This window comes from Flagellimonas pacifica (genome assembly GCF_900215465.1).
Classification (GTDB): Bacteria; Bacteroidota; Bacteroidia; order Flavobacteriales; family Flavobacteriaceae; genus Flagellimonas; species Flagellimonas pacifica.
In genome coordinates, this window is sequence record NZ_OBEH01000001.1 from 57,672 (window position 1) to 288,357 (window position 230,686).

At 38.4% G+C, this 230,686-nt stretch carries 194 protein-coding genes, 2 tRNA genes and 1 pseudogene (2 of these 197 only partly in view); 116 read left to right on the forward strand and 81 right to left on the reverse strand.

Translation table 11 applies throughout. The annotated features are described in order from the left end of the window. On the forward strand, positions 1–1,055 hold the 3' portion of the coding sequence (locus CRO15_RS00260) for an aromatic amino acid hydroxylase (protein WP_097043740.1). It extends 712 nt beyond the left edge of the window; 1,055 of the gene's 1,767 nt are visible here — the last part of the coding sequence; its start codon lies off the left edge, out of view; its stop codon occupies positions 1,053–1,055. On the opposite strand, the gene CRO15_RS00265 is transcribed toward CRO15_RS00260, so the two are convergent. The 4 genes from CRO15_RS00265 to alaS are packed head-to-tail and all read right to left on the reverse strand — an operon-like array spanning position 1,023 to position 5,949. Next, positions 1,023–1,649: a DUF4230 domain-containing protein gene (locus CRO15_RS00265; RefSeq protein ID WP_097043741.1), complete on the reverse strand. Its 627-nt coding sequence runs from the start codon at positions 1,647–1,649 to the stop codon at positions 1,023–1,025. The genes CRO15_RS00260 and CRO15_RS00265 overlap by 33 nt on opposite strands. A gap of 3 nt (positions 1,650–1,652) precedes the next feature. Beyond that, positions 1,653–2,657, reverse strand: a complete 1,005-nt coding sequence (locus CRO15_RS00270; protein WP_097043742.1) for a GSCFA domain-containing protein — start codon at positions 2,655–2,657, stop codon at positions 1,653–1,655. A gap of 7 nt (positions 2,658–2,664) precedes the next feature. After that, positions 2,665–3,321, reverse strand: a complete 657-nt coding sequence (locus CRO15_RS00275; protein ID WP_097043743.1) for a hypothetical protein — start codon at positions 3,319–3,321, stop codon at positions 2,665–2,667. Between the two features lie 3 nt (positions 3,322–3,324). Next, positions 3,325–5,949: an alanine--tRNA ligase gene (alaS, locus tag CRO15_RS00280; protein ID WP_097043744.1), complete on the reverse strand. Its 2,625-nt coding sequence runs from the start codon at positions 5,947–5,949 to the stop codon at positions 3,325–3,327. 105 nt (positions 5,950–6,054) lie between these two features. On the opposite strand from alaS, the gene CRO15_RS00285 reads away from it, so the two are divergent. The 6 genes from CRO15_RS00285 to CRO15_RS00310 all read left to right on the forward strand — a co-directional run bounded on the left by CRO15_RS00285 (position 6,055) and on the right by CRO15_RS00310 (position 9,727). Continuing rightward, on the forward strand, positions 6,055–7,032 hold the full coding sequence (locus CRO15_RS00285) for a M23 family metallopeptidase (protein WP_097043745.1): 978 nt from the start codon (positions 6,055–6,057) through the stop codon (positions 7,030–7,032). Further along, a complete protein-coding gene (locus CRO15_RS00290) occupies positions 7,032–7,361 on the forward strand; it encodes a MerR family transcriptional regulator (protein WP_097043746.1) in 330 nt (109 codons plus the stop codon). The genes CRO15_RS00285 and CRO15_RS00290 overlap by 1 nt, the downstream gene beginning before the upstream one ends. Positions 7,362–7,388: 27 nt before the next feature. Next, positions 7,389–7,988 (forward strand): LemA family protein, encoded by a 600-nt coding sequence (locus tag CRO15_RS00295; protein ID WP_097043747.1) that lies wholly within the window; start codon positions 7,389–7,391, stop codon positions 7,986–7,988. A 2-nt stretch (positions 7,989–7,990) separates the two neighbouring features. Further along, on the forward strand, positions 7,991–8,428 hold the full coding sequence (locus CRO15_RS00300; protein WP_097043748.1) for a TPM domain-containing protein: 438 nt from the start codon (positions 7,991–7,993) through the stop codon (positions 8,426–8,428). After that, the gene (locus CRO15_RS00305) at positions 8,409–9,203 is read left to right on the forward strand and encodes a TPM domain-containing protein (protein ID WP_097043749.1); all 795 of its coding nucleotides are present in this window, start codon (positions 8,409–8,411) and stop codon (positions 9,201–9,203) included. The genes CRO15_RS00300 and CRO15_RS00305 overlap by 20 nt, the downstream gene beginning before the upstream one ends. Positions 9,204–9,292: 89 nt before the next feature. Further along, entirely contained in the window at positions 9,293–9,727 is a 435-nt protein-coding gene (locus CRO15_RS00310) for a hypothetical protein (RefSeq protein ID WP_097043750.1), read from the forward strand. A gap of 160 nt (positions 9,728–9,887) precedes the next feature. Here CRO15_RS00310 and CRO15_RS00315 read toward each other — a convergent pair whose 3' ends face one another. Further along, the gene (locus CRO15_RS00315) at positions 9,888–10,301 is read right to left on the reverse strand and encodes a nuclear transport factor 2 family protein (RefSeq protein WP_097043751.1); all 414 of its coding nucleotides are present in this window, start codon (positions 10,299–10,301) and stop codon (positions 9,888–9,890) included. Between the two features lie 215 nt (positions 10,302–10,516). Between CRO15_RS00315 and CRO15_RS00320 the strand changes: the two genes are divergently transcribed. Together CRO15_RS00320 and pbpC are read left to right on the forward strand one after the other, a co-directional pair. After that, positions 10,517–16,072 (forward strand): alpha-2-macroglobulin family protein, encoded by a 5,556-nt coding sequence (locus CRO15_RS00320; protein WP_097043752.1) that lies wholly within the window; start codon positions 10,517–10,519, stop codon positions 16,070–16,072. A gap of 112 nt (positions 16,073–16,184) precedes the next feature. Then, a complete protein-coding gene (pbpC, locus tag CRO15_RS00325; RefSeq protein ID WP_097043753.1) occupies positions 16,185–18,527 on the forward strand; it encodes a penicillin-binding protein 1C in 2,343 nt (780 codons plus the stop codon). 3 nt (positions 18,528–18,530) lie between these two features. Here the strand turns inward: pbpC and der are convergent, their stop codons facing one another. Beyond that, entirely contained in the window at positions 18,531–19,832 is a 1,302-nt protein-coding gene (gene der, locus CRO15_RS00330) for a ribosome biogenesis GTPase Der (RefSeq protein WP_097043754.1), read from the reverse strand. A gap of 76 nt (positions 19,833–19,908) precedes the next feature. Here der and CRO15_RS00335 point away from each other — a divergent pair, with 76 nt between their 5' ends. Next, a complete protein-coding gene (locus CRO15_RS00335; RefSeq protein ID WP_097043755.1) occupies positions 19,909–20,412 on the forward strand; it encodes a GTP-binding protein in 504 nt (167 codons plus the stop codon). Between the two features lie 9 nt (positions 20,413–20,421). Here the strand turns inward: CRO15_RS00335 and era are convergent, their stop codons facing one another. Together era and CRO15_RS00345 are read right to left on the reverse strand one after the other, a co-directional pair. Continuing rightward, positions 20,422–21,306, reverse strand: a complete 885-nt coding sequence (gene era, locus CRO15_RS00340; RefSeq protein ID WP_097043756.1) for a GTPase Era — start codon at positions 21,304–21,306, stop codon at positions 20,422–20,424. 114 nt (positions 21,307–21,420) lie between these two features. Continuing rightward, positions 21,421–22,815 carry an alanine/glycine:cation symporter family protein gene (locus tag CRO15_RS00345; protein WP_097043757.1) on the reverse strand — a complete coding sequence of 465 codons (1,395 nt, stop codon included), beginning with the start codon at positions 22,813–22,815 and terminating at the stop codon, positions 21,421–21,423. 124 nt (positions 22,816–22,939) lie between these two features. Here CRO15_RS00345 and CRO15_RS00350 point away from each other — a divergent pair. From CRO15_RS00350 to CRO15_RS00380, 7 genes are all read left to right on the forward strand, one after another. Continuing rightward, positions 22,940–23,012, forward strand: a tRNA-Met gene (locus CRO15_RS00350). 585 nt (positions 23,013–23,597) lie between these two features. Then, entirely contained in the window at positions 23,598–25,103 is a 1,506-nt protein-coding gene (locus CRO15_RS00355; RefSeq protein WP_097043758.1) for a fibronectin type III domain-containing protein, read from the forward strand. Further along, positions 25,100–26,353, forward strand: a complete 1,254-nt coding sequence (locus CRO15_RS00360) for a fibronectin type III domain-containing protein (protein ID WP_097043759.1) — start codon at positions 25,100–25,102, stop codon at positions 26,351–26,353. Before CRO15_RS00355 ends, CRO15_RS00360 begins: the two co-directional genes overlap by 4 nt. Positions 26,354–26,355: 2 nt before the next feature. Next, positions 26,356–28,044 carry a fibronectin type III domain-containing protein gene (locus CRO15_RS00365; RefSeq protein WP_097043760.1) on the forward strand — a complete coding sequence of 563 codons (1,689 nt, stop codon included), beginning with the start codon at positions 26,356–26,358 and terminating at the stop codon, positions 28,042–28,044. Positions 28,045–28,077: 33 nt separating this feature from the next. Beyond that, the gene (locus CRO15_RS00370) at positions 28,078–31,542 is read left to right on the forward strand and encodes an RHS repeat domain-containing protein (RefSeq protein ID WP_165769890.1); all 3,465 of its coding nucleotides are present in this window, start codon (positions 28,078–28,080) and stop codon (positions 31,540–31,542) included. A 12-nt stretch (positions 31,543–31,554) separates the two neighbouring features. After that, positions 31,555–37,467: a DUF6443 domain-containing protein gene (locus tag CRO15_RS19890; RefSeq protein ID WP_097043762.1), complete on the forward strand. Its 5,913-nt coding sequence runs from the start codon at positions 31,555–31,557 to the stop codon at positions 37,465–37,467. Next, positions 37,467–37,763: a hypothetical protein gene (locus CRO15_RS00380; protein WP_097043763.1), complete on the forward strand. Its 297-nt coding sequence runs from the start codon at positions 37,467–37,469 to the stop codon at positions 37,761–37,763. The genes CRO15_RS19890 and CRO15_RS00380 overlap by 1 nt, the downstream gene beginning before the upstream one ends. 39 nt (positions 37,764–37,802) lie before the next feature. Here CRO15_RS00380 and CRO15_RS00385 read toward each other — a convergent pair whose 3' ends face one another. Beyond that, the gene (locus CRO15_RS00385; RefSeq protein WP_097044790.1) at positions 37,803–38,327 is read right to left on the reverse strand and encodes an O-acetyl-ADP-ribose deacetylase; all 525 of its coding nucleotides are present in this window, start codon (positions 38,325–38,327) and stop codon (positions 37,803–37,805) included. An 85-nt stretch (positions 38,328–38,412) separates the two neighbouring features. Beyond that, positions 38,413–38,754: a helix-turn-helix domain-containing protein gene (locus CRO15_RS00390; protein WP_097043764.1), complete on the reverse strand. Its 342-nt coding sequence runs from the start codon at positions 38,752–38,754 to the stop codon at positions 38,413–38,415. A 141-nt stretch (positions 38,755–38,895) separates the two neighbouring features. On the opposite strand from CRO15_RS00390, the gene CRO15_RS00395 reads away from it, so the two are divergent. The 5 genes from CRO15_RS00395 to CRO15_RS00420 all read left to right on the forward strand — a co-directional run bounded on the left by CRO15_RS00395 (position 38,896) and on the right by CRO15_RS00420 (position 44,649). Next, positions 38,896–40,437 carry a hypothetical protein gene (locus tag CRO15_RS00395; protein WP_097043765.1) on the forward strand — a complete coding sequence of 514 codons (1,542 nt, stop codon included), beginning with the start codon at positions 38,896–38,898 and terminating at the stop codon, positions 40,435–40,437. Between the two features lie 73 nt (positions 40,438–40,510). After that, positions 40,511–41,440, forward strand: a complete 930-nt coding sequence (locus CRO15_RS00400; RefSeq protein WP_097043766.1) for a tyrosine-type recombinase/integrase — start codon at positions 40,511–40,513, stop codon at positions 41,438–41,440. Beyond that, complete coding sequence (locus CRO15_RS00405) at positions 41,433–42,317, forward strand: tyrosine-type recombinase/integrase (RefSeq protein ID WP_097043767.1); 885 nt, start codon at positions 41,433–41,435, stop codon at positions 42,315–42,317. The genes CRO15_RS00400 and CRO15_RS00405 overlap by 8 nt, the downstream gene beginning before the upstream one ends. 1,037 nt (positions 42,318–43,354) lie before the next feature. After that, on the forward strand, positions 43,355–44,353 hold the full coding sequence (locus CRO15_RS00415) for a TreTu family toxin (RefSeq protein WP_097043769.1): 999 nt from the start codon (positions 43,355–43,357) through the stop codon (positions 44,351–44,353). Then, a complete protein-coding gene (locus tag CRO15_RS00420) occupies positions 44,353–44,649 on the forward strand; it encodes a hypothetical protein (protein WP_097043763.1) in 297 nt (98 codons plus the stop codon). Before CRO15_RS00415 ends, CRO15_RS00420 begins: the two co-directional genes overlap by 1 nt. A 39-nt stretch (positions 44,650–44,688) precedes the next feature. Here CRO15_RS00420 and CRO15_RS00425 read toward each other — a convergent pair whose 3' ends face one another. Together CRO15_RS00425 and CRO15_RS00430 are read right to left on the reverse strand one after the other, a co-directional pair. After that, positions 44,689–45,213 (reverse strand): O-acetyl-ADP-ribose deacetylase, encoded by a 525-nt coding sequence (locus CRO15_RS00425; RefSeq protein ID WP_097044790.1) that lies wholly within the window; start codon positions 45,211–45,213, stop codon positions 44,689–44,691. Positions 45,214–45,298: 85 nt separating this feature from the next. Beyond that, on the reverse strand, positions 45,299–45,640 hold the full coding sequence (locus CRO15_RS00430; RefSeq protein ID WP_097043764.1) for a helix-turn-helix domain-containing protein: 342 nt from the start codon (positions 45,638–45,640) through the stop codon (positions 45,299–45,301). Positions 45,641–45,781: 141 nt separating this feature from the next. On the opposite strand from CRO15_RS00430, the gene CRO15_RS00435 reads away from it, so the two are divergent. The 5 genes from CRO15_RS00435 to CRO15_RS00460 all read left to right on the forward strand — a co-directional run bounded on the left by CRO15_RS00435 (position 45,782) and on the right by CRO15_RS00460 (position 51,517). Then, positions 45,782–47,323 carry a hypothetical protein gene (locus tag CRO15_RS00435; RefSeq protein ID WP_097043765.1) on the forward strand — a complete coding sequence of 514 codons (1,542 nt, stop codon included), beginning with the start codon at positions 45,782–45,784 and terminating at the stop codon, positions 47,321–47,323. Between the two features lie 73 nt (positions 47,324–47,396). Beyond that, positions 47,397–48,326: a tyrosine-type recombinase/integrase gene (locus CRO15_RS00440; RefSeq protein WP_097043766.1), complete on the forward strand. Its 930-nt coding sequence runs from the start codon at positions 47,397–47,399 to the stop codon at positions 48,324–48,326. Next, the gene (locus CRO15_RS00445; RefSeq protein ID WP_097043767.1) at positions 48,319–49,203 is read left to right on the forward strand and encodes a tyrosine-type recombinase/integrase; all 885 of its coding nucleotides are present in this window, start codon (positions 48,319–48,321) and stop codon (positions 49,201–49,203) included. The genes CRO15_RS00440 and CRO15_RS00445 overlap by 8 nt, the downstream gene beginning before the upstream one ends. Positions 49,204–50,240: 1,037 nt before the next feature. Continuing rightward, the gene (locus CRO15_RS00455; RefSeq protein ID WP_097043770.1) at positions 50,241–51,215 is read left to right on the forward strand and encodes an RHS repeat-associated core domain-containing protein; all 975 of its coding nucleotides are present in this window, start codon (positions 50,241–50,243) and stop codon (positions 51,213–51,215) included. Then, positions 51,203–51,517, forward strand: coding sequence for a hypothetical protein (locus tag CRO15_RS00460; RefSeq protein ID WP_097043771.1), 315 nt, complete (start codon positions 51,203–51,205; stop codon positions 51,515–51,517). Before CRO15_RS00455 ends, CRO15_RS00460 begins: the two co-directional genes overlap by 13 nt. A 383-nt stretch (positions 51,518–51,900) precedes the next feature. Here the strand turns inward: CRO15_RS00460 and CRO15_RS00465 are convergent, their stop codons facing one another. After that, positions 51,901–52,149 carry a helix-turn-helix domain-containing protein gene (locus tag CRO15_RS00465; RefSeq protein ID WP_097043772.1) on the reverse strand — a complete coding sequence of 83 codons (249 nt, stop codon included), beginning with the start codon at positions 52,147–52,149 and terminating at the stop codon, positions 51,901–51,903. Between the two features lie 98 nt (positions 52,150–52,247). Between CRO15_RS00465 and CRO15_RS00470 the strand changes: the two genes are divergently transcribed. From CRO15_RS00470 to CRO15_RS00485, 4 genes are all read left to right on the forward strand, one after another. After that, entirely contained in the window at positions 52,248–52,478 is a 231-nt protein-coding gene (locus tag CRO15_RS00470) for a hypothetical protein (RefSeq protein WP_097043773.1), read from the forward strand. Between the two features lie 306 nt (positions 52,479–52,784). Then, a complete protein-coding gene (locus tag CRO15_RS00475; RefSeq protein ID WP_097044791.1) occupies positions 52,785–53,342 on the forward strand; it encodes an REP-associated tyrosine transposase in 558 nt (185 codons plus the stop codon). A 54-nt stretch (positions 53,343–53,396) separates the two neighbouring features. Then, entirely contained in the window at positions 53,397–53,795 is a 399-nt protein-coding gene (locus tag CRO15_RS00480) for a hypothetical protein (protein WP_133067186.1), read from the forward strand. A gap of 36 nt (positions 53,796–53,831) precedes the next feature. After that, positions 53,832–54,332: a hypothetical protein gene (locus tag CRO15_RS00485; protein ID WP_097043775.1), complete on the forward strand. Its 501-nt coding sequence runs from the start codon at positions 53,832–53,834 to the stop codon at positions 54,330–54,332. Positions 54,333–54,678: 346 nt separating this feature from the next. Here CRO15_RS00485 and CRO15_RS00490 read toward each other — a convergent pair whose 3' ends face one another. Further along, positions 54,679–54,927 (reverse strand): helix-turn-helix domain-containing protein, encoded by a 249-nt coding sequence (locus tag CRO15_RS00490; protein WP_097043772.1) that lies wholly within the window; start codon positions 54,925–54,927, stop codon positions 54,679–54,681. Between the two features lie 98 nt (positions 54,928–55,025). Here CRO15_RS00490 and CRO15_RS00495 point away from each other — a divergent pair, with 98 nt between their 5' ends. Continuing rightward, entirely contained in the window at positions 55,026–55,256 is a 231-nt protein-coding gene (locus tag CRO15_RS00495) for a hypothetical protein (RefSeq protein WP_097043776.1), read from the forward strand. 141 nt (positions 55,257–55,397) lie between these two features. Here CRO15_RS00495 and CRO15_RS00500 read toward each other — a convergent pair whose 3' ends face one another. From CRO15_RS00500 to CRO15_RS00525, 6 genes are all read right to left on the reverse strand, one after another. Then, a complete protein-coding gene (locus CRO15_RS00500; protein WP_097043777.1) occupies positions 55,398–55,580 on the reverse strand; it encodes a CPXCG motif-containing cysteine-rich protein in 183 nt (60 codons plus the stop codon). Between the two features lie 6 nt (positions 55,581–55,586). After that, a complete protein-coding gene (locus tag CRO15_RS00505; RefSeq protein ID WP_097043778.1) occupies positions 55,587–56,912 on the reverse strand; it encodes a TolC family protein in 1,326 nt (441 codons plus the stop codon). Further along, a complete protein-coding gene (locus tag CRO15_RS00510; RefSeq protein ID WP_097043779.1) occupies positions 56,909–60,199 on the reverse strand; it encodes an efflux RND transporter permease subunit in 3,291 nt (1,096 codons plus the stop codon). The genes CRO15_RS00505 and CRO15_RS00510 overlap by 4 nt, the downstream gene beginning before the upstream one ends. Then, positions 60,196–61,332 (reverse strand): efflux RND transporter periplasmic adaptor subunit, encoded by a 1,137-nt coding sequence (locus CRO15_RS00515; RefSeq protein WP_097043780.1) that lies wholly within the window; start codon positions 61,330–61,332, stop codon positions 60,196–60,198. The genes CRO15_RS00510 and CRO15_RS00515 overlap by 4 nt, the downstream gene beginning before the upstream one ends. Positions 61,333–61,485: 153 nt before the next feature. Beyond that, positions 61,486–62,370 (reverse strand): leucine-rich repeat domain-containing protein, encoded by an 885-nt coding sequence (locus CRO15_RS00520; protein ID WP_097043781.1) that lies wholly within the window; start codon positions 62,368–62,370, stop codon positions 61,486–61,488. Positions 62,371–62,508: 138 nt separating this feature from the next. Further along, positions 62,509–64,425 (reverse strand): ABC-F family ATP-binding cassette domain-containing protein, encoded by a 1,917-nt coding sequence (locus CRO15_RS00525; RefSeq protein ID WP_097043782.1) that lies wholly within the window; start codon positions 64,423–64,425, stop codon positions 62,509–62,511. A 65-nt stretch (positions 64,426–64,490) separates the two neighbouring features. On the opposite strand from CRO15_RS00525, the gene CRO15_RS00530 reads away from it, so the two are divergent. After that, positions 64,491–64,883, forward strand: coding sequence for a DUF983 domain-containing protein (locus tag CRO15_RS00530; protein ID WP_097043783.1), 393 nt, complete (start codon positions 64,491–64,493; stop codon positions 64,881–64,883). Here CRO15_RS00530 and CRO15_RS00535 read toward each other — a convergent pair. The 8 genes from CRO15_RS00535 to CRO15_RS00570 form a co-directional block, all read right to left on the reverse strand. Then, positions 64,871–65,926 carry an NAD(P)/FAD-dependent oxidoreductase gene (locus CRO15_RS00535; RefSeq protein WP_097043784.1) on the reverse strand — a complete coding sequence of 352 codons (1,056 nt, stop codon included), beginning with the start codon at positions 65,924–65,926 and terminating at the stop codon, positions 64,871–64,873. The genes CRO15_RS00530 and CRO15_RS00535 overlap by 13 nt on opposite strands. Before the next feature lie 147 nt (positions 65,927–66,073). Next, positions 66,074–66,976: a type IX secretion system ring subunit PorN/GldN gene (gene porN / locus CRO15_RS00540; RefSeq protein WP_097043785.1), complete on the reverse strand. Its 903-nt coding sequence runs from the start codon at positions 66,974–66,976 to the stop codon at positions 66,074–66,076. An 18-nt stretch (positions 66,977–66,994) separates the two neighbouring features. After that, positions 66,995–68,566, reverse strand: coding sequence for a type IX secretion system motor protein PorM/GldM (porM, locus tag CRO15_RS00545; RefSeq protein WP_097043786.1), 1,572 nt, complete (start codon positions 68,564–68,566; stop codon positions 66,995–66,997). 61 nt (positions 68,567–68,627) lie between these two features. Next, entirely contained in the window at positions 68,628–69,278 is a 651-nt protein-coding gene (porL, locus tag CRO15_RS00550; protein WP_097043787.1) for a type IX secretion system motor protein PorL/GldL, read from the reverse strand. Positions 69,279–69,351: 73 nt separating this feature from the next. After that, complete coding sequence (porK, locus tag CRO15_RS00555; RefSeq protein WP_097043788.1) at positions 69,352–70,740, reverse strand: T9SS ring complex lipoprotein PorK/GldK; 1,389 nt, start codon at positions 70,738–70,740, stop codon at positions 69,352–69,354. Between the two features lie 120 nt (positions 70,741–70,860). Then, the gene (locus CRO15_RS00560; RefSeq protein ID WP_097043789.1) at positions 70,861–72,021 is read right to left on the reverse strand and encodes a formimidoylglutamase; all 1,161 of its coding nucleotides are present in this window, start codon (positions 72,019–72,021) and stop codon (positions 70,861–70,863) included. A gap of 1 nt (position 72,022) precedes the next feature. Further along, positions 72,023–74,512: a type I DNA topoisomerase gene (gene topA / locus CRO15_RS00565; RefSeq protein WP_097043790.1), complete on the reverse strand. Its 2,490-nt coding sequence runs from the start codon at positions 74,510–74,512 to the stop codon at positions 72,023–72,025. 120 nt (positions 74,513–74,632) lie between these two features. After that, positions 74,633–75,889, reverse strand: a complete 1,257-nt coding sequence (locus tag CRO15_RS00570; RefSeq protein WP_097043791.1) for an LVIVD repeat-containing protein — start codon at positions 75,887–75,889, stop codon at positions 74,633–74,635. A 136-nt stretch (positions 75,890–76,025) separates the two neighbouring features. Here CRO15_RS00570 and CRO15_RS00575 point away from each other — a divergent pair, with 136 nt between their 5' ends. From CRO15_RS00575 to CRO15_RS00630, 12 genes are all read left to right on the forward strand, one after another. Further along, on the forward strand, positions 76,026–77,006 hold the full coding sequence (locus CRO15_RS00575) for a formylglycine-generating enzyme family protein (RefSeq protein WP_097043792.1): 981 nt from the start codon (positions 76,026–76,028) through the stop codon (positions 77,004–77,006). Positions 77,007–77,011: 5 nt separating this feature from the next. Further along, complete coding sequence (locus CRO15_RS00580) at positions 77,012–78,358, forward strand: Gfo/Idh/MocA family protein (protein ID WP_097043793.1); 1,347 nt, start codon at positions 77,012–77,014, stop codon at positions 78,356–78,358. A gap of 22 nt (positions 78,359–78,380) precedes the next feature. Further along, entirely contained in the window at positions 78,381–79,295 is a 915-nt protein-coding gene (locus CRO15_RS00585) for a hydroxypyruvate isomerase family protein (RefSeq protein WP_097043794.1), read from the forward strand. A 102-nt stretch (positions 79,296–79,397) separates the two neighbouring features. Then, entirely contained in the window at positions 79,398–80,843 is a 1,446-nt protein-coding gene (miaB, locus tag CRO15_RS00590) for a tRNA (N6-isopentenyl adenosine(37)-C2)-methylthiotransferase MiaB (protein ID WP_097044792.1), read from the forward strand. A 79-nt stretch (positions 80,844–80,922) separates the two neighbouring features. Then, positions 80,923–82,197 carry a sigma-54 interaction domain-containing protein gene (locus CRO15_RS00595; protein WP_097043795.1) on the forward strand — a complete coding sequence of 425 codons (1,275 nt, stop codon included), beginning with the start codon at positions 80,923–80,925 and terminating at the stop codon, positions 82,195–82,197. Between the two features lie 30 nt (positions 82,198–82,227). Beyond that, positions 82,228–82,746, forward strand: coding sequence for an LptE family protein (locus CRO15_RS00600; RefSeq protein ID WP_097043796.1), 519 nt, complete (start codon positions 82,228–82,230; stop codon positions 82,744–82,746). A 2-nt stretch (positions 82,747–82,748) separates the two neighbouring features. Beyond that, entirely contained in the window at positions 82,749–83,642 is an 894-nt protein-coding gene (locus CRO15_RS00605) for a hypothetical protein (RefSeq protein ID WP_097043797.1), read from the forward strand. Positions 83,643–83,652: 10 nt separating this feature from the next. After that, complete coding sequence (gene secG / locus CRO15_RS00610) at positions 83,653–84,021, forward strand: preprotein translocase subunit SecG (RefSeq protein ID WP_097043798.1); 369 nt, start codon at positions 83,653–83,655, stop codon at positions 84,019–84,021. Positions 84,022–84,167: 146 nt separating this feature from the next. Next, positions 84,168–84,446: a co-chaperone GroES gene (locus CRO15_RS00615; protein WP_097043799.1), complete on the forward strand. Its 279-nt coding sequence runs from the start codon at positions 84,168–84,170 to the stop codon at positions 84,444–84,446. A gap of 109 nt (positions 84,447–84,555) precedes the next feature. After that, positions 84,556–86,190, forward strand: a complete 1,635-nt coding sequence (groL, locus tag CRO15_RS00620) for a chaperonin GroEL (protein WP_097043800.1) — start codon at positions 84,556–84,558, stop codon at positions 86,188–86,190. Between the two features lie 186 nt (positions 86,191–86,376). Next, positions 86,377–87,582, forward strand: a complete 1,206-nt coding sequence (locus CRO15_RS00625) for a glycoside hydrolase family 18 protein (protein WP_097043801.1) — start codon at positions 86,377–86,379, stop codon at positions 87,580–87,582. Positions 87,583–87,625: 43 nt separating this feature from the next. Further along, positions 87,626–89,854, forward strand: coding sequence for a DUF4838 domain-containing protein (locus tag CRO15_RS00630; protein WP_097043802.1), 2,229 nt, complete (start codon positions 87,626–87,628; stop codon positions 89,852–89,854). A gap of 22 nt (positions 89,855–89,876) precedes the next feature. On the opposite strand, the gene CRO15_RS00635 is transcribed toward CRO15_RS00630, so the two are convergent. The 6 genes and pseudogenes from CRO15_RS00635 to CRO15_RS00660 all read right to left on the reverse strand — a co-directional run bounded on the left by CRO15_RS00635 (position 89,877) and on the right by CRO15_RS00660 (position 95,834). Then, positions 89,877–90,944 carry a DUF3179 domain-containing protein gene (locus tag CRO15_RS00635; protein WP_165769891.1) on the reverse strand — a complete coding sequence of 356 codons (1,068 nt, stop codon included), beginning with the start codon at positions 90,942–90,944 and terminating at the stop codon, positions 89,877–89,879. 5 nt (positions 90,945–90,949) lie between these two features. Then, positions 90,950–91,897, reverse strand: coding sequence for a transporter (locus CRO15_RS00640; protein ID WP_097043804.1), 948 nt, complete (start codon positions 91,895–91,897; stop codon positions 90,950–90,952). 103 nt (positions 91,898–92,000) lie between these two features. Beyond that, positions 92,001–92,717, reverse strand: a complete 717-nt coding sequence (locus tag CRO15_RS00645) for a heavy-metal-associated domain-containing protein (protein ID WP_097043805.1) — start codon at positions 92,715–92,717, stop codon at positions 92,001–92,003. Between the two features lie 5 nt (positions 92,718–92,722). Beyond that, entirely contained in the window at positions 92,723–93,091 is a 369-nt protein-coding gene (locus CRO15_RS00650; RefSeq protein ID WP_097043806.1) for a heavy-metal-associated domain-containing protein, read from the reverse strand. An 18-nt stretch (positions 93,092–93,109) separates the two neighbouring features. After that, positions 93,110–95,343, reverse strand: a pseudogene (locus CRO15_RS00655) (TonB-dependent receptor). Positions 95,344–95,423: 80 nt separating this feature from the next. Further along, positions 95,424–95,834 (reverse strand): HYC_CC_PP family protein, encoded by a 411-nt coding sequence (locus CRO15_RS00660; RefSeq protein ID WP_243396867.1) that lies wholly within the window; start codon positions 95,832–95,834, stop codon positions 95,424–95,426. 142 nt (positions 95,835–95,976) lie between these two features. Here CRO15_RS00660 and CRO15_RS00665 point away from each other — a divergent pair, with 142 nt between their 5' ends. From CRO15_RS00665 to rodA, 7 genes are all read left to right on the forward strand, one after another. Then, entirely contained in the window at positions 95,977–96,429 is a 453-nt protein-coding gene (locus CRO15_RS00665; RefSeq protein WP_097043807.1) for a GAF domain-containing protein, read from the forward strand. A 92-nt stretch (positions 96,430–96,521) separates the two neighbouring features. Then, a complete protein-coding gene (gene purH, locus CRO15_RS00670; protein WP_097043808.1) occupies positions 96,522–98,054 on the forward strand; it encodes a bifunctional phosphoribosylaminoimidazolecarboxamide formyltransferase/IMP cyclohydrolase in 1,533 nt (510 codons plus the stop codon). A 55-nt stretch (positions 98,055–98,109) separates the two neighbouring features. Further along, complete coding sequence (locus CRO15_RS00675; RefSeq protein ID WP_055396723.1) at positions 98,110–99,138, forward strand: rod shape-determining protein; 1,029 nt, start codon at positions 98,110–98,112, stop codon at positions 99,136–99,138. Positions 99,139–99,202: 64 nt separating this feature from the next. Further along, positions 99,203–100,021: a rod shape-determining protein MreC gene (gene mreC, locus CRO15_RS00680; RefSeq protein WP_097043809.1), complete on the forward strand. Its 819-nt coding sequence runs from the start codon at positions 99,203–99,205 to the stop codon at positions 100,019–100,021. Further along, a complete protein-coding gene (locus tag CRO15_RS00685; protein WP_097043810.1) occupies positions 100,014–100,517 on the forward strand; it encodes a rod shape-determining protein MreD in 504 nt (167 codons plus the stop codon). The genes mreC and CRO15_RS00685 overlap by 8 nt, the downstream gene beginning before the upstream one ends. Before the next feature lie 56 nt (positions 100,518–100,573). Beyond that, positions 100,574–102,442 (forward strand): peptidoglycan D,D-transpeptidase FtsI family protein, encoded by a 1,869-nt coding sequence (locus CRO15_RS00690; protein ID WP_097043811.1) that lies wholly within the window; start codon positions 100,574–100,576, stop codon positions 102,440–102,442. After that, positions 102,432–103,715: a rod shape-determining protein RodA gene (gene rodA / locus CRO15_RS00695; RefSeq protein ID WP_097043812.1), complete on the forward strand. Its 1,284-nt coding sequence runs from the start codon at positions 102,432–102,434 to the stop codon at positions 103,713–103,715. Before CRO15_RS00690 ends, rodA begins: the two co-directional genes overlap by 11 nt. On the opposite strand, the gene CRO15_RS00700 is transcribed toward rodA, so the two are convergent. Together CRO15_RS00700 and CRO15_RS00705 are read right to left on the reverse strand one after the other, a co-directional pair. Then, positions 103,712–104,512, reverse strand: coding sequence for a DNA/RNA non-specific endonuclease (locus CRO15_RS00700; protein ID WP_097044794.1), 801 nt, complete (start codon positions 104,510–104,512; stop codon positions 103,712–103,714). The genes rodA and CRO15_RS00700 overlap by 4 nt on opposite strands. An 88-nt stretch (positions 104,513–104,600) precedes the next feature. After that, positions 104,601–106,802, reverse strand: coding sequence for a carboxy terminal-processing peptidase (locus tag CRO15_RS00705; protein ID WP_097043813.1), 2,202 nt, complete (start codon positions 106,800–106,802; stop codon positions 104,601–104,603). A 206-nt stretch (positions 106,803–107,008) separates the two neighbouring features. Between CRO15_RS00705 and surE the strand changes: the two genes are divergently transcribed. From surE to CRO15_RS00730, 5 genes are read left to right on the forward strand one after another with little or no spacing between them, the layout of a single operon-like run. Then, positions 107,009–107,788 (forward strand): 5'/3'-nucleotidase SurE, encoded by a 780-nt coding sequence (gene surE, locus CRO15_RS00710; RefSeq protein WP_097043814.1) that lies wholly within the window; start codon positions 107,009–107,011, stop codon positions 107,786–107,788. After that, positions 107,778–108,065 (forward strand): hypothetical protein, encoded by a 288-nt coding sequence (locus CRO15_RS00715; RefSeq protein WP_097043815.1) that lies wholly within the window; start codon positions 107,778–107,780, stop codon positions 108,063–108,065. The genes surE and CRO15_RS00715 overlap by 11 nt, the downstream gene beginning before the upstream one ends. 15 nt (positions 108,066–108,080) lie before the next feature. After that, a complete protein-coding gene (gene lpxB, locus CRO15_RS00720; protein ID WP_097043816.1) occupies positions 108,081–109,193 on the forward strand; it encodes a lipid-A-disaccharide synthase in 1,113 nt (370 codons plus the stop codon). Positions 109,194–109,227: 34 nt separating this feature from the next. Continuing rightward, positions 109,228–109,770, forward strand: coding sequence for a C40 family peptidase (locus CRO15_RS00725; RefSeq protein ID WP_097043817.1), 543 nt, complete (start codon positions 109,228–109,230; stop codon positions 109,768–109,770). A 48-nt stretch (positions 109,771–109,818) separates the two neighbouring features. Beyond that, positions 109,819–111,789, forward strand: a complete 1,971-nt coding sequence (locus CRO15_RS00730; RefSeq protein ID WP_243396868.1) for a ComEC/Rec2 family competence protein — start codon at positions 109,819–109,821, stop codon at positions 111,787–111,789. Here CRO15_RS00730 and CRO15_RS00735 read toward each other — a convergent pair whose 3' ends face one another. After that, a complete protein-coding gene (locus CRO15_RS00735; protein WP_097043818.1) occupies positions 111,790–113,322 on the reverse strand; it encodes a peptide MFS transporter in 1,533 nt (510 codons plus the stop codon). It lies immediately after the preceding gene. Positions 113,323–113,338: 16 nt separating this feature from the next. Continuing rightward, on the reverse strand, positions 113,339–115,498 hold the full coding sequence (locus tag CRO15_RS00740) for a S9 family peptidase (RefSeq protein ID WP_097043819.1): 2,160 nt from the start codon (positions 115,496–115,498) through the stop codon (positions 113,339–113,341). 158 nt (positions 115,499–115,656) lie between these two features. Here CRO15_RS00740 and CRO15_RS00745 point away from each other — a divergent pair, with 158 nt between their 5' ends. From CRO15_RS00745 to bla, 3 genes are read left to right on the forward strand one after another with little or no spacing between them, the layout of a single operon-like run. After that, complete coding sequence (locus tag CRO15_RS00745) at positions 115,657–116,973, forward strand: hydroxymethylglutaryl-CoA reductase, degradative (RefSeq protein WP_097043820.1); 1,317 nt, start codon at positions 115,657–115,659, stop codon at positions 116,971–116,973. Further along, positions 116,973–117,890 carry a GYDIA family GHMP kinase gene (locus tag CRO15_RS00750; protein ID WP_097043821.1) on the forward strand — a complete coding sequence of 306 codons (918 nt, stop codon included), beginning with the start codon at positions 116,973–116,975 and terminating at the stop codon, positions 117,888–117,890. Before CRO15_RS00745 ends, CRO15_RS00750 begins: the two co-directional genes overlap by 1 nt. A 13-nt stretch (positions 117,891–117,903) precedes the next feature. Then, a complete protein-coding gene (bla, locus tag CRO15_RS00755; protein ID WP_097044796.1) occupies positions 117,904–118,635 on the forward strand; it encodes a subclass B1 metallo-beta-lactamase in 732 nt (243 codons plus the stop codon). Positions 118,636–118,690: 55 nt separating this feature from the next. Here the strand turns inward: bla and CRO15_RS00760 are convergent, their stop codons facing one another. The 7 genes from CRO15_RS00760 to CRO15_RS00790 all read right to left on the reverse strand — a co-directional run bounded on the left by CRO15_RS00760 (position 118,691) and on the right by CRO15_RS00790 (position 126,644). Then, positions 118,691–120,811 carry a peptidylprolyl isomerase gene (locus CRO15_RS00760; RefSeq protein ID WP_097043822.1) on the reverse strand — a complete coding sequence of 707 codons (2,121 nt, stop codon included), beginning with the start codon at positions 120,809–120,811 and terminating at the stop codon, positions 118,691–118,693. Between the two features lie 248 nt (positions 120,812–121,059). Then, positions 121,060–122,349 (reverse strand): hemolysin family protein, encoded by a 1,290-nt coding sequence (locus tag CRO15_RS00765; protein WP_097043823.1) that lies wholly within the window; start codon positions 122,347–122,349, stop codon positions 121,060–121,062. A gap of 7 nt (positions 122,350–122,356) precedes the next feature. Further along, a complete protein-coding gene (locus CRO15_RS00770) occupies positions 122,357–122,557 on the reverse strand; it encodes a hypothetical protein (protein WP_097043824.1) in 201 nt (66 codons plus the stop codon). Position 122,558: 1 nt separating this feature from the next. Beyond that, positions 122,559–123,173, reverse strand: coding sequence for an LPS export ABC transporter periplasmic protein LptC (gene lptC, locus CRO15_RS00775; protein ID WP_097043825.1), 615 nt, complete (start codon positions 123,171–123,173; stop codon positions 122,559–122,561). A gap of 1 nt (position 123,174) precedes the next feature. Further along, on the reverse strand, positions 123,175–124,545 hold the full coding sequence (locus CRO15_RS00780) for a tetratricopeptide repeat protein (protein WP_097043826.1): 1,371 nt from the start codon (positions 124,543–124,545) through the stop codon (positions 123,175–123,177). Between the two features lie 104 nt (positions 124,546–124,649). Next, complete coding sequence (locus tag CRO15_RS00785; protein WP_097043827.1) at positions 124,650–125,915, reverse strand: BamG family beta-barrel-assembly machinery protein; 1,266 nt, start codon at positions 125,913–125,915, stop codon at positions 124,650–124,652. Further along, complete coding sequence (locus tag CRO15_RS00790; RefSeq protein ID WP_097043828.1) at positions 125,916–126,644, reverse strand: type III pantothenate kinase; 729 nt, start codon at positions 126,642–126,644, stop codon at positions 125,916–125,918. Positions 126,645–126,745: 101 nt separating this feature from the next. Between CRO15_RS00790 and CRO15_RS00795 the strand changes: the two genes are divergently transcribed. Continuing rightward, positions 126,746–126,818 (forward strand) — tRNA-Phe (locus CRO15_RS00795). Positions 126,819–126,888: 70 nt separating this feature from the next. Here the strand turns inward: CRO15_RS00795 and CRO15_RS00800 are convergent. From CRO15_RS00800 to CRO15_RS00835, 8 genes are all read right to left on the reverse strand, one after another. Further along, positions 126,889–127,467, reverse strand: a complete 579-nt coding sequence (locus CRO15_RS00800) for a RidA family protein (protein ID WP_097043829.1) — start codon at positions 127,465–127,467, stop codon at positions 126,889–126,891. 29 nt (positions 127,468–127,496) lie between these two features. After that, positions 127,497–128,729 (reverse strand): aminotransferase class V-fold PLP-dependent enzyme, encoded by a 1,233-nt coding sequence (locus CRO15_RS00805; RefSeq protein ID WP_097043830.1) that lies wholly within the window; start codon positions 128,727–128,729, stop codon positions 127,497–127,499. Between the two features lie 12 nt (positions 128,730–128,741). Next, positions 128,742–129,209, reverse strand: a complete 468-nt coding sequence (locus tag CRO15_RS00810) for a RidA family protein (protein WP_097043831.1) — start codon at positions 129,207–129,209, stop codon at positions 128,742–128,744. A gap of 42 nt (positions 129,210–129,251) precedes the next feature. Beyond that, the gene (locus CRO15_RS00815) at positions 129,252–130,181 is read right to left on the reverse strand and encodes an RraA family protein (RefSeq protein WP_097044797.1); all 930 of its coding nucleotides are present in this window, start codon (positions 130,179–130,181) and stop codon (positions 129,252–129,254) included. A 16-nt stretch (positions 130,182–130,197) separates the two neighbouring features. Beyond that, a complete protein-coding gene (locus tag CRO15_RS00820; protein ID WP_097043832.1) occupies positions 130,198–131,313 on the reverse strand; it encodes a bile acid:sodium symporter family protein in 1,116 nt (371 codons plus the stop codon). Positions 131,314–131,398: 85 nt separating this feature from the next. Then, a complete protein-coding gene (locus tag CRO15_RS00825; protein ID WP_097043833.1) occupies positions 131,399–132,646 on the reverse strand; it encodes an amidohydrolase/deacetylase family metallohydrolase in 1,248 nt (415 codons plus the stop codon). Positions 132,647–132,658: 12 nt separating this feature from the next. Beyond that, positions 132,659–134,404 (reverse strand): PQQ-dependent sugar dehydrogenase, encoded by a 1,746-nt coding sequence (locus CRO15_RS00830; RefSeq protein ID WP_097044798.1) that lies wholly within the window; start codon positions 134,402–134,404, stop codon positions 132,659–132,661. A gap of 376 nt (positions 134,405–134,780) precedes the next feature. Next, positions 134,781–135,509: a carbohydrate-binding family 9-like protein gene (locus tag CRO15_RS00835; protein WP_097043834.1), complete on the reverse strand. Its 729-nt coding sequence runs from the start codon at positions 135,507–135,509 to the stop codon at positions 134,781–134,783. A 306-nt stretch (positions 135,510–135,815) separates the two neighbouring features. On the opposite strand from CRO15_RS00835, the gene CRO15_RS00840 reads away from it, so the two are divergent. Next, complete coding sequence (locus CRO15_RS00840; protein WP_097043835.1) at positions 135,816–136,043, forward strand: hypothetical protein; 228 nt, start codon at positions 135,816–135,818, stop codon at positions 136,041–136,043. Between the two features lie 525 nt (positions 136,044–136,568). Here the strand turns inward: CRO15_RS00840 and gap are convergent. Then, entirely contained in the window at positions 136,569–137,561 is a 993-nt protein-coding gene (gene gap / locus CRO15_RS00845; RefSeq protein ID WP_097043836.1) for a type I glyceraldehyde-3-phosphate dehydrogenase, read from the reverse strand. A 196-nt stretch (positions 137,562–137,757) separates the two neighbouring features. Between gap and CRO15_RS00850 the strand changes: the two genes are divergently transcribed. The 5 genes from CRO15_RS00850 (at position 137,758) to CRO15_RS00870 (ending at position 141,717) form a co-directional block, all read left to right on the forward strand. Next, a complete protein-coding gene (locus tag CRO15_RS00850) occupies positions 137,758–138,381 on the forward strand; it encodes a TIGR04282 family arsenosugar biosynthesis glycosyltransferase (RefSeq protein WP_097043837.1) in 624 nt (207 codons plus the stop codon). Next, positions 138,378–139,193 (forward strand): purine-nucleoside phosphorylase, encoded by an 816-nt coding sequence (locus CRO15_RS00855; RefSeq protein ID WP_097043838.1) that lies wholly within the window; start codon positions 138,378–138,380, stop codon positions 139,191–139,193. The genes CRO15_RS00850 and CRO15_RS00855 overlap by 4 nt, the downstream gene beginning before the upstream one ends. Next, positions 139,190–140,155 (forward strand): arsenosugar biosynthesis arsenite methyltransferase ArsM, encoded by a 966-nt coding sequence (arsM, locus tag CRO15_RS00860; protein WP_097043839.1) that lies wholly within the window; start codon positions 139,190–139,192, stop codon positions 140,153–140,155. The genes CRO15_RS00855 and arsM overlap by 4 nt, the downstream gene beginning before the upstream one ends. An 82-nt stretch (positions 140,156–140,237) precedes the next feature. Next, positions 140,238–141,026 (forward strand): DUF547 domain-containing protein, encoded by a 789-nt coding sequence (locus CRO15_RS00865; protein ID WP_243396869.1) that lies wholly within the window; start codon positions 140,238–140,240, stop codon positions 141,024–141,026. Beyond that, complete coding sequence (locus CRO15_RS00870) at positions 141,013–141,717, forward strand: TIGR04283 family arsenosugar biosynthesis glycosyltransferase (RefSeq protein WP_097043841.1); 705 nt, start codon at positions 141,013–141,015, stop codon at positions 141,715–141,717. The genes CRO15_RS00865 and CRO15_RS00870 overlap by 14 nt, the downstream gene beginning before the upstream one ends. On the opposite strand, the gene CRO15_RS00875 is transcribed toward CRO15_RS00870, so the two are convergent. From CRO15_RS00875 to CRO15_RS00905, 7 genes are all read right to left on the reverse strand, one after another. Beyond that, on the reverse strand, positions 141,714–142,649 hold the full coding sequence (locus CRO15_RS00875) for an N-acetylmuramoyl-L-alanine amidase family protein (protein WP_243396870.1): 936 nt from the start codon (positions 142,647–142,649) through the stop codon (positions 141,714–141,716). The genes CRO15_RS00870 and CRO15_RS00875 overlap by 4 nt on opposite strands. A 97-nt stretch (positions 142,650–142,746) precedes the next feature. Continuing rightward, positions 142,747–143,682, reverse strand: a complete 936-nt coding sequence (locus CRO15_RS00880; protein WP_165769892.1) for an N-acetylmuramoyl-L-alanine amidase — start codon at positions 143,680–143,682, stop codon at positions 142,747–142,749. Positions 143,683–143,766: 84 nt separating this feature from the next. After that, complete coding sequence (locus CRO15_RS00885) at positions 143,767–145,026, reverse strand: BamA/TamA family outer membrane protein (RefSeq protein ID WP_097043844.1); 1,260 nt, start codon at positions 145,024–145,026, stop codon at positions 143,767–143,769. Between the two features lie 84 nt (positions 145,027–145,110). Further along, positions 145,111–145,854: a hypothetical protein gene (locus CRO15_RS00890; RefSeq protein WP_243396871.1), complete on the reverse strand. Its 744-nt coding sequence runs from the start codon at positions 145,852–145,854 to the stop codon at positions 145,111–145,113. A 19-nt stretch (positions 145,855–145,873) separates the two neighbouring features. Further along, on the reverse strand, positions 145,874–146,875 hold the full coding sequence (locus CRO15_RS00895; RefSeq protein ID WP_097043845.1) for a glycoside hydrolase family 113: 1,002 nt from the start codon (positions 146,873–146,875) through the stop codon (positions 145,874–145,876). Positions 146,876–146,921: 46 nt separating this feature from the next. After that, complete coding sequence (locus CRO15_RS00900) at positions 146,922–147,806, reverse strand: hypothetical protein (RefSeq protein WP_097043846.1); 885 nt, start codon at positions 147,804–147,806, stop codon at positions 146,922–146,924. Between the two features lie 19 nt (positions 147,807–147,825). Continuing rightward, on the reverse strand, positions 147,826–148,548 hold the full coding sequence (locus tag CRO15_RS00905; RefSeq protein ID WP_097043847.1) for a DUF547 domain-containing protein: 723 nt from the start codon (positions 148,546–148,548) through the stop codon (positions 147,826–147,828). Between the two features lie 237 nt (positions 148,549–148,785). Here CRO15_RS00905 and CRO15_RS00910 point away from each other — a divergent pair, with 237 nt between their 5' ends. The 6 genes from CRO15_RS00910 (at position 148,786) to CRO15_RS00935 (ending at position 155,367) form a co-directional block, all read left to right on the forward strand. After that, positions 148,786–150,135 (forward strand): NAD(P)/FAD-dependent oxidoreductase, encoded by a 1,350-nt coding sequence (locus CRO15_RS00910; RefSeq protein ID WP_097043848.1) that lies wholly within the window; start codon positions 148,786–148,788, stop codon positions 150,133–150,135. A gap of 61 nt (positions 150,136–150,196) precedes the next feature. Beyond that, positions 150,197–151,801 (forward strand): 4Fe-4S binding protein, encoded by a 1,605-nt coding sequence (locus tag CRO15_RS00915; RefSeq protein ID WP_097043849.1) that lies wholly within the window; start codon positions 150,197–150,199, stop codon positions 151,799–151,801. A 163-nt stretch (positions 151,802–151,964) separates the two neighbouring features. Beyond that, a complete protein-coding gene (locus CRO15_RS00920) occupies positions 151,965–152,435 on the forward strand; it encodes a toxin-antitoxin system YwqK family antitoxin (protein WP_097043850.1) in 471 nt (156 codons plus the stop codon). Next, complete coding sequence (locus CRO15_RS00925; RefSeq protein ID WP_097043851.1) at positions 152,435–153,124, forward strand: glycosyltransferase family 2 protein; 690 nt, start codon at positions 152,435–152,437, stop codon at positions 153,122–153,124. Before CRO15_RS00920 ends, CRO15_RS00925 begins: the two co-directional genes overlap by 1 nt. Before the next feature lies 1 nt (position 153,125). Then, positions 153,126–154,610, forward strand: coding sequence for a cellulose synthase family protein (locus CRO15_RS00930; protein WP_097043852.1), 1,485 nt, complete (start codon positions 153,126–153,128; stop codon positions 154,608–154,610). 34 nt (positions 154,611–154,644) lie between these two features. Beyond that, entirely contained in the window at positions 154,645–155,367 is a 723-nt protein-coding gene (locus CRO15_RS00935; protein WP_097043853.1) for a helix-turn-helix transcriptional regulator, read from the forward strand. A gap of 242 nt (positions 155,368–155,609) precedes the next feature. Here the strand turns inward: CRO15_RS00935 and CRO15_RS00940 are convergent, their stop codons facing one another. Continuing rightward, positions 155,610–156,530: a bifunctional helix-turn-helix transcriptional regulator/GNAT family N-acetyltransferase gene (locus CRO15_RS00940; protein WP_097043854.1), complete on the reverse strand. Its 921-nt coding sequence runs from the start codon at positions 156,528–156,530 to the stop codon at positions 155,610–155,612. Positions 156,531–156,959: 429 nt separating this feature from the next. Between CRO15_RS00940 and CRO15_RS00945 the strand changes: the two genes are divergently transcribed. The 23 genes from CRO15_RS00945 to CRO15_RS01055 all read left to right on the forward strand — a co-directional run bounded on the left by CRO15_RS00945 (position 156,960) and on the right by CRO15_RS01055 (position 177,435). Next, positions 156,960–157,418 (forward strand): GyrI-like domain-containing protein, encoded by a 459-nt coding sequence (locus CRO15_RS00945; protein ID WP_097043855.1) that lies wholly within the window; start codon positions 156,960–156,962, stop codon positions 157,416–157,418. Positions 157,419–157,544: 126 nt separating this feature from the next. Continuing rightward, entirely contained in the window at positions 157,545–158,909 is a 1,365-nt protein-coding gene (locus CRO15_RS00950; protein ID WP_097043856.1) for an MptA/MptB family glycosyltransferase, read from the forward strand. Between the two features lie 212 nt (positions 158,910–159,121). Further along, on the forward strand, positions 159,122–159,736 hold the full coding sequence (locus tag CRO15_RS00955; RefSeq protein ID WP_097043857.1) for a GNAT family N-acetyltransferase: 615 nt from the start codon (positions 159,122–159,124) through the stop codon (positions 159,734–159,736). Further along, positions 159,733–160,920 (forward strand): argininosuccinate synthase, encoded by a 1,188-nt coding sequence (locus CRO15_RS00960; protein WP_097043858.1) that lies wholly within the window; start codon positions 159,733–159,735, stop codon positions 160,918–160,920. The genes CRO15_RS00955 and CRO15_RS00960 overlap by 4 nt, the downstream gene beginning before the upstream one ends. A gap of 125 nt (positions 160,921–161,045) precedes the next feature. Further along, the gene (gene argC, locus CRO15_RS00965; protein WP_097043859.1) at positions 161,046–162,020 is read left to right on the forward strand and encodes an N-acetyl-gamma-glutamyl-phosphate reductase; all 975 of its coding nucleotides are present in this window, start codon (positions 161,046–161,048) and stop codon (positions 162,018–162,020) included. 82 nt (positions 162,021–162,102) lie between these two features. Further along, entirely contained in the window at positions 162,103–162,897 is a 795-nt protein-coding gene (proC, locus tag CRO15_RS00970; RefSeq protein WP_097043860.1) for a pyrroline-5-carboxylate reductase, read from the forward strand. A 34-nt stretch (positions 162,898–162,931) separates the two neighbouring features. Beyond that, on the forward strand, positions 162,932–164,059 hold the full coding sequence (locus CRO15_RS00975; protein WP_097043861.1) for an aspartate aminotransferase family protein: 1,128 nt from the start codon (positions 162,932–162,934) through the stop codon (positions 164,057–164,059). Further along, positions 164,056–165,252: a glutamate-5-semialdehyde dehydrogenase gene (locus CRO15_RS00980; protein WP_097043862.1), complete on the forward strand. Its 1,197-nt coding sequence runs from the start codon at positions 164,056–164,058 to the stop codon at positions 165,250–165,252. Before CRO15_RS00975 ends, CRO15_RS00980 begins: the two co-directional genes overlap by 4 nt. Before the next feature lies 1 nt (position 165,253). Beyond that, positions 165,254–166,018 carry a glutamate 5-kinase gene (gene proB, locus CRO15_RS00985; protein WP_097044800.1) on the forward strand — a complete coding sequence of 255 codons (765 nt, stop codon included), beginning with the start codon at positions 165,254–165,256 and terminating at the stop codon, positions 166,016–166,018. After that, positions 166,015–166,953, forward strand: coding sequence for a Rossmann-fold NAD(P)-binding domain-containing protein (locus CRO15_RS00990; RefSeq protein WP_097043863.1), 939 nt, complete (start codon positions 166,015–166,017; stop codon positions 166,951–166,953). The genes proB and CRO15_RS00990 overlap by 4 nt, the downstream gene beginning before the upstream one ends. Positions 166,954–166,963: 10 nt before the next feature. Next, positions 166,964–167,710 carry an SDR family NAD(P)-dependent oxidoreductase gene (locus tag CRO15_RS00995; protein ID WP_097043864.1) on the forward strand — a complete coding sequence of 249 codons (747 nt, stop codon included), beginning with the start codon at positions 166,964–166,966 and terminating at the stop codon, positions 167,708–167,710. 1 nt (position 167,711) lies between these two features. Then, the gene (gene argB, locus CRO15_RS01000) at positions 167,712–168,491 is read left to right on the forward strand and encodes an acetylglutamate kinase (protein WP_097043865.1); all 780 of its coding nucleotides are present in this window, start codon (positions 167,712–167,714) and stop codon (positions 168,489–168,491) included. Then, complete coding sequence (locus CRO15_RS01005; RefSeq protein ID WP_207763783.1) at positions 168,488–169,564, forward strand: M20 family metallo-hydrolase; 1,077 nt, start codon at positions 168,488–168,490, stop codon at positions 169,562–169,564. Before argB ends, CRO15_RS01005 begins: the two co-directional genes overlap by 4 nt. A 7-nt stretch (positions 169,565–169,571) precedes the next feature. After that, positions 169,572–169,973, forward strand: coding sequence for an ACT domain-containing protein (locus tag CRO15_RS01010; protein WP_097043866.1), 402 nt, complete (start codon positions 169,572–169,574; stop codon positions 169,971–169,973). 5 nt (positions 169,974–169,978) lie between these two features. Further along, positions 169,979–171,265, forward strand: coding sequence for an argininosuccinate lyase (argH, locus tag CRO15_RS01015; RefSeq protein ID WP_097043867.1), 1,287 nt, complete (start codon positions 169,979–169,981; stop codon positions 171,263–171,265). Between the two features lie 150 nt (positions 171,266–171,415). Continuing rightward, positions 171,416–171,874, forward strand: coding sequence for a GNAT family N-acetyltransferase (locus CRO15_RS01020; RefSeq protein WP_097043868.1), 459 nt, complete (start codon positions 171,416–171,418; stop codon positions 171,872–171,874). A 92-nt stretch (positions 171,875–171,966) separates the two neighbouring features. After that, a complete protein-coding gene (locus CRO15_RS01025; RefSeq protein ID WP_097043869.1) occupies positions 171,967–172,797 on the forward strand; it encodes a sigma-70 family RNA polymerase sigma factor in 831 nt (276 codons plus the stop codon). A gap of 58 nt (positions 172,798–172,855) precedes the next feature. Then, positions 172,856–173,467: an FMN-dependent NADH-azoreductase gene (locus CRO15_RS01030; protein ID WP_097043870.1), complete on the forward strand. Its 612-nt coding sequence runs from the start codon at positions 172,856–172,858 to the stop codon at positions 173,465–173,467. Positions 173,468–173,471: 4 nt separating this feature from the next. Next, a complete protein-coding gene (locus CRO15_RS01035) occupies positions 173,472–173,987 on the forward strand; it encodes a cupin domain-containing protein (RefSeq protein WP_097043871.1) in 516 nt (171 codons plus the stop codon). Positions 173,988–174,207: 220 nt separating this feature from the next. Then, on the forward strand, positions 174,208–175,140 hold the full coding sequence (locus CRO15_RS01040) for a LuxR C-terminal-related transcriptional regulator (protein WP_097043872.1): 933 nt from the start codon (positions 174,208–174,210) through the stop codon (positions 175,138–175,140). 114 nt (positions 175,141–175,254) lie between these two features. Beyond that, positions 175,255–175,683 carry a VOC family protein gene (locus CRO15_RS01045; RefSeq protein ID WP_097043873.1) on the forward strand — a complete coding sequence of 143 codons (429 nt, stop codon included), beginning with the start codon at positions 175,255–175,257 and terminating at the stop codon, positions 175,681–175,683. A 160-nt stretch (positions 175,684–175,843) separates the two neighbouring features. Then, positions 175,844–176,716: a helix-turn-helix transcriptional regulator gene (locus CRO15_RS01050; protein WP_097043874.1), complete on the forward strand. Its 873-nt coding sequence runs from the start codon at positions 175,844–175,846 to the stop codon at positions 176,714–176,716. 116 nt (positions 176,717–176,832) lie between these two features. Continuing rightward, entirely contained in the window at positions 176,833–177,435 is a 603-nt protein-coding gene (locus CRO15_RS01055; protein WP_097043875.1) for a hypothetical protein, read from the forward strand. Between the two features lie 114 nt (positions 177,436–177,549). Here CRO15_RS01055 and CRO15_RS01060 read toward each other — a convergent pair whose 3' ends face one another. Then, a complete protein-coding gene (locus CRO15_RS01060) occupies positions 177,550–177,969 on the reverse strand; it encodes a hypothetical protein (protein ID WP_097043876.1) in 420 nt (139 codons plus the stop codon). A gap of 6 nt (positions 177,970–177,975) precedes the next feature. Continuing rightward, positions 177,976–178,818 carry a pseudouridine synthase gene (locus CRO15_RS01065; RefSeq protein ID WP_097043877.1) on the reverse strand — a complete coding sequence of 281 codons (843 nt, stop codon included), beginning with the start codon at positions 178,816–178,818 and terminating at the stop codon, positions 177,976–177,978. A 119-nt stretch (positions 178,819–178,937) separates the two neighbouring features. Between CRO15_RS01065 and CRO15_RS01070 the strand changes: the two genes are divergently transcribed. From CRO15_RS01070 to CRO15_RS01080, 3 genes are all read left to right on the forward strand, one after another. Then, entirely contained in the window at positions 178,938–180,038 is a 1,101-nt protein-coding gene (locus tag CRO15_RS01070) for an SGNH/GDSL hydrolase family protein (protein ID WP_243396872.1), read from the forward strand. 144 nt (positions 180,039–180,182) lie between these two features. Continuing rightward, on the forward strand, positions 180,183–181,112 hold the full coding sequence (locus CRO15_RS01075; protein WP_097043878.1) for a helix-turn-helix domain-containing protein: 930 nt from the start codon (positions 180,183–180,185) through the stop codon (positions 181,110–181,112). Between the two features lie 17 nt (positions 181,113–181,129). Then, entirely contained in the window at positions 181,130–181,570 is a 441-nt protein-coding gene (locus CRO15_RS01080) for an SRPBCC domain-containing protein (RefSeq protein ID WP_097043879.1), read from the forward strand. 186 nt (positions 181,571–181,756) lie between these two features. Here CRO15_RS01080 and CRO15_RS01085 read toward each other — a convergent pair whose 3' ends face one another. From CRO15_RS01085 to CRO15_RS01100, 4 genes are all read right to left on the reverse strand, one after another. After that, a complete protein-coding gene (locus CRO15_RS01085) occupies positions 181,757–182,707 on the reverse strand; it encodes a carbon-nitrogen hydrolase family protein (protein WP_097043880.1) in 951 nt (316 codons plus the stop codon). Then, entirely contained in the window at positions 182,707–183,612 is a 906-nt protein-coding gene (locus CRO15_RS01090) for a geranylgeranylglycerol-phosphate geranylgeranyltransferase (protein WP_097043881.1), read from the reverse strand. Before CRO15_RS01090 ends, CRO15_RS01085 begins: the two co-directional genes overlap by 1 nt. A 9-nt stretch (positions 183,613–183,621) precedes the next feature. Next, a complete protein-coding gene (locus tag CRO15_RS01095; RefSeq protein ID WP_097043882.1) occupies positions 183,622–184,560 on the reverse strand; it encodes a mevalonate kinase family protein in 939 nt (312 codons plus the stop codon). Between the two features lie 63 nt (positions 184,561–184,623). Further along, a complete protein-coding gene (locus CRO15_RS01100) occupies positions 184,624–185,718 on the reverse strand; it encodes a diphosphomevalonate decarboxylase (RefSeq protein WP_097043883.1) in 1,095 nt (364 codons plus the stop codon). 93 nt (positions 185,719–185,811) lie between these two features. On the opposite strand from CRO15_RS01100, the gene CRO15_RS01105 reads away from it, so the two are divergent. Then, positions 185,812–186,285 (forward strand): TspO/MBR family protein, encoded by a 474-nt coding sequence (locus tag CRO15_RS01105; protein ID WP_097043884.1) that lies wholly within the window; start codon positions 185,812–185,814, stop codon positions 186,283–186,285. Here the strand turns inward: CRO15_RS01105 and CRO15_RS01110 are convergent. After that, positions 186,282–186,818 (reverse strand): DUF1697 domain-containing protein, encoded by a 537-nt coding sequence (locus CRO15_RS01110; RefSeq protein ID WP_097043885.1) that lies wholly within the window; start codon positions 186,816–186,818, stop codon positions 186,282–186,284. The genes CRO15_RS01105 and CRO15_RS01110 overlap by 4 nt on opposite strands. Before the next feature lie 71 nt (positions 186,819–186,889). Between CRO15_RS01110 and glpK the strand changes: the two genes are divergently transcribed. Continuing rightward, a complete protein-coding gene (gene glpK / locus CRO15_RS01115; protein WP_097043886.1) occupies positions 186,890–188,386 on the forward strand; it encodes a glycerol kinase GlpK in 1,497 nt (498 codons plus the stop codon). 35 nt (positions 188,387–188,421) lie between these two features. Beyond that, on the forward strand, positions 188,422–189,150 hold the full coding sequence (locus CRO15_RS01120; protein WP_097043887.1) for an MIP/aquaporin family protein: 729 nt from the start codon (positions 188,422–188,424) through the stop codon (positions 189,148–189,150). Between the two features lie 3 nt (positions 189,151–189,153). Here the strand turns inward: CRO15_RS01120 and CRO15_RS01125 are convergent, their stop codons facing one another. Both CRO15_RS01125 and CRO15_RS01130 read right to left on the reverse strand, forming a co-directional pair. Next, positions 189,154–190,431 carry a BaiN/RdsA family NAD(P)/FAD-dependent oxidoreductase gene (locus CRO15_RS01125; RefSeq protein ID WP_097043888.1) on the reverse strand — a complete coding sequence of 426 codons (1,278 nt, stop codon included), beginning with the start codon at positions 190,429–190,431 and terminating at the stop codon, positions 189,154–189,156. Beyond that, complete coding sequence (locus CRO15_RS01130) at positions 190,431–191,123, reverse strand: glycerophosphodiester phosphodiesterase (protein ID WP_097043889.1); 693 nt, start codon at positions 191,121–191,123, stop codon at positions 190,431–190,433. The genes CRO15_RS01125 and CRO15_RS01130 overlap by 1 nt, the downstream gene beginning before the upstream one ends. 246 nt (positions 191,124–191,369) lie before the next feature. Here CRO15_RS01130 and CRO15_RS01135 point away from each other — a divergent pair, with 246 nt between their 5' ends. Beyond that, entirely contained in the window at positions 191,370–191,792 is a 423-nt protein-coding gene (locus tag CRO15_RS01135) for a hypothetical protein (RefSeq protein ID WP_097043890.1), read from the forward strand. A gap of 49 nt (positions 191,793–191,841) precedes the next feature. On the opposite strand, the gene CRO15_RS01140 is transcribed toward CRO15_RS01135, so the two are convergent. The 3 genes from CRO15_RS01140 to CRO15_RS01150 form a co-directional block, all read right to left on the reverse strand. Further along, the gene (locus tag CRO15_RS01140) at positions 191,842–193,620 is read right to left on the reverse strand and encodes an alpha-amylase family protein (protein ID WP_097043891.1); all 1,779 of its coding nucleotides are present in this window, start codon (positions 193,618–193,620) and stop codon (positions 191,842–191,844) included. A gap of 89 nt (positions 193,621–193,709) precedes the next feature. After that, on the reverse strand, positions 193,710–196,016 hold the full coding sequence (locus CRO15_RS01145) for a glycoside hydrolase family 65 protein (protein WP_097043892.1): 2,307 nt from the start codon (positions 196,014–196,016) through the stop codon (positions 193,710–193,712). A 57-nt stretch (positions 196,017–196,073) separates the two neighbouring features. Further along, entirely contained in the window at positions 196,074–197,093 is a 1,020-nt protein-coding gene (locus tag CRO15_RS01150) for a LacI family DNA-binding transcriptional regulator (RefSeq protein ID WP_097043893.1), read from the reverse strand. 373 nt (positions 197,094–197,466) lie between these two features. On the opposite strand from CRO15_RS01150, the gene CRO15_RS01155 reads away from it, so the two are divergent. Both CRO15_RS01155 and CRO15_RS01160 read left to right on the forward strand, forming a co-directional pair. Beyond that, a complete protein-coding gene (locus tag CRO15_RS01155) occupies positions 197,467–200,592 on the forward strand; it encodes a SusC/RagA family TonB-linked outer membrane protein (protein WP_097043894.1) in 3,126 nt (1,041 codons plus the stop codon). A 17-nt stretch (positions 200,593–200,609) separates the two neighbouring features. Continuing rightward, the gene (locus tag CRO15_RS01160) at positions 200,610–202,202 is read left to right on the forward strand and encodes a RagB/SusD family nutrient uptake outer membrane protein (protein WP_097043895.1); all 1,593 of its coding nucleotides are present in this window, start codon (positions 200,610–200,612) and stop codon (positions 202,200–202,202) included. Positions 202,203–202,463: 261 nt separating this feature from the next. Here the strand turns inward: CRO15_RS01160 and CRO15_RS01165 are convergent, their stop codons facing one another. Then, positions 202,464–204,116 (reverse strand): solute:sodium symporter family transporter, encoded by a 1,653-nt coding sequence (locus CRO15_RS01165; RefSeq protein WP_097044803.1) that lies wholly within the window; start codon positions 204,114–204,116, stop codon positions 202,464–202,466. Between the two features lie 264 nt (positions 204,117–204,380). On the opposite strand from CRO15_RS01165, the gene CRO15_RS01170 reads away from it, so the two are divergent. From CRO15_RS01170 to CRO15_RS01200, 7 genes are all read left to right on the forward strand, one after another. Further along, positions 204,381–207,599: a VCBS repeat-containing protein gene (locus CRO15_RS01170; protein ID WP_243396873.1), complete on the forward strand. Its 3,219-nt coding sequence runs from the start codon at positions 204,381–204,383 to the stop codon at positions 207,597–207,599. Beyond that, positions 207,596–210,940 carry a VCBS repeat-containing protein gene (locus tag CRO15_RS01175; RefSeq protein ID WP_097043897.1) on the forward strand — a complete coding sequence of 1,115 codons (3,345 nt, stop codon included), beginning with the start codon at positions 207,596–207,598 and terminating at the stop codon, positions 210,938–210,940. The genes CRO15_RS01170 and CRO15_RS01175 overlap by 4 nt, the downstream gene beginning before the upstream one ends. Continuing rightward, positions 210,933–214,175: a VCBS repeat-containing protein gene (locus CRO15_RS01180; RefSeq protein ID WP_097043898.1), complete on the forward strand. Its 3,243-nt coding sequence runs from the start codon at positions 210,933–210,935 to the stop codon at positions 214,173–214,175. The genes CRO15_RS01175 and CRO15_RS01180 overlap by 8 nt, the downstream gene beginning before the upstream one ends. Positions 214,176–214,186: 11 nt before the next feature. Continuing rightward, positions 214,187–215,518 carry a vanadium-dependent haloperoxidase gene (locus CRO15_RS01185; RefSeq protein ID WP_097043899.1) on the forward strand — a complete coding sequence of 444 codons (1,332 nt, stop codon included), beginning with the start codon at positions 214,187–214,189 and terminating at the stop codon, positions 215,516–215,518. Positions 215,519–215,530: 12 nt separating this feature from the next. Continuing rightward, entirely contained in the window at positions 215,531–216,430 is a 900-nt protein-coding gene (locus tag CRO15_RS01190; RefSeq protein ID WP_097043900.1) for a GyrI-like domain-containing protein, read from the forward strand. Next, positions 216,423–217,283: an NHL repeat-containing protein gene (locus CRO15_RS01195; RefSeq protein WP_097043901.1), complete on the forward strand. Its 861-nt coding sequence runs from the start codon at positions 216,423–216,425 to the stop codon at positions 217,281–217,283. Before CRO15_RS01190 ends, CRO15_RS01195 begins: the two co-directional genes overlap by 8 nt. Before the next feature lie 63 nt (positions 217,284–217,346). Further along, on the forward strand, positions 217,347–218,033 hold the full coding sequence (locus CRO15_RS01200) for a formylglycine-generating enzyme family protein (RefSeq protein WP_097043902.1): 687 nt from the start codon (positions 217,347–217,349) through the stop codon (positions 218,031–218,033). A gap of 405 nt (positions 218,034–218,438) precedes the next feature. Here CRO15_RS01200 and CRO15_RS01205 read toward each other — a convergent pair whose 3' ends face one another. From CRO15_RS01205 to CRO15_RS01220, 4 genes are all read right to left on the reverse strand, one after another. Continuing rightward, positions 218,439–219,659 carry an RNA polymerase sigma factor gene (locus tag CRO15_RS01205; protein WP_097043903.1) on the reverse strand — a complete coding sequence of 407 codons (1,221 nt, stop codon included), beginning with the start codon at positions 219,657–219,659 and terminating at the stop codon, positions 218,439–218,441. A 12-nt stretch (positions 219,660–219,671) separates the two neighbouring features. Further along, positions 219,672–220,022 (reverse strand): YciI family protein, encoded by a 351-nt coding sequence (locus CRO15_RS01210; protein ID WP_097043904.1) that lies wholly within the window; start codon positions 220,020–220,022, stop codon positions 219,672–219,674. Between the two features lie 75 nt (positions 220,023–220,097). After that, the gene (locus CRO15_RS01215; protein ID WP_097043905.1) at positions 220,098–220,574 is read right to left on the reverse strand and encodes a VOC family protein; all 477 of its coding nucleotides are present in this window, start codon (positions 220,572–220,574) and stop codon (positions 220,098–220,100) included. A 315-nt stretch (positions 220,575–220,889) separates the two neighbouring features. After that, on the reverse strand, positions 220,890–224,603 hold the full coding sequence (locus CRO15_RS01220; protein ID WP_097043906.1) for a metallophosphoesterase: 3,714 nt from the start codon (positions 224,601–224,603) through the stop codon (positions 220,890–220,892). Between the two features lie 53 nt (positions 224,604–224,656). On the opposite strand from CRO15_RS01220, the gene CRO15_RS01225 reads away from it, so the two are divergent. Then, complete coding sequence (locus CRO15_RS01225) at positions 224,657–225,847, forward strand: Pycsar system effector family protein (protein WP_097043907.1); 1,191 nt, start codon at positions 224,657–224,659, stop codon at positions 225,845–225,847. Here the strand turns inward: CRO15_RS01225 and CRO15_RS01230 are convergent, their stop codons facing one another. Further along, on the reverse strand, positions 225,848–228,220 hold the full coding sequence (locus CRO15_RS01230; RefSeq protein WP_097043908.1) for a GAF domain-containing protein: 2,373 nt from the start codon (positions 228,218–228,220) through the stop codon (positions 225,848–225,850). Positions 228,221–228,334: 114 nt separating this feature from the next. Here CRO15_RS01230 and CRO15_RS01235 point away from each other — a divergent pair, with 114 nt between their 5' ends. The 3 genes from CRO15_RS01235 to CRO15_RS01245 all read left to right on the forward strand — a co-directional run bounded on the left by CRO15_RS01235 (position 228,335) and on the right by CRO15_RS01245 (position 230,566). Then, positions 228,335–229,231: a metallophosphoesterase gene (locus tag CRO15_RS01235; RefSeq protein WP_097043909.1), complete on the forward strand. Its 897-nt coding sequence runs from the start codon at positions 228,335–228,337 to the stop codon at positions 229,229–229,231. Positions 229,232–229,318: 87 nt separating this feature from the next. Then, positions 229,319–229,960, forward strand: a complete 642-nt coding sequence (locus CRO15_RS01240) for a hypothetical protein (protein WP_097044804.1) — start codon at positions 229,319–229,321, stop codon at positions 229,958–229,960. Between the two features lie 15 nt (positions 229,961–229,975). Then, on the forward strand, positions 229,976–230,566 hold the full coding sequence (locus CRO15_RS01245) for a hypothetical protein (RefSeq protein WP_133067188.1): 591 nt from the start codon (positions 229,976–229,978) through the stop codon (positions 230,564–230,566). Between the two features lies 1 nt (position 230,567). Here the strand turns inward: CRO15_RS01245 and CRO15_RS01250 are convergent, their stop codons facing one another. After that, positions 230,568–230,686: the 3' portion of an acylase gene (locus CRO15_RS01250; RefSeq protein WP_097044805.1), read on the reverse strand. It continues 2,044 nt past the right edge of the window; 119 of the gene's 2,163 nt are visible here — the last part of the coding sequence; its start codon lies beyond the right edge, outside the window — the gene reads right to left on this strand; the stop codon is at positions 230,568–230,570.

The following is a 230,686-nucleotide window of genomic DNA, read 5'->3' on the forward strand; positions in this document are numbered from 1 at the left end:
GACTGCTTTCATCCATTGGAGAAAGTAAATGGTGCATGCAGGACGAGGTGATCAAATTACCCTACACCATTGAAGCAGCCCATCAAGCTTTTGACATCACCAAACCCCAGCCTCAGTTGTTTGTTACTCCCGATTTTGCACTTTTGAGTCAAGTATTAGAGGATTTTGCCAATACCATGGCCCTGCGAACCGGCGGACTTGTAGGAATTAAAAAATTGGTTGACTCTAAAGCACTGGGCAGTATAGAACTTAGTACGGGATTGCAAATCTCAGGGCATTTCCAAAGCGTAATCGAACATGATGGCAAACCTGTTTACATGAGAACCATTGGTTCCACGGCTTTGGCATATCGCGAAAAGGAATTGGTAGGACATAGCGTACTAGAACATCCCGAAGGATTTGGGTCACCAATAGGAAAGTTAAAAGGAATCAATTTAGCCATTGAAGATATGGGGCCAAGGGATTTAAAGGCCTATAAAATTTATGAAGGTGAGCAGGTTTCATTGGAGTTTGAGGGAGGTGTCAAAGTTGAAGGCACTATCATAACTGGCACCCGAAATTTACAGGGCAAAATACTGCTGGTTACCTTTAAAGATTGTACTGTAACCCACAATGGTACTGTTTTGTTTCTACCTGAATGGGGGCTCTACCATATGGCCGTAGGCCAAGAGGTTGTTTCAGCATTCAATGGCCCTGCGGATTTAAACAGTTTTAACCTGATTACGCATGTTCCTTTGGAAACTACCATAAAGTCAGAGAAAAGTACTACGAGAGCACAATTGGAACTATACTACCAACAAATCCGGGATTTTAGGGAAGGTTCAAACACCACCACGTCAAGAAATAAGGTTTTCAAGGAATTGCAGGAAAACTATCCGGAAGATTGGTTGTTATCCGTTGAACTTTTCGAACTGGCTAAAAAAGGTAACGATTCAGGGTTTCAAAAGGAAATCAAAGCACATCTGGAAACGGTCAAACAAAACAATCCTAAAGTTGGACATTTGATCGATGATGGTTTGGAATTAGTCGAGCTTGGTACTGCTAAGGTTGAGTAATCCATCATAAGAATCGATGGTTTTTTGGTTGTATTCCAAAGTCCACCCCATGGAATTGGACAGCACATAGATTCGGGAAAGTTCGCTAATCAACCTATTTTCAGCATTTGATTTTAAAGAAGAAGCTTCAATTTTTCGCATTAGGGAAGCATTTACATTTTCTTTAATGGCATTATAATCACCAGCTTTAAATGGATTAAAATAATCCGCTGTTACATCATAGTATTCAAAATCCGGGTTGATTTTGACCTCAGGTTCGGGAATTGATGAAATTTTGATGGTTTTTTCGGCCTCGTCAAGCTCATATTCAACCTTGCTTAGATCATACGAAATAGTCGCCTCGGCATTCACCACCACCAATGCTTTTTTATCTGCCGTCACCAAAGATCCAAACAGCTCTTTGGAATCTGCATAATTGTATACCTCCACAAAGTGCCCTTCGGTCACAATAAGCTTGGATACGTTTTTTAACTCCTGCTGAATCAATAAAGAACTCTCTTTAAGCGTAGCAGATTCTTCCCGATAATCTGCACAGGATTTGTAGATCAATACCGAGGCCAAAGCTATGATTGCACCAACAAGGACTTTCTTCATGGATCAGAATTTCATGAAAGGATATCTTTCTTGAAGATACGTAATTTTCTCGCCCAGCGACTTTTTGAATTTTTGATGTGTCTCAGAATCCGGGTTAAAGGACTTGTGTTGTAGTCCTTTTTGAACTGCCTCTACCTCATCCATCACGGGGTAGATTTCTGGAGATATCCATGCCAATTTGAACTTTTCCCATATGTAATCAACCGACAATTCATTGGGATGCACCATATCTTTCCCATAAAAACGATAATCGCGCAATTCGTCCATGACAATTTCATAGGATGGAAAATAGGAAAGACTTCTCGACTGCCCCTTCGACACTTCGGCTTTGCTCAGTGCAGGCGAGCTCAGGGTGACAGCTCGAAGTGACAAAATAGTATGCACGGCGGATATCAGATGTGCTTTGCTGCGTTGGTTTTCCACAAACCCATCCTTTAAATGGCGCACTGGGGAAATAGTGAAAATAATCTGTGCTTTTTCGTTTACGGATTGGATAAGTTCCGCCATCTTTTTAATACTTGATTGAATCCTTTCGACCGACAACAGCTCTTTGGAAAATTCCTTTTGCGGCACCTTATGGCAGTTCGCTACAGTTTTTTGGGTTGAATTATGTTTATAGGTCCAAGACGTACCCAAGGTCAAAACAACATCAGTGGCTTCCTTTAATGTTTTTGCAGTTTCTTCCAATCCATTATTCAAATTATCAAGCAATTCTTGTTCCGAAAGAGCACTTATATCGGAATGGGCATCAAAACAATGCCAAATTCCGTCATGTTCAAAAACCTCTGCTTTTTGATAAGGTTGATTCGTTAACGCTCTTTCAATCAAATTTTCAATAGCAAGCGGATGAAACAAAATCCCAAAAGGGTTTTGCGTTGTTTGAAACTTAAAGAAGTTCAGTTTACCGCCAATATTCTCTACAAAACAAGAACCCAACAGCAATACTTTTGACTGATAGTCAATGGGATTATTTGCTTTTTCAATGGGAACAATGGTTTGAAGTTTCATCTGAAAACTACTTACAATTATCAATATTGTTGATCATATCCTTGTATTGGCTTTCCAACTGGGCTTCCAATTGATCCATAAAGCTCAAAACCCGAATCAAATCATCTATAGATTTGTTTCCCAAAGCCTCGGTGGCTTTTTTAAGTTCCCCCTTCACCAAATCCTGCGTGTGATACAGCCCTTGTAATTGGTAAAGACAGTCATATCCGAACTCATGAAATATTCCGGTAGACTTTGAAATTTCCCAAGCTATATTGCTCAAATCGGTAATTTCCAGATATACTTTGGTAAAGCCTTTATATTTATAAAGTTTATCATCCACTTTGACCGAATCCATTTTTCGATAAAACTCCGGGTAACGTTGAACAAAAATATTCATCATATCTGGGTTTAAAACCAAATCGCCCTCCTTGTTCTCCAGGCTTCCAAGTTCATCAAAAAAAGAAGGTATTTTTTGGTTTTTTAATCTACTCTCTTCAAGCTGAGCGAGATTGTTGCGCAATTCGTCCTTTATTTTGACCAATGCAATTTCCTTATTCTTCTGAATGGATTTTGAAGCATTCCAATCGTTAAACCAAATGGCCAGATTAATGCCTACAAAAAGCAATAATATCTCACCTAGAATGTATTTCCAATTAAGGTTTTTAAGCTTGAAGAATCGCATATCTTAGTTTGTCTTGGCAACAAACCCTCTTGCATTTTTTAATGCATCCGCTATTCCAGAAGGATTTTTACCTCCGGCAGTGGCAAAGAAAGGCTGCCCGCCTCCGCCTCCTTGGATGTGTTTACCCAACTCTCGCACAATGTTGCCAGCATTTAATCCCTTGTTTGACGCCATTTCCTTGGAAATGTAACAAGACAGTATCGCTTTTCCATCTTTTTCTGCACCTAGTAACAGAAATAGATTCGAAACCTGCCCACCCATTTCAAAGGCCAAATCTTTAATGCCTGCAGCATCTAAATCAACCTTCTTAGCCAAAAATTGAATTCCATTGACTTCTTCAAGTTCGGCAATTAATTCGTTTTTAAGACCTTTGGCTTTGTCCTTTAATAGTTGCTCCACCTGCTTTTTTAAAGTTGCATTCTCCTCTTGCAAACTTTCCACAGCTTTAACAGGGTCTTGGGCCTTGTTCAATAAATCCTTTATCTCAAACAACATTCGGTTGTTCTTAAAGTAGAATTCCTTCACTGCATCGGAACTAATTGCCTCAATCCTTCGGATTCCTGCTGCAACAGCTCCTTCGGAAACAATTTTAAAGTGCCAGATATCCGCAGTGTTCTTCACATGGGTTCCACCACATAATTCTATGGACTGCCCAAAACGGACCGTCCGGACCGTATCGCCATATTTTTCTCCAAACAACGCCATAGCACCTTGCTCCATAGCTTCTTTAATGGGGATATTTCGGTTTTCCTCAAAAGGAAGCTGTCCTTCAATTCGTGCATTCACAAAATTCTCCACATCACGAAGCTCTTTCACAGTCATTTTTGAAAAGTGCGAAAAGTCGAACCGAAGGTGCTTGGAGTGCACTGCCGATCCTTTTTGTTCCACATGCGAACCCAAAACTTCTCGCAAAGCTTGATGCAACAAATGCGTTGCGGTATGATTGCTTGCAGTACGCTGCCTTTGTTTTTTATCGACCACTGCTTTCAGCGTGCCGGAAATGTTCTTGGGTAGGTTACTGGAAAAATGAACAACTTCGTTATTCTCTCTTTTGGTATCCAAAATGTAAACCACATCACCGTTGGGAACTTCCAGATAACCTTTATCTCCAACCTGTCCACCACCTTCTGGATAGAACGGGGTTAGATTGAAAACCATTTGATATTGATCTCCTTCTTTCTTACTGCTGACTTTTCGGTATTTTACCAACTTCACATCAGCCTCAAGACTATCATAGCCAATAAATTCCTGTTCAGAATCTTCAAGCAACACGGTCCAGTCGTCCTTAGAAATTTCAGAAGCAGCCCTAGATCTGTCTTTTTGTGCTTTCAAGGATTTTTCAAAACCTTCAGCATCCAGTTTATATCCCTTTTCTTCAAGAATCAATGAAGTAAGATCTATCGGAAATCCAAAAGTATCATACAGCTCAAAGGCTTTTTCACCATCTACAGTTTTACCATTGGTAGATTTTATTACTGAGTCCAACAGCACTAATCCTTGTTCCAAGGTACTCAAAAACGAACTTTCCTCTTCCTTGACTACATTCTCTATCAACTGGTATTGCTCACGAAGCTCTGGAAAGGCTTTGCCCATGGTTTCACCCAACACTTTTACCAATCGATAGATAAATGGTTTGTTGGTACCCAAAAAGGTAAATCCATAGCGTATGGCACGTCTTAAAATCCTTCGGATTACATACCCAGCACCATTATTACTCGGTAATTGTCCATCTGCAATTGAAAAAGCAACAGCCCTAATATGATCGGCAACCACACGAATTGCAATATCCGTCTGTTCGTCCTTTCCGTATTTCTGGCCGGTGATAATTTCTATCTCACGGATAAGCGGAGTAAAAACATCGGTATCATAGTTGGATTGCACACCTTGCAACACCATACAAAGGCGTTCAAAGCCCATTCCGGTATCCACATGTTTTTCAGGAAGACTTTCCAATTTTTCATTGGCTTTACGATTGTACTGCATAAAGACCAAATTCCATATTTCCACAACCTGCGGATGATCCTGGTTAACCAGCGAAGCACCTGGAACCTTAGCTTTTTCTTCCTTAGATCGAATATCCACATGGATTTCAGAACATGGCCCGCAGGGACCTTGATCACCCATCTCCCAAAAATTGTCCTTTTTGTTCCCCATGATGATTCTATCCTCTGGAACTATGGCTTTCCATAACTCAAAAGCCTCTTTGTCCATTTCTAAATTATCTGCATCATCACTTCCTTCAAAAACAGAAACATAAAGGCTGTCCTTGTCTATTTTATAGACTTTGGTCAATAACTCCCATGCCCATTGAATGGCTTCTTTCTTAAAATAGTCTCCAAAGCTCCAGTTACCCAACATCTCAAACATGGTGTGATGATAAGTATCCTTGCCCACCTCATCCAAATCATTGTGCTTTCCGCTTACACGGAGGCATTTCTGGGTATCCGACACCCTTTTGGAAACCGGTACCGAATTTCCCAAGAAAAACTCTTTAAACTGATTCATTCCCGCATTGGTGAACATCAAAGTAGGGTCATCTTTCATCACCATAGGTGCAGATGAAACGATTTTATGTTCCTTCCCTTTGAAAAAATTTAAAAACTGGGTTCTAACTTCTTGGGATGTCATTGAATTTGCTAGGGTTTTATTAAATTTAACACTTTAAGAAAAACAATTTTTATATTTGTTTGTTTTCTTAAAAAAGAATGCGCAAAAATAGGATAAAATACCTTCATGTCTAAAGTTAAGTACTATTACGATCCAGATACCCTTTCCTATCGAAAGATAGAGCCCAAAAAATCCAAAAAGTATAGGAATCTTTTCTTTTTTGTTGTAGGTGCCGCTTTGTTTGGGCTTTTAGGACTAATTGTTCTGCTTAATACCAACTTACTAAATACGCCCAAAGAACTTTCACTTGACCGCGAAGTGCGCAATTATGAGCTGCAATTTGAGATATTGACCAAAAAAATGGAGCAAATGGAGCAGGTTCTGGCCAACATTGAAGATCGCGACAACAATATATATCGCCTCTACTTTGAGGCAAATCCCATTCCGGAAGAGCAAAGAAAAGCGGGTTTTGGAGGGGTAAACCGATACAAGTCGTTGGAAGGTTTCAACAACTCCCAAATTATAACCAACGCAACCCAACGTTTGGATATTATTCAAAAACAAATGGTGATTCAGTCCAAATCGTTGGATGAAATAGCCAAACTGGCGGAGGAAAAAGAAAAATTACTGGCTTCTATTCCTGCAATTCAACCTGTTCGAAATGAAGATTTAACTAGAATGGCATCAGGTTATGGATGGCGTTCTGACCCTTTCACCAAGGCTCGAAAAATGCATTGGGGGATGGATTTTACTGCTCCAAGAGGAGTGCCCATCTATGCAACAGGTGATGGAACAGTAAAACGTGCCGACAACCGATCTTCCGGTTATGGCAAGCACATACGAATTGATCACGGGTACGGATATATGTCTTTGTACGCACATTTGAGCAAATACAATGTGACCAAAGGCCAAAAAGTAAAACGAGGGGATTTGATAGGTTTTGTAGGAAATACAGGACGGTCAGAGGCTCCCCATTTGCACTATGAGGTGTTCAAAGATGAAGAACGCATCAACCCTATTAACTTCTATTATGGAAGTTTGACGGCGGAAGAGTTTGAAAATATGCTCAAATTCGCCAATCAAGAGAATCAATCCTTGGATTAATGCACGTAGATCTTCCTGAAAAACGATATTATGGCATTGGTGAAGTAGCCAAGGCGTTTGGAGTGAACACTTCTTTGATTCGTTTTTGGGAAAAGGAATTTGATGTGCTCCAGCCTAAAAAAAATGCCAAGGGCAACCGAAAGTTCACACCCAAGGACATCCAAAACCTCCAACTCATTTATCACTTGGTAAAAGAGCGCGGTTTTACCTTAGAAGGAGCCAAAATCCATTTAAAGGAGGAAAAACAAAAAACACTTTCCAAGTTTGAGGTCATTCAAAAACTACAAAAAGTAAAGGCAGAGCTTTTAAAAATCAAAGAACAACTATAAACTATAATAAACACTAAACTCGAGAACATGAAAAAAGGTATACTCGCCCTCATTGCACTTGTGGTATTGGCCGTGATATTGGGTAGCTGGTATGTAAGAACCAACAATACTCTTGTAGATATGAAAGGACAGGCCACCAAGCAATGGGCCAATGTAGAGAGTTCATATCAACGAAGAAGTGACCTTATTGGCAATCTGGTAAAAACTGTACAGGGAGCCGCTGATTTTGAAAGAAACACGTTGAAGGAGGTTATTGAAGCACGTGCCAAAGCAACTTCGACTACTATTGATGCAAACAATATAACCCCACAACAGTTAGCTGAGTTCCAACAAGCACAAACGGGATTATCTTCCGCACTTTCTAGATTATTGGTAACCGTGGAACGATATCCAGAACTTAAGGCCAACCAGAACTTTTTGGAATTGCAATCTCAATTGGAGGGCACGGAAAATAGAATCAATGTGGAGCGAAATCGCTTTAATAATCTTGCAGGTGATTACAATATCAAGATTGAAAAAATTCCAACTAATATTATAGCGGGTATAGCCAATTTTGATCCAATTGCATTATTCAGTTCCAATCCAGGTGCTGAAAATGCCCCAGATGTAAATTTCGAATTCAATTGAACATGTCGCACGTAGAGGAATTTTTGACTGCTGATGAGGAGCAGGAGATTGTCAATGCCATTCTTGAAGCTGAAAAAAACACTTCAGGAGAGATTAGGGTTCATATTGAGGCTACTGCCAAAATGGACCATTTTAGTAGAGCACAGCAGATATTTCATTTTTTAAAAATGGGTAATACCAAAGACGAAAATGGAGTACTGCTTTATGTCGCTGTGGAGGATAAAAAGTTTGTCATTTATGGAGATTCAGGAATTGACCGTGCTGTCCCCAAAGGTTTTTGGGATAATACGAAAAATATAATTGCTTCACATTTTAAAAAAGGTGATTTTAAACAAGGTATTGTAGAGGGCGTTTTAATGGCCGGCAAAGAATTAAACGACCATTTTCCATGGGACCATACGGATACCAATGAATTGAGTGATGCCATATCCAAAGGTTAATCTACTTATTGCTTTTTTATACGTCTCCATAGCCTGGGGACAATTTACCATACCTGAAAAACCACAAAAACAGACCAGTGTTTATGATTATGTAAATCTGTTGTCTATCTCCCAAAGTAAAGCTTTGGAGCAAAAGCTCATTAGATACTCGGATAGTACCTCTACACAAATAGTGATAGCAATAATTGCCTCCACAGAAGGAGAAAACATCAACTTTCTAGGCGCACAATGGGGTCAAAAATGGGGAATTGGTCAGGCCAACAAAGATAATGGAGTACTTGTGCTTTTAGCTAGGGATGACCGAAGAATTGCCATCAATACAGGATACGGCGTTGAAGGCTTCCTAACAGATTTTATGTCGAAACGAATTATTGAATCCGTTATTATTCCTGAATTTAAAAAAGGGGATTATTACGGAGGCCTGGACAAAGGTGCCGATGCTATTTTTCAGGTGTTGACGGGTGAGTTTAAAGAAGAACGCACTTTTGGGAACGACCCCGGGTTTTCCTTAAAATCATTATTGCCTTTTATTATCTTCATAATAATCTTAATCATTCTTGTACGAGGGAGAAAAAATAACCGCAACAATAGAGGTGGCCGAGGTGGCCGAAACTCTGGAATGGATATTTGGGACATGATTATTCTCAGCAATATGGGGCGTAGCTCCCGTTCCTCCAGTGGTGGATTTGGAAGCGGTGGATTTGGCTCTGGCGGGTTTGGAGGTGGCTTCGGCGGTGGCGGTTTTGGAGGCGGTGGCGCTTCAGGTGGCTGGTAATATAGGTTGAACAAAGTTTCGATTACCGAGCTAAAAACCTTTCATAGCGCAACTTTTTTAAATAAGTTTATCTTAAAGTAAAATTCACCATGACACTGAAACGATTATTCCTCTTTTTGCCCATACTTTTTTTCCTATCATGTATAAATTCCTCTGACGACTGTTCGGTTTTATGTCCTGGATTGGGTGTTTTGGCTTTTGATATACTATTGGACGGTAGCAACGTTTTTGACAACGGCACCTATACCATAAACGATGTGACCATAGATGACACAAACACTCAATTTTCCCTAGAATCTCTTTCTAGTCCTTTATTATTGATACAAGATCGTGATTGGAGAGAAGGCGATTACAACTACTTCATAAGATTAAGTAATGATTACTCGTTCACCGTCAATGCAACCTTTGAGTTATCAGACGGAAGTGAATGCTGTAGCCCCATTCCCGTACTTACGGCCATTAGAATAAATGATATTAGTCAAGAGGTTCCCCTGACTGATGGAGTGGCTACTGTAAATTTGTAGGCACCAAACATCAATGGTATTGATCTTCCAAAGTTCAACTATCGGAAACACGAGGATATCCCCATGTACCATCAAGAATATCCTTTAGGGATTCAACATCAACATTGTGATTAGCCCAGAAAGTTTTCTTTATATTTTTGAACTGTAGGTCTCGGAGTGATTAATTCAAACGTTTGTAAAAGATCTTGTTCACGATTTTCCACTCCCCATCAATCTTTAACAGGTTCATAAAATCCACAAAGGTAAAATCTTTGTACTCCAATTCAAGTCTGGCGTTTGCTGCATGACCAGAGACAGTGATTTCGGCAATACGATTAATTCTATCTGACTTGGGACCAGGTTTCATCCCACTGAAAAATTCAAGCGCGTTTACCTCCTTATAGCCTTCTTCAGTAATGTATTTCATGGTTGCAGTATCATGAAAAGCTTTTTTTAACGTGTCAAAATCCCTATTGGAGCCTCCTTCCATATAGTAATTCAATGTTTTTTCAATTAGTTGGTAATCCGACTCTTGGGCAGTGACCGTGTAAAAAACGCTTGTAGTAAAAAATAATAAAAGAAGATTGCGTATCATGAATTGAAGTTTTTTGTTCGTTAGTGTTTCAATTTATCAATTTTAAGAGCTTGACCCTTTGCTTAAAATCATAAATATTTCATAAGGTTCAGTCCAACATGTCAAAACCATCCGTAAATCATAACGAGTTATTCATGAACTCAATGCCCCCTATCACCCATTTTTAAGCTATCTTGTCTGTGGTTAAATTACAGTATAATTAATTCCCATTTGGCATGTCTCAATATCTTCGAATCATAGTTTTTTCCCTTGTCATCCTCTCCGTTTCTTGCAAAAAGAAGGCTCCTGAATCTGAAACAGACAATCTTTTCAAGTTCAAGGATTACATCAGTTACCATACCCATGGAAATCAGAGTATTTCCACTCCCATTACCGTTGTCCTTGCACAACAGTTAAATCAGTTCGAGCTTGCCCAAGAACTTCCTTCAGAATACATAACAATATCCCCAAAGGTGGAAGGTAAACTTGCCATTGAGAATGGGAGGGAACTCACCTTTCAGCCATCAGAATATTTAAAGCCCGATACGGAGTATGTGGTGAGTTTGGCATTGAACAAGCTCTTTGAGGATATAGACCGTGACTTTAAAGAATATACTTTTAGTTTCAAGACCATCACTCCAAATTTCAAGATAACTCTAGGAAATCTACAATCCTATAGTAAAGACTGGCAATACCTCTCTGGCACCTTAAATGCTTCGGATGTTTTGGATGTCTCAAAAATAGATGAAGTACTTTCTGTAAAACAGGGCGACAAGAAAATTCCGGTAAAATGGGACAACAATGAGGAAAATGCACAATATTTCAGCTTTAAAATTGATAGTATCTCTCGTAAAACAGTCGATAGCGAGCTCACCATCAACTGGAACGGTAAAAACTTTGGTATTGATAATCAAGGGGAGGAAAAATATACCATCCCAGGACTGAACAAGTTTGTGGTGGTAGATGCTAAAACCACCTCTGCACCCAATGCGGCCCTTACCTTGAATTTCTCCGAACCGTTAAAACAAAATCAGAATCTAAATGGTCTTGTCACAATCGAAAATGCTCAAAATCTCCGTTATGAAATTGATGGAAATCTATTGAAAGTGTATCCTTCCAATCGAATTTTAGGTGAAGTCCGGGTCAATGTTTTTGAAGGTATTAAAAGTGAATATGGCTTCACCTTGAAAAATCAATTTTCTGAATTGGTGTCCTTTGAGCAATTAAAACCAGCTGTGCGCCTCATTTCCAAAGGAACCATTCTTCCTAATACAGCTTCAACGCCTATTTATTTTGAAACTGTAAACCTTTCAGCTGTTGAAGTTCGGGTTATCCAGGTTTTCGAGAACAATATGTTGCAGTTTTTGCAAAACAACAATCTAACCCAAGAATACAATTCTGATTTCAGAACCGTGGGCAGAAGAGTAGCTTACAAAGTGATTCCGCTTTCAGAAAATGGCGGCGAGAACACAAGTTATTGGAAAGCCAATGCGCTGGACCTTTCCGAATTGATTAAAATAAATCCAGGGTCTTTATATCGGGTTGAGTTTAGCTTTAAAAAAGAACATACCACATATGATTGTGATGATGCAGGTGATTCCGAAGGGATTTTAGAAGACATCGCGATATCCACTCATGATGAAACCCAGGAAGAACGTTATTGGGACAATGAAATCTATAATTGGAGAAACTATGATTGGAATTGGGAAGAACGGGACAATCCATGTCATGCTGCCTATTACAATGACACTCGACTTGTAACTACCAATCTTCTTGGAAGTGATTTGGGATTAATCGTAAAAAAAGGAAATAACCGTTCCTATCATTTTGTGGCAACCAATTTGCTCACTACCAAGCCTGAGGCCAATACAACCATTAAATTGTACAATTATCAACAGCAACTGTTGGGTGAAATCACCACAGATGCTTCTGGATTTGGCATATTTGACAGTGAAAAAAGGGCAGCCTTCGTCATCGCAGAGAAAAACAACAATTTTGCATACGCAAAACTTTCTGATGGCAACGCGCTTTCTTTGAGCAAGTTTGATGTGTCCGGTGAAACCTTGCAAAATGGGTTACAAGGATTCATATATACCGAGCGTGGCGTGCATCGTCCTGGTGATACTGTGCATTTGACCTTTGTTCTCAATGATCAAAGCAATCCTATTCCCGACAATCATCCTGTCACCTTGGAAGTCAATGATGCCCGTGGAAAGCTTGTCCAAAGAAATGTCCTCAAAGAAGGTTCACTACATATTGAAGAGGGACTTTATGCTAAAAAAGAAAAAGATTTTTATTATTTCCCCATTCCAACAAAACCTGAGGCCCCAACTGGCACTTGGAATGCTAAAATCATTGTTGGTGGTGCAGAATACAACAAAAGTTTAAAAGTTGCCACGATAAAACCCAATCGACTTAAGGTTGATTTCTCTTTCGAGGATGAAATCCTAAAAGCGAACAAAAATAACGTTGGCCAAGCCAAAGTACAATGGCTACATGGAGCCCCGGCACGCAATCTTAAGATTGATATCAATACCAATATACAAAATGCTGCTTCGGCGTTTCCAAAGTTTAAAGATTACATCTTCCAAGATCCAGTGCGTACTTTCAACGCAATTGAAAATCAATTTATCCAATCCAAATTGGATGATAATGGGATTCTAAATATCAATGAAAAAATCAACGTAAATGGAAATGCTCCGGGAATGCTCCAAGCCACATTTACCACCAAGGTTTTTGAAGGTGGGGGTGACTTCTCTATCGATGTTTTTTCCAAAAAATTAGCTCCCTTTAGTCATTTTGTGGGGCTTCGTTCCCCAAAAGCGCGTAGATATGGTTCATTTTTGACCGATGAGAATACCGAATTCGATGTAGTAAGTGTAAATGCTGATGGGAATGCAGCTGGAAACCGTAAACTAAAAGTGCAAATCTTTAAGATTGAATGGCGTTGGTGGTGGAACCGAGGCCGTGATAATCTTTCCCGCTATGAAAATGCCACGGTCCACAGACCTTATAAAGAAATGTCCGTCACTACAGCAAACAATGGAAAAGGCAGCTTTAAAGTGAACATTCCCGATGATGACGGTGGTCGTTTCCTGATTCGGGTAGTTGATGAAGTCTCTGGCCATGCTACTGGTCGCACCGCTTACTTTTATCGAAATTGGTGGAGAAGACCAGCTTCTGGAGATTCCGAAAGTTCAAAAATCCTGGTTTTTTCTGCGGATAAAGAAAAATATTCGTTGGGTGAAGAAGCTGTGGTCACTTTTCCTTCAGACAGAGGCGGTAGAGCGCTGCTAAGCATTGAAAATGGTTCCGAAGTCTTGTCCCAACAATGGATTGAAACTTCAGCTAAAGAAACCAAAGCAACGATTCCTATTTCCGCAGAAATGGCGCCAAACGCCTATATCAACATTTCGTTATTACAACCTCATGGACAGGTTGCGAACGATCTCCCAATTCGTCTATATGGCGTGGTACCTTTATTAGTGAAAAATCCGGCCACGCATTTAAAGCCAGAACTTCAAATGCCAGATGTGCTGCAACCAGAAACTTCATTTAAGGTTAATGTTTCTGAGTCCAATAATAAACCAATGACCTATTCTTTGGCCGTAGTGGATGAAGGTTTGTTAGACCTTACACGATTCAAAACCCCAGATATTCATGGTACATTTTATGCAAGACAAGCTTTAGGGGTAAAAACCTTTGACATTTTTGATGATGTCATGGGGGCCTACTCCATAAGTGTCGATAATATTTATGAGATTGGAGGTGGTGGCGTTGGCGAAGGAGCCAAAAACCGAAAAGCACAACGTTTTAAACCAGTGGTCAGCTATTTGGGTCCATTTAATTTGAAGCCTGGCGAAAAAGTATCACACACGATAAACATGCCCAATTATGTTGGTTCTGTGCGCACCATGCTCATTGCCGGAAATCAAAATAGTGCGTACGGTAATACCGAAAAAACCACTCCGGTCAGAAAACCACTAATGGTTTTGACTTCTTTGCCCCGAAAATTATCTCCGGGTGAAAAAGTAACTATTCCCGTTACCGTATTTGCCATGGAGAAAAAGGTGAAAAACGTACAGGTTTCCATTGAAGCTGGCAAAGCTTTGGAACCTTTGGGCGCAACTTCCAAAAACATCACTTTTGATGCCGTTGGTGAGCAAATCGTAAATTTTGATTTTAAAGTGAATCCCGCCAAATCCTTTCAAACCATAAAGGTTTCTGCATCGGGAGCAGGGGAAAATGCAAGTAATGAAATTGAAATTGATGTAGAAAATCCAAATCCAGTTACCACTAAAAGCACTTTGTACACTTTGGATGCGAATCAATCTGAGTCCATATCCATGGAAACCTTTGGGACCTCAGGATCCAATTCGGCCACAATCGAATTTTCAACCCTCCCTCCCATGGATTTCTCCAAACGGATGGAATATCTATTACAGTATCCACATGGTTGTGTAGAGCAAACCACTTCAGCAGCATTTCCACAATTGTTTTTGGATGATGTACTCGATATTACTTTCGATAAGAAAAAAGAGGCAGAAAAAAACATTAAAGCTGCAATTAAAAGGCTAAATAACTTCCAGACTTCCGGCGGTGGCTTAAGCTATTGGCCAGGTTACAGTGGAGCAGATGATTGGGGTACCTCTTATGCAGGCCATTTTATGTTGGAGGCCAAACAAAAAGGATATCAACTGCCTTTGACCTTTTTAAGCAATTGGTTGCGCTATCAGAAAAATACAGCCCGTCAATGGAGCAATCAGCAAAGTCGTTATAATGACGATATGGCCCAGGCGTACCGTTTATACACATTGGCATTGGCCCAACAACCAGAGTTAGCCGCCATGAATCGTCTTCGGGAATCAAAAAACTTGAGCAATGAAGCCAAATGGCGATTGGCTGCGGCTTATGCCCTGGTTGGCAAAAAAGAGGTAGCAAAAGAATTGGCTCGAATCGCCAATATTGACTTTGAACCGAATTCCTATAATTATAGAACCTATGGTTCTGTTTTCAGAAATCGAGCCATGGCCTTGGAAACTATGGTAATTCTTGGGGATTCCCAGCAACGTGATCTGGCCGTTTCCTTGGCCAAGAATCTTTCCTCACAAAGATGGTATAGTACGCAAGAAACATCATATGCACTATTGGCAATGGCAAAAATGGTGGCAAAAAATGGCGGCAAATCTCTAGACCTTACTTTTACCAATAATGGAAAAGAGGTTGTGGTAAAAACAGATAGGGCCATCGCACAGCGCAATCTTGTTATTTCAGGGGCAAGAGAAGAAATTCAAGTTAAAAACAATCAAAACAACACCATTTATGCTACTTTGGTGCAAAGTGGTAAGCTTCCCGTAGGGCAAGAATTGGCTCAAGCTCAAAATTTAAGGTTATCTGTTAATTACCTTGATGCGGTTGGAAACCATATCGATGTTTCGCAATTGCGTCAAGGAACAGAGCTACAGGCAAAATTAACTGTTTTCAACAGCTCCAACGATTATATTGATAATTTGGCCCTGACCCAGATTGTACCTAGTGGATGGGAAATTGTAGACACATCTTATGCAGGAACATCAGACTCCAATTCCAGTAAAGCTGAGTATATTGATGTACGTGATGACCGCACTCATTTTTATTTTGACTTGTCTGGCAAAAAATCCAAAACATTCATTGTAAAATTGAATGCTTCTTTCTTGGGTGATTATTATCTACCTGGCTCGCAGGTTGAAGCCATGTACGATGATAATTACCATGCCCGCAACAAAGGAAAATGGATTAAAGTAGTGCAATAAAATGTCACACTGAGCCAGTCGAAGTGTTGTGGTTGAGCCAATTGAGATATAAAATCAATTAGGTCTCACCCTTCGACAAGCTCAGGATGACACCAACCCCAGCAAAAAAGTCATGTGGAAGAAGCATAAATTTAAATTAAGCCTGTTCTTACTCCTTTTTTTGATATGGTCGTTTTGTCTTCCCAAAATTTTGTTTGAAGAACCCACTTCAACCGTAGTCACCAGTTCCGATGGAATTTTGATTGGTGCCCGAATTGCCGATGATGGACAATGGCGTTTTCCACAAATGGATTCTATACCCGAGCGTTTTAAACAAAGTGTGCTGTTGTTTGAAGATGAATATTTCTATCAACATCTTGGATTTAATCCTATTTCCATCTTCAATGCCATAAAACATAATCTTACTAAGGATACTCGAAGGGGCGGGAGCACCATAACCCAGCAGGTAATCCGGTTGAGTAGAAAAAACAAATCCCGCACCTATTTTGAGAAATGCATTGAACTTTTTTTGGCCACCCGATTGGAATTCAGGTATTCAAAAGATGAAATTCTGAAACTGTATGCTACACATACCCCTTATGGTGGCAATGTAGTAGGATTGGAAACGGCCTCTTGGCGCTATTTTGGTATTCCCGCACATGAATTAAGCTGGGGACAATCAGCTACTTTGGCAGTATTGCCCAATGCTCCATCTCTAATTTTCCCAGGCAGAAACGAACAAATCTTATTGAAAAAACGCAACCGCTTGCTCAAAAAACTATGGGATAACAAACATATTGACCAAACAACCTACGAACTTGCAATTTTGGAACCATTGCCGAAAAAACCACGTCCTTTACCCAATAGTGCCCCCCACCTTACAGAGCGGATAAAAAAAGAACATCCTGGAAAGCGCATAAAGTCTTCTATTGATAGGCATCTACAAAATCAGGCAAACATTTTGGCAGAACGTCACTACAATCAATTGAAAAGCAATGAAATCTATAATTTATCCATCTTGGTTTTAGATGTGGAGACAAGAAAAGTACTGAGCTATGTGGGTAATTCCCCAACTATAAAGGCTCATGGAAATTATGTTGATATCATCACAAAAAAAAGAAGTACTGGAAGCACCTTAAAACCATTTTTATTTGCCTCGCTGTTGCACGAGGGCCAGTTATTGCCCAATAGCTTGGTGAAGGATATTCCAACCGTGATCAATGGGTACAACCCCAAAAACTTCAACAAAAAATATGCAGGTGCCGTACCTGCAAGCCGAGCGCTTTCGCGCTCCCTAAATGTACCCGCCGTTCGGTTATTGCGACAATACGGGCTTCAAAAATTCTACAATCAGCTCCATAAAATGAACATGAGGTCGTTGGACAGACCTGCCAGTCACTATGGCCTTCCCCTTATTTTGGGAGGTGCGGAGGGTTCTTTGTGGGACATTACCAAAACGTATGCCTCAGCAGCATCGACCCTAAACTATTTTTTATCAAATTCCAGTACGTATCGCACCAATGAATTTGCAGAACCCAGCTATTTACAGGAAAGTGAAATTGATTTTGGTGAAGAACAATTCGAATCGCCTATTTTAAATGCCGGAGCACTCTACCACACTTTCAAGTCGTTGCAAGAGGTTAATCGTCCTGAAGGGGATGAAAATTGGCAGTTCTTTGATTCGTCACAAGCTATTGCATGGAAAACTGGGACCAGTTTTGGGTTTAAAGATGCCTGGGCAGTTGGAGTAACACCAAAATATGCCATTGGTATCTGGATCGGGAATGCGGATGGTGAGGGGAGGCCTGGACTCACTGGAATTACTGCCGCTGCCCCCCTACTTTTTGATGTTTTGGATGCGCTGCCACAAAGCAGGTGGTTTCAAGAACCTTTTGATGATCTAGCCGAATTGGAAGTTTGTAAAGAAAGTGGGTGTATAGCCTCAACATTTTGTGATATTATACAGAAAGAGTTGTTACCTATAAAAGGAAGCAGAAGCAAACAGTGTCCCTATCACCATCAACTATTTTTGGATAAGGAAGAAGCGTTTAGGGTGAATTCAGATTGTTATCCTCTAGAAAATATGATCCAAAAAAACTGGTTCGGCTTACCTACAGTGGTTGAATATTATTATGCCAATGCCCACCCCAATTATAAAAGCTTGCCTCCTTTTTTGGAAGGGTGCCATGCTGAGGAAAAGCAATTAATGGAGTTCATCTACCCCAAAAAAAATGAAGAGATTCTTTTGCCTCGAGATTTGGGGAAAGCTTCAAGGGAAATCATATTTAAACTGGCACATCAGCAGCAAGAAAGTACGGTGCATTGGTATTTGGATGAAACCTATCTGGGTTCCACCATTAATTTTCATGAATTAATCGTTGAAAACCAACTCGGCAACTACACATTAACAGCAGTTGATGATGAAGGTAACAGAATTCAACAAAGTTTGAATGTGCAAATGGCCAGTGAAAATTAAATCTTATTTTTTTCGCATAAAAACCGTAATGGGAACACCACTAAAATCAAAGTTCTCTCTTAGTTTATTTTCCAAAAAACGCTTATATGGTTCTCTTACATATTGAGGTAGGTTACAGAAAAAAGCAAATTGCGGATAATGGGAAGGCAATTGTGTACAGAACTTGATCTTCACATATTTGCCTTTGTAAGCTGGCGGAGGGGTATGCTCAATAATGGGAAGCATAATATCGTTCAGCTTTCGGGTGACAATCTTTTTTGAGCGGTTTTTATAGACATCAACAGCTGTTTCAATAGCCTTGAAAATACGTTGCTTAGTCAATACCGAAATGAAAAGAATAGGGACATCATCAAAAGGTTCAATGACTTTTTTAATCTTTTGAGTATAATCTTTTACAGAATTGGTCTCTTTTTCCACCAAATCCCATTTGTTCACCAAAATCACAACGCCCTTATTGTTTCGTTGTGCCAACCAGAAAATGTTCTGCACCTGTCCATCAAACCCACGAGTGGCATCCAAAAGCAAAATACAGACATCACAATGTTCAATGGCCCTAACCGAACGCATCACGGAGTAAAACTCCAAATCTTCCTTCACCTTGGCTTTTCTTCTGATTCCCGCAGTATCCACCAAGTTGAACTCAAATCCAAATCGGTTATATTTCGTGTCGATACTATCGCGAGTTGTCCCTGCAATATCAGTTACAATGTAACGATCCTCGCCAATAAGTGCATTGATAAAAGATGATTTTCCAGCATTAGGTCTTCCCACAACAGCAAATCGAGGCAGTTCACTTTCTTCTTCTTCAACCTCTGGAAGAACTTTGACCAATGCGTCCAATAATTCACCCGTTCCACTACCATTGATACTGGACAAGGTATAATACTCTCCAAGTCCAAGGGAATAAAACTCCACAGCATCTGCTTCTCTTTGGGCATTGTCGACCTTGTTGATTGCCAAAAACACTGGTTTGTCCACTTTGCGAAGCAATCGGGATACATCCTCGTCCATTCCGGTGACGCCCGACTCCACATCTACCATAAAAATAATGGCATCCGCCTCGTCTATTGCAAGCTCTACCTGTTTGTCAATTTCCTGTTCAAAGATATCATCACTTCCAACTACATATCCTCCCGTATCAATCAACGAGAATTCTTTTCCATTCCAATCGCTTTTTCCGTAATGGCGGTCCCGTGTAACGCCGCTTACTGCGTCCACAATAGCTTCACGACGTTGTATCAATCGATTAAAAAAAGTGGATTTCCCAACATTGGGCCTCCCCACAATGGCAACAATAGCGCCCATCAGCATCAAATTTTGGCAAAAGTACCATTATTTATGAAGAAAAAATGATACCTTTTTCAATCAATGTCAACTACTTATGAGTGACCTTCCCAATGAAATTGTATTACGTCCTAGGTTTGAGCTATCTCTAAACACCGAATTGGAAGGGCTAAAACAGGCTTTTGACCACTGTTCCAAAGAGCCTTTTATGGTAAAACGATTGGACGAGCATATCTATATTCGATTTAAAAAAAAGGATACCACATTTTGGACCCCTCAATTGCACTTGGAGCTTACCTCCTTTGAAAAAGGGGTGAGCAAAATTCATGGCGTGTTTGGACCTAATCCTACGCTCTGGACGTTTTTTATGTTTTTGCACTTTGGGGTTGGCACCCTCTTCCTAATTCTTGGAGTTTTTGCCTATTCCAACTATTCTTTGGGCAAGGATATTAAACTATGGGTTGCAGGAATGGTTTTTCTAGTGGTTATCTGGTTTGCCCTTTATGCCTTTGGAAGGATGGGGAGAGCCAAAGGAAAACCGCAAATGAATCAGCTTAAGGCATATCTGAAGGAGTTGATTTTAGATTTTCAGAAAAAATGAAAAAGGCAGTTAGTTATTGTATCCAAAACGCCTAAGTTGCCGAGAATTACTGCGCCAATTTTTATTCACCTTCACATAGAGTTCTATATGCACTTGCTTATCAAAGAATTTTTCAAGGTCTTTTCGGGATTCCACGCCTACCCTTTTTAGAGCACTACCCTTGTGCCCAATTATGATGCCCTTTTGCGTATCTCGTTCTACCATTATCAAAGAACGAATACGGATAATATCATCATCCTCAATAAATTCTTCAGTTTCTACTTCTACAGCATATGGAATTTCCTTTTTGTAGTGTAGTAATATTTTCTCGCGTATGGTCTCGTTCACAAAAAACCGCTCAGGTTTATCGGTGAGCTGATCCTTGGGGTAATATGGTGGCGCTTCGGGCAACAATTCTAGAATCCGTTCAAAAACCTCTTTTACATTAAAGTTTTCCAGAGCAGAAATGGGATGTATTTCAGCTTTGGGAAGCAACCCCTGCCAATGTTGTATCTGCTCCTCCAAAACTTGCTGTTCGGAAGTGTCTATTTTGTTGATAAGCAACAGAACCGGAATATCACTGTTCTCAATTTTCTTGAAGAAAGCTTCATCTTTTAGTGCCTTTTCCCCTATCTCAACCATATACAGCAATACATCGGCATCTTCAAAAGCCGATTTTACAAAATCCATCATTGAAGTTTGTAACTCGTAAGCAGGCTTAATGATTCCCGGAGTGTCAGAAAGAATAACTTGAAAATCTTCCCCATTCACAATTCCAAGAATTCTATGTCGCGTAGTCTGGGCCTTTGAGGTGATAATGGAAAGTTTCTCTCCCACAAAAGCATTCATCAAAGTAGACTTCCCAACATTTGGGTTGCCAATAATGTTTACAAAACCTGCTTTATGCTTTTTCACACGTTTAAATTTTATGAATTACCTGATCGTACTATAATTATAAAATTGAGAACGTGTGCAACCACTCCGTTCTCACATTAAAAATTTTAAACATTCTCCAAGGTGAATACATTTTTAAAATTTCTTAATGTTCGTTTCATGCTTCATTTTTGAAAAATATGTTTTAGCTGCCTTGTTTACCTTGGGAGCCAACAACAAAACAGCAATCATATTTGGGATTACCATAAGTGCATAGGACAAATCTATGAGGTTTTTCACCAATTCCAGTGAAGCAACTGCAGCAAAGACAATTAGAATTACAAAATAATGGTTATAATACCTACCGATTTTCGCATTGGTCAAAAAGGAAAGGCATTTTACACCATAATAGGAATAGGTGAACAAAGTAGACAGCGCAAAGGCCGTGACAATAATCATCAGCAGGTCATCTCCATAACCAAACAAAGTGGTTCTAAACGCTTGTAGTGTCATTACAATTCCACTGGAATCATCCAAATAGGCACCACTAAGGATAATGACCACAGCTGTGAACGTGCAGACCAAAATAGTATCTATAAATGGTCCCAACATAGCAACCAAACCTTCCCGTATGGGTTCCTCATTTTTGGACTGACCATGGTACATAGGTGCACTACCCAAACCAGCTTCGTTAGAAAACATAGCTCTCTTGACACCAATGATCACCAATCCCCAAAAACCACCTGTAACCACGGTTTTAAAATTCCAAGCTTCAGTCATAATTAACTTTAACGCCGGTATTACTTGGGATGCATTCATAACCATAACCACAATAACGGCCACGAGGTATACCATAACCATGAATGGAACAATGGCTGTCGCCACTTTGGCAATTTTTGAGAGTCCGCCAAAAATGACGAAAGAAGAAATTATCGCCAAAACAATACCTACTATGAGTTTCCAATTGAACAGCGGGTCAGCTTCAGTTCCTCCCAAAGCTATCAGGCTTTCTTCAGGTTGAACAACACTCATAAAGGTTTCAGTAAATTGATTGGCCGTAAAGACACCTAAAAATCCAAAAATGCCCGAAATACAAAAGAAGATGGCCAGAGGCTTGTATTTCTCCCCAAGACCTTTTGTGATATAAAACATGGGGCCTCCCTGCAATTTTCCTTCGGAATCCTCTCCTCTAAACATGATGGATAAACTACAGGAATAAAACTTAATGCACATTCCTATCAAAGCCGTCATCCAAATCCAAAAGACAACTCCCGGCCCTCCATCATGGATTGCTATAGCAACACCGGATATGTTTCCCAAACCAACAGTTGCCGCCACTGCTGCGGATAAAGCCTGCAATGAACTTACATCCCCTTTGGCATTCTTATCGTCGTATTTACCTCTGGTAATAGCAATAGCATGACCAAAAAAACGGTACGGTAATAATTTTGAATAGAAAATTAAAAACAAGCCCCCTCCTATCAGCAGAAGAAACATTGGCCAGTTGGCCCAAGAATTGGCATTGACCAAAAAATCATTAATGAGTTCCATGGTTTCGAAGGTAGTTATTTCGATTAAAATTCTGCTAAAGGATATGAATTTCAGTTCATTTTTAAATCAAATCCCTTCTAATTTGGAAATAACCTAAAAACGGTTGTATATTTGCCGTCCACATCGCGGGATAGAGCAGTAGGTAGCTCGTCGGGCTCATAACCCGAAGGTCACAGGTTCGAGTCCTGTTCCCGCTACGAAACCGATAGGCATAAAAAAACGGATTACTAGTATGTAATCCGTTTTTTTGGGTTTTACTTTTCTTATTGTTGAAAACGGACACGCTTTGAACATGAAACCTTCCTCTTCCAAAAACAAGATTTATATAGGGACCATTAGTTCTAAGTGACGGTCAAAGATTTCCAAAAAAATAGAACAAAGTCTTAAAAAAGGATTGCTATATGTATTTATCCTTTAAGGATATTGAGATCCATTAGCTCAATATAAATTTAACAAGGATTATTTTTATTGGAGTAGTTTATAATATTACTATTCAAATAAAACGATAAAATAATACTTACTTAATATTTTATTTATTCATTCTTTTTTACATCTTAATCATTTATAATATAAAAGTGTTTTCGTTAACAGTTTGTCGAATTTTCTTCTTTTTTTTATGCTATTTTTTTTAATCTACGTTTCTTTGCCCAAGAACAACATTTAAAAATGTTATCTAAGCCAAAGCTTACTGAATTGCTCTAAATGACCTCAATCAAACCCTCAGAGCCCAAAGGCTACCATTCCTTTTTTAAATCCATAACACATATTCTAAATCCATCAACATGAAAAATGCATTTTCATATGCGCTTCTATTGGCCCTGTTTTTTGTTTTCAACTATTCCAATGCTCAAGAACTGCACAGCCATAGCAATGCGGCAAGTATTGCTAATGAAGCTAATTCAACCGCTGGTTGGACCATGACCGGTTCCACAGGGGTCAGTTCAGTTCAAAATGATGCTTACCATGGAAGCTATAACCTTAAAATTGAGGCAACTGCCGCAGGGTGGGCTATTGCCACTTATGAATTCAACACCGAAATAGGAGCTGTTTATAATATCAGTCTGTATGCCAAAGCTGCCAGTTCAAAAACCCCTGGTTTTTTCCTATGGGAAGGTTTCAGTGATTTTGCATCCCAAAGTATCTCAAGCTCAACTTGGACATTGTACGCTTTTAGTCTTACCGCTGTTGATTCAACGGCCAAAATAAAGGTATACACGGGAAATACATTCCCTGCGGCAATAGGTGATGCCGCATATATTGATCATATATCCATACAAAAGGTTCCTTCCGACACACAAGCCCCAACAGCACCTTCCCTTTCTAGCAATGGACAGACCGATACAACCGTAGATCTTTCCTGGAGTGGGGCAACGGACAATATCGGGGTAACCGGATATAAAGTTTTTAGGGATAGTAATCTTGAGGCCACTTTGAACAATGTGAACAGCCATGAAGTAACTGGCTTAACCGCAAACACCGCTTACAGTTTCACGGTAATCGCTTTGGATGCCGCAGGAAACGAGAGTTCAGCAAGTACTGCGCTTTCGGTAACCACAGATAATGCTTCCGACACTCAGGATCCATCAACACCGACCAACCTTTCAAGTTCAGGAAACACAGACACCACTGCCGACCTTTCTTGGGATGCAGCTACGGACAATATCGGTGTCACCAACTATAAAGTATTCAAGGACGGTAACCTGGAAGCCACACTGGGCAATGTAACCAACTATCAGGTGACCGGACTTACGGCAAGCACCACCTATAGTTTTACAGTATCGGCCTTGGATGCCGCAGACAATGAAAGTACCCCGAGCACCGCTGTTTCCGTGACCACGGATTCCGCTTCAGGTGGTGGAGGCTCCGGTAGTTCCGTTTGGTCAGAAGCTGGTTCGGTGGCCAGTTACACGGGCAATGTGGCCATAGGCACTAGCTCTGTCCCTTCGGGGTATAAATTGGCCGTGGACGGCCATATCCGCACCCGTGAAATCAGAGTAGACCAGGATACCTGGCCAGATTATGTCTTTAAAGAAGGGTATGACCTACCCACCTTGAAGGAAGTAGAAAAATACATCAAAGAAAAGGGACATCTGCCCAATATCCCCTCTGCCAAAGAAGTAGAAACCAATGGGGTTGAACTCGGTGAAATGAACAAATTGCTGTTGGAGAAGGTTGAGGAATTGACCTTATATATCATTAAACAGGAAAACTCACATAAAAATGAATTAGAGACTCTTGAAAAGAGGATATCTCACATTGAAAAAAACTATAAAAAGCATTCAGAATGAAAAAAAAAACGCAACTGACACTCCACATTTCACTTTTTCTTTTTTCAACAATTACAATGGCACAAGAATTATATCTAGCAAGCGATGCGGCCGCGGCACTCAATGAAACCAATAGTGTTGGAAATGTTTCAAACATTAGGGGTATTGGTTGTACAACAGGTGTAGAAACTACTGTTGTTGCTGTGGGAACATATTCCTATAAGGGAACCAGTATTGATGGAGCAAACGATAGAATTCAAATTACGCCTACATTGACAAATGGTTTGGATTATGAAATGAAGGTGTATTTAGCTGAAGGGGCAGGGGCAGATATTAATGTGCACGTCTGGGAAGGGGTAACAATGACAACTCCAACAATAACACCTTCCATTAGTACCGCAAGCTCATCACTCCAAGAGTTTACCATATCATTTACAACAACTTCATCTACTCCAATTCTTAGGTTTTACAACAGAGGGGCTACAGGCACTACAATATATTTGGACAATGTTTCCATAGTACAGCTTGGAGTAGACACCCAAGCCCCTTCTACACCCACCAACCTTTTAAGTTCAGGAAACACGGACACCACTGCCGACCTTTCTTGGGATTCAGCTACGGACAATACCGGTGTCACCAACTATAAAGTGTTCAAGGATGGTAACCTGGAAGCTACACTGGGCAATGTCACCACCTATCAGGTTACAGGGCTTGCGGCAAGCACCACCTACAGTTTTACAATATCCGCATTGGATGCCGCAAACAACGAAAGTACCCCAAGCACTGCTGTTTCCGTTACCACTGATTCCGCTTCAGGTGGCGGAGGCTCGGGAAGTTCGGTGTGGTCAGAAGCTGGCTCGGTGGCCAGTTACATGGGCAATGTGGCCATAGGTACAAGCTCCGTCCCTTCTGGATATAGATTAGCAGTAGACGGCCATATCCGCACCCGTGAGATTAGGGTGGACCAGGATACCTGGCCAGATTATGTCTTTAAAGAAGGGTATGATCTGCCCTCTTTAGAGGAAATACAAAAACACATCAAAGAAAAAGGACATCTGCCCAATATCCCTTCCGCCAAAGAAGTAGAAACCAATGGGATTGAGTTGGGACAAATGGATAAATTGCTATTGGAGAAGATCGAGGAATTAACGCTTTACATTCTTAAACAAGAAGCCAAAAGCAACTTACAGAGTAAAACACTCCAACAACAGAACCACAAAATCAAAATATTGGAAAAAAAGATTGCTAATCTAATAGAAAAAACAAAATAAGCATGAAAAAAATAGTTAAGTGCCTTTTTATATGTATTGGATGTTTTTCCTATGCCCAGACAAATCTAGTAGACACCTCTAACTGGACAGCTGGAGATGGTGCGGCATCTGGTTTTACAATACAGGGACAAATAAATGAGAATATCAGGGAGATGGGTGTTGGACCCCATGGGTCGTCTGTTCTTTTATGGAAAAGTGCCCCCAATGGTTCCAGCGGGTATGATGGCGGTTGGAAGACCAATTATCTACCACCAATTGACCATACAAAAAAGTATCGGTTCAGTATTTGGTTAAAAAAAACAAACTCATCTGATGGAACACCCCATTTTGGGATGTTTGCAAACAATCAAAGTAGCGGGTATACAACTTTAAGACTTAATGGAACTGTTGTAAATAATGCCTACTTTTTTGTGGATGACCTACCCCAGTTGAACCAGTGGTATCTCTTCATCGGTTTTGTTCATGGCAGCGGCCACACTTCAACAATAAATGAAGGTCGAATTTATGATACTTCAGGAAGTGAGGTAGGAACACTTACCGATTTTAAGTTCACATCAGATGCTTACTACATTAGACATAGAAGTTTTTTATACAATGATTCAAATACTTCAGATGGCCTATACCATTATAATCCTACTGTATACGAAGTAAATGGTCAGGAACCTACCATTTCGGAATTACTAAACCCGTCTGGAACGGATACCGAATCCCCTACAGTACCAACGCTTTCAAGTAATGGACAAACCAACACTACCGTAGATCTTTCCTGGAGTGGGGCAACGGATAATGTTGGTGTAACGGGATACAAAGTATACAAAGACAATACGTTAGAAGCCACTTTGAACAATGTTGGCAGTTATCAGGTTACAGGTTTAACAGCAGCCACTACCTATAGTTTTGCAGTAAGGGCCATAGATGCAGCTGGAAACCAAAGTACAGCAAGCAATATATCTGTGACCACCGATACAAACTCAGGAACTGACACCCAATCTCCCACCTCGCCAACTCTCTTAAGTACTGGAAACACGGACACCACTGCTGACCTTTCCTGGAGCGGGGCCACTGACAATACCAGTGTCACCAACTATAAAGTGTTCAAGGATGGTAACCTGGAAGCTACCCTGGGCAATGTGACCACCTATCAGGTGACCGGACTTACAGCAAGCACCACCTACAGTTTTACAATATCCGCATTGGATGCCGCAAACAACGAAAGCACACCAAGCACTGCTGTTTCCATTACCACGGATTCCTCTTCAGGTGGAGGCAGCTCCGTTTGGTCAGAAGCTGGGTCGGTTGCCAGTTACACGGGCAATGTGGCCATAGGTACAAGCTCCGTCCCTTCTGGATATAGATTGGCCGTGGACGGCCATATCCGTACCCGTGAGATCAGGGTGGACCAGGATACCTGGCCAGATTATGTCTTTAAAGAAGGGTATGATCTGCCCACCTTGGAAGAAATACAAAAATATATCAAAGAAAAGGGCCATCTACCCAATATACCTTCCGCAAAAGAAGTAGAGGCCAATGGCATTGAGCTTGGACAGATGAACAAATTGCTGTTGGAGAAGATTGAGGAGCTGACCCTTTACATAATCTATCAGCAACAGGAACTTAAAGCACAAAAGGAAAGGGCAAATAAACTAAGCCGAAGATTACACAAACTTGAACATACACCTGTAAATAACTAAGCAATCATGTTGTGTCACGGAAAAATTACACCAATGATTAACAAGAAAACAATATTGTATTTTATAGTCTTGACAGTTAGCATAACAGCCACTGCACAAAACTTGGCCCCTGAAATCACAAACTATGGCTCGGTTTCCCCAAACAGTGCCAGTCTTGGAAAATTTGGAACATTTCCAGTCAACTATAACTTGGGAGCGGTCAATGTGAACATACCATTATATACTCTTGATTCAGGTAAACAGCAAGTACCTATAGGGCTTTCGTATAATACTGGAGGTATAAAAGTTAATGATTTGGCTTCCTGGGTAGGTCTTGGATGGACACTAAATGCTGGTGGAGCCATTATCAGAAATGTCAAAGGAATACCGGATGATTTTTCTGATCAGGGGATAGAAGATCTCGAAAACGCGGCTTTCAACAGTACCAACTTCAATTATATCTACGATTGCTGGAAAGGACTAAAGGACTCACAACCTGATGAGTTGATACTGAACGCACCCGGAATCAGTGGAACTTTTCAACTGAATCCCGATCAAAACGGAACAGTTGTTTTCAACGATCATCAAGTTGCCAAGGTCATTGCACAGCAAGATGATGCACAGAATCCTGGTAGAATTGAAGTTATAAAACCCGATGGCACCAAATTGATATTCGGAACATCCGTTATAGAAGAAAATGGACAGTTCCATAAAGCTTCTGAATACAGCCGAACGTCCACAACGAATTTCATAAATAGTTATGAGTACATCAGTACATGGTACTTGACGGAAATGATCGAACCTACCAAAAAGGATACCATCCGGTTCAGATATGCGGATAACCTCAACCATGACTTCCCAGAAGCTTCCGGAGAATATGCAACAGGGACGGTGAATAGTACTATTCAAGGATCCTATCCTGAAATCAAGAACATCGAACAAAAAATCCTTTCCAGAATAGAAACCAACAACGGATATGTAGTTTTCAATACTTCAGGCGGAAGGAGTGATTTGGAAGGAGAGTTAAAACTGGATAAAGTTGAGATGTATACAGGTCAATTTGGCGAGCCCAATGCCATCAAAATCAATGAATATGTATTTATTTATGGGTACTTCCAAAGACATGGAGGCAACTTCTCTCCAGGTAGTTCCAGCGGTGTGGGCTTTGACAAATCAGACAGTAGGACCAAGTCCATGCGGCTTGACACTATTGCAGTTGGCAATGATGGAGTTGGTGGAACTTATTCCTTTGCCTATAATGGTACCTCCCTACCCAAGAGGGGATCCACGGCACAGGATCAATGGGGGTATGCTAATAGCAATACCGGAAGTTTTATGCCCCGTACAGTGGGCACCTACTATCCTAATGCTGTGCCTGCAGTAAATTATGATGTTGGAACCGGAAATAGGAAATCGGATCCCATTAAAATGAAAGCGGCTTCCTTGGAACGAATCAACTACCCAACAGGCGGCCATACCGTTTTTGAACTGGAGCCCCACCAACGTACATTTCTGCAGACCACTTCCTCGCCTGTTCAAGACGGTGACCCAGCTCAAGCTTACGGCTCAGAATGCGATGCAAGTATCGGCCAATCCCTAGTAACAAAAACTGTTGTAATACCCCATGATGTAATCGGTGATGTTAAACTGTCTATTACTTTTTCCGAGGCCGCTTCGGTTCAAAATGGTGCTTATGTCAAGTTTAATGGGATTACATACAACGCCACTGGAGGCACGGGTGGTGAGGAACTTGAAGGTGGCAACAGGGAATTTAGCTTTAATCTATCCCCAGGAACCTATACACTGGAGGTTTCCGAAGGGCGCACCGGCGCCCCAAGCGGAGCTGCGGTTTCCTGCCCGTTTACCACGGGATATGTGTCTTGGTTTGTTCCAGGACCTTCTGTGAATACCGAAGTAACGGAATACCATGGCGGCCTCAGGGTCGCGTCTATCAAAAATTATGATGGGTTCCAAACCGAGCCTACTTCACAAAAATACTTTGAATACGAGAACATAAATGTTCTAAGACCATATCGAAATGAAGCGTATAAACATTTCTATTTACCAGATGGAGGGGATTTTGTAAACGATAACATCAAACTTAAATTATCAACAGGCGAGTACTTCAACAATAATTTAGATAACCGGCCAGTTGTTGAATATGGTACAATCACTGAATATGTTACAGACAACCAGGGTATCCAATTAGGTAAAACCGTTTATGAATATAATACCCTAGCTCCTCAACGTATACTAGGCAGTGGTTTAGAAAGTCCTGTCCCCTTTAAACACCCTTCAAGTACGGGAGAATACCATACTCCAGGTTTCGCTGCTGTTAGGCAGGACGACGACTTCACCTACTGGCGTAGTGATGGGTGGAAATATGGGACCTTGGCACATAAGCACGTATACAAGAATACCGCAACACAAGGAGATCCGGTCTATGTAAAAATGCAACAATTGGATCATACCTATAGCACTTTGGTTGAATCTGAAATAATGTCCAATTACATCTTTGCCAACATTCACAATCCGGAGATATTTGAACCTTATTATCCAGGTTCCTTCGATATGCCTTGGGATGCACTTAACGACAGGGCCAGTTACATCTTTAGTTACTACGTAGCCAAAAAATCCTTAGGGAAGAAAGTAATAGACCAGACCATCAGCACCATTTATGATGAAGATGGGTTAAACCCGATGATTACTACCACGGATTATGTCTATGGCAACACAGCACATCAACAACCTACCCTTGTCAAAACTACAAACAGCCTGGGTCAACTTCAGGAAACTATAACCAGTTATCCGGACGATGTTACCTCAGAAAGTTCACTTGAGGGGCCAAACCTGAAACCTTCCGAAAAGCAAGCTATTGATAACCTTAAAACTACAGGTATTTTGCACCGTATAACAGAAGCTGTACAAGTGAAGGCTTTGGTCAAGGATGCCTCCAACAATATCTTGTCCAGCAACATCCAAAGAACCAATTACCAAGATTGGGGCTCAAACTTGGTATTGCCAAAATCTGTCAGCACGTTGAAAGATGGCTATAATGCATCTGCTAACCCTATGGAAGATCGCATTACCTACCATAACTATGATGATAATGGCAATCCCGTTGAAGTAAGCAAGGCCAATGGGGCACACACCTACTATGTCTGGGGCTATAACAGCGCATATCCTATTGCCAAACTGGAAAACTTTACAGATTCCCACGCCATCGCAATTCAAAGCACCATTGATGCCGCAATAAATGCATCCAATGCTGATACAGACGATAATTCTGAGATTGTGCTTCGTGCTGCGTTGAAAAACCTTAGAGATGCTGCCTCAAGTGCCTTGGCCACCACCTATACCTATGACCCCCTGATTGGCGTCACCAGTATCACCGATCCTCGCGGAAATACTGTTTACTACACCTATGATGCTTTCAACCGCCTAAAAGAGGTAAAGGATGCCAGTGGTAATCTAGTGACGGATTACAAATACCATTATAAAGGACAAAGCCAACAATAAACCGAATCTATCATGAAAACGAATAACACACATAATCTATTCGGGTGCCTACTATTGTTGGCATCATTTTTAGCAGCTACGCCAAGTAATCTTTCAGCTCAATCCATAATAGGGCCCCAGAATGTACAGGCTGGCACCACCCAAACCTATCAGATCAGTGGGCAGGCAACCAATGTTTCATGGAACGTATCGTTGGGAGCCACTATCGTTTCATCCAGTAATTTCGATATAGATGTCCGTTGGGATACACCCAATGGCAATTATTATGTATCGGCGACCTTTAGTGAAGGAACGGGATATGCTTCGTTGAACGTTCAAGTTTCCGGGGGGCTTCCAACAAAACCCTCAAATCCGACCATTTCCTCCATAAGTTGTGGGGAAGCCGTACTGAGTCGTACGGGGTCGCCCCCTTCTGGTGTGACCTGGTACTGGCAGACCAGTGTCACCGGCACCAACAGGGACTATTCTGGTTCAACATATACGGTGAATACCTCAGGAACATACTATATTAGGGCACGCGACAACACCACTGGTGGTTGGAGCGAAACCTCTGGCTCAGTTTCTGTAACTGTACCTCCTGTTCCTTCAAATCCTAATGTGGCCGATCAATCTCGTTGCGGTGCTGGAACAGTAACCTTTAATGCGCCATCCATTAGCGGAACGGTTTATAGATGGTACTCAGCTTCCGGTCAATACCTAGCTCAGGGAAATAACTTCACCACACCATCCCTAAATGGTCCTACTTCTTACCAAGTGGAGGCTAAAATTAATGACTGTGCCAGCGACAAGGTTACCGTGAATGCACAGGTAACAGCGCTTTCTATAACTGCAACTGAAAATGCCGAACCAATGACATGCGGAAGCAATGTTATTGAACTTACAGCTAATACACCCTATACCTCAAATTTCACTTCTGGAGTTACCCACAGATGGTATCTTACCCAAGATGGACCAAGCTATATTGAAGGAGTAGATCAAAATGCACCTGCATCTTATATAACCAAGGTTACTGTATATGGAGAGAACAAAGAGTATTGGGTAAGTGCCATATACAATGGTTGTGAGACTGCCCGGGTCAAAGCTTCATCTGTTTATCAGGCCCCGGTGGTACCTACTATATCTGTACAGGATTTAAGTGCTGAGGCATGCGGTTCAGGTACTTTTGACCTTAGGGCCACTGGAGGGGCAAGCAGTACTTTTAAATGGTATAACGAAGCTGAGGAATTAGTACATACTGGAGCTATTTTTACACCATATTTGGAATATGACACCGTAAACAATAATGGCAACTTTACTTTTTTCGTAGGAGGCACATTGGTTGACAATCAAGGCTGTGAACATCCCATTTCTTCCGGATCAAGAGTACAGGTTCCCGTTACGGTAAAACCATTACCCAATACACCTCAACTCAGTTCCACTGTACAACAACCCACCTGCACCACCTCCACAGGAAGTTTTACCATCACCAATTTTAATGGTATTCCAGCATCTTATAGTGTCAATCCGTCAGCAGGAGTATCCATTTCGAACTCAGGTGTGGTAACCGCTCCATCTGGGAGTTATACTGTCACGACAACCCTTAATAATTGTACATCTGCCGTATCTGAACCCAGAACAATCAATCCACAACCAAATACTCCATTGGAACCAACACTTGGAACGGTTACCCAACCAACCTGCGAAAACCCTATTGGAAGTTTTACGATTACCAATTTTAATGGTAATCCAGCATCTTATAGCCTAAGTCCTTCAGCAGGAGTATCCATTTCAAATTCAGGTGTGGTAACTGCACCATCGGAAAATTATACGGTCACAGTGACCGAAAATGGCTGTTCATCCACTTCTGCCAGTCAGGCAATCGTAAATCCGGCCCCAGCAGCCTCCACTTATTATGCAGATAGTGATAATGATGGGTTAAGGGACCCCGGTTCCATTGGGGAACAAGACTGTAACAGTCGTGGAACAGGTTGGACACTTAACACTACAGTGGACAATTGTGTGGACCTATACGACCCCAGCAATGAATGTTCGCCCACTCCGGTAAGCAGCAACCCTGCCGACCACAACTATATCTATACCCGTACCTATCAAAAAGAAGGATATAACGGGAACAACAGTCCAGGTTTTTTCGTGCAGCATGATGACCTGGTTCAACAAATAGCCTTTTTTGACGGTCTGGGCCGTCCATTTCAACAAGTGGGCATGGCACAGTCCAAATCAAAAAAAGATATTGTAAACCATATAGGATATGACGAATTTGGCAGACAGGAAAAAGAATGGTTGCCTTATCCAGACCTGGACCCACAAGCAGTTCTAGGAAACTTTCGCCCAGATGCCGAAGGAGATACGGATACTTATTACATACAAACCTACGGCCAGGATATCCTCTCCAGTTCCGCCAACCCCTTTTCACAAAAGAAATTTGAGGCATCGCCTTTGAGCAGGGTGCTTAAACAAGCCGCTCCGGGAAAAGACTGGGCAATGGACAATGGACATGAAATAGAGTTTGAATACCTGTCCAATATATCTGCCGATGATGTAAAACAATATCAAGTAGATCTAAACTTTGTCGACAACACCTATATCCCTTCTTTGGCGATACGGCCGGACAATAATGGCGAATACAACGAAGCAGAGCTCTACAAGAACATCACCAAGGATGAAAACCATGATGGTACCACAACCAAACTGCACACTACGGAAGAATTTACCAACAAGCAGGGCCAGGTAGTCCTTAAACGTACCTATGCGGATATTCCCGCTATGGACAAAAATGGTGATGGTGATACCAATGATCCGGGAGAGGAAGCCATTCCCGAGGCTCCCCACGACACCTATTATGTGTATGACGATCATGGTAACCTTACCTATGTACTGCCTCCAAAAATGGAGGCCAGTAGTGGGACTCTTGCCAACATCAACACCAATTTGGACGAGCTGGGGTACCAGTATGTCTATGACCACCGTAACAGACTAGTGGAAAAGAGAATACCTGGCAAAGGAAAGGAATACATTGTCTACAACAAGCTGGACCAGCCTGTTTTGACCCAGGATGCCAACCTTCGTGCAGGAACAGGCCAGGACACTTGGCTCTTTACCCATTACGATGCCCATGGAAGGGTGGCCTATACCGGAAAGCTTACCTATGCCAATGATACCCAGCGCACCAATGTGCAACAGCAAGTGGACAATTATGTACAGGACCAAGAAAACAATGGAGTGCCAGACCCAAAACTTTGGGTAAGCAAACGCACCATTAATGATGGCCCACTTACCATTGCAGGGAGTGAGGTATATTATTCTGGCATTGACTATACAGGTGCCACCATTACAGAAGTGCTCACCATCAATTATTACGATGGTTATGATTTTGTACCCACCACCTGGCCAACGGCGCCCACAAGTGTTTTTGCCAAAAACATTGACAGCAATGTAAAAAGCTTGGCAACGGGCAGCAGGGTAAAGGTACTGGACCAAGGCCCTGCCCAATGGATCACCACCGCCACTTATTATGATGACAAGGGAAGGCCGATCTATACCTATAGCGAAAATTCTTACCTTAGTACAGTGGATATTGTAGAGACCAAGCTAGACTTTGTGGGCAAGCCATTAACGGTGCGCAGTACACATACCAAGAACGGCAATACCATTGTTACCCTGGACAGTTTTGAATACGACCATGTGGAGCGCCTGCTGCAACAGACCCAATGCGTGGGCAACGAAACCCTTGGCTATGCCTGTAACGAGAGTTTGGCACAAACCGATATTCTGCTTTTAGAACCTACGGTAACCGCCAACAAAACTGCCACCAATAAGATCGAGGTAAAGGCCACCAACAATGCCGTGACCTTGAGCGGCACCCTTACCCTAAAGGTAGACCCAATGGCCAGTGGCGGGGGCGGAAGCGGAAACGTTACCGAAGAGCTCATTGCCCATAACGATTATGACGAGCTGGGCCAATTGACCCAAAAGAACGTGGGTAACACCCTTGCCTCCCCTTTACAGGAAGTAAACTACACCTATAACATTAGGGGATGGCTCAAGACCATTAACCAGGATACCCATAACGACAACGACCTTTTTGATTTTAGCATTGCCTATAACGATCCCACCAATTTTGGTGCTGCCGAAAACCCGACCGCGCTCTTTAACGGGAACATTTCCCAAGTGGAATGGAGTACGGCAAATATAAACGATACCAACAACCCAGTGAGCAGTCGTTATAGCTACGCCTACGATGCCCTCAACAGGATCACAGGGGCGACCGACAATACAGGAAAGTACAACCTGACTGATGTCACCTATGATAAGAACGGGAACATAGGGACCCTGAAAAGACAGGGGTGGACAAGTGCCAGCCCCTCGTTGGCCAACAATACAGGTTTTGGAATGATGGACGACCTTGTGTACAGTTACCTTCCCAACAGCAACAAACTGATGAAGGTTGCGGACGGCGCTGCCATTGACCAGTTTGGTTTTAAGGACGATGCGGTGAACACGGCCACTGATAGTACGGACGACTACGACTACGATGCCAACGGAAACATGACCATGGATCTGAACAAGGGCATACAAGTAGATGGAATTACCTACAACCATTTGAACTTGCCCGTCTCGGTGACCCTGCCCGGCGGTACAATTTCGTATATTTACGATGCCACGGGAACCAAGTTAAAGAAAACCGCGGGAAGTTCTGTGACAGAATATGCCGGCAACCATATATACTCAGGTAATACAACAACCACCTCATTGCAGTTCTTTAACCACCCAGAAGGATATGTTACACCCAATGGACAGGGCGGTTATGATTATGTGTACCAGTACAGGGACCATTTGGGAAATATAAGACTGAGCTACTCTGATGGCAATGGGGATGGGGACATAGATGTGACCAACAACCCCAATACCACAGAAATAGTGGAGGAAAACAACTACTACCCCTTTGGCTTACGTCATAAAGGGTACAATAATGTTGTAAGTTCCAATGCTAATAGTGTGGCGAGCAAGTTCAAATACAATGGCATAGAACTTGAAGAATCTTTAGGGTTGAATCTTTATGAAATGGATTTACGTCAATATGACCCAGCCATAGCACGTTGGACATCTATTGACCCTATAGTTCATTGGGAGTTTTCGACTTACCAGGCTTTTGATAACAATCCTGTTTTCTTTGCTGACCCAAGTGGTGCTGATTCTATTTATAATTTTGAAACAGGACAATATGTAATAAATGGAGAAGAAGTCTCGTTTGGTGAAGCCCTTGCATATGCTAACGGTGGAGGAAATTCAGACGGAAGTAATGACAACAATACTGACCCAAAAAAGAAAAAGAAGAAAAAAAGTCAAAAAAAGGACGTAAAGGATATGGGCACGGGAGAGCTTTACGGAATGGCTTATAATGGTGCATCGAGAACTGCATATTTGAATGGAAACGACCCGTATAACCCTACAGAAGCAGATATAGCCGAGAATGAAATAAATAAGCAAAACGCTGCTGGAGAATTCTTTCTTTTAATCTCAGGAGAATGGGTTGTTGCTAGAGTACTTCAAGGCGGAAAATGGGCTTATAGAGCAGTTACAGCTGGAAGAACTGTTAAAGGAGTTACAAGTACCGCAAGAGTTGGACGTTGGATGTCAAAAGCAGAATATGAAATTATGAAGCGAACAGGTAGAATGGCAGAAGGGGCAGGAGGTCAAACCTTTGTAACAACTGGAGGGGCATCAAGTTTTAATGCAGCGGCTAAAGGGTCTGTTTATGTTGAGTTTGATATTGCAACCAATAGTTTATTACAAGGTGGTAAATCAGGATGGTTTAAGGCTATTGGACCAAATTCAAGTAAAGCAATGCAACATATGTTACAAAAGCAAGGTGGACAAGTAAGTCCAACAGTACAAAATATGTCAGGGATTTTAAAAGTAAAGTAATGGTAATAAATAAAAAAAGTGATTGGTTTAAAGAAAATATAATGAGTTATTTATCTGAATTTGAGGTGATAGAAAAAAAGTTTTCCGAAGGAGACTTTGGTGATTTGGAACAAATTGAGTTCAATTCAGAAAAGATATCTGGTAATATTGACTTTTGGAGTCTAGGATGGGTTGGTGTTTTTGTATGGGATAATATTTGTGAATCAGAAATGCTTAATATTTTATCAGAGCCTCAAGAGGAAGAAAGAATAGTTGAATCTTTTAATAAGCTTAAAGAGATAATTATAAATAATTAAGACAAATTTTGAATTATACAGTAAAAGCGAGGAGTAAATTTACTTCTCGCTTTTTATTTTTAATAGCTTTTCATACAGAATGTAATTTTCATCATCAAAACAGGTAATATAAACATTAAGTTCCTCTACACATTGAAATGATTTTATTGTTTCAATAGCTATCTTCGCAGCTTTATTTTTTGGAAAACCATAAATCCCTGTACTTATATTAGGAAATGCTATGCTTTTTATATTGTGTTTTATAGCAATTTCTAAACTTTTAAGATAACAAGAAGCTAGTAACTCTTTTTCTCTACTTTTACCATTATTCCACTTTGGACCAACAGTATGTATTACATAAGAACAAGGTAGTTTACCTGCATTAGTAATAACAGCATTACCAATTTTGCATCCACCTTGCTTATTTCTAATTTTATAACATTCCTCTAAAATCTCTTTTCCTCCAGCTCTATGAATAGCCCCATCAACTCCTCCTCCTCCTAGAAGAGAAGTGTTAGCTGCATTTACAATTGCATCTACTTCAAGTTTTGTTATATCTTTTTTTATTAATTTAATGTTTATCATTATTAGTTTTAATTGCAGATTGTCTATACAGCTGGATGCGAGTTTGTAACTCGTGACCAACATAATAATTTAAATAAGATATTTTTTATTTATATGCTAAACGAGTTTTAGCATCACGAAGTAAGGCATCAATATTGTAAAGAATAGCTTCTCTATCCTGTTCAGGCAGTTCGCTAATATCTTTTAATCTACGTAACATATCTGCATTTTTAAAAAGTTCGTTGGTATCAGCTTCGCCAACCAAATAGGCTACGGTAGTATCTAAAAGTTCTGCTAATCTTTTTACAGCATCAATAGATGGGTTTACATCATCACGCTCATACTTACCAATTACAGAATGGTTGGTATTAAGAAGCTTGGCAACCTCGTTTTGAGATAAACCTCTTTCTTTTCTACAGTCACGTAAACGCTTGCCAAATGTACTCATATTAATAGTTATAATGCATATATAAACAGATTTTACAAATATACTGTTCATAAACGACTTAAAAAAGTGTGATATGGTTTTGTAAAATAATTTATATATAGTAGTTTTGATGCAGATATGAACAACTAAATATTTTTAAAAATGTTGAACACTACCAATCCAAACAATTACGAATACACAACCAAACATTTAGAGGTACATATTTTAGGCGGAATCAAGCTTAATAAATTAGAGAGTTTACGAGTAACGATAAGCATACAGAAACCCAAAGAGCTTAATGTTTTAAGGCACTCGATAGATTTATACAACGACAATCAAATAGAAAAATTTACTCGAAAAATAGCAGAACGCTTGGAAATAGGAACAAGCGTAGCACGTAGAACACTACAGGAACTTACCAAAGAATTAGAGAATTATAGGTTTTTACTAATCGACCAATACGAAAAGGAAAACCAACCCTACTACAAAGAATTAAGCGTAACAGAAGAAAAACAAGCAGTTATATTTTTAAAGAAACCCAATCTATTAAAGCGAACCAATGAACTTATTGGAAAGTCTGGCGTAATCGGAGAAGAAAACAACAGACAAACAATGTATCTAATCTTCACAAGTAGAAAAACAAATAATCCTTTGCATTGCATCAGCTTGGGAAGTTCTGGAGTTGGTAAAACCCATTTACAAAGTAAAGTTGCAGAACTCATACCAGAAGAAGATAAAGTAGAAATTACAGTATTATCTGCAAACGCTTTTTACTACTTCAATCGCACAGAACTACAACACAAATTAATATTGATAGAAGATTTAGACGGAGCGGAATCTGTACTCTATCCATTACGAGAATTACAATCTAAAAAGCGAATTACAAAAACCGTAGTTCATAAAGATACCAAAGGCACAACCAAAACGATACATCTAACAGTTGAAGGTCCTGTAAGTGTTGCAGGATGCACCACACAGGAAAGTATTTACGAGGACAACTCAAACAGAAACTTCCTTTTATACATCGATGAAAGCGAGGAACAAGACCAAAAAATAATGGATTACCAACGCTTGATAAGTGCAGGAAAAGTAAACGCAGAACAAGAATATAAATCGAGAGAATTACTAAAAAATGTACAACGAGTTTTAAAGCCGATAAAAGTGATTAATCCTTTTGCAGAATATCTACAATTACCGAAATCCGTTTTTAAACCACGAAGAACCAACAGCCATTATTTACAATTTATTGAAGCTATTACATTTTACAAGCAATATCAAAGAGAAAAGCAATACGATACTGAAACAGGCGAAGAATATATACAAACTACGATTGAAGATATTAAAGAAGCCAACGAATTAATCATTGATGTTTTGCTACGCAAAAGCGATACCATTACAGGAGCTTGCAGAAATCATTTAGAACGCTTGAAAGCTTATTTAAAATCAAATAACCAAACCACTTTTACAAATGCTGAAATAAGACGAAATCTACGCATCAAGGAAAGCACATTGAGAAACTACAACAACCAATTATTATTAGAAGATTACATACGCAGAATTAAGAAATCAAAAACCAAAAGTTACTGTTTTGAAGTAGTGGACGTTGACGAATACACCAATTTAAAAGAACAGATAAACAATGCTTTACAAAACTGTATTGCCAAAATAAACTCGCAAACCGCAAGTAAGTCGCAAGTAGTATAGTTGCGAGGTTAAGAATAAGTAAATCAGTTAATTACAGCAACTCGCAACAAAAACCTAAAAAACACATACCGAAGTGAAAAAATTAAAACTACATAACGAAAGTTTTAAACTATTGGTTGCCAATTATAAAGAATGGTTGGATATACTCGGTTATGCAGAAAGTACAGTTTACCAATTACCAAACCATTTACAGGAGTTCTTCTATTATTTAGAGCAAAATAGCATTAGAAATATCAATCAAATTACTACTAAAATCGTAAAAGAATATTACCAAGAATTACAACAAAGAGCCAACGAAAGACAAAGCGGAAGTTTAAGTAAAAGCTATCTCAATAAACACCAACAAGCTTTAAAGAAGTTCAAGGGATATTTACAGAATCACAATCATAAAGGCATCAACATACATCTAAAATCAGAGAAACAGCCAACCGAAGAAAAGCTAAATATATTAACTCAAGAAGAAGTAAAAGAACTTTTTAAAGCAACCGAATACAGTCATACAGAAAGCAGGTTTAAGTTAAGAGACAAAGCCATTTTAACCGTTTTGTACAGTTGTGGATTAAGAAGAAATGAAGCTGTACACTTGGATTTAAGCGACATCTTTTTTGATAAGGAAAGAGTGTTTGTTAGAAAAGGTAAAAATTACAAAGAACGTTTTGTACCAATCAACAGAACTAATGCAGAAATCTTGGAAGATTATATCTACGAAGCTCGACCAGAGTTTTTTCAATCCAATTTAAGCGAAGCTTTGTTTGTAAACAAGAACGGAACACGAATGCAAGGAATGAGTTTTGCAAATAGATTAAAAGCAATCGTTCAAGCAACCAACAATAAAACTATTGCAGAAAAAGGAATCACGTTACACATTTTACGTCATAGCATCGCAACACATTTATTACAAAAAGAAGTGCCATTAGAAAGCATAAAAACCTTTTTAGGCCATAGTTCTCTGGAATCCACTCAAATCTACACACATCTTTTAAAAACGATTGAAAATGAATGATTACAGAACATATCTAAAAGAACAAGATTACAGCGAAACCACAATTACAGGAAACGAAAAACAAGTAGAACTCTTTAAAAAATGGTGCAAACGCAATCATACTTCGCCAACAGAAATCGATTATAAAACAGCATTGAAATTTATAAAATATCTAACTCGAAAAGGCAATAGTAAAAAAACAATCAACCACAGATTACGAAGCATAAAAATCTACTTTAATTACTTGATTGATGAAGCATACAGAATCGATAATCCAATAGAAAATACAATCGTAAAAGGAGCAAAAAGAACTATCAATTATGATTTATTGGAAGCTGACGAATTAGAGGATTTATATTACTCTTTTGAAACTCAAAACATCAAGGACAAGTATCACAGATTAACAGCAAAAAGAAGTAAAATCATAACAGGATTAATCGTCTATCAAGGCTTGAACACTACAGATTTAAGCAAGTTAAAGACCGAACATCTGCAACTCTCAAAAGGAAAGATTTATATACCAAGTACAAGGCGAAGCAACGCAAGGGAATTAGAGTTAAAACCTTGGCAAATAATGGAATTTATAGAATACCAAAATGAAGTTTTACCATTATTACAAAAGCGAATTAAAAACGATACTGAACAACTGTTCCCAATCAATACGAGATTTAATGTACTTACTTCACAGATTATGAAGAAGCTAAAAAAGTACAATCAAAAAGCAGAGAATATAAAGCAAGTTAGAGCATCAGTAATTACAAATTGGTTGGGGCAATACAACTTGCGAAAAGTTCAATATTTAGCAGGACATCGTTACATCAGTTCAACCGAAAGATATTTACAAGACGACTTGGAAAATCTGCACGAAATCGTCAACAACTTCCATCCGATTAATTAAAGTCCACACAAAACAAAACCCAGTTTTATCGTTCCTCAAAATCCTCTGTTTTTTGTTTTGTTCCGCTCGCCAATGCAATGTAAGTTTTTATGCGCCAATGCACTTGTAGCACATTGCTTGAAAAAAGCAAAGAGCTACGCCAACAGAAATCTAATGCATAAAAACTTACCCCAAGCTATGTTTACATAATTGGCATTATAAGTCCGCTTCGCACAGTTTTTAACGTTGTTATTTTGATGGATAAAAAACTGTCGTTATAATGTAAATTATGTAAAATATCCGCTCTTCCTACGCTCACGTCCGAACTGAAAAACGAGCCGAAAATCAATACTTCAAGATGTGTGCGTGTGTACACAAATATCAAAAGGGAATGTATAGCAAGAGGATAACACGCAGTTGCGATGTTATGTTTTACAACCCCTTTAAAATCAAGGGTTAACGAAATGCTTGAAAACCGTTTTTTCTGAAAATTTGCGACAAATGCGCTCGAAAGCCCTATAAACAGGCATTTTTTTGCGACAAAAATTCTGAAAAAACCAATTGGAGCGTGACATTCAATCGCCATTTAGGCTATCATTTTAAAAAGCTGAAGATTGCCTTTGCGCTCAATAATCAACCGCCTAAATCTTCATCTTTTTAAAACGTTTGCTTCCTGTGAAAACGTTTTAAAAGTTGGCGGAAGCTGTTGGCTGATGCGGACGAGTTCCGACGACTTTTAAAATGAAACAAACGAAGTGCGTTAGTATTTATCCGAGTGAACAAAAGCGTTGGCAGAAAGGCGAATGGGAGTATTTTACATAAAACTGGTTATAACTTACAGTTTTGGTAAAGTCAGGATTAAGCGACTGTATTATAACCCGTTTTATGTAACATATCGTGGCAATGGAAACCAATAAAATACAGAGGGTTTTTGCAGACAAAAAACTGGATTTTATTGGTGCGGAATAGATACCAATTAGTATATTTACAATACGTTCTTTTAAATAAATTTTTGGAGCTGACCGACTGAAAAATGGGTGTCTGATTAAAAAAAACGCATAAACTATTATCCCTTTGGCTTACGTCATAAAGGGTACAATAATGTTGTAAGTTCCAATGCTAATAGTGTGGCGAGCAAGTTCAAATACAATGGCATAGAACTTGAAGAATCTTTAGGGTTGAATCTTTATGAAATGGATTTACGTCAATATGACCCAGCCATAGCACGTTGGACATCTATTGACCCTATAGTTCATTGGGAGTTTTCGACTTACCAGGCTTTTGATAACAATCCTGTTTTCTTTGCTGACCCAAGTGGTGCTGATTCTATTTATAATTTTGAAACAGGACAATATGTAATAAATGGAGAAGAAGTCTCGTTTGGTGAAGCCCTTGCATATGCTAACGGTGGAGGAAATTCAGACGGAAGTAATGACAACAATACTGACCCAAAAAAGAAAAAGAAGAAAAAAAGTCAAAAAAAGGACGTAAAGGATATGGGCACGGGAGAGCTTTACGGAATGGCTTATAATGGTGCATCGAGAACTGCATATTTGAATGGAAACGACCCGTATAACCCTACAGAAGCAGATATAGCCGAGAATGAAATAAATAAGCAAAACGCTGCTGGAGAATTCTTTCTTTTAATCTCAGGAGAATGGGTTGTTGCTAGAGTACTTCAAGGCGGAAAATGGGCTTATAGAGCAGTTACAGCTGGAAGAACTGTTAAAGGAGTTACAAGTACCGCAAGAGTTGGACGTTGGATGTCAAAAGCAGAATATGAAATTATGAAGCGAACAGGTAGAATGGCAGAAGGGGCAGGAGGTCAAACCTTTGTAACAACTGGAGGGGCATCAAGTTTTAATGCAGCGGCTAAAGGGTCTGTTTATGTTGAGTTTGATATTGCAACCAATAGTTTATTACAAGGTGGTAAATCAGGATGGTTTAAGGCTATTGGACCAAATTCAAGTAAAGCAATGCAACATATGTTACAAAAGCAAGGTGGACAAGTAAGTCCAACAGTACAAAATATGTCAGGGATTTTAAAAGTAAAGTAATGGTAATAAATAAAAAAAGTGATTGGTTTAAAGAAAATATAATGAGTTATTTATCTGAATTTGAGGTGATAGAAAAAAAGTTTTCCGAAGGAGACTTTGGTGATTTGGAACAAATTGAGTTCAATTCAGAAAAGATATCTGGTAATATTGACTTTTGGAGTCTAGGATGGGTTGGTGTTTTTGTATGGGATAATATTTGTGAATCAGAAATGCTTAATATTTTATCAGAGCCTCAAGAGGAAGAAAGAATAGTTGAATCTTTTAATAAGCTTAAAGAGATAATTATAAATAATTAAGACAAATTTTGAATTATACAGTAAAAGCGAGGAGTAAATTTACTTCTCGCTTTTTATTTTTAATAGCTTTTCATACAGAATGTAATTTTCATCATCAAAACAGGTAATATAAACATTAAGTTCCTCTACACATTGAAATGATTTTATTGTTTCAATAGCTATCTTCGCAGCTTTATTTTTTGGAAAACCATAAATCCCTGTACTTATATTAGGAAATGCTATGCTTTTTATATTGTGTTTTATAGCAATTTCTAAACTTTTAAGATAACAAGAAGCTAGTAACTCTTTTTCTCTACTTTTACCATTATTCCACTTTGGACCAACAGTATGTATTACATAAGAACAAGGTAGTTTACCTGCATTAGTAATAACAGCATTACCAATTTTGCATCCACCTTGCTTATTTCTAATTTTATAACATTCCTCTAAAATCTCTTTTCCTCCAGCTCTATGAATAGCCCCATCAACTCCTCCTCCTCCTAGAAGAGAAGTGTTAGCTGCATTTACAATTGCATCTACTTCAAGTTTTGTTATATCTTTTTTTATTAATTTAATGTTTATCATTATTAGTTTTAATTGCAGATTGTCTATACAGCTGGATGCGAGTTTGTAACTCGTGACCAACATAATAATTTAAATAAGATATTTTTTATTTATATGCTAAACGAGTTTTAGCATCACGAAGTAAGGCATCAATATTGTAAAGAATAGCTTCTCTATCCTGTTCAGGCAGTTCGCTAATATCTTTTAATCTACGTAACATATCTGCATTTTTAAAAAGTTCGTTGGTATCAGCTTCGCCAACCAAATAGGCTACGGTAGTATCTAAAAGTTCTGCTAATCTTTTTACAGCATCAATAGATGGGTTTACATCATCACGCTCATACTTACCAATTACAGAATGGTTGGTATTAAGAAGCTTGGCAACCTCGTTTTGAGATAAACCTCTTTCTTTTCTACAGTCACGTAAACGCTTGCCAAATGTACTCATATTAATAGTTATAATGCATATATAAACAGATTTTACAAATATACTGTTCATAAACGACTTAAAAAAGTGTGATATGGTTTTGTAAAATAATTTATATATAGTAGTTTTGATGCAGATATGAACAACTAAATATTTTTAAAAATGTTGAACACTACCAATCCAAACAATTACGAATACACAACCAAACATTTAGAGGTACATATTTTAGGCGGAATCAAGCTTAATAAATTAGAGAGTTTACGAGTAACGATAAGCATACAGAAACCCAAAGAGCTTAATGTTTTAAGGCACTCGATAGATTTATACAACGACAATCAAATAGAAAAATTTACTCGAAAAATAGCAGAACGCTTGGAAATAGGAACAAGCGTAGCACGTAGAACACTACAGGAACTTACCAAAGAATTAGAGAATTATAGGTTTTTACTAATCGACCAATACGAAAAGGAAAACCAACCCTACTACAAAGAATTAAGCGTAACAGAAGAAAAACAAGCAGTTATATTTTTAAAGAAACCCAATCTATTAAAGCGAACCAATGAACTTATTGGAAAGTCTGGCGTAATCGGAGAAGAAAACAACAGACAAACAATGTATCTAATCTTCACAAGTAGAAAAACAAATAATCCTTTGCATTGCATCAGCTTGGGAAGTTCTGGAGTTGGTAAAACCCATTTACAAAGTAAAGTTGCAGAACTCATACCAGAAGAAGATAAAGTAGAAATTACAGTATTATCTGCAAACGCTTTTTACTACTTCAATCGCACAGAACTACAACACAAATTAATATTGATAGAAGATTTAGACGGAGCGGAATCTGTACTCTATCCATTACGAGAATTACAATCTAAAAAGCGAATTACAAAAACCGTAGTTCATAAAGATACCAAAGGCACAACCAAAACGATACATCTAACAGTTGAAGGTCCTGTAAGTGTTGCAGGATGCACCACACAGGAAAGTATTTACGAGGACAACTCAAACAGAAACTTCCTTTTATACATCGATGAAAGCGAGGAACAAGACCAAAAAATAATGGATTACCAACGCTTGATAAGTGCAGGAAAAGTAAACGCAGAACAAGAATATAAATCGAGAGAATTACTAAAAAATGTACAACGAGTTTTAAAGCCGATAAAAGTGATTAATCCTTTTGCAGAATATCTACAATTACCGAAATCCGTTTTTAAACCACGAAGAACCAACAGCCATTATTTACAATTTATTGAAGCTATTACATTTTACAAGCAATATCAAAGAGAAAAGCAATACGATACTGAAACAGGCGAAGAATATATACAAACTACGATTGAAGATATTAAAGAAGCCAACGAATTAATCATTGATGTTTTGCTACGCAAAAGCGATACCATTACAGGAGCTTGCAGAAATCATTTAGAACGCTTGAAAGCTTATTTAAAATCAAATAACCAAACCACTTTTACAAATGCTGAAATAAGACGAAATCTACGCATCAAGGAAAGCACATTGAGAAACTACAACAACCAATTATTATTAGAAGATTACATACGCAGAATTAAGAAATCAAAAACCAAAAGTTACTGTTTTGAAGTAGTGGACGTTGACGAATACACCAATTTAAAAGAACAGATAAACAATGCTTTACAAAACTGTATTGCCAAAATAAACTCGCAAACCGCAAGTAAGTCGCAAGTAGTATAGTTGCGAGGTTAAGAATAAGTAAATCAGTTAATTACAGCAACTCGCAACAAAAACCTAAAAAACACATACCGAAGTGAAAAAATTAAAACTACATAACGAAAGTTTTAAACTATTGGTTGCCAATTATAAAGAATGGTTGGATATACTCGGTTATGCAGAAAGTACAGTTTACCAATTACCAAACCATTTACAGGAGTTCTTCTATTATTTAGAGCAAAATAGCATTAGAAATATCAATCAAATTACTACTAAAATCGTAAAAGAATATTACCAAGAATTACAACAAAGAGCCAACGAAAGACAAAGCGGAAGTTTAAGTAAAAGCTATCTCAATAAACACCAACAAGCTTTAAAGAAGTTCAAGGGATATTTACAGAATCACAATCATAAAGGCATCAACATACATCTAAAATCAGAGAAACAGCCAACCGAAGAAAAGCTAAATATATTAACTCAAGAAGAAGTAAAAGAACTTTTTAAAGCAACCGAATACAGTCATACAGAAAGCAGGTTTAAGTTAAGAGACAAAGCCATTTTAACCGTTTTGTACAGTTGTGGATTAAGAAGAAATGAAGCTGTACACTTGGATTTAAGCGACATCTTTTTTGATAAGGAAAGAGTGTTTGTTAGAAAAGGTAAAAATTACAAAGAACGTTTTGTACCAATCAACAGAACTAATGCAGAAATCTTGGAAGATTATATCTACGAAGCTCGACCAGAGTTTTTTCAATCCAATTTAAGCGAAGCTTTGTTTGTAAACAAGAACGGAACACGAATGCAAGGAATGAGTTTTGCAAATAGATTAAAAGCAATCGTTCAAGCAACCAACAATAAAACTATTGCAGAAAAAGGAATCACGTTACACATTTTACGTCATAGCATCGCAACACATTTATTACAAAAAGAAGTGCCATTAGAAAGCATAAAAACCTTTTTAGGCCATAGTTCTCTGGAATCCACTCAAATCTACACACATCTTTTAAAAACGATTGAAAATGAATGATTACAGAACATATCTAAAAGAACAAGATTACAGCGAAACCACAATTACAGGAAACGAAAAACAAGTAGAACTCTTTAAAAAATGGTGCAAACGCAATCATACTTCGCCAACAGAAATCGATTATAAAACAGCATTGAAATTTATAAAATATCTAACTCGAAAAGGCAATAGTAAAAAAACAATCAACCACAGATTACGAAGCATAAAAATCTACTTTAATTACTTGATTGATGAAGCATACAGAATCGATAATCCAATAGAAAATACAATCGTAAAAGGAGCAAAAAGAACTATCAATTATGATTTATTGGAAGCTGACGAATTAGAGGATTTATATTACTCTTTTGAAACTCAAAACATCAAGGACAAGTATCACAGATTAACAGCAAAAAGAAGTAAAATCATAACAGGATTAATCGTCTATCAAGGCTTGAACACTACAGATTTAAGCAAGTTAAAGACCGAACATCTGCAACTCTCAAAAGGAAAGATTTATATACCAAGTACAAGGCGAAGCAACGCAAGGGAATTAGAGTTAAAACCTTGGCAAATAATGGAATTTATAGAATACCAAAATGAAGTTTTACCATTATTACAAAAGCGAATTAAAAACGATACTGAACAACTGTTCCCAATCAATACGAGATTTAATGTACTTACTTCACAGATTATGAAGAAGCTAAAAAAGTACAATCAAAAAGCAGAGAATATAAAGCAAGTTAGAGCATCAGTAATTACAAATTGGTTGGGGCAATACAACTTGCGAAAAGTTCAATATTTAGCAGGACATCGTTACATCAGTTCAACCGAAAGATATTTACAAGACGACTTGGAAAATCTGCACGAAATCGTCAACAACTTCCATCCGATTAATTAAAGTCCACACAAAACAAAACCCAGTTTTATCGTTCCTCAAAATCCTCTGTTTTTTGTTTTGTTCCGCTCGCCAATGCAATGTAAGTTTTTATGCGCCAATGCACTTGTAGCACATTGCTTGAAAAAAGCAAAGAGCTACGCCAACAGAAATCTAATGCATAAAAACTTACCCCAAGCTATGTTTACATAATTGGCATTATAAGTCCGCTTCGCACAGTTTTTAACGTTGTTATTTTGATGGATAAAAAACTGTCGTTATAATGTAAATTATGTAAAATATCCGCTCTTCCTACGCTCACGTCCGAACTGAAAAACGAGCCGAAAATCAATACTTCAAGATGTGTGCGTGTGTACACAAATATCAAAAGGGAATGTATAGCAAGAGGATAACACGCAGTTGCGATGTTATGTTTTACAACCCCTTTAAAATCAAGGGTTAACGAAATGCTTGAAAACCGTTTTTTCTGAAAATTTGCGACAAATGCGCTCGAAAGCCCTATAAACAGGCATTTTTTTGCGACAAAAATTCTGAAAAAACCAATTGGAGCGTGACATTCAATCGCCATTTAGGCTATCATTTTAAAAAGCTGAAGATTGCCTTTGCGCTCAATAATCAACCGCCTAAATCTTCATCTTTTTAAAACGTTTGCTTCCTGTGAAAACGTTTTAAAAGTTGGCGGAAGCTGTTGGCTGATGCGGACGAGTTCCGACGACTTTTAAAATGAAACAAACGAAGTGCGTTAGTATTTATCCGAGTGAACAAAAGCGTTGGCAGAAAGGCGAATGGGAGTATTTTACATAAAACTGGTTATAACTTACAGTTTTGGTAAAGTCAGGATTAAGCGACTGTATTATAACCCGTTTTATGTAACATATCGTGGCAATGGAAACCAATAAAATACAGAGGGTTTTTGCAGACAAAAAACTGGATTTTATTGGTGCGGAATAGATACCAATTAGTATATTTACAATACGTTCTTTTAAATAAATTTTTGGAGCTGACCGACTGAAAAATGGGTGTCTGATTAAAAAAAACGCATAAACTATTATCCCTTTGGCCTTAAGCACAAAGGGTACAATGAGGTGACTTCTTCGCTGGGGAACAGTGTGGCGAATCGGTGGAAGTACAATGGTGTTGAATTTGAAGAATCGTTGGGATTGAATTTGTATGAAATGCCTTTGAGACAATATGACCCTTCAATTGCGAAATGGACCAGTATTGATCCAGTTACCCACTTTTCTACGTCCACATACACTGCTTTTGACAACAACCCTGTATTTTGGGCAGATCCAAGTGGGGCCGATTCTTGGAAATATCTTGGTGGAGGCACCTATATTAACAGGAGGACTGGTGAGGAAACAACGGATTGGGAAAGAGCCGTTGGGGAAACTGAAAATGGGAGTAATAGTAAACCACCAAACGATATTATCGTAAATTCAGAAGGTATCGTTACAAAAGTAATACCGAATGATGAACCGCACAGAGTTTTAGACGAAAATGGCAATGAGTTATTTTTTAATGACGATGCATATGATAAAATATGGTTATCCGGAGTTCAAAAAAATGATAGACTATTTTTTAATATCGAAAATAAGTTGATAGCAAAATTTATCCTTAAAGCTGGTATTAATACGAGCATTTGGAAAAGGGCTAGTGGACTAGGATATTTAGACACCGCAAAGAAATCACATGGTTTGGCAGATTTTGGATTCAATCAACTTAGAAGTGAATTTAATATGTATAATACTGAGTATGATGGTTATAGTGAAGGGAATGGAGCCTTTTTTAGAGTCGGGGGAGAGAGTACGATTTACAACTTTGCAGATGTCAGTCAATTTATCTGGGGAGCTTGGATGCGGGCAAATCATTATAATTTATTTGAGGCAAAAACTGGTGCCCATATCAACAACGTGATTTTTGGGGTTGGATTACTAGATTCCAATGCAGACCAAAGAGCGATTGAAAATGGTCATAATTATATGAATAATTTAATTTTATCATGGAAAAAATAAAAAGATATTCAATTGTTAATCTTGTCGGTGTTTTACTTATTATTGCTGCAAAGATTATTCAAACTTCAATATTTGATAGTGACAGTGACATTGACAGAAGGGCTTCGTTTTATATTGGGATATTAATAACAATCCCAGCTTTTGTAGCTTCCTTAATAAGTTTTTTTCTTTTGCTTAGGATTTATTTAACTAACAAAAAAGAGCTTTCGCTTAGCAAGTTTTATTTGGTGATTCCTTTTTTATTAATGTTATTGTTTATAGTTGTTTTATTAATAATAATACTTATTGAATCGATAAAATGATAAATTCCTAACTACCGCTAGATTATATCTAGTGGCATACCCTCCGCTACCGCTAGATTGCAACTAGTGGCTTAGCATACAACCAACAACAGCAGTTCATTATGAGCTGCTGCTTTTTTTATGGAGTAATGGAAATAATGATTTCGTCTCGAAAAATCTAGAGTACTAGAAATAACTGTTATACTAAACTTGTACTATTGAAAATTTTGTGTCAGTTGGTTATTTCCATTGTTTTTTCAAAACGTTCATTGAAAACATTTTAGTAATATCCCCCCGCTACCGCTAGTCTATGACTAGTGGAATGGAGCAAGAGTACACAGAAATAAAAACCACGGCATTACCACCGTGGTTTTTTATAGAATAAATTCATCAAATGCCATCGTTCATGAAATATCTTCAAAAAATTCACTGAGTGCCACTTCGTGCGCATCCAGTATTTTGAGCAAGCTGGTAAAGGTAAAGTTCGTGCCTTTTTCCATACGCCAGTATTGCATACGGGAGATACCAAACTCAATGGCAAAGTTCTCATAACTGGAATATCCCTTATCAATCCTCATTTTTTCCAATTTCTTGGCAATTGTCATAATTCTTGCATCCAAGTTCTTTTTTCCGTTACGCTGCTGTTTCGCCATAATGTTTCTTTATAAATGACAAAACTGCTTTTTTAACCTTTCATACGTTACATCATTTAAATTACCACTTATACAAACATATTGTTTACATTTGTTCCATGAAGGAGTATTTTCAGACCAACCAAAACAGATACAGGCGGATAGAGCTAAAAGCGTTTGCAGAACGGATGTCAGATTCTTACGGTTCACCTGAAGAGTTAGCCATGATTCTAGATTCGGGCGTTGAAATGTTGTTTTATCTAGAGGAGGACATTTTTGATCGTAAAAAGGTACAGCATGTTGTTTCCGTTTTAAGAGACATTGTAAGTTTGCTCAGGCAACAAGGATAGAAAGAATCCTCTACCGCTACCGCTAGCCTACTTCGACAGGCTCAGTACGGGTGTGACTAGTGGAATGGAGCAAGAGTAAACAGTCATAAAAATGATAAAGCCATGACAATACGGTCATGGTTTTTTGTTTTGGTAAATTTGAATACCACGAGTTATAAACTCGCGGTAGCAAATATAATGCTACCACAAGGTACAATCTTGCAGCGGTCTTTGTTTTATTATATAAAAACCAACAATGATAAACCTGCAGCCGTCATAGGTCAATCCAAACCTAAAAACAAAACACGGAACCACTATCTTTTCGGCATGAGCAGAAATTATAAGTTCCATAACCCGGCAGGGGTATATTTTGTTTCTTTTGCAACCGTATATTGGATAGATGTTTTTATAAGACAAAAATATTTTGAGGTATTGGCAAACAGCATTGATCATTGCAGAAAAGAAAAAGGCATGGAATTGTTCGCTTATTGCTTTATGCCCAGCCATGCACACCTCATTTTTCGTTCTACCAACAATGACCCTTCCGGGCTGTTACGGGATTTTAAAAAACATACTTCCAAAGCGGTGATAAAGGCCATCAAGCAAAATCCAAGAGAGAGCAGAAAGGAATGGATGCTCAAAATGTTCAAAAAAGCGGGCAAGGAAAAGAAGAATGTGGAAACCTATCAGTTTTGGCAACATCACAACAAACCTATTGAGCTGTGGAGCCCTTCGGTAATTAAACAAAAAGTGGATTACATCCACAAAAATCCCATACATAGTGGGTTTGTGACAAACCCAGAAGACTGGAAATATAGCAGTGCCAGAAATTTTGTTGGGGAGAACACTGTTCTGGAGATTGATGAAATAGGTTTTTTAAGCTAAGTTTGGATTGTGATGTATGGTATGTTGATGAAATGATTGCCACAAGATGCAATCTTGCGGCAGCAGAGGGGTGTAGATCTTATGGAGAGTAAACCAATTATCGTGGCTCCGCATGATGGTACGGCAAAATTATCGTATTTGAATTCATTGGTATTTGGAAATAGCTTTGCTGATTCTCCTGAAATCGATGATGTTGTTTGGGGCAAAGTTCTTGCAACTGACAAAGTTTCATCATTGATGTTTAAGACAAAACCAATTCAATCGACCAACAATTTCTTTACCTATAGTGACCAAAACAGGCTAAATGCGATAGTTCTTAGGTTCACAAGGCCTAACCAATTAAATAAAAAAAAGGTCGGGTATCTTGATGCCTACTTTGCATCCAAATTTAATCCAGCCAATTTTAACAGTTCAGATTTAGGAAATCTGCAACATCTTTCTTTCTTTCGCTAGCAAGCTGAAGTAGTTAATCTAAAGCAAAAAGAACCCATGATACGAATTAGAAGACATTCCAAAAATAATTTGATTAAATCTTTAAGTAACAATTTCTTAAAGTACTTTTTTGTAATTGGAGTGTTGAGCAATTGTGGTGCTACTGATAAGAATCAAGAAAAGGATTCACTGGAAGGAGATTGGTATATTTCTAAAAATACAATTGACCATCAATTTTCATATCAAGAAGCATATTTCGATGGAAAAGAAGTCCATTTCTTTGTCCCAGAAGTGTTTGATTTTAGGCAACCTTTAGACTATTATTTTTCAGGAAGAGAACTTTATTTTTTGAAAAATCAAAGGTTGGATACAGTTAACTCATTTGAAGTGCGTCTTTATAGCAATAGGTTTAGGTTAATTACTACTGAGGGAGAGATTGAATATTCTAAGATTTTTGCGAAAAACACGATATCAAAATTATTTTCCAATGGGATATCCAGAGAGAAATTTGAATCTTCATTTATACAAAGAATGAATGAAAGTCAAGGCAATGACTAGTGGGTTATGGAGAAAACTTATAGTTACCCTTGTTAACACTAGTTTCCAACTAGTGGTCTTGAAAACCAACAACAGCAGTTCATTTTGAGCTGCTGTTTTTCTTTACAGCCGTTATTCCTTTCAGTGGGGATGTAGAAGCGTTTTTTGCGGTGTGGTTTCATAAGTGGGAAATCATGAAATTGAATTGATTTGTTTAATCAAGTCTTTGACCAGAACGTCTTTTGTTTCATTAATCCCCGCTACCGCTAGTCTATGACTAGTGGAATGGAGCAAGAGTACACAGAAATAAAAACCACGGCATTACCACCGTGGTTTTTTATAGAATAAATTCATCAAATGCCATCGTTCATGAAATATCTTCAAAAAATTCACTGAGTGCCACTTCGTGCGCATCCAGTATTTTGAGCAAGCTGGTAAAGGTAAAGTTGGTGCCTTTTTCCATACGCCAGTATTGCATACGGGAGATACCAAACTCAATGGCAAAGTTCTCATAACTGGAATATCCCTTATCAATCCTCATTTTTTCCAATTTCTTGGCAATTGTCATAATTCTTGCATCCAAATTCTTTTTTCCGTTACGCTGCTGTTTCGCCATAATGTTTCTTTATAAATGACAAAACTGCTTTTTTAACCCTTCATGCGTTACATCATTTAAATTACAACTTATATAAACATATTGTTTACATTTGTTCCATGAAGGAGTATTTTCAGACCAACCAAAACAGATACAGGCGGATAGAGCTAAAAGCGTTTGCAGAACGCATGTCAGATTCTTACGGTTCACCTGAAGAGTTAGCCATGATTCTAGATTCGGGCGTTGAAATGTTGTTTTACCTGGAGGAGGACACTTTTGATCGTAAGAAGGTACAGCATGTTGTTTCCGTTTTAAGAGACATTATAAATTTGCTCAGGCAACAAGGATAGAAAGAAACCGCTACCGCTAATCTACTTCGACGGGCTCAGTACAGGTGTGACCAGTGGCGTGAAAGAGCACAATCTTACGGCAACCTCCGGATTAGAAAAAAAAAGATGCTCTAAAAGCCATTTTTAAAACTATAGATCTCTTTATTGCCCCAACTTCTTTGCCTCAAATTGAAGCAGCTCATTGTTTGCAAAGATTACAGTTGCCTCAATGGGGTTACAGCATACCTCACAATCCTCCACATAAGTCTGTTTGGAAATAGAACTGTCCAAAAGAAAGGAAATTTCTTCCCAACAATACGGGCATTGAAAAAAATGTTCGTACATATTCCATTAAAAATCAACATTCAATAGTTGACCACTAATTTGAAGCATTTGCAGTTCGGCCAGCTTGGCGCTGTATTTGGCCTGGCTTTGGGCCAATTCGGCATTTAACAAGTTCAATTGGGCCTGTCTAAATTCAATGGAGGTCACTTGCCCTAATTTATAACGTTCATCCGTGCGGTTAAAATTGTTCTGATTGGTCTGTAAATTTTTTTCTTGCACCTCTAAAACATACAGCGCATTGGTATAGCTATCCCACGCATTTCTAATGTCGCGTTCCACTTCCAATGCTATCTGTTTTTTTAATAGCTCTTGGTTTTCATAGCCAATTTTGGTGTTTTTTACCCCAGTAATTCCTCTACCTCCATCAAAAAGGCTCCATGATAGGTTAACAGATCCTGTTATGCCGGTTGATGTGTTCTGAATTAAAAAAGCCAGAGGACTGTTGTTGTTAGATTCGTTCCACCCATAAGTGCCAGTTAGACCAATTATTGGTAAAAACACGCTTTTTGCAGCTTTTACATTGTATCGGGAGATGTTGATGTCCTTTTCAACCAGCTGTAATCTAATGTTATTGGATTTTGCATCATTGTGCATATTCTCCATTTGAAGTCCTGGAACAAAATTGACCGTAGTGTCCGCAACAAACTGTGAAGACAAATCTTGATTCAGGATAAGGTTTAAATCTCGCATGGTGTTGCGTAACTGTTGTCTGGAGTTTAATAGGTTGATACTATCGGTATTGATATCAACCTCAGCATTCAACACATCCAATCCGGTATTTTGACCGTATTCAAATTGATAATTCGCTCTTTTTAGTCTATCCTTTGAAATTTCAAGTGCTTGTTCCAAGTTTTTGGTATTCTCCGTTAATCGGGCAACCTCATAATACACCGTGAATAACTGTAAAATGGTATTCTCTATAGTCTGGCGCACCTCCAGCTCTGATTGTTGGGAACGTTCTTGAAAACTTTTGTAACTATAATGCCTGTTCAAACCATCAAAAAGGGTGTAATTCACATTCACGGCAGCATTGTAACGCCTTGTCTCTGCTCCATCAGCTGTTCTTGTTTCGCCACTGGCCAATTGTCCTTCCGTATTTTGTTGATCTATACTCCCTCCTGCATTAGCGGTAATAGTTGGCAAATACCCAGAATTTAAAATATTGGCATTGTTTTCGTCTATTTTCTTGGTGTTTTTGGCCACTTTAATGCCCAAATTGTTTTCCAAGGCCAAAGTTATGGCTTCATCTTTGGCAAGCATTTTCTCCTGACCTTGCCCAGTGTTTATAAAAGCCAATAAAAAAAAGGGTAGTGTATACAGTATACTTTTCATTCTGTTGTTCCTTCTAAAACTTTTGAAGTATCATCTTTGGGTTCTAAGGGCGTTGCGCTTCCATTAAGTTGATACGCACCTTCTTCCATCATATGCTGTTCTTCGTTTTGCTCCTTTATAGCTCGTTCCACTTCTTCTTTGGTGGTTTTTTCTCCGGTCCATAATGTTTTGGCCCATACTTTTACATTGTTTCCAAACGAAAGAAACAACGGCAGCATCAACAGTGTAAGAACAGTAGCAAACCCAATTCCATAGGCAATGGAAATAGCCATTGGTTTTAAAAATTGGGCCTGTCTGCTTTTTTCTAAAAGCAAGGGAGCCAAACCTGCAATTGTTGTAATCGAGGTTAAGAATATTGCCCTAAAACGAGAACGGCCCGCTTCATACAGTGCATCATTAAAGCTTAGCCCATTCCTGAGGTTTATATTAAACTTACCAATCAAGACTAATCCATCATTGACCATGATCCCTATTAAGGCAATGATACCCAACATAGAAAGGATGTTGATGGAAAAGCCATGCAACCAATGTCCCCATGCCACCGCAGTTAAACTAAATGGCACCAACAATATCAAAAGTAATGGTTGACTAAAACTTCGGAAGGTAAAAGCAATGGTCACATAAATTAAGAACAGTACTGTTAGACCAACAAAGGTCAAGGAATCCAAAAGTTTGTTCGCCTCCCTGTTTTGACCTTCGTAAGATGGGGTTATTGAGGCGTACTTGGATTGAATTTCGGGCATTACTTCGTCTTTTATCCATGTCATTGCATCAGTCCCACTTGTAGTTTGCGGGTCGGTCAAATCTGAAGATACTTGAATCTCCCTACGACCATCCAAATGATTTATGGCCACATCCCCGCGCTCAATGGAATACGTGGCAATCTCTTTAAGGGGTATCCGTTCTCCGCTGGGAGCTACAATTCGCATATCGTCCAAATCTGTGATTGAGGACCTATTTTCACGATCATATCTAACCCAAACCCTAATTTCATCCTGTCCACGTTGAAAACGTTGTGCCTGAGCACCAAAAAAACCAGCTCTTACCTGATTCATCACACTACGTAAATCAAGACCTAATAAATATGCATTTTCCTTTAACTGCAATCGTATCTCTTTAATTCCAGCGGGATCATTGTCCGCAACATCCTTTAACAATGCATTGTTCAGCATTGCGGTTTTTAATTCAGTCTTTGCTGCCTTTAATTCATCAATATTGCTTCCCAACAGGGATACCGAAACAGGATCACCTCCAAAGTTTCCTCCAGAACCATAAATCAAGCTTTCCACTCCAATTACGGGCCCTACCAATTCACGTAATCTTCCGGTAACCATATCTGCCCTGATCTCATCTGGGCGTTCTTCCCCTGGCAATAAATTAATGACCAAGGTTGCTGCCGATGAGCCCGGGCCCACATTTTTCAGCATATTTTCAAACAACACTTTACCCGTACCCTGCAAATATTCATCGGTCAATTCTTGATTGACGATTTTTGCCTTATCCTGAATTACACTGATAATGGAATCGGTAACCTTTTCATTGGTGCCATTTGGCATTAAAAGCTCCACAGCAATTCTATCACTGGCTATTCTAGGAAAAAATGAAGTTCTTATGATACCTCCTCCAATAGACCCAAAAGTCAATACCAAAGCCATGAAGAAGAGTGCAAAGGTCAGCAGTTTATAGTCCAGTGCAAAGCGTAATGCCGGACTGTACCATTTGTCACGCATCCAGGCCATGGCCTGATCTCCCATTTTATTAATGACCCTTAGTTTGGCAAAAGCCTGTCCTATGCTAGATTTTGGTCCTTTTTTTTGTGGTTGCAATGCCTTTGAATGTGCTAAGTGAGCAGGTAAAATAATCAGTGCCTCTACCAACGAAACAATCAAAGTCAACATTACAATTATGGACACTTCCCCAAAGAAATCCCCTATCCTACCATCTAAGAACAAGAAAATGGAAAATGCCAATATTGTAGTAATAATTGCCGAAAGAATTGGAGGCATAACCTCCATTGTCCCATCTATGGCAGCACGTATTGGGGTTTTCCCTTTTTCATAGTGTTGATAAATGTTTTCGGCAATCACAATTCCGTCATCCACCAAAATCCCTATTACAATGATCATCCCAAACAAGGATAGTACATTGATGGTGACATTGAACATGGGTGCAAAAACAAACATTCCCAAAAATGCAATGGGCAATCCAAAAGCTACCCAAAATGCCAATCTGGTATTTAGGAAGAGGGAGAGAAAAATGAGCACTAAAATCATCCCCACCACAGCATTCTCTGTGAGCAGGTCAGTACGCTGTGTTAATGTTTTGGATAAATCCCTGACCACATCCAATTGTACATTGGTGTACTTTTGGTTGAACTCCTTGATGTATTCTTTGACCTTTTCGGCAGAACCAATCAAATCTTCAGTATTGGTACTTGTAACGGTTATATTAACGGACAGCTCCTCATCATAATAGGATGCATTTGGAGTCTCTGAGAAACGATCTCTGATTTTTGCAACATCCTTCAACCGGATGGCCTTACCTGTTGCATCTGCCCTGACCACTACATTGGAAAGTTCATCCCCGTAGTATGAACGGTTATTTGCCCTAATCAGATATTCTTCCGAGTCTGTCTTTATGTTTCCACCTGTAACCAATATATTGGCATTGGATACGGCTTGGGCCACCTCATTAAATGAAATGTTATAGGCCAAAAGACTGTTCTCATCAACGGCAATTTCAATTTCTTCATCTGGATATCCGGAAATCTCTATCTGTGAGATTCCATCAATTGCTCTCAGGTCGTTTTCTATTTGGCGACCTATCTGTTTTAAGGTCACTAAAGGGATATTATCACCACTTACGGCAAAACTGATTGTAGGTCTAACCGGCTCCAATTTTGAAACCACTAAAGGTTCCATCCCCGTTGGGAAGGTAGGTACCCTATCTACAGCATTTTTAACCTCCAACAGCATAAAATCAATGTCCCTCCCCTTTTCAATCTCCACATTGATGGAACCACTGTTCTCCCTTGAGGTTGAAGTGACCCGTTCCACTCCCTGTAAACCTTTTAGGTTATCTTCAATTTTGAGAACAATTCCTTCTTCAACTTCTTGAGGTGATGCTCCTGGATACGTAATATTGATCAATACATTTTTTGACCCAACCAGTGGAAAAAACGATGATTTTAATGAAAAAGCACCTACAAGTCCAAATATTAGGAATGCGATGATAATCACATTCACAGCCACATGGTATTTAATAAAATAGGAGATTACCTTTTTCACGACTTGGTTCTTTTGGTGTTGCTACTATCGAATACTTTTACCAGCATTCCCGCATAAGCTCCTGTCAATGCCCTTGTCACGATAACTTCCTTATTGGGCACATTTTTTAATACCACTTTTTTATTGGAGAAATAAACCGGGTTCACATCGATCAAGTCCAAAATGGAGTCCCGCACCACAAAAATTTGATTGTTCTCCAACAACAAGGAGCGATCTATCTCTATGGCATTTGGTTCTTCCCTAGCCTCTAGATTGGCTTCTAAATATTGGCCTTCTTTTAGATTTTGATCGCTGACCTCAATAAAAACCGTTATGGTTTGTGAAGTTTGGTCTACCCTACCATTTACCCGGGCAACTTTTCCTAAATATTTTTTGGTTTTATCCATATTGGAAAGCTCCACTTTCTTTCCAACTTTTAAAAAATCACCATAGGTTTTGCTCACCGAAACCTCCAATTCGTATACTCCCGTGTTGATGAACTCCCCAAGCTTCTGACCAACTCTTATTAAAGTTCCCTCGGTTACCAGAGCATCTGTAAGAACACCTTTAAAAGGGGCTGCAATGTTATATTTGGACAAACGCTGCTCCAAATTCTTCACGTTGTAATAATTGGATATTACCCCTCTACCCGAAATGAAGAATTTTTCTTTTTCGGATGACATCTCTGGTAATTTAGGGGTTGTTTTGTTTAAATCGAAGCTGTTTAAATACGTTTGCCATTTGGGATAAATCTCTGGATAATCCAATCGCAAATCTGGCATAATGGAGGTCAGTAGATTGTATAAGTTACTTTTTGCGGATTGAACACTAGCATAATATTCGTTGGCATCAATTCGAATCAAGGTTTGTCCTGCACCATATTCTTGCCCTGTTCTGAACAATTTACTACCAGACCTAAAAACTCCTTGAACTTCAGAAAACAACTCTACCCTTCTTTTAGCTTTCAAGTTTCCATTGGCTGGCACCACAATGGGAACTATGCCATTTTGCACTGTATCAACAAATACAGTTTTTACGACCTTCTGTGGTTCTGGTCTCCTATTTTTCTTACTTCCGGCAATGAGTCCGGCAAAATATAGAGATCCAAAGATAATAAGGCCTCCAAGTACGGCCGAGATAATTAGCTTTCGCATGTGTTGGTGTGAATTAGCTTTGCAAAGCTATTGGCTAGGACATGTCCATATGGTTAAATATTTCATAAATTGTTTATGTAAACTCGCTCCGATAAACAAAAAAAGGGGATACACGCCTGCATCCCCAAACCAAACAAACTAAAGTATAACTAACTACTCATTATCGTCAACATCTTCAAACTTTGTATCCGCCATTCGGGTACGCTGAAGTTGTATTTCATTAAATCTTGGGTTTAACGTTTTCTCATCGGTATCAAACACCAAAAATTGTTTTGTATCCATTTGCTTGAGTCCTGTATAGGAATCAAATCTGTTATTTTGAATCTGAAGTATTTTTAGGCTTGCCAACTGGCTAAATTCTGAAGGAATTTCTCCACGCAATTGATTGTTGGATAGGACCAGCTCACGTAATTGTCCCAGATTACCCATTTCCTCCGGTATTGTGCCTTCTAAACTGTTTTCAAATAGTCCCAATGCTTCCAACTTGGTAAGATTACCTATGGAATTGGGAATAATGCCCTTAAGATTATTACTGGACAAATTCAGCTCCCTAAGGTTTTCCAATTCACCAAAGGTGGGCGGTATAGATCCACTCAAAAAATTGTTGAACATAGAAAATACCACCAACTCTTTCATCTGTCCTATACCCAAAGGCAATGATCCTTTTATGCGGTTCATCTCCAACCTAAGTACTTTTAAGCTCTTGAGCTTTACAATATCTTTTGGTAAAACTCCCGTGATACTATTAAATGCAAGATTTAAATGAGTCAAATATCTTAACCTACCCAAACTTTCTGGGAGAACACCTTGTAAATTATTTCTAAACAAGTTAATCCCAACCACATGACCATTTTCTATTTGTATACCTTTCCATGTACTCACTGAAGTGTTTAAGTCCCACGGAATGGTCCATTTTGATCCATTTGTACTGTTAAAAAGGTCAACTAATGCATTTTTCTCCTTTTGTGAGATTTCCATATTGGAAAAAACAACACTGGTGAACAGTAAGCATAAAACAGAAAAAATGGTTAGTCTCATAGAGGTTGAAATCTATTTTTATAAGAATTTCCTTACAAATTAAAAGAAGAACCTAGTCAGCTACAAATTAATTGGGTGAAGCCAAGAAAATTTGTTGTGAAAGCAATAAAACTTGTGGTATGATGATTCTAAGCCATCCTATTTATCCAAAATTTCCAGGTCTTGAGACAATTTCTCCCAATCTTGCATCAAGGCTCCCAAAAGGTCTTTTTTTCCTTGATATTCATCAAAAAAACCAGATTTGGCTATGGTAGCGTCATAATCCATAAGAAGGTCATGATCTATAGTGGCAATTTCCTTTTCCAATTGGGATATCTTTTTTTCCACCCCACTCAGTTTATTTTTTAGGGATTTCAGCTTCTTCTGTGCCTGGTAGTCATTTTGTTTGGGCCTTTCCTGCGTTTTAACCTGATTTTTTTTCTCCCCCTTTTCTATTTTACGGAAATCTTCAGCCTTACGTTGTTCTAAGTAAAAGTCGATGTCGCCTAAATACTCCTTAATACCACCCTCCTTGAACTCGTATACCCGATCCGTTAATCCCTGTAGAAAGTCACGGTCGTGAGAAACCAAAATCAATGTACCTTCAAACTGTTGCAAAGCTTGCTTTAACACATTCTTGGATTTTATGTCTAAATGGTTGGTGGGTTCATCCATTACCAGAACATTAAAAGGCTGCAATAACATTTTGGCAAGTGCCAAACGGTTACGCTCACCCCCAGACAGCACCTTTACGTATTTCTCCACCTCATCTCCCCTGAACAAAAACGAACCTAAGATATCCCTAACCTTACTTCTGTTGCTTTCGTTGGCCGAATCGACCATAGTATCCAGAATGGTCTTGTTGCCCTCAAGATACTCCGCCTGGTTTTGGGCAAAATAACCAATCTGTACATTATGTCCTATTTTGAGTTTACCAGCATGTTCCAATTCTCCGACCATTATTTTGGCCAATGTGGTCTTTCCTTGTCCATTTTGACCAACAAATGCAGTTTTACTGCCACGTTCCACTAACAGGTCAATGCTTTCCAGCACCTGTTTTGACCCATAGCTTTTGGAAAGGTCTTCTAGCTCTGCTACAACCTTGCCCGGGGTAACCGATACCGGAAATCGAACGTTCATCACACTGTTATCATCCTCATCTACCTCAATGCGTTCAATCTTATCTAATTTTTTTATAAGTGACTGCGCCATGGAAGCCTTGGTGGCCTTCGCTCTAAACTTCTCGATTAGTTTTTCGGTCTGCTGAATCTGTTTTTCTTGGTTCTTTTGTGCATTCAGCTGTTGCTCCTTCATCTCTTTTCGAAGCAAAAGAAACTTGGAATACGGTTTATTGTAGTCATAAATTCGACCCAACGAAATCTCAATCGTTCTATTGGTCACGTTATCCAAGAACATTTTATCATGCGATACAATCACTACAGCTCCTGGGTAATTTTTAAGGAATTGCTCCAACCAAATAATGGATTCGATATCCAAATGGTTGGTAGGCTCATCCAGTAGCAATACATCGTTGTTTTGAAGCAAGAGTTTGGCCAGCTCAATTCGCATACGCCATCCGCCAGAAAAAGTATCGGTAATCTTATCAAAGTCCTCTCGCTTAAAACCAAGACCAAGCAATACCTTTTCGGTATCTCCTTGATAGTTGTATCCGCCCAAAATCTCATAACGATGGGTAACATCGGTCAAATCTACCATCAACTGGTTGTAACCTTCGCTTTCATAATCGGTGCGTTCCGCAAGTGCCGTATTTATTTCTTCCAATTTCAACTCCAAAGACTTGATTTCAGAAAATGCCTGGTACGATTCTTCTAAAACGGTCCTTCCCATAACAAAATCAATATCCTGTTTTAGAAAGCCGATTTTTATGTCCTTTTCCATTGCAATGACACCTGTGTCGGGTGCCATTTCTTTGGACAACAACTTGAGTAAAGTAGATTTTCCAGCACCGTTTTTACCAATAAGGCCTACTCTGTCGCCTCCATTTAAACGAAAGGCAATCTCCTCAAAAAGATACTCGCCGCCAAAAGCGACAGAAAGGTTGTGAATATTTAGCATTTTATGTGACCTGAATTACAATACAAAAGTGAACGAATCCGTATTTTTGCATAAAATCGCTGCAAATGTTAAAAAAAGGAAACAAACTCTACAGTATTTTAACAGGAAGTTGTCCTAAATGCCATGAAGAGAGCATGTATACCAACAAGAATCCATATGCAATCTCACAACTTTTTAAGATGCAGGAGCGCTGCTCCTCTTGTGGTACTAAATACAAAATTGAGCCTTCCTTTTTCTATGGGGCCATGTATGTGAGCTATGCCGTGGGCATTGCTTTTGCAGTAGCCGCCTTTGTAATTGCCTTTTTGATCATAGGCGCATCTTTGGTAAACACCTTTATTGCCATTGTACTAACCATGATTGTTTTCATGCCGGTGATTATCCGTTTATCCAGAAACATTTGGATCAACTTTTTTATATCCTATGAAGAAAGGGAAATAAAAAGTCAACTTGAATAGTGTTTTTTGGTAAATCTGTGAATATTGATCTCCGCATCCAGTTCAGTCCCATTTTCTATAGCGTTGTACAATTGCGCTGATGCATAGGGAGCGATAAGTACTCCACGAGATCCAAAACCATTCAATACATATAGATTCTCATGTTTGGGGTGTTGTCCTATCAAAGGTCTTCTATCGGTTACAGTAGGTCTTATCCCTGCCATATGATCCACAACCTCAAAATCACATTTTAGAAAGGTTTTCAACTTTTCCAAAAGTTCAGTTTTAGCATCGGCAGTGGGAATGTTCGTCTTATCTTTCCACTTGTAGGTAGCTCCAACAAGATATAGGCCCTCAGTTAATGGAACAGTGAACACTGAAGATTTAATAATGTTGCGCTCCTTATATTCTTTTGCTTTTATGACCAATAACTCTCCCTTGGTACCATTTAAGGGCAAATAACTAAAATATGGGTTGTTTTTAAGCCCGTAACCACAGGCAAATATTGTTTTCTTGGCTTGTATCGATTTATAGAAAATATTTGACTCAGATGGCTTAAAACACGAAAAATCAAAAGATTCTTTCTCTAAAAGGTTTTTTTGGGTCAAATATGACGCATAAGAGGCCAACAATACCCTTGTATCAATTCTACCTGTGTATTTTACTTCCCCATAACCAAAAGGAGCTTCTATGCTCGGGTTTTTGTTTTCCAAAATATTGGTCGATAAAAAATGATCAAGCCCGGGGCGATCTGCCGCTTCAAACCAAAGGTTCTGTTCTTCAACTGAGGCAAATTTTCTGAGCACCGGAATCTTATGATCCAATTTCACATTTAGCTTTTGCTCTAGGCTTTTATAAAAAGGGAGCGCCCTTTCCATTTGGTCCTTGGCATTCCAGGCCATGGTAAACCGTTTTAAGATTACTGGATTATAAAGTCCTCCGGCCACAAGTGAAGATTGCTGTGAGTCATCTGAAATCACCTTAAAGGTCTTGCCTTCGCGTTCCAATTTTTCACAAAAAGATATACCGGCCAGGCCGAGACCAACAATCAGATAATCATACATGCTACAAAAGTAGGGATATGGGTTTTCTTAAGAAAGGTTAACATTATAAGCTCGCGTTGAAATTCCAAACTCGACCAATGGAAGACAAAAAAACGCCGCACATATGTGCGGCGTTTATATGAATTGAATTGGAAATTTTAATTATGGCTAATAAGCCCACATATCTTGTTCCCTGTCGCGGATAACCTCTTTTATTCTTTTGGCTTCCAATAACTGGAACAGTGCATTGTCAAAAACGTAATCGTCAATTTCACGATCTCCGTGAACGTTATCTTCCTTGTAGATTACTCCGTTAAAACGACGTGCGTTCAAAAGCATATCAAAGGTAATGGGACGTGCAGAGTTACGTTGATTATAAACCTTGGCCTCATGTAATACCTGTCTTGCTGCTGGATACCAGATCCAAAACAGTTCTACTTTGTTTTCGCCTGGGTCTACGGATTCATCGTCAATAAAGTTTACATCCGGTGCAACCGGTGCAATACCCAATAAACGATACTTCAACTCTCCTTGACGCTTATCAAAATACCACATTCCCTTTATACGATACTCCTCAATATCAGCTGCGTTTAAATCTCTTTGGTTAATAAATTCCGCAGAAATCTGCTCACCGGCGTTGATTTGTTCGTATCCGAGGTCGGTAGTATCCACTTTGCTCAATGTAGCGCTCAAATCCTCAAACTTTCGCTTTTCAGTAAAGTAAGAGTCCGTATATACCTCAGTCAAGTTCCCATTTTTGATGTTCTTCATCAAAACATGGTAGAGTGACCTTCTGTCCGCTCCAATACCTATGGTATCAGTTGGGTAGTATAATGGAAAATTAACACGCTCATCCAGATCAATCACTTCCCATACGGTCTTGGACCAAAGGATATCTCTATCGTCAATGTATCCATAATCTAACGGGGCGTCATTGTCCTGTTCTATTTGGGCCTGAGTCTTTTTCCCAACCTCATCTGGCAACTTGGCATTCAAAATGTTTGCCTGTGCCATAATGGATATGGGCATTAAGCTTAAAGCTCCAATCAATAATGCATTTTTCCAATTCATGATTATCTATATACTTTTTTAGTTTGTAAGCTCAACAACAACAGGTGAAACCTTCTTCAACTTATACGTCTTGTTGTTTGAAATGTAAGCTTTGATATCGAATATCTGAACCGCCTCACCTCTTTTAGCTCTTTTCAAGGCAGATTTAGCTCTTCCATTCAATTTGTTTCCGTTTACTACGATTGTAGGCTGACCTGGCACTTTAAATTTGAATCCGCTAACAGCAAGGTTCAAATCAAAATCAAAGTCTTCCAACATAGCTCCAATAGTAGAAATTTCTAAGTTCTTTCTCGGCATTTTAGCACTACCAGCTTCACCACGAACAGTACCTCCTGGTCTTGGAATATCCTTGATACGGAAGGTTGCAGGTGTGCTGATTCTTTGTCCATCTGGCAATACCCCTGATGCACTAATGGTAACTTCTCTTCCTTTACCTGGGTTCATAACATACTTGCTGCCAGCTCTTCTGGTCAAACCAGGAGCAGATGCGGTAACTTTGTTATCTGGAATTCCAGGAATAGAAATCGTCATTGGGTTAGATACCCCACGATATACCACATTCATTTTATCAGCAGCAATTACCGCAGCGTTAGGCTTGTTGATTGTAGAGAACGTATTCTTTACTTCAACTGGAACTTCGTTACCATCCTGCATATAAACCAATTCACCTTTAAGTTCATGGTCTCCAGCAGCACCGGCACTGATCAATAGTTTTACACCACCAGCTTCCAATTCATAATCTCTACCTTCTTTCAATTCCCTACCATCTAAAGTCAAGTTAGCTTTTTCTGGTTTTGCAGTTTTGTCCGTTTTACCAACAACAATACTACCTTGGAATTTTTCACCAGAATAGAACACAGATTTCTCTTGCTCCAATAAAGTTGAAAAGTTCTTCAATGAAACAGCTTCTGTCAAGTTACCTTCCAAAAGTCCTTTAAGAACCTCTTGCTCCGTAGCTTTAATATCAGCTTGTAATTGCGTTACCTTAGTTAAAGATGCCACTAAAGGATATCCTTCAAAGTGGTAATTGATCCAATCAACTTTTACTTTATCTCTGATTCTTTCCACTTTTCCATCCTTGTCACCTGTTTCAAACCTAGTCTGAACAGCTCCTTTGATTTCTCCCATGTTTTCTGGAAGAGCAGCAACAATCTTTTCCCTATAATTGGTCAAGTTGCTTAAGAACTCCTGACCTTCTGGCTTTAAATTATCTCCTTTAAAGAATAGGTTGTCCAAATAATCAGACTTATCCATTACAACATAGTTGTTTGGGTCTTCTTGATCAGCCAACATACCTTTTTTCAACTCTTCCAAGTACTTATAATACTCTTGTGATAGTTGTTTTACGGTCTGAGCCTTCTCAAACAACGGGCCATACTTTATCGCATCTTCTGAAGCTTTAGTCTCTAAACCTTCAAAATAAGCCAAGTTGTTAGCATCCGCTTTTACGTTGGAAGTTTCAAGCTTTGCGTTCATTAATCCGAACGCCGCAAGGACTTCCTTACTCATATTTAGGGCCAACATCGCGATGAAGATCAAATACATAAGGTTGATCATCTTCTGACGTGGTGTTTGTTTTCCTCCTGCCATGTTTTTCTAATTAGAATTAATAATTAATTTGATCTGGGTTTGGTATCCAATTAAACCCTAATTAGTTTTTTGCCATAGCAGACAACATACCTCCGTATACTCCATTCAAAGAAGAAAGGTTGGTTGCCAAAGATTCCATTTGATCTTTTAATGCACCAGCATTCTGCACAACTTCCTCATTAATAGAGGCCTGACGGCTAGCACTTTCCAATTGTACTTTGTACAAGCTGTTCAAAGACTCCATTTGAGCTGCAGCATGAGACAATTCTTCAGAATACTTCTTGGTATGCTGAATGGCATCTGTAGTAGGAGCAATTCCTTTGGCCGCACCTTCAAAATTCTTGATGCTATCTCCCAAACTAGTGAAAAGCTCAGAATCGATATTGGCATCTTTTAAAAGATCATCCAATTTTCTTGAAAGAAGACCTTCAGCCTCTTGAGCTTGCTTGGCCTCATTTTTGTTTCCTTTAGATTGACCGTTGGCCAATTCTGGGTAAACCAAAGACCAATCGTACTCGTCGTCTACTGGTTCAAATGCACTGATAGCAAATATTAATGCTTCAGTAATTAATCCAACCGCAAGAAGCAGTCCACCGGTCAGTGGTCCAAATTCCCAGTGAAGGATTTTAAATAGTGCACCAATAATTACTACCGATGCTCCAAGCCCGTAGGCCATGTTAAACAGCTTTTTTGTTGATTTTGACTGTGCCATAATTCTAGTTTTAATTAAGTTATATAAATAAGTATTTGGTTACTGGTTTATATAATGCTCTCTCTCGTTTAATTTATCTTCCCGAAGGTAATCCGTTTCTTCCGCTTGTGGAATCTTCCTCGCCCATATAATCTTGAACGGTTCTGAAACCAATATAACTTCTGGCGGAATCTTGGTATTCATAATCCCTGGTACTCACTTGCAAGAAGTATGCAACATCCTTCCAAGATCCTCCACGAATCACTTTTCTTTTGTTCTGTCCCGAACCAATATTTGGGTTCATTGTAGACAGGTATTCATAAGCTCCTTGATCAAAACTGGAGCTTGTCCATTCTGATACATTACCGGCCATGTTATATAAGTTATAATCATTTGGCTCATAAGATTTTGCCTCTACCGTATACAATGCTGCATCTGCGGCATAATCTCCACGTTGCGGCTTAAAGTTGGCCATAAAACAACCTGTATCGCTAATTACATAAGGACCTCCCCAAGGATAGGTACCTCCTTCAATACCACCTCTTGCTGCATATTCCCATTCGGCTTCGGTTGGTAATCTAAACTGGTTTACAAATTGTTTTCCACGACTTTTTTGGTCATCGTTCTTAAACTTTGTTCTCCATGAACAAAATGCCTTTGCTTGTTGCCAGTTTACACCAACAACCGGATATTCGCTATAAGCGTCATGCCAAAAATAATCGTTGTGCATAGGCTCATTATAGGAATATTCAAAATCCTTGATCCACACTGTGGTATCTGGGTAAATTTCAGCTACTTCTTGTTTTATAAAGTCTTTTCTACGACCTGTTTTAGCTCTGGCCGCAGCTTCAATATCCATCCAATTGTACGTATATTTCAACTGGGTGACATCTATGGTTCTTAATCCATTATAACTTTCTTCTTCTGGAAGATATAATGAATCCATTACCTCGGCATAATACTCATCTGGGTATTCTGATGTATCCCATACCAAATCAACATCCGTATTCAATGCTCTTCCTTCATATCCTGTTTCTCCAAGACCTGCATAGTTATCGAGCATATATTTTTCATAAACGGATATTTTGGTGGTATCGGTATCTTTAAACCCGTACTCTCCAATACCTTCGTCTTCTGGACCAAGGCCCAACTCATCAGCAAGGATGGCCAATTTTGTTCTAGTGATAGAGTCTTTTACCCACTCCACAAACTGTCGATACTCACTATTGGTGATTTCCGTATCATCCATATAAAAGGAGCGTACGGTAACTGTTCTTGTGGGAGCGTTCAATACTTTCGCCTGATCCTCTTCAGCTTTACCCATTACATAGGAGCCGCGGGGAATCAGTTCCATTCCGTAGGGTTTCTCTGGATACCATTTTTTTCCTTTGGCTCCAACTAGTTCACCTTTTGACTTTGAATTTGACCCGCAACTTGCGAGTAAAAAAACAAATGCTATAGATGAAAAGAATAGCTTTCTCATACTTTAGGTTAAATTTTCGATTTAAGATTATAAGTTGTACAACACAAATTCACTATTCTCAAAACTGTTTTTTGAATAAATTATTGTGTAAAAACAATTAATGCTTAAAATTTAATTTGTTTAGTTAAGACCCTTTCTATAAGCCTTGAACCACCTTTCTGGAATGTTCTGGTTGCAAGCATCCAGATAGTCCTCTTCGGTGCAAGGTAATAACGCCGCGGAATTTGTTTTAGTATGTTCTGGCAAAATTGATGGAACCTCTACCCACCAACGCTCGGTAACATGACTCTTGTAGAATATAAGTTCTTCCGTATCTGTGGGAACGGTAAACTTGGTAAAGTCCTCACTTTTAGAGCTCGGGTATTCCTTTACCCTAAAACTGATGCCTTCTATAAAATACCAGATGATCTGTGCAATCATTTGAAAGGCTTGGGGCGAGTTCTCTCCTTCGTATATCCCAAATAAAGAAACTTTATCGCTAATCCCAGCATATCTTGCAATAGCACAGATTTCTCTTCCGGTAAATCCATTTGGAGAAAAGTTGTTGTTCAGCAATCCCATTTCACTGGCACGTATAGACCTTAAGTCTAAGCTTACAATATGGGAACTTCTTAAAATAGGTTCCGCCAGTTCAATATTAGCTGCTATCTCACCCAATCTATAAGCATCAAAAAAGAGACGTTCCATTAGATCAACCTCTTCTTGGGCATTAAAATAACTTTGGTATCCAATATTGGAGAAGTTAAAAAGATTATTGGGTTTGTCCGTAATAATTCTGGTCATGTAGGAATGCGAAGAAATCAATTCATCATCTTCTCCAAAGTCAAAACGGCTATCAATGGACACCAGATTGACCATGTCCTTTATTTTATCGAAGGCCCTATAGGTTGGAAAAGTAATATCCTGGGTAGCACCTATTATAATAGGTATAATGTTTTCTTCAAGCAGTCCCGCCACAATTTCCTTGACCACAAAATAAGTATCCTCAACAGTATCTCCTTCTTCAACATCTCCTATATCTAAAATTGTGGAATTCCAATTGCCCATCATTAAGCGGTACAGTTGAATTCGAATCTCATCCAAATTCAACCTTTCCGGTTTTTTCTCAAATGCATTCCTGGACTCTTGCACTCCAAAAATTGCCACTGTTGCATTGGCAAATACGGGAAGTCCCTTTTTCTCAGTATGCTTAAAAACGTTTTTTCCCAGTGCCTGGGGTGGCAATAATTCTGAAAATGCCAGAACCTTATCTTTAATGGGGACCAAAAAATCGAACGCCATATTACTTCTTCGTCTTTGCTTTTGCTTTGGTTTTTTTCTTAGGAGCTTTCTTTTCCAATAGAGCCTGTGCTTCTTCTAATGAGATTTTGGTTGCATCCACATCTTTGGATAGTTCAACCTTTATTCTTCCCTTTATAATATTATGCCTGCCCCATCTTGCTTTTTCAATGCGAATTTTCTCCGCTGGCCATTCTTGAATCAGCTTTTCTGCTTCTTTTATTTTTTTGGCCTCAATAAGTTCAACAATATCAGTTTTGGAGAGATTATCAAAATCATATTTTTTGTTCACATTAATGAACATGCCATTCCATTTAATAAATGGGCCAAACCTCCCTACTCCTTTGGTAACTTCCAATTCTTCATAATGGGCTATGGGCGCGTCAGCTTTTTGCTTTTCTTTTATCAGTTCTATGGCTCTATCCATATCTACATCAAAAGCACTTTCTCCTTTTGCAAGTGAAATAAACTTTTTCCCAAACCTTACATAAGGTCCAAAACGTCCTACGTTGGCTTCCACTTCTTCTTCTTCGTATGTCCCCAATTTTCGTGGCAACTCAAAAAGTTCCATAGCCTCTTCAAAGGTTATGGTTGTAATGGACTGCTCTGGCAACAAACTGGCAAACAATGGTTTTTCTTCTTCATCAACAGTACCAATTTGGACCATTGGCCCAAAACGTCCCAATCTGGCAGCCACTTGTCTTCCTGATTTTGGATCTGTCCCCAAAACGCGTTCCCCGCTTGCTCTATCAGCATTTTCTTCTACATCCATCACTTTAGGGTGAAAATCAGTATAGAATTCCTTCATCATCTTTTGCCAATCTTCATCTCCGGCCGCTATTTCATCAAAATTCTCTTCAACCTTTGCCGTGAAGTTGTAATCCAAGATTGTGGTAAAATGACTTACCAAGAAGTCGTTGACAATCATTCCAATATCCGTTGGCACCAGCTTTCCTTTATCAGAACCTATCATTTCGGATAATTTCTTTTCGGCAAGTTCTCCAGATTCCAAAACCAACTGTGAATAATGACGCTCTGTACCTTCTACAGTTCCTTTTTCCACATAGCCCCTATTTTGGATAGTAGAAATTGTTGGAGCATAGGTAGATGGTCTTCCAATACCCAACTCTTCCAACTTTTTCACCAAAGAAGCTTCTGTATAGCGATATGGGGGTCTTGAAAAACGCTCCGTTGCCGTAATATAATTGTTTTGCAATGCATCACCCACATTCATGGCCGGAAGCATTCCTTCCTGTTCTTCTGCCCTATCTTCTTCATCAGTACCTTCCAAATATACTTTTAGGAAACCGTCAAATTTCACCACTTCTCCATTGGCCGTGAATTCTTCATTATGGGAAGTTGCCTTAATCTTTACGTTCGTGCGCTCCAATTGCGCATCGCTCATTTGTGAAGCCAAGGTTCGTTTCCATATCAATTCATAAAGCTTGGCCTGGTCACGCTCCAATGATGGGGATTGCAATTTCATATCAGTAGGGCGTACTGCCTCATGCGCTTCTTGCGCCCCTTTGGACTTCCCAGTATAGCTTCTTACTTTACTATAGGGTTCTCCATAGTTTTGAATAATGGCGTCTTTAGCTGCACTTAATGCCTCGTTGGAAAGATTTACGCTATCGGTTCTCATATAGGTAATCAAACCTGCCTCGTACAAACGTTGCGCCACCTGCATGGTCCTGCCCACCGAAAAATACAATTTCCGGGAAGCTTCCTGTTGTAAAGTGGATGTTGTAAAAGGCGGAGCCGGAGACTTTTTTGCCGGCTTCTTATCCAGATTGGACACGGAAAAATCGGCTCCAATATTTTGTTTCAAGAAAACCTGTGCGGCTTCTTTGGTGGGGAAAGTTTTGTTCAGTTTTGCTGAAAAAACATTTCCGTTCATAGTTTTAAACTCAGCCCTTATCCTAAAGGAAGCTTCTGGTTTAAAAACCTCAATATCGCGCTCTCTTTCAACAATCAACCTAACGGCTACGGATTGCACCCTTCCTGCTGAAAGTCCTGGTTTTATTTTTTTCCAAAGCACTGGGGAAAGTTCATATCCCACTAATCTATCCAAAACCCTTCTTGCTTGTTGGGCATTTACCAAATCGTAATTGATTTCTCTTGGGTTTTCTATCGCCTTTTGAATTGCCGATTTGGTAATGGAATTAAATACAATTCTCTTAGTCTTATTTTTGTCCAATTTCAGTTCTTCCGCCAAATGCCATGAAATGGCTTCTCCCTCTCGGTCTTCATCACTTGCCAACCAAATAGTATCTGCTTTTTTAGCTAAGTCCTTTAGTTTTTTAACCAAGGCTTTCTTCTCTTTGTCAACAGTATATTTAGGCTTAAAATCATTTTCAACATCCACTCCAAGCTCTTTCGAAGGAAGGTCCGCGATATGTCCAAAACTAGATTCAACCTGAAAATCTTTTCCTAAAAATCGCTCTATGGTTTTTGCTTTAGCTGGCGACTCAACAATTACTAAATTCTTTGGCATGCAATGGGTTTTGAGGTAACAAAAGTATATCAATTTTTCGATTTTGGTCTTTTTGAAAAATTGATAGCAAAAAAATATCCCGCTAAAAACGGGATATTCAATATAGTTATTGCGTATTTCTCAATTGAGCCCTATTTGGCTTATAAGCTTGATTTTATCATCTAAATATTCATATTGGTAAAGTACTCCATCCCCAACCATAATCAAATGGGTTTCCAAAGGAATAACATCAAACGTAACGATATCTTTAAAGTGATTTAAAGATTTTAAATCCTCAATATCCGTCTTATCATAAACTTTAAGTCCTGATTTACCATCGCAAACAAATAATTTTTCACCTTTAATTCCCAAACCATAAGGTTCATCCATTGGGTAGTCTATTGCCAATTTAGGGTTTTCTATGTCAGAAATATCAACAATAAAAAGACCACTTTCCAAAGCACCACATTCGTTACCTCCTCGAAGGGTCACATAAGCGTAATCTCCATCCACAACTACAGGGTCGCATGCCGTACCATGTTCAAACTCTGAAACAAATGTTGGTTTGCTAGGAGACGAAATATCATAAATATACATGCCACGCATGCTACCCAAGAACAAATGATTCCCTCTATTAAAAATGGTCTCTATATCAAATCCTGCATAAACATCTTCCAAATCTTGTGGGTTTTCCAAATCTGAGATATCGAATATGTTTATGTTATGACTATCCACAGCATAGAGGTAATCATCCACTATTTTAAATCGTGCCAAAGACCCTCCTTGACCTGTCCTGCTATCATTGGCAGCTTCTGCCAATGCAATATCATTAAAAAGGACATCTCTACCCTTATTTTGCTCAACTTCTTCAATCAATCTGCGCTCGGTTACCGTATCCCAACCAATCAAAATCTCTGTTTCATAATCAAAATTAACATTCTCAATGATATCGGCTTCAAATGGCCAAAATATATTGTTGTACAGTACGTTTTCCAGTCTGTTGATTTGTTCTATCGCATTAATATTGGATATATCAAGCACGATTAGGTCCATTAGACTATCTGCATACAAAAAATTGTCTTTAACCGAAATATCAACATTACCCGGAATCTTTATAAAAGAAATCTTTTTGGGTTGCTCAGGATTGCTATTATCTATAACATGAACGCCTTCATACTTGTCATTGACAAAAATATAATCTTCGTAAGTGTATACTTTACCAGACTCATTTATTGGTCTAGGAGGAATAATGTCAACACTACTAGCAAACTCAGCCTTACTTATGACCAGCGGCCTAGCCACCAAATAATCGGCATAATCACCATTATCATCACTGGTATCACAAGACACAAATACTAATGTGACAAGAGATAAAATTAATAGAACTTTCTTTTTCATTGTTTAAGTTTTTTGGATAAAATATATTCAATAGATAGAAAGTCTTAAACAAAGTTGCGTCTGGATAGCTTTAAAAAAAGTGTAAAATTTACATTTTCAATGATAAAGTCATATTTTTAAATCCTAATCCGCAGAAATGTTGAGAACATCCCTTACCTTATTTATTATGCTTTTGTGCATTCCTAGTATTGGACAAAAGAAATTTGACCCCTACAAACAGAAAATTTCTGGAACTAATTTGACCATATCTATGGTACCAATCCCTGGAGGAAGTTTTTCAATGGGGAGTCCCAATGCAGAAAAAGACAGGTCAAAAGATGAAGGGCCATTGCACAATGTTGAAATTGCCCCGTTTTGGATGGCAGACCTTGAAGTTACATGGGACCTATACCAATTGTTCATGTCAAGGGAAATAGACAATTTAAAAGACAATGGCTCAAAAGGAAATGAGGTCTCTTTGGATGTTGATGCTGTCTCTGGGGCAACCACACCATATGTAGAAATGAGCTTTGGCATGGGCACAGAGGGTTATCCCGCCATATGTATGACCCAATATGCAGCATCAAAGTTTTGTGAATGGCTTTCAGCCATGACTGGAAATTTCTACAGACTCCCCACAGAGGCCGAGTGGGAATATGCCTGCAGAGCAGGCACCCAGACTCCTTATTCTTTTGGTGATAGTGCTTATCAAATTAGTGATTATGCCTGGCACTCTAACAATAGTAACAACAAGTACCAGAAAGTTGGGCAAAAGAAACCAAACCCATGGGGCCTATACGATATGCATGGCAATGTTGCCGAATGGACATTAGATGCTTACAATCCTGATATTTACAGTCATCGAAAAGGAAAGAAAACTACAAATCCTTTTGAAAAACCCGTAAAAACTTACCCCAGAGTGGTGCGGGGTGGTTCTTGGAAAGACGGATCCGAAAAGTTAAGAAGTGCATCAAGAGTTTCTTCAGAGAAAAGATGGAAAATGCGAGATCCTCAAATCCCAAAGAGCAAATGGTGGCATACCGACGCTACATTTGTTGGCTTTAGAATTGTAAGACCTTATAACACTCCAAGTCAACAGGAGCAAAAAACATATTGGAAACAAAAACATACTAAATAAATACCATGGACAACCACAAAACAATCAAAAAGAACGATGTAGTAAGCAGAAGGTCGTTCGTAAAAACTACAGGGCTAGTTACAGGCGGAATATTGGCAAGTAGCATTCCGTTGGAGGCAATGACCCAAACAGGAAAGGTTGAAAAGCTTAAACTTGCCGTAATAGGATGTGGTGGTCGTGGAACTGGAGCCACCGTTCAAGCATTAACTGCCGATCCAGATGTTAAATTGGTGGCCATGGCAGACGCTTTTAAAGATCGACTGGAGAGTAGCCTAACTGCTATTCAGGAACATTTTGACGGAGAACGCAACATCAAGGTCAAGGAGAAAAATAGATTTGTTGGATTTGACGCCTATAAAAATGCCATTGACCTAGCCGATGTTGTAATACTTGCCACACCTCCAGGGTTCCGACCTTTGCATTTTGAGTACGCCATTTCACAAGACAAGCACGTTTTCATGGAAAAACCTGTTGCCACCGACCCCGCTGGGGTAAGACAGGTACTTAAAGCTGCTAAATTGGCCAAAGAGAAAAAATTGAACGTTGTTGTTGGACTTCAAAGGCACTACGAAAAAAAATACACCACTTTATATAACCAGGTCAAACAAGGAAACATTGGGAAAATTGTAGCTGGTCAAATCTATTGGAACGGTGGTGGTGTCTGGGTAAGGCCACGTCAAGAAGGCCAAAGTGAGCTAGAATATCAAATGCGCAATTGGTATTACTTTAATTGGCTATGCGGTGACCACATACTAGAACAGCACATTCACAATATTGATGTAGCCAACTGGTTTATTGGCGAGTATCCTAAAATGGCTCAAGGTATGGGCGGAAGGGAAGTACGTACAGGAAAAGATCACGGTGAGATTTTTGACCACCATTTTGTGGAATTCACATACCCTTCAGGAGCTGTAATTTCCAGTCAATGTAGACACCAAAAAGGATGTCACAACCGGGTTGACGAAGCATTTCAAGGAAGTAACGGAAGTATGGTTATGAGCAAAGGCATCATTACAGATTTGAGCGGGGATGAAAAGTATAACTATTCAAAAGCAAATGAAGGACAGCAAGATCCAAACCCTTATCAAGTAGAGCACGATAGGCTTTTTGCAGCCATTAGAAGCAAATCAGAAGTCCTTGCAGACGCTGAGCATGGTGCAAAATCTACACTTGCTGCCATAATGGGGCGAATGGCTACCTATTCGGGCGATATCATTACTTGGGAACAAGCACTGAATTCAACATTGCAATTAGTGCCTGACAATCTAAATTGGGATTCGGAAGCTCCAACACAGCCGGACGCTGATGGAAAGTACAAAATTCCAGTACCGGGAGTAACCACATTCAGTTAGTATCGAAAAAAAACAACAAGTAATGAAAAGAAGAACTTTTATAAATAGTGCGACTATGGCCGGTGCCGCCCTTGGTGTTACTCCAACACTTTTTGGCGCAGAAACCAAACCAACGGAACACAAGTTCAACCTAAAATATGCCCCTCACCTTGGTATGTTCAAGACATCGGCAGGCGAAGACCCTATAGATCAATTAAATTTTATGGCAGATCAAGGCTTTACAGCTTTTGAGGACAATGGCATGAAAGGGAGAACCATTGACCTACAAAAACAAATGGCCAATACCATGGAAAAGAGAGGAATTTCCATGGGAGTTTTTGTAGCCCATAAAATCTACTGGAAAGAACCCAATCTAGCTAGTGGGGATGAAAATTTGAGAGAAGAGTTTCTTTCTCAAATAAAGGAATCTGTTGAAGTGGCAAAAAGAGTAAACGCCAAGTGGATGACCGTTGTTCCAGGACATGTTGATCTTAGACAAAATATGGGCTATCAGACTGCGCATGTAGTGGAATCCCTTAAAAGAGCTTCGGATATTCTGGAACCTCACGGATTGGTCATGGTATTGGAACCTTTAAATTTTAGAAACCATCCTGGTCTTTTTCTTTCAGAAAGTCCGCAGGCATTTGAAATATGCAAGGCGGTGGATTCACCGTCCTGTAAAATACTTTTTGATATCTATCATCAGCAAATCCAAGAAGGGAACCTAATCCCAAATATTGAGGCATGCTGGGATGAAATTGCCTATTTTCAAATTGGTGACAATCCAGGGAGAAACGAACCCACAACTGGGGAAATCAACTATAAAAATGTATTCAAATCTATCCATGAAAAAGGATTTAAGGGAATTCTTGGAATGGAACATGGCAATTCCATAAAAGGAACTAGAGGGGAACAAGCGGTTATCGATGCTTACAAAGCTTCAGATACATTTTTATAAACAACTTAAATAAAGTATAATATTTACCTGCCAAATTGTCACTAAAATGGAATATGCACTATCTTTGCAGACCATTTTAGTACAATGATCAAGAACGAAGAGATAGAAAAGGTTATAGATGAAAGCCAACAAGGTAGTACGTTGGCATTGGAGAAAGATGAGAAGAATGGCAGAAAGCTCTATATAGAAAGTTATGGCTGTCAGATGAACTTTTCTGACAGTGAAATTGTTGCCTCCATTCTTGCCAAAGAGGGTTTTAATACTACTCAGGAACTGGAAGAAGCAGATTTGGTATTGGTGAACACTTGCTCTATCCGGGAGAAAGCGGAAGTTACGGTACGCAAACGATTGGAGAAGTTCAATGCTGTAAAAAGGACCAATCCAGGAATGAAAGTTGGTGTTCTGGGCTGTATGGCAGAACGCTTAAAGAGCAAGTTTTTAGAAGAAGAGAAAATTGTAGATATGGTGGTAGGCCCAGATGCCTACAAGGACCTCCCTAACCTCATTCAGGAAATAGACGAAGGCAGAAATGCTGTAAACGTAATCCTTTCCAAGGATGAAACTTATGCTGATGTTGCCCCTGTTCGTTTAAATTCCAATGGAGTATCCGCTTTTGTATCCATTACGCGAGGTTGCGATAATATGTGCACTTTCTGCGTAGTCCCCTTTACCCGCGGGCGTGAACGTAGTCGTGATCCGCAATCCATTTTGGAAGAGGTAAATGATCTTTGGGAAAAAGGATTTAAAGAAATTACGTTGCTGGGACAAAATGTGGATAGCTATCTCTGGTATGGCGGCGGACTGAAGAAAGATTTTGACAAAGCCACCAATATGCAAAAAGCCACTTCGGTGAATTTTGCAAAATTGTTGGAACTGGTGGCGCGGGCCCAACCCAAAATGCGAATTCGTTTCTCCACCTCCAATCCTCAGGACATGACTTTGGATGTGATTGAGTCCATGGCAAAATATGATAATATCTGTAAGTATATCCATTTACCCGTTCAAAGTGGAAGCAACCGCATCCTAAAAGCGATGAACCGTCTTCATACAAGAGAAGAATATTTTGAGTTGATCGATAATATTCGAAAGATAATTCCAGATTGTGCCATTAGCCAAGATATGATCACAGGATTCCCAACCGAAACGGAAGCAGACCATCAAGACACTTTAAGTTTGATGGAATATGTGAAGTATGACTTTGGTTTTATGTTTGCCTATTCAGAAAGACCTGGAACACTGGCCGAAAGAAAATTGGATGATGACATTCCTGAAAAAACCAAAAAAAGAAGACTAAGTGAGGTTATTGAATTACAGCAACAACACAGTTTCCATAGAACTCAACAACACTTGGGCAAAACTGAAGAAGTTTTGATTGAAGGGCCTTCAAAAAAATCCGATGCGCATTGGATGGGACGAAACTCGCAGAACACGGTAGTGGTTTTTCCAAAGGAAAATTACAATATAGGTGATTTTGTAAACGTAAAAATCAACGAATGTACTTCTGCCACCCTTATTGGAGAAGCAATAGGACTTAGTGGAAATAATTAATTCAATGTCATACTGAGCCTAAGCAAGTATGAATCAAAATATCCAGTCTTTGACAAACTCAGACTGACAAAAAAGACAAATGGAATCAATACAATCCATAAAACAACGCTTTGAACTCATTGGCAACGATGTAAAGCTAAATCGTGCTTTAGAAAAAGCCATTCAGGTTGCGCCTACGGACATTTCGGTTTTGGTGACCGGGGAAAGTGGTGTGGGAAAAGAGGCCATTCCAAAAATTATACACTCCCTTTCTCACCGCAAGCACGCCAAGTATATTGCCGTAAACTGTGGAGCTATTCCAGAAGGCACCATTGACAGTGAGCTCTTCGGTCACGAAAAAGGTGCTTTTACTGGAGCAACCCAAACCCGTAATGGTTATTTTGAAGTAGCAGATGGCGGAACCATATTTCTTGATGAAGTGGGAGAATTACCCTTGACCACCCAAGTGCGATTGCTTCGTGTTTTGGAAAATGGGGAATTCCTTAAAGTAGGCTCTTCCCAAGTACAAAAAACAGATGTAAGAATTGTGGCCGCTACAAACATCAATATGTTTGAGGCCATAAAAAAAGAAAAGTTCAGGGAAGATCTTTATTACAGGTTGAGTACCGTGGAAATCAATATTCCACCACTAAGAGAACGACAAGAGGATATTCATTTGTTGTTTCGCAAGTTTGCATCAGATTTTGGTCAGAAATATAAAATGCCAACCATTCGTTTAGAAGAACAAGCCATTCAATTACTTTTAAGGTACAGATGGCCGGGCAATATTAGACAGCTTCGAAACATTGCTGAGCAGGTTTCGGTTTTAGAAGAAACCAGAACAATTACGGCAGCAACGCTGAACAGTTACCTCCCCAATGCAAGCAACACCAATTTACCCGCTGTAATTGGATCCACTAAAAAGGAAAGTGATTTCAGCAATGAAAGGGAAATTTTATACAAGGTCTTGTTTGACATGAAAGGTGATTTAAACGACCTTAAAAAACTGACCTTGGAATTGTTGAAGAACAACGATTCTGAAAAAGTTCAGGAAGAAAACGAGACCCTGATCCGCAAAATATACGGAAGCAAGGAAGAAGAGGTTTCACAGCAGGAAAACACTACCACAGAAGTACTACATTTACCAGAACCAGTAGCTGAAACAACAGCCACGGTTGTGCAGCCCCAAACAGAAGATCGCTACCATTTTGCCGAAGAAATAGAAGAAGAAGAAACGCTATCTTTACAGGAAAAGGAGATTGAACTCATCAAAAAGTCGTTAGAACGCAATCGAGGAAAAAGAAAAGCAGCAGCAACAGAGCTTGGGATTTCTGAACGAACGCTGTACCGAAAAATCAAACAATATGATTTATAAATTGGTCACGAGATAATTGAATAAAAATCAATGAAAATAAATAGCATTAAAATCGGAATCATAGGGTTGCTATTAAACCTATATGGGTGTGGAGCGTACAATTTTTCAGGAGCAGATATTGGGACCGCAGAGAGTTTTCAAGTTGATTTCTTTCAAAATTATGCCGATCAAAACCCTGGGTCAACCATTCAGCCAGGATTGGATAGATCCTTTACCAATGCGTTACAGGAAATGATCAATAACCTGACTAGCCTATCACTTACTGGAAGCAATGGAGATTTGTTGTATGAAGGTGAAATTGTGGAATACAGGGTCACTCCCATGACAGCTACGGCTGATCAGTTGACAGCACAAAACCGACTCACTATGAGCGTGAATGTTAGGTTTTTCAACAAGACCAAGGAAGATGCCGATTTTGAACGCCGTTTTTCCTTCTTTTATGATTTTGATGCCGCTGCTGCGTTAACATCAGTTCAAGCACAGGCACACGAGGAAATTTTTGAACGAATAACACAAGATATTTTTAATGCCTCTTTAGGTAATTGGTAAGCATGAACGTATCGGACTTCATACAAATTCTTCAGAAATCAAATACCATCTTGTCTCCCAAGCAAACAAGGGAACTGGAAGGTATTATTGAAGAATATCCATATTTTCAAGCTGCACGGGCATTGCATTTAAAAGGGTTGAAAAACCTGGATAGCTACAAGTACAATAATTCCCTTAAGATCACGGCCGCACACACTGCTGACAGAGATGTTCTTTTTGATTTTATCACTTCTCAAGAGTTTGTTCAAAATAATATTGCAGATGCCATAGCCGGAAGAGCTCCAAAACTTGAAGACAAGAAAACCGTTTCCGAAGAAATAGAGCCCAATCCGGACGCTGCAACCATTTTGGGCGAATCCAAGGAAAGTGCATTGCCACAGAATATTGAGGACGCAGAACAAATATTGAACCCCGCCCTTTTCAAGTCAAAAAAAGTAGAAGTAGAAATCCCACCTGAAAAAGCTGAAAAGGAAGAACCAGAACCATCAGTAAATCTAAATTTGGGCAAACCCATTCCATTCACAAAAAAAGAAAAGCACTCCTTTGCTGAATGGCTACAACTAGCCTCTCAAACTCCTAATGAAAAAACTTCAGATCCTGTAACCGAGGAACAAGAAAAAAAGAAAAAGTTTGAATTACTCGATAAGTTTATTGAGAGCAGACCCAAAATAATTCCCAATAAGGATTTAAAGGCTAAAGTCAACATAAAAGAGTCCACAAAAATGGACAAAAATGAATTAATGACAGAGACTTTGGCAAAAGTATATTTGGAGCAAAAAAAGTACAAAAAAGCCATTCAAGCCTTTAAAATATTGAGTTTGAAATATCCAGAAAAAAATGGTTTCTTTGCAGACCAAATTCGGGCGGTGAAGAAGCTGCAGAAAGAAAACGAATAAGACAAAGACAATGAGTACGTTTACAATCTTTTTAATATTAATAATTGTAGTATGCCTTTTGTTGGTTTTGGTAATTATGGTACAAAACCCAAAAGGAGGCGGATTATCCTCCTCATTTGGCGGTAGTGGAAACCAAGTAGTAGGTGGTGTTAAGAAAACTGGGGACTTTTTGGATAAAAGTACCTGGACCTTGGCCACTTTATTGATTGTATTGATTTTGCTTTCCAACGTTTCCCTTAAGGGAAGTTACAGTCAAGCGGATTCTAAATTATTGCAAGGAGATGATATTGAGACCACAGTACCTGAGACTGTTCCAGAACAAGTTCCTGAGCAGGTTCCAGCAACTGACAATACAAATCCAGCGGATACCATTAATTAATATTAATGACAAAACAAATACAAAATGCCAGCTTGAAATGACAAGCTGGCATTTTTGTTTTATTATAATGTCAGTTTTTTTGCAATGGCATAATTTCTGCCCATTGTTTGGGGAATTTTTAAAACAAATACTTAAAAATAAATAATATGGCTAAAGTTAACATCAAACCATTAGCGGACAGAGTTCTTATTGAGCCTGTTGAAGCTGAAACAAAAACAGCTTCTGGTATCATTATTCCGGATACTGCAAAAGAAAAACCACAAAAAGGAAAAGTAGTAGCTGTTGGCCCTGGAACCAAGGATGAAAAAATCACTGTAAAAGTTGGCGATACGGTTCTTTATGGCAAATATGCTGGCACCGAACTAAAATTGGATGGTTCGGATTACTTGATGATGCGTGAGAGTGACATATTAGCGATAGTGTAACTACAAATTCCAAAAATCAAAAAAACAAACTCCAAAATACCACTACCGGAATTTCAGATTTGGGATTTGGATTTTGGAAATTTAATTTTTTCAATTAAAAAATTTAAAAATGGCAAAAGATATTAAGTTTGACATAGACGCACGTGACGGTTTAAAAAAAGGTGTTGACGCCTTGGCTAATGCAGTAAAAGTTACGTTGGGTCCTAAAGGTAGAAATGTAATCATCAGTAAATCCTTTGGTGCCCCGCAAGTAACCAAAGATGGTGTTACCGTAGCAAAAGAGATTGAATTGGAAGACGCACTTGAGAATATGGGTGCACAAATGGTAAAAGAAGTTGCTTCTAAAACCAATGATTTGGCTGGTGATGGAACTACTACAGCTACCGTTCTTGCACAAGCAATTGTAAAGGAAGGTCTTAAAAATGTTGCTGCAGGCGCAAACCCCATGGATTTGAAAAGAGGTATTGACAAAGCTGTTGACGCCATTGTGGAAAACCTATCCAAACAGTCCAAAAAAGTTGGGGATTCCTCTGAAAAAATCAAACAAGTTGCTGCAATTTCCGCTAACAATGACGGAACTATTGGTGACTTGATCGCACAAGCTTTTGAAAAAGTGGGTAAAGAAGGTGTTATTACTGTGGAAGAAGCCAAAGGAACAGATACTTATGTGGATGTTGTTGAAGGAATGCAGTTTGACAGAGGTTACCTTTCTCCATACTTCGTAACGGATTCAGAGAAAATGATCGCTGATTTGGACAACCCATATATTTTGTTGTTCGACAAGAAAATCTCTTCCATGAAGGATTTGTTGCCAATATTGGAACCAGTGGCGCAATCTGGCAAGCCTTTATTAATTATTGCAGAAGATGTTGATGGTGAAGCATTAGCCACTTTGGTAGTAAACAAATTGAGAGGTTCTTTAAAAATTGCGGCGGTAAAAGCTCCAGGATTTGGGGATAGAAGAAAAGCTATGTTGGAAGACATCGCTATTTTGACAAACGGTACCGTAATTTCTGAGGAAAGAGGATTCTCTTTGGAAACTGCTACCATTGATATGTTGGGGACAACCGAAAGAGTTACTATTGATAAGGATAACACTACGATTGTAAACGGTGGCGGTGTTGCAAAAAACATCAAAACCAGAGTTAACCAGATCAAAGCTCAAATAGAAACTACCACTTCTGATTATGATAAGGAAAAACTGCAAGAGCGTTTGGCCAAATTGGCCGGTGGTGTTGCCGTTCTTTATGTTGGTGCTGCTTCTGAGGTAGAAATGAAAGAGAAAAAAGACCGTGTGGACGATGCTCTCCATGCAACAAGAGCTGCTGTAGAAGAAGGTATCGTTGCCGGTGGTGGTGTTGCCTTGGTAAGAGCGAAATCAGTGCTTTCAAAAGTAGACGCAATTAATGCCGATGAGGAAACCGGACTACAAATCGTAGCTAGGGCCATTGAATCTCCTTTACGAACCATTGTTGAAAATGCAGGAGGGGAAGGATCCGTTGTAGTTGCGAAAATCTTGGAAGGCAAGGCGGATTTTGGATACGATGCCAAATCGGACAAGTACGTTGAAATGATGAAAGCGGGTATCATTGACCCTAAAAAAGTAACCCGCGTTGCTTTGGAAAATGCCGCTTCAGTTTCAGGAATGATCTTAACAACTGAGTGTGCATTGACAGATATTAAAGAAGATGCTCCTGCTATGCCTCCAATGGGAGGTGGCGGCGGAATGCCCGGCATGATGTAAGCTATGCCAATAACAATTAATTAAAAAACCGCTCTAAAATTTAGAGCGGTTTTTTAATTTCCATCCTTTTAGCACCAACTTATTGGCTCTAAATCTGCCGTTTAGGCTTTCCTTCATGCTCTCCATCTAATAGATACTGCAAAATGGTTTTTATTGACTACATTTTAAGTGGTAAATTCCATTGTCATGAAACGTTTTCGACCACACAGTACTTTTCTAGCCTTACTCCTAATTTCCATATGTACGATTGCTTTTGTTCCCATTAAAAAACAAAAAGAACGCCCCATTGTAGTTATGGGTTATTATGTTCCAGAAAAGGATTATCGACCTGACCAGCTTCCCTTGGAACAACTCACCCATATCATCTTTTCTTTTACCAAGGTAATTGATGGCAAAATGAAGTTTAAAGATGAACAAACTGGAGAAAAATTGCGACAACTGGTCGCCCAAAGAAACCAACACCCACACTTAAAAGTAATGATCGCTTGTGGTGGCTGGGGTGCCGATGGCTTTTCTGATGTGTCGCATACACCAGAAAACCGAAAAAAATTCGTGCAAAGTGTTGTAGAATTCAACAAAGAGTACCAACTGGATGGACTGGATGTAGATTGGGAATACCCAGCAATACCTGCTGCCGGTACTGGAGCTAGACCTGACGACAAGGAAAACTTCACCTCATTAATGAAAGAATTGCGAGAAGCCCTAAACACTTTGGATAGGGAACAGACACTAACCTTTGCTTCTGCAGGATGGAAACGTTATTATAAAAATATTGAGATTGAAGAGGTAATGAAACATGTTGATTATATGAATGTAATGACATATGATCAAATAGGCTCTAATTCACCCTTTACCGGGCACCATACAGCATTAGGCATGATTCAGGAAAAAGACGTCAGAGACACTCCGGCATGGAAATATGTAGAAGAAAAAAGAAAAGCTTCTAAGGAAAAACGAGATGCCTATGAGCCTCAATCAGCCGAAAAAATTGTCGAGTTCTGTATCGAAAATGGAGTGAAACCAGAACAGATTGTGATAGGTGCCGCTTTTTACGGAAGAGCTTGGAAAGGAGTCCCTCCAAAAAACAACGGACTCTATCAATTCAATTCTGGAGCTCATATTGGGTGGAGCGCCTATTATCAAATTCGCAAAGAATTTGAGTCCGATGAAAATTATAAAAGGTTCTGGGACCCCATTGCAAAAGCACCCTATATTTATAACGCAAAGGACAGTATTTTCATCAGTTATGACGATTCCGTTTCCGTTCGGCTAAAAACAGAATATGCCTTAAAAAAGAAATTAGGAGGAATCATGTTCTGGCAATTGGGTAACGATACCAAAGAAGAAAACAGCCTTTTAAAAGCAATGTATAACGCTTCCATTAAAAACTGACTCAAAAATAAACCACCAACAACCAAATAAAAACACCACCCCCATGAAAAAATCAGTATTAGTAATTCTGCTAGCAATAGGATTTCTTGTTTCATCCTGTTCTGGCAATCAAATTAAGATTGCAGAAAATGGAAAAACCGACTATGAAATTGTGTACATGGGCAATGCTACAAAAAGCCAACACATGTCTGCTGAATTGTTGGGAGATTATCTTAATAAAATAAGTGGTATAGAACTAGATATAGTTGATGAAAGTTCACAGACTTTAAAGAAAAAAATCTATATCGGAAATATTAAAGAAGATAATCTACAACCCGATGAAGTAAGGATAAAAACCGAAAAAGGAAATTTGTTCATTTCCGGTGGTTCTGACAATGCTGTTCAAAACGCTGTTTACGAATTTTTGGAAAGATACTTGGATTGCAAATGGTACGCGCCTGGAGTTGAGGAAATACCTCATCACAAAACAATCAATCTAAATCCCATCGATTATAGCTATACACCAGAAATAACCACCAGAACAGTGCACTCCAAGCTTTTTTATGAAAACCATGAATTTGCGGATCAACAAAAGGTAACTTATGAGGCCTTTCCTAACTATGTGCCCGCTGCCAGAGTACACACCTTTCATAGGTTTATGCCAGAAGAAGTGTTTTACGAAGCGCATCCGGAGTATTACGCCCTTAGAAATGGAAAAAGATTGCCAACACAACTATGCCTTACCAATGAAAAGGTATTGGAAATTGTAAAAGACTCAGTTGCTTCACATTTTAAGAGAAATCCACAAACTTCTGTGATTTCAGTAAGCCAAGACGACAATCAACAACATTGCCAATGCGATAATTGCCGCAAAATTGATGACGAAGAAGGAAGCCCCGCAGGAACAATGATTCATTTTGTAAATAAGGTGGCCGAAGCCTTTCCAGAGAAAACTATTTCTACCCTAGCCTATCAATATACCAGAAAACCACCCAAAGTCCATCCAGCCGCAAACGTATTGATTACATTATGCTCTATAGAATGTGATCGTAGTGCACCAATAGCGGAAAAATGTACAGATTTTGCAGATGACTTGATTGGCTGGGGAAAACTCACCAATAATATCAGAATCTGGGATTACACAACCCAATTCACTAACTTTTTAGCTCCTTTTCCAAATATTTTCACCTTGCAACCCAACATTCAACTATTTCGTGACAATAACGCAAAATGGGTTTTTGAACAGCACAGCCACAACCCTAGCGAATTGTTTGAACTACGTTCCTACATCACTGCAAAATTACTTTGGAACCCAAATCAAGATTTTGACGCCCTACTGAAAGAATTTACAGAAGGGTATTACCAAGAAGCAGGGCCATACATTGAAAAATACATTCGCCTGATCCATTCCAAAATTCAAGGGGATAATGATTTTTTCCTGTTTTTGTACGGAGATCCTTCCGAGGCATTTTCATCTTATCTGAGTCCAGAACTATTGAAAGAATACTCTAACATATTTGATGAAGCGGAAAAAGCCGTTTCAGAGAAAGAAGAAGTAATAAATCGAGTAAAAATGGCACGTTTGGGAGTTGATTATGCAATTTTGGAAGCCTCTAGAAAAAACATTACAAAAAGCTACAGTCTCATGACTGTTGATGACAACTCTAAAGAAGTTATAAACCCCATGGTAGCAACCTTATTGGATAGTTTTATAAACACCGCTCGAAAAAATGATATCACTTTAATGAACGAAATGGGCTTTACCATAAACGAATACGCCACCAATTACATGTCTGCTCTAAAAATTGCCCAAAAACCCAATAAAGCAAAAGGGAAAAAAGTAGTCACATTGACCAAACCCAAAAAATATGCCAATGAAGACCCTATGGTTTTAACGGATAGCGCCTTGGGAGGAAGCAGTTTTTATGCCAACTGGCTTGGATATGAAGGAAACGATATGGAGGTGGTTGTTGATTTGGGAAAAATCCAAAATATCAGCAGTATTTCTATGGCATTTTTACAAGTGACCAATCATGTGGTGTTTTTTCCTTCCTCAGTAACATATCTTGGTTCTTCGGACAACACAAATTTTATTGAACTGGGAAATCTAAAAAACCCATCTCCCTTGAATAAAAAGAGTAAGGTTAACGATATAAACTACTTTGACCTTAAATTTGAACCACAAAATATCAGATACGTAAAAGTAGTGGCTAAAAATCAAGAAACACCATATTGGCACCATGCTGCAGGTTTACCTTCTTGGGTTTTTGCGGATGAAATAATCATCAACTAAGCATTTTAGTGACTATTCTTGTTCAGTTAAGATAAATTGCCGTTTGATAGAATGCCGGTATAGAAAACCAATAGGCCATGAATGAAGCTGGAGTTGCAAGGCGTTCACCCATTCTTGGCCCAGAAACAGCATACCCAAAAATATCCCATTGGCCACCTTCATTATCTTCTATTAGAACATCCGATTCACCATTAAAAACATACGTGAACTCTAAAGTGCTATGTTCATTTTTGGGCTCAAAGGCAACCATAAAATTCTGATTGCCCACAATAAGATAATTTCGGCCTTTAAAAGCATCCTTAATTATGTTTTGATTTTGAAAACTACCAAAACGATATGCTTTTGCATCTCCATCATTGGTAATGGCCAGTACTCTTTCTTTTGAAGGCAACCTAGTGTCCTTCTTACTTACCGGAAACAAAAACAAATTGTTGTCTGAGCTGTAATTACCGTATGGAGAAAATTCATATGTCCTGGAAAATCCTGTTTGAAGGTTTACCACTTGTGAGTTGGGATACATTTGCTTCCATGTCTTCCAATCTGTCTCAAACAGCATAGAAAGGCTAGCTTTTTGACCCGTTAGAACCCCATTTACGGATTCATTCAAAATTTGAGACCAATTGCTCAGTGTTTCCCTATCAAAAGGAATCAAATTGGTATTGTATAACAGTCCAGAAACCCCAAATGTAGTTTCCCTACCATTGATCACTCTACCCCAACCTATTCCAGTACCAGTAAGTGGGCAATAGGTAATAGCAAGTGACGCATCGCCAATATTATCATTGATGATCTCATGCCAATTCAAAATAATATGAGGGTACCCCCTTACATCTTCACCATTTTTAAAACCAATGATCAAATCATCATCACCTAAAAAATCCACGCCCAATGCGGTGGTAAAATTAGGATTTTCCAAAGCTGGTATTCCATCCCTTCCGGGTCCTCCATCCAATACTTCGGCCACAGGTATGCTCCATTGACTGTTTATCTCTGGACTAGTTGTTCCTTCATTTGTGCTTTCTTCCACACTGGAAGAGCTACAAGAAACCAACAGTCCAACAGAAGTTAGTACTAAAATCCAATTTTTCATTTTTTCTAATTTAAAACTCCTATTTCCTTTTTCTGTAACTTCCATAACAAACCAATAGTGAATCTATTGGTAGGTGTGAGCTGGGTACCATCAACATAGCTATACAATGGCAACTCATACCGTGACACCAAAACAAAGTTTTGGGCAATATTCACTGATAACTCTGGTCTTATAAATAACCACTCCCCTCCCGTATTGGGTAGATTGGAATTATCAATACTATCAACTTGTGCTTTACGATATTTAAAGACCATCCCTGGATTAAAAATTGTGTTGAGCAGACTAAATTGATCGGTATACCCTAAATTGGCCTGCATCTCATTTCCAAATTCATATATTGAAGTATTGTTTAAATAATCTTTATTTGCTCCTGTCTCCCTATAGGTTAGGTTAGCAGAGAGTGTTGCAGATGGCCTAAAATTCAGTCCTTTGGACAATGAAACCAATCCAACAAAATCCCAAGCACCACTGCCAGGTTGAAGGTCAGCTGTGAGTTGAATTCCTTGTGGCGTAGTAAAGTCCGATCTTCCTAGAGGGGCTTTTGCGCCAGCTCCCAAACTTATGATAGAGCGTTTACCTAAAATATCGGGAAACGCATACTTCACCAAGAAAACAGCGTCTCCAATGCCAGTGGTTTTGGTATCGGTTTCATTTCCGAACTGGGTTATGGTCCGAACTTGATTTACCCAAGTGAAAAGAGATTCAACAGAAATTCGGTCGGAGAATGAGTATCCAACGCTCATTAAAATAGAGTTGGTTACACGCAGTCGGGAGTCATCATCCAATTTACTCGAACCTGCATTTAAGGTATTTAAATTGTTGTAATCATAACTTAACCCTATTAACAAAATTCCTTTACCATCATTGGGCAAGCCCAAATTATTTGACAAAGGAACTCCGCCGGAACAACAAGTTTGCGAAAAAACCGATTGTCCCAGAAAAAATACGCTCAATATGAAAAATCTTGCAAAGAATCTCTTTAACACCCTAGTTAAGTAGGGCTTAGAATGAATACCTTACAGTAAAGCAGTGCTGATAAGTGTTAAAATTACATTTTTACATGGCAAGCATCGAAAATGCCATAACCAACATAATCGCATTTTCAATAAATGTAGCTTCTGTCATAGGTAAGTTTAAAGCCGTTCCTAAACATGCGCAGCGAATACTTTTTTTATCCAACAAGATTTTGATCACTCCAATGGTTGTAAGTCCCAAAATAACAATGGTAATAATTAAAGCCGCAGTCACTTGAATGCGCATCAAAAATAGAAGACCCAGACCTAATTCCAGAAAAGGATATACCCAACCATATGCTGGTAAGACCTTGGCCAAAGGATCATACATTCTGAAACTCTCAGGAAATCCTTTTAAGTCCAAAAACTTGAAAAAACTAAAAACGATATAAAACAAACCCATAAAGTCCAACATAGCCTCACCAAGATTCCAATTTTGGTAATTCAATAAGATAGATGCAGCAAATAAATAGGCAAAAATCAAAAATAATGGGCGCAATTGCGCCCATTTAGATTTTTCACCCATCATTTCTCCAACGGAAGACATAATTTCCCTTTGGCTTTCATTTATTGCATATTTATCTGGCAATACTGCACTAAAATCATCAATTGAAATATGATGCTCCATATTAATACGCGCTGTTGAAGCTTCCAAATCCACGTCAACATCTTTGACCCCATCTACTTTTGAAAGCTTTTCCTTAACGGACGCAACACATCCTTCACAGGTCATTCCTGTGATTGTATACGAATGTTCCATTGCCATTAATTCTTATTGTGATGTTGTTTGCTATCATCGGTATTATCTTCCCGGTATTTGCAGCAGGGGTGAATGTTATCATAAGCTTCTTGGGTAGCCTTCAATTCCTTGGTATCGTGCCCTGCTGCAACCAAAGCGGTCTTTATCTTCATTGGGTCCGTTTTTCTTTCATCCATAACAAGGGATAATTGATGCGAAGGTATATCCCAAAGGGCATATTTTACACCAGGAACGGCCAATGCAGCTTTTTCAATCCGCATTTTACACATTTCGCATTTACCATCTACTTCAAATGCAACTTTTTTATTCTTGTTCTGCGCAAAACCAATTGTTGAAACCAGTAAGCATATTAAAATCAAAACTCTATTTTTCATTACTATATATTTAAATTGTTAGGATTTAAATCTAAACCCTGCATACACCATTCGTCCAAAAATTGGGGCATATACAATGGTAGTGTCAAAATTTGTTCCAAAAGGGTCGTTGGACCCCAAAACCGGATTATTTTGTTTAAAATTAGTCAAATTCTCGCCTCCAACATACACTTCAAATTTCTTGGAAAAAACTTTAGTGACTTGGGCATTCATTAAACTATATCCTTCAGCAAAATCTCCCAATTGAAAATTGATCGGATTTATAGATGTATTTGGCAATCTTTGCTCGCCAAGGGCATGCAAGGTATAATCAAACCGCCATTGAGAACCATTTTCTGTTGGTGTTGTGTTATAGCCAATGTTTGCGAAATACCGATGCCTGGCCTGTAAAGGTTTTTGCAAAAGTCCGTTTTGATAATCCGTTTTCACATCGTAGAATTTATAAGCAGTACGCACCTCTACGTTGGGCAATACCTCATGATTCAATTCTACTTGCAAACTGTTAGCATAACTTTTTCCATCTAAATTGGAGAAAACCACCTCATTTGGGTTTTCCCAGTCCACCACGATTTGATTATCAAAATCAGTGCGATAGAAATCCACAGAAAAATTTCCTGGCCTTTCAAAAAGTGAAAATCCTTGTATAAAACTTACCCCATAGTTTACCGCTTTTTCTGGATCAAAACCATAGATCTCCCCTCCATTGCTCTGTAATTGAATGGTTCTTGAGGAAGCAAACAGCCGTTGGTTCTCGGCAAAAATATTGGCAGCTCTACGACCAATGCCAAAGGACCCTCTCAAACTTCCTTTCTCCCATGGTGTGTAACGGATATGGAACCTTGGCGTAAAGAATGTCCCTAATCGGTTATGGGTGTCCAATCGGAGGCCAGCAGTAAAACTCAACTTTTCCAAATTGGAATAGCTGTATTCAAAAAATGCTCCTGCAGACGTATCGTTACGACTAAATTCTTGAGTATTCACCAATTCATTATAACCATCATATGCAAAGGTCAAGCCTGTTTTGAATTTGTTTTTGGTGTTTCCAATAATCGAATTGAACAATAGATTGGTATAGATGCTCTCATGGTCAATATTATAAATATTGAACCCATAATACGAATCCTGTTTATGACTACTATACGAGGTCTGAAAACCAAAACTCTGATAAGGTAATTCAGGAAAAACATAGCCCAATTTTACCGACCCATCAAATCTTTGGGTATCAATTTCACTTCCCCAAGCATTGGTGGTGAATTTATCTGAATCCGGATTAAAATCAACCTGACCAATCTGCTTTTCATCATTCAAATAGCGAACATTGAAAAAGCTTACCCATCCTTTTTCTGGATCTTGGTACTGCCATCGGTTCATAATGTTGATTTGATTAGCCAAGGGATTATCCAGAAATCCATCGTCATTATTGTCCACCTCAACATCCCTTCGGTTACCATGCAGATATAATCCCGCACTCCATTTATCAGACAGCTTCGTGTTTAGATGGGTGTTCAATTCCAGCCTTCCATTTAAATTGGCATAACCATTTACAAATACCGGGACATCGGTCAATGGTTTTTGCAATTCCGTATTGATTTGCCCCGAAATGCTTTCATAACCATTAACAACACTACCGGCTCCTTTGGTAATCTGGATGCTCTCTACCCACGTTCCCGGCGTAAACGTCAAACCATAGGTTTGGGAAGCACCTCGCACCATGGGAATGTTCTCTTGGGTAATCAATAAATAAGGACTAGTGAGGCCCAACATCTGAATTTGTTTGGTCCCAGTAAGTGCATCATTAAAATTGACATCGATGGCCGGATTGGTCTCAAAACTTTCTGACAAGTTGCAACATGCTGCTTTTAAAAGTTCTGCGCTATTTACTGTAACCACATTTTGAGTAGAGAAAAAGGTTTTCTGTACAGCATCGCGTTCTTTTTCCACCACAACCTCATCCAATTGATTTGAAGGAACCAACCAATGATGTACCATTTTGGGCTCATTAATGGTCAAGGTATCCGTTTTAAAACCAACAAAGCTTATGATAATTTATTGTAATCCTTGGAGTATGGAATACTGAAAGTGCCATTTTCTTTGGTAATGGTTCCAATTTGTGAATTTAACCAGTATACATTAGCACCAGCAAGTCCAATATGTTTATTTTCTGCGTTGGCCTCCATGACCATACCCTCAATTTTATTTTGAGCGGTTAGTACCATGGGAAACCAAAAAAGTATAATTAAAATATGTTTCATTGTTATGTATTGAATAATTATTGAAATAAAAATCAGTGCCCGAATCTTATGAAACGGGTAAATCATTGTTATTCAATACATCAAATCAAGAAGACTTGGTCCAAAACCTGAACGTCTCTGACCAAAATGGGAGGTGGGTATTTTTCATGGGGAACAGGAAGTTCCTCAACAGGCACGAATAAATCAAAATATGATTGAGTAAAGGCTACCAAAAAAGCTTGGTGCTCCAGCTCCAAATCATACCAAGAAAGTTTTAAATCATCCTGTCCCTTGAGTGTAAAAGATTCATCATCACAGCAATGGTTTTCACCAACTTCTGTTCCCATAGCCGCCATCGCTTCTTCCATACCACAATCATCGGCATGGGCAAAAAACGAAACATCCATCACTCTCCCCATACACAAATGCTTATCAACTGTCCACGAAACCGTTGACAGCAACACCATAAGTGCCAAGAAGATAGAACTGATATTGCGAAAAATCTCTTTCACAGCGTAAAATTACAATTTATTTGTCTTTGTGTTCATTTTCACATGTTTCCTTAACTAAAATTTAGGTAATCGATATCGTAATTTTTATCATTTCAAGCGAACTAAAAAGTCCATTTAAAATACATTTGCAAAAAACAATTCAATGCTCACATCCTTAAAACCAAAAGTGACCACCATCATTTCCAATAACGCTGAAAGTGTTGAAAATCGTCTAACCGAGCTCTGCAATTTACTCAGGGACACGGTTGATTATTACGATTGGGTGGGATTTTATTTTAAAAATGGGGACAAGGAAGAACTGAAGCTGGGACCGTACGCCGGGGAACCCACCGACCATACCATTATTCCCTTTGGGAAAGGCATTTGCGGACAGGTTGCTGTGGGCAATGAAAACTTTGTAGTGCCGGATGTTGCCGCGCAGGACAACTATATTGCTTGCAGTATTACCGTTAAGGCCGAAATTGTGGTTCCTCTGTTTAAAAATGGCGAGAACATAGGCCAAATTGATATTGATTCCAACACTCCTAACCCCTTCACAGAGGAAGATGAACGTTTTTTGGAATTTGTAAACCAAGAAGTATCACAAATTCTTTAAAACTAGTGTCATTTTGTTGATAACACACTTCAATTTTTAGAGGCAAAAAAATTACTTTTGTGTGCTTAATAATTTGATTTTTAAGACACAAAATGAGCACCACCAAAAAAGCTTCCGCAGCACTTATTTCCGTTTTCCATAAAGACGGTTTGGAACCCATCGTTAAAAAATTGGATGAACTTGGCGTAACCTTGTACTCCACAGGTGGAACCGAGAAATTTATCCGAGATTTAGGCATCAATGTTGTTCCTGTTGAAGACGTTACCAGTTATCCTTCCATTTTAGGAGGGCGTGTAAAAACACTTCACCCAAAGGTTTTTGGTGGAATTTTGAACAGACAGGACAATGATAGCGATGTGGCCCAGATGGAGGAATTTGAGATTCCACAATTGGATATTGTAATTGTTGACCTATACCCTTTTGAAAAAACAGTGACCAGTGGTGCTTCTGAACAAGATATTATTGAAAAAATAGATATTGGTGGTATCTCCTTGATCAGGGCAGCCGCCAAAAACTTCAAAGATGTGCTCTGTGTGTCGTCCATGGAAGATTATACGGACTTCTTGAATGTTATTTCCGAAGGAAATGGTTCAACAACTTTGGAAGATCGCAAACGTTTTGCCACCAAAGCATTTAACGTTTCTTCGCATTACGATTCTGCTATTTTCAATTATTTCAATGCAAAAGGCGGGGAAACTGCTTTGAAAATCAGTGAGCAAAACGGAAAAGTACTTCGATATGGTGAAAATCCGCATCAAAAAGGATATTTCTATGGTGATTTTGAAGCCATGTTCGCCAAATTACATGGTAAGGAGCTTTCATACAACAACCTTTTAGATGTAGATGCCGCGGTAAATCTTATGGGCGAGTTTAAGAACGACGACCCCACTTTTGCTATTCTAAAGCACAACAATGCCTGTGGATTGGCCACTAGAAGTACCATTAGACAAGCTTATGTTGATGCGTTGGCAGGAGATCCTGTCTCCGCTTTTGGAGGTATTTTAATCTCCAATGTTGAAATTGATACTCCAACTGCTGAAGAAATCCACAAATTGTTTTGTGAGGTAGTTATTGCCCCTTCCTATTCTGATGACGCTTTGGAAATATTAAAAGGTAAAAAGAACCGAATCATTCTAATTCAAAATGAGGTTGCATTACCAGAGACTTTGGTAAGAACATGTTTGAATGGTGTTTTGGTTCAGGACAAGGATTTCAAAACCGATACCGCAGAAGAACTGCAATCGGTAACAGACAAAAAGCCCACATCCGAAGAAATCGAAGATTTGATTTTTGCTTCCAAATTGTGTAAGCACACCAAGAGCAACACTATCGTTTTGGCTAAAAACAGACAACTTTGTGCCAGCGGAACAGGACAAACTTCACGCGTAGATGCATTAAACCAAGCCATCCATAAAGCAAGATCCTTTAATTTTGAATTGAAAGGCTCCGTAATGGCCAGTGATGCTTTCTTCCCATTCCCTGATTGTGTGGAGATTGCGGACAAAGCAGGAATAAAAAGTGTGATTCAACCCGGAGGTTCCATTAAAGATCAATTGAGCATCGATTATTGCAACGAAAACGGATTGGCAATGGTAATGACCGGGACTCGGCATTTTAAACATTAATTTTAGTACATTAGCCGATAAAATTTACCGTTAATCCGAAAAACCGACGCTTTTTATGGGATTTTTTGATTTCATGACCGAGGAGATTGCAATAGACCTTGGTACTGCAAACACCCTGATCATTCATTTAGATAAAGTCGTAGTTGATAGCCCATCCATTGTGGCCCGGGACAGAATCTCCGGAAAAATCATTGCAGTGGGAAGGGAAGCCAATATGATGCAAGGGAAAACCCATGAGAACATCAAGACTATCCGACCTTTGAAAGATGGAGTAATAGCAGACTTTGATGCTTCTGAAAAGATGATCAATATGTTCATCAAAAATATTCCGGCATTAAAGAAAAAATGGTTTCCTCCAGCTTTACGAATGGTCATTTGTATTCCTTCTGGGATTACTGAGGTGGAAATGCGTGCGGTTCGTGAATCAGCGGAAAGGGTAAATGGCAAGGAAGTATATTTGATTCATGAACCAATGGCCGCAGCCATTGGTATTGGGTTGGACATTATGCAACCCAAAGGAAACATGATTGTGGATATAGGTGGTGGAACCACGGAAATTGCAGTAATTGCACTAGGTGGTATTGTTTGTGATAAGTCGGTGAAAATTGCTGGTGATGTGTTTACCAATGATATTATTTATTACATGCGTACCCAGCACAACCTTTATGTGGGAGAGAGTACTGCTGAAGCCATAAAAATTGAGATTGGCTCTGCAACTGAGGATTTAAAATCCCCACCGGATGATAAATCAATCCAAGGAAGGGATCTTTTAACCGGAAAACCTAAACAAGTTCAAGTTTCTTATCGTGAAATTGCCAAAGCACTTGACAAAAGTATTTTGAGAGTAGAAGATGCTGTTATGGAAACTTTATCACAAACTCCACCTGAGCTTGCAGCAGATATTTATAACACAGGTATTTACCTTGCTGGCGGTGGATCTATGTTAAGAGGATTAGACAGAAGACTCTCACAAAAAACAGATTTGCCAGTATATATTGCAGAAGATCCATTAAGGGCAGTTGTGCGTGGTACAGGTATTGCGCTTAAAAATTTGGAGCGATATAAAAGTATATTGATAAAATAATTCGGTTACCGAAACCGTTTGGGGCCATTTGAAAGTTTGCGAACTTTCCTAATGATACGATTGCATGCAGCGCATCATCAATTTTGTTTTAAGGAATAGAAATACTTTTCTCTATAGTTTTCTAATGCTCATTTCTTTGAGTTTGACCGTTAGATCACATTCTTACCATCAATCCAAGTTTTTTAACTCCTCCAAATGGCTAACAGGAAATGTTTATGGAGTTGCAGCAAATGTTTCGTCCTATTTTGGACTTAGAGAAGAAAATGAAAGACTTGTTCAGGAAAACGAACGGCTTAGATTGCTGCTTTTTAATGCCAAAGAAATAACTGCCCAACAATTAGATTCTGCATTTACAACCAACTATGAAGTCTTTAGTGCCAACCTCATAAAAAACAGTTTTTCTTCCCCAAGAAACTATCTTACCATAGATAAGGGAGAAAATCAACAGGTAGAACAAGACATGGGCGTAATTACAACAAAAGGAATTTTAGGCATTGTTGAAAATGCATCTTCCAATTTTGCAACGGTACAAAGTGTTTTGAACACAAAATCAAATATCAACGCCAAAATCAAAAACACCAACTATTTTGGTTCCTTAATTTGGGATGCCCAAGACTACAATGTGGTACAACTTATTGATATCCCTAGATTGGTTCCACTTGTTGTTGGGGATACCATAGTTACCGGTGCTATGTCCAGTATTTTTCCAGAAAACATTCCAATTGGGGTCATTAAAAGATACGACCTCAACACATCCCGAAGTTTTTACAATATTGATGTTGAACTCTTCAATGATATGTCCAATGTGAAGAATGTGTATTTAATCAAAAATAAAAGTAGGAACGAGATAAAAGAGTTAGAAGAAAGGACAGCGAATGAATAATGCCATTTTCATAAACAGCTTACGTTTTGTACTGCTTGTTCTTACCCAAGTACTGATTTTCAATACCCTTAATTTTCTTGGCTTTATAAATCCCTTGATCTATGTTATATTCTTTTATTGGTACCCATTAAAAAGCAATAGGGCAATATTTATGCTTACCTCATTTTTTTTAGGGTTTATTATTGACATTTTCTCGGATACCCTTGCCCTACATTCCATAGCTGCCCTAACAGTTGCTTATGCCAGACCGGTAATCATGAGGTTTTGTTTTGGGGTTAACTACGAATTCCAAAACTTTAGCTTTAAAAATACCACAAAAGTACAGCGGGTTACTTTTTTAGCGCTTTTGGTTCTACTTCACCAAGTAATTTTCTTTTCATTTGAAGCTTTAAGTTTTTCCCATTTCCTATTAATTTTAAAAAAGGTTTTTGCCACAGGTATTGTAACTTTGGTATTATGTACTCTCTTTAGTTCGCTTTTTAGTCCGCAAAGCTAATAAATTTGGTGCTGTTTCGTTAAAACATAGAGCTCGGGCCAGCAAATTAGTTGTCTATGAAAAAACTGTTGTTATCTTCCATTATCGTTATCATTGGATTTACATTCATTGGAAGACTTTCCTATTTACAACTATTTCGTTTTTCCCCTGATCAAATTTTAGAAGATCCTGCCATCAAAAAGATATATGATTATCCAGAAAGAGGTTACGTCTATGATCGTAATGGCGAGTTAATGGTGGGCAACCAACCTGCATATGATGTCATGGTTATTCCACGTGAAGCAAAACCTCTTGATACCCTTGAGTTTTGTAAGCTTTTAAAGATTGACAAAGCGCATTTTATCAGCCAGATGAGAAAGGCTAGAAGATATTCACCTAGGCTCCCCTCGGTACTGGTACCTCAACTGTCCAAAGAGGATTACGCTGGACTTCAGGAAAAAATGCGTCATTTTGAAGGATTTTATATTCAGAAAAGATCGCTGAGATATTATAATACCAATAGTGCGGCAAATGTATTGGGATACATCAGTGAAGTAAATGAACATGATCTGCAAAACAATCCCTATTATGTAGCAGGTGAACTGAAAGGACATACAGGTATTGAAAAGCAATATGAAGAACTTCTAAGAGGAAGGAAAGGGGTAAAACACATTCAAAAAGATCGTTTTAACAGGGATATTGGGCCTTACAAGGATGGTAAATTGGACACCCTACCTGAGCAAGGAAAAGAAATTCATATTACTTTGGACAAAACACTCCAAGAGTATGGAGAACGCTTAATGCATGGAAAAAGGGGTGGTATTGTGGCCATTGAACCCAAATCAGGGGAAATTCTAGCCATGATCTCAGGGCCCACTTATGACCCCGCTTTATTAGTAGGCCGGGAACGATCAAAAAATTACAGTAAGCTACATTATGACACAATTTCCAAGCCCACCTGGGATCGTTCTATTTTGGCACAACCTTCGCCAGGATCGCCTTTTAAAACTTTAAATGCCCTTGTTGCCCTTCAAGAAGGAGTAATTGATCCAAGCACAAAGTTTAGATGTTATAATGGTTTTTATGTGGGAAGCACTAAGAGAGGTTGTCATTGTGGTGGTGGAGTTCGGGATATGAATTCTGGTATTTATCAATCTTGTAATGCCTATTTTGCTGGAACTTTCAGGAAAATATATGGAAAGTACCCAACCACTGACGAAGGGATGGATGTTTGGGAAAAGCATATGAAAAGTTTTGGATTAGGTGGGTATTTAGGCACTGACCTACCTACTGGCAGCCCTGGCAGAATTCCAAGCAAGGCATATTATGACCGGGCATATGGAGATAATAGATGGGCATCTTCCTTTATCATTTCCAATTCTATTGGCCAAGGAGAAGTAGCAGCCACCCCCTTACAATTGGCAAATATGACCGCAGCAATTGCCAATCGCGGTTATTTTTACACTCCTCATATTCTAAAAAATATTGGCAACACTGGAGCGATAGACCCAAAATTTACAGAACCGCGTTATACAACCATAGATAGGGAACATTTTGAGCCTGTAATTAAAGGTATGGAGAATGTCTACAAATACGGTACAGGAAGGTGGGTACAAATTCCAGGAATTAACATTGCAGGAAAAACAGGGACCGTTGAGAACTTTGTGAGAATAGACGGAGAGCGCATGCAGCTCACTGATCATTCTGTTTTTGTGGCATTTGCCCCTATAGAAAACCCAAAAATAGCACTGGCCGTTTATATTGAGAACGGGTATTATGGTTCTCGTTATGCAGGTCATATAGCTTCATTACTTATTGAAAAATACGTTAAAGGGGAGATTACAAGAAAGGACTTGGAAAAACGGATGCTTGAAAAAACATTGGAACATGAATATGCAAAACCATACAGTGGTGAACCTTTCAAGATAAATGAGTATGTCTGGTAGAGGTCTTTTTGGAAGAATAGACTGGCTTACTATTTTTCTTTATGCTTTTTTGGTTTTCATAGGGTGGCTCAATATTTATTCCACTACTCTTAGTAATCCCGATGTTTCAATTTTGGACTTTTCTACCCTTTATGGGAAACAGCTTTTTTTTATTGGGCTAGCCTTTGTGGGCATAATCCTTGTACTTTCTATAGAGTCAAGTTTTTTTGAGCGCTTTGCCTCTATTTTTTACATAGCTGCTATAGTTTTATTGATTGGGCTTTTCCTTTTTGGAAAGACCGTAGCTGGTGCAACTTCTTGGTATGATTTAGGTTTTTTTAATTTTCAACCCTCTGAACTTGCCAAAGTTGCCACGGCGCTTGCATTGGCCAAGTATTTAAGTGACATCCAAACAGATATCAAAAACCGAAAGCATCAGTCCTATGCCTTACTTATTATTCTGTTGCCAGCCATTTTGATACTCCCTCAACCAGATCCCGGAAGTTCCTTAATCTATTTCTCGCTGTTCTTTGTGTTGTTTAGAGAAGGGTTTCCTCTATATTATTTGGGAGTTTTAGTTGTAATTGTGGTCCTTTTTGCCACTACCCTAATGTTTGGAACGGTTTGGATAGGGATTGGACTGGGAGTTCTCATAGTTCTGATTTTCACTTTTAAGCGGAAATCAGTTAAAATCCCAATACTACCCCTAATTGTTGCCATTGTGACCTCCATGTTATTTTCATTATCCGTAGGCTTTGTGTATGATAACGTTTTTGAACAACGTCATCGTAATCGTTTCGCCCTTTGGCTACGACTTGAGAAGGATGAAAAAAAATTGGAAGAAATTAGAAAGACCATTGGTTATAATACCTATCAATCTGAAAAAGCTATAGAATCTGGAGGTTTTTTTGGTAAAGGTTTTTTGGAGGGAACACGTACCAAAGGGGATTTTGTGCCAGAACAACACTCTGATTATATTTTTAGTTCTGTGGGGGAAGAATGGGGGTTTTTGGGTACCGTTGCAGTCATCTTAATCTTTTCCGTTTTCTTTTTACGTTTGATTTTCATCGCAGAACGTCAAAAAAATGATTTTAGCAGAATGTATGGTTATGGTGTTATTTCCATATTGTTCATACACTACTTTGTAAACATTGGAATGGTCATAGGCCTTTTGCCAACTATTGGTATACCTTTACCTTTTTTTAGCTATGGTGGATCTAGCCTCATTTTCTTCACAATGCTCCTTTTCATTTTCTTAAAACTGGATTCCAATAGGTTGAAAGATGGAATCTAAAATTTCCAACCAGAAGCATTCACAGTTTCCTCTACTTTTTTCTGCCAGCTTTCCGATTGATTTCTAAAAAAGTTAATTCCCGTTCTTTTTTCCACTTCATCAACAGTGACCAAAAAACTTTGTAAAGGAGCTTTACTTTCCTTATTCGGAATCAAAAAGGCGAGAACATCAACAGAATCTTTATTTTTACGAAACACCACCTTATAAAATGTATTGGGAACATCTACGCCCTCCTCACCAATCTCTACCAGCCCATTTTGCAACACTCCTCCAGTAACGATTATTAAATCACCGTGTTTTTTGCACCAATAACGCACCCGTTGTTCCAATCTATTCCATACGCCAGCGTTAAACTCCCGGTCTTGTGGACTTATGTTACTGGTATAAAAGGTTTCATTGTAGGCATACTTGGAAAATCGCCTATCCCCAGCAGGACAAAGATGCCCTCTATCGTATCCTGAACTTTTGTAATTTCTCCAATCGGCAGATTTGGTTTTCACTTTAGGATCTTCAATAAAATACGGACGTTTTCTATCATCATGGGTCAGATGGCTCTTTTTAAGTTCGTATGCAACCCATTCGGCCTGCTCATGAGGCTCGCTATAGGAAAGCATTAAATGTTGGTGCCGAACAATATCCCCTGTTGTTGAGCTGGGCAAAAACTCTGATGCAATTATTGTAGTACTTTCATTGGTATTGGGGTCAGTATAAGTTGCCGGGGTATAAAAATTCTCGAATACCCAAAAACCCACCACGCAGACAACAAAAAGTAGGGTATAAATAGTTTTGTTCTTCATTTCAAGTTTTGAGCACAAAGCTAACCATCCTTTTAAAACAAAAAAGCCGCCCATTCTCATGGTCGGCCTTTTATCCTGTAAGATGTTTTTATCCCTTTACACTAGCCAGTTTTCTTTCGCTGTGCTTGATATTGTTCAATTGTAGATCCCGCAATACATTAACGGCTTCTTCTACATAAATATCCTTTGCAAGGTTCTTATGCCATCTATTTCTTTTCTCACGCAAAACAGAATCTTTGGTAAACAGTTCTGTTTCATATTTTAAGGACTCGAAAGTTAATTTAGAATCGTACTCTCTAAGTCTTTTAAAATATTCTGAGCGCTTTTTATCTTTCTCAGTCTTGTTCTTATAGATATCGTAGTTTAACGAAACTATTACATCATCTTGCTGTTCTTTCAACCATTTGGCATTTTCCTCTATTAATTTGATTTGTGCATTATTGGTCATACGCTTTTTGCTATTGGCCACAGCCACCTCAAAATCAATATAGCCATCCCATATTTTATAATCGGCAGGGGTAATTTTATCCCAGCCCAATGGATTTTCCTGGTCTCTTTCTCCAAGATCTATATAACTATATCTATCTGGTACAACTATATCACTCTTTACGCCTTCCAATTGTGTAGAACCTCCATTGATTCTATAGAACTTTTGGGTTGTTAGTTTTATAGCACCCAAATCACCATGTTCATTACTTCTTACAATATTGTCCAAAGGAATCACATTCTGAACCGTTCCTTTTCCAAAGGTCTGCTTGCTTCCAATAACAACAGCTCTTTTATAGTCTTGCATGGCAGCGGCCAAAATTTCCGATGCTGATGCCGAAAGTTCATTTACCAAAATGACCAATGGACCATCCCATTGAATGCGCTCGTCCTTATCTTCATGCACTTCTTTTCTTTGTCCTGAAGATCGCACCTGTACAATTGGTCCGTCCTTAATGAACAATCCTGCCATTTCCACAACGGTTTTCAACGAGCCTCCTCCATTATCTCGAAGATCAAGGACAATACCCTCAACGCCTTCTTGTTTTAGGCGTTCTACCTCTTTGGCCACATCTGTAGCCGCATTCCGTTCAGTATAATCTTCAAAATCTACATAGAATTTGGGCAGATTGATCAATCCGTATTTGTTCTCATCTTTTTTGACAGTAGCTGATTTTGCAAAAGATTCTTCCAATTGCACCACATCACGGGTTATGGAAATCACATCAATTGTTCCATCCACTCTTCTAACCGTTAAGTCCACTATCGTTCCTTTTGGACCTTTTATCAACTTAATGGCATCATCCAGGCGCATTCCCACAATATCGGTAGGCTCTTCTCCTTCTTGGCCTACTTTTAGAATTTCGTCACCAACTTCCAAACTCTGCTCTCTCCATACCGGACCACCTGAAATAATCTCAACAATCCTAGCCCCTTCTGGTTTTTTCTGTAAACGGGCTCCAATACCTTCAAACTTACCCGACATTCCAATATCAAATTTTTCTTTGTCATCTGGAGCAAAGTAAAATGTATGGGGGTCAAATTCATCAACAATGGTGTTTATGTATTGTACAAACCAATCTTTCCGCTCAAAATCATCAATAAAATCAAAAAACTCATCCAAAGTGTTTTTGGTATTCTCCCTAGATGCTATCTCAATTTCCTTTACGGTTACATCCTTTAGAACTCCATTGACATTCTCCAGTTTCAGATTTACACTGGTTGAGGCAATGTCTCCTCCTTCTCCTACCGCGGCACCAGTTGAGCTTTCAACCAGTTTGTTGTTGATTTTATTATCAAAAACACCAAGGGTGTTGTATTTAAGTTGCTTCCTCCAACGTTCTTTGAGTTGTTTCTTATTGGATGCATATTCCTGGTCTTTATAATCTATGTTGATGTCCTCCGGAATAGTATAGTCAAAAGGTTCAGAAAGAACTTCTTTATAAACTTCTTTAGCTTCATCCATACGTTTCATTAAACGTTGGTAGACAATATTAAAAAAAGTAATGTCCGTGTTTTTAATCTCATCATCAATCTGAAATCTGTACTTTTCAAACTCTCTGACATCACTTGCCAAAAAGTATCTTTTTGTAGGATCTAGGATATCTATAAAGTCATCAAAAACATTTGAAGAAAAGTTGTCATTTAAATCTTTCGGTTCGTAATGCCCTCTTTCAAGCACATAGGTTATCAAATCCAAAAGCAACTTATCCTTGTCATCATTCTCAAAAGATTTATTGGTAAAGCTGCAGGAGGCCACTGCAACAAGAATTACCAAAAGTGCCAAGGTGAAATTCTTTTTCATAAATTATGGTATTAATTGGGAGCGAAATTATTTGACCATCTCATTGTCAAATCAGCATTACGTCATCCTCCGTTTCTATTCATACGAATTCCCTAAGATACAGAAAAAACCGTGCCAGTCTGGTACGGTGCTTTTAATTTTTTGTTAAACGACCAGGGCTTCATATCCTTATGAAAAACGTATTTTTACCCTATTAATTATACAAAATGAAAAAACCCCTTATTCTGGTTACCAATGACGATGGTATAACTGCTCCTGGTCTTAGGGTTTTAATACGGGTTATGAAGGAGATCGGAGAAGTAATTGTTGTAGCCCCGGACAGTCCACAATCTGGTATGGGACATGCCATTACCATTGACAATACACTTTATTCAAAACAAGTGGTTATCGATAAGGAGGAGGGTGCCCCAAGGGAATATAGTTGCAGCGGAACCCCGGCAGATTGTGTAAAATTGGCATTGCAGGAAATATTGGATAGAAAACCAGACATCTGCGTAAGCGGCATCAACCATGGATCCAACTCTTCTATAAATGTAATATATTCTGGCACCATGAGTGCTGCCATTGAGGCAGGTATAGAAGGAATTCCGGCAATTGGTTTTTCCCTTTGTGATTACTCTTGGGAAGCAAATTTTAACCATACCGCCCATTCCATAAAAAAAATAGTCAGTGAGGCTCTTGCACATGGAATACCTAAAGGAACAGTGCTTAATGTAAATATTCCCAAAACTGATACAGAACCGAAGGGTATAAAGATTTGTAGGCAAGCTAGAGCCAATTGGAAAGAGAAATTCGATAAGCGCATTAGTCCAACTGGCAAAGATTATTATTGGTTAACTGGCGAATTTGAACTTTTGGACAAGGGTGAGGACACCGACGAATGGGCGCTAGCGCAAGGGTATGTTTCCGTAGTTCCCACCCAATTTGACCTTACCGCTCATCATGCAATTCCACAAGTAAATAATTGGAGCTTAAATGAAAAATAGAAAGGAAGTTTTAATAGGTTTTGCTGTGGGAATCATAGCAAATACCTTTGGTACGTTACTATACATTTTGGGTTTTTCCGACTTAAGCATTATTGAGACCTTCAATGCAGCAGTTTCGCAAGGTCACGTAGGAAGTTTGTTGGCATTGGGCGCTATCCTAAATTTAGTCGCCTTTTTTGCATTCCTGCGCTTAAAAAGGGACTATAGGGCCAGAGGGGTAATGATAGCTACATTATTGACCGCTTTGGTTATTTTATATTATAAGATTTTTAGTTGAGCTTGAACTTTTTTGATGAAGTACTACATTATAGCCGGTGAAGCCTCAGGAGACCTACATGGATCCAATTTGATAAAGGCCTTGAAGCAACAGGATTCAGAAGCCCAGATTAGGTGTTGGGGTGGGGATTTAATGCGAAAAGCTGGCGGGGATTTGGCCAAACATTACAAAGAAATGGCTTTTATGGGCTTTTTGGAGGTCATCAAAAATATCCCAACCATTTTCAAGAACATTTCCTTTTGCAAAGAAGACATCCAAGGGTTCAATCCTGATCTTATTGTTTTTATCGATTTCTCTGGGTTCAATCTTCGCATAGCAAAATGGGCCAAGAAAAATGGCTTCAAAACCAACTACTACATCTCTCCACAAATATGGGCCTCGCGTGAGGGTAGAATTGAAAAGATAAAGCGGGATATCGACAATATGTACGTCATTCTACCTTTTGAAAAGGATTTTTATGAAAAGAAGCACAACTATCCCGTTCACTTTGTAGGTCATCCACTTATTGATGCTGTGGAAAATACAGAAATTGTTGATGAAGCTACGTTTAGGCAGGAAAACAACCTTCATCTGCAAAAACCCATTATTGCGCTTTTACCTGGGAGTAGAAAGCAAGAGGTGCAAAAAATGTTGACCGTAATGTTATCCGTGAGTTCCGATTTCTCTGAATACCAATTTGTGATTGCTGGAGCACCTAGTTTGTCAGATGGGTTTTATAATTCTTTTTTATCAGCGAACAAAGTGGGATTTGTGTCCAATCAGACCTATTCCTTACTCAAACATTCACATGCTGCTTTGGTAACCAGTGGAACAGCCACTTTGGAGACGGCCCTTTTTGAAATCCCTCAAGTGGTGTGCTATAAAGGCAATTGGATTTCTTACCAAATTGCAAAGCGGATAATTACATTGGACTATATTTCGCTGGTCAATTTAATAATGAACAAAGAAGTGGTTAAGGAATTGATTCAAAATGAATTAACTACAAAAAACCTAAAACAAGAGCTTTCAAAAATTGTAGAAGGCAAGGAACGAGATCGCATATTGTCCGACTACAAATCATTAAAAGAAAAATTGGGCGGAAATGGCGCAAGTCAATTAGCAGCCAAATTAATCATCGAAAATGCTTAATTTATACGCCAAGAGTAAAAAAAACTATTCTTGAATGTTAAAAAAGTCCCTCTATTTTCTTTGCCTACTTTTAGTTTTTGGATGTGGTTCATCTAAAAAAAGAACCTACAGCAAAACCAGAACCGTCTCTGTGGAAGGGTCCACTGAAGAAACTACGCTACCAAAAAAATCCAAAAAGGAAGAAAGAAAAAACTCCAAGGCCAATGCCATAGTTTCAACAGCATTGACCTTTAGCGGTACCCGCTACAAATTTGGCGGGATCACCAAAAAAGGAATGGATTGCTCTGGATTAATATTTATTTCCTTAAAAGAGAACGATATTAGTTTTCCAAGAGTTTCCTATCAAATGGCAGAGCAAGGGAAACGAATAAAACTGACCCAAATAGAAAAAGGCGACCTCCTTTTCTTCAAAACCAGCAAACGTGGTAAACGCATTAATCATGTTGGGTTGGTTGTTGATGTAAAGGGCGTCGATGTAAAATTTATACACTCCACAACCTCAAGGGGTGTAATTGTCTCTTCCTTACGGGAAGGGTATTGGAACCATGCGTTTGTAAAAGCAATGCGATTCTTATAGTTAGTGAGATTTTTTGATTTTGTGTCCATACGACTGACCTTGTGTCTTGTGGCAGGTATTATTTTGGGGGTTTATCTCGAAATCGGCCCACATATTCCCTTTTATATAGCCATAGGGCTACTTCCCTTTTTGTATTGGTTCAATAAACGACAAACCCGGAAAGGGTTTCCTTATTTTGAACTAACCACTATCCTGTTGACCTTTTTATTGGGTTTTTTTATCATCAATCTATCTCAATCAAAATATTTGGATCATCATTATTCTCGAACCGATTTAAAAACCCAAAAAATATGGAAAATCAAGGTCAAGGAAATCCTCAAATCCAATCCTTTTAGCCAACGTTATGTAGCCGAGGTACTTTCTTTGGAAAAGAAACATGCATCTGGAAACATACTATTGAACATCCCAACTGATTCAACTTCCAAAAAGCTAAGGGTAGATGATGAACTTTTTCTGTTTGCCAAGGTTAAAGCCATCAATCCTCCCTTAAATCCCCATCAATTCAATTACAAAGGCTTTCTACAAAAGCAAGGCATTTATCATCAGATAGGAATCAGTTCAAATCAAATAACAGCCAAGAAAAATTCGTCAAAAACCATATTTGGAGTTGCCTCAAACTTTAGGGAGGACATCATTTTAAAATTGAAGACCAAAGATTTTGACAAGGATGTGTTAGGTGTAATCCAGGCTTTGTTATTGGGTCAACGTGACAATATTTCCGAAAACACTTATAACAGCTATAAAGATGCCGGAGCTATCCATATTTTGGCAGTTTCAGGGCTTCATGTTGGGATACTATTGTTGCTTTTCCAATTTCTGCTCACTCCACTTGAACGATTACCTAAAGGCAAAACCATAAAGTTAATTTGTGTAGTGTTCTTATTATGGAGCTATGCTTTTATTGCCGGACTTTCCCCTTCCATTGTTCGAGCGGTGACCATGTTCACTTTTGTGGCCTATGCCATGCATTTGAACCGACCAACCAACTCCTTTAACATAGTTGCACTCTCCATGTTCTTTATTTTATTGATGAAACCACTTTTTCTTTTTCAGGTTGGCTTTCAAATGAGTTATGCCGCTGTGCTTGCCATTGTTTGGATTTATCCAAAACTCCAACGATTTTGGTTTCCAAATAATATTTTAATCCGAAAAACTTGGCAATTACTTTCCGTTAGTTTGGCTGCGCAGCTGGGAGTACTTCCCATTAGCCTGTATTACTTTCACCAATTTCCGGTACTGTTCTTCATCTCCAACCTTTTAGTAATTCCTTTTTTAGGGCTTATTCTAGGCATCGGAATCTTGGTAATTGGGTTATCTATAATGAATTTTTTACCCAACTTTTTGGTTAAAAGTTACAACGCCATCATAAAAATGATGAATTCAGTAATTTCTTGGGTGGCCCAACAAGAAGGTTTTGTGATTAGGGATATTCCTTTTGATTCGTTTCAGTTACTTGTTGGATATATCGCTATTATCACAATGGTGCTGTTTCTTTCCAAGGCAAAAAAGAAAAACATTTTAATGTTTTTAACAGCTATCATTATTTTACAAACCTGGGGCATTTGGAGTCAATTCAGGCTTAAACAAAAGGAAACCTTGATCCTAGCACATCAAAACAGAAACACTATATTACTTCATCAAAAAGGTTATGTTTTAAAAGTTTATGAAGCGAATAGCTTGAACAATCGCATTGTAAAAGATTACTCCGTGGCAGAACATATACGGTCCATTTCGCACAATCCATTGCAGCACAATTTTCATCTCAATGGGAAAAGCTTGTATATCATGGATAGTTTGGCAATTTACCCGCCAACAAAACCAGTTGATTTTCTCTTGTTGACCCAATCCTCAAAACTTAATTTGGAACGGTTAATTGATTCCATTCAGCCTAAAATAATCCTAGCTGATGGCAGCAACTACAAATCTTATATTACCAGATGGGAACAAACCTGCCTCAAAAAAGAAATCCCCTTTCACAATACTGGTGAAAAGGGATTTTATATTTTTGATTTGGACTGATCAATGAACGTTGCCCATTAACTTTTTCATGAGTGGACCAAAAACCAATACCACTATTCCCGCTACCAAAGAGTATTTGGCAATAAGACTAAAACCGTCCAGATAAACGTTCAAGGTGTCAAAACCACCCACATTACTATCTGTGCTTTCTATTGCCAATTGTTTGGAAATAAACCCAACAATTTGAAAGGCATAGGCCGATGATAAAAACCAGACCCCCATCATAAAAGCCACAATGCGTTTAGGTGATAAATCGGTTATTTTGGAGAGCCCAACTGGAGACATAAATAATTCTCCAACCGAAATCAAGAAATACAATGCCAATAAATAGGAAAATGGCACCATTCCGTTTTCATCCGCACTTGCCCCACTGAGAGACACTACATAGAAAGCCAAACCGGCCAATACCAGTCCCATTCCAAACTTATATGGTGTCCTTGGGTTAAGTTTGTTTCTTGCCAATTTTGTCCACATTATAGAAATTGGAATGGAAAGGATAACAATAAATATAGAGTTAAGAGCATTGGTCTGACTTGCATTGATCAACGAAAGGTTTACGTTTCTTGCCGCAAAAAGTGTAATGACACTTCCATGCAACTCATGAAATCCCCAAAAAATTGTCATGAAAAAGGTAATCAACACAGCCATTAAGAGTTTCTTTCGCTCATCAGGTTTGGATTTAATCATTATGGTTCCCATATACACAACCACAGCAATTCCAATGAGATAAAATAGTAAATTGACAACATTGGTGTCCGCAAAAGCGGTTCCCTCTCCTCCCAAAGATTTATAGGAATACAATAAAAACGCAATTAATGGGGCAGATAAAAAAGCAAGAATTGGAATCAAATGTTTTTGAGGAACACCCATTATCTTTCTCTCATACACCTCCATACTAGGTGGTTTACCCCCTTCTCCAAAGACATTCTTTTTAATCCCGCTCCAAAAGAAAAGTAGTCCTGCCAACATTCCTATGCCCGCCAAGCCAAAACCATAGTGCCAACCGTAGGTTGCCCCAAGCCATCCACAAAGTAAAGGAGCAATAGCACCTCCTATGTTTATTCCCATATAAAATATGGTAAATCCAGAATCTTTTCGGGTATCTCCATCTTTGTATAAGGTCCCCACAAAGGTTGAAATGTTGGGTTTAAAAAATCCATTTCCAACAATGATAAATGCTAAGGCCAAAAAGAAAGCAGTGTTATTCTCAATGGCTAACACAAAATGTCCCAAGGCCATTAAAACTCCTCCTAAAAAAATGGAGGAACGCATTCCTAAAATAGAGTCAGAAATTTTACCTCCAATTACGGTTGAAGCATATACTAAAGACCCATAAGACGCATAAACCGCTGCTGCTGCGTAATCCCGTGTTGACAAGGCCTCGAAAATAACATTGACCATGTACAACGTGAGCAATGCGCGCATTCCGTAGAAGCTGAAACGCTCCCATAGTTCTGCAAAAAACAGGTAAAAAAGGCCTTGCGGATGACCGAAGAGTTGCTTCTCATCGGACGGTTTTACAATATCTGACATAAATTATGGTATTTGGTTACAAATTATCTTTAACAAAGTTGGTCATCTTGGTAAATAGATGAAGTCTTGTGTTTCCGCCATAAATCCCGTGATTTTTATCAGGATAAATAGCCCATTCAAATTGCTTGTTAGCCTGTACCAAGGCCTCAATCATACGCATAGAATTCTGCACATGCACATTGTCATCTCCAGAGCCATGCACCAATAAATATTTCCCTTTCAAAAGTTCAGGGTAGTTAAATGGAGATTCATTATCGTATCCTTCAGGATTTTCCTGTGGGGTGCGCATAAACCGTTCTGTATAAATGGTGTCGTAAAAACGCCATGAGGTCACCGGTGCCACAGCAATCGCCATTTCAAAAGTGTCATTCCCTTTTAAAAGGCAATTCGTACTCATATGCCCTCCGTAGCTCCATCCCCATATACCTGTTCTGTTTTCATCAATGTATGGGAGTTTGCTTAGCTTTTTGGCCGCTGCTATCTGGTCTTCGGTCTCATATTTAACCAAATTTAAATATGTCACTTTTTTAAAGTCACGTCCCTTGTAACCCGTGCCACGCCCATCAACACAGGCCACAATATAACCTTCAGAAACTAACATTTGATGCCAGTAATCATTGGACCCAAACCATCTGTTTGCAACTTGTTGCGACCCCGGACCGCTATATTGAAACATTAAAAGAGGGTATTTCTTGTTTTCATCAAAATCCGACGGTTTTATGATATACATATTTAAGTCGTTACCATTAATGGATATGGTAGAAAATTCCTTAGGACTCAACTCATATTCTTCCAACTGATTATCTAAAACAGAATTATCCTTGATATTTTTAAGCTTCTGTCCATCTGATGCTTTGTGCAGGGTAAACTCATAAGGAGTTGTTGCACTGGAAAATGTATTGATGAAATAAGTGTAATCTGCACTGAAGTCAGCTGAATTTGTTCCTGTTTTAGAGGTCAACCGTTTTTTCTTTTTCCCATTGGTCCCAATGCTGTACACATCCCTATTGATAGATCCATTCTCCGTAGATTGGTAATAAATCTTGTTTGCCTTTGCATTATAACCATAATAACTGGTTACTTCCCATTCACCTTTGGTGATTTGGTTTTTTAATTTACCATCGTTATTATAAAGGTAGATGTGGTTATAACCATCCATCTCACTGGTCCAAATAAAGCTATCGTCGGCCAAAAAGGTCAAATCATCAGTTATATCAACATAGGCTTCATCCTTTTCTTCCATTAAAATAGATGATGAATTATCCAAAGCATTTACCGAGTGTAGCTTCAAATGGTTTTGATGTCGGTTTAGCGTCTGAACACTCAAATGATTTGGATTGTTCATCCATTTGATTCGGGGAATGTAGTATGCATTTCCCAAGTTCACATTAGATGTGCTTGCAGAAGCCACATCATACATATGCAAGGAAACCTCTGCATTCTCTTCCCCAGCCTTTGGATATTTAAATTCGTATTGGAAGGGATATAGGTTTTCTCCAAAAACATCCATTGAAAAATGGGGCACGTTTGTTTCATCAAACCGAAGGAAAGCAATTTTGGTTCCGTTACTGTTCCAATCAAAAGCTCGCACAAAGGCAAATTCCTCTTCATACACCCAGTCCGTCACTCCATTTATAATGGTGCCTTTACTTCCGTCTGCGGTAATTTGTTTGGTGTTTCCTGAAGCAATATCCAAAACATAGATATTGTTTTCTCGAACATAAGCTACTTTAGAACCATCCGGAGACAACAAAGGTTCCTGAATTTTGTCATCAGAAACCTTTGTAATTTTTTTGGTGGCAACATCATACACATAATATACACCCAGACGCGAATGTCTAAATATGGCCTCAATTTCCGTAGCCAGTATTATTTTTGATTCATCATCGCTAAACGTATACGAGCTAAAAAAGGGAATTACGTCTGATGAAGCAACTATTGTTTCTACCTTTTCCAAGGATTTATAGTCATACTTATCCAAACTGCTGGTTCGTGGCGAACGATTGAAATTTAGGATAGTGTACTGTTTTCCATTTTTCATGGAACGGAGCACATCCATATATTCCGTTCTAAACTCACCACCCCAAATATCTTCGAGGGTGATTTTTTTCTTTTGAGCTGTTGATAGGGTTAAAAATCCGAAAGTAATCAGGAACAGAAGAAACTGTTTTCTCATTGATGTTGTGAATTAATTAAAAACTGTCAAGTTTACTAATATTTATTCAAAAAATAAACTTTGATATTGCATTTGTGATAATATCCCATCCAAAGTCCAAAGTGTCAAAAAATCAAAACAAGCATTATCCGTATATTTGAATCCTTTAACCACGCACTATGAACACTCCTGTTGAAGGATTTTCGAAGCTTTCCAAAGCTGAAAAAATAGATTGGATCGCAACCCATTTTACCAAGAATCCAGAAAAATCCATGCAGTTATTGCAACAATATTGGAATACTGATGCTGAAGTTCAAAAGCTTCATGATGAGTTTATAGAGAATACCGTTTCCAATTACTATTTGCCCTTTGCTATTGCCCCCAACTTTTTAATCAATGGCACTCTTCATGCCATCCCAATGGCAATAGAAGAAAGTTCGGTGGTAGCCGCTGCCAGCAAGGCCGCTAAATTTTGGCTGAACCGTGGTGGTTTCCAAACCAAAATAATTGGTACGGAAAAAGTTGGTCAGGTGCATTTCATCTTTAATGGGGATTTTAATAAACTGAAAGATTTTTTCGGCAATATCAAACCAGATTTCTTTTCTGACTCCTCTTCCATTACCCAAAATATGCAAAAACGGGGAGGTGGCATCAAAAATATTGAGCTCAGGGATTTGAGTGACAAGGTTGATAATTACTATCAATTGCATTGCACTTTTGAGACATTGGATGCCATGGGTGCCAACTTCATCAACTCCTGTTTAGAACAATTTGCCAAGACCTTAAAGCAAAAGGCCAGTTCCAATCCTGATTTCACCCCAGAGGAAAAAGAAATTGAAGTGGTCATGAGCATCCTTTCCAACTATGTTCCCAATTGTTTGGTAAGGGCAGAGGTAAGTTGCCCGGTTGAAACACTTAATGAGGATGATATGCTTCCAGAAGAATTTGCAAAGAAAATTGTGCGGGCCGTTGAAATTGCCAAAGTTGAACCCTACCGTGCCGTAACGCACAATAAAGGAATTATGAACGGGATTGATTCGGTAATTTTGGCAACAGGAAATGATTTTAGGGCCGTAGAAGCAGGGATTCATGCCTTTGCCGCTAAAGATGGCAGCTATTCCAGTTTAACACACACCAGTATAGAAAATGGCATCTTTAAGTTTTGGATTGAAGTTCCCATGGCTCTGGGCACGGTGGGAGGATTGACTTCCCTTCATCCTTTGGTAAGGTTGGCTTTGGAAATTCTTCAAAACCCAACAGCCAAGGAACTGATGCAAATTGTGGCAGTAGCCGGATTGGCCCAAAATTTTGCCGCCCTTCGCTCATTGGTAACCACCGGTATCCAAAAAGGACATATGAAAATGCATTTATTGAATATGCTCAATCAAATGGGAGCTTCTGAAAGTGAGAAAAAACAATTGGTGCACTACTTTAAAAATCAAACTGTGACCAATTCCTCTGTCAAAGAAGCTTTGCAAAAGATTCAATCCCAATAATGCGAAAAGAATTCCATAGTAACGGAAAATTACTGCTCTCTGGAGAGTATGCTATCTTGGAAGGTGCCCAAGGACTTGCAATTCCAACCCAATATGGGCAATCTTTAACCATCAAACCAACCAATTCAAAATTATTGGAATGGACAAGCTTAGATGAAAAGCAAAATGTATGGTTTGAAGGAACCTACACCTTGGATTCCCTAAAGGGGATATCCATATCTGACAATGCCATTTCCTCTACTTTAATACTTCTACTTAAGGAAGCTAAATCTCAAAATCCCGGCTTTTTAAATGACCATAACGGAATTAAAGTTGAGACTAATCTCAGTTTTCCAAGAGATTGGGGACTGGGCACATCATCTACTTTAATCAATAACATTGCTCAATGGGCAAATATAGATGCGTACCAACTTTTATGGAATGCCTTTGGAGGCAGTGGTTATGACATTGCCTGCTCCAGACACAACTCCCCAATCTTGTACCAAATAGTTGATGGAACACCCAAAGTAGAAGAAGTAAATTTTAATCCTCCATTCAAAGATTCTATTCATTTTGTGTATTTAAATCAAAAACAGAGCAGTAAGGAAGCTATAGCGGCCTTTAGAGAACGAGATTTTAATAAAAATCAATTGATTTTAGATATCTCGGATGTGACAAAAGGCATGGTCGATGCCCAGACCTTGACAGATTTTGAGTCTATGATGACGAAGCATGAAGAGGTTTTATCCAAAATATTGGGATTACCCCCTATAAAAAGTAAATTTTTCAAGGATTACCCTGGAGCAATTAAAAGTTTAGGGGCATGGGGAGGTGATTTTATAATGGCAACTGGAAAACAGAATGCTTTAGACTATTTTAGTGACAAAGGGTTCAATACTATTTTCTCTTTTTCAGAAATGATTCTCCAAAATGCTTGATGATACAAACTATATGAAAATATTAAAAATCTGTTCATTTATTGTTCTTACTATACTTGGTTGTAAAACTGAAAAAAAGAACATCAATTATAAAAGTGAAAACCTAACCGTTCAACAACTCACTGAGAATTCATTTGTACACGTTTCCTATTTAGAGACCGAAAGCTTTGGTAGAGTAGCATGTAATGGAATGGTGGTGGCTAACAATGGAGAGGCCATCATATTTGATACCCCTTCCAATAATGAAGTTTCTGCGGATTTAATCAACTGGGTAAAAAAAGAATTGAATTGCACAGTAAAAGCAGTGGTAGCCACTCATTTTCATGTAGACTGTATTGGTGGATTGGAAACATTTCACAACAACGATATTCTTTCATATGCCAACGATAGAACTATTGAATTGGTTAAAGAAACGAATGGCATAGTGCCAAAAAATGGCTTTTCCAATTCCATGGAACTTCATTTTGGAAGTGAAAAAGTAATCTTGGATTATCTTGGAGAAGGCCATACAAGTGACAACATCATTGGTTATTTCTCCAAAGACAGGATTATGTTTGGTGGTTGCTTGCTTAAATCGATTGGGGCAGGAAAAGGAAATTTAGAAGATGCCAATATTGGTGAATGGTCAAATACTGTGGCTAAAGTAAAATCCCAATATCCTGAAGCTACTGTTGTGATTCCTGGCCATGGAAAAACTGGTGGCAGAGAACTGCTTGATTTCACCATTGAACTTTTTAAAAATTAACAATTAAAAAAGCCTCCTTTAAAGGAGGCTTTTAAATATATTCAGACGTAGTTTCTTAGTAAAAAGTAGCACGTTTATCCTCAATCTCAGCTCCTTCTTTTAAAGCATTGTATACAGCGCTGTTCACTTGGTTTGCTGCATTGCTTTTTAGTGTATTGGCATAGGTGCTGTAATTGTCCATATCCGGAGCAGCCTCTTTTTTGGTCACCTTAACCATAAACACACCTGTCTCCCCTTCAATAAGTGTAGATGTAGCATCCTGAGCCAAAGCAAAAGCGGTTCCTACAACCAAAGGCTCTCTTCCTGCTCCGGGAATTGTTGGAGATTTCATGGTTAAAGATGAAGCATTGGACACGGCAACATTGTTGTCCTTTGCCAAAGCATCCATAGCCTTTCCTTTATTCCCGTTCATAATCTGCTCTGCCTTACGCTCTTTTCTAATTTTTGGCAATGCAGTTGCCGAAGCATCTTCTGTTGACATTAGCCCTTCTTTGTACTTTTTGGTCAACTGTACTACAGCATATCCGTTGTTAATACTGAACCTTTTGATATCACCTACTTTGGTTTCATCATTAAAGGCCCACTGAACAACACCACGTTGCGCCGTTAATCCTGGAAGGTTCTCATCCATTTCCTTGATTTTGTTCACAGGTCTAACAATATAAGTGCTTTCCTTGGCAATGTCTCCAAAAGCATCAGGTTCTGCATCCGTAGCTGACATTTCAAACTTTGTGGCGTCTGTAAACAATGTATTGATTGTTTCTTCAGATGGCTCTATCTCTCTTGAAAGCGTTGCTACTTGAACAACGTCCTGCTTATCATCAACCTTTATCACGTGGAAGCCAAACTGTGTTTCTATCAAGTCAATGGTTCCAACTTCATTTCCAAAACAGAAATCATTGAACTCATCTGCCATTACTCCTTCTTGGAAATACCCCAAATCACCACCTCGTGGTGCAGACGGTCCATCAGAGTTGTCTCTTGCCAGAGTTGTGAATACCGCTCCTTCTTTTTTAGCTTCAGCCAAAATCTCTTTTGCTTTTGCCTCGGCTTCTTCTTTTGTTCTTGTTATGCTAGGGTTAGCTCTCTCTGCACCTTGCCAGGTAAACAATATATGACTGGCTTTAACGGTACCATTGACTTTCTTGTCCATCATTTTGGAAACCTTAAAGAAATCTCCATCTCGGTAAGGACCATAAATCCCTCCTATTTGTAATGCCAATAGACTATCTGCCGCTACTGTTGGTAAATCATTCTTAGCTTTAAATATGGTATCAAATTTACTATCCGAGTTTCTGTCCAAGAAAGCTACCATGTCTTTGGTATTTCTAAAACCCAAAATGGTATCATTGGCATCTCTTTCTTGTGAATATTCCACAGAATCATCAAGCAATGCCGTAATGGCATCTTCTAGGGTTTTTTCATCTTCAGCCGAGGCTTTTTCCTCAAAAAACACAAAACGGATATCCCTTGCTTTTTCTTGTTTAAAATCATCTTCATGCTTACTTATGTAGGCTTGGATATCGGTTTTAGAAACTTGAATGGTACTATCCGCAATTGAAGTGTAAGGCACTCTTACGTATTGGATATCTACTTTTTCATTGGCCATCATATAATCGAACTTCCCCTCCGACAATGTTGCTCCAACACCACCTTTGATCAAGTTAAAGTACAAACGTTCTTTGGCTGATTGAATAATTCTTGTTTCATCTTGCAACCAAGCATCATATCTTAAAGGATCGTTGGCTTTCCAATCGGCAATGGCACTTTTAAAGACCGCTTCATTAAAAATTCCGTTTTCATCTTGAAAATCTGGAATTTGAGCGTATCCTGATGTTTTTACAAATTCTATAATTTGATCACTCTCCACATCTATACCTAAATCTTCAAACTGTTGTTCCAAGATGGTCTTTCTAACTTCCCTATCAAAAACAGTGTTCACCAATTGTGTTGACGAAAAGCTTGGGCCATATTGTCTAGAAGCATTTTCCACTTCCCTTCTAAAATCGTCAATGGAAACACTCTCTCCATTAATTTCCGCTACTGCCGAACCTACTTTTCCACCTCCAAGATCATTACTGGTGAAGATTCCAGATATTACGAATGCGAACAATGCCATACCTATGATCAAAATTAGTACGGTTGTTCGTTTTCTAATATTCTCTAATATTGCCATTTTGCTTCTTGTTTTCCGTGAACTCTTTTAAACTCTTCCAAATTGGTTGAAAAATTCCTGTTTCGCCACTATACATCGTCTTTTCCTTATTCCTTAGCCCTGCTGTGCAATGCGAAAAAGCCTTCATTTGGCACTAAAACTTTTAATTTTCACTTCAATCCAAAAAACTTAAATGAGTTCAATAATTTCAGTGGGCGAAAATACCATTTTCTTTTCAAATAGGAAAGCGCAATAAAGCCCTGAAATTGTTAATCTTCAGGCTGAACGTGAACACTTACCAAATCAATTTTGGTATTGGACACCTCTAAGATGCGGAACGTGAAATTCTCTGTCTTTATTTCGGAGTCCAGCTCGGGTATTTCTCCTGTTTCACTCATGATCAAACCACCCAATGTTTCGTACTCTTCACTTTCAGGCAGTTCCAACTTATAATTTTCGTTGATGTAGTCCACTTCCAAACGGGCTGAAAACTTATATACATTTTCACTCAATTGTTCTTCATGTAGATCGGTACTATCATGCTCGTCCTCGATCTCCCCAAACAATTCTTCTATAATATCTTCTACGGTCATAATTCCAGAAGTTCCACCGTATTCATCCAAAACAACGGCAATACTTTTGCGCTTTTTAGTCAAGACATTTAGAATTTCTTGAATAAGCATGGTCTCCGGAACAAATTCCACAGGCAACAAAATGCTTTTAATGGTCTTGGGTTTTTTAAACAGTTCATAAGAGTGTATGTAACCAATTATCTCGTCAATACTTTCCTTATAAACCAATATTTTGGAATAACCCGTTTCTGAAAATAACTTTGCTAGGTTTTTAGGGGTCTCGTCAATTTCTACGGCTGTAATTTCGGTTCTGGGCACCATAACCTCCCGAGCTTTTACCGCTGAAAATTCCAAAGCATTCTGGAATATCTGAATCTCGGAATCCACTTCATCTTCCTCTTCAACAGTTTCCATTTGTTCCGTGATGTAATCTCCAAGCTCCAATTTGGTAAACGCTAATTGCACCTCATCTCCATCGGTTTTAAAAAACACACGCAGGATAAAGTCGGAAACCTTGATCACAAACCACGAAATGAAGGAGAACAGGATATAAAAGAAATATGCGGGAATTGCAAAAACCTTCAGCAGCGTATTGGAATATATCTGAAAGAGTACTTTGGGCAAAAATTCTGCTGTGAGCAATATTATCAGTGTAGAAATAATTGTTTGGGAAAGCAGACTAAAATCCGTTAGCAAAGCATTCAAAAACTCCGATGTTGTAGGAAGTAGACTTTGAAACCATTCCATGAGTACATCTCCCATAAAAAGTCCGTAAATCACCAAGGCTATATTGTTGCCAATTAGCATGGTGGCAATAAATTTGGAAGGTTTTTCAGTAAGCCAGGTAAGTACCTTGGCAAAAAAACCTTCTTGCTTTTTTTCTATCTCAATATGAATCCTGTTGGCGGATACGAAGGCAATCTCCATTCCGGAAAAAAATGCCGAAAACAGCAGGGAAAGAATTATAATAAGTAATGAGATGTCCAACTATTTGTTATTGGTTGCCCTTTTTTCGTTGTTCAAAACGTTTACGGTATTTTCTTCTAAAAAGAAACATTGCAATGGAAACAACTGCAAAAAACATAAAAATGTATGTCTCTTTTGGATCAATGGCCCAAAGTGTTGCTATTTTATAGATAGAAACAACGGCAACTGCCAAGTATAAATATTCGGTGTATCTTAAAATTTTAATCATACTATTCTTCTTCGTTAACCTTTTCTCTAATGGTCATTAACCCATATGTTTTATGGGCCTTAAAATAATTGAACTCTCTATTAAGATCCAATCCCTCCCCATCCATTACCGAACCATCTTCTAGGTTGGTGTAAGTGAAGGCCTCCTCAGTAAAAATCCAATTGTTTGACTGATCAAAAAATAATTGCGGGGTTTCCAATTTTTTTCCATCATGGGTTTCTATGACCACATTGCCCTGCAGGTCTATTAAATTGGTCTGGGAATAAATAATTCCATAATCTGCGGTTATTACACTTTTCTGATTTTTTTCATCAAAAAAGTCAACTTTCAATCCATCTGGAAAGGTTCTGTATTTAAAGCTCTGATTATCAAAATTTTCCGTGACAGGACTATTCAAAACAGCTATTACCTTGGTTTTTGATGAATCCAAGCTACTCATTTCTTTTGGAGATTCTGTATAGGTAAGCTTATAATTTTCGGCAACCCATTGTGGGAAAACAGGCTTTACCGCCTCTTCTCCAACCCGTTTGTAGTTGTCCTTACAGGATATAAAAAGGATTGCCACGGTAAAAACCGTGGCAAAACACTTTATTTTATTCTTAGATGTCCGTTTCACATTACAAACTGGGCACTTTAACGCTACCGCCTACCCAACAATTAAAAGTAATTCTTTGTCCTGCCTTTCCAGAGCTGAATATCATCTCTTTAGTAGGTGCTTTTGCAGAATAACTTGCTGCAGATTTATTGGCCCTACCACTTAAAGATGGGTCTACCCTACCTGCTTTTCTTGCCATCTCTGCGGCTTTCCAGTAGATTGCTCTTTTTTCAAAGGCTGTTGCTCCACAAGCATTGGCACTACCCGCATAAAGGTTTGCAATTAACAAATATGCTTTTCCGTTTGCCGGATTGGCATCAATTGCTTTTAAGGCATAACTCCTAGCTTGCGATTTGCTGCTTCTTCTAACGGTAGTCGCAATTTTATATAGAATGTTAGATTTTCTATGTGAATCTGTTTCCAATTCAACTGCCTTGTTAAAGTCCGCAATAGCGCCTTTACTGTCTCCTGATTTTTGCTTTAATACACCTCCGTACATATAGGCATCTGCAGAGGGATCTAAAGCTAGCTGAGCTTCAAATAGTTTTCTAAACATTGGGTCATCTGTACATTCTTTAGAAAACATCCTACCCACAGCTCTTTTTACCCAGTTTACGTCGCCCTTTTTCTCCTCATAGCTTTTCTCATAAAGCGGAATTAAGTTGCCACAATCTGCAAGGGCTCCTAATTTAGAGTCTATACTTCCGGCAATCTTACCATAAGATTTTGAGTTTACGGTTGCCGCTCTAAACTGTCTTTTTTCTTTGGATGTCATTGTTCCCAGTGAATCTTTAGGAAGCAACTTAGTAACAATGTTAGTCAGCTTTTTATTTTCCTCTTCCACCTTTTCAGTCACATTATCATAAACATCAAATACTTCCTGAAGGTCCTTTTTACCAGTTCCGTGTAAATCTACCAAGGTTGAAAAGTATAGGTATAGGGCTTTAGGGTTTTTAAAGTTTTTTGCATCTTCTTTAAATGCATTTCCAAGCATATTATAGAGTTGTTCATCCGATGCCATCTTGTTGTCATAGGACAAAAGTGCCTTATCAATAGCAACTCCTGCTTTACTAAATTTCTTAGGGAAGTATTTTAGGCTATTATCATATAATGACATTAAATCCTGGATGTATCCATCTTTATCGGTTCCAGAGGAGTTCTTGATTTTATGGGAAAGGATTTTTTCTCCATAAGAAAAATTGGCCTTGTTTATATCTGGGCAACTTTCATAAACCATTTTCCATGGCTCGTATGCAGCATCGTAGTTTTTAACTTTTGCGTGTTCTGCGTAAATGGAAAGATTGGTCATACACTCAGGGTTTTGAGCTTGAGCCATACTTAATCCAATCGACATAAAGATCGCTATCATCGTTAAGTAGTTTTTCTTCGTCATCTTACTAATTTTAAAGTGGTTAATGTACAAATTTTAATGAAAAAATCATCTTAAAAGGAACATATATTGGTGGTTATTTATAGATTTTTCAAAAATGGTTCTTATTAATTTATTCTTCTTTTAACAAACCATCTGTCATTTAGAGATAATCCCACATTGATTTTAAGATAATCCTCCCTGATTAGGCTTGCATCTGTCGTTCCCCTTCTTCCCAACTCAAATCCTACATTCAAATTGGAAAAGCTATTCCCCAACGGCAACCCAAGTCCAAAAGTTATGCCAAAGTTATTTATCTCTTTGTTGTTCACTTCTAAACCTGTAACGTCATACTTAAGTCCTGCTCTATACGTAATCCTTTTGAAATAGCTGGAAAGTGAGGTATACTCAGGAATAAAATATCCACCTAAAGAATAGGTGTTGGCGTCTTTGTAGGTCACATTTTCCAATCCTAAAAAACGGTTTTCAAAATCACTGAACTTTTGGAAACTATATTCTCCTCCAGCGAACCATTTTTTATCCTCTCCAAAGCCCAATCCAAGGGTAGTCCTTGTAGGTATCTTCAGTTCTGTATTTTTTAGGTTAGAGGCATCCAAATCAACATCAATGACCTCAACATCGGTACCATTTACCAAAGAAAACGAACCTAATCGTTCTGAATTTGTTGATATTAAGTTTCCTTGGGTGTTCACTAAAACAGAGGTATATAAAGTATACTTATCTTTTATGGTAGGGGTATAGTTTACCGCATAGTTAAAATCATAACCACTTATACGGGATTCTCTGCTATTCAAAGTTCCAAATTGCACGTCTTCCACACTTTGTATCCTTCTATACTCTAACGTTCCAAAATTAAAATTCGCAGTTACTCCCAGACTCAGGTTCTTTATTGGCTCATAGCCAAAGGATAGGTATGCTCTGTTAAGACCTCCTTCTCCAGTGAATGCGTTGGTTACCAATTGTCCATCAACATTTTGGCTCTCGGAAATTAAATTGTACCCTACCGAAGATAAAGGCATAAGACCAAAGCCCATTCCTGCATTTTTTGCAATAGGAAATCCTATGGCCAAATAGTCTAAACTGGTTACTGAAACGTTTTGTTTTTCCGTGAAATCTTCAAGCCTATATTGAGTATTGGAAATTCCTGCTGTATATACAGTCAACCGTAATTTAGAATAAGCGGCAGGGTTGTTCAAGTTAATATGGATACTATCGCCATACATGCTCAGCCCCCCCATCATTTGGTTTTCAACCGTACCATTGTTCCTAAGATCTCCAATTCCAAAAAATGAATATGGTGATATAGTACCGTTTTGCGCAAAAATGCCATGTGCAGTTACGCAAAAAAAAGCAATCAAAAATTTCTTAACCATCTAGCGTTTATTGTATTCCAGCAAGTAATTTAGCCCCTCCAAGAGAAATTTAGAATTCGCAAATATGGTATTTTTTAGCCGTTTAGCAAAAAAATGAGAGTCTCCGCCTGTTAAAATAACTGTTAAATCTTGAAAGCGAGTTCTATACTGACTTATTACGCCATCTAATTCTTGTAAAGCTCCATTAACAACCCCACTGTGCATGCTGGTTTGGGTTGAATTTCCAATAAAATCCAAAATATCTTCTAACTGCAACAGTGGAAGCTTTGCGGTTTGGTTGTGCAAGGCTTTATAGCGCATCCGTATTCCTGGAGAAATTGCACCTCCAACATACTCGCCAGAATCGTTGATCATATCGTAAGTTATACACGTTCCCGCATCGATAACCAAAGTGTTTTTTCTTGGATTTTGATAAAATGCGGCAGCGGCCAAAGCAATACGGTCCATACCCAAGGTATTTGGAGTGGCGTAACTATTTTTAAAAGGTATTTTTGATTCACTTGAAAGTACATGGACCTTACAGAACAATGAAACAATGTCGCGTTCCTTTTTTTCTAAAGGTCCTACAGAAGAAATCAAAGCATGGTCAATCTTGGGGTATTGCTCAAAGAGTTCCTTTATTTTAGACAAAAAAATATTAGATTCCGAACCCTGGTCAAATATGATTGTGCCATTTTCGAAAACGGCGTACTTTATTAAGGTGTTTCCAATGTCGATAACCAAGTTCATACTGCAAAGATGGAGAATTGAAAAAAAACCCTTGCCTTTTTTCAAGTTTTTGTTTGTATATCCTAATTTTGAAATTATATTTGCACCCGCTTTATGAGCATGGTACCTTAGCTCAGTTGGTAGAGCAACGGACTGAAAATCCGTGTGTCCCTGGTTCGATTCCTGGAGGTACCACTAGAAAAAAATCGCAATTATCTTAAAACTAAGATATTGCGATTTTCTTGTTTTATAGGTTTAACGGAAGTTATTCCACCTCAACAATCATTTCAATTTCCACTGCAATATTACTAGGTAAGGATCCCATTCCAACGGCTGCACGAGCGTGTTTTCCTTTTTCACCAAAAACCGCCACCATTAAATCAGAGTATCCGTTGATTACTTTCGGATGATCGGTAAAATCCGGAGTGGCATTTACCATGCCCAGTACTTTAACAATCCGTTTTACCTTGCTCAAATCGCCCAGCTCAGCTTTAAGTACTGAAAGTTGGTTGATGGCCGTAACCCTAGCTGCATAATATCCTTCTTCAATGGATAAATCCGCTCCAATCTTCCCAGTAATATTTTCTCCGTTAGACTGCAAAGGTCCCTTTCCAGCCATAAAAATCAAATTTCCAGTACGCACAGCATTGACGTAATTGGCCACAGGAGCAGAGGGTGTACTAAGCTCAATGCCCAATTCTTTTAGTTTGCCTTCTGGGTTGTAATCAGAAATTGCTTTTTCTTCAACAATATCCTCTTTGGGAGTTTCTTGTTTTTTCTGTTGCGACTGTTCGCAGGAAATCATCAGTACTAAAACAAGGATTCCCGAAAAATAGGTTTTCATGGTCAAAAATTTATACGATTTGCATAAAATTAAGCGTTTTCCAACACTTCCTTCACTCTTTGCGCAACGATTCTTTCCTGACCGGGAACCATCATCCATGTGGTAATGCCAATGGTATCTTTGTTTCCCACTGTGGCTATGGAAGGGTGACCATCCTTCAATTTCTTTCGTGCATCTTCTGCCGTGATTTTCACCACATTTTCATCCCATGTAATCCTCAAAGAAGGCACATGGTTGGCATGGGGCGGTACATGAATTTCAGTTTTCACACCTTTTACCGACAAGGCACTATCACTAATCAGTTTTATCTGACTTTCCCATAGTTTCCATTCTGCATCATGGTCTTTTTGCAAATAAGTTTCCACAGCTGCCAGCATCCCCAACACTTCTTCTTTATTTACTTTCATACCTCTACCTATGGTAGTTCCCCTAGGAGGAGTATGCAACCTGGCTGCTTCTATATGTTTACGTTTGCCCAACAGAAGTCCAGCACTCTGTGGCCCTCGAATTCCCTTTCCTCCTGAAAAAGCAACCAAATCAAACCCCATTTTGGTAAACTTAAATAAGTTCTCCACCGGAGGTACATCAGCAGCACAATCAATAAAGGTTGGTATTCCATGTTTTTTACCCACGGCCACAAATTCTTCCCTTTTAATTTCCCCTTCTTCGGTATTCGCATTCAAAAACCAAAGCATTGCAGTATTCTTGTTGATGGCTTTTTCCAACTCTTTTGCTGTTTTTACCCGAACCAACTTACCACCAACATTAGTCAAAGCTTGGGAATATCCAATATTATGCGCTTCTTGAAGGATTACCTCATTTTTAAGCCCCGTAGTGTCAGGAAGTTGAGAAACTTTACTGGTATCCATTCCGCATAAAACTCCAGCCATACCAATAGACATAGCTCCAAAAGCTCCTGAGGTTACCGTGGCATACTCACATTCCAATAATTCGGCGATACGCTCTCCAACTTTATCCTGAAGCTCATCCAAATCTACGTACTCTGTAGCTCCAAAAGTAATAGCAGACAATACATTATCTGACATCAAAGAACCCGTCATAGAGGTATAGGTGCCCGCAGCATTGATAAATGTCCGCAAACCTAATTCTTTAAAAAAATTACGAGACGCAGGTGTTTCAACTGCAGCATGCATCATTTGTGGGGTAAGCAATCCTGTTCCCACCAATCCACCAACAACAGGGAGACTGGAGAGTGTTTTTAACAATTTTCTTCTAGTAAGTTTATCTTGTGATTTTTTCATTTTTCTGTTTTTTTAATCTATTGCAGCAATACAATCAATCTCTACTAACGAGTCACCCGGCACTCCACCATAAACAGCTACCGTTGTCCTTACAGGTGGATTCTCTCCAAAACGTCCCCTATAAACAGAATTCATGCCATGATAATCTTCCAAATCATGCAGGTACACATTTACCTTTAACACTTTGTCCATGGAAGAGCCATTCTTCACCAATTCTTTTTCTATCTCTTTCAGCACATGATCTGTATGTGATTTGATATCTCCTTCAAAATGCGCTCCTTTTCCAGCAACGTATAGTGTATTGCCATGCTTCACCGCTCCAGAAAAAAGTGGAATCTTTTTGTCCTGTACAATCTCGCCCACCACTTCTTTTTTTGGTTTGGATTCTTTTCCCATGGCTTTTACCGTACCCACTCCTAATATGGCAGCAACGCCCATCCCTAATTTTTTAAATGCTGATCTTCTATCTGTTTTTTCCATTTTTAAATTTTTTGGTTTATGATTCTTGTCTTCTTATCTACTCTACCACATTCGTTTTTTCAATAGTTCCTTAACTTGTTCCTTTGGAACAGGAAGTTCATCTATATGACTCCTTAACCATTGAGAAAAGTCTTTTTCAATTTCTTCTGTCCATTTATTATCAATTTGTCCCGGGGTGTATTTCCCTTCTTTCAATCTTGATATTCCGAATAGATCCCTCAGTCTGACCACTTCTGAAGTTACAACCACTTGTTCCGCCAGATGGGATGGAATAAACATAACTCCTTCTTTTTTAGCCAAAACTATATCACCTGGAAGCACCGTAGCAGCTCCCATCCGTATAGGTGTATTAATACTAAGCAGCATCACCTCGGTAAGAAAGGATGGGTCCCACCCCCTGACAAAAGCATTGAACCCTTCAATTTCCGAAAGTCCTTCCATATCCCGACTAGATGCATTGAACACCACTCCGTTTTTGGATTTGGCATAAATGGAATTCCCCAAATTGTCACCAATCAAAGTCCCGTTCACAATTTTTCCAAAGGCATCGGCCACATACACATCACCTTCAACCAACATATCAATGGGCCATGAATTGGTGTTACCTATTCTACCATCGGCTTTCCCTTTTTTCTTTATCTGGTCCGACACATCCGGGCGATTGGGCATGTATTGCACGGTGAGTGCACGACCAACAACGGGCACATCATCATGCAGTGGTTGCCAACCACTTTCAAACTGATTGTGATAGCCTTCGTTTCTCAATACACCCCACGCTTCTTCTATGGTTACATTTTTCATACGTTCCAGAACGTCATCGGCCACTTTAGGCCTGCCATCTTCAAATCGTTCCCCTGTCCATTGAGGTGTGAGGAATACCATCTGTTCTTTGGAAAGGGTTTGTGCGGTCACATTTCCAAAGGCAAACAACATAAGTCCCAAGGAAAAAATTAATCTATAGCTAAACTTCATTTTAAAAAATTTGGTTCTATTCATTTGATGTTTGTGTTTCTATAGGTTCATCTGAATTCTTATCCGGGTCTTTGTCTCTCCACCAGGTTGCCAAGGAGGATCCTGAAATGTTCATCCATGGGCCAAAAACGGCTGGTGCCAATCCAATGGTAGCAACTTTTCCCATTTCCAAGGCAATGCCCGAAGCCAATCCCCCATTTTGCATTCCTACTTCAAGTGCAATGGTTCTACAATCTTGTTCTTTCATTTTTAATGCTCTGCAAGACCAGTATCCCAAGAAATATCCAGCAACATTATGAATGATTGCAGCTAGAATCAAGAAAAGTCCAATGGTGAGTAAGCTATCTCTTCCTGCAGCGGTAATTATGGCAATGATCAATGCGATACCTGCCATGGAAACAATAGGCATGGCCTTATCCAACCACTTAACCTTTCCATGGAAAAAATAATTGAACAGCAAGCCCACTATTATAGGCAAGATTACAATTTTGACAATACTCATCATCATTCCCAAGAAGTCTATAGGGACAAACTGCCCAGCAAAGGTTTCCATCAACAAAGGTGTCATTAAAGGGGCCAACAGGGTAGAAACTGCCGTTAACGTTACAGATAAGGCCAAATTTGCTTTAGCCAAGTATGCCATGACATTTGATGCCAATCCACTTGGGGATGATCCAATCAACACTACTCCGGCAGCAATCTCCGCTGGAAATCCAAACAAACTCGCAATGGCAAATCCTAAAACGGGCATGATGGTAAATTGACAGATTAAACCAACCAATACTCCTTTTGGCATTTTTACCACTCCTGCAAAATCCTTAATACTCATAGCCGTTCCCATTCCGAACATAATCAACTGCAAAAGGGGAACTATCAATGATTTCAGTTGAAAATCACCGATATTAGTGAAAATTGAGGGATAAAACATTGAAACACTAACTGCTGCGAACACCAATACGGTAAAAGAAAAACCCTTAAATTTCTCATCTCCTCTGATACCTAAAGCCAACAAAAGAAAAAAGAACACAATGAAAGGTCCTGTCTGTTCCCCTTTTCCCAAAATAAGCATGACAATAGTTACTACCAGACAAATTAGTGAGGCACCCAATAAAATTTGATATTGTTTTTTCATGTGTTGATCTTTGTTTTTTATCAATCATTCTTCGGCCGGCACTTGACACCGAATGTAACCTTTGGTTCGTATAGTTTTTAGATTGCTATTCATTCCATGGGTCACTTGCCATTCCATTCAAGTCCCATACCACTTTTCCTTCCCGCAAGGTCAATTCGCATTCCAATTTTTTATCTCCCTTCATTTTTTTTCTTTTGGTATCGATAAACCCAAAATCTCCTTTTCTAAGATTCAGAATAGCAACATCAGCTACTGCACCTTCTGATAGATGGCCCAAATCTTCCCTTTTAATAATTTGTGCAGGTTGCCATGTTGATACAGCGATTACTTCTTTCAGCGGCATATCCATATTGATGAACTTGGACATAATATTGATAAGATCCTTCATTCCGCCGTTCATACTTCCTGTATGCAAATCCGTACTGATGGAATTGGGCTTAAGTCCTTGTTTCATTGCCGGAACAGCTTGTTCAAATAAAAAACTTCCACCTCCATGGCCTACATCAAAGATTATCCCTCTTTTTTGTGCAGCAAAGACGTAATCTCTAACTTTTCCATTGTCATCAACAATGGGAGTTCGTCCCTTTACATGTGCATATGCATGGGTAAAAATATCTCCAGGACGCAGTTTTTCCATAAATAGGGTTTCAATTGATAGTTCTGGGTCGCTTCCTCCAAAATCGATCATAACAGGAATGTTTGCCAACTTACCCGCTTCAACAGCACGCTCTGTAGGAGTCCAATCAAATCCATGATAATGGGCCAATTTAACCCCAACAACCACTCCTGGATATTGTTTTGCGACCATTGCCGTAAGTTTGGGATTCATATCATCTATATTTTGCTCTATGGCCCCACCTTTCATACCAGATCCTATAATATTGAGAAAGGACAGCACCCTTGTCTTGGAGCGGTCAATAGTCTGTTTTTTAAATTGTTTAAAATTTCTCCATCCAGCACCACCAACATCTACAATAGTTGTTACCCCGCTTCGGAATGAAAATCCATCGGGGGGTAATGCAGTGTCACTATTACTTAAATAAGCGTCGGGTTCGGTACCATGAAAATTATGACTATGGATATCCAATAACCCAGGAACTACATAAAATCCTTTGGCCTCGATAACCCTTTTGGCACTTCGTTCTGGAATTCGGGAGTCGACTTTGACAATCTTTCCTTCATGAATGGCCACATCCATTACTTGATCAATCCCATTTTTTACATCAATCACATGTCCATCATTGATAAGCAAATCATACTCCTGAGCAGAAACCTGGGTTCCAATGAACAAAGTCAATATAGCCAGCAAGGTGTTCTTAGTATATATTTTCATTTTAGTGTTATTTTATAAGCCTTTTCTAATTTCCTGCACTTCCTTCAATTCTATTGCACTTGCATTGTTTTCAAAATTTGAACGTATATAGGTCAATACTTCAGCAATTTCTTCGTCTGACAGAAAACTATGTTGTGGCATAACTCCATTGTAGGTTTCGCCATTTACTTGAATACTCCCCTCCATACCTTCAAGAACAATTCTTATGAGCCGCTCTTTATCTCCACTTACCCAATCGGTATTTGTAATTGGAGGGAATCTTCCCGTCGCTCCTCCACCATCTTTTTGATGACAGGCGCTACAATAGGTATAATAGGTTTTTGCCCCACCAGAAACAGCATCCTTCATCAAGTGATCCTCTACCCTGTCCGGTGTTCGGATATGGGAAAGTTCTTTTCTTTTTTCCATCAGGACCAGTTGCTCCTCACCAAACGCATCCCTATCCCCAGAAAAACTAACTTTCCATATTTTTCCTTTTACCGAATCAGAAATATACATCCCTCCATCCGGGCCAAAAGCAATCCCCATTGGTCTATATATTGCATCATTTACACTTTCCAAGGGATCCACTCCTGCAAAACCATCTACAAACACTTCCCATCCCCCTGAAGGCTTCCCATTCTTAAAAGGAACAAAACCAACAAAATAACCAGATTGCGGATATGGAGCTCTGTTGGTTGACCCATGAAAAGCTATAAATGCACCGTTCTTATAATGTTCGGGAAATGCATCGCCTTCATAAAACACCAAATCGTTTGGCGCCCAATGTCCCGGGAACCCTACAATAGGATCATCAAATTGATCACAACGCCCTACTATTTCACCATCGCCTCCATACTCTGGTGCCAAAACCTTTTTTTCCTTAATTTGATCATAATAACAATATGGCCATCCAAAATTGGATCCCTCTGTCACTCTTATAAATTCTTCTGAAGGAAGAAGCGCACTTTGCCATGGATCATATCTATCAGGAAACAATCTCAAAAGATCATCTCTTCCATGAACTACCACATAAAGGTTCTTATCTGCTGGATTCCAGTCCATGGCCACTACACTTCTGATACCAGAAGCATATTTATAGCCATCTTTTTGTGTCTGTCCCAATTTATTGGCATCAAATCGCCATATACCACCATGGTGCTCTAATTGTGGACAAGGGTCCAAACCGGGAGCTCCTGGTGTTCTTTTAGGGTTCTGACAAGCGTTGGAAGGAGCTCCAAAAGGAATATACATATGACCTTCATCATCAAAAGCCAAGGGTTTTCCAATATGCTCATGTTTGCCATGGAGGTGATCATCTGTAAATACTACCTCCATTTCACCCTCAGGTATCAAGGTGCCAGGTTTTAACTTGTATCGATACACCACCAATTCTGAACTAAAATAAAGATATCCATTATAGATACGCATGGCGGTAGAATAGCTCCACCTTTGACTTGTTCTATAAGAGCCAAAATTTTCAATCCTATCTGCCCCACCATCTCCATTTGTATCTTCAAACACTGCTATAGATCCTTTTGCACTTGAATTCCTAAGCTTTGCATATAAGTATCCATCTTCCGAGACGGCCATATGCCTTACTTTTCCCTCTGTACTATCTACCACTATCGTAGCTTCAAAGCCATCTGGAAGAAAAAGCCCTTCATTTGGAATCTCATTCTTGTCTTCGCATTGCACAAAACAAATTCCCACTAGAAAGTAAAACAGAGCATTCTTTATTCGATAGACAAGATTTACAAATGTTGTTGCATTGTTCATTGAGTGTTTTGGTTGGCCTTCCATGGTTTCAAAATAAGCGTGTTGAATTTTCCAAACTCGGAGTCGCTAGAAAATTTTAATATATAGTAGTGTCAATCAATACATTGGACATACTATTAATATGACATCAAAAATTGATAAATGACATCAAAAAAATTAAAACCATACTTGGCCTTTATCTATACTTTGAATTTTTTAAGCCTTAGGATAGCGCACACTTCACTAAATCTAACACCTTAACTTACTCAAAACAAAATATTTAGACGGACAACATTTCAGAAAGAACTGTTCAACAGTATTTTAACCACCACCGGAAATAATATTTTTCAATTTACTAGAAAAACTTACTGTTTTCTTTGGAATGTAATAAGATAAATTATTCAAATATCAGCTCGCCAAAGAATTCAGGCCTATGAAAATCAGGTTTTTCCGTACCAATTGGATTCCAACTCAAATAGTGCCTTTTTGAAGTAGCGTCACCACATTTGTAAAAATTGGCACGCGATTTTAGACCTTTCAATTTGATTCCAGGATTATGGGCTAAAATCTCAGCAGGAAGAATTATGGTGATTTCCCATGTATGCCCTCCTGTTTTTTCAGTAAAAGATTGCGCGCCTAAAGAAGATTCAACTTTTATCACATCTTTAATAGTATTGGGAGATGCATATTGACGGGATTTTCTACTTGGGCCATGAGCTAAAAGGATTGTACCTATGCAATTGATTTCAAAATTGTAATAATTTCCATCAGCCATTGGGTCAAAGAAAAATTCAACGCAACTATCTTTGAACACATAGCTATTTGGCTCAGTCCTTTCTGCCAAAATATTTTCTTCTTCCACCTCATATTTAAGCCAAAGCTGATTGTTGCAATGGGCAATCTTGAATCCAATTTTAGGTTGATATTGAAAATCATCCCAATTCAGGACATCAATAAAATGGGTTTCCGCATGTTCATCCAATAACCTAGAAACATTTTGAAAATCAGCGACGCCATCAAACTCAATTTCTTTTACTATCAATGTTTTATTCACAGAGGGTGTTTTTGAGTTGCATGCTGCAATCATAATACAGAATACAGAATAATACAGTCCCATTTTGCGCATGCCTTGGGTTGATTTGTTTTTCTAAAAGTACGAAATGTAAATTGTCATTTTCTTTGGACCCGCTTAAGCTTTCATAGGTTTAGAGAAAAAAAATCAATTTCTTGACTCTTTAACCACATAAATAAACTAAGTTTGATGCCTCATTTTATAAACCGTTGCGATCACCAAGTATGATGATTTTGTTTGTTTTAGAGATGTAGTAGGATTCTTAATAATTTCATAAATATAAAAATCCAATACCTATATAGGTAGAAAATATGAAACTAAGGCTTATATTTAGCCAATCCAGATTAATTTTAAATAAAAATGACCGAAGATTTATTAGAAAAGGCAAAAGAGTTTGTAAACAGAACTTTGAGTCATATGTCTACAAGTGATAGAGTTGCAGCTTCAAGAGAAGCTAAACAGCTCATTCTTTCCATTAATGAAATCTATAAAGAGACCAAAGATCCAAACTTAATGGATGTAATGAAAAGCATTACAGAAAAGAAACGTAAGATTGAGAAGCGTTTAAAAGGTACACCTTTAGTATAATTCCCCAACTACATTAGAAACTGAATTTATTGCATGATTATGTTTCCTTGACTAATGTGCAATACAGGAATGACTGTGAAAACGGATACATTCTTCCCAATGTCGTATTAATTTGTACACCAATTTGGATAAAGTCTTATCGTTATCCAGTTATGCAATTCACAAGGTAATTTTTACCATCTATGTCTTTTTTTCTACAACAAGTGAAAATGTGAAATTTTGAAGCACTCGTTTTCAGTAATTTAGAAGTGTAAATCAAAAACCTCAACCGAGAACAAACACTTTTTAAAATGAACACTATAGAAGAAAAGATGGGTTATATATTTTGGTACATGGTGATTACCTTTTCAATAGGCTCACTTGTCAATAGCCTTTATCACTACATTTTCTAAAAACTCAATATTGTTATCACTATTCAAGATTTTGAAAAAATCTTGAAAAGATAAAAGATTTCGCCCCAATTACATATAGTAGTTATAGAAGAGCCTCACATAAATGTGAGGCTCTTCTTTTTAATCAAGATACTTATCCTTTGATTTCTTGGATCTGGCGTACCATTTGATTCGTAAAGCCCCATTCATTATCATACCATGTCATCACTTTCAACAAATCTCCATCTACCACTCTGGTCATTCCCAAATCCACGGTAGAAGCATAAGGACTTTTAATAATATCGGAAGAAACAATGGGCTCATCCGTCGTGTCCAAAACATCTGCATAACGTTCTGTTTGTGACTCTTCCATAAGGATTTGGTTTACTTCTTTTGCAGTAACGGGTCTTTCCGTTACAAAGGTCAAATCAGATATGGACCCTACAGGAATAGGTACACGAATGGCCACTCCATCAAATTTTCCTGCATACTCTGGCAAAGCCTTAGTAGTTGCTATAGCCGCACCAGTAGTGGTGGGTATCAAATTCTGCGCGCCAGCCCTACCCATCCTAAAATTCTTTGGAGACGGAGCATCCACAATACCTTGTGAAGCAGTATATGCGTGAACCGTTGTCATAATTGCTTTTTTAATTCCTATTCTACGCCCCAAAACCTCGACCACAGGGCTAATATTGTTAGTTGTACAGCTAGCACAAGAGAAAACATTTACGTTTCCATCCCCAGAATTAACACCATGCACAACCGTGGGTGTATCAACGCTTTTGGTAGGGGCTGAGATTATGACCGTTTTTGCACCTGCTTTTATATGCCTTTCAGCATCCTCACCTTTGGTAAAAACCCCGGTACTCTCAATCACCAAATCAACATTTTGTTCTTCCCAAGGCAGATCCTCTGGATTCCTGATTGAAGTATACTTTATTTTTTGCCCATCAACTATCAAGGTATCCGGCTCATGTGAGACCTCCTTTTCATAAACCCCGTAAACTGTATCATATTTTAATAAATATGCCATATTCTCGATGGAAACAATATCGTTGACCGCCACAATCTCCAAGCCCGGAGTTTCATTGATCACCTTTAAAGCAGCTCTACCAATACGACCCATTCCGTTGATTCCTATTCTCATTTTTAATGCTCTTAAGTTATTACTTGTTTAAGTGTTATTAGTCTGACAATCATTGCTTACATTACAAAATGAAAAGGAAGATGGAGTTACTCCTTCAAGCTCGGTAATTACCAAAGAAAAAGTCCATATTTTTGGTAAGTTTTGATGGATAGCAAAGACCAACATGTGAAAATTTGAAACCACAAATCGCGAACTATTGAACACCAAAAAAAAGAACCTACTTTTAATTTTTACACGAAATCCTGAACTTGGTAAATGCAAAACAAGGCTTGCATCCAAGGTTGGTGACAATGCTGCATTGAAGATTTACAAATTCTTGCTTAAACATACCGTTTCTGTTACCCAGAATCTAAATGTGGCAAAATATGTTTACTACTCCGAAGCAATTTGGGAGAATGATGTTTGGGACAATGCTTTGTATCAAAAAAAGCTTCAAAATGGGAACGATTTGGGGATGAGGATGAAAAATGCTTTTCAGGAAGGGTTTAACTCAGGTTTTGAAAAAATCATTATAATTGGTAGTGATATGTACGACCTCTCCCAAAAAGATTTGGAAGACGCATTTACAAAATTGGAAAAGCATAATTATGTAATGGGGCCAGCGGAAGATGGCGGTTATTATCTATTGGGAATGAATTCTTTAAAAGAAGAACTGTTCCTAAACAAAGCTTGGGGGACGGACACTGTTCTTCAGAACACTTTGAGTGATTTAAAAAACGAAAACTATTGTATGTTGAAAACCAAAAACGATGTTGATAATTATGAAGACATTAAGGACATTCCGGTTTTTCAACAATTTCTAAAACATATAAAAGAATGACCAAAAAACAACTGGAAGAATCTGTTGAGTATTTAAAAAAGAAAGGGTTTGATGCTCCTGACATTGGTATTGTATTAGGGACAGGATTGGGTCAATTGGTCAATGAAATCAAAGACCCCATTGAGGCCCATTACAATCATATTCCGTATTTCCCATTGGCCACCGTGGAGTTCCACTCAGGAAAATTAATCTATGGCACCATTGCCAATAAAAAAGTGGTGGTGATGCAAGGAAGGTTTCACTTGTATGAAGGTTATGATTTTTTGGACATTACCTACCCCATCCGGGTAATGCATCAATTGGGAATTAAAAAGCTGTTTGTTTCCAATGCTGCCGGGGCCATCAATCTAAACTTCAAAAAAGGTGATATTATGTTGATTGAAGATCATATCAATCTTCAGGGCGGTTCTCCTTTGGCATTTAAAAATGTAGCCGAATTTGGAGATCGTTTTGTTGACATGAGCGAACCTTATGATCTGGATATGCGCACCAAAATTAAAGCTATTGCACAAAAAGAGGGAATAACACTTCAAAATGGGGTGTATGCCTCTGTTGTTGGACCGCAACTGGAAACCAAAGCAGAATATAGAATGCTAAAAACTTTGGGGGCAGATGCTGTTGGAATGAGTACAGTACCCGAAGTAATTGTTGCCAATCATTTACGACTACCCATTGTGGCCGTTTCTGTTTTAACAGATGAATGTGACCCAGATAATCTACAACCTGTTAATATTCAGGAAATTATTGAAATTGCAGGCAACACCGAACCAAAAATGATACAATTGTTTAAAGAATTAATGGTAGAGATATGAGTTATTTAGATGCAACCCAAGATTTATATAAAGAAGCGGCATTGACCCCAGATGTTGGGCTTTGCTGCACCACCAATCCCGTATGGCAGTTTCCAGGGCTTTCCATACCCAAGATCATGCAAGAAATGAACTATGGATGCGGGAGTACGGTTTCTGCCCAGGACCTCATCAACAACCCAAAAGTGTTGTATGTGGGTGTTGGCGGAGGTATGGAACTGCTTCAATTTTCCTATTTCTCAAGACAAAGTGGTGGCGTAACAGGCGTTGATTCTGTTGATGAAATGTTGGAAGCTTCCCGAAAAAACTTCAAGGTTGCAGAAGAGGAGAACGATTGGTTCAAAAGCGAATTTGTAAATCTTGTAAAAGGAGATGCCTTAAACCTTCCTGTTGCTGATGAAAGTATTGATGTTGCTGCACAAAATTGCCTGTTCAACATTTTTAAAATGGAAGATTTGAAAAAAGCCGTTTCAGAAATGTACCGCGTGCTTAAGCCACATGGACGTTTGGTAATGAGCGATCCCACTTGCGAACAACCCATGAACGACGAACTAAGAAATGATGATAGGTTACGCGCATTATGTTTAAGTGGGAGTATTCCAATAAAAGATTATGTAAAAGTGTTGACGGATGCCGGTTTTGGCACCATAGAGATCAGGGCAAGAAAATCATATAGAGTGCTTACTCCAAACCACTACCCAACGGACGAAATCATACATATTGAGTCTATTGAAATAGCTGCAATCAAAGACCCGATGCCTAAAGATGGCCCTTGCATGTTTACTGGAAAAACAGCTATTTATTATGGAGATGAAGAATATTTTGATGATGGACAAGGTCATGTGCTGCAACAGAACCAGCCTTTAGCTGTTTGCGATAAAACAGCCGCTGCACTTACCAAAGCTTCAGATGAGATTCATGTAAGCGAAAGTACCTGGCATTATAATGGTGGGGGCTGCTGTTAGTTTTTTTGATAACTATGAAAGGTTGAACAGATTTTTAGGACTGTTTAATTAAGATTTTTAAAAGTCTTCAATATACAAGCCTATGAATCTCGTCATAAACCTATGCTTTAGTCTACTGTTGCTCTTATGTAATGGAAATGCAATGATATCAGCAAGCACAAAAGAACCCCTCATTGTAGCAAAAATCAAAGGTCCTCTCCATAAGATAAAGTCAAAAAGTCAATTCCATGATCATAGCTTATGGAATGTGCTTTTAAAAAAATATGTTGATAATCTGGGCAACGTAAATTATGCCGGATTTAAAAAGGATGTGGTCCATTTGGATACATATTTAGATCAGTTGGGACAAAATCCTCCCAAACCAGATTGGAGCAAGAATGAGAAGCTGGCCTATTATATTAATCTGTACAATGCCGGAACTGTAAAATTGATAATAGATAATTATCCCACCAAAAGCATTAAGGACATCCCAAACTGCTGGAAAAAAAAGTGGATAGTTGTCGGTGATAATATCGCTTCACTAAATGACATAGAGCACAAAGTTTTACGTAAGATGGACGAACCTAGAATCCATTTTGCCATTAATTGCGCATCGTATTCTTGCCCTAAATTGCTTAATGTAGCCTTTACACCCCAAAGCATGGAAAGATTGCTCTCCAAAACGGCTGTGGATTTTGTGAATGACAAAACAAAAAATCGTATTGAAGGGGGAAAAGCCCATCTTTCAAAAATATTTAAGTGGTACAAAGGTGATTTTACCGAAAAAACATCGCTGCTGGAATATATAAACACCTATTTGCAAAATCCAGTGAACAAGAGTACAAAAGTTGAATATTTGGATTATGATTGGAGCCTGAATGAAGCCAAATAACCCTAGTATAAGTATTATTATTCCCGTACTCAACGAGGAAAAATTGATAGGTAAAATCCTTAAACATATAGGCCAAACAAGTTCTAAGACCTCTATTATGGAAGTAATATGTGTTGATGGCGGCAGTAGAGACAAAACCATTTCCATAGCAGGGCTATTTGGTGCCAAAGTGATACCATCCAAAAAGGGGCGTGCAAGACAGATGAACTTGGGAGCACAAAATGCCTCTGGAGAGGTTTTGTATTTTTTACATGCCGATACATTTACCCCCAATAACTTTGATCAGCTGATTCTAGATGCCATTAAAGAAGGCTACGAATCTGGGTGTTTTAGAATGAGGTTTGATACCAAAAATCCGATACTTCGTTTGTTTGCCTGGCTATCTAGAATAAATCACACACTTTGTAGAGGCGGCGATCAATCACTCTTCATTAAACGCAATTTGTTTCATAAAACCAAAGGTTTCAATGAGGATTACCTCATTTATGAGGACACCGAGTTTATTCAAAGGCTGTATAAACAAACAAAGTTTAAAGTTCTTCCAAACCATGTAATTACTTCGGCCAGAAAATATCGGGAAAAAGGCTGGTTGAAAGTGCAATTCCATTTTGGAATGATTCATCTAAAAAATTATCTGGGTGCAGGGCCTGACGAGTTGTACAGATACTACTCAAAAAAAATCCTTAACTAATCCTCTCGGGTTTCGAAATCTATCAAAATGCCTTCGGAAATCCATTTTGCCAAGGCCTGGCGGTTATCTGAATCCAAGATTCTTCGTTGATCCTTTTTATTGCGTATGTTTCCAATTTCAATATAGGTCATTGCTGGCAATGTGTTTTTCACCAAATAAAGACTGCTCCTATCCGTAAAAGTTCCAGTATATTTTCTGTTGGGCTGAAACTTTCTGTATTTCTTTTCAAAAGTTCTGTGAATGTTTTCTGAAAGGCGTTTGCCATTTTTACTTTTATGGTGATGGTAAAAGAACACATCTATATTGGTTCCCTTACTTCTGCCGTCTACATGAGTTACAATAAGTCTTTGGTACTTACCCTTGTTTTTTAAATACAATCCGTTAACCGTTTTTACCCGCTGCTTTAATCTTTTTAACTGGTTTAAGGGGATCTCTTTATCTGGGTATACTACCTCATCCGTGTCTGAGTCGAGAATCCTAACATCCCTGATGCCATCGTTTTTATCTTGTATTATTATATAAACTTCTGCGGCGTGGGATAAAAGTTCACGTGCTAGACGCAAAGTAACATCATAGGCATACTCATCCTCTGCAATTATTTTACCTCCAAAATTATCGATTGCACCAGGATCAGGCCCTCCATGTCCAGAAATTAGATAGTATACTGTATTTTTTAGCCGGGTACTTGTAGATTCAACAGTTGAATAATTTTTGCCAAATATGGAATGCTCAGCTTTTTCAACAACTTCAACTTTTACCTTTTCTTCAGTGGTAGAAGGGTATGGTATCTGATACATGTTCCCAACATACAGTTGATTGTTCTCAGTTAGGATTTCTCTGTTCAACGCTACAAAATCTTGATAATGTTTTCCAGGATTAAGATCATATCTCCTCAATAGAGAATAAATTCCATCTCCTTCCAAAGCTTCCACTTTTTGAATTGAGTCTTGCCCTGCAAGATTCGCGATTAGGCAGAAAAAAATTAAGATAGAGCAGGTTATATACTGCCCGTTTAAAGATATTGATATGCTATTCCTCGATTGTAATATCGGCATAATCCTTTAAAATACCATTTGTAATCCAATTGGTAAAGGCTTTTTTATCTGAACGTACTGGTATATGATCTTCAGCCGAAGCTTTGGAACGATTGCCAATAGTTAACAAACTTACAGTTGGAAGGGTATTTTTAGCCAAATATAGACTGTTTTTATCTTCAAAAATCATTTTTATATCCTTATAAGAGCGATTGGACACACTATGTTTTTTAAAAACATTCTGGATATTCTCAGCAAAACGTTGTCCCTTTTCACTTTTGTTGTGATGATATACCGCAACATCCATATTTCCATTCTCAATTAATCCATTGGCTCTTATCAATAATAATCGTTGATACTTTCCGGTATTCTGAAGATAACGCTTATTGATAGCTTCTATATACTGCCCCATTCTTTCAGTTTTTTCCGATTTCATGTTTTCTGTTGAAGGCTTTTCATCGGTATCATCAAAGACATAAACAGTTGCTCCATGTACCATAAGTTCAGCTGCCAGACCCGTGGTTACATCATCAATAAACTTGTTTTGGCTTTTAGCCTGATTCTCAGCAACTATGTAGTAAACAGCGTTCTTAAGTGCTTTGCTCTTAAGTGACATCTCCGCAAGTTCTTTATCAAAAATGGGGTTCTCTGTTTCATCCTTCATCTGGACCCGAACACCTGTCTTTTTGAAAGAATCCATGGCTTGGGGTATTTTGTATTCCCTTCCCACATGAAGCATGCTCCCGTCTTTGATGTCCTCTGTATTCAGTGTTAAAAAATCTTCATAGTATTTAACCGGATCTAGGCCTTGTTTTCTGAGTATGGAGAAAATTCCATCTCCCTTTTGGGCAACGACGGTGTAATAATCATTCTGAGCCAGTAGCAAGCAAGGCATGCTCACCCACAGCAAAAATGTTGGTAGTAATTTCATAAAAAGTGTTTCATTGCTGGGATGCACTGCAAATATGATAAAAATCCGATGAAATGCAAAAATCATCGATGAAATACATTAAAATTAAAAATACTGTCCTATCCCAAATACAACTCCTTTGGCTGCATCTTTGGTTATACCATGGCCATAGTCTATTCTAAAAATGGCATTAAATATCTTTTTATGAATAAACCGCAGCCCTATTCCCGGGTAGATTCTTATATTCTGACTGTCACTAAAATCACTGAATTCCCCTCCTGGGTTACGCCATGACCCTCCATCCACAAAAACATTGCTCTGTAGAACAAACCAATTTTTATCAATCAACGTATGTCTATACTCCGTATTCAACACTATGGAGCCAGTACCTCTATCAATAGTGTTCCCCACTCCTCTAATGTTAAGATTATTATCCACTGAAAAAGGTGCAAAAGGGGTTTCCATATTACTGGAAAGCCCCAAACGTAATCTGTTGGCCCAATTTCCTTTTTGGCCCACCCGTATATAATAAGTAAAATCATTAAATCCAATGATAAATTCCGGGAGTTGCTGACTTGCACTATGTACATATTGAAAATTAAGCGTGCTCTTGAATCCAGATAAGTATTGATAGTAATACTCTATTCCATCATAATTGTATATAAGCTTATAGAGATATTTATTGACATTTAACGCCTGCGGAACATTTGGGTCAGTGCTACCAAAAAGATACGTATAGTCTTCAGTAAAAAAATTCATCCCCGCTTCCAATCTATGCCTAAAGTTTATTTCATACAATCCCAATACTTCAAAAGATTCGTTGTTGTATTTATAATCTGCGGTGCCATCTTCTAAAAAAACAGGTTCTTGGGTTATTAAGTCCTGATAACTTATAGCCACCCCAAGCTTATTGCTAAATAGATATGGAGCTCTTAAATGTGCTCCAAACGAATTGAAAATATCTCTTTGGTAAAATCCACCTAAGGTGATGTTGTTTCCCAAAACATTGAACTCTTGCAAACCTATTCTAAAAGCAAATTCATCATTGTTTGAAGTATAGACATTTGCAAAGGGAATCAACGTAAAATTTTCCTCAATACCATAAAACACATTGTATCCTCCTTCAATATTTGCAGGAAAGACTTGAAAATAAGCATGTGATACCGAAGGTAAACGCTTAAGCCTGTATATATCCTCAGCTATAAGCATGGAATCCAGTTTCATTCCTGGCTTTAACTTAGTAATCTTCTTGATGAAATTGGTTTTTGTACGCTCGTTTCCTTGAACTTTGACATCTACAACCGTATTTTGAGCAAACCCCTGTAGCATAAACAGCATAAGCAACAAGGACAAACAATTTCTCATGAGGCTTTTAATTTTTCACTTTAAATATAGTCCAATACTTTATTAGGCACACCATATGTTTTATGGTTATTATCTATTGGCTTGCTACTTTAAGCTAAACTCCACCTCGGAAAAGAGATTTACCCAATTGTCCCCACTAACCGCCAATAAAGAAAATTTGTATGGATTATTCAACTTTAAGGATGGTGGCATCTCTCGTGTAATATTTAAAACCACATTTTCCAGTTTATAATATTGAAACAATCTATCTAAGGTATAAGTTCCGGACAGTAGGTTATCATTTTCATCAGATACTACTTGAAAATAAATTGCCGAATCATTAAAAGTGCCATCTTGCCATGAAAAGATGGGCATTGTCCCATTATCATCTATATCAACATTTTGAGGCAGGTACTCCGTGGGTTTTGTATTTTGTTTTAACCTAATGGGATTTGATAAATGCACTTTTCCTTGCTCTTCAAAGGTAACGATCACCCATTTTTCTTGTGCAGGAGAAATTTCAAATTTCAGAAGATAACCATTAAAGACATCCAGTAATCCCGAATCTCCCTTGATATAGTTAGAAAAATCACTTTCATCCACAGTAGTGGATTCAGTCTCATAAAAACTTATATTGACCACCCCATTTCTAGGATATAAAAAAACACTGACCACATCGGAATCTTCATTACTTGCAGCGCAAGCAATCACATTACCAGGAACGGTTTCTCTCCCATTCAACATATTAGCTAAAGTGTTCCTTGTAGTTTCATCATTATCTGTACTACAGGAGAAAACCAACATCAAGAAAATCAGAAAAAGAGCCTGAATATTATCTTTAAGTGCCATTGGTATGGTTAATCTTTATTCAGTAGTCGTTAAAAAAGCTCTGAATTACATTTTCGGCTGGTTTGTTTTGCGGGGTAAATCTATTATCAGTAGATCCTCCCGATCTATTGTGGTGAATAAACCATTTCCAAACAAAACCTCCGGCAAACCAATCTTCTCGCCAAAATTCTTCAAAAATAGCCGTTGTGGCATCAGCTTGTGCTTTGAGATTGACATCCATTTCGTTTTCATCAACAAGCCATGGTTTTTTACCTGTGTAATCCATGCTACGATAACCAAACTCCGTAAAAAGTATAGGCTTTTCATACTTTTCGGCCAAGCTTTTCAATTTGGTTTTCCATCGTTGCCATCCAGATTTTAATTGTTCTATTGTGGGATGACGCTCTGGAGTTAACGGAAAGTATGCGTCCACTCCTATATAATCCAACTCCATCCAAAAAGGCGCTCGGGAATATTCATCCCAATTTGCAGCATAGGTAAGTTTTCCATTGTAGATATTCTTCACTTTTACTATTAGGTCTTTCCAGAATTGGGGTCTATTCTTCACAAACTCTTCCAACTCGGTTCCAATACAGTAAATTTCAGCTTTGGTTTCTTCGGCAAGTTTTGCATAAGTCAAAATAAACTTACTATAAGATTCCTCGAGTGTTTTCCAATCTTCTTCCGACTTCATTATCAAATCTCCCGTGAACTCACCTCTCCAAATCCAAATTTGGGGCTTTAACATGACCTTTACACCATTCTTGCGCAATAGTGCAATGTATTGTTTAGCGCCTTGCCTTGTTTCTCCATACCATTGTCTTTCTGTATCGAAAACAACATTAGGTGAATTTAAATGTCTTGCAAAACCGAATGGCATTACCGCAGCATAATTAGCTTTAACGTCCAAAATGGGGTCAACATGCTCTTGAGACACCTTTTCTCGGGACCCCACAAAACTTACTCCATTAATTTTTTCAGCATTCTGACTAATGCAGGATAGTTGAAATAGACATAAACAAAGAAGCCCTAATCTTTTCATAGTTAAAAAATTAAGACTTCTAAAATACTCTTTTATGTGGTTTGGCCTATAACACGGCCCGTAATCCTATGTTAAATGTTTGTCCTAAACCGGTGTCATTGCCTCTTACAAAGTTTGTATAAAGCAGTTCAAGGTTTAAAGGTTGAGATAATTGAAATTTTACCCCGCCACCCACTGCGGTGAAATTTTGTGTGAAATTATTGCCCAAATCCAAAAGTTGTGAATGTTGCACCAATCCCAAAATGGTAAAGTCCGAACTTGGAAAATAACTTAAGAAAACCCCAGGGGTAAGCCTTAAACTATTATTGGCAAAACTCTCACCTTCTTTTCCGAAGTTAAGCTCACTGTTTATTTCACTGAACAACTGCCATTTTTTTCCTGGGAATGTATGATCATAGAAAAACCTGTTTTGCCAAGTATACCCTTTCTGATCAAGAAAAACACCAGTTTCAGTTTCATTATCTACCAACGGGATAAAAAATGCACTTTGGACAGAAAAATTATTTACATTCTTAAAAGGGACAAATTTAATAGCCGGGGCAAAAGATGTAAAGCCTGATCTAGCCGTACCTTCTTCGCCATCAAAAGAGAGAAAATCAAATATTCCCCTATCATTAGTAGTATTGGACCTAAATTCCAACAACAAACCAACATTTACTCGTTTATTCTCCCCAACACCAGTAAAAATATCTATGGTGGATGTAAAAAATGTTTCTCGCGGCAGGTTTTTGGTCACATCTCTATTTCCATTTGCAGCTTTTGTCTGAGTGTACAGATTATTGAACCATTTGATGTCCCATTGCCCCTTTCCAATCAATTTTGATGGTGTCAAGTTTTGAATATTACTTCCTCCCTGATCGTCCTGTGAAAATCCTATAAAAGAACACAGAAGGATTCCCGTTAAAAAGATTTGGTATTTAATTTTCTTCATGATAGTTGTTTTTATTTTTTTATTTGGTTTCGTTTAAACTCCAGTCGTAGGGATAATAACTAACCTTTGCCTTGGAATCTATTTTTTCATTTCTATATAAGTTCACATAATCTACTAGAGTTTTTCCGTCTTGCGTAAAATCGCCCTTATACCATTCAAAGATTTGTGAAAGCCCTACTCTCTTACCTTTTATTCTGACAAAGTTTGGATTGTTCAACGCCAATTCTGTTTGTTTTTGTAATTGGGCGTCCAATGTGTTGGGCAGATATGCATTATTGATTATTGGTGGACAGCCCAAACCTGCACACACCAAAACAAAATGAAATCTGGCTTCTTTTGGAAAATTTGCACGGAGCAACTTGTTCTCAATATCATTTAGGGTGATATTCTCCCCTCCTATATCATACGTTATCTTGTCAAAAAAGCCTCCTTTGTCCAATGGCGATTTTATAGGGTAATTATCCACTATGCCCTTTATAACAGACAAATTATATCCGTTAATCCAAAACGCCTGATAGGTTTCTGCATCGCCCTTGGAAATTGAAATGTTCTTGGCAAGGTCAAGCAATTCATTTAAACTACCCGAATTAGCTTTTATTGCAACATAATCAACCCTTCCGTTGCTGACATGAGTCTTAAAAAACGAATCTGCCTTATCAAAAAAGGTAGTTGTATCCTGTGCAAATCCAAACTGGAAAGTAATCAAAAGTAAAAATGCGGTCAGTGTTTTGCTATAGTTCATCTTCTTGTAATTAGTATTTGGTAAAACTGCTCCTTCTGTCGAGTGCATTTCTTATGCCATACAGCAATTTTAACAATTTATGATTAATTTAAGATTTTCCAAATCAAACACTTAGACGTACGTTTTTTGATGCAAAACCTTACTGAATATTATGGAATTTAAATTCTTTCTAAATTAAACCCTTCTGTTAAGTTCCTATATTTAAGGACGACACATTAGCACAACCAAAACAATCTCATGGAGAATATTGTTATCATTGGAAATGGAATCGCAGGAGTTTCTGCGGCGAGACATATTCGAAAACTTTCCGATAAAAGAATCATTATAATTTCAGGGGAAACAGATTATTTTTTCTCTAGAACTGCCCTTATGTACGTGTACATGGGACATATGAAATTTGAACACATCCAACCCTATGAAAATTGGTTCTGGGAAAAGAACAGGATAGAATTGGTAAGAGGTTACGTTACCCAGGTAAGTCCGGAAGAAAAACAATTGACCATTGACGGTTCCAGGGCCATCAATTATGATAAATTGATCATTGCCACTGGCTCCAAACCCAATAAATTTGGATGGCCCGGTCAAGATTTACACGGAGTGCAAGGGTTGTATTCCAAACAAGATTTGGATTTACTGGAAGTAAATGCCCCCAATAAGGAAGTGTGCAAGAGAGCTGTAATAGTTGGAGGCGGCCTAATTGGTATTGAATTGGCCGAAATGCTTCGAAGTAGGGACATCCCTGTTACTTTTTTGGTGCGAGAAAACAGCTTTTGGAATGGCGTTCTTCCTAATGGCGAATCCCAAATGATCAACGAGCATATTTTGGAACATCACATTGATTTACGCTTGGGCACCAACTTAAAAGAAATCGTTGCAGACGAAAAAGGAAGGGTGAAATCGGTTGTAATTGCAGAGACTGGGGAGGAGCTTTCATGTGACATCGTAGGTCTTACCGCGGGTGTAACCCCCAATATTGATTTTTTGAAAGATTCTGGAATTGAATTGGGTCGTGGTGTAAAGGTCAATAGGTTTTTAGAGACCAATGTTGAAGATATCTATGCCATTGGGGATTGTGCCGAGCAGCATGAATCCATTGGCAACCGAAGACCTATTGAAGCGGTATGGTACACTGGCAGAATGATGGGCGAAACAGTGGCCCAGACTATTTGTGGAAATAAAATAGAATACAAACCAGGGCATTGGTTCAACTCTGCCAAATTTCTGGATATTGAATACCAAACCTATGGTTGGGTCTTTTCCGAAAGAGGAAAAAAAGAATACGAAAAACATTTTCACTGGAGACATCCCCAAGAAAAGCTATGCATAACAGTCGCCTTCAACAAGGATAATAACCAATTTTTAGGCCTCAACACGTTTGGCATTCGCATGCGCCATCAAGTTTTTGACAGATGGTTGACCGAGGAACGGGATGTTGATTATGTTATGGAGCATTTGGCCGATGCCAATTTTGACCCTGAGTTCTATAAAAATTACGAGTTGGAGATTGTTTCCAAATTCAATAATGACTTTGGAAAATCCATCAACCCCAAAAAGAAAAGCATAAAAAGAATATTTCAGTTTAGTTGATAGTTGCTGCACGTAACGCAAACCATATCAACTTATATCATTCAACTTTGAACAAAATAACATGAGTACTTACGATAGAAGTATGGCCCTTACAGGGCAACCACCAAAAATATTGAGCAGAAATCAAAAAATTGCCACTTTAATTGGCATGGCGGGATTAATGATCATACTCTTGACCGCATTCAACGTAGATTTCCCAAATAAGGGACTATGGCTTTCCATATCGTTATCTGCAATTTCAGCAGGAACAATTTGGTTTGCTTGGGATGCCTATTCTCAAAAGCTTCCAGGAATCAAGAATGATGGAGTTTGGTTCAAGTCCATCTCAAGTAAAGGACTTTGGGGTTGGGTCGCAGGTATTGCCTTAACGGGTTTTTACATTATCCTATATTTCTACCCTGAGTATTTAGGCTTGGTAAAAGGAGGCAGCAACAAAGGCGTTATTGCCCTATTTGACCCTCTAAGCAAGCTATTAAGTGGAAATCTAGCAAGCCAATGGTTTGTTTATGGAACGTTATATACGGTGGCCATTTTGGCTTTCGGAATCAAATTCCTTTGGAAATATCGCCATAACCGGTATGAAAAAATCCGAACCATGAGCGTAATGTTCTTCCAAACTGCATTTGCTTTCATAATCCCAGAATTAATGGCCCGCTTGAATGGAGATAAAATTCTAAACGGAGGCAGTCTTCCCTATTACGATTTAAAAAATGTTTGGCCTTTAAACTATTATAATTTTGAAGGATATCGCATTAAAGCCTTCTTAAGTTCAGGTGATATTGGTTTTGCTTTATTGGTTTTTGGCATCCTCTCCGTTTTTGTAATCACCCCCATCCTAACATACAAGTTTGGTAAAAGATGGTACTGTTCATGGGTATGTGGCTGTGGTGGATTGGCAGAAACTGCCGGGGATTCATTTAGACAATTAAGCGACAAAACAGTTAAGGCATGGAATGTGGAGCGCTGGGTAGTGCACAGCGTTGTGGTTTTTGTTACTTTAATGACCACCGCAGTAATTTACTCGTATTTAGGAACAGACACTAGTAAGTATTGGCTAACCAAGAGTACATTTTTAATTGGCGTTGCCGTATTACTTACTACTGTTTTTGCATGGGTTATGCTATTTAAACGGCAGCAACTCCAAAAGGATGCACAGTATGGAGCCATTGGTTACTTTGTAATCATAATGGCCTTGATAGGAATTCATTTTTTTAGTGGTGACGGCAATGTCTTTTTGTTTAAATCCGAAACCCTTCGCAAATCCTATTCTTTTTTAATAGGGAGTATTTTTTCAGGAGTTATCGGAACAGGCTTCTATCCTATTTTTGGAAATAGGGTCTGGTGTAGATTTGGTTGTCCTATGGCTGCCATGATGGGCTTTCAGCAACGTTTGTTCTCCAAATTTCGAATTACGACCAACGGCGGCCAGTGTATTTCTTGTGGTAACTGTTCTACCTATTGCGAAATGGGGATAGACGTTCGTGCCTACGCCCAAAAAGGAGAGAATATTGTACGCTCCAGTTGTGTAGGTTGTGGTATTTGTTCTGCTGTATGTCCACGAGGGGTACTGAAACTTGAAAATGGCCCATTGGAAGGTAGAATAGACAGCAACCAAGTATTATTGGGCAATGATGTTGATTTAATGACCTTGGTGAATAAAAAATGATGAACTCGTTTGATCTTTTTGAAATGAAACGAAAATTAGAGGTTTTGTGCACAGTTGAAAACTTTTTTGAGTTACATAGCTGGGCTACGGAAAGAAAAAAAGGTGAAAAATGAGTGCAAAAGGATTGTTTTTAGCCTTTTGAAAAAGTTTAAATGAGTTCAATATGTTCCGTTTCGGGTTTTTACTTGTTCTCCTTTTTTTTATAAATACCGATAAGGAATACTATCGGGAGTACTATACCAATGGTAAAATAAAATCAGAAGGTTGGAAGATTGATCATTCCAAAGAGGAATTCTGGAAGTTTTATCATCACAATGGTACCCTTATGGCACAAGGTCCATTTAAAAAGAATCTACGTGACGGTTATTGGTTCTTTCATACCAAAGAAGGTAAACTAGAAAAGGAAGGACATTTTAAGAAAGGCAAAAAAGTAAAATGGTGGCTCTTTTATGATGAAAATGAAAAAGTGAACCATAAATGCCAACTTCAAAATGGAGTTAAAAACGGATATTGTCTCAAATATTTAAATGAAGAATTAAAATCAGCTGAAAAGTATAAAAACGGAAAAAAAATAAAAGAATGGTTTAGCTTTAACAGCTTCAAAAAGGAAAACAAACTTTCCGATTTAAAGTAATGGCAGACATCAAGGTTATAATTCCCGCAGTAAACGAAGGAGATTCAATTGGCAAGGTAGTATCTCAACTCCCTAAAACAGTTTCTGAAATTATTGTTGTCAACAATGGATCAACGGACAATACCATAGAAAATGCCCAAAAAGCAGGGGCTACGGTGATTACAGAAAACCAAAGAGGGTATGGCTATGCCTGTTTAAAAGGGTTGGATTACATCGGTAAACAATCCAAAGCACCCGATATTATCGTATTTATCGACGGAGACTATTCTGATTATCCGGAAGAACTGGATAAAGTAGTGGCTCCAATTTTAAACGAGAATATGGATCTAGTCATTGGAGCACGAAAAAAAGAACTACGCGAAGCGGGCTCCATGACCTTTCCCCAAATCTTTGGAAATGAACTCGCCACTTTTTTAATGCGCTTGTTTTTTAGAGCAAAATTCACAGATCTAGGCCCTTTTAGGGCTATTAAATACGATAAGCTCCAAGAACTGGAAATGCAGGACAAAACGTACGGCTGGACTGTAGAAATGCAGTTGAAAGCACTACGCAAGAAACTGGCATATACCGAAGTACCAGTGCGTTATAAAAAGAGAATAGGTGTCTCAAAAGTTTCAGGAACCGTAAAAGGTGCTATATTTGCAGGCATAAAAATTCTAGGTTGGATTTTTAAATACAGTATAAAATAATATGGGACTTACAATCGCTTTTATTATCATCGCTATTTATAGTACGGCCTTGGTTTTGATATTCTTCTACAGTTTGGCACAGCTAAACCTATTGATCAACTATTTGGGCAATAAAAGACGAAATGAAGAAGCCCCCAAATTCAACCTTCTCGATCCAAAGGAAATCCCATATGTCACCATTCAACTTCCTATTTATAATGAAGAATATGTGATGGAACGTCTTTTGGAAAACATCTCCAAAATAGAATACCCAAAAAGCAAATTGGAAATTCAAGTGTTGGATGACTCCACGGATGATACCGTAATTGAAACCGCGGAAAGAATTGAGGCCCTTCAAAAAACCGGTCTTGACATAACACATATAAGACGTGAAAACCGACAAGGTTTTAAAGCTGGTGCCCTAAAAGAAGGTCTTGAAATTGCTAAAGGTGATTTTGTGGCCATTTTTGATGCCGACTTTCTACCGGAGAGCGATTGGTTAAAAAAGACCGTTCCCTATTTTAAGGATGAAGAAATAGGTGTTGTCCAAACCAGATGGGGACACATCAACAGAGATTATTCCACATTGACCAAAATCCAGGCTTTTGCATTGGACGCCCATTTTACCCTAGAACAGGTGGGTAGAAATTCCAAAGGGCATTTTATCAATTTTAATGGTACCGCCGGAATTTGGAGAAAAGAATGTATTTTGGATGCCGGGAACTGGGAAGGAGATACCTTAACTGAAGACCTTGACCTTAGCTATAGAGCCCAATTGAAAAATTGGAAATTCAAGTATCTGGAAGATGTAGAGACCCCTGCCGAACTTCCAGTAGTCATTAGTGCCGCTCGTTCGCAACAATTCCGTTGGAACAAAGGAGGTGCTGAAAACTTTAGAAAAACAGTTTGGAGTGTAATAACCTCTAAAAACATCTCGTTAAAAACAAAATTCCATGGGGTAATGCACTTACTCAACAGTTCTATGTTCCTATGCGTTTTTATTGTTGCCCTGTTAAGTATACCAATGCTTTACATTAAAAATATGTATGGCCATTTGGGCTGGGTTTTTGAAGTGACCAGTTTCTTTATTGTCAGCACTATCATTTTATTTATCTGCTATTGGTTTACCTACAAGAGTATACAAGGAAGTAGTTTTGATAATTTTGTGGATTATATCAAACTCTTCTTTACCTTTTTCTCTGTTGCCCTTGGGTTTTCTTTACACAATACCGTAGCTGTTTTGGAAGGCCACATGGGTAAACGAAGTGAATTTGTGCGTACTCCAAAATTCAACATCAACAACTTAACGGATAGTTGGAAGGGCAATAAATATTTAGCCAAAAAATTATCCCCAAACATGATTTTGGAATTTGCACTAATGATTTATTTCCTTTTTGGGATGTACAGTGCCATTCCCTTAAATGATTTTGGGTTGTTCCCCTTTCATTTAATGTTGTTCTTGGGCTTCGGCTTTGTATTCTTTAAGTCGCTTACGTCCAAAGCATAATATGTAGCAATTTTCAAAGGTTTCAATTCTTTTCATGGAAGAAAAACCAAGACTTTCAAGACTTACCGCTATTTTGACCCAGCTACAATCCTCACCAATTGTAACGGCTAAAATGCTCGCGGAAAAACATAATGTGAGCATCCGAACCATTTATAGGGATATACGCACTTTGGAAAAATCTGGAGTTCCCGTGGTTACAGAAGAAGGTAAAGGGTATTCCATGATGGAGGGTTACCAATTACCTCCAGTAATGTTTACAGAAGATGAGGCAAATGCCCTTATAACTGCCGAACAACTTATCCTTAAAAACAAAGATGTTTCCTTTGTACAACATTATTCCGAAGCCATCCTAAAAATAAAGGCACTTTTAAAAGGTTCCCAAAAAGAAAAAGCAAGCCTGCTTACGGATCGCATCTATTTTTTCAATAACTATTCCGATCATAAAACCAGCGATTATCTCATGCGTATTCAGTCGTCAATCACCAATTTTGAGGTGTTGAACATTGATTACCTATCCATTGGTCAAGAATTTACCAATAGGGATATAGAGCCCTTTGCACTTTATAGCACTCAAGAAAAATGGTTGCTTATTGCCTACTGCAGGCTTCGGAAAGCTTTTAGGGTGTTTAGAATAGACCTTATCCAAAAAATAACGGGTACATCCCAAAATTTTGAATCCCACAATATGACTTTGGAAGAATATTATAAGTCTTACGGCAAATACAATCAAGATACCTCTGACACATCCTTGTCATAACCCTTCTAATTTTTGTATAGGTTTTACGATGACACTTATCGTCTCTTGCATGGTGCGTTTGTATCCCAAAGGGCACACATGCGCTATACAAATTGTTGTACTCGGTTTTTATCTTCTGTCGTTATAGTTGTTCATCTGCTTCTTTGGGAAAGTTGTTCTAAATTTTATCCAGTCCCATAACTTTCCAATAGTCAATTTTTAGATTAATTTGATCTGAAAAAAATTCCGAAGGGAAAAGTCATCTAATTGTATGTCCAGAGGTATTTCTGTTCTGTTACAGGTTTGCCAAATACCATAGAGCTTTTTTCCTCATTTAAAAGAAATCCATATTTAAGGTATAGAGATTGAGCCGATAACTGTTCGTTAGTCGTCCATAGGTAACAGGAACTGAATCCAGCGCTTGATAAATAGTTCATAAAAGAATCCATTAGCTTTTTACCTAAACCTATCCCTCGGTATTCGGGCATTAAAAAAAAATACCTAAGTTGTGCTGTTTCTCCTCTATCGACCAGGAATAAGTATCCTATCCTATTGCCATTGTGTTCACAAATCCATGCTTTGTTTTTGTTTGGCTTCTTAAGTATGAATATTTCCAACATTCCCTTGGCAACGTATTCTTCCAAAAGGATAGAATAATTATACTCTTCTTGGAATAATTCGGCATGTGATTGAATGACAAACCCCATATCTCCAACCTCCAAATTACTTCTGATGCTAATTTGGTCAAGAGCTGATGATTGTCCATTCTTTTCAAGTATTTGTTGTGCTTGTGTCAAAGAGGATATCAACTTTTTTTGTTCATAATGACTTAAAGTTCCAAGAAGTTGTTCAATATGATTTTGAGATGCTTTGTTCAATTTTTCAAAAGCGTCAATACCTTTATCGGTCAGAAGTAATTTTTTAGACCGGTTATCTGTTTTTGACGTCTTAGAGGTTACAAAATTTTCACTCTCTAATCCCTTTAAAATCCTGCTTAAATAACCTTTATCTATTTTTAATTCATTGGATAATGATTTGGCGGTAGTGGATTTATTTCCTCCTAATTCGTAAATGATACGAGATTCGGTTAGCGACAAAGGGCTTAGCAATACTTGATTATTCAATATTCCAATGTTTTGGGTAAAGATTCTACTAAAGCTTCTAAAGTGACTGATGTAGTCCATATCTAATATTTCTTTGCAAGATAAAAAAATAGTTGCTTTTGTCAACTATATGCAAAATTATTACTCTTCGCAAACCTAAAACCGTATTTTAAGCTATCGAATCAGTTTTATAGCAATTATGATTTCACTAGATTAAAAGAAATTGTTGGCCATTCTCACTTCATTCCCATAATTAATCCATTAGAGGATTTGTAAATGTCTATTAAGTTATTGAATGAAAACTCCTGATATGGAATTGAGTACAACGGTTAAGATATGGTTCGTTTTAATGAACTATATCGGCCGATAAGTGAAGTTATAGGTTTTTGACTTAAAAAGCTAGGCCAAATTGACTGGTACCACATACTGTTTGATCATTCCCAAACACCCCTGACACACCCTTGTCATAGCTCCACATTATTTTTGTCCAAATCTTAAAATTCATACATCATGACAAGCACAAAAAAAGACAAATTAACTATTGTAGGCCTATCCATTAGAACATCCAACGCCCCTGGAAAAGCTGACCGCGAGATTCCACAACTTTGGGAAAAATTTATGGCAGAAAATGTACCAAGTAGAATTCCCAACAAAATTGATGATACCCTATATGCCATTTACACGGATTACGAAGGAGATCACACAAAACCTTACACCATGGTAATTGGTTGTAATGTGTTCAGCCTAGACAATATTCCTGAAGACATGACCGTAAAAATGGTTCCTGCAGCCAATTATACCAAATTCATTGCCAAAGGAGATTTAACCAAAGATGCGGTAATCAATACTTGGATGGAGGTATGGAAAACCGATTTAAAAAGAACCTATACCACCGATATTGAAGTATATGGTGAAAAAGCCATAGACCCAACCAATGGTGAAGCCGAAATACTGATTGCCACGGCGTAAAATATAATACAATTCCCGCTGCTCATTGTACCCTTCCCAATGGGTAGCGGGATATTATGATCCTAAAATAGTTCTAATAAAATATATTTTTATACTTTTTGCATACCTAAGAGATGTTGATTAGCTATGCCTGTTCAAATCACAAAATTTTGGAAACTTCACAAAATCCCAATCCTTCTTGTCCTGGCCAGCATTTTGTTCTATTCAAGTTTTGCCTATGATTTGTCAAGACAAGACTTTCCAAAACTTTTGGGTCTCTTCATTGCCATTTTCTTTTTGCATTACAAACTCATTCAATTTCAAAAATGGAACTTTAAGTTCCTGATGGTTTCTGGCATTCTGTTTCGATTGATATTTCTAATGGCAGAACCCAATCTTTCACAAGATTTTTATAGGTTCATTTGGGATGGCGAACTTATTAAAAATGGAATAAACCCCTATTTGTATCCACCCAATCAACTTATTGAGCAAGAAAACTTACCAATAGCAAATGCACATGAGCTATTTGCTGGCATGGGTGACTTAAGTGCGAAGCATTTCAGCAACTATCCTCCAATTAACCAACTGCTATTTTCAATAGCAACTATTGGAAGCGGGGGAAGCATTCTAGGTTCCATAATTATTATGCGCCTGATCATTATGTTAGCAGATATTGGACTCATTTACTTTGGAAGAAAGTTGCTTCGGCACCTTAATCGTTCCACTCACATGGTCTTTTGGTACTTTTTGAACCCGCTGGTCATTATTGAATTGACCGGAAACTTGCATTTTGAAGGTGTAATGCTCTTTTTCTTTGTCTGGTCACTCTACTTGATCACAGCAAAGAAATGGACTTGGGCAGCACCGATCTATTCCCTTTCCATAATGGTCAAATTGGTTCCCATTTTATTTTTACCTCTGTTTTTAAAACACTTCGGATTTAAAAAAAGCCTCATGTTCTATTTTCTGGTTGGAGGAACTTGCCTTTTAATGCTACTGCCATTCTACTCCCCAGCTTTCATCAACAATTATTCAGAAACTGTTGGGCTCTGGTTCTCTAATTTTGAGTTCAATGCCAGCATATACAATCTTGTAAAACAAATTGGAGTTACATTTTTTGATGCCAAACCATGGGAATTGGTAAAGATTTATGGTAAGCTTATTGCCATCTCGGTGATCATAGCAACACTTGCCATCACTTTTATTCGAAAAAATCAAAACCTAAGTATTTTAATTACCTCAATGTTCATTATCCTTTCCGGATACTATTTTTTGTCCAGCACGGTTCATCCATGGTACATTGTGTTCCTTTTGGTATTGGGTATTTTTACAAGATATCAGTATGCCGTTGTATGGTCAATTGCAGTTGTTTTGAGTTATTATGCCTATGCAAATGCTGATTACGATGAAAATTTATGGTTACTCACTATTGAGTATCTCTTAGTTTTTGGGTTCTTGATTTATGAAATACTGGATAAAGCCGAAAAAAAGTTACATTTCTTTAAAAAATAACCCCATTTTCACGCTCACTGGAATTAATTTGTACATTTATCCCATAATGAAAGGACAAGATTACATACTAACTCCATTGAGCTCTCCAGTACGTCCGTTCGCTCGTCGCCGTCGCCCGTAAGGGTGCACATGACTTATGGAAATAGGTGAGTCCATTTCCGCAAAAAACCATACAGCTTTCAATTTTTTTATCAGTTTAAAACGCCATAGCAATGGAAATCGTAATTGCTAACGAATCACATTATAAATACGCTCAAATCATAAGCGACACCATAACGGACTCTGCCAAGGTGCGTGGTACCGGTATTGCCCAACGTTCGCCAGAATATATCATGAAACGTCTACAAAACGGCAATGCCGTAATAGCCCTAGATGGTGAAAAGTTTGCTGGATTCTGTTACATAGAAGTTTGGGGAAACAAGAATTTTGTAGCCAATTCAGGATTGATCGTACACCCTGATTATAGAAACCAAGGGCTTGCAAAAAAAATCAAGAAGTCCATTTTTGAACTTTCAAGGCAAAAATTTCCAGATGCCAAAATTTTTGGAATCACAACAGGACTCGCCGTAATGAAAATGAATTATGCGCTTGGCTACAAACCTGTCACCTTTTCTGAACTGACAGATGACCCAGAATTTTGGAAAGGCTGTCAAACCTGTAAGAATTTTGATATCCTCACCCGGACTGAAAGAAATATGTGTCTCTGCACAGGAATGCTATATGACCCAGACACATCAAAAACCGAATCAAAAAGATTGAATGGAAAAGCTTTTAAAAGATTAAAGCGAATCAAACAATCACTTTTCCTAAAAAAGAATAAAAAATGAAAAAATTAGTTTTAGCCTATAGCGGTGGTTTGGACACCTCTTACTGCGCCAAATATCTTTCCCAAGAAGAAGACTTTGAAGTTCATGCCGTAAGTGTGAATACCGGAGGCTTCTCCAAAGAAGAAATTCAATCCATCCACCAAAAGGCACTGGCTCTGGGTGCTACAACGTATACCTCCATTGATGCTGTTTCAACGTTTTACGAAAAAGTGGTGAAGTACCTCATCTTCGGAAATGTACTCAAAAACAATACGTATCCACTTTCTGTAAGCGCCGAACGAATTGTTCAGGCCATTGAAATTGTAAATCACGCCAAAAAATTAGGAGCCAAGTATATTGCCCACGGAAGCACTGGTGCCGGTAATGATCAGGTCCGATTTGATATGATCTTTCAGATCATGGCTCCTGAAATTGAGATTATCACCCCAATTAGAGATAACAAGTTGGCAAGGGAAGAAGAAATTGAATACTTGCAAAAAAATGGAGTGGATTACCCGTGGGAAAAAGCAAAATATTCTATTAACAGAGGTTTATGGGGAACATCAGTAGGTGGAGATGAAACTTTGACATCGCATCTACCTCTACCCGATACAGCTTACCCCAGCCAATTGGAAAAAGAGTTTTCAAAGGAATTAAAACTCAGTTTTAAACAGGGGGAATTGGTTGCAGTTGATGGAGAAGAGGGAAACCCTGTGCAAAACATCGAAAAATTGGAAACCATAGCTTCAAAATATGCCATTGGCAGGGACATCCATGTGGGCGATACCATAATTGGCATCAAAGGAAGAGTTGGTTTTGAGGCCGCCGCTCCGCTTATCATTATTAAAGCACACCACTTATTGGAAAAGCATACGCTAAGCAAATGGCAGCAATACCAGAAAGAGCAATTGGGAAATTTCTATGGAATGCTCTTGCATGAAGGAAATTATTTGGATGAAGTAATGCGAAATATTGAAGCCTTTTTGACAGATACTCAAAAGAATGTCACAGGAGATGTTTTCCTTTCACTTCACCCCTATCGATTTGAATTGAACGGAGTTTCTTCTCCCCATGATTTGATGAATGCTTCTTTCGGAAGTTATGGGGAAATGAACAAAGGTTGGACCGCGGATGACGCCAAAGGATTTATCAAAATCCTGTCTAACCCTGGAAAAATTGCCAACCATGTAAATCAAAACTTGTAAGCAATGTCAGGTCGAGCTGTCATCCTGAGCTGTGTCACACTGAGCTTGTCGAAGTGCTGTCGAAGGAGCTGACGAGACCTAATTGATAAGATTCCCACCTTCGTGGGAATGACAAAAAGAAAATTATGATAAAAGTAGGAATTATAGGAGGGTCTGGTTACACAGGAGGCGAATTGATTCGATTGCTCCTTAACCACCCTGAAGCGGAAATTGATTTTGTGTTCAGTACTACCAGGGCTGGAAAACCCATTACGTCGGCTCATCCAGATTTGCTTGGTGTTACGAATTTGGAGTTCACTGGCGAGGTAAATTCCAGTGTAGATGTGGCGTTCCTATGCTTGGGTCACGGCAATTCGTCAAAGTTTTTAAAGGAAAACGCTTTTGATCAGACAACCAAGATTGTTGATCTAAGTAATGAGTTTAGATTGAAAGCTGATGCCACTTTTCAAGGAAAAACATTTGTTTATGGTCTTCCCGAGTTGAGTAAGGAAAGTATTGAACAGGCAGAAAATATTGCTAACCCTGGATGTTTTGCCACCACTATTCAATTGGGATTGCTTCCTTTGGCTAAAGCTGGTTTGCTGCAAAATCAGGTGCACATCAATGCAGTAACGGGGAGTACAGGAGCAGGAGTTGGACTTTCATCCACCTCCCATTTCAGTTGGCGGAACAACAATGTTTCATGGTACAAACCTTTTACCCATCAGCATTTGGGTGAGATTGGAGAAAGCTTGGATTCCTATGGAACCAAAACTGGAAAATTGTACTTCCTGCCCAACAGAGGAAATTTCACGAGAGGAATTCTGGCGACCAGTTATACCCAGTTTGACGGCAGTTTAGAAGATGTCCAGCAATTGTATCAGGATTTTTACAAGGATGATGTCTTTACACATGTTTCGGATGAACCTATCCACTTAAAACAAGTAGTGAACACCAACCAATGCCATGTGCATTTGCATAAACATGAGGATACTTTATTGGTGACCTCAGCCATCGATAATTTATTAAAAGGAGCTTCAGGACAAGCTGTCCAGAATATGAATCTAATGTTTGGATTAGAAGAAACAACAGGACTTCAACTAAAAGCGGGGGTATTTTAAAAATGTCAGGTCGAGCGCAGTCGAGATCTAAAAATAAATCAAACACCTCTCGACTGCGCTCGAGGCGACCAAAAAGAAAACCATGAAAATAGCAATCATAGGAGCGGGAAATTTGGGATTGTCCATTGCAAAGGGAGTTTTGCACAGCAATGGAGCCACCACCATGTACCTTACCAAAAGAAATACATCGGAAATCAAAGATTTTGAAAAATACGGTAATGTCACCGTCACATCAGACAACAAAGAGGCCATCCAAAATTCGGACACTTTGATTTTTGCAGTTCAACCTGGTCATTTCAGTTCAATTTTAGAAGAAATGAAAGATCTTTTGACCGAAAACCATGTTATCATCAGCACCATAACAGGTTTTAGTATCTCAAAAATTGAAGAAATCATTGGTGCCGACAAACATATTGTCCGTAGCATGCCCAATACCGCTATTTCGGTGGGTAATTCCATGACTTGTATCTGCAGCAATGAATTGGGTAAAAAACGAATTGATCTGGCCAAGGCCATTTTCAACAGAATGGGTCATACCTTGGAAATACCTGAGGAGCAGATGCAAGCGGCAACCGTTATTTGTGCTAGTGGTATCGCTTTCTGGATGCGCTTGATTCGTGCCACGACCCAAGGTGCCATTCAATTAGGGTTTGATGCCAAGGAAGCACAAGAGTTGGCCATGCATACTTGTAATGGGGCCGCCAGCCTGTTAATTGAATCCGGAAACCATCCAGAAGAAGAGATTGATCGTGTGACTACACCCAAAGGGTGCACCATTGAAGGGTTGAACGAGATGGAACACCAAGGACTAAGCTCATCACTAATTCGAGGTATAGTGACCTCGTTTGAAAAAATAAGTAAAATCAGAAAAGGATAATCTCGTGACAGCATTCGAGACAGCACATAAAACCATGAAACTATTTGACGTATATCCACTTTACAATGTAACTCCGGTTTCCGCAAAGGGCATTGAGGTAACAGATGATGAAGGCTCAACATATCTTGATTTTTACGGAGGTCATGCGGTAATCTCAATTGGTCACTCCCATCCGTATTACGTGAATCGACTTAAGAATCAACTGGACAAAATCGGGTTCTATAGCAACTCTATCCAAAATCCATTGCAACATGAGTTAGCAGAAAAACTGGGAGAATTGTCCCAATGTGAGGATTATAATCTTTTTATGTGCAATTCGGGTGCCGAGGCCAACGAAAATGCCTTAAAATTGGCTTCTTTTCATACTGGAAAATCCAAGGTCATTGCCTTTAAAAATGGTTTTCATGGGAGAACCTCTGCAGCTGTCGCCGTAACTGACAACCAATCGATAAATGCTCCCATCAACCTTCAGCAAGAGGTAAGTTTTTTAGAGTTGAACGATTTTGAAGCTTTTGAAAGTGCTATTCAATCTGACGATCATTGTGCCGTAATCCTAGAAACCATTCAAGGTATTGGCGGTTTGGATGAACCTACAACCGAGTTTATTCAATTTGTGGCGGAAAAATCCAAAGAAAAAGGGATTGTTCTTATCGCGGACGAGATTCAGTGTGGATTTGGTAGAAGTGGAAAATTCTTTGCCTTTCAACATCACAACATACAACCAGACATTATTTCCATGGCCAAAGGTATGGGCAATGGTTTTCCAGTAGGTGGTATACTCATTCATGAATCATTCAAAGCATCCTACGGACTTTTAGGCACCACCTTTGGTGGAAATCATTTGGCATGCGCTGCAACTTTGGCAGTTTTGGAAGTGTTGGAAAATGAAAATCTAATCTCCAACGCTGATGCTCTTGGAATCTATTTTAAAGAAAAGGCTTCAGGAATCTCCCAAGTAAAACAAGTTAAGGGAAGAGGATTGATGTTAGGATTGGAGTTTGATTTTGAAGTTGGAGACCTTCGGAAAAGTTTGATTTTCAATCAAAAGTTGTTCTCAGGAGGTGCAAAAAATAAACGCCTGCTCAGAGTTTTGCCTGCATTGAACATCACAAAAGAACATATCGACCTATTTTTTGAAGCACTAAAATCAGAATTACAATGAGTTTGGTATTATCTATAGAAAAACGAAATGCTGTTTTGACCACTATGTCACAATTGGTGAAGTTAGAAGAATCCAAAATTTTAGAGGCCAATAAAAATGACCTTGACAATTATTCAGGGGAAGATTTGGCCATGGGAGATCGTTTAAAAGTTGATGCCTCCAAAATCGATGGAATGGCCTTGTCACTTGGCCAACTTGCTTCGCAACAAGACCCTTTAGGTGTGGAACGCTTTCAATTTACCCATGAAAATGGTATTCATATCAGTAACAAAACAGCACCTTTTGGCACTATTTTGATTATTTATGAATCCAGACCTGACGTGACCATTGAAGCTTCCGGAATTGCATTCAAATCTGGGAACAAAATATTACTTAAGGGTGGCAAAGAATCACTTAACAGTAATTTGATCTTAGTAGAATTGTGGCACAACGCACTGGAAGAACACAACTGCTCAAAAGATTGGGTCACTTATTTGGAATTTGATAGAGCTCAAACACAAAGCTTTTTGGAAAACCCTTCCCAAAAAATCGATTTGATTGTACCCAGAGGAGGAGAAAAACTCATTGCGTTTGTGAAACAGCATGCCACCTGTCCTGTAATTGTAAGTGGTCGTGGGAACAACTTCTTGTATGTAGATGCTGAGGCTGATCTGGAAATTGCATTGGATGTAATCCTAAATGCAAAAACCACTAAAATATCAGCCTGTAATGCTTTGGACAAGGTATTAATAGCAGCAGATTTACCTAGAAAACAAGAATTTTTGACACAATTGGCTCAAAAACTCCAAAAGAGCAAGGTTAAAATTTTAACGGACAAACCCTTGTCCAGTTTATCAGAAACCAGTGAAATCCAAGATGATTCTGTTTGGCATGAGGAATTTTTGGACTACAAAATTGTCCTTGGACAGGTATCTGACTTGACTGAAGCAATCAATAAAATAAATCGGTATAGTGGTGGACATTCTGCTGCTATTATCACAGCAAACAATGAAACGGCAACCACGTTTATGCAATCTGTGGATTCAGCTGCTGTTTATCACAACGCTTCAACCCGATTCACGGACGGAGGTCAGTTTGGTTTGGGAGGAGAGCTTGCCATCAGTACAGATAAATTGCACCAAAGGGGACCAATTGGTCTTCAACATTTGGTAAGCAATAAATGGTATGTAATCGGAAATGGTCAAACTAGATAGGATGAAGAAGAAACGAATATTGTTAAAAATAGGCTCAAACACCTTGACCAAGGAAACCAATCAGATTTCCAGAGGAAAGGTGGAAGATATTGGCAGACAGATCGCACAGCTTTCTAATGAATATGAATTTATTATTGTAAGCTCTGGGGCGATTGCAGCAGCAAAACAGTTTGTGAAATTGGAACATCCCGGCCCAGAAATCAATGTGAAGCAAGCATTGGCTGCCATTGGTCAACCCCATTTAATGCGGATTTTCCAGGAAAACTTTAGGGAATTGGGATTGCTTACCTCACAATGCTTGCTTTCTTATTCCGATTTTGAAAATGCAAATTCAAAAGTCAACATTAAAAACACCATTAACGTTTTGGTTGCGAATAATTTCATCCCCATCATCAATGAAAATGATACTGTTGCAACGGACGAAATCAAATTTGGTGATAACGACAAGTTGGCTGCGTTAACAGCTGCTTTGTTGGATGCAGATTTACTACTGATTGCAACCAACACCAACGGGATCTATACCAAGGAATCCTTGGAAAACAACCGGCCAAAAACCATTGAAGCTGTAAATAATCTTCAAAATCTGGTCAAAGAAATCGATAATGGTAAATCCTCCCACGGAACCGGAGGAATGCAGTCTAAAATAGAGGCTGCCACCATTGCCAAAAATGCAGGAATTGAAACTTGGATCGTGAATGGTCTGAATGAGAATTTCATCCAAGATTCACTTCAGAATTCCACAAACTATACAAAAATCAAGTCATGAAACACTACCTCTCCATAAACGATATAGACAATCTATCTGAATGGGTAGCCGAGGCCAGAGCACTCAAAAGAGTGCCTAAAAAGCATCTTTCGCTAGGTACGGAAAAAACTATTTGTCTCTTATTCTTCAACAATTCATTAAGAACTCGGTTGAGCACCCAAAAAGCTGCCATGAACTTGGGCATGGATGTGATGGTCATGAATTTTGGAAGTGAAGGATGGGCACTGGAATATGGAGATGGCACCATTATGGATCAAGGAACATCGGAGCATATAAAAGAGGCTGCACAAGTAGTTTCCCAGTTTTGTGATATTGTAGCCATTAGAGCCTTTGCCAAATTGGAAGACAAAACTAAAGATGAGGCAGAGGAGGTTTTGAACGGCTTCGCCAAATATACTTCAATCCCCATTGTGAACATGGAAAGTTCAACGGCACACCCTTTGCAGGCTTTGGCTGACGCCATAACTTTGGAAGAAAACAACTCACAAAACAAACCGAAGGTGGTTTTATCATGGGCCCCACATCCCAAAGCTTTACCGCATGCGGTAGGAAATTCATTTGTTAAAATGATGCAACTGCAAGACGCTGATTTTGTCATTACCCATCCAAAAGGGTACGAATTGAACCCCGAAATCACCAAAGGATGCAAAATTGAACATGACCAAGAAAAGGCCTTGGAAAATGCGGATTTTGTTTATGTTAAAAATTGGAGCAGTTATACCGATTATGGAAAAGTATTGGTGCAAGATTCCAATTGGATGATGACGGCGCAAAAGCTAGGAAATGCTAAGTTTATGCATTGCCTGCCAGTTAGGCGAAACGTAGTGGTTGAAGATGCCGTTTTGGACGGAAACCAATCGTTAGTGATTGAACAGGCCAATAACAGGACTTTTTCTGCGCAAATTGTGTTAAAAAAGATATTGGAAAATCTATAACCTAAGAAAAATGAAACTAAAAGACCAAGTCTGTATTGTTACCGGTGCCACAAGTGGTATGGGAAAGAGCATTGCGGAAATGTTGCACGCTGAAGGTGCAAAACTTGTTCTTTCCGGACGTAATCTTCAAAGAGGCAATGCCTTGGTGAAAGCACTCAAAGGTGCTGTCTTTGTTGCGGGAGATGTTTCCAAACTCGAATACAATGAAAAATTGGTCAAAACAGCCATTGACGAGTTTGGGAAACTTGACGTACTATCCTTGAATGCAGGGATTTTAGGATTGGGCAATGTAGTTGACCTTTCGGTTTCCGATTGGCACAACACTTTAGATGTTAACCTAAGTTCCATTTTCTATTTGTCAAAATATGCCATTCCACATCTTCAAAAAAGTGAACAGGGCAACATCCTTATCAATGCATCCATAGCTGCTTTTAAAAGTTTCCCCAATCATCCGGCTTATTGTGCCTCAAAAGGCGCAAGCATAGCTTTGATGAAACAAATGGCCGTTGAATATGCTCCAAAAATCAGGGTAAACGCAATTTGTCCAGGCCCTGTAGATACGCCTCTGATATGGGATTCCGCAAAAGCATTTCCAAACCCTGAAGAAGCGGTAGAAAATGCTACAAAAGCAACTTTACTACAACGATTGGGCACTCCAGAGGACATTGCAAAATTGGCTCTTTTTCTGATTTCAGATGATTCGTCATGGATTACTGGAACGGCCATGACCATTGATGGTGGAATACTAAATGCGTAAAATGAAAGAAAAGCTTTCCATAGTAAAAATAGGAGGTAACATCATAGAGGACCCAAAGAGTCTGTCCCACTTGCTTGGGTTATTCTCCAAAATAGACGGACACAAAATATTGGTACATGGTGGTGGTAAAAAGGCCACCCAAATTGGAAACAAATTGGGCATTACATCCAAAATGGTCAACGGACGAAGGATTACTGATGCCGAAAGTTTGGATGTGGCCATTATGGTCTACGGAGGATTGGTCAGCAAGAAAATCACTGCTCAATTGCAAGCATTGGAATGCAATGCCTTGGGAATGAGCGGGGCAGATGCCAATGCCATTCATGCCCGCAAAAGACCTATAAAAGAGATTGATTTTGGATGGGTCGGTGATGTGGATAGTGTAAATTCAAAAGGGATTTCAAAACTATTGCAAGCAGGTTTCACTCCAGTTTTTTGCGCCCTCACCCATGACGGAAAAGGACAATTGTTCAATACGAATGCAGATACTATTGCTTCTGAACTGGCTATAGGACTATCATCAGAATTTGAGACTACGCTGTATTATTGTTTTGAAAAGAAGGGTGTATTGCGAAATATTGAAGATGAAAATTCCGTAATCCAACATATCAATTCAGAAACCTACAAATCCCTTTTGGCTAATGGAATCATTGCTGATGGAATGCTTCCCAAAATGCACAATTGTTTCCATGCCCTTGAAAACAATGTAAAACAAGTTTGTATTGGTGACAGTGAAATGTTACAGCAGACAACATCAAATTTTACGACCTTAACGCTATGAAAATTGAACAAGAACTACTGACCCAAAAAGCTATTGAACTGCTGCAACAGTTGATCGCTATTCCTTCCTTTTCTGGGGAGGAGGACAAAACGGGTGATGTCATACAAATTTGGCTGACTGATTTTGGGGTTGAAACGCAACGACAGTTCAACAATGTTTATGCTTTCAATAAATATTTTGATGAAAGTAAACCTACACTTCTACTAAATTCACATCACGACACTGTAAAACCTAATGCAGCTTATACAAAAGACCCTTTTAATCCCCATATAGAGGATGGAAAACTATATGGTCTCGGAAGTAATGATGCCGGTGGATGTTTGGTTTCCTTATTAGCAACTTTTGTTCACTTTTATGAGCAGAAAAATCTAAGCCACAATATTATTATGGCAGCTACAGCGGAAGAAGAAAATGCAGGGGAAAAGAGTCTACGGGCCCTAATTCCCATCCTTCCAAAAATTGATGTGGCCGTGGTAGGGGAACCCACCCTTATGGATTTGGCCATTGCTGAAAAAGGATTGGTCGTATTCGATGCAACAGTGGAAGGTACTCCTTCCCATGCAGCACATCCTAATGACAATAATTCCATTTACAACACCATTGAAGTGTTGAACTGGTTCAAAAATTGCTCCTTCGAAAAAATATCCGACACTTTGGGTGAAGTAAAATTGACAGTTACCCAGATTAATGCGGGAAATCAACATAATGTTGTACCAGCAAAAGTGGATTTGGTGATCGATGTTAGGGTAAACGATTGTTATTCTAACAAAGAAATCGCAGACTTCCTTCAAAAAGAAGCTCCCTGTAAAATGACACCACGTTCCCTTAGATTAAACTCATCTGCCATTGACGCCAATCATGATTTGGTGAAAAGCGGTCTTATTTTGGGAAGAAAAACCTATGGCTCACCCACCCTTTCAGATCAAGCTGCATTAAGCTGTCAATCAGTAAAATTGGGACCAGGGCATAGCCCCCGCTCCCACTCGGCTAACGAATTTATATTTGTAGCTGAAATCAAAGAGGGAATAGATCTATATATCAAAATCCTTTCAGGATTCTTAACTCAGAAATAATACGCCCATGCCAGGAGAAACCAATCTAAAAATTTTATTGTCAAAGTTACAGCCCGTTCTTTGTGAAGGAGACTTCGTTTTTGCCAGTGTAGATGATTCCTTTCAATTTGACCTAGATCTTGTTCATGCAATATTTAGGGAAAAAGAGGGAATAACATTGATTCTAAAAAAGGAAATAGCAGATAGCTTAAGTCTAGAGTACAACTACATGGCCTCCTGCATTACATTAGATGTGCATTCTTCTTTGGAATCTGTAGGCCTTACCGCTGCCGTTTCAAATGCCTTGGCCAAAGAAAAAATCAGTTGTAATGTGGTGGCTGCATATTACCACGACCATATTTTCGTGGATAAACAGGATGCCAATAGGGCTATGAAAGTTTTACAACAATTGACAAATCAAAACAATTAAAAAAAATGAAACTCTGGGACAAAGGTTTTAGCACCGATAAAAAAATAGATCATTTTACAGTAGGCAATGATCGGGAGTTAGATTTGCTTTTGGCAAAATATGACGTCATTGCATCAAAAAGTCATGCTCAAATGCTGGGCAAGGTTGGATTAATTACCGAAAATGAGACCAAAAAACTAATTAAGGAATTAGATAAAATTGCCCATTGTATTGAGGATGGAGTCTTTACCATTGAAGATGATTTTGAGGACATGCATTCCAAAATTGAGTTTTTGCTCACAGAAAAATTGGGTGATACCGGAAAAAAAATCCATACAGCACGTTCTAGAAATGACCAAGTCTTGGTAGCCATGCAACTGTACCTTAAAAATGAATTGTCAGAGATTCAAAATGAGGTGAAAACACTTTTTGATCTCCTGTTGCAATTGGCTGAAAAGTATAAAAAAGTATTGCTTCCCGGTTATACCCATTTACAGATTGCCATGCCTTCCTCATTTGGATTATGGTTTTCTGCTTACGCCGAAAGTTTGATTGACGATCTATACTTTGTAGAGGCCGCTCATAAAATTGCAGACCAAAACCCGTTGGGGAGTGCTGCAGGCTATGGCAGTTCGTTTCCAATAGATAGAAACTTCACCACACATGAAATGGGCTTTGAGACTTTAAAATATAATGTGGTAGCTGCCCAAATGGGTCGCGGAAAGGTGGAAAAGGCAACTGCCTTTGGGATTTCCAATATTGCGGCCACACTATCCAAATTGGCCATGGACATCTGTTTGTACATGGGGCAAAATTTTGACTTTATCTCGTTTCCCGATGAGCTGACCACAGGGAGCAGTATTATGCCGCACAAGAAAAATCCTGATGTTTTTGAACTGATTCGAGCTAAGTGCAACAAAATTCAAGCTGTGCCCAGCCAATTGACATTGATTACTAATAATTTACCTAGCGGATACCACCGAGATTTGCAATTGGTGAAAGAAATTATTGTACCCGCCATTCAAGATATCAAAGCCTGTTTGGAAATGATGGTTTTCAGCTTGAAGGAAATCAAGGTCAATACCAAAATTCTGGATGACCCTAAATATGATTATTTGTTTAGCGTGGACACCTTGAATGAACTTGTAAAAAATGGCATGCCATTTAGAGATGCATACAAATCCATGGGCAAGGATATTGAAAAAGGAACCTTTACTCCTAAAAAGGATATTGACCATACCCATGAAGGTAGTTTAGGGAATTTGTGTTTGGAAGAAATCCGAAACAAAATGGAAAAAACACAAGGGGCATAATCGTTATACCGTAAAAGAAGAAACACGCAGACAAAGCGGTTATTATGCTATTCACCATTCGTGTGACACACTTTTAATTGGAATTGATTTGATGACAAAGACCATGAATTTCACTTTTGGTTAACTTCAAACAAAAAGTATACTCTTACTATGAAATTTCGGAAAGCAACTAAAGAAGATGTGCATGATATCGTAAAAATGATAGCAAATGACAAGTTTGGAAAGTTAAGGGAAATCTTCAAAGACCCGTTGCCTGAAACATATTATTCAGCTTTTGAAAACATTGATAAAGATCAAAATCAAGAATTGATCGTAGTGGAAAATGATGAAGGAGAGCTAATTGGAAACATGCAACTATCATTTATACAGTATTTAACATATCAAGGCGGAATCAGGGCCCAAATAGAAGCGGTTAGGATTAGAGAAGATCAAAGAGGGAAAGGGATTGGAGAAAAAATGTTTGTTTGGGCAATTGAAAGAGCAAAAGCACGAAAAGCACATTTAATGCAGTTAACAACCGATAAGAAAAGACCGGAAGCCTTAAGGTTTTATCAAAAGCTTGGGTTTGAAGCTACCCATGAAGGAATGAAACTACATTTTAAAAAATAGATAGGGCATTAAAATCTTAAGCGTTGTTTCTAATCAAAATGTCACGTTTTTATGGTTCAAATTGTCATACCCATAGAACTTAATATTCAGATTTGAAAAATTATCATGACATATTATTTCCATACGCATACAATATACTTGGTTCGTCTGAAGATGCAAAAGACACTATACAAGATATTTTGATAAGATACCTTTCAATTGAAAAGCATCATATCAAGAATGAAATTGGATATTTAACCAAATCGGTAATCAACCAATCGATTAGCGTAAAAAAGAAGAAGAAAACAATATCAGTAGATAGCATTTGGCTGCCAGAACCTATTTCAACGGAGAATGCAGACCAAAATATCAACAAAGAAGAAATATTATCGTATTCAATACTCGTTCTTCTTGAAAAATTATCGGCAAAAGAACGAGCCGTTTTTATTTTAAAGGAGGCATTTGATTATTCTCATAAGGAAATTGCAGAGACCATAAGTTCTACTCTTGAAAACTCTAGAAAACTACTAAGTAGAGCTAAAACGAAACTGGCCAAGTATAGAAATGAGGAAAACAAATCACCTAATAAAGACAAATCACATTTGAAAAGTTACATAAAAGTGATGCAGAATGGAGATATAACTGCTTTGGAAAAGTTATTGTCAAAAGACATACTATTGGCTGCCGATGGAGGGGAAAGTATTAAAGTAGTAAGAGAGTTAACAACTGGCATTACCAATACATCTAAACTACTACTTTATGTGCATAAGACCTTTTTATCTGGGATGGAATTTATGATTAGCTATGTAAATCACCAACCCGCCATCCTATTCTTCCAAAAGGGGATTTTATACAATTGTCAGGTTTTTGAAATTGAAGAGATGAAAATTAGAAGTATTTATTCCATAGTTGACCCAAAAAAACTGAAATCACTTTCACCCTAAAGTATGTCACGTTTTTTCTTTTGACTTTGTCATTCTATTGAACATAAAATATCAATAGATGAAAAAGTTATTAAGAATAGATTGTAGTTCCAGAATTTCTGGTTCACACTCAAGGGAGCTAGCCGATTACTTCGAAAAAAAATGGACAATTGTAAATCCTGATGGAATAGTAATTCGTAGAGATCTAGCCAAAGAGCCGCCGCCACATATTCATAACAACACAATTGAGGGATTTTATACTCCCAACGAATACTGCACTCCAGAAATAAAAGAGGCTACTGTCTTATCGGATAAACTAATTGCAGAATTAAAATCAGTTAATGAAATCTTGATAAACAGTCCATTATACAATTTAAACGTTCCTTCAAACCTCAAAGCATATGTTGACCAAATAGTGAGAATTGGACATACCTTCAACATCAATGAAAGTGGTTATTACGGTTTATTGAAAAATAAAATTGCATACTTAATAACTGCAAAAGGAGGTGTATATAAAGGTACACCAATGGAACAATATGATTTCCAAGAGCCTTACCTAAAAGCCATTTTAGGGCATATGGGAATAGAAACACGAAGATTGTTTTCACTGGAAGGAGCAAGTGACAGTAAAGTTATAGAACATAACAAACTTGCATTACGAAACGACATTGACCAATCATTCAAAAAATAAAACGATGAATCATATTAAAGAAAATTTTTTTGAAGACAAATTAGAGGATAATGCATCAATAATTAATCCAAACGAAGGTGAGAAGTTAGAACTAAACACTATTTCAATTACATTTAAGGTTACTAGTGAAATGTCTAATGACCAATTGGGTGTATATGAAATTTTTCTTCCTCCAATGGCTATTGGGGCAAAATTACACTATCACCGATTTATGGATGAAACTTTTATTGTGAATGAAGGCATTTTAACCATGCAAGTTGGAGACAAGGAATACGAAGCCAAACCTGGAACGGTGACTTATATTCCTAGATTTACCCCTCACGGATTTAAAAATGATACTGACAAAACTGTTAAATTGATTTTAATTTTCAATCCCTCTCAAAAACGAGAAGGCTTTTTTAAAGGTTTGTACGAAACCTTAAATGAAGTTCCTATTGACCCAGAGAAATATTTAAAACTATATAACAAGTATGATAGTTTTCCGATAGACACTTCTAATATGATACCTATAAGGGAATAAAAAACCAGAGACAACTACGCACATAAATAGTAGCAATTTTAGCGCTTTATTCAAAGTTAGATTTCTATTTTAAGTTAGATCATAAACCGATAAGTGCAGCCACAAATCGCCCCCCTATTTTTTCTTTGCTCTCTCTGTACTTATTGCATTGACATATGTCGTGATCAATGGGAAAAATGCCTCTCTGCAATAATTTCCAATTTATTCTTAGCTTTCGGTAATGAACGATACCGATTATTATTCCCATCTCTACGAGATAGCCAGCAATTTGAACAAGGAGTTTTCTTTGCATTCTGCGCTTCGCAAATCTTTGGAGAAGATGGTAGAAATCCTTAATCTGGAAACGGGTTGGGTCTGGCTTACGGAGCCGGATAACAAGTCAGTATATTTGGCAGCCTCCCATAATTTGCCTCCAGCCCTCAGTAATCATCCCGAACGATTATCGGGCGGGTGCTATTGCATAAAACAATACTTGGCAGATGACATGGATCAGGCCATGAACATTAGTGAGATTGCCTGTACGAGATTAAAGGATATTGGTTTGGGTACCGAAGACCTCAAGTTCCATGCAACCATTCCCATTATTATCAATAAACAAAAAGTGGGACTCATTAATTTATTGAGCAACGAAACCCGCAAATTAACCGAAAAAGAGCTGACCATTCTTAACACCATTAGTGAATTGGTGGGAACAGCCATTCAACGCACCCGATTACAACAATCTTATGGCCATGAAAGTGCAGAATCGGACACAAGCATACGCAATGTGCTAAAACGGGTTTTTGTTCCAAAAATGGATGCCATTATCTCTTCCCTTGAAAATGCCGATAGGAATAAAGTGATAGAAGCCCTTAAAACAACCTTAGACCTTCAAAAGCATTTGACCATTGTATTGGAGGAAACAGAGCCAGGTAAAAAACCTAGTGCTAAATCAAGGAAGTTCAACTACCCTGAAATGCCACTGACAAGTCGTGAACTGGAAGTATTGGCACTCATAAAACAAGGGCTCACCAACGAAAGTATAGGAAAACAACTGTACATCACCGAACGTACCGTAAAATTTCACGTCACTGCAATCCTGTCCAAACTTCATGCGGACAACAGAACAGAAGCCGTGGATATTGGATTAAAACGGGGGCTTTTTAGCATCTAATCATTTGGAGAAGCTATAACCTGTACTAAAGTACAGATGGCTTTCTGTACCAAGGTTGGTTTTACACTCCAATTTCAGGTTCCATCTTTGTAATCAAATAAAAAACAAAAACTTATGGGCACAAAGCATATCTATTTGGAGCACGCCAATATTACGGTAAACGATTTACAGGAAGCAATAAGATTCTTCAGAACTGCTTTCCCTCACTTTAAGATTAGGGGCGGCGGAAATGGCACAAGAGAATGGGTTCACCTAGGTGATGATGACACTTATATCGCTATCAATCAGGCTAAGTATAGCAATTTAACAATTGACAAAAACTACGACAAGATTGGAATAAATCATATTGGGTTTGTTGTTCCCGATGTTCAGAAAATAGCCAACAATCTTCTTAAAAATGGGTACAAACGTGATTTTCCAAAAGAAGTGGAACAATTTAGAATCAGGGACTATTTTGCCGATGCCGACGGAAACCAGTACGAGTTTGTGCAATATCTTAGTGAGGTGCCCGAGAAAAAAAACAGCTACAAAACACAGATATAAAAGCAGTTCATTTTAACATTTTTGAGATGCTCAGTCACTTTTTTGGTTATTTGGCGCTAATAACCTCATAAGTAAAGTCGTTAAAAATCCCGATCTTCACCAGGTCATCATTATCAAATAAAACGAACCATCTTTTAATTGTTATAGTGTATCCTGAAAAATGATTGTTGTAGAAATGATATTATTGGTCATTGCTTATACCTTGCTAAGCATCTCCATATTTTTAGGCATACTTTGTCTTAAAAAGAATATTGAAACCTGGGAGACCATCGCATTAATGTTTTCGCTACTGCTGTTAATCATCTCATCAACTGCTGAAACCGCTGAAAAAGTAATAAGGGACAATCCAAACCCCAACGAACCTACCGATGTTTTTATATTGTTGGCCATGGTTTTGGTGGGCTTGGCAACACCCTTGAATGTAATGGCAGAACGACGGCATAATTTATCCTCCTTTTGGAAAAAAGTCCTTTATTCTATTGCTGCGATATTGTTTGTGGCAACCATTATAGGATTTTTTACAAACACGCTAGACTACCTGCAATATGCGGCATCCTTATTTTTAGGGGTTTCTGTTATAGCTTCTATGGTATTGATCAGGGTTACCAAACCTCAGAAGAGACTGCAACACATTGAAAAACTGGAACGAATTTTTGCACTTATATTTTTATTAGTGGTTCCATTATCCCTGTTTATTAACTTTATTAATTCTGAAGTTGGTCAAACTTTAAAAGTAGGATTTACGTTGCCCTTGGTTTTTATTCTTATTTCTGCCAATAAAATATGGGACGATCTACAACGCCTTTCCATTCTCAAATCCAATGTGTCACCAAATGAACAACATTTTAAAAATTTTTTCTTGACCGAAAGGGAGAAAGAAATAGCCAAACTGTTAACCAAAGGAAAGACCTACAAACAGATTTCAGAAGAGTTGTTCATCTCGCTTCCTACAGTAAAGACCCATACCTCCAACATGTACAAAAAACTCAAGGTAAAGAATAAGCATGAACTGATAGTAATGCTGATGAATTGATTATATCTCCTCGTACTTTTGTATGAGATTGAACAACATCCCAACAACCATACTATAGTATGACGATTTTGGTCTGATCAGATCCATATACTTGCACTGTATAAATTACTTCGATCATGATCAAAAAGAAATTCACATTTACATTTGCACTTACACTTTTGGGATACATTGGCTTTGCACAAGATGATACCATAGTAGAAAATAAAAAAACACACGCTTTTATAGCTTATGAACTGGGCCAGGCCGCATTTAATGATTTCAATTCCTATTCTGGTGAGATAGGGCTTCGGTTCAACAACAATCATATGATCAGATTGGCCCACATGAATGTGAAGATGTCCGAAGAACATTTATCATCAAAATTCGCAGTAGTGGTAGATGGAGATAACGTTGAAGGGAAGTTTTTTGGGTTTGAATCCTTTTATGACTTTCCTGTTGTTTGGAACGGACTTTACCTAAGTCCTTCTATAGGATGGTACAGAAATGAATACAACCATACCATTCTTGATGAAAAGCTTAAAAAAGACTCTGCAACCATTGGTTTGGCTATTAGTTACCGAGAAACCAATATTTTTGGTGTGGAGGGACTCTATTACACTCTTTCATTTCCAATGAGGACACCCTTTAATCCAATCAAAAAAACTGAATTGGGTGACACCACTATTAAAAACAACACTTTTGACAACAATATTTTCTTTTTTATAGGATTTGAGTTTTGATTGGCCATCAACCTGTAAAAATAAGAACCCGCCTTTCATAATGTCATTGCAAACATGTTAAAGTACAGCTACAAGAAAGGTGTCTGCTTTTGATGAATGGACTGGATAAACCATCTATCCCAATCTTGTTTTTTTGATGGTTGAAATTAAAATGTTTAGGAAGTAGATAATTTGGCCCAATGCAAAAAATATCAATCCAAGGAACCAAAAACTCTCAAGTTCAGGAGTCAATTCTGTCCAACTAAGTACAAATCCCAATATAGATAGCAAACTGAAAGTCAAATGAGTCCATACCATCCATTTGGTAAATTCTATCTTGAAAAGATTGAGCATCCTATACCCAAAACCACATAGAATATACCAAGCACCAAATACATTAAAGAAATGGGCAAAGGCTATTACAAAATAAGTATCGTGAACATTGATATCCAAAGTTGAATCAGGAGAAAAAAGCATAAAATAGACCTGAAGAGCAATAAGTATTACGCCAAATATCAAAAAAACAATATGTGGTTTTTCGCTTATACTTTTCAATGCAGGTTATTTAATCATCTTTAAATTTACCACTTCCTGTTCGGTTAAATGCCGCCAGTGGCCACGTGGCAGGTCTTTTTTGGTCAATCCTGCAAAAATCACCCTATCCAACTTGGTTACATTATAGCCCAAATGTTCAAAAGTACGGCGTACAATGCGGTTGCGGCCACTATGTATCTCAATGCCAACCTCCTTTTTGGGAGAACCTTGAATGTAGCTAACATCGTCTACTTTTACCGGTCCGTCCTCAAGCTCCAATCCTTCTTCAATTTTGCGCAGGTCAGAAAGAACCAAATTCTTATCCAAATGCACATGATAAATCTTGCGAACTCCATGTGTGGGATGCGTAAGTTTTTTGGTCAGATCTCCATCGTTGGTAAACAAAAGCAGTCCAGTAGTATTACGGTCCAAACGGCCCACAGGCAATAAACGTGATTTTGAAGCGCTGGAAACAAGCTCCATTACCGTTCGCCGTCCCTTTTCGTCGTGGGTGGTTGTGATAAAGTTCTTCGGCTTGTTCAACAGTATGTACTCTTTTTTCTCTGGATTAAGTTTTCTCCCATCAAAACGGACATCATCGGTCAATTTTACTTTGTATCCCATTTCGGTAATCACCTTTCCGTTTACAGATACACTCCCTGCAGCTATGTAGGTGTCCGCTTCCCTTCGGGAACAGATTCCGGCATTGGCCACATAGCGATTTAACCGAATTTCATCGAGGTTTGAGTTCCTTACAGGCTTTTGAGGTTTTTTTCGAAATCCTTCTTTTTTAGAGAATGGTTTCTTTGGATTTCGTTTTTGAGAGTTTCCAGAAGGCTTTCTACCTTTGTTATAGTCTGATTTCGCCATCAGTCATAAATTTTTTGCAAAAATAGGGCTTTTTACTTCCCCAAACGTCTTGCGAACAATCATTTGCATGGCATTTTTAGTTTAAAATTCCCGAACTTCATTTTCTAATAGCCATGCCAATGAAAACCATGATTAACTTTAACAAAACAACACTTCTTTTACTCACATTGGCACTTGCTTTTGCCTGCACAAATAGAAAAGAATTGTTTGTCGATTATTCAAATCCTCAAATTGTATACTCAGGTAGAATAGATTCATCAAAAGTTAAAAGGGTAGATTTATATTGGTCTGGCAGTTCTATTAAATTCAATTTTGAGGGTGAATCAATTGCAGCATTGATTGAAGATGAAAAAGGGGACAATTATTTCAACATCATCATTGATGCCAATGACCCTTTTATTTTTCGTCCAGATACCACTAAACGTTACCACCAACTAGCTTCTGGGTTATCAAAAGGAAGGCATTCCATTGAAATCTTTAAACGAACCGAATGGGATCGGGGAAAAACTTCCTTTTACGGATTTCAAATTGAAGGAAATGCCAAGATACTGCCCAAGTCTTCGCTCCTTAAAAGAAAAATAGAGTTTTATGGCAACTCCATAACAGCGGGTTATGCGATTGAGGATCTATCCGGAAAAGATTCTCCAGATAGCACATACACCAATAACTATTTAAGTTATGCCGCTATAACTGCTAGGCATTTTGATGCAAAGTATCAATGTATCTGTAAAAGTGGTATTGGTATAACGGTGAGTTGGCACCCTCTAATAATGCCTGAAATGTACGATAGATTGATTCCCACAGATTCTACAAGCACATGGGATTTTTCTTTGTACAAACCTGATATTGTTGTGGTCAATTTGTTTCAAAATGATTCTTGGTTGATTAACATGCCAGAATATGAGGAGTTTAAGGTGAGGTTTGGTACTGAAGCTCCAGATGAAGATGAAATTATAGCTGCCTATCAAAAGTTCATTGCCAACATAAGACAAAAATATCCTGAAGCCAAAATCATATGTTCGCTTGGATGTATGGATGCTACAAAAGAAGGTTCAAAATGGCCAGGTTATATTGAAAAAGCAGTTGCCAATTTAAATGACAAGGCTGTTTATACTCATTTTATGCCCTATATCGAAGCTACCGCCCATCCTTCAATTAAAGATCAGGAAACAATGGCAAATGAGTTAATAAACTTTATTGAAAAAAACATTCACTGGTAGTTGGGAATTTTATCAATCCATAATCTGAATTCATCAATTAACCTTTGAATCTTTAGTTGAATTTTCCGAACTTCACTTATCCGTCGATATAGTTCATTAAAACGAACCATATCTTAAACGTTATCTGCAAGCCCAAAACAACAAATGAACCAAACGAGTAACATAGAAAAAATAACTTCAAAATCTTGGGAATTAGACAAAATTCATATTTCCCATAATGTTATTGACTATAATGCTCTTGGAACAAATAAATCGAAGAATGAAACAGAATATGTTAGACTTCATTTCGGTTTACAAGGTTCGTATGACTTCAAATTTGCTCAACTTAATTCTTCTTTTCAACTTTCTGGACATCATAATAATATTATGTATTCAAATGGACTCGAAATAGAGGTTGAGAACAAAACGGAACGAATTGAAACTTTTGGAATTAATTTCACTACGGAATCATTCGTGGAAATAGCAAAAAATGGTAACGAACCGTTAAAGAGACTTGCAGAAAAAGTAATGAATCGTGAAAACTCAATCTTATCTACTGAATGGAAAACCAATAATTTCAAGATTCAATCTGTAATTAACGAAATAATACATTGTCAATATTCTAAAGAACTTAAAGATTTATTTCTACTTTCTAAAAGTATTGAACTCCTTGTACTTCAAGCTGAATTATATAATGAACACAAAACTCAGAATTATATAAAGTCTCAAAAAGATAAAACTAAGTTAATAGAGGCTAAAGAATTATTGACAGGTCGAATAGAAAACCCACCAACCTTATGTGAACTTTCTAAATTAGTAGCATTAAATGAGTACAAACTAAAAAAAGGCTTTAAAGAACTCTTCGGAACTACCGTTTTTGGCTACATTCATCAAGTTAGAATGGACTTAGCAAAAAGGTTATTACTTGGCACCTCAAAAACAGCAAAAGAAATTGCTTATGAAACAGGTTATGGTTCGCCACAACATTTTTCAAAAGCATTTAAAGAACAGTTTGGAATTCCTCCGAATAGTATAAGAAATGTTCCCGATTCTACAATCAAGAATAATGATGATTCATCAAATTTGAACACTTAATATAAAATTCAAAAAAGATGGAAAAATCAATGATTATTGAAAAAACAGTAGATTTTAAAGTAAATAAAAAGCAAGTTTGGGATTTACTAACTAATCCAGAAAAGACAAAACTGTATATGTTCGGTTGTGAAGTGTTATCTGATTGGACAATTGGAAGTGAAATAATTTGGAAAGGTAAAACGGAAGACGGACAGGAAATCATTCACGTAAAAGGAGAAATAACAGAAATTAAAAACGGAGAAAAAGTTTCTTTTACAATGCTTGACCCAAATATCGGAATTAAGGACATTCCTGAAAATTATGTTAATCTGACGTATGAATTAAATGAATCTGAATCAGGAACAGTTCTTAAATTGACACAAGACTTTGCAGGAACAGAAAATGCTGAAAAAAGATATAACGAATCCGCTACTGGTTGGGATATGGTAATTGATGTGATGAAAAAGCTTGCTGACTGAAAAGCCAGCAGATAACAATGTATAAAAAACATAGGGCGGTTTAGGCTTAATTTGAAAGTCTGTGCTTATTTATAAAGTCGCCAAACCGAAACGTATCGCTTATTACCTGCCCTACGTTTCTTATACTAACCGATAAGTGACATACCTAAAAGTTTAGAAATAATCCTAAAACAACACTCTCAAATCTTAATCCTTAAACGCAACCGTAGATTGTCGGCCCCTATTTACATTTAATTTGGTAACATCCGGTCTTGAATAATGCCCTACCGGGTCAAAATTTTGTCGCTCTTCGTACACGCGGTTAAAATCCAACGTTTCATAGATCAGACCTTCTTTATCCACTATTGGTTCTACAATCCATTCACCATCTGGTCCTGCAATGGCAGAGCCTCCATTGGCCAAAACTTTTGGTGCTCTTTCCAAAATCTTGCCCAGATGTGGAGTATCTTTTGGAAAATCTGAAGTCTGCATCAACGAAGAAACCGAAATCACAAAGCTTCGTGACTCCCTTGCAATAAACCGGGTAATATCTTTGGTGTTATGTAGTCCACCTGGCCATACGGCCACATGTAAATTCTCACCTTGACCATACAGTGCAGCGCGTGGTAGGGGCATCCAATTTTCCCAGCAATTTAGCCCTCCTACAGTAAATTGTTTTAAGGAATGTACTTGAAGTCCGTTTCCATCACCTGGAGCCCATGTTAAACGCTCATCATATGTTGGTTGCAATTTTCTATGCACAGATCTTATCTCCCCTTTTTGGTCAATGTATACCAAAGAGCAGTACAAACTATGACCGCCACGATCTTTGGCTCGCTCCATCATTCCTAAATAAATGGCCATCTTATGGGTTTTGGCCAGCTCACTAACGGCGTCCAGTTCCCCAGCCTCAATCTGAATGGAATTTCTGGCATAATGGGCGTGTAATTCCTTGTTTACCTTTAAATCCCATGCCGCACCCTCAGTATAGGCCAACCAGAAAGGGTATCCTGGTAAAAAAGCTTCTCCAAAAACCAAAAGCTCTGCTTTTTCCGAAGCAGCCTCTAGAATTGTAGCCTCTATCTTGTTCAGCGTTGCCTTTTTATCCAACCAAACGGGGGCAACTTGTGCCATTGCCACTTTTAAAAGATTCTCCATTACAAAATCCGATTTAAGACCAAATCAACATCAATCAACAGTATACTAAAAACGCCAGCCACTATGATAAATTTTAGGATGTTGTGCAACCAAACATAGTGCTTTTTGCTTTTTGCTTTCCATAACAGAATGATAAAAACTCCCAATAGGGCAATACAGAGTAGGAAATATAGGTACATATACCCAACATCAAAACTATTGATCAGCAACAATGCCGGAACAAGGGTAAGTATAACCAGCAATCCAACAAATACTTTAGAAACCTTGGGGCCATACATGATGGGGATGGTTTTGTAGTTTTGGGCCATATCTCCTGCCATGTTTTCCAAATCTTTGACTATTTCGCGGGCCAAAATCAACAAAAACAAGAACAGGGCATGCACAAAAATTACATTCTCAAAATTCTTATAATAAACAAAAACCACAAAAAAGGGGGCAATGGCCAATGAAGCAGAAACCAGGTTGCCAATAAACGGAATACGTTTTAGCTTATGGGAATACAACCAAATTCCAAAAATATAGGTCGAGAAAAAGAATACCGCCCTAAATGAAATATAGCTTGCTGCAAACACCGCCAAAAAGTTCAGTATAAAATAAGTGGTAAGTTTAAACCGTTGACTCACCAATCTATCCAACATACTTTTGGTTGGTTTGTTGATTAAATCTTTTTCGGCATCGTAAAAATTATTGATGATGTAGCCGCTTGCTATGACCAAGGCCGAAGCGGTAACAATAAGAAAAAGGTTTAAATCTAAAATTACATTGTACAAAGGTGAATCTGGAGAAAGTATATAAATGGAAGCTAAATATTGGGCCAGCGTAATTATTAAAATATTATAGCCTCTAACTACAGAAAACAAACTCAGTAACTTGAACAGCAGGAGTTTATTTTTTCTGCTAAGCATTTGACATTTTTAGAAGTTGTAGACCACCTCCAAATTGTACCCCTTGAGAGCCTTTTTGGCTTTATCAAAATCTTGTGTAAAGCCCAAAATATAACCTCCACCACCGGAACCGCAAAGTTTAAGGTAGTAATCGTTCGTATCTATCCCTTGTTGCCAAAGTTGGTGGAACTTAGAGGGAATCATTGGTTTAAAATGATCAAAAACCACATGGGAAAGTTGTTTTAGGTTTCCAAACAGAGACTTTACATTTCCGTTCAGAAAATCTTCAACACAGGCATCTGTATGCTTAATGAATTGATTTTTCACCATACTTCTAAACCCTTCCTGCTTCATTTTCTCCATAAAAATCTGAACCATAGGGGCAGTCTCACCGGTCATCCCGCTGTCCAATAAAAATACCGCACCTTTTCCTTCTTTATTTTGTGATGGGATACTTGTTGATTCAATGTTATCTTTTGAATTGATAAGAATGGGTAAGCTCAAATAACTGTTCAATGGATCCAAACCGGACGATTTTCCATGGAAGAAAGATTCCATTTTCCCGAAAATCTCCTTTAATTTCAGCAATTTTTCACGGGTCAAGTTCTCTAAGACAGTAATCTTATCGGTAGCATATTTATCGTAAACAGCGGCCACTAATGCCCCACTACTCCCTATACCATACCCTTGCGGAATAGAGCTGTCAAAATACATTCCTTTGGCAACATCATTCTCCAAAGCTTCAAGATCAAAAGAAACCAGACCTTGCTCTTCGCTCTCCAATTTTCTAAGATAATCCACATAAGATTTTAAGCTTTCATTGGATTTCTTTGCCTGTTCAGATGGATTTTCATCGGTTTTTAAAGCTCCTTTGAAAAAATTATAGGGAATGGAAAGTCCCTTGGAATCTTTGATGATTCCATACTCCCCAAATAGAAGAATCTTAGAATAAAATAATGGTCCTTTCATTTATGCTTTCTAAAATACAAATAATTTGCCCCGCTTGTGCTATCTAACGGCAAACAGTGCTGATCATTGGGTGTTTTCCAATAGTTTTCGCGCTCCATTGCCAATTCGGTCGCAAATATAGTGCCCATTCTCACAATGCGCAACCAATTCATCCTGAATAAATTGGATTGCCTTTTCTTTTGCCGACTCTGGATAGAGTACATGAACATTGGCTCCAGCATCCAAGGTAAAACAAATAGGAATTTTGGTGTCTTTTCTGTAATCCCAAATCTTATTGATAATCTGTAAGGTATCCGGTTTCATCAAAATAAAATAAGGCATACTTGTCATCATCATAGCATGAAGTGTCAACGCCTCACTTTCCACCACTTTGATAAAGCCTTCTAAATTTCCTTCTGAAAAAATGGTTTTTAAATTCTCCATATTTTCATGGGCCTGCCCAAAACGTCTTTCTGCATATGGATGGTTGTGCATTAAATTATGCCCAACTGAACTACTTACTTGCTTCTGACCTTTATGTACCAATAAAATGGTATCATGAAAATTCTTAAAAACAGGATTTACTTTGAATGGATATTTAATTCCATATAAATTTGAACTATCGGCAATTGGCTTATGTTCTCCCCACTGAATCAAATCTCCTTCAATGCTTCTGCAGGCACTTCCAGAACCTAATCTGGCCAAAAATGAGGCTTTTCTATTGAAAAAATCCTTGCCCATTTCTGGATTCATCACTTTCTCCATATCCACCAGACACAATGCCAAGGCTGCCATTCCGCTAGCTGAGGAAGCAATTCCGCTACTATGGGGAAAGGAATTTGAGGTTTCAATTTTGAAGTGATATGATTTCAAAAACGGAATGTACCTTTCAATCCGTTCAAAAAAAACCTGAATTTTGGGCTTAAAATCCTCTTTGGACTTTCCTTCTAAAAATAGATCAAAAGAAAATTGGGAAGTATCTTTTTTTCTGGTAAAGAAAATAGTAGTGGTTGTAGCACAGGCATCCAACGTAAAACTCACTGATGGATTGGCTGGAATCTGATTTGTTTTTTTTCCCCAATATTTAACCAAAGCAATATTACTGGGCGCTTTCCACGTAACCTTACCTTCTGTAGGTAAATTAGTATATGGGTCGGGCAGAAAATCTGTCTCGGTCATTGGAAAAATATTTGGGCAAATATAAATGATACTGTTTGCTTCCAATGAGGCGGATACAAATAAATTCTTATTTTAGACGGAGTTGCACCAATCATGAAGAAAAAAGTAATCTACATTACTATAAGCGTTGCTATTTGTCTCCTCATTGGGTTTCTGTCCAGTTTTGCCACCCAAAGTTCAGTAAACGATTGGTACCTTACCTTGAACAAGCCAGATTTTAATCCTCCTAACGCTGTATTCGCACCTGTGTGGACCATGCTTTATATTTTGATGGGTATTGCTGCTGGCATTGTTTGGTCTAAAGGGTTTCATCATATTTGGGTAAAGACCGCTTTGTATCACTTTGGATTTCAACTACTCTTTAATGCCTTATGGAGTATTGTATTCTTCGGGTTGAAGAACCCTCTGGGAGCTCTCTTCATTATTATGGTGTTGCTCACCTTGATTATATTGACCATTAAATGGTTTAAAGTTGTAAGCAAAACTGCGGCTTATCTCTTAGTGCCCTATTTGCTTTGGATTTGCTTTGCAACCCTCTTGAACTACAAAATCTGGGAACTGAACTAGCTTTTTGTCATTTCTACCAATTTGTTCATCGTTTTTAAATTACGTGTTGTGGCCTGTACTTTCAATTTTCTTTCCACAAAGTTGTTATCAAGTTTTGCCTTTCCGTATCCTTTTTCACAACATAAATAAACACAGGTATTGGTAACATGGAAATCTTCGTTAACAAAATTCAATTGGTTGAATTCCTCCTGATGTTCTTTTGCCGGAGATTGTTTTAGCAATACAAAGTACAAGTTGCTTTCCTCTGTCTTATTCACAAAAGGATTTGCTTTTATAATAGCCTCAATTTCACTTCCTGTTACAACCATTGTTGGAACTTCAAAACCAAAACGGGTCAAGATTACATCCTTAATCTTGTCTTCAAGTGCGGCATTGTTCAATTCCGCGCTGTCAAAAACAATATTACCGCTCTGTATATAAGTTTTCACATTTTTAAGATTGCCTTTTTCCAAAGCATCTCTTAAATCTGCCATCTTAATTTTCTTTTGCCCACTTACATTGATTCCTCTGAGCAATGCGATATAGGTTTTCATATTAACAAATTATCAAGTCCAAAAATACTCTGATTTATTTTAGTAAATTCATTGACATCAAATCCATTAAAATGAATCAATACATCCTTGCTTTGGATCAAGGCACCACCAGTTCAAGAGCCGTTGTTTTTGATAGAAAGGGAGCCATAATTTCCGTTGCCCAAAAAGAATTCACCCAAATATTTCCCAAACCGGGCTGGGTAGAACATGATCCCAAAGAAATTTGGGCCACACAGGCGGGGATAGCAGCAGAAGCTGTTAGCAAAGGTAGTTTGAAGGGAGAGCAAATAGCCGCCATTGGCATCACCAATCAACGTGAAACGGTTGTGGTTTGGGATAAAAATACCGGTGAACCAATTTACAATGCCATTGTTTGGCAAGACAAACGAACTGCTGACTACTGTGATGAATTGAAAAGCAAGGGGAAATCTCAAATGATTCGAGAAAAAACTGGACTGGTCATTGATTCATACTTTTCTGGAACCAAGGTAAAATGGATTTTGGACAACGTAGCAGGAGCTAGGGAAAAGGCGGTGGCCGGAGATTTGATTTTGGGAACCATTGATACTTGGCTTATTTGGAAAATGACTGAAGGAGCACTCCATATTACCGATGTTACCAATGCTTCCCGAACGCTTATGTTCAACATTAATACTATGGAGTGGGATGATGAACTTCTTGAACTCCTGACTATTCCAAAAAGTATGCTTCCGGAAGTAAGACAATCCAGTGAAGTTTACGGACATACAAGCCCTAACTTTTTTGCGGCAAAAATCCCAATCGCAGGAATTGCGGGAGACCAGCAAGCCGCATTATTTGGTCAAATGTGCACCAAACAAGGTATGGTCAAAAATACTTATGGCACAGGTTGTTTCATGTTGATGAACATTGGGGAAAAACCTATTGTTTCAAAAAATAATTTGCTTACAACGGTAGCCTGGAAAATAAATGGAAAAACCCATTATGCTCTTGAAGGCAGCATTTTTATTGCTGGAGCAGTGGTGCAATGGCTTCGGGATAGCTTAAAAATAATCAAGACTTCATCAGAAGTGGAACAGCTTGCCGGATCAGTTGAAAGTTCTGAAGGTGTTTATTTTGTTCCAGCTTTTGCAGGATTGGGTGCTCCACACTGGAACCAACATGCCCAAGGAACCATTTTTGGCCTTACAAGAGGGAGTACAGATGCGCATATTGCTCGAGCGGCCTTGGAATCAATTGCTTATCAGACTATGGATATCTTAAAAGCGATGGAAGCCGATTCAGGAATCTCTATCAAAGAGCTTCGCGTTGACGGAGGAGCTACAGTCAACAATATGCTCATGCAGTTTCAGTCAGATGTGCTGAATACCATTACCATTCGACCAAAAATTATTGAGACTACCGTTATGGGTGCAGCATATTTAGCAGGATTGGCAGTGAAATATTGGGAGAGTCCAGAAGAAATTCAAGATATTTGGCAAACCGATGTGCATTTTAGTCCATCAACCCAACGAGATTTTATAGAAAAAGGAATCCAAGGTTGGTATAGGGCCATTAAGGCATTGGAGTATTGGACAGAAAAACATTGAACTTCATCAAAAAATAATCTTTAACCAAAAAAGTTATGACTCCTTTTGTTGCCGAGATTGTAGGCACTTTTCTTTTAATTTTATTGGGGTGTGGCGTAAATGCCAATGTTTCCTTGCAAAAAACCTACGGAAGTGGTTCCGGATGGATTGTTATTACCACGGGATGGGCTTTTGCAGTATATACGGGAGTCGTGGTTGCTGGACCTTATAGTGGCGCCCATATGAATCCAGCTGTAACAATAGGTTTGGCTATGGCTGGCGAATTCTCCATATATGATGTTCCAAATTACATTATTGCCCAATTTATAGGGGCCATGCTTGGAGCCTTTTTTGTTTGGCTTATAAACAAAGACCATTTTGATGTTACTGAAGATGGGAATACAAAGAGAGGTGTTTTTTGCAATGCCCCGGCTATTCCCAATATTTTCACCAATATGTTGACCGAAATTTTGGGCACTTTTGTTCTCGTATTTGCTGTTCTTTATTTTACAGATGCAGTTTCAACAAAGGATAATACCATTATAGGATTAGGCTCTTTAGGGGCATTGCCGGTTGCATTAATTGTTTGGGGCATTGGTCTATCTTTAGGTGGCACCACGGGTTACGCAATTAATCCAGCAAGAGATTTGGGCCCTAGAATAATTCATGCTTTGGTTCCTATTAAAAACAAAGGCTCCAATGGGTGGGGATATTCTTGGATTCCAGTAGTAGGTCCTATTTTGGGGGCTGCACTGGCTGCAGGAATAGCAATTGCACTTCAATAATAATTAAGAATTAGCGGCAATGGCCTGCGCAGCAATATAAGCCCCTGTCCATGCATTTTGAAAGTTAAAGCCTCCGGTTATAGCATCTACATTGATAATTTCTCCAGCAAAATAAAGATTAGGGATAATCTTGCTCTCAAAAGTCTTAAAGTTGATTTCTTTTAAATCTATGCCCCCAGCGGTCACAAACTCTTCTTTAAAAGTACTTTTCCCTTCTACCCTAAAAGAGCACGCTGTAAGTTGTTTTGCCAGATCATTAAGCTTTTCCTTGGTTACATCTGCCCACTTTAAATCTTTTTCAATTCCTGCGGCCTTCACTAAATTTATCCATAATCTTCTGGGAATATCAACCGCATTGGTCCTCAAAATGGTCTTTTTAGCCTCCACTTCTTTTATTTCTTTAAGTAAAAGTTCCATAGACCCAGTTGTGTATTCTGGCACCCAATTAATACTAACCCTAAAAACATAATGGTAATCATTCAAAATATTTGCTCCCCATGCCGAAAGTTTCAAAATAGCCGGTCCGCTCAATCCCCAATGCGTTATTAAAATAGGGCCATCGGATTCCAGAATAGGTTCTTCCGTGGGCACACTTTTAAGTTTAAGACCTGTCTTTGGTGTAGAAAAAATCTTTTTAGGCAAGATTTCGGCATAAGCATAAGTACTAACCCCGGGTATGCCTTTTATTCGCTCATCATTGATATTAAAAGTAAATAAAGAGGGAACAGGCGGAATAATTTTGTGGCCTATTTTTTTAAGCTGCATCCATATTTTTGGGTTACTTCCCGTGGCAAGAAGTAATTTTTTTGCATAGTAGTGCTTATTCATTGTAGTAACTTGCCAGCCTTCATCTTTCTCATTTCTTTGAAACTGTTTTACCGAACTATTCTTCAATACCTTTATCCCCAATCGCTCGGCTTCACCTACAAAACAATCGATAATACTCTGTGAAGAATTGCTCTTAGGAAAAACCCGTCCATCTTCTTCTATTTTTAATGGAATTCCCCGTTCTTCAAAAAAAGCCATCACGTCCATTGGTGCATGCGTATGGAATGGTCCCAAAAGCTCTTTTTGCCCTCTGGGATAATTAGTGACAAGTTCTTGAGCGGAAAATTCACCATGTGTTACATTACAACGACCCCCACCAGAGACCTTCACCTTGGAAAGTACATTCTTACCTCTTTCAAAAATGGCAATTTTTAAATCTGGCGCTTGCTCAGCAATATGAATGGCTGCATAAAAACCTGCTGCACCACCTCCAATAATAATAACATCTAACATTAATGCGCCCGTTCTGGATAGTTTGTAATGATTCCATCTACTCCAAAATCCTTCATTTTTTGAATATCTTCCGGTTCATTAACTGTCCATGTATAAATTTTGAATCCTGCTTTCTGCATTCCACCCACATTCTCTTCTGTTAGAGTTTTGAAGTTGGGGTTTATAGCATCGGCACTCAATTCTTTGGCCACTGGGATTGCTTGTAAAGGGTCTTCCTCTGTTAAAACAGCAATTTTTATGTCCTTGTTCAGTTCCCGATATGCCCGAAGTTCATCCCATTTAAAGCTGGAAATAATAAAACTATCAGGCGACCAACCTCTTTGCTTTATGAAGTTCTCGGTTATTAGATTCACTCCTCCTGCTGTGCCAACCCCTTTTAATTCGATATTAAGAGCAACCTTATTATTAATTAACATTAATACGTCCTGAAGTGTTGGAATTTTATGGTTGCCATCTAGAACGAGTTGTCCTAAATCCTCAATATTGTAATCTTCAATTTTACCTTCACCGTTTGAAAGTCTATCTACCTGCTTATCATGAAATACAACTATTTCTCCGCTTTTAATTTTAAAAACATCAATTTCAATCATATCAACTCCCAAATCCATTGCCTTTTGCACAGATGCCAGCGTATTTTCAGTTGCATGGCCCATGGCTCCCCTATGCCCAACAATTAAAGGTTTAGAATTCATAAGATCACAACTTATTATTAAAAAAACGGGAAATAAGATCAGTGGTAAATTTTTCTTCATGTTGGTTCATTGTTAATGTTAAAAATACGATATGAAAACGAGATTGATCATAAGGTATTTAATGCGAATACTTCTTTCAAATCTCAACATAACAATCATATCATCAATATTTTAAATCAAATTTTAATAATTTGTTAATTTTTATTTAATACTTTTATCACTTTATCAACCAATAATATAACTGACATGTTTTCAAAATCAAATTTATTAGCCACAGTTGGGGCTTTTATCACCATGTTTTTATTAGGATATGGTATCTGGGAATTTCTTTTGGCCGATTTTTTTGAAGGGCACACTCTTAAAAGCTTTCTGAGTGAAGATATGAATATGGGCTTAATTGCTGTAGCCAATGTGATTATGGCCTTTGTTCTAAGTTCTGTATATAGTAAATGGGCAAGAGGTCACCACAGTGCCAAAGAAGGTTTTCAGTACGGTGCTTGGATCGGTGTGTTTATGGGATTTGGCATGGGAATCTTAAATTATGCCTTAATGGGACTTATGGACATTACTGGGACCTTGGTCAATGGAATTGTAGAAGTTATTTTTTACGGGATTATTGGAGCTGTAATTGGATTGATTTATCAAAAAACTGCAGCAAAGGAAAAATAGCAAATTAACCAACTTTAAACTTTGGCGGATTGCTTTGCAATCCGCTTTTTTATTCCTCAATTCTGAAGATAAAAGATTCTAGGGGTTTAAGTTCCATATTAATGACTCCAATTCCATTTTCAATGTGGAGTTTTTTCCCATCACCGTAATAAAGTTCTTCTATTAAACTATATTCTCGATTTTTCAATTCCCATTTGGCAATAATATCTTCCGGAATCTTAAGTTGAAAGTCGTAGCTTTTATCAGCATCAAAATTGGATACAATTATCAGCTTTTCATTCTTACACCACCTTACAAAAGAAAGTACTCGATGATCATACCCATCTGTACGATCTTTGTTGAAAAAATGGATGTCTTGATACTCACCCATCAAGGCATCACTTAATATTGTAAAATTCAAGAGGCTTTTGTAAAAGTCCCTGAGTTTTTTTTCGTCATTGGATAACTGCCCTCCATCAAATTGCTTATTGTTCATCCATCTTTGGTGATGGGGCACTCCGATGTAATCAAAAATTGAAGTACGGGAAGGTTTTCCAAATCCTGCATCCTCAGCTCCGGGCTCACCAACTTCCTGACCAAAATAAATCATGGTAGGCGAGGTACTCAAAGTTGCAGAAACAACCATGGCAGGTTTTGCCAGTTCAGCTTTACCTACAAAGTCCGGACTTGCAATCCGCTGTTCATCATGGTTTTCTAAAAAATGGAGCATATGATGCTCAATATCAGCCATTCCTTTTTGTACCACAGGAATATGGTCTGTCCACCCATAGCCCTTCATAATATGTTTTATACTATCATACAATTCCACTTTGTCATACAGGTAATCCATTTTTCCTTTATGGATGTAGTCCCTATATAAATTTGGATTATATACTTCAGCTAACAAAAACGCATCCGGGTTTTTCATTTTGATATTGGAATTCAAAAAGCTCCAAAATTCCACTGGTACCATTTCGGCCATGTCAAAACGAAAACCATCAACCCCAAAATCTAGCCAATAGAGTGCAATATCCTTAAACTTGTTCCAAGAGTCCGGTATGGATTTATTGTTCCAAAACTCAAAATGGGCCTGGTGGCCTTTTTGGGCAAACTCTTGGGGCAGTTCTTCAAAATCTTTTGACCCATCTGGTCGGACTCCATAATTGATTTTTACCGTTTCGTACCAATCATTAAAATGTGGTTGGGTCAAACGCGAACCATTTCCTGTCCACTTCGCAGGAGTTTCTTTAAACTTTGAATCTGATAGTTCGTTTTCCTCTCCACCCAACGGCAGATAGCCATCTTGCCATTGGGGCACACTAAATTCTGTTCCGGGGATATAGTAAAAGTTGTTGTTTACATCATACTCCACATCCGTATTATCATTTGCCCCAAAATCCACTACCCCTTCTGGATTGGTCAACCCTTCATAATTTCTGGCGATGTGATTGGGCACAATATCAATAATGACTTTCATTCCAGCCTTATGGGTTCTTTTGACCAATTCCTTGAATTCGTCCAATCGTTTTGAAGCATCAACAGCCAAATCTGGATTGACATTATAATAATCTTTAACGGCATAAGGAGATCCCGCACGACCTTTTACAACATCTGGATCATCATTGGAAATTCCATAAGCCGTATAATCATTAATTACAGCGTGATGAAGTACCCCGGTGTACCAAATATGGGTCACTCCTAAGTCCTTGATTTCCGCCAGTGCCTTATCCGTAAAATCCGAGAATTTTCCAACACCGTTTTCTTCAATGGTCCCCCAAGGTTTGTTGGTGGAATTGGTATTTCCAAAAAGTCGGGTAAAAACCTGATAGACTACGGTCTTCTTTTTCATTATTGGCTGATGTGGTTTAGTATTTACCGTATTTTGACATGAGCACAAAACTGCAATAAGTGTTACAACGATACCGTAGCATAGTCTTTTCACACATGCACAATTTTTCCTGGAAGCAGTTTTACCTGTTTATCATTTACTTGTATCATTAACTCGTTGGAGCCAGAAATTTCAAAGTCAGTGCCTTTTTCCGAAACCGTAATGGTAACTATCTGATTCCTGAAATTGATTTTAAAGGAATAGGAAGTCCATTGTTTTGGAATTTGAGGGGTAAAACAAAGTTGATTGTTCTTTACCCGCATTCCCCCAAAACCTTCCACAATGCTCATCCAGGTTCCGGCCATGGAGGTAATGTGAAGTCCTTCTTCCACTTCTTTGTTGTAATCATCCAAATCCAATCTTGAAGTTCTCAAGTAAAAAGTGTATGCTTGGTCCATTCGCCCCAATTTAGCCGCCTGAATGCTATGCACACATGGAGATAAAGAGGATTCGTGTACGGTAAAGGGTTCATAGAAATCAAAGTGTTTTTCTAGCTCTTCATTGGTGAAATCATCTTCAAAAAAGTAGAATCCCTGCAAAACATCAGCTTGTTTTATGTATGGCGAACGTAAAATTCTGTCCCAGCTCCATTTTTGGTTGATGGGCCTATCGGACCTGCTCAAATCTTCCACTTTAATCATTTCCTTGTCCAAAAATCCATCTTGCTGCAAGTACACCTGATGCTTTTCTGAAAATGGAAAATACATGTTATTGGCAGCCTTGGCCCAATCTTCAGTTTCTGCCGAAGTCAGCTTGGTTTTTGATACAAGTATCTTGTAATCCTCCGAATATTTGTCCTTAATCACATCAAGTTGTTCCAAAGCGTAGTTGATGCACCATTTGGCTAAATAGTTGGTATACCAGTTGTTATTGACATTGTTTTCATATTCATTGGGACCCGTAACCCCAAGCATGACATACTTTTGTTTGTCTTCGGAAAAATTTGTTCGCTGATGCCAAAATCTAGCAATACCGATCAATACTTCCATTCCCATTTTTGGGATGTAACTGTAATCGCCTGTAAATCTGTGATAATTATAAATGGCGAAGGCAATAGCTCCGTTCCTGTGAATTTCCTCAAAAGTAATTTCCCATTCGTTATGGCATTCTTCGCCGTTCATGGTTACCATGGGATAAAGAGCAACTCCATTTTTAAAACCTAGCTTTTCTGCATTTTCTATGGCTTTTTCCAAATGGTTGTAGCGATATTCCAACAAATTCCAAGCTACATCTTGGTTTTTGGTTGCCATATAAAAAGGAAGGCAATATGCTTCTGTATCCCAATAGGTACTTCCACCATATTTTTCTCCTGTGAATCCTTTTGGCCCAATATTCAACCGGGAGTCCTTTCCCAAATAGGTTTGGTTCAATTGAAAGATATTAAAACGGATACCCTGCTGTGCTTTTACATCACCTTCAATAGTGATATCACTCATTTCCCAAATCTTAGCCCATGCTTCTATTTGTTTTTGGAGCAGTGTTTCGAATCCATATTTTGAGGCTTGATCCAAAACGGTATTAGCCGCTTTTAGCAACTGGTCTTTGGAATGGTTTCTATCTACCGTATAACCTCCATATTTTGTCAGGGTCACTTTTTCATTTTTCTTGACCTCAACACTATATGAATTTCCAATAGAAAGTTCGTCCTTTTTGGTTATTGGGCTTGCATCTACCTTGTCACCATCAATATGAAGCGCTGTTTGCATAAATGTGCAGACCGCAAAATTGGTCTTCATGGTATGCGATTCAATAAAAGCTCTGTTATCATCAGATGTAATCTTGGTAGTGTTCCAAAACTTATCCTCCCAATTACTGTCTTCATTGGTGATGCCACTGTCCAAATAGGGTAATAGGATAACTTCGGCATTGGCATTCAAAACTTGTAGATTGTATTGAATTGCCCCTACTTCATCCAAATCAACACATAAAAACCTAGTGACTTCTATAGCTACCTCAAAGTTATTTGGCATGGTTGCGGTAAAGCTTCGCTTATACCAACCTTCTTTCATGTTGAGTTCTCTTTTGAAGTTTGAAACACTTTTACATGTGTTCAAATCCAGAGGCTCACCATTTATAAAAACATCTATCCCTATCCAGTTAGGTGCATTCAATACTTTTGCGAAGTATTCTGGGTAACCATTTTTCCACCAGCCCACTCTGGTCTTGTCAGGATAATAAACACCGGCAATATAGCTTCCTTGAAAAGTTTCTCCAGAGTATTGTTCCTCAAAATTAGCACGTTGCCCCATAGCACCGTTTCCTATGCTGAACAAACTTTCAGAGGATTTTACTTGTTCTTTATCAAAGCCCTCTTCTATGACAGACCAGGGGTCTGCTTTTATATAATCTTGATTCATTTGCTTAATTAAACTGGTAAGTTAAATCTTGATCACTCGCTCAAAAAAGCTGCAAATTTAATTAATTGTGGAATTCCTAATAACCAATGTAGGCTCCAATATTTTGGTATGAAATGATTCCTCTTCCTCTTCACTTTCAACTTTATCTATGAGCATTTGAGCAGAAATTTCTCCCATTTTTTCACCATGCTGGGCAACTACCGTTAAACTGGGGTTGGCATATTTGGACAACAATCCATCGGTAAAACCGATAAATGAAATATCTTCTGGGATTTTTAACCCCTTTTTTTGGACTAGGCGCATGCTGAACACTGTAAAAATCTCGTTTACACAGAGTACAGCATCTACTTCTTGAGCATCAAAGAAATCTCTAATGCGCTCTTCATCCATTTCCATGGTAGACAATTTAAGTATTATGGACTCATCAATATCCAGCTCACTCTCCAACAAGGCTTTTCTATATCCCTCTGTTCTGGCCTTGCTCACACTTAAATAGTCATCCGTTGTAATTAGAGCTATTTTTTTTCTCCCCTGTTCTATCAGCTTTTTTGTGGCCACATACGCTCCCATCTGATCGTCTATAATTACCTTGTCGCAATCAATCTCATTTGTAATTCGGTCAAACAGCACTACGGGAATTCCTTGTTCGGTAACTTCCTTTAAATGGTTATAGTCACCTTTTTGTTGTGTTTCAGAAGAAAGAGACATTATAAAACCATCAATGCTCCCATTGGCAAGCATCTCCATATTAATTACTTCTTTGTCAAATGACTCTTCAGAAAGACATACTATAACATTATATCCTCTTGCATTTGCATATTTTTCTATCCCACGGATTACCGTTGTAAAAAAATGATGAACTATTGCAGGAATAACAACACCTATATTTTTAGTCCTTTTATTTTTAAGACTAATGGCAATATTGTTTGGCTTATAATTATAAAGTTTGGCAAAAGCCTGGACTTTTTCTTTTGTGTCCCTACTTATCTCCTCACTGTTCTTTAATGCTTTTGAAACAGTAGAAATAGAGACTTCGAGTTCTCTTGCAATATCCTTTAAAGTAATTTTTGCTTTCAAAAAATAAAAAGTTTGATTTTGTGGATTCCGGCCCTGAAATTAATCATTAAAAACCATTGACTTATCCTTAACATTTTTTTTAACAACAAGCCATGCAATAACTTATAATAAAGGTAAGAAAAGTCTTTAATTAGGCTTAATAAATAAAATTGTATATTAGTCAAAAAATTGCGGATTTCTTTAAATCACATAGATTAAATTATCATTCAAACAATTTAATCTTTATTATTTTAATATTCTTTCACTCTTTTAAAGTTATCAACACGAAACCGTTTTCGTTCGGTGTTGCGCTACACTTAAATTTCGTTTAACATAATTTTTATATATGTTTAACACTTGAACTAAGATTAACTAAACTTAAAATTAATTATTTATGAAGATTACGCTACTAAAGAGCTTTCTGCTACTTGGGGCATTTTTATGCTTTGGAATAGCTAAAGCCCAGACAGTATCCGGTACTGTTTCTGATGCGAATGGACCCTTGCCGGGGGCCAGTGTCCTTGTAAAAGGGACAACCAACGGTACGCAAACCGATTTTGATGGTAATTACACCTTGAACAATGTTGATAACGGTTCAGTAATCGTTTTTAGCTACATTGGTTTTAGCACGCAAGAAGTTAACTTCAACGGACAAGCTTCAATCAACGTAACGTTGCAAGAAGATGCTCAAGCCTTGGACGAGGTCGTAATTATTGGGTACGGTACTACAACAATCAAGGATGCAACTGGATCTGTAACAGCTGTTACAGCAGATGATTTCAATGGAGGTGTTATTTCTTCCCCAGAACAATTGATTCAAGGTAAGACAGCTGGTGTTAATATCTCTCAAAGTAGTGGTGAGCCTGGAGCTGGTATTTCAGTTAACATTAGAGGCTCCAATTCCGTTCGTGCCAACAACAATCCACTGTTTGTTGTAGATGGTATTCCATTATCTGGTGACAACACATCTCCAGCTGGTGATTCCGGGCTTGGTGCCACGGCAGTAAGAAATCCTTTGAACTTTTTGAATCCATCGGATATTGAAAGTATCAGTATCTTAAAAGATGCTTCTGCAACGGCAATTTATGGTTCGCGTGGGGCCAATGGTGTTGTTATCATAACCACTAAAACTGGAAAAGGCAGCCAAGGTGGTGTTTTTGAATTCTCATCAAGTTTGAGCATTGCTTCTCCAGCAAAAGATTATGACCTATTGGATCGTGATACATTTTTAAGTGGAGTAACCCAATTTGGCGGAAATGCTTCCGCTGTAGATTTTGGGGCAAATACAAATTGGCAAGATTTTATTTCAAGGAGAGCTGCTTCAACGAACAACAACTTGTCCTACTCTAATAACTACGGAAAAGGTAATGTTAGAGCCACCCTTGGTTATAGCAAGCAATTTGGAGTTGTTAAGAAAACTGACTTAGAAAGAATAACTGGAAGGGTTAATGCACGACATAGGTTTTTTGATGATAAATTAACTGTTGGACTTTCAGCAACCATCTCTAGAACTAACGATGAAACAGCTCCGTTTAGTGCAACAGCAGGGTTTAGAGGAGATGTTTTAGGCGCGGTTTACTCTGCAAACCCAACATGGCCAACTAACCCAAATTTCACAGATGGAGGCACTCAGATATTACCAGCTAATTTACTGCAGTATTCACAACTTCAAACTTTTACGGACAGAATCCTTGTCAATGGATCACTTGAATACACCTTTACTCCAGAGTTAAGTGCTAAAGTTAATTTAGGTTACGATACTTCTGAAAGTGAAGCAATCTCAGCCCTATCAGGAGATATCCAAAATTTATCCGGAATTGAGGATATTGGTTTTGGCGCATTCAATACACTCGAAAAAGAGAACCGTCTCTTAGAGGTTACAGTAAACTATAAAAAAGAATTTGAAAACTCAAAGTTTGATGTTTTGGTTGGTTATTCCTTCCAAGATTTCCAGACAAGAGGAAAAAATACTAACGGTAGAGGTTTCACCACAGCTAATCTTAATCAAATTGGTGATGACTTGAAAAACACCGTAAATACGATACAAGGTGTAATTCCAGGTAGTTTCCAACAATTTTACTACGGAGTTAATACTCCTTTGGTTCTAGCAAATAGATTATTCCCTACAGATGTTGCCGGGGATCCGGTTACATTTAATGGTGATAGGCCTGTACGAGCAATAGTTGCAGATTTCTTTGACAACACCGATGAACTGCAGTCTTTCTTTGGTCGCGTAAACTATTCTATAGCAGACAAGTATCTTTTTACAGCCACAGTTAGGGCAGATGGTTCTTCAAGGTTTGGACCAGAAAATCAATATGGATATTTCCCTTCTGCAGCATTTGCATGGCAACTTGCCGAAGAAGACTTTGTTGGTGATAATGTATCTACTTTAAAGTTACGTTTAAGTGCTGGTGTTACCGGAAACCAGGATGGTTTAGGTTACGGAAATTTTGTAGCTAGACAGCGCTTCTCTGACCTTACAATTCAAGATAACATGGAAGTTAACCAAAATGGTTTGGTCATTGTCGCCACTGATGTTCCTGATTTGAAATGGGAACCAACACTCAACCTTAACGTAGGTCTTGATTTTGGTTTCGGTGATGACCGCTTTAGTGGTAGTCTTGATGTTTACCGAAACGAAACTACAGATGTACTTTTGAGAACTCCTCCGGCCGCTCCGGCAATTGACCCATTCCAGTTTGGTAACCAAGATGCTTCCATAATTAACAAAGGGGTTGAACTTGGTCTTTCATATGATTGGATCCAAACTCAGGATGTTAATTTCTCTACTTCATTCAATGTTGCGTACAATGAAAACGAAGTATTGGATTTTGCCAGTTCAATTAATACGGGCGAAATTAACGGACAAGGGTTATCTGGTGCATTTGCTCAGCGTTTTGAAGCTGGTCACTCGCTATTCTCTTATTACATGGCTATTTTTGAAGGGTTCGACAGTGATGGCTTCCCAATTTACACAGATGTTGATGGTAATGGAACAGGCGATCCAATTGGTGATCAAACATTTATAGGGGAAGATGCCTTACCAGACATTACAACTGGCCTCTCTCTAAACTTGAATGTCAAGAACTGGGATTTGTCTGCTTACTTTGCAGGTCAGTTTGGCTTCTCCGTATACAACAACACAGCCAATGGTTTCTTTACCGCCGGTTCTATAAACAATGCACGTAACGTTACACAAAACGTTTTAACAAGTGGTGAAGCTGGTGGTGCATCAGCAGACGTTTCAACAAGATTTCTTGAAAAAGGTGATTTTGTAAGAATGCAAAACGCAACCCTTGGTTACAATTGGCCAGTTAGCGGAGAAGGACTACTAAAAAGTTTGCGCCTTTCTGTTACCGGGCAAAACCTATTCCTCATTACCGATTATAGTGGTATTGATCCCGAGGTTACTGTTGCTACAGGAGATTTAGGCTCAGGAGTTCCTACAAGAGGTATTGACTGGGCGGCTTTCCCTGCACCAAGAACAATCACCTTTGGTATCAACGCGTCATTTTAAATAAAAAATTGTAAATCATGAAAAGAATAATTAATAAAGTTTACTTATTCGCTTTCTCTTTCGTATTGGTATTCTCTGCCTGTACGAACTTAGAAATCGAAGAAACTGATTCACTAATTAGTGATGGATTTCAAGGATTGGCAAACCCATCTTCCTCTGTTGACGAATTGTACAATAGACTTAATGGACAATATGGTGACCAAGCAAATCTGTATGCACTAAATGAAGTTACCACCGATGCCGCTTTGGTTCCAACAAGAGGAACCGACTGGGGAGATAATGGTCGCTGGAGAAATTTGCATACGCATGAGTGGAATGCAGAAGCTGTTGACATTGTAACTCCATTTAACGATTGGAATGCCAACCAGTTAATTGCTTCACAGATATTGGATTCCAGAAGTAATCCAAGTGACCAAAACATTGGCGACGCCAGTTTTGTAAGAGCATATTCAATGTGGATAATTTTAGACTTGTTTGGGCAGGTTCCGTTTAGGGATGTAACCTTACCTTCATCATCCATACCTGAAGTTTTAACAGGTCAGGCGGCCTTAGATTTTATTTTAGCAGATTTGGAACAAGCTATTTCTAAATTACCAAGTGTAAGTGCCAGTAGCGGAGAAGCCAATGGTCGTGCCAGTAAAGCAGCTGCAAAATTTCTAAAAGCCAAGGTTTTGCTTAACAAGTTTATCTATATTGATGGAACGGCGGAATCAGCAGATATGGCTCAGGTAGTTTCATTGGTAGATGAAATAGCTTCAGAAGGCTATGGATTGCAAGCAGGGTATTTTGATTTATTCCGAAATACTGCAGACAATGAAACTATATGGTCATTAAGATCAAGTACTGGTAACCGTATTTTCAATGGCCTTCATTACAACTCAACTGCTTTAAGAGGTGGTGGATGGAACGGTTTCAGCACTTTGGCAGAATACTATGATTTGTTTGAAGGTGATGCCAATAGTAACCCGGTTGGAGGTACACAAGAAGAACGAAGAGGATTTGTGCCAACAGAAGGAACTGCTTTTACCGGTGAGGAAGGAACTTCAGATAATGGTGGATTAGAAGACGGATCTAATGTTGGTTTTGGTTTCTTGATCGGTCAGCAATATGATCTAGACGGAACAGCATTGAAAGATAGAGCAGGTGCTCCATTAACTTTCAAAAGAAATTTTCAGGACGGTTCTGGGAATAACAGCTTAATTAACAATGATGAAACTACCGGTATTCGTGTTATTAAATACCACCCAAAATATGGTGGAGGTGATGAGCCCCATGAAATAGTTTTTAGATATGCAGATGCACATCTAATGAAAGCCGAAGCATTAATGCGTAGTGGTGGAGACCCTACCGCTTTGGTGAATGAACTAAGGGCCATTAGAGGTGCGACACCATTTGGTACCGTTAGCGAACAACAGTTGTTGGATGAGAGAGGTCGCGAACTATATGCCGAATCCTGGAGAAGAAATGATATGATTCGTTTTGGACAATATACAAGAGATTGGGAGTTTAAGGCAGCAAACTCGATTGGAAATTCAACTTATGAGCTGTTCCCAATTCCTGCTGCACAGCTATTAGCTAATCCAAACCTGGTACAAAATCCCGGGTATTAACAATCTAAGTTTTAAGTTTATTTGATTATTTGAGAAGGCTGCCAAATGGCAGCCTTTTTTTTATCGAAATAACAGAGCTAAATACGCGATAAAATAATATACACGTTTTAAAGAAGGGAGGGAATCAACTATTCCTCAACAAATCAAAGGCAAATACCAATACAAAATTCTTATTAGTTTCCTGCTAAAGCTTAAATAACTGATCAGGTCAATCAGGACATTCATTAATCAAATAATTAATCTGACACAGTTAGAAATCTATTATTTAGCAAAATAGATATAGACTCCAATCACAATAAGGCAAATAATGGCGCCAAATTGTTTTACATATTTGAATGGAGTGATTTCAACTTGCTTGGTATATTGTTGTTCAAAAGCTTCTTTTCTAGGATAGAATTTTCCAATCAACAACATGATTCCGGCATTTAACAAAAATAGAATGGCCATTACATGTAAATAATGAGGATATGCGTCTGCCTCAACCAAATTCAAAGCAGCCTCATCTGTAATGCCAGATGCTCTAGCAGCCTCCAGGGCCTTCTCCACTCTATATGGGCCAACAATAAATTGACTAACAATATATAGCCCAGAGCCCATGAATATGGCAATTTTTGCAGCAATTGCAGGTACACGCTTGGTTAAATAGCCCACAACAATAATGGTTAAAATAGGAATGTTGTAAATACCGTTAATCTCTTGAAGGTAATTAAAGAGACTTCCAGCATTTGCAATTAAAGGCGCTATAAACATCGCAGCCAAAGCCAAACAGACACCAAAAATTTTACCATACTTTACAACTGTGCCTTCCGGCGCTTCTTTGTTAATGTGCTGTTTGTAAATATCAATACCAAAAAGTGTAACTGAACTGTTCAGAACACTATTAAAAGAACTTAAAATAGCCCCAAACAAAACGGCCGCAAAAAAACCAACCAAATATTTGGGTAGCACAGCACCAACCAGTGCCGGATATGCCAAATCGCTCGACTCTAAATTTCCATCAAAATAATGATATGCAATCATCCCTGGCAACACCAAAATTAGAGGCCCTAAAATTTTCAAGAAAGAAGCCAACAACAATCCTTTCTGGCCTTCAGCTAGATTCTTAGCTCCCAATGCTCTCTGTATAATTTGCTGATTGGTTCCCCAATAAAACAATTGAACCAACATCATTCCTGTAAAAATTGTAGAAAAAGGTACTTCTTGACCATGATTCCCTGTAGAGTCAAATCTTTCAGGATCGGAAGAAACCAGCGTATCCAATCCAGCAAGTACGCTGCCATCCCCTATTGCCATTAAACCAAACACGGGAATCAATATTCCACCGATAATCAACCCAATTGCATTTATGCTATCTGATACAGCAACCGCTTTCAACCCACCAAATACGGCATAAATAGAACCGATGATGCCAATCCCCCAAATACAGATGACCAAAGCTGTAGAATCTGACACATTCAACATTTCAGGCACATTAAACATTCCGCTTATGGCCACAGAGCCAGAGTATAGGATAACAGGCAAAAGCACAACCACATATCCTGTTAAAAACAATCCTGAAGTAATTGTTTTGGTAGTAACATCAAAACGATTTGCCAAAAACTGCGGTACGGTAGTCAATCCTCCTTTTAAATATCGCGGCAATAAGAATATGGCCGCAACAACCATAGCTATAGCCGCAAGTGTTTCCCATGCCATTACAGATAGGCCATCTTTATAGGCACTTCCATTTAGCCCAACAATTTGTTCCGTAGACAAATTGGTCAACAGCAAAGACCCGGCAATAACACCTGCCGTTAAACTTCTGCCTCCCAAAAAATATCCGTCCGATGATTTTTCGTCTGTAGATCTTGTTGCCAAATATGAAATGATTCCCACTAACAGGGTAAAGCCCAAAAAAGATAATATTCCTAACATTTTGATTCTTTCGTTTGGTTTGTTGTCCATAAATATATTGGATTATTTATCAAAACAAGAACCCCATATCAAGATTCGGGAAATCTCAAACGTTTTCGTTTAAATTCCACAAAATATTAACTATTGTTACGTTTCTAATTCTTACGGGATTGGTTATATTAACATCTTATTTTCTTGAAATAGATGAGAGGGAAATTTTGGATTTTTATTGGTGTTTTTTTACTGGTATTGAGCTGTAAAAAAAATGATTCAAAAAACCTCTTTTTGAACAGAACATCCCCCCGAACCGGTATCACATTTAAGAATGAACTAACAGAAACCCCAGAGCTGAATATTCTTAATTATCTCTATTATTATAATGGTGCAGGTGTTGCTGCTGGGGATTTTAATAATGATGATTTAACGGACCTCTACTTTACCTCAAATCAAGGCGAGGACAAACTCTATTTAAACAAGGGTCAATTCAGTTTTGAGGATATAACCAAGGTCGCAAAAATTGATAACGACACCGGGTGGACAACAGGGGTTACCCATGTCGATATCAATAACGATGGGCTTTTGGACATTTATATTTGTAAAGTAGGCAATTATAATACTATCAAAGGGAAAAACCTCCTTTATGTCAATCAAGGAGTAGATGAAAATGGCATTCCATCTTTTAAAGAAGAAGCGTCCAGCTACAATTTGGATTTTTCTGGATTTTCAACCCAAGCATCTTTTTTTGATTATGACTTGGATGGAGACCTTGACATGTACCTTCTCAACCATTCTGTAAATGCAAACCGATCATATGGCAAGGGAGCTAAAAGAAAATTAACTGATCCATTATCCGGAGATATTCTTTACAGAAATGATAATGGGAAATTTGTGGATGTTTCCAAAGAAGCAGGTATTTTTCAGGGAAACATTGGCTATGGCCTTGGTTTGGGGGTCGGCGACCTAAACAATGATGGGTATCCAGACATCTATATTGGCAATGATTTTTTCGAAAACGACTATCTCTATATCAATCAAAAAGATGGCACGTTTAAAGAAATTATCTCAAGTGGTGATGGAAAAATGGGACACACATCACATTTTTCAATGGGCAATGACCTAGCAGACATCAACAATGATGGACTAACCGATATTGTTTCTTTGGATATGCTTCCCGAAGATTTGGAAACCTACAAAACCTCGGGATTGGAGTATGGATTCCCTATTTATCAACAATATCTAAAAAACGGATATGCTCCGCAGTACATGCAGAACACGCTTCATCTCAATTTGGATGGAGAGCATTTTAGTGAGGTTTCCCATTTAAGCGGAATAAATGCTTCAGAATGGTCTTGGGGAGCATTACTTGCAGATTTTGACAATGATGGCTTTAAAGATGTTTTTGTTTCAAATGGTATAAAGGGTGCTACCAATGACATGGATTTTATCAATTATATCTCCAATGATCATATCCAGAAAACCATAAGTTCAGGGTTATCCAAAGATGATATGGCATTTATAGAACAGCTGCCCAGCAAAAAAGTGCCAAACTATTTTTTCAAGAATAATGGAGACATCACTTTTTCAAATATGTCGGGATTATGGTCTAAAGAAATTGAATCCTATAGCAATGGGTGTACATATGCTGATTTGGACAACGACGGTGATTTAGACGTGATAGTGAACAATGTGGACCAAGAAGCTTTTATGTTGGAAAACACCCTCAATACAAACCATTACCTTAAGGTAAGATTCCGTGGAGGCCCCAACAACTACTTTGGCATTGGTGCAAAGATCATTTTATATCAAGGCTCCAATATAATTACACAAGAAAACTTTGTGACTCGCGGGTATCTTTCAGCCAAGAATCATAACCTTCACTTTGGAATTGGAAAAGATTCTATCATTGATTCTCTTAAAGTAATTTGGCCTGGCGGAAAATATCAAACAATCAAAAACATCATTACGCCAAAAACTCTGAATGTCTCTTTTACAAATGCAATCGGAGATTGTTACAAAAAACAAAACATTGACATTGAATCCTTCTTTTCTGCCCCTGCTACAAAATTGAATTTTGTTCATAAAGAGCAGCAAACTTTAGATTTTGACCGAGATCCCTTAATCCCTTTTTCGAACTCCAATGAAGGCCCCTCTGTTTCCGTGGCCGATATAAATAATGATGGTTTTGAAGACCTGTTCATCAGTGGGGCAAAAAAACAAGCTTCCGCTCTCTTTTTACAAAATGAGCAAGGCGGGTTTCAAGAAAGTCAAGCAGATTTATTCGAACTTGATAAAATCAGCGAAGACACTGATAATGTTTTTTTTGATGCCAACAATGATGGAAACCTTGACTTACTTGTAGTGAGCGGCGGCAACGAATTTACCAAAGGAAAACCCCTAACACCTAGGCTTTATCTCAACAAAAAAGGTCAACTTATTAAAGATCAAACCCAATTTGGAAATATTGAAGTGAATGCCTCTAATGTAAAAGCTGTTGATATTGACAATGATGGAGACCAGGATGTTTGTATTACATCTGATTTGGTTCCCGGAAAATTTGGAGACATCCCCAAACAATATCTTTTTTCAAATGATGGTAAAGGAAATTTTACAGAAATCACCTCCACATTTGCTCCAGAATTTGAAGCCGTTGGAAACATAAAAGACATTGTATGGCATGATTTAGACAAAAATGGATATCCAGACCTTATTGTTGCCGGTCATTGGACTCCCATAACCATATTCCTCAATACTGGAAACAGACTTGTTAAACAAAGTGAAAACGGGTTGGGAAAAACCTACGGCTGGTGGAACAGTATCCGAATGGCAGATTTGGACAATGATGGAGATCTGGACATTTTAGCTGGTAACTGGGGCTTAAATACCAAGTTCAAAGCATCAGTTGAAAAACCGGTTACACTTTATAAAGCCGATTTTGATGAAAATGGGTCAATAGAAACATTGGTCACCCATTTCCACGGGGGTAAGGAAACCGCTTTTGCATCAAAAGACGAGTTGGCCAAACAAATGCCCGCACTCAATAAAAGGTTCCTTTTTTACAAAGATTTTGCGAAAGCATCTTTGGAAGAAATTTTTGAAAAAGAAAAGTTAGAAGGAGCCAGTAAAAAACAAATTTATCAACTGAGTACTTCCTACTTTGAAAATGATGGAAGTGGTAATTTTTCACCAAAAAATTTACCACTAATCATCCAATCTTCAACAGTTAATAACATTTACATTAACGATATCGATGGAGATGGATACAAGGATGCATTATTCGTTGGAAATAATTTTGAGATAAGCACGCAACTTGGTAGATTGGACGCATCGCATGGACTTTTATTGCAAAATGATGGCAATGGCGACTTAATCTGGAAACAAAACTTAAAAGTTTCAGGAGCTGCTAGAGAGATTGAAAAAATAAGAATAAATGGGAGAGAGGAATTCATCATAACACTAAACAATGACTCTCCTGTTTTTTTAGTCAAAAACCAGAACACCAAATGAAATTGAGATATGTAATTATGTCCGTTCTATTGATGCAGATTGTAGCCTGCACCAACCAAGAATCGAACAACACTGAAGAGAAAAAAACGGAAACACTGTTCACTTTGCTTCCTTCCACGGAAACTGGGGTTGATTTTGTGAACAAGGTAGAAAACCAGAAGAATTTCAACATTTTCAAGTACAGAAATTTTTATAATGGAGGTGGTGTGGCTATAGGAGACATCAATAACGATGGCCTTTCGGACATTTATCTTACCGGAAACATGGTACCCAACCGCCTTTACTTGAACAAAGGCAATCTAAAATTTGAAGATATTTCTGAAAGTGCAGGAATAATGGGCAATAAACCTTGGTCCACTGGAGTACTGATGGTCGATGTTAACCAAGATGGGCTTTTGGATATTTATGTTAGCAACGCCGGTAATTTGGAAGGCAATAACCACGACAATGATTTATACATCAATAATGGCGACCTCACCTTCACGGAAAAAGCAAATGAATACAATCTGGCAAAAACAGGGTTTACCACCCATGCTTCCTTTTTCGATTATGACAAGGACGGTGATTTGGATGCCTATATCCTCAACAACAGCAATATTCCTGTAAGCAGTCTTGGTTATGCAGAACAAAGAGGCGTTCGGGCCCAAGATTGGGAAAAAGTGCCCCATATTTTCCGAGGTGTGGGCGATATGCTCCTCAGAAACGATAATGGCAAGTTTGTAGATGTTAGTGAAGAAGCCGGAATCTATGGCAGTTTGATTGGTTTTGGGCTTGGGGTCATGATAACGGACCTTAATAAAGATCTTTACCCTGATATCTATGTTTCAAATGATTTTTATGAACGGGATTACCTCTACATCAATCAAAAAGATGGTACGTTCACTGAAGAAATCAAAGATTGGACCTCTCATTTAAGCCTATCCGCAATGGGAATAGACATCGCAGATATCAACAACGATGGACACAATGATATTTTTATCACGGATATGCTTCCAGAACCCGAAGAAAGGGTTAAATCCGTTATGGAATTTGAAGGCTATAACATTTTTGAGCTCAAACAGAGTAAGGATTTTTATCAGCAATACATCCAAAACACCCTTCAACTCAACAATGGGAATGGCACTTTTTCAGAGGTGGCCTATTACAGTGGTATAGATGCCACCGATTGGAGTTGGGCTGGACTTATGTTTGATATGGACAACGATGGACTAAAGGATATTTTTGTAACCAACGGAATTAACCACGACCTAACCGATTTGGATTTTGTTGACTTTTTTGCCAATGAAATCATTCAAAAAATGGCCCTAACGGGCAAAAAGGAATCCATTGATTCTATCATCAATAAAATGCCCATAAAACCTCAGCCAAATTTTGCTTATAAAAACAATGGCGATATCACCTTTAAAAATGCCAACAAGGAATGGGGATTTGATTTGCCCACAAGATCTAACGGTGCGGCTTATGGAGATTTGGATAATGATGGGGATTTGGATTTGGTGATCAACAATGTAAACACGGAAACATTTGTTTATCAAAATAATACCAACAACCAACTTGATAACAATTACATCCAGCTTAAGTTTAAAGGCCCTAAAGAAAATCCTTTTGCCATAGGAACTTTGGCGCAGTTTTATTTTGATGGAAACATTATCAACCAGGAACTCATCCCTTCCCGCGGATTTCAATCTTCCATGGATTATGGAATGACCATTGGAATGGGAAAATCGGATAAAATGGATTCAATCCGCATTGTTTGGCCCGATGACCGTACCCAAAAGTTGGAAAATGTAACCGGCAATCAGCTGATCACATTTAAACACGAAGAATCAACCGGGGTATATACAATTCCTAAAAAAGAAATTCAAAGATCCTTTTTAAACGAATTGGATTCGAAAATACTGGGTGAGCATAAAGAAGATCATTATAATGATTTTGATTTTGAGGGCCTTATTTATAAAAAATTGTCACAGGAAGGTCCCTCTTTGGCCGTTGCCGATGTAAACGGAGATGGTCATGAAGACTTTTTTGTAGGTGGAGCTGACAATCAAGCTGGTGCAATTTACATACACAAAGGAAATGGAAATGTTACCCGAAAAACCTCAAAAGCTCTTGAAGATGACAGCAAACATGAGGATGTGGCTGCTTCATTTTTTGATGCGGACGGTGACAACGATTTAGATTTACTGGTAGGTTCAGGCGGGAACAATGTCAACAAACAAAATAGCTACAGACCACGGCTATATTTAAATGATGGCAACGGCAATTTTTCCAAATCTGAAAAAGAACTGCCTTCAACATTTAAAAATATCTCCACCATTTCTCCTAATGATTTTGACAGTGATGGAGATATCGATGTATTTATTGGGTCACGAAGCGTGGTTGGAGTTTATGGGGTGTCACCAGACCATTTGCTCCTTGAAAACAAAGGCGAAGGTGTTTTTGTTGATGCATCTGAACGTTTAGGTTACGATCTTAAAAACGCTGGTATGGTCACAGATTCCAAATGGGTGGATATTGATGGGGACGGAAAGAAAGATCTAATCGTTACCTCCGAATGGGACACTCCAAAAATCTACAAAAATACAGGAAGAAGGCTTGTGAAATATACCTCTTCTCTGGATAGTCTTTATGGCTGGTGGAACACCCTTGAAACTGCCGATCTGGATAATGATGGCGACCAAGATTTGATATTGGGAAACCAAGGGCTGAATCTTCATTATAGACCAATGGAAAATCAACCCATGAAAATGTGGGTCAACGATTTTGATGATAATGGTACCATTGAGCAAATTGTAACATTACATTCCAACGGTGGTGACTATCCCATACATCAGAAAAAGGAACTGACAGAACAGCTTGTTTCTCTAAAAAAGGAGAACCTCAAAGCATCAGATTATGCCAAAAGAACCATTCAAGAGCTATTTTCTAAAGAAATCATAGATAATTCAATTGTAAAGCAGGTAGAGACTTCAGCCTCTATGATTGCTATAAATGAAGGAGGTGGCAAGTTTACCATTCAAAAACTTCCTCCAAGAGTGCAATTGTCCTGTGTTTGTGACATTACCTGTACCGATGTAAACAATGATGGCAACCTTGATTTGATCATGGCCGGAAACAATTATGAGTACAAGCCACAATTCTCCAGACTGGATGCCAGTTATGGTAACCTTTTGTTAGGAGATGGAAAACTTGGTTTTGAATGGCAAAACTATGACACCAGCGGTTTTAAAATAAAGGATGAAGTAAAATACCTGGAACAGTTCAAGGACAAAAACGGGAACACCTTCATAATTGCAGCTATTAACAATAACAAACCAAAGATATTTGCCATTAATGAGTAAGCTATCAACAATATTTATCATCGTTGTGCTTTTGGCATCCTGCAAAAAAGAGGGTGGTCTTTTTAAAAACCCAGACCCTAAAACCACTGGGGTCACCTTTAGCAATGACATCACTCCGTCCGACAACCTCAATATTTTGGATTATTTATACTTCTATAATGGCGGAGGAGTGTCAATAGGAGATATTAATAATGATGGATTACCAGACATTTTCTTTTCGGGGAATCAAGTAAAGAACAAACTATATTTAAATAAAGGGAATCTTAAATTTGAAGACATTTCCACCGCTGCTGGAATAGAGGGGAATAGTAGCTGGAACACTGGCACATCCATGGCCGATGTGAATGGGGATGGGTTATTGGATATCTATGTTTGTGCAGTTGTGGGTCTAAATGGATTCAACGGATTCAATGAGCTCTTCATTAACAATGGCGACAACACATTTACAGAAAGTGCCGCTAAATATGGGCTTGACTTTGACACCTACAGTTCCAATGCTGCTTTTTTTGATTATGATCTGGATGGGGATTTGGACCTTTATCTGTTAAACCATGCCGTACACACTCAAAATTCCTATGGCAAATTTGATTTACGCTATGAGCGCAATTATGAGACTGGGGATAAATTGCTCAGAAATGACCAAGGTAAGTTTGTGGATGTTAGCGAGGAAGCAGGAATTTACGGCGGTATAAATGCTTATGGTCTAGGATTGGCCATATCTGATTTTAATTTGGATGGGTTCCCGGATATTTATGTAGGCAACGATTTTCATGAAGATGATTACTATTATTTGAACAATGGAGATGGCACATTCACTGAAAGCCTGAAAAAGTATTTTGGACATACCAGCAGGTTCTCCATGGGAAATGACGTGGCAGATATAAATAATGATGGAAGACCTGATATGATTTCGTTGGATATGCTTCCCGAAGATGAAATTGCGCTAAAATCCTCCGAAGGAGATGACAACATTCAAACACAAAAGCTTAGAATAAATAGGTTTGGGTACCATTATCAGTTCACACGGAACATGCTCTATGTGAACCAACCTGATGGAAATTTTATGGAGACTGCTTTAATGAGTGGTATTGCCGCAACGGACTGGAGTTGGAGCGCTCTTTTTGGGGATTATGATTTAGATGGGCTACAAGATATCTTCATATCCAACGGTATTCCCAAGCGACCCAATGACCTGGATTTTATAAAATTTGTGTCCAGTGATCAAATCAAGAAAAAAATTGACAATACCAAGTTGGTAGACCAAGAAGCCCTACAACTGATGCCCTCTGGTAACGTGCATAACTATGTTTTTAGGGGTGGCAAAAATTTAATTTTTGAGAATATGTCAGGGCAATGGACAAGCAACGACACCTTGGTTTCCGGAGCTACGGCAATAGGTGATCTGGACGGTGATGGCGACCTCGATTTAGTGACCAATAACCTGAACCAACCTGCATCACTCTACATAAACAAAGCGGCCAATAATGGGAATTACCTAAAGGTAAAGTTCAATTTTTCCGCAGAAAACAAGTTTGGAATCGGCACCAAAGTATATGCTTATCACAAAGGAAAACTACAATTTAAAGAGCTGTTCCCTTCCCGCGGATTTCAGGCCTCTTCGGAGCCTATAATTCACTTTGGGTATCCAAAAAATGTGCAAAAAGCGGATTCTTTAAAGGTAATTTGGCCCAATAGGACCTTTCAGGTACTGAAAGATGTGGCACTGAATCAAACTTTGGAAATTCAACCAGAGGACACCAAATCTTTTGATTATCAATCATTGCATAAGAAAAATGAACCTTTATTTGTCCCTCTAGCTAATAACTTGGGGATGGATTTCACCCATGTGGAGGACAATTACACAGACTTTAACCGAGAAAAATTAATCCCATATCAAATATCGGATAGAGGTCCTGCATTGGCCGTGGGAGACCTAAACAATGATGGAAAGGAAGATATTTTTATTGGCGGTTCAAAATTTGGCCTTTCAAAAATATTTTTGCAACGAGATTCTGTTTTTGTTGACCATCATTTTCCCATCATTACAAAAGATTCCATCAAAGAAGATGTTTCAGCTGTAATAGCTGATTTCAACAACGACCAAAAAAACGATTTGTTTATAACCTCTGGTGGCGGTGATTTTTTTGGACAGTCCGATGCACTTTTGGAGCAATTCTATATTCAAGGAGATGCTACTTTTGAGACCACAAACCTTCCAGAATATTATCAAAATGCTTCTGTGGTCAAACCCAACGATTTTGATAATGACGGCGATTTGGATGTTTTTGTCGGTGGACACACCATAACTTCCAAATTTGGATCTCCGGCCAATTCCTATATTTTAAAGAATGAAAATGGAACTTTCAAAGTACTGGATGGATTTAACAAACAATCACATGGAATGGTCACCGATGCGCTTTGGAGCGACTTTGACAATGATGGCGCAACAGACTTGATTCTTATAGGTGAATGGATGTCCCCTAAGTTTTTAAAGAATGAAAATGGGACTTTCACCGAAACCCAAAATTTAGACCTAAAAGGGTTATGGCAAAGTATTGAAGCTTTTGATATTGATTCCGATGGAGACATGGATTACCTTCTTGGAAACTGGGGTACAAACTCAAAATTTAAAGCTTCCAAAAAATTCCCGATGAAGCTTTTCTTGAATGATTTTGATGACAACGGGCAAACAGAAACCGTTACGGCACTGGAAAAAGACGGTATCTATTATCCATTGGAGTCCTTGGATGGATTAGCCTCCCAAATGGTATTCTTAAGAAAAGAATTCAATAGCTATACCTCTTTCGCAGGAAAAACAGTAGAGGAAATCTTTGGAAAGGAAAAACTGGACAAGTCCACGGTACTAGAAGTGAACACCTTGGACTCTGGGTATTTAAAAAACAACAATGGAGAGTTTGTTTTTGTTCCCTTCAAAAATGAACTACAGGTTTCCCCAATGATGGCCTTTTTAGTGGATGATTTTGATGGAAACGGTACCAATGAAGTATTGATAGGGGGAAATTACTTTGGAGTAAAACCTTATCACGGCCGGTTTGATTCATTTCCGGGAGCATTGCTTAAAAATGAAAATGATATAATTTTAGGAAATCAATTAGGTTTGGATTTTACCAAAAAATCTTTGAGACATTTAAAAACAATTACCCTCAACAAACAAAAATATTTACTTGCAATCTTTAATAATGATAAATTGCAGGTTTATAAACTCAACAACTAAACTGAAAGATCATGAAAGAACGAATTGGCATTGTATTACTGCTTTTGATTTTTGTCTCCTGTCAGAAAAAAGAAGAATCTATCAACATTACCCCTGAAGATTTCCATAGCTCGGTGGACAAAGTCACTGAAATTATGATCCACGATATTTTTTCACCTCCTGTTGCCAGTAGAATTTACGCTTATCCAAATGTGGCTGCTTATGAAATTTTGGCCAAAAATGATGATTCCTATAAATCGTTAGCAGGTCAGTTGCGTAATTTGGAAAGCATTCCAGAACCTCAAGAAAAAGAAAAAATAAACTTTGAGTTGGCCGCCTTGATTGCACATATAGATATGAGCAAAAAGCTAATTTTTTCTGAGGAAAGAATTGAAACCTACCAAGATAGCCTCTACAATACTTGGAGCGAAAAAAATGAAGTCGTTTTTAACGCTTCCAAAACTTATGGCCTAAAAGTATCTGAGCATATTGCCGCCTGGATGGACAAGGACAATTATAAGCAGACACGAACAATGCCAAAATTCTCAGTTAACTCAGATGATCCATCACGCTGGCAACCTACCCCTCCGTCTTATATGGATGGCATTGAACCCCATTGGAACAAAATTCGGCCCTTTGTAATTGATTCTGCGGGTCAATTTAAACCACTTCCTCCTCCTCCTTTCTCTATGGAAGAAGACTCGGATTTCTATAAAGAAGTAAGAGAGGTTTATGACATTAGCAATGAAATTACTGCAAAGGGAGATGAATCTGAAGAAGTGGCCATTGCACAGTTTTGGGATTGCAATCCATACGTTTCGGTTACCAGGGGTCATTTGATGTTTGCCACAAAAAAGATTACACCAGGAGCGCATTGGATAGGTATTGCAAAAATTGCAAGTCTAAAGACCAATGCTGATGTAGCAAAAACGGTTTATACCTATACCAAAACCTCCATTGCCATTGCAGATGCATTTATAAGTTGCTGGGACGAAAAATACCGAAGCAATTTGATTCGCCCAGAAACACTGATCAACGAGCATATTGATGATAGTTGGGAACCTGTTTTGCAGACTCCTCCGTTTCCAGAGTATACAAGTGGACACAGTGTTGTTTCAGGAGCGGCAGCTACTGCACTAACTTCCATTTATGGGGATAATTTTGCTTTTGATGACAATACCGAGGTTCCCTACGGACTACCAGTAAGGTCTTTCAAATCGTTTAAGCAAGCTGCCGATGAGGCTGCGATTAGTAGAATGTATGGTGGAATACACTATCGCGCTGCAGTAGAAATTGGTGTTAAACAAGGACGTGACCTAGGGCGGTTTGTAGTTGACAAGCTTAACATGACAGCACCCAATTAAACACTATTACCTATGAGGAGGGTTTTTATAGCACTCTGTGCTCTTATCATCATTGCTTTAGTTTGGTACCTTTTTTTAAAACCACAGGATTACCAAGTCAATTTTAAAGTCAAAACTACACCTGGGACCGTAAATCAAACGGTAAAGGCTTGGCATACTTCCATGGGTGATTTTGAACCTGTTGAACAAGAGAGTCTAAACAGTTTTAAACAAGAATTGGCTTTTAACGATTCCATTCATGAATATCATTGGGATGTATCTGCAATTAATGATTCAATGAGTCACATAAAAGTAAATATCAAAGATGTTGAACATAGTTTAATCAATAAGATACAAATTCCTTTTTCTGACACTGATTTTGAGAAAAAATCCAGAAAGACCCTGCTTGCCTTTAATGATTTTTTAAATGATCATCTTAAGGATTTTAAGGTCACAATAGTTGGTGAGGATGAGCTTTTTTCATCTGCCTGTGCATGTATTCCGGTAAAAACATCACAAATTGGCAAAGCAAAAGGAATGATGCGGAACTATTCCTTTTTAAATTCTATCTTATACGAAAATGGAGTGGAGTTAAACGGCCCTCCCTTTGTTGAGGTAATTGATTGGAACATAAAAACGGACAGTCTATCCTATAACTTCTGTTATCCCATTATTCGTTCCGAAAGCCTCCCAAACCATCCAGACATAACATACAAACGCATTTTTGACAAAAAGACATTGAAAGCAGAGTATAATGGCAATTATATTACTTCGGATAGAGCTTGGTATGCATTGCTCAATTACGCGGAGCTAAATAACATTGAAGTAGAAAAAAAACCCGTAGAAGTTTTTTACAGCAACCCTAACTTGGGCGGTAACGAATTACAATGGAAGGCAGATATCTATTTACCTATAAAGGAAGCCAATGAGTAAGTTCTCAGCTATCCTTGCCTTAGTATTCTTGCAAGGTTGCGCACAAAAACCGTATTATGGTGATTTAACCTATTTAGGGAAATTGCCCTCTAAACTTAGTGAAGTTTCCGGTATTGCAACTTTTGATCAATCAAGAGCTTGGGTTCTAGAAGACAATGGAAATAAAGACATTATTTATGCCATAAACCTTGAAGGAAAACTTGTTAAAGAATTCAAGGTGAAACATGCAAAAAATAATGATTGGGAAGATTTAGCAAAGGATAAGAAAGGAAATCTATATATAGGGGATTTTGGCAATAACGACAATGACCGAAAAAACCTGACCATATACAAACTCCCGAATCCAAATCAAGAAAAAGGGAGTAGCATCCCTGCAGAGAAAATAGAGTTTTACTATCCGCAACAAAAAGAATTTCCACCTTCAAAAAAAGAACTCTTATTTGATGCTGAAGCTTTTTTTCACTGGAACGATCATTTATACATATTTACGAAGGATCGTTCCCGTCCATATTTAGGAAAAACTTTGGTGTACAAAGTTCCTGACAAAAAGGGAACTTATGAAGCCCGACTTATAGGCACTCTAAATTTGTGCAACGAACAGCATCACTGCTCTGTTACCGGTGCCGACATCTCCAAGGATGGTAAAACCCTTGCACTTTTAGGATATGGTTATCTATATTTAATACGGGATTTTGAGTTGGAACATCTAAGCTTCGCCAAAATAAGCCGCACTTACCTAAAACATGAAACCCAAATGGAATCTATTTGCTTTCTTGATGATTCCACCTTGCTCATTGCTGATGAACAATCGCAGACCAAAGGGCGAAATTTGTATTCGTATAAACTTGACTAGGTTATCTTTGGCAATCCACCAGACCATGCTTTATTTTTTACTTAATTTTTAATTGTCAGAAAAATGAAAAAAGTCAACAAAGAGCTCATCAACAAGTTACTCGTTGAAGTCCCAAAAGGAACCATTGAAATGCGGGATGACCGAATAAAAAAGACTTGGGAGGTCAAAATTGATAGTTTTTATTTATCTAAATATCCAACGACCCAAGCTTTATACAGGTCGATCACAAAAGAAAATCCAAGTTCTTTTAAAGGCGATAAACTCCCCGTTGAAACTGTTACTTGGATAGATGCTGTTGCTTTTTGCAACAAATTATCCGAACATTTGGGAATAAATCCATGTTATATAATAGACAAAGAAAGAGGAGAAATAAGATTTGTTTCAAATGCTGATGGATTTAGACTCCCAACAGAAGCTGAATGGCAATATGCATGTCAATGCGGAACAGGAAAGAAAAGATACGACGGCATTGAATCAATTGCCTGGTACAAGAAAAATTCTAAAAACCAACCTCATGAGGTTGGTCAAATGAAGCCAAACGCATGGGGACTATATGATATGTTAGGAAATGTTTGGGAATGGTGTTCAGATATCTATGATGAAACCAAATATGGTGAATATCGAGTTTTTAGAGGTGGGGGTTGGTGTGATGTAGCAAGAAGTGTTATGGCCACAACCCGCAGAAGAAGTCATCCATTTTCTTTTAAAATTGATGACTTGGGATTTAGAATTGCAAAAAATGCATGTTAAAATCCTATAAACCAAATTCAGACGAAGGGAAGAAATCTATACTCTTATATAATTGACTAAATAGTTCTCTACGACTTCACCCTGCTCAATGCGGTAGGCTCAAGACGATATTTGGAAAAAGAATTTTACTGGGATATTTATGATAGTAAAAAAAGCTGCTTTTTTGGCGCTGCACTTATCGGCTCGAATATGGGGCGTTTGGTGTTTTAAAGCTCCAGACTATCAAACTGCTCTATATTATGGTAATTGCGCTCATTTTCAATTATAACATTATCCGCCAAATGACCTATATTTATTGTTAGCGGCTGGCATTTAATTCAAGCTAGCCACACCTTTTTCACTAAATATTAATTTCTAATTTTTTTCAAAGTATCAATTATTTACAATCTGAATGTGTAATACATTTCATCGGCTTGCTTTTTCTAATCGGTGTTTTATTAATTCTTTTTCATTTTTTTTATTGGCAAAACCAATGGCAATATTTAGGTATTCTATTTCTTTTTCAATGTTATTATTCATACGGTATAGTTCCGCTAACAAACAGAAATAGTGGTGGTTGTTTTTCAATTCTAGTTTATGTGCCTCTTGAATAGCTTCGGCAACTGAATTAGCCCGTGCAAGGGCATATGTCCGATTCATAGCAATAATAGGTGAATATTCTATTGTTAGCAATTTATTATATAACTGTAATATATTATTCCATTTCCCATTATTGTCTCTTGTGTGCCAATAAGCGATTCCCGCTTCAAGATGATATTTGCTAACAATATCTCCCTCAGCGGATAGTTTAAGGTATTTCGTACCCTTTTGAATTAGTGCTGAATTCCATTTGCTTTTATCCTGTTCATGATACAGCAAATCACCCTCTTCTCCTGAAATCCTGGCATCTAATCTAGAAGTATGAAAACACATTAAGGCTATTAATGCATGTATTTTTTGCTTCGGAAAGATTTTATGCTCAGATAAGAAAATACTAAGTCGCATGGCTTCCCAGCATATTTCGTGTCGGATATTATCTTCATTAACACTGCTATAATAACCCTCATTAAATATTAGATAGATGACTCTTAATACGTTGTCAAGTCTTGTAACATATTGGTTTAATGTAAGATTCGTCTCAACTCGATTTCGTTCTTTAATTGCTTTTTTTGCTCTGTATAATTTTTTGTTTATTGTTTCTTTATTTGACAAAAGTGCCTTCGCAATCTCTTCAATACTAAAACCACACAAAATTCTTAAAGCAATACAAATCTGAGATTCTTTGTTAAGTTCATTGTCACAGAGCACAAACATCATGTGGAGCTGGCTGTCTTCAATTATTTTATCAGTAATTTCAATCTCGCCAATTTGCTGAGTTCTTGCTCCTAATTCAGGAGTAATTTTTTCCTCAAAGGTCTTCTTCCTCCTGAAATGTTCCAGCATTAAATTCTGTGCTACCTTTCTAAGCCAGGCTTTAGGATATTCGGGAATCCCTTTATGAGACCAGGTTTTCATTGCTCTTAAAAATGTATCGGATACAATATCTTCCGCTAATTCCAAGTCTTTTAATCCATAATAGCTATTGAGTACAGCAACTAAGTTGCTGTACTCAGATTTAAAAATATCAGAAAGTAACTTGTTATCCATTTAATCAGAATATTACATTCCATCAAAAACCATAATGTCTCTGACCTCTACTTTACCACCGCTACTTAATGCAGGACAACCATTTCCCAATTGGATGGCATCTTCAATAGATTCAGCTGATACAATGATAAAACCTCCAATAATTTCTTTCAGCTCTGCATAGGGTCCATCTGTAATAGTTCCGTCAGCATGCATCGTTTTTCCTTCAAAACCAAGTGCTTCACCTGGATTTTTTAATTTGCCTTGTGCACCAATTCCTCCCATCCAATCTTGCCAGGCTTTTACTTCTTCTTCTATTTGTTCTGGAGTAGGATTAAAATCAGGATTGGGTTCGCTGTGAAATAACATCATAAAATCTTTCATGTCTTTTGTTTTTTAATTTTAAATAATAAATTTTTATACGCTTAATGATTGAAAAGTTTGAAATAGGACAATAATTTAATTTGGTGAATGCAGTCCCATTTTATTCCCTTCCGAATCGATGAATAATGCAAAAAAACCGCTTTCATCGGCATGGGGTGTTTTGGGAACAAGAATGCTTCCTCCGTTTTGTTCCACCTTTTCAAGAATTACCTGCAAGTCGTCTCCTCCATTAAGATATAGGGTTACCCCTTTAGCTGAAGGTTCGTAACCTTCTCCTTTCATAATAACACCAATAACCTGTTGGTTTTCAAATGGTAATAAACCCATTTCCATTCCTGGAAACGCCATGTGCTCAATATCGATATCCAGAATGGCTTCATAAAAGTTTATTGCGCGTTTTATGTCCGTTGCCGGAATCTCAAAAATAGAAATATAACTTTTCGTTTGTTTTTTACTTTGGTCGATGGTTGCATCATAATCATGATGTTCCATTCCATTCACATTGCTGAATGCAAGCATTGTGAAAAATAAATTCAAAATTGTTCTTTTCATGTCTTCTGTTTTTAATGAATAAATAATAAACGTTTAATTCATAATGATTGAGAACATGGAAATAGGACAACAAACTTATTTTTTTTACTACAATGTGATATAAAACCATGGATAATCGTTCTCATCAGAGCCACTGCTTGCCGCTAACGTTTAAGATATCGCTCGTTTTAATGAGCTATATCGCCCGATAAGTGAAGTTCGGGAAAATCTACTTAAAAATCTAGTGCAAATTGATAGATGTCCGTTATGGATTGTTATATGACTTCATTTCACATAACATTTGAATCCACGTCAAAAATGGCCCTCTTTTCCGAGCTAAAAACCAAATCCAACCCCAAAGGCAAATCGCATTCCATCCGAGCTGTTAAACAATCCAAAGTTAGCTGATAAGAGGTCGGCCCCATTCAAAAAGAAACCCCCTCCATAGGAGTTGTGCCATTTATCAGAGTCTTCCCCCGGAAACCAAACCCTTCCATAATCAAATCCCCCATAAATGCCGGGTGTGACCGGCAACAATCCTGTCTGCCTATTTCTAAAGCTTAATCTAAGGTCAGTGTTTTGGTAAAAAGCTGATTTTCCGGTAAAGCGCTCAAACCTGAACCCTCTTAATCCATTGTTGGCCCCAATATTGGCTCCTTGGTAAAACTCAAAATCATCACCAATGTTTATATGACCTTTAACTTTAGTGGCCAAAACCAGTTTCCCATTGGAACATAACTTGTGATCTATAGAAAGGCTTGGGATAATATACCCAAATGCTCTGTTGGAATCGTCCAGATTCATTTTATACCCTCCTTGCAACGAAAAACTCATTCCCATGGTAGGGAAAGCCGCATTATCTGTGTTGAAATAGCTGTACTCGGCATCTACACCAAAGAAACTTTGTTCATTCTCTTCACCATTTTGCACATAAAACTGGTTAATGAATCGGTCTTCGGTCTCTTCAACCTCAATATCTTCATAGGAAACCCCCAACCTTACCTTAGAACCCAAATATCCTCGCCAAACCAAAGATGGTGCAATCTTTATGGTCTGTAATTTCACCCTATTATAATCGAGGCCCAAAGGTTCATCATCCTCATCATTATCCGTCTCGTTGCCAAATCCAAAAAAGTTGATAGCAAAATTTGGGCTGGTAAATCTAGCGTCCAACTCCAGATTCACCCCTTCAAAAATATTGGCAAACTCTCCATTGTACCCCAAATCAAAACCGTTGGTGGCAAAATAGTAGGTTGCATTAAAAATGTGACGTTGCGTAAACGGATTTTGCCTAAAACCATTGACAATATAGGTGTCCGTAAATCCTATTCTAAACCCATCATCTGGATTAGACCCTATGGTAGGCAGAAATTGGTTGTTGCTAGCCTTGATTTTTAAAAAATCGTAGGTGTTGGTGTCATAATCATTGATACTATGCACTTTTCCGCCAAATGCTTCATCATAAGTGTTCTTTTTAGCTTTAAAATCATAGGTATGTACTTTTTTTGACTTCTCCCTTATTTTATAGACGTCGTTATTTTGCCCACCAACAATGCGCACTTTAATTTTTGAATTGGGAGTATTTACATCAAAAACATCATCATCATCAAGGCCATATACCCAAACTTCTTTTGTGAACTGGGGATGGTAGGTCTTTTTGAAGAACATATCTTTATTCTCTCCATCTTTTATACGATATCCCCTTACTTCCAAGTCTCCGGTTTGAGTTGAAGTTATGTTGAAGTAATCATCTTTATCAGTACCGGTCACCACACTGTACTTATTAATTACGCCAAAATATTCCCTAGCTGTATCCACTAAGTTTCTTTTCCTCGCCAAAAGTGTCTTTTTGATTTTGGTAATGGTTTCATCCCGCACTTCCTCCGGAAAATTCAAAAAGGCTTTATCAATTACTGCCTCCGTAATATGTTGTTGAATAAATTTTGCTTGTGCGACCCAAACATCCATATCTACTTCTGATAACAAAGCCATATCCAAGGCAAAAGTCCTAGGAGAGGAAGTAAATCCTTTCACACTTCTTATTTCTTCGTGAAAGCCTTCAAAAATGCGTAGGGCAGGCACGGCACGAGAACCTAATTCCAAGATAAAACCGTCTCCCCAACGTGAATAGGCTTGGTCTCTATCTCTTGGTATGGGTTTATATACTTTTTTGCCATCATCTCCTTTAAATTCAGCCCAACGCCACTGATCTACATGTCGGTCCCAATCACCAATCAATATATCGAACAATCTAGCCCTTGCATAAGTTTCGCCATCCAAAGCATATGCTTCGTCTTTTCTTAGCTTTTGGATAAAATCATAAGTGCTTTCAATCTTTTTGGTTTTTCCAAAGCTTTCCAAATCAGAATGTCCATCGGAAACATGCTCCTCAATCATGTACAATCCCTCACCAAAATCGGTATTAAAACTCCCCAGCACAGATTGTTTGGGTACGTAAAAAAGTTTTGGATTGGTATGATAGAGTTCCACTGCATCTGAAAGTTCACCTACGGTAAAAGGAGCATACGGGTGAGCACCTGTGTACAAGTCCATAAGTAGTTTTTCCGTATAAGTGTCATCAAATTGCCCAATAACGAATCTTTCTTGGAAAGCCATGGCCTGCAAATAGCGTTCTACACTTTTACGTAAGTCGCGCATTACATATTGTTTGCCCTCCTTGTCCATTAAGCGTAATGAGTTGGATTGGTTTCCTCCGCCTTTTCTCACCACTGAAAGTCCACCGTAAAGGGTATCCAATAATACGGTAGGTGCTTTTATCTTTGTAGCATAATATTCTCTATAGCGCTCACCCCAAAGCCATTTATGGAATCCGCTTTTATCAATTTCCTCATCGGTATAGATAGATGCTTCTTTATATGCAGGAAATTTATCATCATAAGATGCCTTTTTTGTTGAAACATTCGGTGTTAGCACTTGGGTTTGGAACAAGGATTCTTCCTGACCTGCATCCGCCCCATAAAAATCTACTTTAGAGGAACCATCAGTGTACACCTTTAAAACGGCATATCCTGTTTTTCCGGTTGAAAACTTACTCCCATTTAGAAGTCGGGTTGCCCCCTTTTTCGCTCCAGAGCCACTCACGATCTGCGGAATCCCATTTTCTACAATATATTGTAAGGTGTGTTCATGTCCAGAAACAAAAACTACCTTATCAGAATACTGAGAAAGGGTGATTATCCTTTTTCTTAAATGATTGTACATTTTGTTATACACGTCCGTAATGGAAGCTCCTGATGTTTTTCGCAACAAATTTGCCAGCGAACCAAAAACCGGAAAAGGGAAGTTCCCACCGCTGGGGTTCATGTGCTGTTTAAACGAAAAATATCCGCCATGGGATCCATAGGTAAACATGGGATGGTGCATGGCAATAATTGTAGTTTTGTCCACATTTTTTTTGATCAAACTTTCCAGTTCTTCAAAAAACCTTGTGCGGGACTTGATCTCGCAATCATCGTTCATGGTGGGATGTTTGTCCCAATTGGTCAAGTACCATTCCGTATCGATTGCAATTACCAGGATATTATCGCTCACCTCTATTTTTTCAATGGGACATCCATTATCTGGCAGAAATACTTTTTTGCTGTCCAATGCCTTTTGCACATATTTTTCCTGGCGTTCCAACCCTTTAAGCCCATTGCTGTACCAATCATGATTACCAGGAATAAAAATCGTTTTCCCTTTAAAATCATCAACAGTACCCAATTGGGCATCCAAATGGTTTTTTGCCAGCTCATGACCCGAAGGGTCAATCTTTTTGTCAGGAAAACCTGCAGGATAAATATTATCCCCTAAAAAAAGAACAGTGCTGTTCTTGTCAGCTTTCTCTAATCGCCCTTTAAATTGTTTAAGAGTGGGGTTCATATCTCCAACTGGCGACTTCCCTGCATCCCCAATCAAATAAAAGGTGTGTTCAACTTCTTTATCGGAAGAAATATCTGTTTTTTTGACGGGTACTGCATATTTTGCTTCGTAGGTAGCACATCCTGTGGCCAAGGCCAATAAAAGAGTAACTAAGTAATGTTTTTTCATATCTCTGAGGTTGATTCCAAAATTTTGTATTTTGGAGAATTCAAAGTACTGTTATGTCGGAAATTGTTGAAAAAGCTGAACATTTTGTCTCTGAACTTTTGGAAAATGAGTTGAATCCAAAGTTCTTATACCACAATTTGCGACATACCCAGCGTGTGGTTAAAAGTACTAAAGAATTACTCAATTTCTATAAGCTTGATGCCGCAGAAGATGAAAAGCTCTTGCTGTCGGCCTGGTTCCATGATACAGGCTACACCAAAGGAGTACAAAACCATGAGGAGGCCAGTTGTAACATAGCAGTCAATTTTCTGAAAGAAAACAATTATGATTCCAAGGACATTGAAGATATAAGCGCCAATATTATGGCTACGGAACGGTACCACAAGCCTGAAAATCTAAGCCAACAAATAATCCGTGATGCGGATGCTTCCCATTTTGCGCAAAAGAGCTATTGGGAAACCACTGATTTTTTGAAGGAAGAACTGGAACTGCTTGATATTGCCAAATACTCCAACAAGGAATGGAGAGATGCAAATATTAAAATGTTCCGGAATGAGCATGAATTTTACACGGATTATGCCAAGGAAAACTGGGAAGAAGGTAAAGAGCGTAATCTGAAACAATTGGTCAAAGAGAAAAAAACAGAGAAAGAAATTGCCAAAAAAGAAGCTTTAAAGGCCAAATACAAAAGTGAGAGTCCTGATAGAGGCATCCAAACCTTATTCCGGGTTACCTTAAAAAACCACTTGACTCTCAGTGACATTGCCGATACCAAGGCTAACATATTACTTTCTGTAAATGCCATTATTATATCGGTGGCGTTGTCAAACCTTATTCCCAAACTGGACAACCCATCTAATGCCTACCTAATTTGGCCCACATCAATTTTTATCACTTTTAGTGTGGTTTCAATGGTTTTGGCAGTATTGGCCACGAGGCCCAACGTAACTAGTGGACAGTTTACCAAACAAGATGTAGAAAACAAGAAAGTTAATCTTTTGTTCTTTGGCAATTTCCATAAAATGAGCCTCGGCGATTACGAGTGGGCCATTCAAGAATTAGTAAAGGACAATCAATATATTTATTCTTCCCTAACAAAAGACCTTTACTTCTTAGGGTTAGTATTAAATAGAAAATATAAGATTCTTCGGTTGACCTATACCATATTTATAATTGGAATTGTGATATCGGTAATAGCCTTCGCCATATCGTTCCACTTTTTAGGCGGAGCGGATAGGTTATAGCTAAGATTTTAGCTCTTCCATTAAGTCTTGATACGTATAAGTACGTTCAGATTTTGTATCCTTGGTATATAGAATTTCTGCCCTTATAGCTTTTAACCCAGTTACTCCTTGCAATCCTTCTAGCTCCACAACTTCAATATTATTGGTAAAATAGCCTTTTGCCTTTAGGAACTTGATATAGCGCATATATTCTCTCTCATCCTTGCGCTGACTGTACACAATGGAAAGCTTTCCTTTTTGGGTCAATCTTTCGTTGGTCCCTTTAATGTAGGACTTATCAATGCGCTTCTTGATAATCTCGTATCTGGCATTATAGGTCCCGTCCACATCAAATCGCTTTTCATCCATTCTAAAACGAATGGCCAAAGAAGTACTGTACACTAAAATGAGGGAAGCGACATCTAATTTTACCGGCAATTTCGGCTTTAGTGCATAGTACTTATTTTCCATATCACACATTACCTGTAATTGCCATAGCCGAAGGTTGCTCAAGTACAGTTCACTAAAATTTCTATCATTGGCAATAGAGCTTCCAATATACATGTTGTGCTCTACCCCATCAGTTTTATAGCGCTCAAAATAGTGGGGAAACATTTCTTGGGCCTCCACTTGCTTTTTATCCAATAACGCAGCAAGCTGCATGTTGGACTCCATTACACTATTGTCATAATTTCGACGATGGTCATAATATGATTCCGTTCCTTCGTCTATTTGAGATTCATAATTCTCAACCAAAGCCTTGAGTTCCTTGTCTTCTTGTATTAAGTGTTTAAAAACCGGCGCTATTTCCTCTTTCACAAAATCAAATACTGCCTGCTCTGTATGGGTATACAATGCTTCTTTAACCTCTTCAAGATAAGTATCCACCCTAAACATAAGTTCTTCGTAAATAGGTAATTTGAACTTTTTGAAGGCTTCGGTCAAAACTCCGTTAATCTCCGAAAGCTGGATCATTAAATCTCGCTGAATAGATAGGTTTCTATGCTTGGATGATTCCTTGATATCAATTTGACCATAAAGCGGATAAACATCTTTAAAGACTATTTCCTTAAAAACCGGTTGGTTTCCTTCAAGCTCATCGGCCATAAAACGTTTTGCCTCTTCCTGAAACTTCCAATACACCGATGAATGAACCGTGGTACACTCGTGCTGTATAATAGCATCAATTAAATTCTCCTCTTCTTCAATAGATCGAAGCACAGCTGAAATGATGAAGGGCATGACATCTTCTAACTTGTTTGCGTTGATGCTGTTTAGTTCGTTTACCGTGGTTGACACCAACTCTAAAACACCCAACAAATTGCCATCGCTGGCTATTGGGGCCAGTATGGCACTTTTTATTCCCTGTTCATGAAGGTTTTTATAGGGCTGCTCCCCATTTGATCTTTTAAAGTACTTCTCTACATTAGAGATTGCAAAATAAGTGTTCTCCTTAAACAGTTTTTCATGGGAATAGCTACATAACATTTGATCACAAGACTCCATGTCTTTTCCTTTAAGGATGTAACTTTCTATTCCCTTACCATAAATTTTAAGGAATCTATTGGTATTTGAATCATATCCTGCAAAACCAACATTTATCTTTCTTAAATTGAACAAGGACCTAAAGGTTTCTTGAAAACCATCCATGAAATCTTCATTTGCCCTCTTGTTACTTCCAATAAGTGTAGATTTTATTTCAGAAATAGAATGTTCAGCGGTAACATCGAACATATTGGAAATCACGAATCCTTTGGAAATAAAACTGTTTGGCGGAATTTTCTCTTTCCATAGCTCTACATTGTCAAAATTCTCCAGTAGTTCATCCACATCAGCTTGCGAAAGTTCCTTTGCCTTTTCCGTAGGAACTATCTCCATAAAATCTGCATTGTAGAGTATTCTATAATGCCGCATTACCCCATTGGCATCGGGTATATCATAAAACAACGGCCTCTTAAAATCCAGTTTAAAACCATAATAAAAACTTAGTACCACCGTACACCGCATAATATAATCCACATTTGTGGGCATATTCCGGATTTGGAGTTCAAACCCATCCCCAGCATCGGCTAAAATACTCTGGAAACGCTCAGAAGAATTAAAAAACAAATTCTCATACGGGACAGATGCCGTTTTAATCTCATTCTTGGTAAGTACCGGTGAAAATGTATCGGATAGGATAGTACTGATTACATCTTTATGCTTGTTCAACAGCCCAATATCACTAAACCCTTTCCTCAACTCTGGAAATGGAGCTTGCGCATCAAGTACATATTTAGCCCTTGCAGCCAAATATTTATCCTTGCTTTTCAGTTGCTCATCGTAGTGTTGCATCAATTTGTTGAAACTAACCAGATGCAACATGGGGCTCTCTGTCTGGTAATTTTGCTCCATACAATATAAGTCGAGGTTTAGCAGGTAAAGTTACAAAAAGAAAAAATGCAAGGTTGTTAAGGGATTCCTTATGGATTTGTCGGCTTTTTTTGGATATTTAATGAAATTTGTTCCATGTCCTCCAATTTTAGGTTAGATCGGGCTTATCAGAATGCGAAAATCATCCCTTTTGATGGTTCTTCCAAGTTTATCTTATTTAGTGACTGCCATAGAGGAGATAACAGTTTTGCAGATGATTTTGCCAATAATCGGAATATTTACTTCCATGCATTAAACCACTATTATCGCGAAGGTTTTCAATATTGTGAGCTTGGTGATGGGGATGAACTTTGGGAAAACCTCAGTTTTGAATCCATTTTTGAGGCCCATAAAAACGTCTACCAATTACTAAGGCAATATCATTTGGAAAACCGACTGCACATGGTATGGGGAAATCATGATATGGTCTATCGACATAAACCTTATGTTGATAAACATCTATCGAGTTATTTTGAACCCATAGAAGATACAGATAAAGAACTTTTTGAGGGAATAACCTATCATGAGGCAATAATCCTGAAACATCGGGAAACTCAACAAGAACTGTTCTGTACCCATGGCCACCAAGCCGATTGGTGGAACTATGTTTGCTGGCGAATTGGAAGGTTTTTAGTGAGAGTTCTTTGGAAACCTTTACAAGTTGTTGGGATAGCCGACCCTACCAGTCCTGCAAAAAATTATAAAGAGCTCATCCGGATTGAAAAACGTATCAAACGTTGGATTCTGAAGAACAATCTTAGAATTACAATTGCAGGACATACGCATAGGCCCAGGTTTCCGGAACCAGGGCAGATTCCATTTTTTAATGATGGTAGCTGTGTCCATCCAAGGAGTATCACCGGAATTGAGATTGAAAATGGTGAAATTTCCTTGATTAAATGGCATATTGATACCAAACCTGATGGTACGCTTCAAATTGTAAGGGTTCTATTGGAAGGGCCGGAAAAATTATCCGATTACATAGATTCCTAGCAATGTAAATCATCGATTTAACGTCTCTTTATCATGCAGATGGCAAGGTATTTGTTAACTTTAGAACAACGTATCGACCAAGTTGCTATGAAAACTCTTGTTCTTTTGCTATCCGGTTTTGTCTTCGGGCTTACAACTTTACAAGCTCAAGGAGACATTCCAACCACTCGTCCACTCAAAGTTGGGGAACGCAACAATTTGGATATTAAATCCAGTAATCAAGGTACCTCGCTACGTATACCATCGGTTATTAGTGAAAATTTGACCTCCAAAAACAATACTCCCAACATTAAAATGTTACCTGATAAAAAGCTAGTGCAAGCCGGTCATGATTTAGTTATTGATCCCAAGGTTGGGGAAAAAGAAAAAAAAGGTTCTAAAAAGCACCACGGTGATCAATATTTGGGCGATGTTAAAACTACAGCCAAATTTATTGGAATAGTATGTAGGGATCATGAGTATGTAGATGGCGATCGTGTAAAAATATATCTTAATGGAGAAATTATTGAACACAACATGCTCCTTTCAGGTTCTTTTAGAGGTATTAACATTGATTTAGTTCAGGGGTTTAACCGACTTGATTTTGAAGCACTGAACCAAGGTTCCTCAGGACCCAACACTGCACAAGTTGTAGTAGCGGATGATAAGGGGAATATTATCCATAACAACCGTTGGAACCTTTCCACAGGTTCCAAGGCCAGCTTAATAGTGGTAAAAGAGAAGGAATAGTTGATGCTGAATATTGTGAAATACAAGCTTTCAACAGCATTTATTTGTTTTGTTTCATTGTCCACTTACTCTCAACTAAAAGAATGTATCCCTTTTAATAGTTTTAATCAGTATTCCTCTGTAAAAGAAATTTCTCGGGATTTTTCTTTTCTTGAAGATAATCTTTATTTGAATGAGAAATTGAAAAATGAAGTTCTTCAGCTAATTGTCTTAAGAGATGAAATAAAAGATTTACCAAAATATAGCAACTTATATAGAAAAGGTGTTTCCAAAGGCTATTGTATTTATTTGATAAACAATACTAATGACCCTGTTGTATTGCAAGGAATGGATGGTGCTGTTTTAATCACTAGACAGGTCTTTCACTCCGGAAAATGGACAAGTTTGAAAAGCTCAAAAAAGGCTAGACGCCCTATTTGTGGGAACAGCTTCTTCAGTTCTAGAAAAATTTCACCAAATAGCTATTTATCATTTGTTGCCCCCTGTATAGAAGGAGAAGTTCCGGTTAAAATGAGATTCGTCCTAAACAAAAAATCTAGCTCCAGTAATAATCTAATCATTTCTAACTCCTTTGATACTTTTGTCCATTGGTCACTGTTAAACTGAATCACTCCCCAGGCTTATACGTCTTAACTGCTCTTTCTAAAACATCCTCCTTATAATAAGCAGCATCTTTCCATTGTATATCAGCATACATTTGAATTTGGTCATCAAAATGAGGAGAAT

Excerpts from the sequence above, each read along its gene's own strand:
- CRO15_RS01200 (WP_097043902.1), top strand. The coding sequence starts at position 217,347 with ATGAAAAAAGTCAACAAAGAGCTCATCAACAAGTTACTCGTTGAAGTC.
- CRO15_RS00685 (WP_097043810.1), top strand. The coding sequence starts at position 100,014 with ATGAATAATGCCATTTTCATAAACAGCTTACGTTTTGTACTGCTTGTT.
- CRO15_RS01070 (WP_243396872.1), top strand. The coding sequence starts at position 178,938 with ATGAAAACCATGATTAACTTTAACAAAACAACACTTCTTTTACTCACA.
- CRO15_RS19890 (WP_097043762.1), top strand. The coding sequence starts at position 31,555 with ATGAAAACGAATAACACACATAATCTATTCGGGTGCCTACTATTGTTG.
- CRO15_RS00345 (WP_097043757.1), bottom strand. The coding sequence starts at position 22,815 with ATGGAACTCATTAATGATTTTTTGGTCAATGCCAATTCTTGGGCCAAC.
- CRO15_RS01085 (WP_097043880.1), bottom strand. The coding sequence starts at position 182,707 with ATGGAGAATCTTTTAAAAGTGGCAATGGCACAAGTTGCCCCCGTTTGG.
- CRO15_RS00690 (WP_097043811.1), top strand. The coding sequence starts at position 100,574 with ATGAAAAAACTGTTGTTATCTTCCATTATCGTTATCATTGGATTTACA.
- CRO15_RS00605 (WP_097043797.1), top strand. The coding sequence starts at position 82,749 with ATGAACGTATCGGACTTCATACAAATTCTTCAGAAATCAAATACCATC.
- CRO15_RS01155 (WP_097043894.1), top strand. The coding sequence starts at position 197,467 with ATGAAGATTACGCTACTAAAGAGCTTTCTGCTACTTGGGGCATTTTTA.
- CRO15_RS00865 (WP_243396869.1), top strand. The coding sequence starts at position 140,238 with ATGAATCTCGTCATAAACCTATGCTTTAGTCTACTGTTGCTCTTATGT.
- CRO15_RS01110 (WP_097043885.1), bottom strand. The coding sequence starts at position 186,818 with ATGAAAACCTATATCGCATTGCTCAGAGGAATCAATGTAAGTGGGCAA.
- CRO15_RS01165 (WP_097044803.1), bottom strand. The coding sequence starts at position 204,116 with ATGTTAGGAATATTATCTTTTTTGGGCTTTACCCTGTTAGTGGGAATC.
- CRO15_RS00975 (WP_097043861.1), top strand. The coding sequence starts at position 162,932 with ATGAAACTATTTGACGTATATCCACTTTACAATGTAACTCCGGTTTCC.
- CRO15_RS00905 (WP_097043847.1), bottom strand. The coding sequence starts at position 148,548 with ATGAACTATAGCAAAACACTGACCGCATTTTTACTTTTGATTACTTTC.
- CRO15_RS01030 (WP_097043870.1), top strand. The coding sequence starts at position 172,856 with ATGAAAAAGTTATTAAGAATAGATTGTAGTTCCAGAATTTCTGGTTCA.
- CRO15_RS01225 (WP_097043907.1), top strand. The coding sequence starts at position 224,657 with ATGTCGGAAATTGTTGAAAAAGCTGAACATTTTGTCTCTGAACTTTTG.
- CRO15_RS00990 (WP_097043863.1), top strand. The coding sequence starts at position 166,015 with ATGAAACACTACCTCTCCATAAACGATATAGACAATCTATCTGAATGG.
- CRO15_RS00495 (WP_097043776.1), top strand. The coding sequence starts at position 55,026 with ATGAAGGAGTATTTTCAGACCAACCAAAACAGATACAGGCGGATAGAG.
- CRO15_RS01215 (WP_097043905.1), bottom strand. The coding sequence starts at position 220,574 with ATGAAAAGAACAATTTTGAATTTATTTTTCACAATGCTTGCATTCAGC.
- CRO15_RS00395 (WP_097043765.1), top strand. The coding sequence starts at position 38,896 with ATGTTGAACACTACCAATCCAAACAATTACGAATACACAACCAAACAT.
- CRO15_RS00940 (WP_097043854.1), bottom strand. The coding sequence starts at position 156,530 with ATGGACTACATCAGTCACTTTAGAAGCTTTAGTAGAATCTTTACCCAA.
- CRO15_RS01220 (WP_097043906.1), bottom strand. The coding sequence starts at position 224,603 with ATGAAAAAACATTACTTAGTTACTCTTTTATTGGCCTTGGCCACAGGA.
- CRO15_RS00520 (WP_097043781.1), bottom strand. The coding sequence starts at position 62,370 with ATGAGACTAACCATTTTTTCTGTTTTATGCTTACTGTTCACCAGTGTT.
- CRO15_RS01020 (WP_097043868.1), top strand. The coding sequence starts at position 171,416 with ATGAAATTTCGGAAAGCAACTAAAGAAGATGTGCATGATATCGTAAAA.
- CRO15_RS00810 (WP_097043831.1), bottom strand. The coding sequence starts at position 129,209 with ATGGAAAAAACAGATAGAAGATCAGCATTTAAAAAATTAGGGATGGGC.
- argH (WP_097043867.1), top strand. The coding sequence starts at position 169,979 with ATGAAACTCTGGGACAAAGGTTTTAGCACCGATAAAAAAATAGATCAT.
- mreC (WP_097043809.1), top strand. The coding sequence starts at position 99,203 with ATGCAGCGCATCATCAATTTTGTTTTAAGGAATAGAAATACTTTTCTC.
- CRO15_RS00835 (WP_097043834.1), bottom strand. The coding sequence starts at position 135,509 with ATGCGCAAAATGGGACTGTATTATTCTGTATTCTGTATTATGATTGCA.
- CRO15_RS00370 (WP_165769890.1), top strand. The coding sequence starts at position 28,078 with ATGATTAACAAGAAAACAATATTGTATTTTATAGTCTTGACAGTTAGC.
- CRO15_RS00790 (WP_097043828.1), bottom strand. The coding sequence starts at position 126,644 with ATGAACTTGGTTATCGACATTGGAAACACCTTAATAAAGTACGCCGTT.
- CRO15_RS00420 (WP_097043763.1), top strand. The coding sequence starts at position 44,353 with ATGGTAATAAATAAAAAAAGTGATTGGTTTAAAGAAAATATAATGAGT.
- CRO15_RS01040 (WP_097043872.1), top strand. The coding sequence starts at position 174,208 with ATGAACGATACCGATTATTATTCCCATCTCTACGAGATAGCCAGCAAT.
- CRO15_RS00385 (WP_097044790.1), bottom strand. The coding sequence starts at position 38,327 with ATGATAAACATTAAATTAATAAAAAAAGATATAACAAAACTTGAAGTA.
- CRO15_RS01205 (WP_097043903.1), bottom strand. The coding sequence starts at position 219,659 with ATGGATAACAAGTTACTTTCTGATATTTTTAAATCTGAGTACAGCAAC.
- CRO15_RS00780 (WP_097043826.1), bottom strand. The coding sequence starts at position 124,545 with ATGACGAAGAAAAACTACTTAACGATGATAGCGATCTTTATGTCGATT.
- CRO15_RS00935 (WP_097043853.1), top strand. The coding sequence starts at position 154,645 with ATGGAAGAAAAACCAAGACTTTCAAGACTTACCGCTATTTTGACCCAG.
- CRO15_RS01125 (WP_097043888.1), bottom strand. The coding sequence starts at position 190,431 with ATGTTAGATGTTATTATTATTGGAGGTGGTGCAGCAGGTTTTTATGCA.
- CRO15_RS00315 (WP_097043751.1), bottom strand. The coding sequence starts at position 10,301 with ATGATACGCAATCTTCTTTTATTATTTTTTACTACAAGCGTTTTTTAC.
- CRO15_RS00285 (WP_097043745.1), top strand. The coding sequence starts at position 6,055 with ATGTCTAAAGTTAAGTACTATTACGATCCAGATACCCTTTCCTATCGA.
- CRO15_RS00890 (WP_243396871.1), bottom strand. The coding sequence starts at position 145,854 with ATGGCACTTAAAGATAATATTCAGGCTCTTTTTCTGATTTTCTTGATG.
- CRO15_RS01130 (WP_097043889.1), bottom strand. The coding sequence starts at position 191,123 with ATGAATTCTAAACCTTTAATTGTTGGGCATAGGGGAGCCATGGGCCAT.
- CRO15_RS00535 (WP_097043784.1), bottom strand. The coding sequence starts at position 65,926 with ATGTATGATTATCTGATTGTTGGTCTCGGCCTGGCCGGTATATCTTTT.
- porL (WP_097043787.1), bottom strand. The coding sequence starts at position 69,278 with ATGGCACAGTCAAAATCAACAAAAAAGCTGTTTAACATGGCCTACGGG.
- CRO15_RS00505 (WP_097043778.1), bottom strand. The coding sequence starts at position 56,912 with ATGAAAAGTATACTGTATACACTACCCTTTTTTTTATTGGCTTTTATA.
- CRO15_RS00805 (WP_097043830.1), bottom strand. The coding sequence starts at position 128,729 with ATGAAAAAATCACAAGATAAACTTACTAGAAGAAAATTGTTAAAAACA.
- CRO15_RS01120 (WP_097043887.1), top strand. The coding sequence starts at position 188,422 with ATGACTCCTTTTGTTGCCGAGATTGTAGGCACTTTTCTTTTAATTTTA.
- CRO15_RS00750 (WP_097043821.1), top strand. The coding sequence starts at position 116,973 with ATGCGAAAAGAATTCCATAGTAACGGAAAATTACTGCTCTCTGGAGAG.
- CRO15_RS00405 (WP_097043767.1), top strand. The coding sequence starts at position 41,433 with ATGAATGATTACAGAACATATCTAAAAGAACAAGATTACAGCGAAACC.
- CRO15_RS01090 (WP_097043881.1), bottom strand. The coding sequence starts at position 183,612 with ATGCTTAGCAGAAAAAATAAACTCCTGCTGTTCAAGTTACTGAGTTTG.
- CRO15_RS00840 (WP_097043835.1), top strand. The coding sequence starts at position 135,816 with ATGACCGAAGATTTATTAGAAAAGGCAAAAGAGTTTGTAAACAGAACT.
- CRO15_RS01045 (WP_097043873.1), top strand. The coding sequence starts at position 175,255 with ATGGGCACAAAGCATATCTATTTGGAGCACGCCAATATTACGGTAAAC.
- CRO15_RS00800 (WP_097043829.1), bottom strand. The coding sequence starts at position 127,467 with ATGAAAACCTATTTTTCGGGAATCCTTGTTTTAGTACTGATGATTTCC.
- CRO15_RS00460 (WP_097043771.1), top strand. The coding sequence starts at position 51,203 with ATGGAAAAAATAAAAAGATATTCAATTGTTAATCTTGTCGGTGTTTTA.
- CRO15_RS00470 (WP_097043773.1), top strand. The coding sequence starts at position 52,248 with ATGAAGGAGTATTTTCAGACCAACCAAAACAGATACAGGCGGATAGAG.
- CRO15_RS00425 (WP_097044790.1), bottom strand. The coding sequence starts at position 45,213 with ATGATAAACATTAAATTAATAAAAAAAGATATAACAAAACTTGAAGTA.
- CRO15_RS00635 (WP_165769891.1), bottom strand. The coding sequence starts at position 90,944 with ATGAAAAATTGGATTTTAGTACTAACTTCTGTTGGACTGTTGGTTTCT.
- CRO15_RS00575 (WP_097043792.1), top strand. The coding sequence starts at position 76,026 with ATGTTGAGAACATCCCTTACCTTATTTATTATGCTTTTGTGCATTCCT.
- CRO15_RS00615 (WP_097043799.1), top strand. The coding sequence starts at position 84,168 with ATGGCTAAAGTTAACATCAAACCATTAGCGGACAGAGTTCTTATTGAG.
- CRO15_RS00530 (WP_097043783.1), top strand. The coding sequence starts at position 64,491 with ATGTTAAAAAAAGGAAACAAACTCTACAGTATTTTAACAGGAAGTTGT.
- CRO15_RS00320 (WP_097043752.1), top strand. The coding sequence starts at position 10,517 with ATGTCTCAATATCTTCGAATCATAGTTTTTTCCCTTGTCATCCTCTCC.
- CRO15_RS01005 (WP_207763783.1), top strand. The coding sequence starts at position 168,488 with ATGAAAATTGAACAAGAACTACTGACCCAAAAAGCTATTGAACTGCTG.
- CRO15_RS00760 (WP_097043822.1), bottom strand. The coding sequence starts at position 120,811 with ATGGCAATATTAGAGAATATTAGAAAACGAACAACCGTACTAATTTTG.
- CRO15_RS00725 (WP_097043817.1), top strand. The coding sequence starts at position 109,228 with ATGTTAAAAAAGTCCCTCTATTTTCTTTGCCTACTTTTAGTTTTTGGA.
- CRO15_RS00295 (WP_097043747.1), top strand. The coding sequence starts at position 7,389 with ATGAAAAAAGGTATACTCGCCCTCATTGCACTTGTGGTATTGGCCGTG.
- CRO15_RS00820 (WP_097043832.1), bottom strand. The coding sequence starts at position 131,313 with ATGAAAAAACAATATCAAATTTTATTGGGTGCCTCACTAATTTGTCTG.
- CRO15_RS01180 (WP_097043898.1), top strand. The coding sequence starts at position 210,933 with ATGAGTAAGCTATCAACAATATTTATCATCGTTGTGCTTTTGGCATCC.
- CRO15_RS00825 (WP_097043833.1), bottom strand. The coding sequence starts at position 132,646 with ATGAAAATATATACTAAGAACACCTTGCTGGCTATATTGACTTTGTTC.
- CRO15_RS00275 (WP_097043743.1), bottom strand. The coding sequence starts at position 3,321 with ATGCGATTCTTCAAGCTTAAAAACCTTAATTGGAAATACATTCTAGGT.
- CRO15_RS01135 (WP_097043890.1), top strand. The coding sequence starts at position 191,370 with ATGTTTTCAAAATCAAATTTATTAGCCACAGTTGGGGCTTTTATCACC.
- CRO15_RS00310 (WP_097043750.1), top strand. The coding sequence starts at position 9,293 with ATGACACTGAAACGATTATTCCTCTTTTTGCCCATACTTTTTTTCCTA.
- CRO15_RS00930 (WP_097043852.1), top strand. The coding sequence starts at position 153,126 with ATGGGACTTACAATCGCTTTTATTATCATCGCTATTTATAGTACGGCC.
- CRO15_RS00645 (WP_097043805.1), bottom strand. The coding sequence starts at position 92,717 with ATGGAACATTCGTATACAATCACAGGAATGACCTGTGAAGGATGTGTT.
- argB (WP_097043865.1), top strand. The coding sequence starts at position 167,712 with ATGAAAGAAAAGCTTTCCATAGTAAAAATAGGAGGTAACATCATAGAG.
- CRO15_RS01080 (WP_097043879.1), top strand. The coding sequence starts at position 181,130 with ATGGAAAAATCAATGATTATTGAAAAAACAGTAGATTTTAAAGTAAAT.
- porN (WP_097043785.1), bottom strand. The coding sequence starts at position 66,976 with ATGAATTGGAAAAATGCATTATTGATTGGAGCTTTAAGCTTAATGCCC.
- CRO15_RS00390 (WP_097043764.1), bottom strand. The coding sequence starts at position 38,754 with ATGAGTACATTTGGCAAGCGTTTACGTGACTGTAGAAAAGAAAGAGGT.
- CRO15_RS00955 (WP_097043857.1), top strand. The coding sequence starts at position 159,122 with ATGGAAATCGTAATTGCTAACGAATCACATTATAAATACGCTCAAATC.
- purH (WP_097043808.1), top strand. The coding sequence starts at position 96,522 with ATGAGCACCACCAAAAAAGCTTCCGCAGCACTTATTTCCGTTTTCCAT.
- CRO15_RS00945 (WP_097043855.1), top strand. The coding sequence starts at position 156,960 with ATGACAAGCACAAAAAAAGACAAATTAACTATTGTAGGCCTATCCATT.
- CRO15_RS00715 (WP_097043815.1), top strand. The coding sequence starts at position 107,778 with ATGAAAAATAGAAAGGAAGTTTTAATAGGTTTTGCTGTGGGAATCATA.
- CRO15_RS00735 (WP_097043818.1), bottom strand. The coding sequence starts at position 113,322 with ATGTCAGATATTGTAAAACCGTCCGATGAGAAGCAACTCTTCGGTCAT.
- CRO15_RS01145 (WP_097043892.1), bottom strand. The coding sequence starts at position 196,016 with ATGAATCAAGATTATATAAAAGCAGACCCCTGGTCTGTCATAGAAGAG.
- lpxB (WP_097043816.1), top strand. The coding sequence starts at position 108,081 with ATGAAGTACTACATTATAGCCGGTGAAGCCTCAGGAGACCTACATGGA.
- CRO15_RS00515 (WP_097043780.1), bottom strand. The coding sequence starts at position 61,332 with ATGCGAAAGCTAATTATCTCGGCCGTACTTGGAGGCCTTATTATCTTT.
- CRO15_RS01195 (WP_097043901.1), top strand. The coding sequence starts at position 216,423 with ATGAGTAAGTTCTCAGCTATCCTTGCCTTAGTATTCTTGCAAGGTTGC.
- CRO15_RS00855 (WP_097043838.1), top strand. The coding sequence starts at position 138,378 with ATGACCAAAAAACAACTGGAAGAATCTGTTGAGTATTTAAAAAAGAAA.
- argC (WP_097043859.1), top strand. The coding sequence starts at position 161,046 with ATGATAAAAGTAGGAATTATAGGAGGGTCTGGTTACACAGGAGGCGAA.
- CRO15_RS00980 (WP_097043862.1), top strand. The coding sequence starts at position 164,056 with ATGAGTTTGGTATTATCTATAGAAAAACGAAATGCTGTTTTGACCACT.
- CRO15_RS00355 (WP_097043758.1), top strand. The coding sequence starts at position 23,598 with ATGAAAAATGCATTTTCATATGCGCTTCTATTGGCCCTGTTTTTTGTT.
- CRO15_RS00300 (WP_097043748.1), top strand. The coding sequence starts at position 7,991 with ATGTCGCACGTAGAGGAATTTTTGACTGCTGATGAGGAGCAGGAGATT.
- CRO15_RS00960 (WP_097043858.1), top strand. The coding sequence starts at position 159,733 with ATGAAAAAATTAGTTTTAGCCTATAGCGGTGGTTTGGACACCTCTTAC.
- topA (WP_097043790.1), bottom strand. The coding sequence starts at position 74,512 with ATGCCAAAGAATTTAGTAATTGTTGAGTCGCCAGCTAAAGCAAAAACC.
- CRO15_RS00785 (WP_097043827.1), bottom strand. The coding sequence starts at position 125,915 with ATGGTTAAGAAATTTTTGATTGCTTTTTTTTGCGTAACTGCACATGGC.
- CRO15_RS01055 (WP_097043875.1), top strand. The coding sequence starts at position 176,833 with ATGATCAAAAAGAAATTCACATTTACATTTGCACTTACACTTTTGGGA.
- CRO15_RS00675 (WP_055396723.1), top strand. The coding sequence starts at position 98,110 with ATGGGATTTTTTGATTTCATGACCGAGGAGATTGCAATAGACCTTGGT.
- CRO15_RS01095 (WP_097043882.1), bottom strand. The coding sequence starts at position 184,560 with ATGAAAGGACCATTATTTTATTCTAAGATTCTTCTATTTGGGGAGTAT.
- CRO15_RS00625 (WP_097043801.1), top strand. The coding sequence starts at position 86,377 with ATGAAACGTTTTCGACCACACAGTACTTTTCTAGCCTTACTCCTAATT.
- CRO15_RS00465 (WP_097043772.1), bottom strand. The coding sequence starts at position 52,149 with ATGGCGAAACAGCAGCGTAACGGAAAAAAGAACTTGGATGCAAGAATT.
- CRO15_RS01010 (WP_097043866.1), top strand. The coding sequence starts at position 169,572 with ATGCCAGGAGAAACCAATCTAAAAATTTTATTGTCAAAGTTACAGCCC.
- pbpC (WP_097043753.1), top strand. The coding sequence starts at position 16,185 with ATGTGGAAGAAGCATAAATTTAAATTAAGCCTGTTCTTACTCCTTTTT.
- CRO15_RS00500 (WP_097043777.1), bottom strand. The coding sequence starts at position 55,580 with ATGTACGAACATTTTTTTCAATGCCCGTATTGTTGGGAAGAAATTTCC.
- CRO15_RS00895 (WP_097043845.1), bottom strand. The coding sequence starts at position 146,875 with ATGAAAAGATTAGGGCTTCTTTGTTTATGTCTATTTCAACTATCCTGC.
- CRO15_RS00595 (WP_097043795.1), top strand. The coding sequence starts at position 80,923 with ATGGAATCAATACAATCCATAAAACAACGCTTTGAACTCATTGGCAAC.
- CRO15_RS01100 (WP_097043883.1), bottom strand. The coding sequence starts at position 185,718 with ATGACCGAGACAGATTTTCTGCCCGACCCATATACTAATTTACCTACA.
- CRO15_RS00830 (WP_097044798.1), bottom strand. The coding sequence starts at position 134,404 with ATGAACAATGCAACAACATTTGTAAATCTTGTCTATCGAATAAAGAAT.
- CRO15_RS00560 (WP_097043789.1), bottom strand. The coding sequence starts at position 72,021 with ATGGCGTTCGATTTTTTGGTCCCCATTAAAGATAAGGTTCTGGCATTT.
- CRO15_RS00925 (WP_097043851.1), top strand. The coding sequence starts at position 152,435 with ATGGCAGACATCAAGGTTATAATTCCCGCAGTAAACGAAGGAGATTCA.
- CRO15_RS00950 (WP_097043856.1), top strand. The coding sequence starts at position 157,545 with ATGCCTGTTCAAATCACAAAATTTTGGAAACTTCACAAAATCCCAATC.
- CRO15_RS00870 (WP_097043841.1), top strand. The coding sequence starts at position 141,013 with ATGAAGCCAAATAACCCTAGTATAAGTATTATTATTCCCGTACTCAAC.
- CRO15_RS00650 (WP_097043806.1), bottom strand. The coding sequence starts at position 93,091 with ATGAAAAATAGAGTTTTGATTTTAATATGCTTACTGGTTTCAACAATT.
- CRO15_RS00900 (WP_097043846.1), bottom strand. The coding sequence starts at position 147,806 with ATGAAGAAAATTAAATACCAAATCTTTTTAACGGGAATCCTTCTGTGT.
- bla (WP_097044796.1), top strand. The coding sequence starts at position 117,904 with ATGAAAATATTAAAAATCTGTTCATTTATTGTTCTTACTATACTTGGT.
- CRO15_RS00485 (WP_097043775.1), top strand. The coding sequence starts at position 53,832 with ATGATACGAATTAGAAGACATTCCAAAAATAATTTGATTAAATCTTTA.
- CRO15_RS00360 (WP_097043759.1), top strand. The coding sequence starts at position 25,100 with ATGAAAAAAAAAACGCAACTGACACTCCACATTTCACTTTTTCTTTTT.
- CRO15_RS00270 (WP_097043742.1), bottom strand. The coding sequence starts at position 2,657 with ATGAAACTTCAAACCATTGTTCCCATTGAAAAAGCAAATAATCCCATT.
- groL (WP_097043800.1), top strand. The coding sequence starts at position 84,556 with ATGGCAAAAGATATTAAGTTTGACATAGACGCACGTGACGGTTTAAAA.
- CRO15_RS00290 (WP_097043746.1), top strand. The coding sequence starts at position 7,032 with ATGCACGTAGATCTTCCTGAAAAACGATATTATGGCATTGGTGAAGTA.
- CRO15_RS01210 (WP_097043904.1), bottom strand. The coding sequence starts at position 220,022 with ATGAAAGATTTTATGATGTTATTTCACAGCGAACCCAATCCTGATTTT.
- CRO15_RS00665 (WP_097043807.1), top strand. The coding sequence starts at position 95,977 with ATGCTCACATCCTTAAAACCAAAAGTGACCACCATCATTTCCAATAAC.
- CRO15_RS00445 (WP_097043767.1), top strand. The coding sequence starts at position 48,319 with ATGAATGATTACAGAACATATCTAAAAGAACAAGATTACAGCGAAACC.
- gap (WP_097043836.1), bottom strand. The coding sequence starts at position 137,561 with ATGAGAATAGGAATCAACGGAATGGGTCGTATTGGTAGAGCTGCTTTA.
- CRO15_RS01190 (WP_097043900.1), top strand. The coding sequence starts at position 215,531 with ATGAGGAGGGTTTTTATAGCACTCTGTGCTCTTATCATCATTGCTTTA.
- CRO15_RS00885 (WP_097043844.1), bottom strand. The coding sequence starts at position 145,026 with ATGAGAAATTGTTTGTCCTTGTTGCTTATGCTGTTTATGCTACAGGGG.
- CRO15_RS00585 (WP_097043794.1), top strand. The coding sequence starts at position 78,381 with ATGAAAAGAAGAACTTTTATAAATAGTGCGACTATGGCCGGTGCCGCC.
- CRO15_RS00335 (WP_097043755.1), top strand. The coding sequence starts at position 19,909 with ATGAGTGACCTTCCCAATGAAATTGTATTACGTCCTAGGTTTGAGCTA.
- CRO15_RS01105 (WP_097043884.1), top strand. The coding sequence starts at position 185,812 with ATGAAGAAAAAAGTAATCTACATTACTATAAGCGTTGCTATTTGTCTC.
- CRO15_RS01065 (WP_097043877.1), bottom strand. The coding sequence starts at position 178,818 with ATGGCGAAATCAGACTATAACAAAGGTAGAAAGCCTTCTGGAAACTCT.
- CRO15_RS01035 (WP_097043871.1), top strand. The coding sequence starts at position 173,472 with ATGAATCATATTAAAGAAAATTTTTTTGAAGACAAATTAGAGGATAAT.
- CRO15_RS00525 (WP_097043782.1), bottom strand. The coding sequence starts at position 64,425 with ATGCTAAATATTCACAACCTTTCTGTCGCTTTTGGCGGCGAGTATCTT.
- porK (WP_097043788.1), bottom strand. The coding sequence starts at position 70,740 with ATGAGAAAGCTATTCTTTTCATCTATAGCATTTGTTTTTTTACTCGCA.
- CRO15_RS00580 (WP_097043793.1), top strand. The coding sequence starts at position 77,012 with ATGGACAACCACAAAACAATCAAAAAGAACGATGTAGTAAGCAGAAGG.
- CRO15_RS00915 (WP_097043849.1), top strand. The coding sequence starts at position 150,197 with ATGAGTACTTACGATAGAAGTATGGCCCTTACAGGGCAACCACCAAAA.
- CRO15_RS01230 (WP_097043908.1), bottom strand. The coding sequence starts at position 228,220 with ATGGAGCAAAATTACCAGACAGAGAGCCCCATGTTGCATCTGGTTAGT.
- CRO15_RS01140 (WP_097043891.1), bottom strand. The coding sequence starts at position 193,620 with ATGAAAAAGAAGACCGTAGTCTATCAGGTTTTTACCCGACTTTTTGGA.
- CRO15_RS01160 (WP_097043895.1), top strand. The coding sequence starts at position 200,610 with ATGAAAAGAATAATTAATAAAGTTTACTTATTCGCTTTCTCTTTCGTA.
- CRO15_RS01185 (WP_097043899.1), top strand. The coding sequence starts at position 214,187 with ATGAAAGAACGAATTGGCATTGTATTACTGCTTTTGATTTTTGTCTCC.
- CRO15_RS01075 (WP_097043878.1), top strand. The coding sequence starts at position 180,183 with ATGAACCAAACGAGTAACATAGAAAAAATAACTTCAAAATCTTGGGAA.
- glpK (WP_097043886.1), top strand. The coding sequence starts at position 186,890 with ATGAATCAATACATCCTTGCTTTGGATCAAGGCACCACCAGTTCAAGA.
- proB (WP_097044800.1), top strand. The coding sequence starts at position 165,254 with ATGAAGAAGAAACGAATATTGTTAAAAATAGGCTCAAACACCTTGACC.
- CRO15_RS01235 (WP_097043909.1), top strand. The coding sequence starts at position 228,335 with ATGTCCTCCAATTTTAGGTTAGATCGGGCTTATCAGAATGCGAAAATC.
- CRO15_RS01240 (WP_097044804.1), top strand. The coding sequence starts at position 229,319 with ATGAAAACTCTTGTTCTTTTGCTATCCGGTTTTGTCTTCGGGCTTACA.
- CRO15_RS00745 (WP_097043820.1), top strand. The coding sequence starts at position 115,657 with ATGAACACTCCTGTTGAAGGATTTTCGAAGCTTTCCAAAGCTGAAAAA.
- CRO15_RS00475 (WP_097044791.1), top strand. The coding sequence starts at position 52,785 with ATGAGCAGAAATTATAAGTTCCATAACCCGGCAGGGGTATATTTTGTT.
- CRO15_RS01050 (WP_097043874.1), top strand. The coding sequence starts at position 175,844 with ATGATTGTTGTAGAAATGATATTATTGGTCATTGCTTATACCTTGCTA.
- porM (WP_097043786.1), bottom strand. The coding sequence starts at position 68,566 with ATGGCAGGAGGAAAACAAACACCACGTCAGAAGATGATCAACCTTATG.
- CRO15_RS00600 (WP_097043796.1), top strand. The coding sequence starts at position 82,228 with ATGAAAATAAATAGCATTAAAATCGGAATCATAGGGTTGCTATTAAAC.
- CRO15_RS00430 (WP_097043764.1), bottom strand. The coding sequence starts at position 45,640 with ATGAGTACATTTGGCAAGCGTTTACGTGACTGTAGAAAAGAAAGAGGT.
- CRO15_RS00435 (WP_097043765.1), top strand. The coding sequence starts at position 45,782 with ATGTTGAACACTACCAATCCAAACAATTACGAATACACAACCAAACAT.
- CRO15_RS01175 (WP_097043897.1), top strand. The coding sequence starts at position 207,596 with ATGAAATTGAGATATGTAATTATGTCCGTTCTATTGATGCAGATTGTA.
- arsM (WP_097043839.1), top strand. The coding sequence starts at position 139,190 with ATGAGTTATTTAGATGCAACCCAAGATTTATATAAAGAAGCGGCATTG.
- CRO15_RS00700 (WP_097044794.1), bottom strand. The coding sequence starts at position 104,512 with ATGAAGAACAAAACTATTTATACCCTACTTTTTGTTGTCTGCGTGGTG.
- surE (WP_097043814.1), top strand. The coding sequence starts at position 107,009 with ATGAAAAAACCCCTTATTCTGGTTACCAATGACGATGGTATAACTGCT.
- CRO15_RS00910 (WP_097043848.1), top strand. The coding sequence starts at position 148,786 with ATGGAGAATATTGTTATCATTGGAAATGGAATCGCAGGAGTTTCTGCG.
- CRO15_RS00570 (WP_097043791.1), bottom strand. The coding sequence starts at position 75,889 with ATGAAAAAGAAAGTTCTATTAATTTTATCTCTTGTCACATTAGTATTT.
- CRO15_RS00380 (WP_097043763.1), top strand. The coding sequence starts at position 37,467 with ATGGTAATAAATAAAAAAAGTGATTGGTTTAAAGAAAATATAATGAGT.
- CRO15_RS00995 (WP_097043864.1), top strand. The coding sequence starts at position 166,964 with ATGAAACTAAAAGACCAAGTCTGTATTGTTACCGGTGCCACAAGTGGT.
- der (WP_097043754.1), bottom strand. The coding sequence starts at position 19,832 with ATGGGCGCTATTGTTGCCATTGTGGGGAGGCCCAATGTTGGGAAATCC.
- CRO15_RS00770 (WP_097043824.1), bottom strand. The coding sequence starts at position 122,557 with ATGATTAAAATTTTAAGATACACCGAATATTTATACTTGGCAGTTGCC.
- CRO15_RS00265 (WP_097043741.1), bottom strand. The coding sequence starts at position 1,649 with ATGAAGAAAGTCCTTGTTGGTGCAATCATAGCTTTGGCCTCGGTATTG.
- proC (WP_097043860.1), top strand. The coding sequence starts at position 162,103 with ATGAAAATAGCAATCATAGGAGCGGGAAATTTGGGATTGTCCATTGCA.
- CRO15_RS00815 (WP_097044797.1), bottom strand. The coding sequence starts at position 130,181 with ATGAAGTTTAGCTATAGATTAATTTTTTCCTTGGGACTTATGTTGTTT.
- CRO15_RS00880 (WP_165769892.1), bottom strand. The coding sequence starts at position 143,682 with ATGAAATTACTACCAACATTTTTGCTGTGGGTGAGCATGCCTTGCTTG.
- CRO15_RS00365 (WP_097043760.1), top strand. The coding sequence starts at position 26,356 with ATGAAAAAAATAGTTAAGTGCCTTTTTATATGTATTGGATGTTTTTCC.
- CRO15_RS00705 (WP_097043813.1), bottom strand. The coding sequence starts at position 106,802 with ATGAAAAAGAATTTCACCTTGGCACTTTTGGTAATTCTTGTTGCAGTG.
- rodA (WP_097043812.1), top strand. The coding sequence starts at position 102,432 with ATGTCTGGTAGAGGTCTTTTTGGAAGAATAGACTGGCTTACTATTTTT.
- CRO15_RS00740 (WP_097043819.1), bottom strand. The coding sequence starts at position 115,498 with ATGAGAAAACAGTTTCTTCTGTTCCTGATTACTTTCGGATTTTTAACC.
- CRO15_RS00630 (WP_097043802.1), top strand. The coding sequence starts at position 87,626 with ATGAAAAAATCAGTATTAGTAATTCTGCTAGCAATAGGATTTCTTGTT.
- CRO15_RS00490 (WP_097043772.1), bottom strand. The coding sequence starts at position 54,927 with ATGGCGAAACAGCAGCGTAACGGAAAAAAGAATTTGGATGCAAGAATT.
- secG (WP_097043798.1), top strand. The coding sequence starts at position 83,653 with ATGAGTACGTTTACAATCTTTTTAATATTAATAATTGTAGTATGCCTT.
- CRO15_RS00920 (WP_097043850.1), top strand. The coding sequence starts at position 151,965 with ATGTTCCGTTTCGGGTTTTTACTTGTTCTCCTTTTTTTTATAAATACC.
- CRO15_RS00305 (WP_097043749.1), top strand. The coding sequence starts at position 8,409 with ATGCCATATCCAAAGGTTAATCTACTTATTGCTTTTTTATACGTCTCC.
- alaS (WP_097043744.1), bottom strand. The coding sequence starts at position 5,949 with ATGACATCCCAAGAAGTTAGAACCCAGTTTTTAAATTTTTTCAAAGGG.